Source organism: Flavobacterium sp. H122, assembly GCF_004959765.1.
Classification (GTDB): Bacteria; Bacteroidota; Bacteroidia; order Flavobacteriales; family Flavobacteriaceae; genus Flavobacterium.
Genome location: NZ_SJZD01000001.1, coordinates 519,041 through 736,909 on the forward strand (window position 1 = coordinate 519,041; position 217,869 = coordinate 736,909).

At 34.2% G+C, this 217,869-nt stretch carries 200 protein-coding genes and 4 tRNA genes (1 of these 204 running past the window's edge); 115 read left to right on the forward strand and 89 right to left on the reverse strand.

Going from position 1 to position 217,869, the window contains the following annotated elements; all coding sequences use genetic code 11:
- The 23 genes from EZM65_RS02540 to creD form a co-directional block, all read left to right on the forward strand.
- Positions 1–206 carry the final stretch of a YceI family protein gene (locus tag EZM65_RS02540; RefSeq protein ID WP_136666945.1) on the forward strand. The gene continues 361 nt to the left of window position 1, outside the view, so only the last 206 of its 567 coding nucleotides appear in the window; its start codon lies off the left edge, out of view; its stop codon occupies positions 204–206.
- Positions 207–382: 176 nt separating this feature from the next.
- Positions 383–1,330, forward strand: a complete 948-nt coding sequence (locus EZM65_RS02545) for a hypothetical protein (RefSeq protein ID WP_136666946.1) — start codon at positions 383–385, stop codon at positions 1,328–1,330.
- A gap of 388 nt (positions 1,331–1,718) precedes the next feature.
- Positions 1,719–3,119 carry an anthranilate synthase component I family protein gene (locus EZM65_RS02550; RefSeq protein WP_136666947.1) on the forward strand — a complete coding sequence of 467 codons (1,401 nt, stop codon included), beginning with the start codon at positions 1,719–1,721 and terminating at the stop codon, positions 3,117–3,119.
- Positions 3,120–3,161: 42 nt separating this feature from the next.
- A complete protein-coding gene (locus EZM65_RS02555) occupies positions 3,162–3,737 on the forward strand; it encodes an aminodeoxychorismate/anthranilate synthase component II (RefSeq protein ID WP_136666948.1) in 576 nt (191 codons plus the stop codon).
- Positions 3,738–3,827: 90 nt separating this feature from the next.
- Entirely contained in the window at positions 3,828–4,823 is a 996-nt protein-coding gene (gene trpD, locus EZM65_RS02560; protein ID WP_136666949.1) for an anthranilate phosphoribosyltransferase, read from the forward strand.
- A gap of 80 nt (positions 4,824–4,903) precedes the next feature.
- Positions 4,904–5,689: an indole-3-glycerol phosphate synthase TrpC gene (trpC, locus tag EZM65_RS02565; protein ID WP_136666950.1), complete on the forward strand. Its 786-nt coding sequence runs from the start codon at positions 4,904–4,906 to the stop codon at positions 5,687–5,689.
- A gap of 31 nt (positions 5,690–5,720) precedes the next feature.
- Complete coding sequence (locus tag EZM65_RS02570; RefSeq protein ID WP_169051617.1) at positions 5,721–6,320, forward strand: phosphoribosylanthranilate isomerase; 600 nt, start codon at positions 5,721–5,723, stop codon at positions 6,318–6,320.
- Positions 6,304–7,485, forward strand: coding sequence for a tryptophan synthase subunit beta (gene trpB, locus EZM65_RS02575; protein ID WP_136666952.1), 1,182 nt, complete (start codon positions 6,304–6,306; stop codon positions 7,483–7,485). Before EZM65_RS02570 ends, trpB begins: the two co-directional genes overlap by 17 nt.
- Before the next feature lie 73 nt (positions 7,486–7,558).
- A complete protein-coding gene (gene trpA / locus EZM65_RS02580; protein ID WP_136666953.1) occupies positions 7,559–8,320 on the forward strand; it encodes a tryptophan synthase subunit alpha in 762 nt (253 codons plus the stop codon).
- A gap of 163 nt (positions 8,321–8,483) precedes the next feature.
- The gene (locus EZM65_RS02585) at positions 8,484–9,347 is read left to right on the forward strand and encodes a hypothetical protein (RefSeq protein ID WP_136666954.1); all 864 of its coding nucleotides are present in this window, start codon (positions 8,484–8,486) and stop codon (positions 9,345–9,347) included.
- 283 nt (positions 9,348–9,630) lie between these two features.
- Complete coding sequence (locus EZM65_RS02590; protein WP_136666955.1) at positions 9,631–10,257, forward strand: TetR/AcrR family transcriptional regulator; 627 nt, start codon at positions 9,631–9,633, stop codon at positions 10,255–10,257.
- A complete protein-coding gene (locus tag EZM65_RS02595) occupies positions 10,244–11,575 on the forward strand; it encodes a TolC family protein (protein ID WP_136666956.1) in 1,332 nt (443 codons plus the stop codon). The genes EZM65_RS02590 and EZM65_RS02595 overlap by 14 nt, the downstream gene beginning before the upstream one ends.
- A gap of 10 nt (positions 11,576–11,585) precedes the next feature.
- On the forward strand, positions 11,586–12,671 hold the full coding sequence (locus EZM65_RS02600; RefSeq protein ID WP_136666957.1) for an HlyD family secretion protein: 1,086 nt from the start codon (positions 11,586–11,588) through the stop codon (positions 12,669–12,671).
- An 8-nt stretch (positions 12,672–12,679) separates the two neighbouring features.
- The gene (locus tag EZM65_RS02605; protein ID WP_136666958.1) at positions 12,680–14,260 is read left to right on the forward strand and encodes a DHA2 family efflux MFS transporter permease subunit; all 1,581 of its coding nucleotides are present in this window, start codon (positions 12,680–12,682) and stop codon (positions 14,258–14,260) included.
- A 102-nt stretch (positions 14,261–14,362) separates the two neighbouring features.
- Positions 14,363–15,181, forward strand: coding sequence for a 3-deoxy-8-phosphooctulonate synthase (kdsA, locus tag EZM65_RS02610; protein WP_136666959.1), 819 nt, complete (start codon positions 14,363–14,365; stop codon positions 15,179–15,181).
- 231 nt (positions 15,182–15,412) lie between these two features.
- Positions 15,413–16,753: a hypothetical protein gene (locus tag EZM65_RS02615; RefSeq protein ID WP_136666960.1), complete on the forward strand. Its 1,341-nt coding sequence runs from the start codon at positions 15,413–15,415 to the stop codon at positions 16,751–16,753.
- 153 nt (positions 16,754–16,906) lie between these two features.
- Positions 16,907–18,241 carry a hypothetical protein gene (locus EZM65_RS02620; protein ID WP_136666961.1) on the forward strand — a complete coding sequence of 445 codons (1,335 nt, stop codon included), beginning with the start codon at positions 16,907–16,909 and terminating at the stop codon, positions 18,239–18,241.
- Between the two features lie 90 nt (positions 18,242–18,331).
- Positions 18,332–18,616: a hypothetical protein gene (locus tag EZM65_RS02625; RefSeq protein ID WP_136666962.1), complete on the forward strand. Its 285-nt coding sequence runs from the start codon at positions 18,332–18,334 to the stop codon at positions 18,614–18,616.
- A 38-nt stretch (positions 18,617–18,654) separates the two neighbouring features.
- Entirely contained in the window at positions 18,655–19,278 is a 624-nt protein-coding gene (locus EZM65_RS02630; protein WP_136666963.1) for a hypothetical protein, read from the forward strand.
- Complete coding sequence (locus tag EZM65_RS02635; RefSeq protein WP_136666964.1) at positions 19,275–19,943, forward strand: YiiX family permuted papain-like enzyme; 669 nt, start codon at positions 19,275–19,277, stop codon at positions 19,941–19,943. Before EZM65_RS02630 ends, EZM65_RS02635 begins: the two co-directional genes overlap by 4 nt.
- Complete coding sequence (locus EZM65_RS02640; protein ID WP_136666965.1) at positions 19,940–20,236, forward strand: transcriptional regulator; 297 nt, start codon at positions 19,940–19,942, stop codon at positions 20,234–20,236. Before EZM65_RS02635 ends, EZM65_RS02640 begins: the two co-directional genes overlap by 4 nt.
- Before the next feature lie 48 nt (positions 20,237–20,284).
- Complete coding sequence (locus EZM65_RS02645) at positions 20,285–20,737, forward strand: hypothetical protein (protein ID WP_136666966.1); 453 nt, start codon at positions 20,285–20,287, stop codon at positions 20,735–20,737.
- A 2-nt stretch (positions 20,738–20,739) separates the two neighbouring features.
- Positions 20,740–22,083: a cell envelope integrity protein CreD gene (gene creD, locus EZM65_RS02650; protein WP_136666967.1), complete on the forward strand. Its 1,344-nt coding sequence runs from the start codon at positions 20,740–20,742 to the stop codon at positions 22,081–22,083.
- A gap of 188 nt (positions 22,084–22,271) precedes the next feature.
- On the opposite strand, the gene EZM65_RS02655 is transcribed toward creD, so the two are convergent.
- From EZM65_RS02655 to EZM65_RS02660, 3 genes are all read right to left on the reverse strand, one after another.
- The gene (locus EZM65_RS02655; protein ID WP_136666968.1) at positions 22,272–23,642 is read right to left on the reverse strand and encodes a M28 family peptidase; all 1,371 of its coding nucleotides are present in this window, start codon (positions 23,640–23,642) and stop codon (positions 22,272–22,274) included.
- 281 nt (positions 23,643–23,923) lie between these two features.
- Positions 23,924–24,088 carry a hypothetical protein gene (locus EZM65_RS15430; protein WP_169051618.1) on the reverse strand — a complete coding sequence of 55 codons (165 nt, stop codon included), beginning with the start codon at positions 24,086–24,088 and terminating at the stop codon, positions 23,924–23,926.
- Positions 24,089–24,227: 139 nt separating this feature from the next.
- Positions 24,228–25,688 carry an aminoacyl-histidine dipeptidase gene (locus tag EZM65_RS02660; protein ID WP_136666969.1) on the reverse strand — a complete coding sequence of 487 codons (1,461 nt, stop codon included), beginning with the start codon at positions 25,686–25,688 and terminating at the stop codon, positions 24,228–24,230.
- 95 nt (positions 25,689–25,783) lie between these two features.
- Between EZM65_RS02660 and EZM65_RS02665 the strand changes: the two genes are divergently transcribed.
- Entirely contained in the window at positions 25,784–26,836 is a 1,053-nt protein-coding gene (locus EZM65_RS02665; RefSeq protein WP_136666970.1) for a DUF3810 domain-containing protein, read from the forward strand.
- Positions 26,837–26,897: 61 nt separating this feature from the next.
- Here EZM65_RS02665 and EZM65_RS02670 read toward each other — a convergent pair whose 3' ends face one another.
- Both EZM65_RS02670 and EZM65_RS02675 read right to left on the reverse strand, forming a co-directional pair.
- Positions 26,898–27,263: a hypothetical protein gene (locus tag EZM65_RS02670; protein ID WP_136666971.1), complete on the reverse strand. Its 366-nt coding sequence runs from the start codon at positions 27,261–27,263 to the stop codon at positions 26,898–26,900.
- 222 nt (positions 27,264–27,485) lie between these two features.
- Positions 27,486–28,790 carry an NAD(P)/FAD-dependent oxidoreductase gene (locus EZM65_RS02675; protein ID WP_136666972.1) on the reverse strand — a complete coding sequence of 435 codons (1,305 nt, stop codon included), beginning with the start codon at positions 28,788–28,790 and terminating at the stop codon, positions 27,486–27,488.
- A gap of 169 nt (positions 28,791–28,959) precedes the next feature.
- Here EZM65_RS02675 and EZM65_RS02680 point away from each other — a divergent pair, with 169 nt between their 5' ends.
- Complete coding sequence (locus EZM65_RS02680) at positions 28,960–29,454, forward strand: RNA polymerase sigma factor (protein WP_136666973.1); 495 nt, start codon at positions 28,960–28,962, stop codon at positions 29,452–29,454.
- A gap of 16 nt (positions 29,455–29,470) precedes the next feature.
- Positions 29,471–30,112, forward strand: a complete 642-nt coding sequence (locus EZM65_RS02685; RefSeq protein WP_136666974.1) for a hypothetical protein — start codon at positions 29,471–29,473, stop codon at positions 30,110–30,112.
- Positions 30,113–30,169: 57 nt separating this feature from the next.
- Here EZM65_RS02685 and EZM65_RS02690 read toward each other — a convergent pair whose 3' ends face one another.
- Complete coding sequence (locus tag EZM65_RS02690; RefSeq protein WP_136666975.1) at positions 30,170–30,610, reverse strand: hypothetical protein; 441 nt, start codon at positions 30,608–30,610, stop codon at positions 30,170–30,172.
- A gap of 129 nt (positions 30,611–30,739) precedes the next feature.
- Here EZM65_RS02690 and EZM65_RS15785 point away from each other — a divergent pair, with 129 nt between their 5' ends.
- Positions 30,740–31,519, forward strand: coding sequence for a TlpA disulfide reductase family protein (locus EZM65_RS15785; protein WP_136666976.1), 780 nt, complete (start codon positions 30,740–30,742; stop codon positions 31,517–31,519).
- A gap of 209 nt (positions 31,520–31,728) precedes the next feature.
- The gene (locus EZM65_RS02700) at positions 31,729–32,376 is read left to right on the forward strand and encodes an intradiol ring-cleavage dioxygenase (protein ID WP_136666977.1); all 648 of its coding nucleotides are present in this window, start codon (positions 31,729–31,731) and stop codon (positions 32,374–32,376) included.
- Between the two features lie 3 nt (positions 32,377–32,379).
- On the opposite strand, the gene EZM65_RS02705 is transcribed toward EZM65_RS02700, so the two are convergent.
- Together EZM65_RS02705 and EZM65_RS02710 are read right to left on the reverse strand one after the other, a co-directional pair.
- Complete coding sequence (locus EZM65_RS02705) at positions 32,380–32,979, reverse strand: GNAT family N-acetyltransferase (protein WP_136666978.1); 600 nt, start codon at positions 32,977–32,979, stop codon at positions 32,380–32,382.
- A gap of 7 nt (positions 32,980–32,986) precedes the next feature.
- Entirely contained in the window at positions 32,987–33,343 is a 357-nt protein-coding gene (locus tag EZM65_RS02710) for a hypothetical protein (RefSeq protein WP_136666979.1), read from the reverse strand.
- Positions 33,344–33,625: 282 nt separating this feature from the next.
- Between EZM65_RS02710 and EZM65_RS02715 the strand changes: the two genes are divergently transcribed.
- On the forward strand, positions 33,626–33,913 hold the full coding sequence (locus EZM65_RS02715) for a hypothetical protein (RefSeq protein WP_136666980.1): 288 nt from the start codon (positions 33,626–33,628) through the stop codon (positions 33,911–33,913).
- Positions 33,914–33,918: 5 nt separating this feature from the next.
- On the opposite strand, the gene EZM65_RS02720 is transcribed toward EZM65_RS02715, so the two are convergent.
- From EZM65_RS02720 to EZM65_RS02730, 3 genes are all read right to left on the reverse strand, one after another.
- Positions 33,919–35,097, reverse strand: coding sequence for an AIR synthase related protein (locus EZM65_RS02720; RefSeq protein WP_136666981.1), 1,179 nt, complete (start codon positions 35,095–35,097; stop codon positions 33,919–33,921).
- A 104-nt stretch (positions 35,098–35,201) separates the two neighbouring features.
- Positions 35,202–36,086 (reverse strand): OmpA family protein, encoded by an 885-nt coding sequence (locus EZM65_RS02725; protein WP_136666982.1) that lies wholly within the window; start codon positions 36,084–36,086, stop codon positions 35,202–35,204.
- 63 nt (positions 36,087–36,149) lie between these two features.
- The gene (locus EZM65_RS02730) at positions 36,150–38,339 is read right to left on the reverse strand and encodes a glutamine synthetase III (RefSeq protein ID WP_136666983.1); all 2,190 of its coding nucleotides are present in this window, start codon (positions 38,337–38,339) and stop codon (positions 36,150–36,152) included.
- 187 nt (positions 38,340–38,526) lie between these two features.
- Here EZM65_RS02730 and EZM65_RS02735 point away from each other — a divergent pair, with 187 nt between their 5' ends.
- Positions 38,527–39,480 carry a TerC family protein gene (locus EZM65_RS02735; protein WP_136666984.1) on the forward strand — a complete coding sequence of 318 codons (954 nt, stop codon included), beginning with the start codon at positions 38,527–38,529 and terminating at the stop codon, positions 39,478–39,480.
- Here the strand turns inward: EZM65_RS02735 and EZM65_RS02740 are convergent, their stop codons facing one another.
- Together EZM65_RS02740 and EZM65_RS02745 are read right to left on the reverse strand one after the other, a co-directional pair.
- Positions 39,481–40,674 (reverse strand): hypothetical protein, encoded by a 1,194-nt coding sequence (locus tag EZM65_RS02740; RefSeq protein WP_136666985.1) that lies wholly within the window; start codon positions 40,672–40,674, stop codon positions 39,481–39,483. It lies immediately after the preceding gene.
- A 148-nt stretch (positions 40,675–40,822) separates the two neighbouring features.
- Positions 40,823–41,653: a universal stress protein gene (locus tag EZM65_RS02745; RefSeq protein WP_136666986.1), complete on the reverse strand. Its 831-nt coding sequence runs from the start codon at positions 41,651–41,653 to the stop codon at positions 40,823–40,825.
- Between the two features lie 149 nt (positions 41,654–41,802).
- On the opposite strand from EZM65_RS02745, the gene EZM65_RS02750 reads away from it, so the two are divergent.
- Complete coding sequence (locus EZM65_RS02750; protein ID WP_136666987.1) at positions 41,803–42,246, forward strand: hypothetical protein; 444 nt, start codon at positions 41,803–41,805, stop codon at positions 42,244–42,246.
- Here EZM65_RS02750 and EZM65_RS02755 read toward each other — a convergent pair.
- Entirely contained in the window at positions 42,227–42,823 is a 597-nt protein-coding gene (locus EZM65_RS02755; RefSeq protein WP_136666988.1) for a uracil-DNA glycosylase family protein, read from the reverse strand. The two genes, EZM65_RS02750 and EZM65_RS02755, sit on opposite strands and share 20 nt — an antisense overlap.
- 400 nt (positions 42,824–43,223) lie before the next feature.
- On the opposite strand from EZM65_RS02755, the gene EZM65_RS02760 reads away from it, so the two are divergent.
- From EZM65_RS02760 to EZM65_RS02770, 3 genes are all read left to right on the forward strand, one after another.
- Entirely contained in the window at positions 43,224–45,515 is a 2,292-nt protein-coding gene (locus EZM65_RS02760; protein WP_136666989.1) for a Piwi domain-containing protein, read from the forward strand.
- Positions 45,503–46,378: a hypothetical protein gene (locus EZM65_RS02765; RefSeq protein ID WP_136666990.1), complete on the forward strand. Its 876-nt coding sequence runs from the start codon at positions 45,503–45,505 to the stop codon at positions 46,376–46,378. The genes EZM65_RS02760 and EZM65_RS02765 overlap by 13 nt, the downstream gene beginning before the upstream one ends.
- Positions 46,379–46,629: 251 nt before the next feature.
- A complete protein-coding gene (locus EZM65_RS02770; protein ID WP_136666991.1) occupies positions 46,630–47,025 on the forward strand; it encodes a hypothetical protein in 396 nt (131 codons plus the stop codon).
- A 138-nt stretch (positions 47,026–47,163) separates the two neighbouring features.
- Here the strand turns inward: EZM65_RS02770 and EZM65_RS02775 are convergent, their stop codons facing one another.
- Positions 47,164–50,589 carry a methylmalonyl-CoA mutase family protein gene (locus EZM65_RS02775; RefSeq protein WP_136666992.1) on the reverse strand — a complete coding sequence of 1,142 codons (3,426 nt, stop codon included), beginning with the start codon at positions 50,587–50,589 and terminating at the stop codon, positions 47,164–47,166.
- Positions 50,590–50,771: 182 nt separating this feature from the next.
- Here EZM65_RS02775 and EZM65_RS02780 point away from each other — a divergent pair, with 182 nt between their 5' ends.
- Positions 50,772–52,250, forward strand: coding sequence for a hypothetical protein (locus EZM65_RS02780; RefSeq protein WP_136666993.1), 1,479 nt, complete (start codon positions 50,772–50,774; stop codon positions 52,248–52,250).
- Between the two features lie 84 nt (positions 52,251–52,334).
- Here the strand turns inward: EZM65_RS02780 and katG are convergent, their stop codons facing one another.
- The gene (gene katG, locus EZM65_RS02785) at positions 52,335–54,536 is read right to left on the reverse strand and encodes a catalase/peroxidase HPI (protein ID WP_136666994.1); all 2,202 of its coding nucleotides are present in this window, start codon (positions 54,534–54,536) and stop codon (positions 52,335–52,337) included.
- A gap of 210 nt (positions 54,537–54,746) precedes the next feature.
- Between katG and EZM65_RS02790 the strand changes: the two genes are divergently transcribed.
- On the forward strand, positions 54,747–55,454 hold the full coding sequence (locus tag EZM65_RS02790) for a DUF4197 domain-containing protein (protein ID WP_136666995.1): 708 nt from the start codon (positions 54,747–54,749) through the stop codon (positions 55,452–55,454).
- Between the two features lie 144 nt (positions 55,455–55,598).
- On the opposite strand, the gene EZM65_RS02795 is transcribed toward EZM65_RS02790, so the two are convergent.
- The 4 genes from EZM65_RS02795 to pyrF are packed head-to-tail and all read right to left on the reverse strand — an operon-like array spanning position 55,599 to position 59,832.
- A complete protein-coding gene (locus EZM65_RS02795; protein ID WP_136666996.1) occupies positions 55,599–56,375 on the reverse strand; it encodes an alpha/beta fold hydrolase in 777 nt (258 codons plus the stop codon).
- 22 nt (positions 56,376–56,397) lie between these two features.
- Positions 56,398–57,234 carry an ABC transporter substrate-binding protein gene (locus EZM65_RS02800; protein WP_136666997.1) on the reverse strand — a complete coding sequence of 279 codons (837 nt, stop codon included), beginning with the start codon at positions 57,232–57,234 and terminating at the stop codon, positions 56,398–56,400.
- Positions 57,221–58,948: a hypothetical protein gene (locus tag EZM65_RS02805; protein WP_136666998.1), complete on the reverse strand. Its 1,728-nt coding sequence runs from the start codon at positions 58,946–58,948 to the stop codon at positions 57,221–57,223. Before EZM65_RS02805 ends, EZM65_RS02800 begins: the two co-directional genes overlap by 14 nt.
- 59 nt (positions 58,949–59,007) lie before the next feature.
- Positions 59,008–59,832: an orotidine-5'-phosphate decarboxylase gene (pyrF, locus tag EZM65_RS02810; protein WP_136666999.1), complete on the reverse strand. Its 825-nt coding sequence runs from the start codon at positions 59,830–59,832 to the stop codon at positions 59,008–59,010.
- A gap of 154 nt (positions 59,833–59,986) precedes the next feature.
- Between pyrF and EZM65_RS02815 the strand changes: the two genes are divergently transcribed.
- From EZM65_RS02815 to EZM65_RS02860, 10 genes are all read left to right on the forward strand, one after another.
- Complete coding sequence (locus EZM65_RS02815) at positions 59,987–60,553, forward strand: hypothetical protein (RefSeq protein ID WP_136667000.1); 567 nt, start codon at positions 59,987–59,989, stop codon at positions 60,551–60,553.
- A gap of 199 nt (positions 60,554–60,752) precedes the next feature.
- Positions 60,753–61,313, forward strand: coding sequence for an AraC family transcriptional regulator (locus tag EZM65_RS02820; RefSeq protein WP_136667001.1), 561 nt, complete (start codon positions 60,753–60,755; stop codon positions 61,311–61,313).
- Between the two features lie 25 nt (positions 61,314–61,338).
- Positions 61,339–61,785, forward strand: coding sequence for a response regulator (locus tag EZM65_RS02825; RefSeq protein WP_136667002.1), 447 nt, complete (start codon positions 61,339–61,341; stop codon positions 61,783–61,785).
- 2 nt (positions 61,786–61,787) lie between these two features.
- The gene (locus EZM65_RS02830) at positions 61,788–63,974 is read left to right on the forward strand and encodes a PAS domain-containing protein (protein ID WP_136667003.1); all 2,187 of its coding nucleotides are present in this window, start codon (positions 61,788–61,790) and stop codon (positions 63,972–63,974) included.
- A 194-nt stretch (positions 63,975–64,168) separates the two neighbouring features.
- Complete coding sequence (locus EZM65_RS02835; RefSeq protein WP_136667004.1) at positions 64,169–64,459, forward strand: hypothetical protein; 291 nt, start codon at positions 64,169–64,171, stop codon at positions 64,457–64,459.
- Positions 64,460–64,744: 285 nt separating this feature from the next.
- The gene (locus EZM65_RS02840; protein ID WP_136667005.1) at positions 64,745–65,386 is read left to right on the forward strand and encodes a porin family protein; all 642 of its coding nucleotides are present in this window, start codon (positions 64,745–64,747) and stop codon (positions 65,384–65,386) included.
- Between the two features lie 10 nt (positions 65,387–65,396).
- Positions 65,397–65,549, forward strand: a complete 153-nt coding sequence (locus tag EZM65_RS02845; protein WP_136667006.1) for a lmo0937 family membrane protein — start codon at positions 65,397–65,399, stop codon at positions 65,547–65,549.
- 21 nt (positions 65,550–65,570) lie between these two features.
- Entirely contained in the window at positions 65,571–65,837 is a 267-nt protein-coding gene (locus EZM65_RS02850) for a YtxH domain-containing protein (protein ID WP_136667007.1), read from the forward strand.
- 11 nt (positions 65,838–65,848) lie between these two features.
- The gene (locus EZM65_RS02855) at positions 65,849–66,220 is read left to right on the forward strand and encodes a hypothetical protein (protein WP_136667008.1); all 372 of its coding nucleotides are present in this window, start codon (positions 65,849–65,851) and stop codon (positions 66,218–66,220) included.
- A gap of 10 nt (positions 66,221–66,230) precedes the next feature.
- Positions 66,231–66,545 carry a hypothetical protein gene (locus tag EZM65_RS02860; RefSeq protein WP_136667009.1) on the forward strand — a complete coding sequence of 105 codons (315 nt, stop codon included), beginning with the start codon at positions 66,231–66,233 and terminating at the stop codon, positions 66,543–66,545.
- A 50-nt stretch (positions 66,546–66,595) separates the two neighbouring features.
- Here EZM65_RS02860 and EZM65_RS02865 read toward each other — a convergent pair whose 3' ends face one another.
- Both EZM65_RS02865 and prfA read right to left on the reverse strand, forming a co-directional pair.
- A complete protein-coding gene (locus tag EZM65_RS02865; protein WP_136667010.1) occupies positions 66,596–68,596 on the reverse strand; it encodes a DUF5723 family protein in 2,001 nt (666 codons plus the stop codon).
- A gap of 84 nt (positions 68,597–68,680) precedes the next feature.
- Positions 68,681–69,754 (reverse strand): peptide chain release factor 1, encoded by a 1,074-nt coding sequence (gene prfA, locus EZM65_RS02870; RefSeq protein WP_136667011.1) that lies wholly within the window; start codon positions 69,752–69,754, stop codon positions 68,681–68,683.
- A 109-nt stretch (positions 69,755–69,863) separates the two neighbouring features.
- Here prfA and EZM65_RS02875 point away from each other — a divergent pair, with 109 nt between their 5' ends.
- The 3 genes from EZM65_RS02875 to EZM65_RS02885 all read left to right on the forward strand — a co-directional run bounded on the left by EZM65_RS02875 (position 69,864) and on the right by EZM65_RS02885 (position 73,419).
- Positions 69,864–70,349, forward strand: a complete 486-nt coding sequence (locus tag EZM65_RS02875; protein WP_136667012.1) for a DUF6265 family protein — start codon at positions 69,864–69,866, stop codon at positions 70,347–70,349.
- A gap of 174 nt (positions 70,350–70,523) precedes the next feature.
- Positions 70,524–72,791 (forward strand): TonB-dependent siderophore receptor, encoded by a 2,268-nt coding sequence (locus EZM65_RS02880; RefSeq protein WP_136667013.1) that lies wholly within the window; start codon positions 70,524–70,526, stop codon positions 72,789–72,791.
- 79 nt (positions 72,792–72,870) lie between these two features.
- Complete coding sequence (locus EZM65_RS02885) at positions 72,871–73,419, forward strand: PepSY-associated TM helix domain-containing protein (protein WP_136667014.1); 549 nt, start codon at positions 72,871–72,873, stop codon at positions 73,417–73,419.
- Between the two features lie 143 nt (positions 73,420–73,562).
- Here the strand turns inward: EZM65_RS02885 and EZM65_RS02890 are convergent, their stop codons facing one another.
- The 6 genes from EZM65_RS02890 to EZM65_RS02910 form a co-directional block, all read right to left on the reverse strand.
- Complete coding sequence (locus tag EZM65_RS02890; RefSeq protein ID WP_248574808.1) at positions 73,563–73,871, reverse strand: c-type cytochrome; 309 nt, start codon at positions 73,869–73,871, stop codon at positions 73,563–73,565.
- 55 nt (positions 73,872–73,926) lie between these two features.
- Entirely contained in the window at positions 73,927–74,949 is a 1,023-nt protein-coding gene (locus tag EZM65_RS02895) for an MvdC/MvdD family ATP grasp protein (RefSeq protein ID WP_136667015.1), read from the reverse strand.
- Positions 74,949–75,083 (reverse strand): hypothetical protein, encoded by a 135-nt coding sequence (locus EZM65_RS15790; protein WP_256371329.1) that lies wholly within the window; start codon positions 75,081–75,083, stop codon positions 74,949–74,951. The genes EZM65_RS02895 and EZM65_RS15790 overlap by 1 nt, the downstream gene beginning before the upstream one ends.
- Positions 75,084–75,085: 2 nt before the next feature.
- The gene (locus EZM65_RS02900; RefSeq protein ID WP_136667016.1) at positions 75,086–75,964 is read right to left on the reverse strand and encodes a RimK family alpha-L-glutamate ligase; all 879 of its coding nucleotides are present in this window, start codon (positions 75,962–75,964) and stop codon (positions 75,086–75,088) included.
- Positions 75,965–76,011: 47 nt separating this feature from the next.
- Entirely contained in the window at positions 76,012–76,257 is a 246-nt protein-coding gene (locus EZM65_RS02905) for a microviridin/marinostatin family tricyclic proteinase inhibitor (protein ID WP_136667017.1), read from the reverse strand.
- 173 nt (positions 76,258–76,430) lie between these two features.
- Complete coding sequence (locus EZM65_RS02910; protein ID WP_136667018.1) at positions 76,431–77,363, reverse strand: peptidylprolyl isomerase; 933 nt, start codon at positions 77,361–77,363, stop codon at positions 76,431–76,433.
- A 21-nt stretch (positions 77,364–77,384) separates the two neighbouring features.
- Here EZM65_RS02910 and EZM65_RS02915 point away from each other — a divergent pair, with 21 nt between their 5' ends.
- The 3 genes from EZM65_RS02915 to EZM65_RS02925 are packed head-to-tail and all read left to right on the forward strand — an operon-like array spanning position 77,385 to position 79,117.
- The gene (locus tag EZM65_RS02915; RefSeq protein WP_248574809.1) at positions 77,385–77,870 is read left to right on the forward strand and encodes a GNAT family N-acetyltransferase; all 486 of its coding nucleotides are present in this window, start codon (positions 77,385–77,387) and stop codon (positions 77,868–77,870) included.
- The gene (locus EZM65_RS02920; RefSeq protein ID WP_211196185.1) at positions 77,870–78,667 is read left to right on the forward strand and encodes a bifunctional 2-polyprenyl-6-hydroxyphenol methylase/3-demethylubiquinol 3-O-methyltransferase UbiG; all 798 of its coding nucleotides are present in this window, start codon (positions 77,870–77,872) and stop codon (positions 78,665–78,667) included. The genes EZM65_RS02915 and EZM65_RS02920 overlap by 1 nt, the downstream gene beginning before the upstream one ends.
- Positions 78,668–78,670: 3 nt before the next feature.
- Positions 78,671–79,117 carry a DUF1569 domain-containing protein gene (locus EZM65_RS02925; protein WP_136667020.1) on the forward strand — a complete coding sequence of 149 codons (447 nt, stop codon included), beginning with the start codon at positions 78,671–78,673 and terminating at the stop codon, positions 79,115–79,117.
- A 2-nt stretch (positions 79,118–79,119) separates the two neighbouring features.
- On the opposite strand, the gene EZM65_RS02930 is transcribed toward EZM65_RS02925, so the two are convergent.
- The gene (locus tag EZM65_RS02930) at positions 79,120–80,265 is read right to left on the reverse strand and encodes a sterol desaturase family protein (protein ID WP_136667021.1); all 1,146 of its coding nucleotides are present in this window, start codon (positions 80,263–80,265) and stop codon (positions 79,120–79,122) included.
- A 108-nt stretch (positions 80,266–80,373) separates the two neighbouring features.
- Here EZM65_RS02930 and trmD point away from each other — a divergent pair, with 108 nt between their 5' ends.
- The 5 genes from trmD (at position 80,374) to rplS (ending at position 85,230) form a co-directional block, all read left to right on the forward strand.
- The gene (gene trmD / locus EZM65_RS02935; protein WP_136667022.1) at positions 80,374–81,054 is read left to right on the forward strand and encodes a tRNA (guanosine(37)-N1)-methyltransferase TrmD; all 681 of its coding nucleotides are present in this window, start codon (positions 80,374–80,376) and stop codon (positions 81,052–81,054) included.
- 66 nt (positions 81,055–81,120) lie between these two features.
- Positions 81,121–81,468: a hypothetical protein gene (locus EZM65_RS15435; RefSeq protein ID WP_169051619.1), complete on the forward strand. Its 348-nt coding sequence runs from the start codon at positions 81,121–81,123 to the stop codon at positions 81,466–81,468.
- A gap of 112 nt (positions 81,469–81,580) precedes the next feature.
- On the forward strand, positions 81,581–82,441 hold the full coding sequence (locus EZM65_RS02945) for a DUF3347 domain-containing protein (protein ID WP_136667024.1): 861 nt from the start codon (positions 81,581–81,583) through the stop codon (positions 82,439–82,441).
- Positions 82,442–82,508: 67 nt separating this feature from the next.
- Complete coding sequence (locus EZM65_RS02950) at positions 82,509–84,737, forward strand: multicopper oxidase family protein (protein ID WP_136667025.1); 2,229 nt, start codon at positions 82,509–82,511, stop codon at positions 84,735–84,737.
- A gap of 142 nt (positions 84,738–84,879) precedes the next feature.
- On the forward strand, positions 84,880–85,230 hold the full coding sequence (rplS, locus tag EZM65_RS02955; RefSeq protein ID WP_136667026.1) for a 50S ribosomal protein L19: 351 nt from the start codon (positions 84,880–84,882) through the stop codon (positions 85,228–85,230).
- A gap of 148 nt (positions 85,231–85,378) precedes the next feature.
- Here rplS and EZM65_RS02960 read toward each other — a convergent pair whose 3' ends face one another.
- Positions 85,379–85,717, reverse strand: a complete 339-nt coding sequence (locus tag EZM65_RS02960; RefSeq protein ID WP_136667027.1) for a hypothetical protein — start codon at positions 85,715–85,717, stop codon at positions 85,379–85,381.
- A 322-nt stretch (positions 85,718–86,039) separates the two neighbouring features.
- The gene (sucC, locus tag EZM65_RS02965) at positions 86,040–87,233 is read right to left on the reverse strand and encodes an ADP-forming succinate--CoA ligase subunit beta (protein WP_136667028.1); all 1,194 of its coding nucleotides are present in this window, start codon (positions 87,231–87,233) and stop codon (positions 86,040–86,042) included.
- Positions 87,234–87,440: 207 nt separating this feature from the next.
- Between sucC and lysA the strand changes: the two genes are divergently transcribed.
- The gene (lysA, locus tag EZM65_RS02970) at positions 87,441–88,646 is read left to right on the forward strand and encodes a diaminopimelate decarboxylase (RefSeq protein WP_136667029.1); all 1,206 of its coding nucleotides are present in this window, start codon (positions 87,441–87,443) and stop codon (positions 88,644–88,646) included.
- Between the two features lie 43 nt (positions 88,647–88,689).
- Here the strand turns inward: lysA and EZM65_RS02975 are convergent, their stop codons facing one another.
- From EZM65_RS02975 to EZM65_RS02985, 3 genes are read right to left on the reverse strand one after another with little or no spacing between them, the layout of a single operon-like run.
- A complete protein-coding gene (locus EZM65_RS02975; RefSeq protein ID WP_136667030.1) occupies positions 88,690–90,417 on the reverse strand; it encodes a M14 family metallopeptidase in 1,728 nt (575 codons plus the stop codon).
- Positions 90,414–90,872, reverse strand: a complete 459-nt coding sequence (gene coaD / locus EZM65_RS02980) for a pantetheine-phosphate adenylyltransferase (RefSeq protein ID WP_136667031.1) — start codon at positions 90,870–90,872, stop codon at positions 90,414–90,416. Before coaD ends, EZM65_RS02975 begins: the two co-directional genes overlap by 4 nt.
- A 4-nt stretch (positions 90,873–90,876) precedes the next feature.
- Complete coding sequence (locus EZM65_RS02985; protein WP_136667032.1) at positions 90,877–91,851, reverse strand: D-alanine--D-alanine ligase; 975 nt, start codon at positions 91,849–91,851, stop codon at positions 90,877–90,879.
- 142 nt (positions 91,852–91,993) lie between these two features.
- On the opposite strand from EZM65_RS02985, the gene EZM65_RS02990 reads away from it, so the two are divergent.
- The 4 genes from EZM65_RS02990 (at position 91,994) to EZM65_RS03005 (ending at position 95,740) form a co-directional block, all read left to right on the forward strand.
- Positions 91,994–92,611, forward strand: coding sequence for a PASTA domain-containing protein (locus EZM65_RS02990; protein WP_136667033.1), 618 nt, complete (start codon positions 91,994–91,996; stop codon positions 92,609–92,611).
- Positions 92,612–92,613: 2 nt separating this feature from the next.
- A complete protein-coding gene (locus EZM65_RS02995) occupies positions 92,614–93,657 on the forward strand; it encodes an RluA family pseudouridine synthase (RefSeq protein WP_136667034.1) in 1,044 nt (347 codons plus the stop codon).
- A 12-nt stretch (positions 93,658–93,669) separates the two neighbouring features.
- Positions 93,670–94,635 (forward strand): DUF3667 domain-containing protein, encoded by a 966-nt coding sequence (locus tag EZM65_RS03000; protein WP_136667035.1) that lies wholly within the window; start codon positions 93,670–93,672, stop codon positions 94,633–94,635.
- 61 nt (positions 94,636–94,696) lie between these two features.
- Entirely contained in the window at positions 94,697–95,740 is a 1,044-nt protein-coding gene (locus EZM65_RS03005) for a M28 family metallopeptidase (protein WP_136667036.1), read from the forward strand.
- Between the two features lie 39 nt (positions 95,741–95,779).
- Here the strand turns inward: EZM65_RS03005 and EZM65_RS03010 are convergent.
- From EZM65_RS03010 to EZM65_RS03025, 4 genes are all read right to left on the reverse strand, one after another.
- A tRNA-His gene (locus EZM65_RS03010) sits at positions 95,780–95,855 on the reverse strand.
- A gap of 66 nt (positions 95,856–95,921) precedes the next feature.
- The gene (gene bshB1, locus EZM65_RS03015; RefSeq protein ID WP_136667037.1) at positions 95,922–96,638 is read right to left on the reverse strand and encodes a bacillithiol biosynthesis deacetylase BshB1; all 717 of its coding nucleotides are present in this window, start codon (positions 96,636–96,638) and stop codon (positions 95,922–95,924) included.
- A gap of 58 nt (positions 96,639–96,696) precedes the next feature.
- Positions 96,697–97,752 carry an isochorismate synthase gene (locus EZM65_RS03020; RefSeq protein ID WP_136667038.1) on the reverse strand — a complete coding sequence of 352 codons (1,056 nt, stop codon included), beginning with the start codon at positions 97,750–97,752 and terminating at the stop codon, positions 96,697–96,699.
- A 2-nt stretch (positions 97,753–97,754) separates the two neighbouring features.
- Complete coding sequence (locus EZM65_RS03025; RefSeq protein WP_136667039.1) at positions 97,755–98,177, reverse strand: PaaI family thioesterase; 423 nt, start codon at positions 98,175–98,177, stop codon at positions 97,755–97,757.
- A gap of 107 nt (positions 98,178–98,284) precedes the next feature.
- Between EZM65_RS03025 and EZM65_RS03030 the strand changes: the two genes are divergently transcribed.
- Complete coding sequence (locus tag EZM65_RS03030) at positions 98,285–99,841, forward strand: hypothetical protein (RefSeq protein WP_136667040.1); 1,557 nt, start codon at positions 98,285–98,287, stop codon at positions 99,839–99,841.
- A gap of 103 nt (positions 99,842–99,944) precedes the next feature.
- Here the strand turns inward: EZM65_RS03030 and glyA are convergent, their stop codons facing one another.
- Complete coding sequence (gene glyA / locus EZM65_RS03035) at positions 99,945–101,219, reverse strand: serine hydroxymethyltransferase (RefSeq protein WP_136667041.1); 1,275 nt, start codon at positions 101,217–101,219, stop codon at positions 99,945–99,947.
- A 113-nt stretch (positions 101,220–101,332) separates the two neighbouring features.
- On the opposite strand from glyA, the gene fahA reads away from it, so the two are divergent.
- Positions 101,333–102,616, forward strand: a complete 1,284-nt coding sequence (gene fahA, locus EZM65_RS03040) for a fumarylacetoacetase (protein WP_136667161.1) — start codon at positions 101,333–101,335, stop codon at positions 102,614–102,616.
- 89 nt (positions 102,617–102,705) lie between these two features.
- A complete protein-coding gene (locus tag EZM65_RS03045; RefSeq protein ID WP_136667042.1) occupies positions 102,706–103,893 on the forward strand; it encodes a hypothetical protein in 1,188 nt (395 codons plus the stop codon).
- 45 nt (positions 103,894–103,938) lie between these two features.
- Here the strand turns inward: EZM65_RS03045 and EZM65_RS03050 are convergent, their stop codons facing one another.
- The 3 genes from EZM65_RS03050 to EZM65_RS03060 are packed head-to-tail and all read right to left on the reverse strand — an operon-like array spanning position 103,939 to position 105,595.
- Complete coding sequence (locus EZM65_RS03050) at positions 103,939–104,328, reverse strand: DUF1398 domain-containing protein (RefSeq protein WP_136667043.1); 390 nt, start codon at positions 104,326–104,328, stop codon at positions 103,939–103,941.
- An 18-nt stretch (positions 104,329–104,346) separates the two neighbouring features.
- Positions 104,347–104,733, reverse strand: coding sequence for a bacillithiol system redox-active protein YtxJ (ytxJ, locus tag EZM65_RS03055; RefSeq protein WP_136667044.1), 387 nt, complete (start codon positions 104,731–104,733; stop codon positions 104,347–104,349).
- A gap of 1 nt (position 104,734) precedes the next feature.
- Entirely contained in the window at positions 104,735–105,595 is an 861-nt protein-coding gene (locus EZM65_RS03060) for an archaemetzincin (protein WP_136667045.1), read from the reverse strand.
- A gap of 159 nt (positions 105,596–105,754) precedes the next feature.
- Between EZM65_RS03060 and clpB the strand changes: the two genes are divergently transcribed.
- A complete protein-coding gene (clpB, locus tag EZM65_RS03065) occupies positions 105,755–108,352 on the forward strand; it encodes an ATP-dependent chaperone ClpB (RefSeq protein ID WP_136667046.1) in 2,598 nt (865 codons plus the stop codon).
- A 75-nt stretch (positions 108,353–108,427) separates the two neighbouring features.
- Here the strand turns inward: clpB and EZM65_RS03070 are convergent, their stop codons facing one another.
- Together EZM65_RS03070 and EZM65_RS03075 are read right to left on the reverse strand one after the other, a co-directional pair.
- Positions 108,428–108,943 (reverse strand): hypothetical protein, encoded by a 516-nt coding sequence (locus tag EZM65_RS03070; protein ID WP_248574810.1) that lies wholly within the window; start codon positions 108,941–108,943, stop codon positions 108,428–108,430.
- A 228-nt stretch (positions 108,944–109,171) separates the two neighbouring features.
- A complete protein-coding gene (locus EZM65_RS03075; protein ID WP_136667048.1) occupies positions 109,172–109,453 on the reverse strand; it encodes a hypothetical protein in 282 nt (93 codons plus the stop codon).
- A gap of 75 nt (positions 109,454–109,528) precedes the next feature.
- On the opposite strand from EZM65_RS03075, the gene EZM65_RS03080 reads away from it, so the two are divergent.
- Positions 109,529–110,083, forward strand: a complete 555-nt coding sequence (locus EZM65_RS03080; RefSeq protein ID WP_136667049.1) for a GNAT family N-acetyltransferase — start codon at positions 109,529–109,531, stop codon at positions 110,081–110,083.
- A 201-nt stretch (positions 110,084–110,284) separates the two neighbouring features.
- Positions 110,285–112,501, forward strand: coding sequence for a TonB-dependent siderophore receptor (locus tag EZM65_RS03085; protein WP_136667050.1), 2,217 nt, complete (start codon positions 110,285–110,287; stop codon positions 112,499–112,501).
- Positions 112,502–112,583: 82 nt separating this feature from the next.
- On the opposite strand, the gene abc-f is transcribed toward EZM65_RS03085, so the two are convergent.
- The 10 genes from abc-f to EZM65_RS03135 all read right to left on the reverse strand — a co-directional run bounded on the left by abc-f (position 112,584) and on the right by EZM65_RS03135 (position 123,289).
- Entirely contained in the window at positions 112,584–114,218 is a 1,635-nt protein-coding gene (abc-f, locus tag EZM65_RS03090; protein WP_136667051.1) for a ribosomal protection-like ABC-F family protein, read from the reverse strand.
- Between the two features lie 98 nt (positions 114,219–114,316).
- A complete protein-coding gene (locus EZM65_RS03095; RefSeq protein WP_136667052.1) occupies positions 114,317–115,117 on the reverse strand; it encodes an alpha/beta hydrolase in 801 nt (266 codons plus the stop codon).
- On the reverse strand, positions 115,117–115,329 hold the full coding sequence (locus EZM65_RS03100; protein ID WP_136667053.1) for a putative signal transducing protein: 213 nt from the start codon (positions 115,327–115,329) through the stop codon (positions 115,117–115,119). Before EZM65_RS03100 ends, EZM65_RS03095 begins: the two co-directional genes overlap by 1 nt.
- An 11-nt stretch (positions 115,330–115,340) precedes the next feature.
- Entirely contained in the window at positions 115,341–117,026 is a 1,686-nt protein-coding gene (gene ggt, locus EZM65_RS03105) for a gamma-glutamyltransferase (protein WP_136667054.1), read from the reverse strand.
- Positions 117,027–117,142: 116 nt separating this feature from the next.
- On the reverse strand, positions 117,143–117,781 hold the full coding sequence (locus EZM65_RS03110) for a DEAD/DEAH box helicase (protein WP_136667055.1): 639 nt from the start codon (positions 117,779–117,781) through the stop codon (positions 117,143–117,145).
- Positions 117,782–117,852: 71 nt separating this feature from the next.
- The gene (locus EZM65_RS03115) at positions 117,853–119,016 is read right to left on the reverse strand and encodes a sigma-54 dependent transcriptional regulator (RefSeq protein WP_136667056.1); all 1,164 of its coding nucleotides are present in this window, start codon (positions 119,014–119,016) and stop codon (positions 117,853–117,855) included.
- Between the two features lie 88 nt (positions 119,017–119,104).
- A complete protein-coding gene (locus EZM65_RS03120) occupies positions 119,105–120,412 on the reverse strand; it encodes an ABC transporter permease (RefSeq protein WP_136667057.1) in 1,308 nt (435 codons plus the stop codon).
- A gap of 86 nt (positions 120,413–120,498) precedes the next feature.
- Positions 120,499–121,425, reverse strand: a complete 927-nt coding sequence (locus EZM65_RS03125) for an ABC transporter ATP-binding protein (protein WP_136667058.1) — start codon at positions 121,423–121,425, stop codon at positions 120,499–120,501.
- 161 nt (positions 121,426–121,586) lie between these two features.
- A complete protein-coding gene (gene dnaJ, locus EZM65_RS03130; RefSeq protein ID WP_136667059.1) occupies positions 121,587–122,708 on the reverse strand; it encodes a molecular chaperone DnaJ in 1,122 nt (373 codons plus the stop codon).
- Between the two features lie 41 nt (positions 122,709–122,749).
- Positions 122,750–123,289: a nucleotide exchange factor GrpE gene (locus EZM65_RS03135; protein ID WP_136667060.1), complete on the reverse strand. Its 540-nt coding sequence runs from the start codon at positions 123,287–123,289 to the stop codon at positions 122,750–122,752.
- Positions 123,290–123,434: 145 nt separating this feature from the next.
- Between EZM65_RS03135 and EZM65_RS03140 the strand changes: the two genes are divergently transcribed.
- A complete protein-coding gene (locus EZM65_RS03140; protein ID WP_136667061.1) occupies positions 123,435–124,097 on the forward strand; it encodes a YceI family protein in 663 nt (220 codons plus the stop codon).
- Here EZM65_RS03140 and EZM65_RS03145 read toward each other — a convergent pair.
- Both EZM65_RS03145 and EZM65_RS03150 read right to left on the reverse strand, forming a co-directional pair.
- Positions 124,087–125,007 (reverse strand): TIGR01777 family oxidoreductase, encoded by a 921-nt coding sequence (locus EZM65_RS03145; protein ID WP_136667062.1) that lies wholly within the window; start codon positions 125,005–125,007, stop codon positions 124,087–124,089. The genes EZM65_RS03140 and EZM65_RS03145 overlap by 11 nt on opposite strands.
- Positions 125,008–125,084: 77 nt before the next feature.
- A complete protein-coding gene (locus EZM65_RS03150) occupies positions 125,085–125,540 on the reverse strand; it encodes a DUF4442 domain-containing protein (RefSeq protein WP_136667063.1) in 456 nt (151 codons plus the stop codon).
- A 206-nt stretch (positions 125,541–125,746) separates the two neighbouring features.
- Here EZM65_RS03150 and EZM65_RS03155 point away from each other — a divergent pair, with 206 nt between their 5' ends.
- The 10 genes from EZM65_RS03155 (at position 125,747) to EZM65_RS03200 (ending at position 138,917) form a co-directional block, all read left to right on the forward strand.
- Complete coding sequence (locus EZM65_RS03155; RefSeq protein ID WP_136667064.1) at positions 125,747–126,211, forward strand: DUF4870 domain-containing protein; 465 nt, start codon at positions 125,747–125,749, stop codon at positions 126,209–126,211.
- Between the two features lie 124 nt (positions 126,212–126,335).
- Positions 126,336–126,665: a PadR family transcriptional regulator gene (locus EZM65_RS03160; RefSeq protein WP_136667065.1), complete on the forward strand. Its 330-nt coding sequence runs from the start codon at positions 126,336–126,338 to the stop codon at positions 126,663–126,665.
- Positions 126,666–126,670: 5 nt separating this feature from the next.
- Positions 126,671–128,380 carry a PspC domain-containing protein gene (locus EZM65_RS03165; protein ID WP_136667066.1) on the forward strand — a complete coding sequence of 570 codons (1,710 nt, stop codon included), beginning with the start codon at positions 126,671–126,673 and terminating at the stop codon, positions 128,378–128,380.
- A 5-nt stretch (positions 128,381–128,385) separates the two neighbouring features.
- Positions 128,386–129,462 (forward strand): M23 family metallopeptidase, encoded by a 1,077-nt coding sequence (locus EZM65_RS03170; protein WP_136667067.1) that lies wholly within the window; start codon positions 128,386–128,388, stop codon positions 129,460–129,462.
- Positions 129,463–129,482: 20 nt separating this feature from the next.
- The gene (locus EZM65_RS03175; RefSeq protein WP_136667068.1) at positions 129,483–130,205 is read left to right on the forward strand and encodes a head GIN domain-containing protein; all 723 of its coding nucleotides are present in this window, start codon (positions 129,483–129,485) and stop codon (positions 130,203–130,205) included.
- Positions 130,206–130,294: 89 nt separating this feature from the next.
- Complete coding sequence (locus tag EZM65_RS03180; RefSeq protein ID WP_169051620.1) at positions 130,295–131,020, forward strand: head GIN domain-containing protein; 726 nt, start codon at positions 130,295–130,297, stop codon at positions 131,018–131,020.
- Positions 131,021–131,098: 78 nt separating this feature from the next.
- Positions 131,099–131,932 carry a GIN domain-containing protein gene (locus EZM65_RS03185; protein ID WP_248574811.1) on the forward strand — a complete coding sequence of 278 codons (834 nt, stop codon included), beginning with the start codon at positions 131,099–131,101 and terminating at the stop codon, positions 131,930–131,932.
- 3,433 nt (positions 131,933–135,365) lie between these two features.
- On the forward strand, positions 135,366–135,941 hold the full coding sequence (locus EZM65_RS03190; RefSeq protein WP_136667071.1) for a non-canonical purine NTP diphosphatase: 576 nt from the start codon (positions 135,366–135,368) through the stop codon (positions 135,939–135,941).
- Between the two features lie 176 nt (positions 135,942–136,117).
- On the forward strand, positions 136,118–138,037 hold the full coding sequence (locus EZM65_RS03195) for a DEAD/DEAH box helicase (protein ID WP_136667072.1): 1,920 nt from the start codon (positions 136,118–136,120) through the stop codon (positions 138,035–138,037).
- A gap of 124 nt (positions 138,038–138,161) precedes the next feature.
- Entirely contained in the window at positions 138,162–138,917 is a 756-nt protein-coding gene (locus EZM65_RS03200) for a carboxypeptidase-like regulatory domain-containing protein (RefSeq protein ID WP_136667073.1), read from the forward strand.
- A 65-nt stretch (positions 138,918–138,982) separates the two neighbouring features.
- On the opposite strand, the gene EZM65_RS03205 is transcribed toward EZM65_RS03200, so the two are convergent.
- Positions 138,983–139,654, reverse strand: coding sequence for an RNA methyltransferase (locus EZM65_RS03205; protein WP_136667074.1), 672 nt, complete (start codon positions 139,652–139,654; stop codon positions 138,983–138,985).
- Positions 139,655–139,909: 255 nt separating this feature from the next.
- Here EZM65_RS03205 and EZM65_RS03210 point away from each other — a divergent pair, with 255 nt between their 5' ends.
- The 3 genes from EZM65_RS03210 (at position 139,910) to EZM65_RS03220 (ending at position 143,285) form a co-directional block, all read left to right on the forward strand.
- A complete protein-coding gene (locus tag EZM65_RS03210) occupies positions 139,910–140,590 on the forward strand; it encodes an NAD-dependent deacylase (protein ID WP_136667075.1) in 681 nt (226 codons plus the stop codon).
- 142 nt (positions 140,591–140,732) lie between these two features.
- Positions 140,733–142,076, forward strand: a complete 1,344-nt coding sequence (gene purB, locus EZM65_RS03215; RefSeq protein ID WP_136667076.1) for an adenylosuccinate lyase — start codon at positions 140,733–140,735, stop codon at positions 142,074–142,076.
- A 6-nt stretch (positions 142,077–142,082) separates the two neighbouring features.
- Positions 142,083–143,285: a serine protease gene (locus EZM65_RS03220; protein WP_136667077.1), complete on the forward strand. Its 1,203-nt coding sequence runs from the start codon at positions 142,083–142,085 to the stop codon at positions 143,283–143,285.
- A gap of 56 nt (positions 143,286–143,341) precedes the next feature.
- Here the strand turns inward: EZM65_RS03220 and EZM65_RS03225 are convergent, their stop codons facing one another.
- Complete coding sequence (locus EZM65_RS03225) at positions 143,342–144,610, reverse strand: ammonium transporter (protein WP_248574820.1); 1,269 nt, start codon at positions 144,608–144,610, stop codon at positions 143,342–143,344.
- A 237-nt stretch (positions 144,611–144,847) separates the two neighbouring features.
- Positions 144,848–146,647, reverse strand: coding sequence for a translational GTPase TypA (typA, locus tag EZM65_RS03230; RefSeq protein WP_136667079.1), 1,800 nt, complete (start codon positions 146,645–146,647; stop codon positions 144,848–144,850).
- A 116-nt stretch (positions 146,648–146,763) separates the two neighbouring features.
- On the opposite strand from typA, the gene EZM65_RS03235 reads away from it, so the two are divergent.
- On the forward strand, positions 146,764–147,522 hold the full coding sequence (locus tag EZM65_RS03235) for a DUF5995 family protein (protein ID WP_136667080.1): 759 nt from the start codon (positions 146,764–146,766) through the stop codon (positions 147,520–147,522).
- A gap of 56 nt (positions 147,523–147,578) precedes the next feature.
- Here the strand turns inward: EZM65_RS03235 and rpsT are convergent, their stop codons facing one another.
- The 5 genes from rpsT to proS form a co-directional block, all read right to left on the reverse strand.
- A complete protein-coding gene (rpsT, locus tag EZM65_RS03240) occupies positions 147,579–147,830 on the reverse strand; it encodes a 30S ribosomal protein S20 (protein WP_136667081.1) in 252 nt (83 codons plus the stop codon).
- A gap of 157 nt (positions 147,831–147,987) precedes the next feature.
- A tRNA-Glu gene (locus EZM65_RS03245) sits at positions 147,988–148,059 on the reverse strand.
- A gap of 33 nt (positions 148,060–148,092) precedes the next feature.
- Positions 148,093–148,164, reverse strand: a tRNA-Glu gene (locus EZM65_RS03250).
- A 213-nt stretch (positions 148,165–148,377) separates the two neighbouring features.
- Positions 148,378–148,449: transfer RNA gene (locus EZM65_RS03255), tRNA-Glu, on the reverse strand.
- A gap of 120 nt (positions 148,450–148,569) precedes the next feature.
- Positions 148,570–150,048, reverse strand: coding sequence for a proline--tRNA ligase (proS, locus tag EZM65_RS03260; RefSeq protein WP_136667082.1), 1,479 nt, complete (start codon positions 150,046–150,048; stop codon positions 148,570–148,572).
- A gap of 99 nt (positions 150,049–150,147) precedes the next feature.
- Between proS and EZM65_RS03265 the strand changes: the two genes are divergently transcribed.
- From EZM65_RS03265 to EZM65_RS03280, 4 genes are all read left to right on the forward strand, one after another.
- Positions 150,148–151,143 carry a DUF3300 domain-containing protein gene (locus tag EZM65_RS03265; protein ID WP_136667083.1) on the forward strand — a complete coding sequence of 332 codons (996 nt, stop codon included), beginning with the start codon at positions 150,148–150,150 and terminating at the stop codon, positions 151,141–151,143.
- Positions 151,144–151,168: 25 nt separating this feature from the next.
- Entirely contained in the window at positions 151,169–152,671 is a 1,503-nt protein-coding gene (locus tag EZM65_RS03270; protein ID WP_136667084.1) for an OmpP1/FadL family transporter, read from the forward strand.
- A gap of 139 nt (positions 152,672–152,810) precedes the next feature.
- Complete coding sequence (locus EZM65_RS03275; protein WP_136667085.1) at positions 152,811–155,090, forward strand: T9SS type B sorting domain-containing protein; 2,280 nt, start codon at positions 152,811–152,813, stop codon at positions 155,088–155,090.
- 34 nt (positions 155,091–155,124) lie between these two features.
- The gene (locus EZM65_RS03280; protein WP_136667086.1) at positions 155,125–159,531 is read left to right on the forward strand and encodes a T9SS type B sorting domain-containing protein; all 4,407 of its coding nucleotides are present in this window, start codon (positions 155,125–155,127) and stop codon (positions 159,529–159,531) included.
- Between the two features lie 37 nt (positions 159,532–159,568).
- Here EZM65_RS03280 and EZM65_RS03285 read toward each other — a convergent pair whose 3' ends face one another.
- Positions 159,569–160,189 (reverse strand): peptidylprolyl isomerase, encoded by a 621-nt coding sequence (locus tag EZM65_RS03285; RefSeq protein ID WP_136667087.1) that lies wholly within the window; start codon positions 160,187–160,189, stop codon positions 159,569–159,571.
- 3 nt (positions 160,190–160,192) lie between these two features.
- Positions 160,193–161,200, reverse strand: a complete 1,008-nt coding sequence (locus EZM65_RS03290; RefSeq protein ID WP_136667088.1) for a 3-oxoacyl-ACP synthase III family protein — start codon at positions 161,198–161,200, stop codon at positions 160,193–160,195.
- 134 nt (positions 161,201–161,334) lie between these two features.
- On the opposite strand from EZM65_RS03290, the gene EZM65_RS03295 reads away from it, so the two are divergent.
- The 8 genes from EZM65_RS03295 to uvrB all read left to right on the forward strand — a co-directional run bounded on the left by EZM65_RS03295 (position 161,335) and on the right by uvrB (position 174,583).
- On the forward strand, positions 161,335–162,108 hold the full coding sequence (locus EZM65_RS03295; RefSeq protein WP_136667089.1) for a sulfite exporter TauE/SafE family protein: 774 nt from the start codon (positions 161,335–161,337) through the stop codon (positions 162,106–162,108).
- A 65-nt stretch (positions 162,109–162,173) separates the two neighbouring features.
- A complete protein-coding gene (locus EZM65_RS03300; RefSeq protein WP_136667090.1) occupies positions 162,174–164,588 on the forward strand; it encodes a S9 family peptidase in 2,415 nt (804 codons plus the stop codon).
- Positions 164,589–164,856: 268 nt separating this feature from the next.
- Entirely contained in the window at positions 164,857–167,079 is a 2,223-nt protein-coding gene (locus tag EZM65_RS03305) for an NADP-dependent isocitrate dehydrogenase (RefSeq protein ID WP_136667091.1), read from the forward strand.
- Positions 167,080–167,194: 115 nt separating this feature from the next.
- Positions 167,195–169,564 carry a TonB-dependent receptor gene (locus EZM65_RS03310; RefSeq protein WP_136667092.1) on the forward strand — a complete coding sequence of 790 codons (2,370 nt, stop codon included), beginning with the start codon at positions 167,195–167,197 and terminating at the stop codon, positions 169,562–169,564.
- A 3-nt stretch (positions 169,565–169,567) separates the two neighbouring features.
- Positions 169,568–170,392 (forward strand): DUF4249 family protein, encoded by an 825-nt coding sequence (locus EZM65_RS03315; RefSeq protein WP_136667093.1) that lies wholly within the window; start codon positions 169,568–169,570, stop codon positions 170,390–170,392.
- 92 nt (positions 170,393–170,484) lie between these two features.
- Positions 170,485–171,699: a hypothetical protein gene (locus EZM65_RS03320; RefSeq protein ID WP_136667094.1), complete on the forward strand. Its 1,215-nt coding sequence runs from the start codon at positions 170,485–170,487 to the stop codon at positions 171,697–171,699.
- Positions 171,700–171,896: 197 nt separating this feature from the next.
- Positions 171,897–172,559 (forward strand): thiamine diphosphokinase, encoded by a 663-nt coding sequence (locus tag EZM65_RS03325; RefSeq protein WP_136667095.1) that lies wholly within the window; start codon positions 171,897–171,899, stop codon positions 172,557–172,559.
- A 35-nt stretch (positions 172,560–172,594) separates the two neighbouring features.
- Positions 172,595–174,583 carry an excinuclease ABC subunit UvrB gene (uvrB, locus tag EZM65_RS03330; protein ID WP_136667096.1) on the forward strand — a complete coding sequence of 663 codons (1,989 nt, stop codon included), beginning with the start codon at positions 172,595–172,597 and terminating at the stop codon, positions 174,581–174,583.
- On the opposite strand, the gene EZM65_RS03335 is transcribed toward uvrB, so the two are convergent.
- Entirely contained in the window at positions 174,580–174,981 is a 402-nt protein-coding gene (locus tag EZM65_RS03335; protein ID WP_136667097.1) for a TerB family tellurite resistance protein, read from the reverse strand. The two genes, uvrB and EZM65_RS03335, sit on opposite strands and share 4 nt — an antisense overlap.
- 49 nt (positions 174,982–175,030) lie before the next feature.
- Here EZM65_RS03335 and EZM65_RS03340 point away from each other — a divergent pair, with 49 nt between their 5' ends.
- The 4 genes from EZM65_RS03340 (at position 175,031) to EZM65_RS03355 (ending at position 177,200) form a co-directional block, all read left to right on the forward strand.
- Complete coding sequence (locus EZM65_RS03340; RefSeq protein ID WP_136667098.1) at positions 175,031–175,846, forward strand: alpha/beta hydrolase; 816 nt, start codon at positions 175,031–175,033, stop codon at positions 175,844–175,846.
- Complete coding sequence (locus tag EZM65_RS03345) at positions 175,839–176,261, forward strand: DUF1456 family protein (RefSeq protein WP_136667099.1); 423 nt, start codon at positions 175,839–175,841, stop codon at positions 176,259–176,261. Before EZM65_RS03340 ends, EZM65_RS03345 begins: the two co-directional genes overlap by 8 nt.
- Before the next feature lie 69 nt (positions 176,262–176,330).
- Positions 176,331–176,855: a DinB family protein gene (locus EZM65_RS03350; RefSeq protein ID WP_248574812.1), complete on the forward strand. Its 525-nt coding sequence runs from the start codon at positions 176,331–176,333 to the stop codon at positions 176,853–176,855.
- 141 nt (positions 176,856–176,996) lie between these two features.
- Positions 176,997–177,200: a DUF2892 domain-containing protein gene (locus EZM65_RS03355; protein ID WP_136667101.1), complete on the forward strand. Its 204-nt coding sequence runs from the start codon at positions 176,997–176,999 to the stop codon at positions 177,198–177,200.
- A 220-nt stretch (positions 177,201–177,420) separates the two neighbouring features.
- Here the strand turns inward: EZM65_RS03355 and EZM65_RS03360 are convergent, their stop codons facing one another.
- The 4 genes from EZM65_RS03360 to EZM65_RS03375 form a co-directional block, all read right to left on the reverse strand.
- Entirely contained in the window at positions 177,421–177,759 is a 339-nt protein-coding gene (locus tag EZM65_RS03360) for a hypothetical protein (RefSeq protein WP_136667102.1), read from the reverse strand.
- A 562-nt stretch (positions 177,760–178,321) separates the two neighbouring features.
- Positions 178,322–179,257, reverse strand: coding sequence for an ABC transporter ATP-binding protein (locus EZM65_RS03365; protein WP_136667103.1), 936 nt, complete (start codon positions 179,255–179,257; stop codon positions 178,322–178,324).
- Between the two features lie 87 nt (positions 179,258–179,344).
- Positions 179,345–180,037: an OmpA family protein gene (locus EZM65_RS03370; protein WP_136667104.1), complete on the reverse strand. Its 693-nt coding sequence runs from the start codon at positions 180,035–180,037 to the stop codon at positions 179,345–179,347.
- Between the two features lie 12 nt (positions 180,038–180,049).
- The gene (locus EZM65_RS03375) at positions 180,050–180,526 is read right to left on the reverse strand and encodes a hypothetical protein (protein ID WP_136667105.1); all 477 of its coding nucleotides are present in this window, start codon (positions 180,524–180,526) and stop codon (positions 180,050–180,052) included.
- Positions 180,527–180,686: 160 nt separating this feature from the next.
- Between EZM65_RS03375 and htpG the strand changes: the two genes are divergently transcribed.
- Positions 180,687–182,573, forward strand: coding sequence for a molecular chaperone HtpG (gene htpG / locus EZM65_RS03380; RefSeq protein WP_136667106.1), 1,887 nt, complete (start codon positions 180,687–180,689; stop codon positions 182,571–182,573).
- A 75-nt stretch (positions 182,574–182,648) separates the two neighbouring features.
- Here the strand turns inward: htpG and EZM65_RS03385 are convergent, their stop codons facing one another.
- From EZM65_RS03385 to EZM65_RS03400, 4 genes are all read right to left on the reverse strand, one after another.
- On the reverse strand, positions 182,649–182,840 hold the full coding sequence (locus EZM65_RS03385; protein ID WP_136667107.1) for a cold-shock protein: 192 nt from the start codon (positions 182,838–182,840) through the stop codon (positions 182,649–182,651).
- 11 nt (positions 182,841–182,851) lie between these two features.
- Positions 182,852–183,274: a cold-shock protein gene (locus tag EZM65_RS03390; RefSeq protein ID WP_136667108.1), complete on the reverse strand. Its 423-nt coding sequence runs from the start codon at positions 183,272–183,274 to the stop codon at positions 182,852–182,854.
- Positions 183,275–183,540: 266 nt separating this feature from the next.
- Complete coding sequence (locus tag EZM65_RS03395) at positions 183,541–184,125, reverse strand: murein L,D-transpeptidase catalytic domain-containing protein (protein WP_136667109.1); 585 nt, start codon at positions 184,123–184,125, stop codon at positions 183,541–183,543.
- Positions 184,126–184,356: 231 nt separating this feature from the next.
- Positions 184,357–186,501, reverse strand: coding sequence for an outer membrane beta-barrel family protein (locus EZM65_RS03400; RefSeq protein WP_136667110.1), 2,145 nt, complete (start codon positions 186,499–186,501; stop codon positions 184,357–184,359).
- Between the two features lie 71 nt (positions 186,502–186,572).
- Between EZM65_RS03400 and EZM65_RS03405 the strand changes: the two genes are divergently transcribed.
- From EZM65_RS03405 to EZM65_RS03465, 13 genes are all read left to right on the forward strand, one after another.
- Positions 186,573–186,950 (forward strand): iron chaperone, encoded by a 378-nt coding sequence (locus EZM65_RS03405; RefSeq protein WP_136667111.1) that lies wholly within the window; start codon positions 186,573–186,575, stop codon positions 186,948–186,950.
- Positions 186,951–187,039: 89 nt separating this feature from the next.
- The gene (locus tag EZM65_RS03410) at positions 187,040–187,483 is read left to right on the forward strand and encodes an SRPBCC domain-containing protein (protein WP_136667112.1); all 444 of its coding nucleotides are present in this window, start codon (positions 187,040–187,042) and stop codon (positions 187,481–187,483) included.
- Between the two features lie 29 nt (positions 187,484–187,512).
- Positions 187,513–187,923 carry an SRPBCC family protein gene (locus tag EZM65_RS03415; protein ID WP_136667113.1) on the forward strand — a complete coding sequence of 137 codons (411 nt, stop codon included), beginning with the start codon at positions 187,513–187,515 and terminating at the stop codon, positions 187,921–187,923.
- Between the two features lies 1 nt (position 187,924).
- Positions 187,925–188,329: a DUF2721 domain-containing protein gene (locus tag EZM65_RS03420; RefSeq protein WP_136667114.1), complete on the forward strand. Its 405-nt coding sequence runs from the start codon at positions 187,925–187,927 to the stop codon at positions 188,327–188,329.
- 51 nt (positions 188,330–188,380) lie between these two features.
- Positions 188,381–189,175: a hypothetical protein gene (locus EZM65_RS03425; RefSeq protein ID WP_136667115.1), complete on the forward strand. Its 795-nt coding sequence runs from the start codon at positions 188,381–188,383 to the stop codon at positions 189,173–189,175.
- Between the two features lie 99 nt (positions 189,176–189,274).
- Positions 189,275–190,171: an EamA family transporter gene (locus EZM65_RS03430; protein WP_136667116.1), complete on the forward strand. Its 897-nt coding sequence runs from the start codon at positions 189,275–189,277 to the stop codon at positions 190,169–190,171.
- Complete coding sequence (locus EZM65_RS03435) at positions 190,168–190,521, forward strand: DoxX family membrane protein (protein ID WP_136667117.1); 354 nt, start codon at positions 190,168–190,170, stop codon at positions 190,519–190,521. Before EZM65_RS03430 ends, EZM65_RS03435 begins: the two co-directional genes overlap by 4 nt.
- A gap of 1 nt (position 190,522) precedes the next feature.
- Positions 190,523–191,122, forward strand: a complete 600-nt coding sequence (locus tag EZM65_RS03440; RefSeq protein WP_136667118.1) for an alpha-ketoglutarate-dependent dioxygenase AlkB — start codon at positions 190,523–190,525, stop codon at positions 191,120–191,122.
- Positions 191,123–191,161: 39 nt separating this feature from the next.
- The gene (locus EZM65_RS03445) at positions 191,162–191,986 is read left to right on the forward strand and encodes a sterol desaturase family protein (protein WP_136667162.1); all 825 of its coding nucleotides are present in this window, start codon (positions 191,162–191,164) and stop codon (positions 191,984–191,986) included.
- A gap of 86 nt (positions 191,987–192,072) precedes the next feature.
- Positions 192,073–192,351 (forward strand): TIGR03643 family protein, encoded by a 279-nt coding sequence (locus EZM65_RS03450; RefSeq protein ID WP_136667119.1) that lies wholly within the window; start codon positions 192,073–192,075, stop codon positions 192,349–192,351.
- A 117-nt stretch (positions 192,352–192,468) separates the two neighbouring features.
- Positions 192,469–194,322 carry a peptidase M61 gene (locus EZM65_RS03455; RefSeq protein WP_136667120.1) on the forward strand — a complete coding sequence of 618 codons (1,854 nt, stop codon included), beginning with the start codon at positions 192,469–192,471 and terminating at the stop codon, positions 194,320–194,322.
- 86 nt (positions 194,323–194,408) lie between these two features.
- Positions 194,409–195,113, forward strand: coding sequence for a DUF4369 domain-containing protein (locus EZM65_RS03460; RefSeq protein WP_136667121.1), 705 nt, complete (start codon positions 194,409–194,411; stop codon positions 195,111–195,113).
- Between the two features lie 57 nt (positions 195,114–195,170).
- On the forward strand, positions 195,171–195,806 hold the full coding sequence (locus EZM65_RS03465; RefSeq protein WP_136667122.1) for a LysE family translocator: 636 nt from the start codon (positions 195,171–195,173) through the stop codon (positions 195,804–195,806).
- A gap of 84 nt (positions 195,807–195,890) precedes the next feature.
- On the opposite strand, the gene pafA is transcribed toward EZM65_RS03465, so the two are convergent.
- The 6 genes from pafA to EZM65_RS03495 form a co-directional block, all read right to left on the reverse strand.
- Positions 195,891–197,522, reverse strand: coding sequence for an alkaline phosphatase PafA (gene pafA / locus EZM65_RS03470; RefSeq protein WP_136667123.1), 1,632 nt, complete (start codon positions 197,520–197,522; stop codon positions 195,891–195,893).
- Between the two features lie 68 nt (positions 197,523–197,590).
- Positions 197,591–198,529: a nitronate monooxygenase family protein gene (locus EZM65_RS03475; RefSeq protein WP_136667124.1), complete on the reverse strand. Its 939-nt coding sequence runs from the start codon at positions 198,527–198,529 to the stop codon at positions 197,591–197,593.
- 40 nt (positions 198,530–198,569) lie between these two features.
- Entirely contained in the window at positions 198,570–199,757 is a 1,188-nt protein-coding gene (gene mnmA / locus EZM65_RS03480) for a tRNA 2-thiouridine(34) synthase MnmA (RefSeq protein WP_136667125.1), read from the reverse strand.
- 28 nt (positions 199,758–199,785) lie between these two features.
- Positions 199,786–200,508, reverse strand: coding sequence for a toxin-antitoxin system YwqK family antitoxin (locus EZM65_RS03485; RefSeq protein ID WP_136667126.1), 723 nt, complete (start codon positions 200,506–200,508; stop codon positions 199,786–199,788).
- Between the two features lie 75 nt (positions 200,509–200,583).
- Complete coding sequence (locus EZM65_RS03490; RefSeq protein ID WP_136667127.1) at positions 200,584–201,294, reverse strand: LytTR family DNA-binding domain-containing protein; 711 nt, start codon at positions 201,292–201,294, stop codon at positions 200,584–200,586.
- On the reverse strand, positions 201,284–202,354 hold the full coding sequence (locus EZM65_RS03495) for a sensor histidine kinase (protein WP_248574813.1): 1,071 nt from the start codon (positions 202,352–202,354) through the stop codon (positions 201,284–201,286). The genes EZM65_RS03490 and EZM65_RS03495 overlap by 11 nt, the downstream gene beginning before the upstream one ends.
- Positions 202,355–202,570: 216 nt before the next feature.
- On the opposite strand from EZM65_RS03495, the gene EZM65_RS03500 reads away from it, so the two are divergent.
- Entirely contained in the window at positions 202,571–204,901 is a 2,331-nt protein-coding gene (locus EZM65_RS03500) for a TonB-dependent receptor domain-containing protein (protein ID WP_136667128.1), read from the forward strand.
- A gap of 39 nt (positions 204,902–204,940) precedes the next feature.
- On the opposite strand, the gene proC is transcribed toward EZM65_RS03500, so the two are convergent.
- From proC to guaA, 8 genes are all read right to left on the reverse strand, one after another.
- The gene (gene proC / locus EZM65_RS03505; RefSeq protein WP_136667129.1) at positions 204,941–205,741 is read right to left on the reverse strand and encodes a pyrroline-5-carboxylate reductase; all 801 of its coding nucleotides are present in this window, start codon (positions 205,739–205,741) and stop codon (positions 204,941–204,943) included.
- A 101-nt stretch (positions 205,742–205,842) separates the two neighbouring features.
- Complete coding sequence (gene yidC, locus EZM65_RS03510; protein ID WP_136667130.1) at positions 205,843–207,723, reverse strand: membrane protein insertase YidC; 1,881 nt, start codon at positions 207,721–207,723, stop codon at positions 205,843–205,845.
- Between the two features lie 103 nt (positions 207,724–207,826).
- Positions 207,827–209,437 (reverse strand): CTP synthase, encoded by a 1,611-nt coding sequence (locus EZM65_RS03515; protein ID WP_136667131.1) that lies wholly within the window; start codon positions 209,435–209,437, stop codon positions 207,827–207,829.
- 730 nt (positions 209,438–210,167) lie between these two features.
- Complete coding sequence (locus EZM65_RS03520) at positions 210,168–210,398, reverse strand: DUF3820 family protein (protein WP_136667132.1); 231 nt, start codon at positions 210,396–210,398, stop codon at positions 210,168–210,170.
- A gap of 65 nt (positions 210,399–210,463) precedes the next feature.
- Positions 210,464–210,868 (reverse strand): OsmC family protein, encoded by a 405-nt coding sequence (locus tag EZM65_RS03525; RefSeq protein ID WP_136667133.1) that lies wholly within the window; start codon positions 210,866–210,868, stop codon positions 210,464–210,466.
- On the reverse strand, positions 210,868–212,814 hold the full coding sequence (locus EZM65_RS03530) for a LysM peptidoglycan-binding domain-containing protein (protein WP_136667134.1): 1,947 nt from the start codon (positions 212,812–212,814) through the stop codon (positions 210,868–210,870). Before EZM65_RS03530 ends, EZM65_RS03525 begins: the two co-directional genes overlap by 1 nt.
- Before the next feature lie 39 nt (positions 212,815–212,853).
- A complete protein-coding gene (locus EZM65_RS03535; RefSeq protein WP_136667135.1) occupies positions 212,854–214,731 on the reverse strand; it encodes a LysM peptidoglycan-binding domain-containing protein in 1,878 nt (625 codons plus the stop codon).
- A 103-nt stretch (positions 214,732–214,834) separates the two neighbouring features.
- The gene (gene guaA / locus EZM65_RS03540; protein WP_136667136.1) at positions 214,835–216,364 is read right to left on the reverse strand and encodes a glutamine-hydrolyzing GMP synthase; all 1,530 of its coding nucleotides are present in this window, start codon (positions 216,362–216,364) and stop codon (positions 214,835–214,837) included.
- A gap of 333 nt (positions 216,365–216,697) precedes the next feature.
- Here guaA and xerA point away from each other — a divergent pair, with 333 nt between their 5' ends.
- Positions 216,698–217,741, forward strand: coding sequence for a site-specific tyrosine recombinase/integron integrase (xerA, locus tag EZM65_RS03545; RefSeq protein WP_136667137.1), 1,044 nt, complete (start codon positions 216,698–216,700; stop codon positions 217,739–217,741).
- Positions 217,742–217,869 lie beyond the last annotated feature (128 nt).

The following is a 217,869-nucleotide window of genomic DNA, read 5'->3' on the forward strand; positions in this document are numbered from 1 at the left end:
CTTATGCAGTTGAAGCTGACTTAACTATCAAAGGAATTACAAACCCTATTACTTTTGATATCGTTGCTAACAAAGGTGTTGCTAATGCTACACTTATGGTTGACAGAACTAAATATGATGTAAAATATGGTTCTAAAAATTTTGGTGCTTTAGCAGACAAAGCTATTGATGACGAATTTGAATTAAAAGTTCAATTGAAATACTAATTAATAAGCAATTCTCCATTGTTTGTTAAAAGGACTCTATTAGATAGAGTCCTTTTTATTTTTAATTAGATTGAATATATATTTAAAATTATCAAAAAGTTAATTAATTCATTTTAAGATATTTATAAATAATTTGTAGTATTTTTATTACAATATTAATTTTAACCTATTAAAAAATGAAAACAAAATTTGTAAATGCCTTTAAGGCTTTATTAGTGCTTTCAGCTCTAGTACTAAACAGTTGTCAGGAAGACAGCATCGAAAAGGCACAGGAAAATTCAATGGAACAAAATTCTATTGAAAGTTTAAAACAGGAATTAGTGCCAGCTTCTTCTCAAGAATTACCTCAAACAGTTCAAAATCAAATTAATCTTTCTAAAGCTAATCTTTCTAAACATCTGAACGATGATTTACAGATTGAAAAAATGATTGTTTTGGGTAAGGTTTCAACAGACAAAGGAATTACCATGGCACAAAATGTGGTATCAAATGAAGAAAGCACTGTAGCTTTTGGAAATATCAAAGACTCAAAGTCTGTTGTTGTGGCAAAAATGAAAAATTTATATTCAGGTGAAACATTAAGATCTACTCAAAATAACATCAAAGAAATAGCGTCTAAAGAAATGCAGTTGGAAGACAACTTGCTTGAAATAACGTGGATAAATAAAGGTCAAAAATTCAAAACAATATGCTGTTACAGAAACTCAGGAATTGTTTGGGATAATGTTCTTAGTGGATTAATAATGTTAGATGCTGAGGGAAAAACGGAAACTTCTGATAATATACAAGCAAAAGTTTATTCGAAATGGTACAAGCAATGGTGGACGGCTTCTTGGCTTTGGGGTTCAGATCGAGGAGAAATTGGTTACCAGATAACAATATACTATTCAGGTACTACAGTATCAAATACAGATGTTAGTGATTGGGGATACATGTCTTTAGGTTCTGCTAGAAGCGAAAGTAAAGTAACTAAAGAAACAGGAAGTTATGGTCAATGCAGATACGCTTTAGGGTTATGCACGCCAACAGGTTCGTTAAGTTTTAATTCTACCAATTTTTCAGTATCTTTTTCAGGACTTGGAAGCAATATTGTAAGTAACGGTTACAAATCACTTTATCCTTGATTTTAAACAAAAAAATGTCAACTCCTGTTTTTAAAAAAGAACAGGGGTTTTTATAAAAAGTAGCTTTTATCCCATTATCGAAAGGACTGACTACTTTACATCATTAAAAAAACGCACAACACAAAAAAATATTTTTTCCCCTTTTATTTCAATTGAAAATTTTACTACTAAAAAATTTGTTTAATTAAAAAAACATTCTATACATTTGCATTATACAATTACAAAAAGAAAATGAACAACATTTTAAACAATACTTGGTGGTGGAACAACTTACGTCAAACGTCGTGAGCGGTACCAGCTATGTAGTAGTTTAAACAAAATATATACTCAAAGGGCTTGTCAATCACGACAAGCCCTTTTTTATTGTCCAAAATTGAAATTTGAAAAAATGATAAAATATAAATTACATACTACTCACAAACAAATCCTTGCAGATACCATTACGCCTGTAAGCATTTATTTAAAATTACGCGATAAATTCTCAAACAGCATTCTACTGGAAAGTAACGACTATCATGCCAACGATAATAGCTTCTCCTACATTTGCTGTAATCCAATAGCTTCAATTAAAGTTGAAAATGAACAAATCATTCAACATTTCCCTGACGGAAGTTCAACTAAAAAAACAATTGAAAGTAAAAATGAAGTGATTCAGTCAATATCTGATTTTAAAGATTCGTTTGAAACTACTTCACTAGACTTTAAATTTATCACCAATGGTTTATTTGGCTATACTGCTTATGATGCTGTTCGCTACTTTGAAAAAGTAAGCATATCAAAAAGAACTAATGATTTAGAAATTCCGGATTTGATGTACACCGTTTATCAAAATATTATCGCAATCAATCATTTCAAAAATGAAGCACATATTTTTTGCCATAGCCTTGACAACAGTAATAATCTTGAAGAAATAGAGCAACTTATTCAAAACAAAACTTTTGCATCCTATTCATTTACAAGAGAAGGAAATAACATTTCTAATCTAACCGATGAAGAATTTAAAGCAAATGTCCAATTGGCTAAAAAACATTGTGCCCGTGGAGATGTTTTCCAATTGGTTTTATCGCGTCGATTCTCTCAAAAATTCAAAGGTGACGAATTTAATGTGTACAGAGCTTTAAGAAGTATTAATCCATCACCGTATTTGTTTTACTTTGATTTTGGCAATTTCAAAATAATGGGTTCATCACCAGAAGCACAATTGGTTGTCCAAAACAGAAAAGCTGAAATTCACCCCATTGCAGGTACTTTTAAACGCACAGGTAATGACGAAAAAGACGCTCAATTAGCTAAAGAATTAGCTGAAGACCCAAAAGAAAACAGTGAACACGTAATGTTAGTTGATTTGGCAAGAAACGATTTAAGCCGTAACGGACATAATGTTACCGTAGAGAAATATAAAGAAGTGCAATATTTTTCACATGTTATTCATTTAGTTTCCAAAGTTACCGGTGAACTTTATCCAAAAGCTACTACCATGCAGGTTGTTGCTGATACTTTCCCTGCTGGTACACTATCAGGAGCTCCTAAACACAGAGCTTTACAGTTAATTGAACAAATAGAAAATACGAATCGTACTTTCTACGGAGGTGCCATAGGGGTAATGGATTTTGAAGGAAATTACAACCACGCTATTATGATTCGTACCTTTATAAGTAAAAATCATGAATTGCATTATCAGGCCGGGGCAGGAATCGTAAATGGTTCTATTGAAGAAAATGAAAAAAACGAAGTATTTAACAAGTTGGGAGCCCTAAACAAAGCTTTGGAATTAGCAGAAAAAATATAAATTCAGTATTCAGATAAACCTGAAACCCTAAACAACATTAACATGAAAATATTAGTCATAGATAACTACGATAGCTTCACTTACAATTTGGTTCATTATTTGGAAGATTTGGATTGTGAGGTTACAGTTTTAAGAAACGACGAATTTGAATTAAACGAAGTCGGTTCTTTTGACAAAATCCTGCTTTCACCTGGACCAGGTATTCCTGAAGAAGCTGGTTTATTAAAAGAAGTAATTAAAACTTATGCACCAACTAAAAGTATCTTGGGTGTTTGTCTGGGACAACAAGCAATTGGAGAAGTTTTTGGCGGGCAATTGACAAATCTTGAGAAAGTGTATCATGGAGTAGCTACTGAAGTAACCCTAACATCTGAAGATGAGGCACTATTTAAAAATTTACCAAAAAAATTTGAAGTAGGCCGCTACCATTCTTGGGTGGTTGCAACAGAAAATTTTCCTTCAGATTTAGAAATTACTTCAGTTGATGAAAACGGACAAATAATGTCTTTAAAACATAAAAGTTACGACGTAAGAGGTGTGCAATACCATCCTGAAAGCGTTTTAACCCCTTACGGAAAAGAAATTCTAAAAAACTGGGTAAGTTGGCGTAAGCCTTAAAAGCACATTTAATACAAACACATTGACAATCAACAACTATCACACAAAAAAGAATGTGTGACAGCCTAACTTATATCTAATTTAAAAAATATGAAAACAATATTAAACCGACTATATCAACAAGAAACACTTTCCCAACAGGAAGCAAAGAGTATCTTGGTAAACATTTCAAATGGCACTTACAATCCTAGTCAGATAGCATCATTTCTAACCGTTTTTATGATGCGCCCCATTACAATAGAAGAGTTAGCTGGATTTCGTGAAGCTTTATTGGAATTGTGTATTCCAATAGATTTTTCAGCTTATGACACTATCGATTTATGTGGCACCGGAGGTGATGGAAAAGATACTTTCAATATTTCAACTTTGGCCTCTTTTATAACGGCTGGTGCAGATATAAAAGTAACAAAACATGGTAACTACGGCGTTTCATCCATATCGGGATCAAGTAACGTAATGGAAGCTTTAGGGATTAAATTCAGTAACAGCAAAGGTTTCTTAGAAAAATGTCTGGAAGAAGCAAATATTACAATTCTTCATGCTCCGCTTTTTCACCCAGCAATGAAAAATGTGGCTCCTATAAGAAAAGAGTTAGGAGTTAAGACTTTCTTCAACATGCTGGGACCTATGGTGAATCCTAGTTTTCCCAAACATCAAATGGTAGGGGTTTTTAGTTTGGAATTGGCAAGAATGTATGCCTATCTGTATCAAAACACCTCAACCAATTTTACTATTTTACATGGGTTGGATGGTTATGATGAAGTTTCATTGACCAATGACACCAAGGTTATCTCAAGGCAAAAAGAACAAATCATAAAACCCGAAGATTTTCAGGTCCAAAGACTTTCAGCAGTTGACATTGCCGGAGGCACTACAGTAGAAGCTTCTGCGCAACTATTTTATGAAATTCTTTCAGGTAAAGGAACACAAGCGCAAAACAATGTAGTGTGTGCCAATGCAGCTTTAGCAATTGCAACAGTAAAAAATTGTTCAATCACTGAAGGCTTTGAACTGGCAAAAGAGAGTCTTTCAAGCGGTAAAGCATTGGAAAAACTGAAAAAATTACAATTATTGAGTAAAAAGTAAAGAGTAAAAAGTGATTAGTCTATGACTATAATATAAAGCTAATCACAAAATACTGTTCATTAATCACTAATCACTAAAAAATGACAATACTAGATAAAATAATAATAGATAAAAAAAAGGAAGTCGAACTTAAAAAAAGATTGATTCCGGTAAATCAATTAGAAAGCTATAGTTTATTTGGTTCAAGAACCAATTCTATGAGCAAAAACTTAAGAAATAACATTATAGGAATCATTGCCGAACACAAGCGCCGTTCACCTTCGAAACCAAACATCAATCAAAATCTTTCGGTAGATGATGTTGCAACGGGGTATCAAAATGCTGGTGCTTCAGGCATTTCAATTTTGACAGACTCAAAATATTTTGGTGGCTCACTGGATGATTTGCTTTTAGCCAAGGCTTCAACTAACATTCCTCTTTTACGAAAAGAATTCATTGTTGATGAATATCAGCTTATCGAAGCAAAGGCACATGGGGCAGATGCCATTTTGTTAATTGCTTCGGTATTGACCAGAGACGAAATCAAGCAATTCTCTGAATTAGCACAATCATTGGCTCTGGAAGTTTTGCTGGAAGTACACAATCAGGAAGAACTCGAAAAATCGATTATGCCAAGTCTGGATATGATTGGCGTAAATAACAGAAACCTTAAAACGTTTGAAGTAAGCTTAGAATTCAGCAAAAATCTGGCTTCAAAGATTCCGGATGAATTTGTAAAAGTATCAGAAAGCGGTATCAGTTCAATCGAAGCTATAAAAGAATTGCAACCTTATGGCTATCAAGGCTTTTTAATTGGAGAAAACTTTATGAAGACTGATAATCCCGGACTAGCTCTTAAAAATTTTATAAACCAATATAGTTTGTGAATTAATGGCTGTAAAAATCAAAATATGCGGCATGAAATATCCTGAAAACATTCAGGAAGCGGCACAATTGCAACCAGATTATCTGGGACTCATTTTCTATGAAAAATCACCACGCTATTTTAACGGAATAGTGCCCGAAATATCAAAATCAATACAAAAAGTAGGCGTTTTTGTCAATGCTCCATTAAATGAAATTTTAGAAAAAATAAAACTGTATGACTTACAAGTTATACAATTACACGGGAATGAATCACCGGATTTTTGTGATTTGTTAAAACATATCAATGTAGAAATCATTAAAGCGTTTCAAGTTGATGATACTTTTGATTTTGAAACAATACAACAATATGAAAACGTATGTGATTATTTCTTGTTTGACACAAAAGGAAAACATTTTGGAGGAAACGGAACGACTTTCAATTGGCAATTACTGGAAAATTATCCATCCCAAAAACCTTATTTTTTAAGCGGCGGCATAGGAATTGGAGAAGTTTCCCAATTCAAAGATTTTCAAACAACAGTTATTGGTAAATTATGTATCGCCATAGATGTAAACAGTAAATTTGAAATACAACCAGGATTAAAAAACACACAACAATTAAAAGAATTTAAAAATGAATTATCACGTTAACCAACAAGGATTTTATGGCGAATTTGGAGGTGCTTTCATCCCTGAAATGCTATATCCTAATGTAGAAGAATTACGCCAGCAATATCTTGACATTATAAAAACCGAAAGCTTTCAGGAAGATTATTTAAAATTATTAAAAGATTATGTGGGACGCCCTACTCCACTCTATTTTGCCAAAAATTTATCCAAACAATACAAAACTAAAATCTATTTAAAAAGGGAAGATTTATGCCACACTGGCGCCCATAAAATCAACAATACTATTGGTCAGATTTTGTTGGCAAAACGTTTAGGCAAAAATAGAATCATTGCCGAAACCGGTGCAGGTCAACACGGTGTTGCCACAGCAACTGTATGTGCCTTAATGGGATTGCAATGCATCGTATATATGGGGGAAATTGACATTCAGCGTCAGGCTCCAAATGTAGCCCGAATGAAAATGCTGGGTGCTGAAGTTCGTCCGGCCACATCTGGCTCAAAAACTTTGAAAGACGCTACCAACGAAGCCATTCGTGACTGGATTAACAATCCGATTGACACTTTCTATATCATTGGTTCTGTAGTGGGACCTCATCCTTATCCTGATATGGTTGCACGATTTCAAAGCATTATATCAGAAGAAATAAAAAAACAATTAGTAGAGAAAGAAGGAACTGAAAATCCGGATTATGTTATTGCCTGCGTTGGAGGTGGAAGTAATGCCGCAGGAGCCTTCTATCATTTTTTGGAAGATCCAAATGTTAATTTAATCGCTGTCGAAGCTGCCGGTAAAGGAATTGATTCAGGTGAAAGTGCAGCCACATCCGTATTAGGTAAAACAGGAATCATTCATGGGAGCAAAACATTGTTAATGCAGACAGAAGACGGACAAATTACAGAGCCCTACTCTATTTCGGCAGGATTGGACTATCCAGGTGTAGGTCCTCTGCATGCACATTTATTTCAATCAGGTCGTGCAGTATTCATGTCGGCAACTGATGATGAAGCCATGCTGGCCGGTTTAAATTTATGCAAACAGGAAGGCATCATTCCGGCAATTGAAAGCTCACATGCCTTGGCAGTTTTAAATCAAAAACAATTCAAGTCTGACGATATTGTAGTAATTAATTTATCAGGACGGGGAGATAAAGATTTGAATACGTATATCAATTATTTTAATCTGTAATAGTGACTTCGAGAGCCTCAGTCACCCTGTAGCCTGAGGTTCCCGAAGGCTACAAAAAATAAAAAAACTAATAATGAACAGAATCAACATAAAACTACAAGAAGATAAAAAGCTCTTATCTATATATTTCACGGCAGGTTTTCCCAGTCTGAATGATACAGTGTCCATCATCGAAAACTTAGAAAAAAACGGTGTGGACATGATTGAAATTGGTTTGCCTTTTAGTGATCCATTAGCCGATGGCCCTACTATTCAGGAAAGTTCGACAATAGCTTTAAAAAACGGCATGACCACAACATTGCTTTTCGAACAATTAAAAAACATCCGTCAAACAGTTCAAATTCCGTTATTGATTATGGGGTATTTGAACCCAATACTGCAGTTTGGAATCGAAAATTTTTGCCGGAAATGTGCAGAAGTAGGTATCGACGGACTTATTATTCCTGATTTGCCTTTAGAGATTTACCAACAGGAATATCAGGCAATTTTTGAAAAATACAATTTGAAAAACATCTTTTTAATCACGCCTCAAACCTCTGAAGAGAGAATCCTTCAAATCGATTCAATTTCAGACAGTTTTATTTACATGGTAAGTACAGCAAGTGTTACAGGAAGCCAGAGTGGTTTTGGGGACCAACAAATGGTGTATTTTGAACGTATTGCCTACATGAATCTTAAAAACCCTCAGGTGATTGGTTTTGGCATTTCCAATTCAGAAACCTTCCAGCAAGCCGCCACACACCAACAAGGTGCAATTATAGGCAGTGCTTTTATTAAAAATCTGACTACTAAAGGGGTTACCTCTATTGGTGATTTTGTAAAAACGATACGCTAAAATAAAGCCTGAAAATATGTTTTCAGGCTTTTTTATACCTGACAGGTTTCAAAAACCAGTCAGGTATAACTACAGAAAATACTAAATTTGAAAACTAAAACTTCATGGATAAAATTTTATATTTACTTTGACGTTTAATTAAACAACTCCAAATCGTAACACCATGAAAGTATTTTGCTATTCACTTTTATTATTCACAAGTATAGCTTTTTCACAAATAAAAAAACAGCAACACAAAGATTTTAGAAGTCCGAAAGAAATTGAGCAGGAAAAAGTGATAACAGAAATGAAAAAACATTTCAAAAACGATTATCTCTTTACCCAAAATAACTTTTATAAGGTAGATGCAAATTTAACCGTAAATAATACTCCTTTTTACCTTTTTAATGGTATAAGCAAACTTAAAGAAATAAGCCCTATTGAATGCGAAAGCAAATACCAGATCAATAAAGAAATAATCGAAGCCTACATCAAATCTGAAAATGCTGTTTTCAAAAAAGAAAGAGCACCACGGGAAATGATTCCGTTTTATCTGGTTGCTGTTTTTTCTAAACTGGAAAATATTTATGAAAACTATCATTTCTTTTCTGCCAAAGATTTCAATTACAACTTAACGGATACAAATCCCGGTGACGATTTTTACCAGCTTACTTTTCAGTCCAAAAATCCCAAACTTCCTGTAAGAGGTAAAATTATTCTGGATAAGAAAACGTATTCCCCTAAATCACTGACTTACAACATTACTGAAGATTATATTTTTGAAATGAGTTCTGAAAATTTCAATTACAAAAAAAGTACACGTTATTTAGCCAAAGTAATTAAGGAGTCTGTTAAAATAGAATTTCAAAACTCAGGAAATCAGTTTATGGTTGCAAAATATGAATCGGAATACAACTTTAAAAACAGCCAAAATAATTCACAGGAAATCAGCAACGGCGATGAAGGTCATTCTAAAATAGCTTTTGAACTTTATCCTAATGAACCTAAAATTTGTAATGAAAATTTCAATCTGAATACTTTAGAGTAAAATGCTTTTACAATAAATATAATTCTTAATTCCTTAATGGTGAAAATGATTCCGCTTTACTCTGGAATAGTAAGACAACTATTTTACATAAAGCGAACTAATAAATAAGACCAGACAATTACAACTTTTAAAAGAGCTTTTTGAATAAGCTCTTTTTTTTTGTTCAAAAAATCACTTCAAAAAAATACTACAAAAATAGTTAATAAAATGTTAAAAATAATTTAAACAAACGTTTAATTTAAACAGCTGTTTAAATTTGTACCTTATTTAAGTTAAGACAATTATGAGTCAGTTTAACGACAAACAAATAGCCATCCTTCAAGTAGCAGAAAAACTGTTTGCAGAAAATGGTTTTGACGGCACTTCGATAAGAGATATCTCTAAGGCAGCGCAGATTAATGTAGCAATGGTATCCTATTACTTCGGCTCTAAAGAAAGATTATTGGAAGACTTGATTATTTACAGATCTGCCAATTTAAAACTGCAAATGGAAAGCATTTCCAATCAGGAAACGGATCCTTTAGTTAAAATCGAAAAACTGGTAGAGTTGTATTTGGTTCTGATACATAAAAACAAATGTATTTACCAGATTATGAATGCCGAATCCTCAAACCCTAAAAGGGAAATAGATACAAATCTTTACAACGAAAGCAAAAAAAACAACTTCAGAATGTTGAATAAAATAATAACTGAAGGTCAGGAAAAAAACATCTTTAAAAAGAATATCAATATCAATCTGATCCCTCCTACCATTATAGGGACCTATTTACATTTTTATAACAGCAAATCTTTCTTTAAAGATTTACTGGGATTAACAAATGATGTACAATTTGACAATTACATCCATAATGAACTCACTCAACATATCAAACAAATCATTAAATCATTAATTATCAATGAAAATAAATAATTTATTATTTGGACTATTGCTATTGAGTTTTGGGAGCGCTTTCGCACAGGAACGCACAAACCTTGACTTAAAAGATGCCTTGGACTTATTACTAAAAAACAGTAATGAAGTTATACTTGCCAATACAAAAGCCGAGACAAAAAAATACGAATGGCAGCAAACCAAAGACCATCAATTACCTGATGTGAAATTAAGCGGACAGTATTTCAGACTGACTGATGCTGATGTGGATTTTAAATTAAACAGCGGGCAATCAAGCGGAGGCAGCGGTGCTCCTGCCCCACAGGTAAATCAATTAATGATTGGTCAGGCAAATGCAAGTTTACCCATATTTGCCGGCGGTAAAATACGCAACAGCATTCAGGCTTCTGAAAATTTATACAAAGCCGAATTAGCAAAATCAAGCAACACAAAAGAAGAAACTGCTCTAAAAGTCATCGAGTATTATGCACAGCTTTACAAATCTTTAAAAACTGTTGAACTGATTCAGGACAATTTAAAAAGTGCTGAGCAACGTGTAAAAGACTTTACAAATCTTGAGCAAAACGGAATTATTGCGCGCAACGATTTATTAAAAGCACAGTTGCAGCTGGCCAAAGTGCAGCTTTCTCTTGAAGAGGCAAATAAAAATGTAAACGTGGTAAATTATGCATTGGTAACACTTTTAAAATTACCCGAAGGCTATAAAATTGGAATTGATGAACACCAGTTTGATGGAAATGCACCCTTGACTGCTATTGCAACAAGCGAACAGGCATTGCAGAACCGTAAGGATTTGGAAGCAATCCATTTTTATCAAAAAGCGAATGAAAACAACATCAAGATTGCACGCAGCGGTTATTTCCCGTCGATAGCTTTATCTGCCGGATATGTTGCTTTAAGTCTTCAAAATGTAGTTGATGTAACAAATGCTATCAATTTTGGTGGTGGGATTTCATACAATTTGAGTTCGCTTTTTAAAACCCCAAAAGAAATTAAAGTTGCTAAAAGCAAATCTGAAGAAATGAAACAAACAGAAGCGATGCTAAGCGAAGGAATCAAAATTCAGACACAGCAGGCCTTTGAAAATTTTGCATTGACACAAAAGCAAAACAAAGTTTATCAGCAGGCTATAGAACAAGCAACTGAAAATTACAGAATTGTAAAAGACAAACACGATAACGGATTAGCAACTACAAACGACTTGCTTGATGCCGATGTTGAACAGTTAAACGCTCAAATTAATTTTGCCAATTCAAGAGCAAACGTGCTTTTAAAATACTATGAAATGCTCTCGGCATCAGGATTACTAACCTCTTCTTTCAACTTAACAAAATAATTTCTGCTTTATGGAAAAAGAAAAAAAACAAATGAATAAAAAATTCACCATCATATTAGCTGCATTAGTAATTGGCGGGGGAATTTACGGAGTAAGCAAATATTTGCACGCTCAGGCACACGAAGAAACAGACGATGCTCAGGTTGAAAAGAAAATGAATCCTATCATTCCAAGAGTATCAGGTTATGTGACCAAAGTATTTGTAAAAGACAACGACTTTGTAAAAAAAGGAGATACACTATTTGTAATAGACAATAGAGATTATTTAGTTAAAGTGGAAGAAGCTAAAGCGACTGTTGCTTCTGCAGAAAGTACATATGAAGTATCAAAAGCAGACGCAGGAAGTGCTCAAGCCAGTGTAGCCGTTTCTGATGCTAACGAAGCTTCTGCAATAGGAACAATTGAATCCGCTAAAATTAGATTAGACCGTGCGACTAGTGATTATGAGCGTTATAATAATTTATATAAAAATCACTCCATCACAAAACAACAATATGAACAAGCTCTTGCTGCTAAATTAGAAGCTGAAAATCAAGTTCGCATTTTAACTAACCAAAAAAAAGCAAGTTCGTACCAAAAGAATGTTGTGTCTTCAAAAGCGGTGGTTTCTGGAAAACAAACACAAGTAGCTGCTGCTAATATTAATAGAGCACAAGCTGCATTAGATGCTGCTAAATTGAATTTAGACTATACGGTTGTAACTGCAGCCATTGACGGTCAAGTTTCTAAAATTAACGTACAACCTGGACAATTAGTAAATCAAGGTCAATCGTTATTTTACATTGTAAACAATACCGAAACTTGGGTAATTGCTAACTTCAAAGAAACGCAATTAGGAAAAATGAAAATAGGTCAGGAAGTAACTATCAAAATAGACGCATTTGGTGGCGAAAAATTCAAAGGAAAATTAGCATCATTTTCTCCGGCAACAGGATCACAATTTTCTATTTTACCTCCAGACAATGCTACTGGTAATTTCGTAAAAACAGTACAACGTGTTCCTGTTAAGATTGAATTTACCGCTGCTAACGATAAAGATAAACTGAAGCTTTTACGTTCAGGAATGAATGCAGAAGTAGATGTTCACGTAAAATAATATACTTCATGGAAAACAATCCAGATAACTTAGTAGAATACGGTTTCAGGAGAGCTATTGTAACCATAGTTGCCATTTTATGTTCGCTTCTTGAAATTGTAGATACTACTATCGTAAATGTAGCCCTTAACGACATGAAAGGAAGTCTAGGTGCTACCTTAAGCGATGTTTCTTGGGTAATTACGGCCTATGCTATCGCCAATGTAATCATCATACCAATGACAAGCTGGTTGTCACAGCAATTTGGGCGTAGAAATTATTTTACAGCGTCCATCATCATATTTACGGTAACCTCATTTTTATGCGGTAACTCAACCAATATCTGGGAATTGGTAATCTTTAGATTTATCCAAGGTCTGGGAGGAGGTGCGTTACTGGTAACAGCTCAAACCATTATTACCGAAAGTTACCCTGTTGAAAAAAGAGGTATGGCTCAGGCTATTTATGGTATGGGAGTAATCATGGGACCTACATTAGGACCTCCTTTAGGAGGTTATATCGTAGATCATTTCTCATGGCCGTTTATATTTTACATCAATATTCCTTTAGGTATTATAGCAACCATACTTACATTGATGTATGTAAAAAGCCCTAAATACAGCGAAAAACTTAAAGCTAATCAAGTCGATTGGCTGGGTATAGTATATCTGACAATGTTTGTCGGATCGCTCCAATATGTTTTGGAACACGGTCAGCAGGATGATTGGTTTAATAATAATACAATCATAACCCTAAGCATCATATCATTCTTTGGGCTGTTATTCTTTATAAAAAGGGAATTGAGTTACAAATACCCTATAGTAAATTTAAGAGTGTTAAAAGACACCAATTTAAGGGTGGGTGTATTATTGTCCTTCATATTAGGCTTTGGACTTTATGCTTCCACATTTTTAATACCTATTTACACCCAATCTATTTTAAGATGGCCCGCTACTGCCGCCGGAATGCTGTTAATACCAAGTTCTGTAATGACAGCCTTTATGATGCCGCTGGTAGGTAAAATGCTTCAAAAAGGCGTTTCACAAAAGTATTTGATTGTTATAGGCTTTCTGGTATTCTTTTTCTTTACTTTTTGGATGTACAAAATTATGACTCCGGATACCGGTGAAGAACATTTCTGGTGGCCGTTGATCATGCGTGGTATTGGATTAGGGTTATTATTCGTTCCTATTACAAGTTTGTCATTATCTAATCTAAAAGGAAAAGAGATTGGCGATGGTGCCGCTTTTACAGGTATGCTTCGTCAATTAGGAGGTTCCTTCGGTATTGCAATTGTAACAACCTTTATCTCAAGATTCGGACAGGAACACAGAGCCCAATTAGTGGCCCACCTGGACAAAACCAGTTTTCAGGTACAAAACCAGATCAATATGATGCAAAAAGGTTTCATGGCTAAAGGTTTTTCATTTAATGAAGCATTAAACAAAGCCCATCAGGTTTTAGATTTTCAGGTAATGAAACAAGCCAATGTATTAGCATTTATGGATATATTCTTATATCTGGGAATATTATTCTTGATTTGTATTCCATTGGTTATGGTATTAAAAACAGGGAAATCAACCATTAATCCAGCCGATGCAATGCACTAATTTTAATCAGATACTATTTTTTTAGCTGAAAGATTAAAAATTCTAAATTCTGAAATCTGAAATCTAAAATCTAAAAAGTATCTTTGCATAAATTTATAAAAAATGAACTTACACAACATACCAAATATCAAGCACTTAGACAGTGGAAACTTTTTTGTTCTTGCAGGACCTTGTGCCATTGAAGGAGAAGAAATGGCTATGAAAATTGCAGAACGTCTTGTACAAATCACAAACGATTTAAAGATTCCTTATGTTTTTAAAGGTTCCTTCAAAAAAGCAAATCGCTCAAGAGTGGACAGCTTCACTGGAATAGGTGATGAAAAAGCTTTAAAAATCCTTCAAAAAGTAAGTCAGGAATTCAACATACCAACAGTTACCGACATTCATACAAATGAAGATGCGGCTATGGCAGCTCAATACGTTGATGTCCTGCAAATCCCAGCATTTTTAGTTCGTCAAACGGACTTGGTAGTTGCCGCTGCTCAAACCGGTAAAACTGTGAATCTGAAAAAAGGTCAGTTCATGAGTCCTGAAAGTATGAAGCACGCCGTTCAAAAAGTATTGGATTCCAACAATGAAAATGTAATGGTAACAGACAGAGGTACAATGTTTGGCTACCAGGACATGATTGTTGATTTCCGCGGGATTCCTACCATGCGCGAAATGGCTACTACTGTGCTTGATGTAACCCATTCGTTACAGCAGCCTAATCAGCTGGCAGGTGTTACAGGCGGCCGTCCTGACATGATTGAAACAATAGCTAAAGCCGGTATCGCTGTTGGTGTTGACGGAATTTTTATTGAAACTCATTTTGATCCTGCTAATGCAAAAAGCGACGGAGCGAACATGCTTCATTTAGATTATTTTGAAGGCTTAATGAAAAAATTAGTAGCAATCCGTCAAACCATAAATCAATTTTAATTTCCCATATATAAAAATTCTTTTTTTTAAACTGTTTTTTGGTTTCTGCATAAAATCAGTACAGTTGGAGGATTTTTAAAATTTAACATCCAAAGCCCTGAAATTTCAGGGCTTTTCTATTTTATTTTTCAAACATCGATTAAGCACCAAAATATCCGATAATAAACAAGAACCAGATTCATTATTTGTAAGAAAAAATTTATTTTTGTATTGCACACAAATAATGTAATTATGAGATTGATATTTTTTACAATTTTAAGTTTACTACTGACTTTTTCAGTTTCAGCTCAAAACAGACTGGTTAAAAAAGTTAAATCAGTACCTAAAGAGACTTCCGCTAACGAAGCAGCTGCAGAGCCGGCAAATAGCGAAAATGGAGAGCTAACCGTTGATACAATTCACATTCCTAAAGGGAAACCAACTTTATTACTTGTACAAGTAACAGGAATAAACACTGCTGCTTATAAAGACACACGTGAAATACAAGAGCTCAATACAAATTTTGACAAAAGTAAAACTGATATAATTTACATAAAAAGACATTCTTTTATCATATTTGAAAACAATCAGACTCTAGATGTTTCAAAGCATGAAGACAGTTATGCTTCAAAAGTCTTTTGGAGCGGTAAACAGAAGGAACAATTACAGACCGAAGAAGGTTTAGAAAACTCAACAGAATTTTTTGCTAAACAATTAAAAGTAAAAAAAGAATCTTCTTATATAATTGATGCAAAAAAACACAAAAAAGAATTGGCAGCATTAACCAAAAAAAACATCATCACTGATAAATCAAAAGAAGTGATGAATGCACTTTTGAAACTTTATGCATTATCTATCAAGGCTGAACTTAGAGAATTATCGATGTTCAATGAAGACTTGAAAAAACTTAAAGAAATAAAAGTTTATTATTCAGAGAAAAAAATAAAAAAGCTGCTTACACTGCATATTATTTTCAACGAAGAAGGGCAGCCAGTTAACTTGAAATCGTATAAATCAAGCGGAAAAACTGAAGCTGATGTAAACTTTATTTATGAAAACGGGATGCTTTCCAAAATAAATGACGGAAGACAAATACACTCTGTTTCGTATAATAACGATAAAATGATTGTTTCAAAGAAATTGGATGACGGTGAAGAAATAAAAATTTACACGCTTGAAAACAATATCCTGCTCGAAAAAGGATACAGTTTAACAAATGATGACAATTTGGCTTATCACAATACTGTTATAGAAGAAAAACTTGAAAATGACTGCATCATAAAAACGTACAATGGTCAGATATTAAAAAAAGAATGCATTGCTAAGAAACCAAACCAGCCTTTTTTAATGGATTACATTTCATATCAGGGGGAAGATATTTTAGAAAAATATAAAGTAAAGGTTATTAAAAAGAATGAAACGGTTTACGAAAGATATAAGGCCGATTATGAAGAAACTGAAAATGAATCAAAAGACAACTTTAAATTAACTGCGACGTATCAATTGGACAATAAAAAGCAAATAAGTGTTATTAAATTATTAGAAAACAATTCGGAAAAAACTTTAAAAATAGATTACATCTACAGCAAATAAACGTATTTGGATTTTACTCAAAAAGATGAAGAAAGCCCTGAAATTTCAGGGCTTTTTTTATGATACAGGACATCATTTTGAAAAAGCCCAAATAAATAAATGTAAGAAAAAAACTATATTTGTATTTGTAACACAAATATATCAAATACAATTATGAAACTTTTATGCAGCATTTTTTTCGCCTTACTCATTTCTTTTTCAGGTGAAGCACAAAAAAAACAAAACAAAAAAACAAATTCAACTTATAAGAAAAAAACGGAGGCTGTAGGAGTAGAAGTCGGCCCTTCAGGACATCTCACAGCAGAGATTGACACACTTCATATCGCAGCCGGCAAACCTACGGTATTATTAGTTGATGTAAGTGAATACAATGTACACAGGGAAAAAGATAATACTGAGGAGCAGGAACTCTTGAATAATTTTGACAAAAACAAACTGCAGGTTAAAACCATTACAAAACACACTTTTGTAATTTTTGAAAACAATCAGACTTTAGACATGAGCGATCCAAAAAACTCATACCAGGCAAAATCATATTGGAGCGGTAAGGTCAAAGACGAAATTCAAGTGGAAGAAGGCACTCCTATGGCTACTGAATTTGTTGCAAAGCAGATGAAAGTAAAAAAAGAATCCTCTTACATCGTAAATGCTAGAAAATATAAAAAAGAATTGGCCAGTCTTAAAAAAAGCAATCCTACTGAAAAATCAAAAATCGTAATGAATGCTTTTCTAAAGCGGTATTCCACTCCTTTAATGGAAGAGGAAGATATTGCATTTGGACAGAATATCGATAAAATAAAAACAATCAATGTCTATGTTTCAGAAAAAAAAATAACTAAAGCTCTTGTAAAAACCATAGAATTTAACGAACTGGGCCAGCCTGTTACAGTCATAGATAAAAATGTAAATGGAAAAAAAGAAAGCGAGAGAAAATTTATCTATGAAAATGGATTGCTGACAAAAATAATAGAAGGAGATATTAGTAAAACGTTTACCTACAACGATGATAAAATGATTTCAGTAAATAAAAGTGAAGATGGTGAAATCACTGATTCGTATTGGGTAGAAAATGGAGTATTATTTGGTAAAACTTACATTGTTTATAATGATGACAACTATGCTTATCAAAATTCAGTCTCTGAAACAAAATTTCAGGACAATTGCATCGTAAGAACATCTAATGGAAAAATAATAAAAAAAGAATGTTACACAAAAAAAGATGAATTCCCTTTCATTTATACAAACACTTCTTTTCAAGATAATGATATAATGCAGATTTATAAATCAAAAATCACAAAGAAAACCGAAACCTTATACGAAAGTTATTATTCAAGCTCTGATGATCCAAAGCAATATAAAGATAATTTCAAATTAATGGGAACGTTTCAATTGAATGAAAAAAAACAAGTCGTTGCATTTAATTCTTCAAAAATTTTAAAAGGCAAACCTGAAAGAACAGCCAAAATAGAATACACTTATTATCAATAATTTATTTTCTTAAAAAAATTAAAATTTATTTGGTCACCAGATAAATTTTAATTTACTTTGTTTTTCAAAGTTCTTTTAAAAATAAAAACTATGTTAAACAAAAATCAATTTTTCGTCCTGGCAGGAACCTGCTTCCTGCTTTTAATTCCTTTAATAGGAATGCAGTTTACCAATGAAGTAAACTGGAGTGTCTTTGATTTCATCCTAATGGGAGCATTACTTTTGGGATTAGGCTTTACTTCTGAATTTATTTTCAGAAAAATTACCCACAAAACTTACAAATTAGGCTTAATAGTATTATTAGTAATTGTATTTTTGCTCATTTGGGTAGAATTGGCTGTTGGTTTATTCAACTCACCATTTGCAGGATCTTAAGATCTTAATAAAAAATCAAGAAATATAATCTGTTATAAATGGAACCAAACAATTATTTACAAGACATAAAAGACATTAAGCAAATGATGTCACAATCATCACGATTTATTTCATTGAGTGGTTTATCTGGCGTTTTAGCCGGTATTTACTGTCTTATTGGTGCTTTTCTTGCCTATCGGATAATTTACCCTAACACAATCTATTTTAAAGATTATAAATTGATTATAATTAATTCAAGCACTATTTACAATTTATTTTCAATTGCAGCTCTGGTAATTTTGCTTTCAATAGCAACCGTCATTTATTTAAGCACAAAAAAAGCAAACAAGATAAATGCTTCGGTTTGGAATTCGGCGTCCAAAAGATTAATTATAAACTTTATGATTCCATTGGCAACAGGAGGTTTCTTTATTCTTTTTTTAATTGAAAAAGAGATATTAAGCTTAACAGCGCCGTTAATGCTTATTTTTTATGGTTTGGCCTGTGTAAATGCAAGTAAATATACTCTTGGTGATATTCGGTATTTAGGAATCACAATGATCCTGCTTGGCTTATTGTCTACCTGGTTTATTGGCTATGGATTACTATTTTGGGCTTTAGGATTTGGAGTTTGTCATATTATTTATGGCGGAATCATGCACTTTAAATATGATAGTAAATGAAAAAGTATTTAATCATTATTATTGGTGCCTTCCTTGCTTTTTATCTGTTAGGCTATTTCAATGCAAAAAAAGTAGTAGATGATTTTTATTTTCATGAAAATAAAGTTTCTGAACAGGTAAAAGAAGGCGATATAATACTTCAGACTTCAGAATCGTATCAGTGCGAAGCTGTCAGATTAGCCACCAATTCAAAATTTTCTCATTGCGGTATAATTTTTAAAGACAATGATAAAACTTATGTTCTGGAAGCTGTTCAACCTGTAAAGATAACTCCTTTAGATGAATGGATTTCACATGGTAAGGAAAGCGATTATTTAATTAGAAGATGTAAAAACTCAGAAGAATTGCTTGATTCCAAAAAGATTGAGAGCATGAAGACTTATGGAAAAAACATGCTGAATAAAGATTATGATTTGTATTTTGAATGGTCTGATGAAAAAATATATTGCTCTGAATTAGTCTGGAAAATCTATAAAGAAGGTGCAGGTATTGAAATATGTCCGTTTAAAAAGCTGAAGGAATTCAATTTATCGAACCCTAAAGTAAAAAAGATTATGAAGGAAAGATATGGAAACAATGTGCCGCTTGAAGAAAATGTTATAGCTCCTTCTCAACTAGCAGAATCAAAACTTTTAGAAACAGTTATTGACACTTATAACAATTGAAAAATATCATTCAAAATATCAACAAAGCCTTTGATCACCGAATTCGTTTGGGTATCATGTCTGTATTAATGGTCAACGAAAGTGCCGACTTTAATACGTTCAAGGAATTATTGGGGGTAACTGACGGTAACTTAGCCAGCCATGCCAAAGCACTGGAAAGTGAAAATTATATCGTTGTCGAAAAACAATTCATTGGAAAAAAACCAAACACAAGTTACAAAGCTACAACCGAAGGTAAAAAAGCTTTTCAGGAGCATATTGATGCACTTGAAAAATTGCTATCAAATATGTAAAGCTATTTTTTTATTTATTAACTTTGAAATTCAAAGTTCTTTTAAATCATGAAAGACTATATAATCGAACTCATTTACAAAACGATAAAAAAGCCGTATCAATTACTATTTAAAAACAAAACAGCATGGAATTTAAACATAAGCGATTATATCAATTGTCCTGATGGCAGCATAGGAAAACATTTGGGACTTTTTTTGAAGAAAAACAATTATTCAATTCAACCGCAACTCGAAGAGCATGATGTATTTCACGTTATCACAAACAGTGGCACAACAGTCAAAGAAGAAATAAAAATGCAGTTTTATTTATTAGGAAACGGAAAAAGAAGCCCATTTGTATTTATAGTAATATCGGCTGGATTTTTTTATCCGCTCAATTACACAGAATTTATAGAATCTTATAAAAAAGGAACAAAAGCAAACAAATTTTATCATTTGGATTATTCAAAGTTACTCACGATAGACTTAAAAGATTTTCAAACAACATTTAATATCAAATAACAATGGAAACACAATTCAATCAATTAAAAAACAGTTTCTTCCAGTCTACAACGGTAAAAATGGCGGTTGTAGGGTTTTTAACCTTAATCCTTCTAATACCTTTAGAATTTGTAAAAAGTCTTATTACTGAACGTTCCATACGCAAAAAAGAAGTGGTAGAAGAGGTTTCAAATCTGTGGGGAAAAGACATTTATTTTTACGGTCCAATTTTAAAAATTCCATACAAATCCTACGAAGAATACAATATTGCAAATCCAAGAACCGGAGCCATAACAATTGAAAAGAAAGTCATTACAAAAAACGCATTCTTCTTCCCTGAAAATTTCAACAGTAAAACAAATGCCAGAAAAAACACCTCATTAAAACGTGGCATCTATAACAATGTGGTATTTACTGCCATTATGAATTTCAAAGGAAATTTTGGAAAACCAAATTTTGAAAAATTAGGCATAAAGGCGGAGGATTTATTATGGGATCAAGCCTCAATTGTAGTGAAAACAACCAACTTAAAAAGCATTAAAAGTGATTTGAATATTGCATTGAACAATCAAAAACTGAATTTTGAATCAAAATCTGAAGATGACAATTTCTACGGAACTTTAGAATCCGATAAGTTTAATTATAATAGTTTAAACAAGAACAATACAATTGCCTTCAACTTTACTATGGAATACAACGGAAGTAACAGCATCAGGTTTATTCCAATTGGTAAAAAAAGCACGATAAACATTGATTCTGACTGGGATTCACCAAGTTTTGAAGGAGCTTTTTCGGCTAATGACACTACAAAAATTATCGACAAAAAAGGTTTTCACGCCGACTGGAAAATTCTGGATATCAATAGAGCATTCTCCCAACAGCATTTGAATAAAATCCCTAACTTAAATGAATACTCTTTTGGTGTAAAACTTATTGAAACTGTTGATGAATACCAGCAAAACGAACGTGCTTCAAAATATGGTTTTTTAGTAATTGGCTTAACCTTTTTAGTCTTCTTTCTGATTCAATCTATCAGTAAAATCAATATACATGTATTTCAATATTCAATGATTGGATTGGCTTTGATTATGTTCTATACATTACTGATTTCAATCACTGAACATTCAAGTTTTACATTTGCATACATTGTGGCAGGAATAGCTGTAGTTATCATGATTAGTTTATATTCCAAGTCAATCCTCAATAATAAATTTTCGGGTTTTATAGCGATAGCGCTAACAGCTTTATATACTTTCATCTATGTAATCATCCAACTGGAAAGCTATGCCTTATTGGTTGGCAGTATAGGATTATTTGCCATATTAGGAGCGGTAATGTACTTCTCCCGAAAAATTGAATGGAAGTAGTTTAAGAAGAATATCATTCATAAAAGAAAAGGTGTCCAAAAAGTCGGCAAACCTGCCATTTCAATCAAAGGAAGAAATCACATAATATTGATGATGTGACTCCTCCTAACATCGGAGTGACAAACCAGACGTTGATTTTTTACTTTTAGGACACCCTCTTTTTTTATGGTAAGTCAGTGATTTTTATTCTAAATTCCATATTTATCAATCAGATAAATCAAAGAAGTCATGGTTGCCGCCCCCAATTCCAGTTCTCTTTTATTAACAGCATCAAACTTGTCATTAGCGGCATGATGGTAATCAAAATAACGCTGTGAATCCGGTCTCAAACCAGCCTTTACAATTCGTTTGGAAGTTAAATCCTGTATATCGGAACCGCTGTGGCCTTTTACAAAACTATGGATTAAATAAGGCTCAAAAAGTGATTTCCATTGAATAATTTTAGTGAAACTTGCCTCATCACCTTCCAAAGCAAATCCTCTCGGGGTAAATCCGCCCGAATCACTTTCCATTGCAAAAATGTGATTCTCGTTATTTTTTAAAGACAATTCCTGATATTTGTCGCCACCACGGCCTCCGTTTTCTTCATTCATAAACATAACCACGCGAATGGTATTCTTTGGCTTATAACCTATATTTTTAAAAATATTAGCCACTTCCATACTTTGCACGCAACCGGCACCATCATCGTGAGAACCGTCAGCCAAATCCCATGAATCAAGATGACCGCCAACTACCATAATGTTTTCAGGGGTTTCAGAACCTTTAATCTCGCCTATTACATTATATGACAACACATCTGCTTCCTGACGGCAGGATTGTTTGAAATAAAAAGTCAGATGCGGGTTTTCTTTCAACTGCTTACTTAAAAGTTCTGCTCCGTTTGTACTTATTGCGACCGAAGGAATACGCTGTTCCAAAGAAATATCACCATAATTAGTTCCTCCTGCATGAGGAAAATCATCCAGTCTAAAATTAAGCGAACGGACTATAACTCCCACTGCGCCGTATTTTGAAGCTTCTTTAGCCCCGGATCTGCGTTGGTCACCTGCATCACGGTAAGAATGAAATGCTTCGATATTTGCAGGATTCATCGGGCGGTTAAAAAAAACTATTTTTCCTTTTATTTTTTCTGCCCCCAGTTTTTCCAATTCTTTCAGTGTCTGCACTTCAATAACTTCTGCTGTAACACCGCTTTTTGAAGTTGCAATACTTCCTCCTAAAGCACAAATAGGCACTTTTATTTTCTTTCCCTGTACTTTAATAAAAGCTTCCTCTTTTTCTCCCCTGATCCACTTAGGCACCATTACTTCCTGCAGATACACCTTATCAAAATTTCCTGAGGCCTCCATTTGAGATTTTGTATACTGTACTGCTTTTTCAGCTCCCGAAGAACCTGACAAACGATGTCCGATTGTATTTGACAAATAATCCAATTGAGAGTAACACTTGGAATTGGTTAAAGCCTGATTATAAATTGCTTTTAACTGGTCTTCATCCGAATTTTGTGAAAAACCTAAAGCACTGACAAAAATGAATAATGGAAGAATTGATTTCATAGTTTAATTTAAAACACTAAAAATAAAACAAAATATTATGACAGAAAATATCTTTCATTTTTTTCACAAAATGTATTTTAAATTCATATCTAAAATACATTTTCAGCTCAAGTAGATTTGAATCAACAAACACAAAATAAAATGGAAGAAAGCCCGAAGGCAAAACCGGCTATTTAAACCTTCCTTTTTAACAACAAAAGAGGCTGTCTCAATAGGACAGCCTCTTTGTTTTAGTTATTCAGAAAAAATCCGTTTTTAAAAGAATTCTTTCAGAAATCAAATCATGGGCAGTATTGACCACTGCTTACCCATAAAGTACAAATTAAGTTGCCGTTAGCATCATAATCGTACTCGCAACATCTTCTGAATCCTGCTCCAACAATTGACTGCTGTTCAGATTTACTCAAGTTTTTTGCACCTGCTAAATTTGAAAGATTTTTAATCATAATTTTTTGGTTGTTAGGTTAATAAAAAAATTATGACGTAAATCTAAGAAACCTTAAAATAAAAAAATTACGGTTTTTCCGTAAAAAATCTTAAAATTTAAAATTCAAAAAAGCCTGTTTTTACACAGGCTTCATTTGATTATTTTAATGGAATATTCTGCAAAATTTCCAATACGAATTTCCAATATTTTTGAGCAGATGAAATACTTGCTCTTTCATCAGGACTATGAGCACCTTTGATAGTAGGTCCAAAAGAAATCATATCCATATCAGGATAATTCGTTCCTAAAATACCACATTCCAAACCTGCATGACAAGCTACAACATGAGCTTTAGAGTCATTTTGTTTTTCATAAATAGAAGTCAGAACATCAAGAATAGGAGAATTAACATTAGGCGTCCATCCTGGATAAGAACCTGTAAAATTCACTTCACAGCCAAACAGCTCAAAAGCTGAACGCAATGCATTAGCCAAATCAAATTTTGAGCTTTCTACAGATGAACGGGTTAAATTTTGAATAGAAATCTGTCCTTCTTTAACAATTACTCTCGCAATATTATTAGAAGTTTCCACCAAGTTGTCCATATCCGCACTCATACGGTACACACCATTGTGAGCTGCATAAATGGTACGCAACAAACCTTCCTGAACTCCTAAATCCATAACTTTAGTAGGTAGATCTCCTTTTTCTATTAAAATTTGAAGATTAGGCTCAGTAGTTTTGAATTCGGTTTTAATATCGTTGATTACTTCCTGCATATCAAACACAAAAGCTTCATCATACATTCCTGCGATAATTACTTTTGCCACACTCTCACGAGGAATCGCATTACGCAAACTGCCTCCATTGATTTCAGAAATCTGCAGACCAAAATTTTCAAAACCATCAAACAATAAACGGTTCATAATTTTATTGGCATTTCCTAAACCTTTGTCAATATCCATTCCTGAATGACCTCCCATCAGCCCTTTTATAGTAATAGTATACCCTACTGAACCTTCAGGAGTTTCTTCCTCGTTATATTCTCTTTCAGCAGTTACATCTACACCACCGGCACATCCTATATCAATTTCATCGTCTTCTTCCGTATCTAAGTTTAAAAGAATCTCACCTGAAAGTAATCCTCCTTTTAATCCCATGGCACCCGTCATACCTGTTTCTTCATCAATAGTAAATAAAGCTTCAATAGCAGGATGAGGAATATCTGTACTTTCTAAAACAGCCATGATAGTTGCAACACCAAGTCCGTTATCAGCACCTAAAGTAGTTCCTTTAGCACGAACCCAATCACCATCAACATACATTTCAATACCCTGAGTATCAAAATCAAATACCGTATCGTTGTTTTTTTGGTGTACCATATCCAAATGCGACTGCATTACTATGGTTTTTCTATTTTCCATTCCAGCTGTTGCCGGTTTTTTAATAATTACGTTTCCTACTTCGTCTTTAATAGTTTCCAGACCTAGTTTTTGTCCGAAATCCATCATAAAAGCAATAACACGTTCTTCTTTTTTTGAAGGACGGGGCACCGAATTCAAGTCGGCAAACTTGTTCCAAAGTGCTTTTGGTTCAAGGTTTCTTATTTCCTGGCTCATTGTTGTTAGTATGTTAGTTACAAAGCCTCAAATTTACAAAGTTTAAATTCTTTTTCTAATAATTGGGATTGATTATATTTACCTAAAAAAACGTTTTGAAAAGAAAATACCTTCTTCCACTATTTTTAATCATCCAAATCATCTCCTTACAAGCTTTATTCTATTTTCCGGAATTTGTAGAAAATTATTACAGCAATGGTTTTTACCCGATTCTTGCAAAGCTTTCCCGTACACTATTAGGCTGGATTCCTTTTTCTTTTGGAGACATCGCTTACAGCTTATTAATACTATGGTTTATTTTTTGGTTAATCAAAAACAGGAAAGAAAACTGGAAGATTAAAACATTGGCAATAATCAATGTAGTTTCCATCGCTTATTTTTTATTTCATTTTTTATGGGCATTCAACTATTACCGCCTGCCGTTGTTTTCAAAAATGAACATCAAAACCGAATATACTCAGGAGCAATTGGTTGCCTTTACTCAAAAATTAATTACAAAAACGAACCAAACACATCTCCAGATAACTAAAGATACAGCCTTAAAAGTTGTCTCTAAATATACCTCCGAAGACATCTATAAAATAGCTTCTAAAGGCTATGACGAACTTTCAAAAAAGTACAATTACTTTTCTTACCAACAGCCAAGCATTAAAACATCGTTATTCAGCTATCCGCTTACTTATATGGGTTTTGGCGGTTATTTGAATCCATTTACTAATGAAGCACAGGTAAATAATCTGCCGCCTTCCTATCATTTACCCGCTGTCACCTGTCATGAAATGGCACATCAAATGGGGTTTGCCAGTGAGAGTGAATGCAATTTTATAGGCTTTTTAGCAGCTACACATAACGACGATTTGTTTTTCAAATATGCGGGATACACCTATGCATTGCGTTATTGCTTAGCGAATATAGGGAGCAAAGACGAGAAAAAATTTAAAGAGCTTTTAAAGTCAATTCATCCAGGTATTTTAAAAAATTTCAAAGAAAGTGAGGATTTTTGGATGGCTCACCGCTCATTTATCGACAAGGGTTTTGAAATTTTCTATGATAATTTCCTGAAAATGAACCAACAAAAAGACGGAATGGACAGCTACAGTAAGTTTGTGGATTTGATGGTAAATTATTTTGCAAAAAGAAATCTATAAAAAAACTCCTAAAAGAGACTGTCTTAAAGGAGTAGTTATTTTTGTTCTGATTTGCTTTTTTTTACTTAATTTCTGTAACAATTGCTTTAAAAGGTTTTTTTCCAACATTTGTTGTTCTGTGTGTTACTGCTTCTGACCAACCAACTTGTCCTGCCTTAAACTCTACAACTGTAGGTTCTTTATCTTTCATTTCGACTTTCATTTTTACATCGGTAACTGCATAAACAGAATAATTAGGATGTGAATGCCAATCAGCAACAGCTCCGGGAGCAAAAGTTACCTCAGATACTGTAACTTTATCATTATCAGTTAAAACCTTTTTAGTGACTCCAGGCCAAGGTTCCATTTTTTCTTGTGCATTTGTAAACTGTATTCCAAGTACTGATATGAATACAAATAATAGCACATTTAAAATTGATTTTTTCATTTGTTTAAATTTTTAAATCCTTTGTATTAAACATGATAACTTTCAGAAAACATTCTAAATGAGCAAAAGTTCAAGGAAATTTAAACATAAGATGCAAATCAACACATAACAAATTTACTAAAAAAACAAACGCTAATTATCAATCTCCATTTATATTACAGTATCATTAAACTCTAATAATCAGCAATATATTAAGAAAAACATAATTAATAAGACTTATACTTATATCTCATCCGAAGTAAACGTAATAAAACTTTTCTTTTTGTATGGACGGATAATCAAACGTCCCTCACGGTCAAAACGGATATAATTATAGACCCAGTTCAAGAAAACCACGGCTTTGTTTTTAAATCCGATCAAGGAGAATAAATGCACAAACATCCATACAAACCAGGCAAACACTCCGTTGAAATGATATTTAGGCAAATCCACAACAGCCAGGTTTCTGCCTATCGTAGCCATGGATCCTTTATCTTTATAATCAAAAGGTTTTGCCGGTTGGTTATTGATCAGTTTAATTAAATTTTCTCCCAATAATTCACCTTGCTGTATAGCCGGCTGTGCCATCATAGGATGTCCTTGGGGGAAAGCTTCGCTTTCCATCGAAGCTATATCACCTACAGCGAAGATGTTTTCAAAGCCCTTTACCTGATTGAATTCATTCACCCTGATACGTTCTACACGTTCAACAACCGCCTCAGAAGGCAAACCATGGATAGAAGCGCCTTGTACACCTGCTGTCCAGATAACAGTTGCAGAATCAAGGGATAAATCGGTGTTTGTAGAAATAGTTCTACCGTCGTAATTGGTTACGCGGACATTCTTCCAAATCTTAACTCCCAGACCTTCTAAAAACTTTTCTGACGCAGCAGATGATTTTTCAGTCATGGTGTTTAGTATACGGTCACCACTTTGAATCAAGTGAATCTGCATTTTTTTGATATCCAAATCGGGGTAATCCTTCTGAAAAATTGCCTTTTTCATTTCGGCCAATGCTCCGGCAAGCTCCACTCCTGTAGGCCCTCCGCCAACAAGTACAAAATTCATTAAGGCATTTCTTTCTGCCGGATCTTTAGTTAAAACGGCCTGTTCAAAATTTTCCAGAATCAAACTTCGGATATTCAATGATTGCGGAATGGTTTTCATTGACATTGAGTTACGCTCGATTTCTTTATTACCAAAATAATTGGTTTTTGAACCCGTAGCAATCACCAAATAATCATAATGTAAATCACCTATTTCAGAGAATACCTTTTGATTTTGAACATCAATTTCTTTTACAGATGTCAGCCTGAAATAAAAATCCTTACAACCTTGAATTACTTTCCTTATAGGATAAGCAATGGAACCGGCTTCCAGACCACCAGTAGCAACCTGATATAACAATGGCTGGAAAGTGTGGTAATTGTGTTTGTCTATTAAAACAACCTGAAGGTTTTTATTTTTTAGTTTTTTGGCTAAGGCAATTCCTGCAAAACCACCTCCAATAATAACGACTCTTTTTTTGGAACTTTGAGGGATGTTCATTCTGCTTTTTAGATTGAAAAATTTAAGAATTTAAAGATAATAATATCAAAGGCAATATTCAATTTCAATGACAATAAGTTTCAAGATTTATTTTATTATTGAGATTGAAATTGCTATTGAAATTTCATTTTTTTGTAACAAAATCAACACAATTACTACTAACTCCTATATGAGTACCGAATTAGAGAAGTCGTTTGTTTCACAATTAAAAGAAAACCAGAACATTGTTCACAAGATTTGTCGGCTTTACACTCAAAATGAAGACGAGCATAACGACTTATTTCAGGAGATTACAATCCAGCTTTGGAAAGCGTTTCCAAAGTTCAGAGGAGAAAGCAAATTTTCTACCTGGGCTTACCGTGTAGCTTTAAATACAGCAATTACTTTATACAGAAAGTCGTCGAAATCAGTAAATACAATTGAATTTGAAACCGGTAGGCATTTTGTAATGCAGGATGAGTATAATTATGAAGAAGAGGAACATATCAAACTCTTATATAAAGCGGTACAACAATTAAATGATATTGAAAAAGCTTTGATTTTTTTATATCTGGAAGATAAAGATTACACTGAAATAGCAGAGACGCTGGGTATAACCGAAGTAAATGCACGTGTCAAAATGAATCGTGTCAAAACGAAACTAAAACAAATTATTAATCCATAACGATAACGGAATACAAATGGAAGAATTGGATTTATTGAAAAAAAGTTGGAACAAAACTGAAAATTTCCCAAAAATTTCAGAAGAGAAAATCTATGCTATGCTGCATAAAAACTCATCTTCGGCTGTGAAGTGGATATTTATCATAAGCATAATAGAATTTGCGTTTGGAATATTTGTCAATGTGGGTATGACTTTCACAAAAAGCCATGATTCCACAATTAAATTATTAAAAAGTGCAGGCATTCATACATTTTATCAAATCGGCTCTTCAATTCTTTGGATAGTTGCTTTATATTTTATGTATTTATTCTACAAACACTACAAAGAAATAACTACTACATCGAGTGTCAAAAAACTGATGGAAACCATTATAACGGCAAGAAAAACGGTACGTAATTACATTATATTCAATTTAGCAGCTGGAGCAATTTTCTTGCTTACTGTGTATTCCTTCGTATTAAAAGAGATTCTTAGAAATATTTCGATTGAGCAACACAAAGAGCTTACAACCGGAGTTTATATAGGTGCTTTTGCAGGAGTTATTTTTATTACAGCTGTTATTATAGGTGGATTTTGGTTGGTATACAGACTTATTTATGGATTCTTATTAAGACGTTTGAAAAAGAATTATCACGAATTAGAAAAAATCGATTACTAAAAAAGCGCTACTGATGCAGCGCTTTTTTAGTAATAAGAATCTATCCTTATTTAAAAATTAAGCTTTAAATTTCCAATCGAACTCATCGGCTTTTTCATTGAAAACCGCTCCCAACTCAAATCGGATAACCTGACCGTATTCCACCTGAAAAATCATCCAGTTACTTTCATTAAAGTAATTGTCTACTGAATCAAAAGATTCTACTTCCAAAGGCTTGAAATTTTTAGTTTTCAATAATTCTTCTATTTTATTTATTGGGAGATTGATAATTTTTTGGTCAAACAATCCCAATTCCGGATTAGAAGAAATAATATAACCAAAACGGAACTCTTCATCTTCATAAAATGTCAAGCGCCACTTTTTATCATTGTATAAATAAATGATATTTTGATCTTCATCTTTGAATTGCTTGTCAGGTTTACCATAGATTTTTTCAACATCTTTTTGTTTCATCCCGAAAACTAATTGGTCAATACCAACTTTTGGGTTTATTTTCATTTTATAAAAGTTTTAACATTAAATAAAATTGACCGCATAAGAAAAATCCTATTTTTGACACAAATACAAAAAACAGACTTATAATCTTATACAATAATATCCTTCAAAATTAAAAAGACATCACGAATTATGAAAAAAATTTTATTCTTCCTTTTAATAATTTCTGTTCAATTATTTCAGGCACAAAATAGTGTTAGTAGAAAGCCTGAATTTATAATGGTTGTTAATGACGAAATTGTTTCTAAAGAAAAAGCCAAAGAATATGAAGAAAAAGGACTTGTAGAATCAGTATCAATGGGAGTAACTGACATCGAAAGACAAAGACTATATGAAAAGCTAGGAGATAAAATTGGCGACAAAGAATTTATAGTTGTTATAAAGTTAAGATCGAAAATTGAGGATAGTAAAAAAGAAAATACAACATCAAAAATAGTAGCAAGTGATCACAAAAATGCTACTTCTAAAACTAAATTAAAAACAAACCAAGCTGCACCTGATTTTACGGTTAACATGTTAGATGGAAACAACATAAAGCTTTCTGATTTAAAAGGAAAAGTAGTTCTCTTAAATTTTTGGGCAACATGGTGTGGCCCATGTTTAATGGAACTTCATGAAATACCTTCCAAAATCATTGAGCCTCATAAAAACTCTCCTTTTGTTTTTTTAGCAATTTCTTCTGGAGAAGAAAAAGAAAAAGTAGCCAAAAAAATCAATGCTCTCAAAAATAAAGGGGTGAACTTTGATACTGGAATAGATCCAAGCAAAACTATTTGGGCAAACTATGAAAGCGGTTCGATACCTGCGAATTACCTTATAGATAAAAACGGTGTTATTAGATACATTTCAATAGGAAATAACGAAGAAAGCCTAGATAAACTTAGTGAGGAAATCAAAAAGTTACTTAAATAGTTTATTAAATTCTCCATTAATTATTTAAACGGTTTTCGACTAACTTAATTTTGATTGAAATCTTAATGACAAAAAATAATTGTCTCAGAAGATTTACTGGAATTTTAAGGACATAAAAATCAGAACAAAAAATCTTAACTTTTTTCCTTATAAAAAAGTTAAGATTTTTTGTAAATTCAATACAATTAACTGACTTTTAAACTCTTAAAATGACTGATTATATCAAAAAATATCTTTGCGTGTGTATTTTGATTGTGTCACTATCCTGTCAGCAGACTATTTCAAAAAACGACATAATCCAAACAGCTTCATCAGTAAACCAAAAAGATGATTGCGACAATCCTGATGCCAACATTAATTGTTGTTTTAAAAACATGCCTGAGCGACTCACATCTACTATGGTTATACCAAGTAATGACAGCAATGGTGAAAAAATGGTACTTAACGGCACAATTTATAAAAAAGATAAATCAACTCCTTATCCAAATATCATCCTCTATGCCTATCATACAGACAGTAAAGGAGAATATTCAAAAAAGGGTAATGAAAAAGAGGTCCAAAAATGGCACGGCTCTCATTATGGCTGGTGTAAAACAGATGAAAATGGAAATTACAGAATTGAAACAATTCGGCCGGCATCCTATCCCGGCACAACCAATCCAGCACATATTCATGCTGCAGTAAAAACTCAGGACAAACAAGTTCCTTTTTATATTACCGATTTTGTATTTAAAGACGATCCTCTGCTTACCAAAATACAACCAAATAAGTTTTCATACCAAGGCGGAACCGGTGTAGTTGATGTAAAAAAAGTAAATAATGTTTGGATTGGAAAGTGGGACATTATTTTGAACTGATGATTACAATCTCGCTTTCAAATTGGTTTTAACCTCATTAAACCATTCGTCACGTAAAATGCTCAATATAATACTATCACGCCTTGAACCATCAAGTTTAAGCATATTACTGCGTAAAACACCATCTACTTTACAACCAATACTTTTCATGGCTGCTTTACTGCGTTCATTGTTATTATCTGCACGAAACTCGACACGATCCAAATTCATTTTTTCAAACGCAAATTCAAGTAATAAATATTTACAGTGTTTGTTTAATCCGGTTCCGTGAAACTGTTCTCCGTACCATGTATAACCAATTTGTAATGTTTTATTATTTAACTGAATATCATAAAACCGTGTACTTCCTGCATACTCATTTATTCTTTTATCAAAAACTGCGAAAGCATATTCAATATTTCTTTCACGTTGGTCTAAAGCAATTTGGATATAATTTCTAAAATTAGTTTCCCCGATGGCTGCGATAGAAGAAAATTTCCAAATTTCGGGTTGATTAAGGGAATATGTAAGTAAATCAGGGATATGCGAAGATTGCAAAGGTTCAAGACGAACCATTTCAGTTTCTAAAATATAGTTTTTATTAAAATCGAATTGAAAGTCCATAAAAAAATTATTCTGCCATTTCATCATAGCGTTGCGGCACCTGAGGATCGTACAACGGACATTTGTATTCTTCCATGATCTGACATAGTTTTTCCATATCGCCACCTTTTGTTCCATAACAATTAATTTGCACGCTTTGAGGTGTGGTAATTATATGGAATGCTCCTGCTCCATTGGTATTTTTAAAACTAAACTCGTCAACACGTTCCCATTGCGAGAATACTTTTGCAATACGGTTTAAAATCACCTCGACAGGTAAATCTTCCAACCCTTCAACAGCCTGGTTTTCTATTAAAGCCTCGTAAACTTCCTGATGATTTAAATATACCTCATCAATGTATTTCCAAAAGAATAGTTCGTACATATTTTTTAAAATAATTAATCAAAGATACTGATTCTAAGACTTACAAAAAAATTGATAAATTACTAAAGTAAGGTTAAATATTTTGTAATTTTAGTACCCCATTGAATGTTTTATTTGAGATTATAGTGTTTCATCCTTTAATTCTTGGTATCATGAAAAAAACATTCTCCTTAATAATTGCAGCCTTATTTCTTTCCGCAATGTCCTATGGCCAAACTGCCGGTATCAATTCAGCTGAATTTCATTTAAAACAAAAAAAAAACGAACAATACGGCTGGATGGGTGTTAGTCGGAGTTGGAACTGCTGCACTTGCTGGTGGAATAGCCTTAGATTTCGATAAAAATTTCCATATGTTTGAAGAAAGCACTTCATACGATGCAAGCGGTATTGTCATTGCATGTATTGGCGGTGGTATGGTGATTGCAAGTATCCCTTGCTTTATTAGTGCTCACAAACATAAAAAACTTGCCAAAGCACAAGCTTCAGTCGCTTTAAAAACTATTCAATACCCTAATGGAAATTTTTCTTACAATCACCAGTCTGTTGTGTCAGTTTCAATAAAGTTTTAAAAAAATCAATATTCAAAAACACCAAATTCTGATTGAATAGTAAGCTTTTTAGTTGCCGAAGCTTCTACTCTACCCACAATCTGAGCTTCTACATTGAATGATTTGGAAATTTCAATAATATCCTGTGCAATTGCTGCAGGTACATATACTTCCATACGGTGACCGCAGTTGAAAACCTGATACATCTCTTTCCAATCGGTTTTTGATTGTTCCTGAATTAACTTAAACAAAGGCGGTACCGGGAATAAATTATCTTTAATTACGTGTACATTATCTACAAAATGAAGTACTTTTGTTTGTGCGCCGCCACTGCAATGCACCATTCCGTGAATATCTTTTGGAGTATACTTCTCTAGTATTTTTTTAATGATAGGCGCATACGTTCTTGTTGGTGACAACACTAATTTACCTGCGTCAATTGGAGAACCTTCAACAGTATCAGTCAATTTCACATTTCCAGAATACACCAATTCAAAAGGAACCGATGCGTCATAACTTTCAGGATATTTTGATGCCAATTCGTTAGCAAAAACATCATGGCGGGCAGAAGTTAATCCGTTACTCCCCATTCCTCCGTTATAACCAGTTTCATACGAAGCCTGACCGTAAGAAGCCAAACCAACAATTACATCTCCAGCCTGAATATTGGCATTATCAATTACATCAGCACGCTTCATTCGGGCTGTAACTGTTGAATCGACAATAATCGTACGGACCAAATCACCCACATCAGCAGTTTCACCGCCTGTAGAATTAATTGTCACACCAAATGATTTCAACTCGTTGATTAGTTCTTCTGTACCGTTTATAATTGCAGATATTACTTCTCCCGGAATCAAATTTTTATTTCTTCCGATTGTTGAAGAAAGCACAATATTATCTACAGCTCCCACACACAATAAATCATCAATATTCATGATTAAAGCATCCTGGGCAATACCTTTCCAAACCGACATGTCACCGGTTTCTTTCCAATACATATAAGCCAATGATGATTTTGTTCCCGCACCGTCTGCATGCATGATTAGACAATAATCTTCATCATTGGTTAAATAATCCGGAACAATTTTACAGAAAGCCTTTGGGAATAATCCTTTATCAATGTTTTTGATGGCATTGTGTACATCTTCTTTAGATGCAGAAACACCACGCATAGCGTAACGCTTGGAAGTATCAGAACTCATTTTTGTATTGTGTTGTTGTGGCGCAAAGATAAAAAGAAGTTGTCACTTCGACAAGCTCAGTGTAACAAAGTTAGGCATTAGAACTTATAAGTTTTTTAAATAAGTTAATTAGCCACAATTTCAATTTCCACTCTGCGGTTGGCCGCTCTTTCTTCTTCTGTTTTTTCAGGTAAAGCATGTAAAGGCTGCGTGCTTCCAAAACCTCGATACGACATTCTTGACTTGGGTATACCTTTCATTTCAAGAAATTTATAGATTGCTTTGGCTCTTTGTGTTGATAAATCCTGTCGGTCAGATTTTACACAGCATACATGTCCCTGAATATCTATCTTTAGCAATGGATTTTGCTGCATTACCAAAAGAAGTTCATACAATTTACCCCGGGACTCTTTTGTAATCCCAAAAGTATTCAAAACAAAATTCAGGTTTTCCAGTTTAAGTTTTTCACCTGTTTTGGATTCATTGAGAGTTTTCATAAAAACTACATCAAGCTTGATTTCCGATTCTGAACCATCGGGGTTATTTAAAATTATTGATTCCGGAAATTGAACAGGCTGGCTTTTTTTTACTTCCTTTGGTTTTAAGCCTAATATTTCAGCTTCTTTATGCAAGTCTTTTTCTTTTAAATAGAAAATTATAACCTTTCTATTCTCAGATTTTATTTTTGAATGATTATGCTGTTCTCCAAAACTTATTCTTTTAAAATCCTCCCTTATTTTGACTTTATTCTTAATCAACCCATAAATCGTCTCAACACGCTTTTTTGCCAGAGTATCATTGTATTGATTACCTCCGTCCTCATCGGTATAACCATTCATGGAAAGGATTTTACTGCTTTTGTTTTCCTCAATCCACTTTTGAAATTCTGCCGCCTGTTGTCCTGTCAATAAATGCTTGTCACTTTGAAAATAAACAGAATATTGTTCCTGAGAATAACTTTTTACCCCCAGAAAAACAAATAGTACACTAATTGCAAAAAACCGATTCATAGGACTAAGGTAAATAAAAAAACCGCATCAAGTTGATACGGTTTTAAAGTTATTTCAAAAACATTATTTCGTAAATAATAGTTCTCTGTATTTAGTTAATGTCCACATTTCATCATCCACTAATAATTCCAACTTATCAGAATGTTCACGAATTACATCAAAATACGGTTTTACTTTATCACAGTAAGCTTCTGCCATTTTTTCTGAAGAATCAAGATTGTTTGCTTTTTTACGCTCTTCAATCATTTCGTCAACATTACGGTTAATGCCTTCGATATGTTCAGAAATCTCTTTAATTAATCCAATTTGCTCTTTGGCAATTTTTTCAAAATCTTTACCAAAGATTTCTTTCAGACCTTTAACGTTTTCAATCAATACATTTTGGTAACGGATAGCCGTTGGAATTACGTGGTTACGTGCTATATCACCTAAAACACGTCCTTCAATCTGGATTTTCTTAGTATACTCTTCCAATTCGATTTCGTAACGGGCTTCCACTTCAACATGATTCATTACACCCATTTCTTCAAACAATTCGATTGCTTTTTTAGAAACTTTGGCTTTTAATGCTTCAGGAGTAGTTTTATGATTGCTTAATCCGCGTTTTTCAGCTTCTTTTTCCCAAGCCTCGCTATATCCGTCGCCTTCGAATAAAATATTTTTAGTCTGTTTGATGTATTCTCTTAATACATTGAAGATAGCTTCGTCTTTCTTTAATCCTTTTCCATCCACTAAAGCATCAACTTCATTTTTAAACTCTTTTAACTGCTTAGCCACAATTGTGTTTAAAGTAGCCATAGAAGTTGCACAGTTTGCCGATGAACCCACTGCACGGAACTCAAATTTATTTCCTGTAAAGGCGAATGGTGAAGTTCTGTTTCTATCTGTATTATCCAAGAAAACATCCGGTAATTTACCAACAACGTTTAATTTTAAATCGGTTTTTTCTTCTGGTGATAATTTCCCTTGTGTTACACCTTCCAATTCCTCCAATACTTTTGTCAATTGCTGCCCAATGAACACTGAAATAATAGCTGGTGGCGCCTCATTAGCTCCTAAACGGTGGTCGTTACTTGCCGATGCAATTGAAGCTCTCATTAATTCCTCATAATCATGTACCGCTTTGATAGTATTGATGAAGAAAGTCAGGAACTGCAAGTTGCTCATAGGCGTTTTACTTGGAGACAATAAATTCACTCCTGTATCTGTTGCCAATGACCAGTTGTTGTGTTTACCCGAACCATTTACCCCTTTGAACGGTTTTTCATGGAATAATACTTTAAAATCATGACGTTCAGCCACTTTCTGCATCACATCCATTAATAAAGAGTTATGGTCAACCGCTAAGTTAGTCTCTTCAAAAATCGGAGCCAACTCAAACTGGTTAGGCGCTACCTCATTATGACGAGTTTTAACTGGAATACCCAACAACATACATTCGTTTTCCAAATCACGCATATAGTTTAAAACACGTGTAGGAATCGAACCAAAATAGTGATCTTCCAACTGCTGTCCTTTTGCAGAAGTATGCCCTAACAATGTTCTTCCAGTTGCTAAGATATCCGGTCTTGAAGCCGCTAAAGCTGAATCAACCAAGAAATATTCCTGCTCCCAACCTAAAGTTGGTGTAACCTTCTTTACATTTTTATCAAAATATTTAGCTACATCAGTCGCAGCAGTATCGATAGCCTGTAATGCTCTTAATAAAGGTGTTTTATTATCTAAAGCTTCCCCTGTATACGAAATAAATACAGTAGGAATACATAAAGTAGTACCGTAAATAAATGCCGGTGAAGTTGGATCCCAAGCAGTATAACCACGGGCTTCGAATGTATTTCTGATTCCTCCGTTAGGGAAAGATGACGCATCCGGTTCTTGCTGCACCAATTGACTACCTCCAAATTTTTCAACCGGATCACTACCATCAAATGAAGTTTCAAAGAAAGCATCATGTTTTTCAGCAGTCGTTCCTGTTAAAGGCTGAAACCAGTGTGTATAGTGTGTTACACCTTTTGACAATGCCCATTCTTTCATTCCCATTGCAATATAATCCGCAATTTTACGATCAATTTTGATTCCGTTCTGGATTGCATTCTGTACTGCTTTGTATGCTTCAGAAGTCAGGAACTGACGCATAGCTTTGTCGTTAAATACATTTGAACCAAAAATTGCCGATTTTTTGTCTAATTCCTCCACAAAAACAGTTGGTCTGCTAGTTGCTTTTTGCAAGGACTGAAAGCGAAATGTTGCCATAAAATGATTTTTAGAAGTTTATACCCTATAAATTTTGGTCAAAAATAATAAATTTTACAACACAAACCATACAGACCCCTATTTTTTTACAGGTTTATTTTGTTTTTTGCAATTTTAAAAGTAACACCCCCTATTTTTCTCCCTATTCAATTAAAAAAATTATATTTGTTATACAAATATTATCATTATGCTTGTCTGGATTATTTTCTTAGTTGCTATTTTTATCTTTTTAGCATTGGATTTAGGCGTTTTCAATAAAAACCCACATGTAATTTCCACAAAAGAAGCCAGTATGTGGACAGGAATCTGGGTAACTCTATCCTTTGCTTTTTCCGGAGTTGTCTTTTGGCTCTATCAAAACAATTATGTTGCCAATCCAGATCAGCTAAAACCCATAGGAGCATCATTAAAGTTCCTATCCGGCTATCTTATCGAATTGTCACTGAGTATTGATAATATATTTGTTATTGCAATTATTTTCTCCTCATTTAATATTCCACAAAAATTCCAGCACAGAGTGTTATTCTGGGGGATTTTAGGAGCTATTGTATTCAGAGGACTGATGATTTTCTTTGGTGTGATGGTCATCAATAAATTTAGCTGGACTACCTATTTATTTGGTGCCTTTTTGATTTTTACAGCAATTAAAATGCTTCTCACCAATGATGAGGAGGAATTCAATCCAAGGGAATCCTTTGTTTATAAAACTATTGGAAAATTATTTCCAATTACCGAAGAAATTAAAAGTCAAAACTTTTTTCTCATTATCAACAGAAAAAGATACGCCACACCCTTATTTGTAGCCTTAATGGTAATTGAAGTGATGGATGTTGTGTTTGCAATTGATAGTGTACCGGCAATTTTAGCTATTACATCAGATCCTTTTTTAGTGTTCAGCTCTAATATTTTTGCTATTTTAGGATTACGCTCCATGTATTTTTTCCTTGCCAATATGCTTGAAAAATTCCAATACCTGGAATACAGTTTAATTGCAATCCTTACGTTTGTAGGTATAAAAATGCTGCTGACACACCATTACAAATTTCCGGAATGGGTATCATTAGGCTTCATTGCAGTAGCTTTGATAGTTGGTATTTTAATCTCATTGAGAACAAAAACCGAAGAAGATTTAGAGGAGTAATTAATCCTTTAAAATTTTTAACAAAGACCTACAAAAATCATATTTCTGTTGCTGTCCGTTATTTTTAAAATCCTGAGCAGCAACAGAAATCATAACTTCCAGTGCCGAACTGATTCTATTTGTCATTTGCAGAATCTGAATATCCTGATTTATTTTATTTTCTTTTTCATTTAGTTCTTTGTTCAAATTAATCCAAAACTTTAAATCATTTTTTACTTTTAGATTATTCAAATCCTGATAAAATTTAATTTCACATTCTTTAATAAGATTTTCTTCAAAAATTTCAACTTCATTCATTACTTTCTTCATTTTAGAAAAATCTTTGCTTTTTTTAATTTCATTAATTTTCTCTGTGAAATCATCTTTAGAATTTATACTGCCGAACTCAGCATCCAATCTTTCGTATTCATGCAAAGCCAGCAATAAATTATTTTCTTCAAAAAATGCATCGGCTATAATTTTATTTTTTTGATAAATCCTGTTTACTATTTCATTATTCTTTTCTGTAAACCCTTTTTTCTGAAACTCAATTTCCAACCAATCAAACGCTCTGAGAATTTCACTCTCATCCGGCCAAACGTGACCTTTATCAGAAATAAAAATTTGATTTTTAATACGTTTCTTATCCAGCCAATTTACATTCTTTATCATTTCCTGATAATTCATATCATTCTTTCCTATTAACCCAACATATAAAAAATCATTAATTTGAGGAACAAAAATATCCAGAAGCTGAAAAGAAGCTCCGCATGCAACTACTCCGTTAAAAATACCTGTATTGAGAGCTAAATTCCCAGCCAATCTTGCTCCTCCTGAAAAACCGGCAACAACAAGCCTCTTTTTATCTATATTGTATTTTTTAAAAACAAAATCAAAAAGCCTGAAAGCTATTTCATTGTTCAAATTCAAGGGTCCGTTTTTTGAATTATTGGAACAAACCAATAAAAAATTATAGTTCTCCGCAGCAGATACAAACGGCATTATCCCATCAACACCATTTCCTCCTGGATCAAAAATAAAAACAACTCCTACAGACTTGGATTGAGTGTATTTTTTCGGAAAATAAACCATAAAAGATTCATCTTTAGTCCCTTCAACTTGAACTGAATCAACTAATCCTATATTTGCAGCAGCTTCACTCTTTTGAGCGAGAATGACTTGATAAAAGAATAAAAAAACGATTAAAATTTTCATCCGGTAAAAAATTACCTAAAAATAGACATATCCAATTTTTTTAATCAATAAAAAAACACAAAAAGCAGGATAAAGTATACATACTACAACTCCATACCCTAAAATGCTTTTTATTTTTTAAGAAAACAGTCAAATTAAATGATTTACTTTATTCATGAAACACCAGCACCGGTATATCCACTTTATGAGAGACCTTTTGTGTAAATCGCCGTGTAAACAGATCGACAAAAAAGTTACGCTTGTAAGTTACCATTCCTAATATATCAATTTCATGATGCACAATAAAGTAATCAATTGCCTCAAAAACATCATTTGAAGGATATACTATAAACTCCACATGATTAGATTTGAATTCATTCTGCCAGGCCTCAATCACGCCTTTATCGACATCACTTTCATCAGTTTGAACATACAAACATTTTACTTTTGCTTTAATTTTTTGAGCAAAACCAATTGTATTTCTGAGTGATTCTTTGTCTTTTTCCCTGAAACGGGTTGTAAATCCTACAGTATTTAATTCGGTATCCTCAAAACCTTCCGGAATTATTAAAGTCGGTACTTTTACAGACTGGATAACGGAATCTGTATTGCTTCCGAAAATTTTTGAAAACCAATCATCACCTCCTGTAGTACCTATCACCACAAAATCAGCATTTTCCTCCTCCACACATTCATTAATAGACGATACCAATTCACCCATAGTAAGCTTATGGAATAATTCCACATGCTCCAGATTTCGCTCCTGAGCCAGATTTCTCAACTTCTCATTGTTTATCTTAAAATGCTCAAATTCACTCAATTCCAAAGTATCATAAAGAGCATTCACATTTAAATTTGCAGCCTGACCGTCGATTACCGGCAAATTATAGGTATGAAACAATATAACACGGGCGTTATTCTTTTGGGCAAGCTGTAAAGCAAAAAGTGCTGCATTATTAGCAACTTCAGAAAAATCAGTTGGTACAAGTATTGTTTTCATAATAGATGTATTTGTATTTAAACACTCTAAGTTACTTCAAAACATTTAGAAATCCTATGACATTTATCACCATAACCACTTAAAAATCAATTTAAAAGCCCATAAAATACAAAAATACACTAACTTTAATACAGTAAAATTCAATTACTATGAACAAGTCAGTTATTTTAGAAAATATCATAAAACACCAAACCCAATTATTGAAAACACTGGAAGAATCGGTTGCTCTTTACAAAACAACCTCTGATATTGACGAGGAAAACACGATTGATCCTGAGGATTTATCGCATCAGGGAGAAGCCAAAGAAATGCAGTTACACCTGGAGGAAAGAATTAAAACAGAAAAAACAACTATTCAGGAACTGGAAAAATTCAAAAACAGTATTCAGGAAAACATTCAGGAAGGAGCATTAATCGAAACCGGCACAGCGTTCATCTATCTGGGCGCCGCACTAAACCCTTTTGAATACGAAGCAAAAGAAGTTTACTGCATTTCCAGTGATTCCCCTCTCGCAAAATCACTTTTTCACAAGAAAACAGGTGATAATTTTAAAATAGGCGACACAAATCACACTATACTAAATATTTCCTGAACTGTTCAACTAACTGCGGTACCTGAACAGCACTTGCCGAGGAAGTGGAATTTAAAATCACACATTCAATTTTTCTGGCATCAATAAAAACAGAGAACGAATTATTGGCCTTAATTCTAAAACCTGAAGGAAATTCAGATTTTATTTTTTCAGCTTCAAGATATCTTAAAAAAGAATGGGCAGCACTATTTTTTGCCGAAAACCCCAGCAACAGAATCCTTTCCATCTCAGTGTGATTTTGAACAATGGAAACAATATCCTGATACGTCACAATTTCGATATTGTTATCCAGCGAACTGTTATTCTTTCTGACGATTTGTAAAGCCACATCATGAATACCCACAGACAGCTTTCGCATAATGGCTTTCCGTTCTTCGATTACTTTTTCAGTATCTGAAAAATCAGCCTGCAGCGCTATCCCTGAAATTTGAGACATCACTTTCCAAAATCTATTTTGTTTGTTGGGATAGTAAAACGGAAAAGCGTGCTTACTCTGGTGTGGTGGAAAGCTACCCAAAATCAAAGTTTTCATTGGAGAGAAATCGTAAAACCAATTGGGGTGGGTTTCTAATGCCATTTATTTTATAAAACTTAATCCTGTAAATGTAACGAAACTATTTTTCGTTGCACACTATTACTAATTTGTGATATTTTTTTTGTGATAAATAAAATTATCACAAATTTTTTATCACAGCGTTGTGATAATTATTTTCATTGTAGAAAAAAATATCACAGTTGTTTACTAGAAGCCAGCACAAGAGTACAATACCTTTATTTTAACAATCATTTTCGTTATATTTGGAAGAAGCAATACAAAATACGAAGTACGTATTTTTAAATTGCTTCAATAATAACAATAAATACGACTGAATAGGTTCTGCTATTTATGAGTTGGTGGCAGCCGTAATGCGAGAGTACTCCGATTAAAAAAATGATAAAATTGAGCAAAGTAAATGCAAAATATAATATAAAAAGGTATGCAGTTAAACTATTTCCCAATAAATATTGAATTTGAAAAATTTCAAATTTTTACTGAAGCATACAGCGAAGAACGCCTTGCTGAATTAAGAAATCTACATAATGCAACTCATTCTTTTTTTAGAAGTGGTGATACCATTTTTATTTCAAATAAAGATGCTGACGGGAATCTTACAATAGGAAAAATTGAGGAGCAAAGTACCTATGGAAATGCAAATATCACGGCTTCGTTAATCAAACATTTGTTTTTTCGCACATTTAAAGACCGTTTCCCTAATCACACCCCCGTTGATTTTTATCCTTTCCGTTTTTTCTCTGGTCAGCAAAAAGATGATATTATTTACGATGCTTTGCCAGACAAATTAAAAAATCGTATTGCCTATAAAAAGCTAATTGAACTTCAATTACGACTAACCGAAATAAACGGCAAAAAACAATTCGGATTTTTAATAAACATAAGACGCAATTGGATTTTTGATAAAACGTGTGCCGAATTACACGCAGAAAATTATAACTTAATTGGTGTTGAAGTATTATATGCAGAAACCTTGCCAGGACTTAATAATATACTTGCACCCAACGAAGAATTTGTTGGCGAGATAAAAGATATTGTTAACACTAAAGCCAAAGTAAGCACCAACGAAGGCGAAAAAGAATATGAGTTAAACGAATTGTTTATTCGCAAAACAAAATTCAACATTGGAAATTATCTAACCTTTGCCTCTTCGCAACAAAAAAGCGATGAAGTACTTAGAATTATTGAAAGTAAGCGAGAAGATATTTACAATCCTAAAAAACTTTACAATGAAATTTCAAACACAGCAAAAGCATTGTTTACTGATAAAGGTGAACCAATTTTGTTTCAAAACAAAGACGGTTTTTGTTTTACTGTAAACGCAACAGCATTAACCGTTACTAATAGCATAGAATTAAGAACACCAACTTTTATATTTGACCCTGCTGCTACTAAAACAATTAATACTTATCCTGACAATGGTTTGAATAATTTTGGGCCTTATGACAGTAGCATTTTTGATATTAAGTCACCCAACGTACTTTGCATCTGCAATAAATCAATAAGAGGAAATTTTACTCAATTTCTTTCTAATTTGAAAGATGGTTTACCACAGTCAAAATATTTTCAAAAGGGATTGCAGAAAAAATACGATTTACACAACGTTACGTTTGATGTAAAAGAAATTCAAACGAATGCATTATACGATTACCTTAACGTAATTCGTGAATATGACGACAACAAACCACATTTAGCGATTATCGAGATTCCCGAAAGTTTCAAATTACAGAGCGACCAAATCAATCCATATTATCAAATAAAAGCAAAACTTCTGTCGCTTGAAATCCCAGTTCAGTTTGTCACCACACGAATTGTATATAATCACAGTGAATACATTCTAAATTCTATTGCATTGCAGATTTATGCCAAATTAGGCGGTACGCCTTGGGTGTTGCCAACACAACGTTCAGTTGATAGAGAATTGGTAATTGGTATTGGACATAGTTGGCTTAGAAAAAATCAATACGCAGGTTCAGAAAGTAATCGTGTTGTTGGAATTACGACTTTTCTTTCAAGTGATGGACAATATTTGCTTGGCGATAAAGTAAAAGATGTCGCATTTGAAAATTATTTTGAGGAACTTTTAAAAAGCCTTAAAGATTCTATTCAACGCCTTTCTTCGGAACAAGGTTGGAGTGATGGCGACACGGTGCGTTTGATTTTTCATATTTTCAAACCCATCAAAAATGTAGAGTTTGATGTAATCAGCCAGTTGATTAAAGATATTGCTCTATACAAAATCAAGTTTGCGTTTGTTACTATCGGCAATATTCACCCTACAATGTTATTTGACATAAACCAAAAAGGTATTGCTTCTTATGGAAATAATATACCAAAAGGCGAGTACATTCCCAACAGAGCAAGCAATGTTTTTCTTGATTCAGAAACCTGTATTGTACAAATGTTAGGTGCTAACGAATTAAAAACATCAAAACACGGAATGAGCAAACCTATTCAAATAAAAATTCGTACACCGCAAGGAAACTACAACAACAGTGAGTTGAACGATATGTTGTTTTATGATTTAAGCTACATTACACAGCAAATTTTTTCATTTACTTATTTATCGTGGCGTAGTTTCTTACCAGCAGAAGAACCCGCAACAATGAAATATTCAAACCTCATTTCAAAATTGCTTGGCAAAATGCGAAACGTACAAGGTTGGGACGCAGATAAATTAAATTATGGTTTAAAACGGAAAAAATGGTTTCTATAGAAAATAGAATTTCATACTCAGAAAGAGTCAACGAAAGCCCGAAAATAAAGGTATTTCATCATTTTATATTGGGTAAAGAAGTCAGTTCTTTCTCTAATAGCGTTAGTCATTTAGACGAGCAATTTTTTAAAATTATTTTTTCAATCCAAACAAATAATAAAACTGCGTTTGAAGAAATTTACACTACAAAGAGTAAGAGCAATCCGAGTAAAGATTCGCCAGCTCCTTTTGTAAATGATGATTATTTAATTTTCTGTTTGATTGTCGCAATAACCAAATTCAGCATTGATAAAACTTGGATAAGAAACATTATTTCTATCAGAAATAGAAATCCTACAACCATTACGTTTGAAAATATCTTAAACGAGAACTATTCAAGCACCAGTAATCAAAGTGAAGTTGTTTTAATGTTTTTGCATTTCTGTAAACAAACATTAATAAATAACACGTTACTAAATTTAGCATATAAAAGCATTATAGAAAATACCGCTTTGTTTGAAAGTAGAAACGATTTTCAAATTTTGTGTGCATTTAGAGCTTATGATTTAGTCATTGAACAAAAAGAAGCTAGTGAAGGAAACGAAATTACATCACTAAAAAGCTTCAATCAAAAATTTAAAGCACGTATTAAGGTTTTGTCTTGGGTTTTACAGGCAGGAATGTTTTTTGGATTGATTTACGGTTTGTTTAAACTTCCTATTTATTCCCCAGAAACAATTACATTTATTGATAAATACAATTTTGTTTTTTCGATTCTCGGTATTTTAGGACTTACATTCATTGGGAATCAAATTCCTTTTTTCAAAAACAAATCGAAAGAATTATTAATGAGATTATTTGGTTATCCAAAAGGACTTTTGTAAACGAAAAATAAAAAACAAAGCCACTTCGCAAAGTCACCTGACTTTAGTAATGATAATAATAAATTATACTATGGCCTTTTCTACTAAAAAAACAGAATATCTTTATATTGAACAAACTATTTTGCTTTTGGCTACTCAAAATCAGGAGACTTTGAGTAGCTGATTAAAAATTGCAGTAGTTTCTAAGTATTCATATATCATATCTTTTATTGAAAACAACCAATCTATCATTAAAATTTAAACATCTGTTTATGCATGAACCTTATGAAAAAAGACTTAATCACAAAGCAGATTTCAGAGTAAAATATAAATTCAGAAATCCAGAAGAAGGTGAAAGAAAAACAGGTGAACCTTATCAAGGAATTCGTTGTGATTTTTCATTCATTGATGAATCTGAAAATAAAATGTATATGATATGGCCAGAATTTGAAGATGAAGAAGGAAATGTTATATTACAAAATAATATGCCTGTGCCAAACTCAGGAACGGCAAGAATGTGGATTATAAACAATCAAATGAGACCCTATCATTATGAAAAAATTAAAGTTGGCGTGAAAGGAAATTTCAGAGAAGGCCCTATGTTTTCAGCAGATTGTGAAATTATTGAAGTTTTAGACTTAAAGAGTAACCCAACAAAGAATAGATAATAAAAGCAGTACAATTTAAGAGAATAAAAAATGCCCCAAATGGAGCATTTTTATGTAAATTATTTTTTCAAAGACACTTCGACTCCGCTCAGTGTAAGCGATTCACACGAAATCTTTTAAAAGATTTCGGTTCTCTGCTTACATATTTCGTCTATATTGTCCTCCTACTTCAAACAACGCTGAAGTAATCTGACCTAACGAACATACTTTAGTAGCATCCATTAGTTTTTCAAAAATATTATGGTTCTGGATTGCTGCTTCCTGGATGATGGCCAATTGCTCTTCCACTTTATCCTTGTTAGCCGTATGCAAGTGATCCAACATTACAATTTGATATTGCTTTTCTTCTTCTGTTGCACGGATAACTTCCGCAGGAATAACCGTTGGCGATCCTTTTGAACTCAAGAACGTATTCACACCAATGATTGGGAATTCTCCAGTGTGTTTCAACGTTTCGTAGTACAATGATTCTTCCTGGATTTTCGAACGCTGGTACATGGTTTCCATTGCACCCAACACACCACCTCTTTCGGTGATTCTGTCGAATTCCTGAAGAACAGCTTCTTCCACTAAATCGGTTAATTCTTCGATGATGAATGAACCTTGGATAGGGTTTTCGTTTTTAGCTAATCCTAATTCTTTGTTGATAATCAACTGAATTGCCATGGCACGACGTACCGATTCTTCCGTTGGTGTTGTAATCGCTTCATCGTATGCATTGGTATGCAATGAATTACAGTTATCATAAATAGCATATAATGCCTGAAGCGTTGTTCTGATATCGTTGAAATCGATTTCCTGAGCGTGCAATGAACGACCTGACGTCTGGATATGGTATTTCAACATCTGCGCTCTTTCATTCGCCCCGTATTTATTTTTCAATGCTTTTGCCCAGATCTTACGAGCCACACGTCCGATTACCGCATATTCCGGATCGATACCATTCGAGAAGAAGAACGATAAGTTTGGACCAAAATCATTGATGCTCATTCCACGGCTTAAGTAATATTCCACATACGTGAAACCGTTTGCCAATGTAAACGCCAACTGCGTAATTGGGTTGGCTCCTGCCTCAGCAATATGATAACCCGAAATCGAAACCGAATAGAAGTTACGCACATTTTCTTTAATAAAATACTCCTGAACGTCACCCATTAAACGAAGTGCAAACTCAGTAGAGAAAATACAGGTATTTTGTGCCTGATCTTCTTTTAGGATATCCGCCTGAACCGTTCCACGAACCTGCATCAATGTTTTGATTTTGATATCGTTGTAAACATCGGCCGGTAACACCTCATCACCTGTAACACCTAAAAGCATTAGACCTAATCCGTTATTCCCTTGAGGTAATTCCCCTTGGTAATGCGGACGCTCTACTCCTTTTTTCTTATATATAGCGTTGATTTTAGCTTCAACTTCTTTCTCAAGACCATTCTCCTTGATGTATTTTTCACAATTCTGATCGATGGCAGCATTCATGAAAAATCCAAGCAACATAGGCGCTGGACCGTTAATCGTCATCGATACTGAAGTAGCAGGATGACTTAAGTCGAAACCAGAATATAATTTTTTAGCATCGTCCAAACAACAAATAGAAACTCCGGCATTACCGATTTTTCCGTAAATATCAGGACGTACATGCGGGTCATTTCCGTATAAAGTCACACTATCAAAAGCCGTTGACAAACGTTTAGCAGGCAAACCTGCGCTCACGTAATGGAAACGTTTATTAGTTCTTTCCGGTCCACCTTCCCCTGCGAACATACGAGATGGATCTTCTCCTTCACGCTTGAACGGATACAATCCTGAAGCAAACGGGAATTCACCCGGAACATTTTCCTGCAAATTCCATCTCAGGATATCACCCCAAGCTTGGTATTTTGGTAAAGCTACTTTAGGAATCTGGCTATGAGAAAGCGATTCTGTATGTGTAGCAATTTTAATTTCCTTATCCCTTACTTTGAAAGAGTATACCGGATTTTTGTATTTGTTTACTTTTTCGTCCCATGTTAAAATGATTTCCCAGTTGTAAGGATCCAAATTCATTTTTACACGGTCGAATTCTTTAGTCAATAATGAAAGGAATTCTTTTTTTTCAGCCGAATGGTTTAACGATTCTTCAACTACACCTGATTTATCCAATTTCGGCACTCTTCCCGAAACCGTTTCAATGGTTTTAAAGATACCATATAATTTTTGTGCTACATCAACCTGCGAAAGAGCCGTTTCATCATACTTACGGTTGTTTTCGGCAATTTCAGACAAATAACGTGTTCTGTGTGGCGGAATCACGAAGATTTTCTCACTCATTTCACGCGTAATCTGGAAAGTAGAATGCAAATCGATTCCTGTTTTCTCTACAATTTTATCCATAATGGATTTGTAAAGTGTATTCATTCCCGGATCGTTGAACTGCGAGGCAATTGTTCCGAAAACCGGCATTTTATCAGGATCTACATCCCAAAGATTATGATTGCGCTGGTATTGTTTTTTCACATCACGGATTGCATCCAAAGCACCGCGCTTGTCAAATTTGTTTAAAGCCACCAAGTCAGCGAAATCAAGCATGTCGATTTTTTCCAATTGGGTTGCAGCACCAAATTCAGGTGTCATTACATATAAGGAAACATCTGAATGATCCATGATTTCTGTATCAGACTGACCAATTCCTGAAGTTTCCAATACGATTAAATCATATTTTGCTGCTTTCAGTACTTCAATAGCCTCCTGAACGTATTTTGAAAGTGCCAGATTCGATTGACGTGTTGCCAATGAGCGCATGTAAACACGTGGATTATTGATAGCATTCATACGGATACGGTCACCTAACAAAGCACCTCCGGTTTTACGTTTAGACGGATCCACAGAAATTAATCCGATCGTTTTTTCAGGAAAATCAATTAAAAATCGGCGTACCAATTCATCTACTAAAGACGATTTACCGGCACCACCTGTTCCCGTGATTCCTAAAACTGGCGTTTTACTATCTTGGTTTATTTTTGCAATTTTTTCTAAAGCAGGTTTAGCTACTTCAGGAAAATTTTCAGCAGAAGAAATCACACGTGCAATTGCCGTTGGATTTTTATCTTCCAGGTGATTTGCTTCACCATTTAGCACTTCACCCACAGGATAATCGGAACGTTGTACCAAATCATTAATCATTCCCTGCAGACCAAGTTCGCGGCCATCATCCGGAGAATAAATTCTTTCGATACCGTATTCGTGCAATTCAGAGATTTCAGAAGGCAGGATTACTCCACCTCCACCTCCGAAAATTTTAATGTGACCTGCTCCTTTTTCTTTCAGCAAATCGTACATATATTTAAAATACTCGTTATGACCTCCCTGGTAGGATGTCATCGCAATTGCATTAGCATCTTCCTGAATGGCAGTATTCACTACTTCTTCTACACTTCTATCATGACCAAGGTGAATAACTTCAACTCCTGTGGCCTGAATAATACGACGCATGATATTAATTGCTGCATCATGGCCATCAAAAAGTGAAGCCGCAGTTACAATTCTAACTTTATTTTTTGGTTGATAAGGTTGTACTTGTTCCATTTTTTCTTGAAAAATTTGTGCGTGCAATTTACGTATTTCTCAAAAATTAAAAGCTCAATTTTTAGAATATTCAAAACAAAAAACTGGTAATTTGTAACCTATCTCAAATTTTGTCGTCTGAGTGAATATCTCTTTTGCATTTTCACAAAAAGAGATCATCATCAAATCAAAATAAATCATTTATGAAAAATCAATTTTCCCTTCTTGCAGGAATCCTATTCACTTTAAATTCCTTCGCACAAAACAAATCCATCAATTATGATTTGGATTTCACCCGAAAAGACCAGAATATAGTTCACATAAAAACAAACTTGGACTTAACGGAAGCTAAAAACCGCTTTTTCATGTTTTACCATCCTTCGGAAAAAAACCCAGAAGGAGAAATCAAGTTTGTCAAAAACTTAACTGTCAAGAACGATAAAAAACAAAATCAGACTGCTAAATATATTGGTGACGGAACATGGGAAATCCAATCGGCTACAATTGGCAATTATACTATTGAATACGACATTATAACCGAACATGATAGTGAAAACTGGGATCATTGCGGCGGTTACGATGAAGTTGCATATAAAACTCCGGATGGATTATTTTTTACTGGATATTCTCTTTTTATGGCTCCGGACATTCCTTCATTGGGTGATATTAAAAATGTTTCAGTTCACTTTACCCTGCCTAAAAACTGGAAAGCCTCAACACCTTGGATCAAAACTTCAAAATCAAACGACTTTATCGTGAATGACGATTTACGCTTTCTTTTAAACAATTGCATTTTTGTTGGGAATCATTATGAAAAAGAAATTAAAATAGGTGATTTTGAGCTTTTGTTTGCGCTTGGAAATCCAATAAAAACCTATGAAAATGATTTTATTGGGTTAATGCAACCTATTATTGAATCCACAACAACATTTTTTAAAGGTTCACCAAAGAAAAAATATTTGATTGTTGTTAATGAAAGCAGTGTCATTACTGATGGAAGTGCGTTCAGAAACAGTTTCAGCCAAATCATAAAAGGGGCAATCAACAAAAACAGCCGTACAAACTGGGGACACATTATGGCACATGAAACGATTCATTTATGGAATGGCCATACGCTGATCCCAAAAAATCAGGACGAATGGTTCAAAGAAGGCTTTACCGATTATCTAACCAATATTCTTCTGACAAGAAGCAAAATCATTGATGAACCAACTTTTTACAAACGCTTTGAAAATGTAATTACGAAATACAACATCATCAGAGATTTACAACAAAACAAAACCAGCATCAAAGAATCCGGAACCAACAAAAACCAAAACCGTTATTTAGTTTACGGAGGCGGAGCGTTGATTGGTTTAGGATTAGACATTGAAATCAGGAAGGCAACCAATAACCAAAAAGGGCTTGATGATTTCATGGCAGAAATGTATGCACAATTCGGAAAAACCAACATTCCGTATGAATTGAAAGATATCATTGCCGTTGCTGATAAAGTATCGGGAAAAAATATGCAATGGTTCTTCGATGATTATGTAACCGGTATGAAAAGAATCCCTGTTACCGAATATTTATTTGAAATGGGATTACAACTTGACGGTTATCTGGAAGAAGTATATATTTCTGCGATTGAAAACCCTACTCAAAAGCAATTGGAATACAAAAAAGGAATATTAGGATTATAATTTTAAAAATCCCTAATTCTTTGAATAAAAAAAGCCCTCTTTTTGAGGGCTTTTACAACTATTTGCTTAAAAATAAAAAAGAGATTAATTAACCAAATCGAATCTGTCCAGATTCATCACCTTAACCCATGCTCTCACAAAATCTTTTACAAATTTTTCTTTAGCATCTGCACTGGCATAAACTTCAGCTAGCGCTCTCAATTCAGAGTTTGATCCAAAAATCAGATCGGCACGGGTAGCCGTCCATTTCAATTGGTTTGTACTTCTGTCTTTCCCTTCAAAGATCTCTTTATGCTCATCAACAGACTGCCATACCGTATTCATATCTAAAAGATTTAGAAAGAAATCGTTTGTCAGTTTTTCCGGGTTTTTCGTCAATATTCCATGATTGGAACCGTTATAATTTGCATTTAATGCTCTCAATCCGCCTACAAGAACGGTCATTTCAGGGGGGGTAAGAGTTAAAAGCTGTGCTTTATCTACCAATAATTCTTCTGTAGGAACAACTGCTTTCGATTTCAGGTAATTTCTAAAACCATCTGCAAAAGGCTCTAATACCGCAAACGATTCCACATCTGTCTGTTCCTGAGAAGCATCCATACGACCCGGTACAAACGGAACCAAGACATGATAACCAGCGTCACCTGCCGCTTTTTCTACAGCTGCACTTCCCGCTAAAACAATCAAATCGGCCAACGAAACTTTTTTACCCGAAGCATTAAATTCATTTTGGATTTTTTCAAGAACATCCAGAACTTTAGACAATTGAACCGGGTTATTGACTTCCCAATATTTTTGAGGCGCCAAACGAACACGCCCGCCATTTGCACCACCTCTTTTATCAGAACCTCTGAAAGTTGAGGCAGATGCCCAAGCGGTAGACACCAATTCTGATACGGACAAACCCGAATTTAGAATTTTTGATTTCAAAGCTGTGATATCCTCTGCGTTTATTAATTCATGATTCACTTTAGGAATTGGATCCTGCCAGATAAGGATTTCCTGTGGTACTTCCGGTCCTAAATAACGCGAAAGAGGTCCCATATCACGGTGGGTAAGCTTAAACCATGCTCTTGCAAAAGCATCAGCAAATTGTTCAGGGTTTTCAAAAAATCGTCTTGAAATTTTCTCATATGCTGGATCATAACGCAAAGACAAGTCGGTAGTCAGCATTGTAGGCGCATGTTTTTTTGAAGGGTCGTGAGCATCAGGAAAAGTTCCTTCACCTGCTCCGTTTTTTGCCTTCCATTGCTGCGCACCTGCAGGACTTTTTGTTAATTCCCACTCAAATCCAAATAAATTTTCAAAAAACAAGTTGGTCCATTGTGTTGGTTTTTGTGTCCAAATCACCTCTGGACCTCCAGTAATAGCATCGGCTCCTTTTCCGGAACCATGTTTACTTAACCAGCCCAAACCTTGTAATTCTATTTCAGCAGCTTCCGGTTCTTTTCCTACCAAAGCAGTATCACCCGCCCCGTGGGCTTTACCAAAGGTATGTCCGCCGGCAATCAATGCCACCGTTTCCTCGTCATCCATTGCCATACGTTTGAAAGTCTCACGGATATCCCTAGCTGCAGCAATGGGATCAGGATTACCGTTTGGTCCTTCAGGATTTACATAAATCAATCCCATTTGCACTGCTGCCAAAGGATTTTCTAAATCCCTGTCTCCTGAATATCTTTTATCATCCAACCATTTTTCCTCAGCTCCCCAATACACATCTTCTTCAGGTTCCCAAACATCCTCACGCCCTCCGGCAAAACCAAATGTTTTAAATCCCATGGATTCCAAAGCCACGTTACCGGTTAATATCATTAAATCAGCCCAGGAAATTTTACGTCCGTATTTTTGTTTTATCGGCCAAAGTAATCTTCGTGCCTTATCAAGATTAGCATTGTCAGGCCAGCTATTCAAAGGGGCAAAACGCAACTGTCCTGCTCCTGCTCCTCCACGGCCATCTCCTGTACGATACGTTCCTGCGCTATGCCAGGCCATTCGGATAAAAAACGGCCCATAATGTCCAAAATCAGCAGGCCACCAGTCTTGAGAATCTGTCATCAAATCATTCAAGTCTTTTTTTACCGCCTGTAAGTCGAGGCTTTTAAATTCTTTGGCATAATCAAAATCAGAATCCATCGGATTAGACAAAGCAGCATTTTGACGAAGTATGTTTAAATTAAGACGGTTAGGCCACCAATCAGTATTTCTGGTTCCGTTTACCGTTTTTTGTCCGTGAGAAGCACCAGAAAAAGGACATTTCCCATTTGAACTTGAACTGTTTTCCATAGTAATTTAGTTTATTGATTTATTTTATTTTACGAGTCCCAAAAGCCAATTTTCATAACAAATTGATTTTCAGTATTAAATTTAACTAAAATTAAAACAATAAAGCGTTACTAAACCATAAAGAAAATTGATTCTTCTTATAAAATAATAACGGAATACTATCGTTTAAAATTGGTATCATATTTGCTTAACTTTGAAAAAAAAGATTTTATGAAGAAAATAATCCTTTCCGTTTTTGCTTTATCGTTAGTCGGTTGTGCTGAGCTGCAGCAAGTAGTAAATCAGTTGCCAACACAACAAGGTATTTCACAATTTGAAATTGCTTCTGGGCTTAAAGAAGCTTTAAACAATGGTATAGACAAACAAGTGGTTAAATTAACTGCCCTTGATGGTTTCTATAAAAATGAAATGGTAAAAATTCTTTTGCCTGATGAACTTAAAAAAGTTGACAAAACATTGCGCGATATAGGCATGGGAAAATTAGCCGATGAAGGATTAAAAGTTATAAACAGAGCTGCTGAAGATGCTGTAAAAGAATCAACACCTATATTTGTGGATGCTATTAAAGGAATGTCGTTTACCGATGCTAAAAATATCCTATTAGGTGACGAACGTTCAGCAACCACTTATTTACAAAATTCGACTTCAACTGCTTTGTACGGAAAATTCAATCCGGTTATTAAAAATTCGTTTTCGAAAGTTGGAGCTGACAAAGTATGGACAAACATTATTACTAAATATAACTCAATTCCATTAGTTAAAAAAGTTAACCCGGATTTAACAGATTACACTACTAACAAAGCAATGGAAGGTGTATTTAAAATGATTGCTGTAGAAGAAAAAAACATTAGAACTAACTTAGCTTCAAGAACTTCTGATTTGTTAAAAAGAGTGTTCTCATTACAAGACAAGAAATAGTTAAAATTTTCATAATCAATAAGATAATAACAATATCTTAACAATAGAATTCAAAAAAAATACTGACCTTTGTCTTAAGAATTCATAGAATTTTGTTTGGTTTGGTTAGTTTACAAAAAAGCTGGTGCGTGAGTACCGGCTTTTTTATTTCAACCGGCTTAAGAACTCCAGTGCCTGAGCATTGAAAACGTTAGAATTTTCAATATTTACCACGTGTCCGCATTTTTCAATTACGAAAAGTTTTGCTGTGGCATAATGAGCTTCCACTACCTTTTCTACAGAAGGCAAAAACATATAATCTTCTTCGCCCATAATATAAAGTGTGGGAATATTTAGTTCTACCTGACGGAACCATCTTAACACTGGGTTAATCTCGGCAGTTAATTTAAACCACTTAATAAATTCCTTCTGATAAAGTTTTTTTGCCTCATTGATGAATAACAAACGGGAATGTTTATGATTTGCTTTTGGCATAATAATAAAAGCAAACAAACGGTACAAAATTAAATAAGGTAAAATATATTTAAACAAATTACCTGCCCGCATTAAAATTTGGGAACGGAAATTCATCTTTAAAATTGCGCCACCCATAATCATGCTTTTTACTCTTTCCGGATGCATTTCAGCCAATTGACGGATTACAATTGTTCCTAAAGAAATACCTACAAAATGTGACGATTGAATTTTAAGATAGTCAATAACTTCAAGAACATCGTGTGCTATCGATTTGAAAGTGTATTTTTTAGTAAAAGAAGTTTTTTTTGAATCGCCATGTCCTCTCAAATCCAAAAGCAATACATTAAAGTATTTTTGAAACTCTCTGATTTGCTTAAACCAAATAGAAGAACTACCTCCCGCACCATGCACGAAAGTCACCCATTGATCGCTAGATTCGTTAGTATAAATTGTATAGTTTATCACTTCTTGGGGCTAAAATAACTGATTAATGATCGTGTGAGTGCTGTAAGTGCAACTCTCCTATTCTGACACGAAGCTTTTTAAAATAATCGAATGCTTTTACCAATCTGGAACCATACCATGAAAACATTTCACCATCTACAAAAACGGTTTTAGCATGATGAGAATACCTACCTAACTCAAAAGCGTGTTCATCCTTGAAAGGATAAGGCTCTGAGGAAAGAAAAATCAAATCAGGATCTCCTTGAATTTTCATTTTTTGGACAATCACTTCCGGGTAACGGTCAGGATATTTTTCATTATTAGCATAAATATTTTCTAATTTATTCAACTCTAATAAATGATTTATAAAAGTATTATTTCCTGCAACCATGTAAGGTTTTGCCCAAATAAAATAAGCAACGCTCTGGCTTTCATACTCTTTTATGAAATTTTGAAAATCTTGTTTTGCAAAATTAATTTTGTCTATCCATTTTTGAGATTCGGTACGCACATTGAACAATTTACCAAAATCTTCAATCATTTTATTATTATCCTCAATTGTATAAATATCAGTAACCCAAACCGGGCATATTTGGCTCAGTTCTTCAACAATCTCAAGCGTATTTTCCTCTTTATTACAAATAATGATATCAGGTTGAAGTGCTTTTATTTTATCAACTTTAACTTGTTTGGTACCTCCAACAATTGTCTTGGTCGATTTAAAATGAAACGGATGTACACAAAATTTGGTTATCCCTACAATACGTTCTTCCAAACCTAAATCGTATAACAATTCGGTTTGTGAGGGTACTAATGAAACTATTCTTTTAGGAGAAGTCTCAAAAGTGTGTTGGGTTCCTAGTTGGTCAATCATTATCATTAAGATTTATTTTTGAATTTTTTAATCTAGAAGTTGAAAGTGATATCACCGAAGATTTATCTGCAACAAATTGAAAATCAATCTTTGCTATTTTTGTTTCTTTTTTGGCCTCATCAAAAAAGACAATGTTAAGATACAGCAAATTATTCTTCTTTGAAAAGGAAGCAGAACCTCCTGTTACCGTAGTATTAGCATAATCCTTTTTAATTTCTTTAAGTTCATTTAGCAGTTGATCATTGATTTTTATATTACTTAAAAAAGCTTCAGCTTTACCACTTAAATAATTAGCAATCTCATTTGAAAAACTTTCTATTTCTGTATCAAGATCAATTTTAAAGTATCTATTTTTATTAAAAATATTAGCATCATTTTTATTCCACACATCATTTAATCTGGAAACTTGCAAAATTTTATATTCCGGATCGATAATAATTTTATCTATATTTTCAGTTTTAATTGTTTGTTTATTTTGATTTTTTGAAAATGATAAAGTTTTTTTTGATGTTTGAATTCCAGCATTAAGAATTCCTATTTCGACCTCTAAATTTCTATCCGAATTTGACACAATACAAACTTCATCGTTGTTCCATTCAGATATAAAGAGATCAGGGAATATTTCACCAGTATCAATTATTTTAATTCCTTTTGTTAGAAAAAAATCATTAATCTCATCAAGGCTTGTTTTTCTTTTATCTATTTTATGTTTATAAAGATTCGCTAAATCATATATAAAATTAGAATCATTAAGTTGTCTTATATATAAATACATAGGAATTAATGAATATGACAAGAAATGTTTTGACTTATCATCTAAGTTATTTTTTTGAAGAATTTTTAAAGAATTTTGTCCCTCCAAAAAAAACAATCTGTCATTAATTGAACGATTAAGTCTACTTCCACCATATTGTGAAAGTATATAATGCATTGAAAGAAATTCTGCAATTCCTTCCGTCAAAGGTCTCTCCTTAAATATTAACCCGTCTTGACCAAACCAAATATGAGCAATCTCATGAGAAATACTATTGGATCGATTTTTTCCCTTTATAACATCTGAATCATATACAATCAAATTTTCATTCGTTTCACTTGACGCATTAACAGGTGCGAAAACTATCTTTGGCTTCTTTTTTTCTCCAAAATACTTAGAATAAAACTGAAAAGATTTTTCCATGCCAATATTAGCTCTTTTCATTTCATCTAAATATTGAGTTTCCTTTTCTAAGTAATAAACCTGAAAACCATTTGCTTCAAAAAAATTGAAATCACCAGCCACGATTTTTGGTGATAGTGTATATTTATATTTTAAGTCATCTGCTGTTGGAAATATTATTTTATACTTACTTGATGATATGTCAAGATTGTAGTTTTTCAATTTTAGGTAAGATTCTTTTTCAAATCCCACATACTTAGATGTTGTTATAAAAAAATCATCATTTATAGTTTTTTTATCTGTAACAACATTAAAATTAATATTATCCACATTTTGAAGTTCACATTCTTTAAGTTTTTCATTTTCTTTTAAAGAAATGACTTCTTTTGGGTTTAACAATATGTCTTTTGAGAACAAATAAACGCCCTTTGTTTTTCTTCCAAAAAACTGGTTTACTTGTAAGTTTGAATCTTCATCAATGACAATTTTTGCTTTTATGTCTTCTTGAGAAAAAATTAAGAATGAATTAATTAAAAATAGAACTGATAAAATGATTTTTTTCATGAAAAGAATTTGTATATTTTTTGAAAGTATACAGTTGCAAAACTATTTTATTAAAAGAATTAAATCAAACCGGAAACTAAAATAGTTTTCATTTCTTGTTGCAATTTCAAAGCCTCCTCTCTTGCCTTTTGAGCAAAATCCTGTTCATTGGAAGCATAAATAATTCCTCGGGATGAATTAATAAGCAATCCAACAGTTGCACTCATTCCGTATTTACAAACTTCCTGTAAACTTCCTCCTTGCGCTCCTACACCTGGAACCAATAAAAAGCTGTCTGGTATAATCTTTCTAATTTCTGTAAAGTATTCTGCTTTTGTAGCGCCTACAACATACATTAGATTTTCAGAGTTCTCCCAAGTCTTTGATGTTTCAATTACTTGTTTGTACAATTCTTTTCCGTTAACGTTTAATGTCTGAAAATCAAAAGCACCTTCATTAGAAGTCAAAGCCAGCATAATGGTATGTTTCCCTTCAAATGCTAAAAAAGGTTCGACAGAATCTTTACCCATGTACGGAGCAACAGTAACCGAATCAAACGCTAAATCTTCAAAAAATGCTTTAGCATACATAGCGGATGTATTTCCTATATCACCACGTTTTGCATCAGCAATAGTAAATAGTTCAGGATAATTTTGATTGATGTAGTCAATCGTTTTTTTAAGTGACTGCCAGCCTTTTATTCCGTAAGCTTCAAAAAAAGCAATATTAGGTTTATAAGCCACACATAAATCATGCGTAGCATCTATAATGGCTTTGTTGAATTCAAAAATTGGGTCTTCGGCAGTTAGTAAATGTTGTGGAATTTTATTCAAATCTACGTCTAAGCCAACGCATAAAAAAGATTTTTTGATTTGAATTTGTTCAATAAGTTGTTGTGTTGTCATTGTTTTAGATTGTGTGGCAAAGTTACAATTTGTAAATGAAAAATAGTAATTGTATAAACATCTAAAAAAATCCTGTAAGACAAGTCTTAAAATCCTGTCTCAACTTTGCATCATAATCAATTTAAAGAATTACTAACATTTAAAATTAAAGATTATGAAAACGATTTTAAGAAATGTAGCTTTAACATTGGGTTTATTAACCACAACGTTTGCAAATGCGCAAGATGCTGACATGAAGAATATGCTGAAATTTGGAGGTAACGCAGGAGTTGCAGTTCCTTCATCAAATGCTTCGGCGAATTTAGGATTCGATTTAGCCTATCAACATTTAGTTGTTCCAGGATTTGGACTAGGTGTCGCGACTGGATACAATCATTTTTTTGGTAAAGAAAACGACGGATTGGAAAATAATGATTTTGGTGTAGTGCCTGTTGCGGCATTGCTTAGAATTTATCCTCAGGAAAAAGGTTTTTATATAGGAACTGATATAGGTTATGGTTTTATAACAGGAAATAAAAATGCAGCATCCAATTCTACAGTAGAAAGGCCTGACGGAGGTTTGTACTTAAAACCCGAAATAGGCTGGCACAACAGGCATTGGAATATTGAATTACAATACAACAAAGTTTTTACAGGTGATAAAGGTACTATAGGCTCACAAAAATACAACGTGAGCAGTATAGGTTTAGGTGTGAGCTATAATTTGCCCTTAGGGGAATAAATCTTTTCATAGTTTGTTACGCCACAAATCCCGACGTAAATCGGGATTTGTTATTGTTTGAACTATATAAATTGAAATGAAAATTATATAACATGTTTCATCCGAATTAAAATAAATTTGAAAGAAAACCCACAAAGGAATTAAATTACAAATAATAATCAGATTTAGTTAAATTTGTTATACACACAACTTAAGAACCATGAAAGCTTACTTGAAATTTGACTTTACAAAACTGGCAAACAGCTTTTTAGAAGAAAAGCTCTCTGATTTTGGTTATAAATACAAAATACTAAGCTTTGGTGAAATTGAATTTTTAGATCCAATACCGGAAGATAAACTCAATGAAATTACTCAATCTTTAAATTCATATGGAATTGAAGTAATTGAAAACCAAAAAAGTGTTCTTGTACAAAAAATTAAGGATGCAATTCATGAAATGATTTTTAGTGACGAAGCCCCTAGTGTAAAAGCATCTGTTTATCTGTCCGAAAAACTAAATCATAGTTATGGTTATTTATCCAATTTGTTTAGCGACGTAACCTATACTTCCATTGAAAATTTTATCATCATGCAAAAAATCGAATTGGCTAAACAACTGATTGTAAACGATAAATTAAGTCTGACCGAAATTGCTTTCCGATTAAATTATTCGAGTGTGGCACATTTAAGTGCCCAATTTAAAAACACTACCGGAATCACACCTTCGGCTTTTCAACGAATAATTGCAAAAAGAAGAGAAATTTCCATCAAAAACACTTAAAAACCAACCCTTAAACCAATCCAACATGCAAAAAGAATATATCCACATCATTCTTGCTGATGATGATGAAGATGACAGATTGTTTTTTACCGATGCATTTAACGAATTGAAAATGCAAACCAAAGTGCAGACATTTAATGATGGGGTTGAGTTAATGGATTATCTAAACGGGGACGAAGCCATTTTGCCACAGGTTTTATTCCTTGATTTGAATATGCCTAAAAAAAATGGTATTGAATGTTTACATGAAATAAAAGCGAACGAAAAATTTAAGGACATTGCCATAGCTATTTATTCTACCTCATCATCTGAAGAACATATAGAAGAAACATTTGTTAACGGAGCCAATATTTACATTAAAAAACCTTCTGATTTTAATACACTAAAAAAAGTTTTATCAGACGTGGTAACGATTAACTGGCAATATCACACTTCCGGATTAAACAAAGACAACTTTTTATTACGCATGTAAAAATGAAATCAAACACTTCTCCATTACTGCTTAAAATAATATTCATACTCGCTATAGCGGTCTTATTTTTTATTGGTGCTATTACTTACAAACATCTCGACTTATTAAACAAAAATGCTCAATTAGTAGAAAAAACATATAAAATCAGCTTAGAAGTGCAAAAGCTTTTATCGATACTTAAAGATGCAGAAGTTGGCCAAAGAGGTTTTATCATAACCCACGATGAAAAGTTTTTAGAACCCTATTTAGGATCAAGAGAAAGGCTAAACAATGCGTATTTGAATTTAAAAACCCAATTAAAAAACGACACAATAAAACTTAAAAAAATTCAATCGTTACATGGTTTAATTTACAGAAGACTAAACCGACTGGAATACAACATATATTTAGCCAGTACAGGCGAGAAAAATATTGATCTTGATGTAGGCAAAGAAACTATGGATTCAATTCGAACAAAAATCGATTCGATTGTTTCTAGTGAAGAACAAAATTTACATTTCAGACAAATTCAATATAAAAACATAAACAGCAATTCACCCTTTATTATTTACCTCACACTTCTTTTGACTTTGGGTTTATTGTCTTTTGCATATTATCGTATGTCTATTTCATTTACTGAACTAACAGAAACCTATGAAAAACTCAAAATAAGTAATGAGATTAATTCTTTTGGTGAAGAAGTGGGACGTTTTGGAAACTGGCAATGGACATCTCAAAACAACAAACTCTATTTTTCAAATAATCTCTACAGATTGTTAGGCGTTAATCCACTTAGCATAGAACCCTCATTAGATAATTTTTATTCGTTTGTCCACCCTGATGACTTAGATCGCGTGAAGCAAAATACTACATCAATGACTGAAACGGGTATACTTCCAACAATAAGATACAGGTTAATAAATAGTCAAGGAGAGAATCTTAATGTTAAAGCACAAGGAAAATCAATTCATGATAAAGATGGTAATACTACCATTATTGGAACCATCATTGATATTACTGATGAAGTAAAAATGATTCAAAAACAGGAAAAGCAAAATGAAGAATTAGAAACAAAAAATAACGAACTAATAATTGTTAATGAATCTATCGCTCTTGGTGAAATAATCGGTAAATATGGAAACTGGCACTGGAATACACAAAATGATAGTTGGTATTTTTCTAAAAATTTATTCCACATTTTAGGAGAACCTACAGATTCATTCTTGCCCACATTAGAGAATTTCTACAAATATGTTCACCCGGAAGATTTATATTTTGTGAAGCATAATTTTGAGGAAATGAAGTACAATCAAATTCTTCATTCCATGACCTACAGGATTATTCAGGCAAATTCAGGCAATATCATCAATGTAAAATCAGTTGGACGGCCTATTACAAATACAACAGATGAAAAATTGGTGGCTGGTGTAACTGTTGACATTACAGATGATTTTAACCGCACACTGGAAATTGAAGAACAAAACCGAATTTTAGAAGCAAATAACAAGGAGCTTCAGGCCTTCAATTATGTGGCCAGTCACGACTTGCAAGAGCCATTAAGAAAAATTCAAACTTTTATTTCAAGACTTGAAGACAATGAATTAGATAATTTATCAGATTCAGGAAAGCAATATTTAAGCAGAATACAATCTGCCTCAAAAAGAATGCGGATTCTTATTGACGATTTATTGCAATTTTCAAGAACTACAAGAGCGGAAAAGGTTTTTGAAAAAACAGACTTGAATGATTTACTGGAAAATTCAAAGCTTGAACTGGCGCAATTAATAGAAGACAAAAATGCAGTAATAACAAATGATAAATTTCCTAGTCTAAAAGTTATTCCTTTTCAAATTCAACAACTTTTTACAAATCTCATTAATAATTCCATTAAGTATGCTAAAGCTAATGTAAACCCTGAAATCGTAATTTCTGTTTCTAAAGTTTCTTCAGATAAAGAACCTTTTTTACAAGATATCGCCAAACAAAAATTCTGTAAAATAACCTTTACTGATAACGGAATTGGCTTTGACCAGGAATATGCTCAAAAAATATTTGAATTATTCAGCAGGTTACATAGTAAAGATGACTATTCGGGTACAGGAATTGGATTGGCAATCTGTAAAAAAATTGTTGAAAACCACAAAGGCTTCATCTTTGCAAAAAGCGAAAAAGGCAAAGGAACTACTTTCACTATTTATCTTCCTGAGTAAAATAATATTCAATACTTATGTAAAAATCCTGATTTCTCTTAATCAGGATTTTTTTATGGTAATTCTATAACTATCCTAAAAATTATTGTAACACTTTTTAGTTACTTACTAAAGAACTTTATCACATAGTAATATAATGGTCATATACTATTTGATTTGATTACACTCAAATGGCCATTTAAAAATCATTCGTTATGTATGCTATTTTCATTTGGATTACATTAGGAATAATCTATAGTTTAATTTCAAAATTAACTGATTTAAAAAACAAAAATTATGGTTTAACCTCAACAGTAGCAATAGGAATTGTGGGTGGTGTGATAGGTGGATACATTGGCCGATTTATTTTAAAAACCATTCATCATGATTCTTTATTAGACATTAACAATATCATAATGCCTGTCATAGGAGCTATATTGGTTGTATATTATTTTAATTACTTGGCTAAGGAAGCAAGAACTTCTTACAGCAAAGCAAAACATTAAAATTTTATAAGCATTTGAAAAAATCATATAACATAAGAAATCTTATTTATTAAGAATTTTGAAATATAAAATAAGTACTAAAAATAACTATTAAAAACAAGTAAAAAGAACAAAAGTAATTGAGTGAAATCGAGTAAAGAAAACTAAATCATATGATTTAATTCAAAGCGAGAACTTCGGGGCACAAAGAGCCATAACACAATTTTGACAATCTTTATATCGTTATGGCTTAGTTCTTGTTAAAGGATAAAACAATAAAATTTCATTCAAACAAAATTTAACACTATGAAAACAATCAAATTAGTAATCACAGGGCTTTTTGTATCACTTATCTCATCAACAACTGGTTTTGCTCAAACAAATACCGGCGAAACAAGTGGAGGTTTAAAAGGTGGTCTTAACTTTTCTAATATGTATGTTGACGACGTTGATGACAGCAATGTATTATTAGGTTTAAATATTGGATTATACGGAAACTTCCCATTAGGCAATAGTTTAGCTTTCCAACCAGAATTAAACTTCACCACTAAAGGATCTGAGGTTACTTACGACAACATTCTTGATAGTGGTACCCGTAAATTCAGATTAAGTTATCTGGAAGTACCTTTATTACTAAAAGCTAACCTAACTAAAAATTTCAATTTACAATTTGGTCCTTATTTGGCTTTTTTAATTGATTCGAAAATAAAAAATGTATCATCAGACGGTTCTTACACCATTGATGATTTAGACGAAGATGATTTTAACCGCTTTGACGCAGGTTTATCTGGCGGAGTTGGATTTGATTTTGACACTGTGGGTATTGGTCTTAGATACAATTACGGTTTAAAAACCGTAGGTAAAGACCAACAAATAGGCGGTGCTACATACAACGCATTAGATGCTAAAAACAGTAATGCTAACCTCTATATCGCATTCAAATTTTAATTAAAAAATTATGCAAAATTTACTTTATACAGTCGCAATAGTATGTGTTATACTTTGGGCTTTAGGGTTTTTCATATACAGTACAAGTAATTTAATACATGTTTTACTTGTAATAGCAGTAGTAGCAATTTTGCTACGGGTAATAAAAGGAAAAAGTATTTAATAACATTAAACAATAGTAACGATGAGAACAGACAAATTAATTTTAGGACTTGTAGGAGCGGCAGCAGCCGGTTATGCATTAGGCGTTTTATTTGCCCCTGAAAAAGGAAGTGAAACCAGAAAAAAAATTGCAGATAAAGGAAATGATTTAAAAAAGTCATTAAAAAGTACTGTTGATTCTTTGATAAATACCGCGAAAGAAGATTTTTCAAACCTAACAGAAAATGCCAAAGAAGAACTTAGTCAGGATTTGCAAAATCTCAAAAGCATTAACAAATCTATAATGTAATTTTTTTAAAAATGGAACATCGAAACTTACATAATGAAGAAACTCTTTTTGACAAAGCAGAAAATTATGTGAAAACGAGTATGGATTTATTTAAACTTCAACTAATTGATAAATCCTCTGATTTAATTGCTACCCTAGCTACCAAAATTGTCATTGTGCTAATTGTTTCGATGTTTCTTTTTTTTATGAATATTGGATTTGCCATATGGATAGGTCAATATTTAAATAATCTATCATTAGGTTTTATAATTATTTCCAGTTTCTATCTGATTGTTTCAATATTCATGTATTGTTTTAGACACAGATTTTTAAAATTTCCCATTTCGGACATGATTATTAGGAAATTGACCAAATCTATTGATTTAGATAACTATTCAAATTAAAAATCAACTTATGAAATCAGCGCTTTCTTTAAAATTAAATCAAGCCATTGCAACTGCTGAATTGCAACAAAAAAATGCGCTCAGTGAGTTGAAAGAAGAGTTTTTGCAAATAAAACAAAATTATGAGCCTTCTAATTTAATTGGATTATTATCAAACAACTTTTTATCTGTTCAAAACACAGATTTTAAAAGAATCTTAAAAAAGACAGCATTAACACTTGCCATAGGATTTATTTCCAAAAAACTGACCCAAAAAACACAGAATTCAGCCTTGCAAAAAACAATACACAAAGCATCTGAATTCTTTCTCAATAAATTTTCCTAAAAAAACAAAAGCTGCCCAAACAGGCAGCTTTTGAATTATACTAATCATTGTTATTTTTCCAATTTAACTTCTACCCTTCTGTTCAAAGCTTTACCAGCTTTTGTTTTATTTGAAGCAATTGGTTTCGTTTCACCATAACCGACAGACTTCAGTCTGGAAGTTTCAATTCCATGCTCTACTAAATAAAGCATTACAGCATTAGCTCTTTCCTCTGATAATTTTTGATTAGCAGCGGCAGCTCCGTCACTATCAGTATGTCCTTCAATAGAAAATTTAGAATTTGGATATTCTTTTAATATTGCTACCATAGCTTCAAGAACAGGATATGTTTGTTTTTGGAAACTTGACCTGCTGGTATCAAATAAGATGGTTTTAGCGTAATCATTCAATTTCTTCATAACTGCTTCAGAAATTTCTGGGCAACCATTATTTTTTACAGTTCCTTTTACATCAGGACATTTGTCATCTTTATCCAAAACACTGTCTCCATCAGAATCCGGCCAAGGGCAACCCTCATTTTCTTTGGGACCTCTAACTGTTGGGCATTTATCGTCTTTGTCTAAAATACCATCATCATCACTGTCTCTGTATGGGCAACCGTTATTGTCTTTTGGACCTTTTACGTCCGGACATTGATCATTTTTATCAAGAATACCATCCCCGTCAGTATCTTTATCAACAGGTTTTATAGGAAGCGGCTCCGGTTTTGCCTTCTCTTTCCCATCTCCTTTGTATAATGGAATTCTCAAACCAGCATGTATATCAAATCCTTTTGATTCATCAGAAATCAAATTGGTTATCACTGAACCTGAACCCACAAATAATGGGCCTAAACGAAATCCAGCACCAGCCTGAAAACCTCTGTAATCCATATAATTTAATGGCAAATACGCACCAAACCACTTACTTTCATATCTAGGAGTTAAAGTAACTGTATTTGCAATAGCTGATTTGTTTAATGATGTTTTATCATTTACATTCAAATCACCATTTGCATTCAAATAGAATTTTTTATAAAAATTCCAGTCTAAATTTAAATGAACTGCAGTAGGCAAAACTGCTTTAACATTGGCTTTTGTCTCTGTCACAGCATAATTATTATCAAGAAATTCACCTATTGATCCGGCATTTTCATAATCAGCTTCAGAAACTATACCATTCAAATTATATACTTTCTGATCGGTATTTTTGTAATTTATTGATCCAATATCTGTAATTGATAATCCCACTCTCAATAAATATTTATTTTGAGTGGCATTATTGAAATTAGGTCTATATTCGTAAGTAAACCCAAGATCTCCACCTATTCCAGCTTTGTCACTATCAAATTTAATATCATTAAAATTCTCAATAAAATCCTGATCGCCACCATAAGTTAGCGAACCTGAGGTCGTAATAGGATTCAATGCAGGATTTACTCCGTTGTAATTATAAATCACATTTATATTACTACCTTGAGTATAAGTATTTGAAATTCCTTGTAGATACTTTAAAGTCAAACCTCCTTTTAGAAAATGAGAACCTTTATCAACTAAAACAGTTGCATAAGACAACCCTAATTCAGCCCATGAATTTGAGTTTATGGTAAAATTACCGGTACTAAAATCTAAATCTTGATTAGAATTAAAATTGTCAGCAAATTGATTGAAAGCATCACCATTAATATTATGAATATTACCTGTCATTCTCGCTCTGGTAAACAATGCAATTGAATGTTTAGGTTTAATGTTTATCATAAATGATGGCCCCATAACATCGGCATTTACAATAAAACTATTTGAATCTGAAGGAAATGTTTCAGCATCAGTTTCAATATTATAACTTCCTTTTAGCAAATCGGTTGCATTAATACCATAATAATCATTTGTTCCTGTAACACTTACGGAAAACAAATTAATATCTGCTTTAAATCGAGAATCCACTATTGAAGCAGGATTGAACAAAACACTTTGAACACCTGCATAGTTATCGTGATAGTATCCAATATAAGACTGCGCCTGAGATACTAATGAAAGAATCAATAGACTAGTTAGAAAGATTGCTTTTTTCATATTGAAATTTTAATTTGATTTATCTTACAACGCAGGATTGTTAAAAAAAGTATAAAAAAAAGCCCCTAAACAGGGGCTTCAGTATTAATAAACTTCAGATTCTTTAAGTTTTTCTGTGTTTGCTACCAATTGGAGTTCGTCAATAAATTTTTGAATTTTACCACTCATAACCCCGTCCATATCAAAAATATCCATTCCTATACGGTGGTCGGTTATACGGCCCTGCGGGTAATTATAGGTTCTAATTTTTGCAGAACGGTCACCACTGCTCACCTGAGAATTACGCTTTTTAGCATCTTCTTCCTGCTTTTTAGCCAATTCCATTTCGTATAAACGCGAACGAAGAACGGTTAAAGCTTTGTCTTTATTTTTATGCTGTGACTTTTCATCCTGACACTGTGCTACCAATCCTGTTGGAATGTGTGTCATACGTACTGCTGATTTTGTCGTATTTACTGACTGCCCACCAGGACCAGACGAACAGAAAAAGTCTATACGCACATCATTCATATCAATTTGAACATCAAACTCCTCAGCTTCAGGCAATACCATAACTGTAGCTGCAGATGTATGCACACGTCCTTGTGTCTCGGTTTGAGGTACACGTTGTACACGGTGTACTCCTGCTTCAAATTTCAGCGTACCGTAAACATCTTCACCTGTTACTTCAAAAATAATTTCCTTGAATCCTCCAGAAGTTCCTTCATTCAAATCTACAACAGATGTTCTCCAGCCTTTTATCTCGCAATATTTAGTGTACATTCTGTATAAATCCCCTGCAAAAATTGAAGCTTCATCACCACCAGTACCAGCACGGATTTCCACCATAACGTTCTTAGCATCTTCAGGGTCTTTAGGGATCAACATGAATTTGATTTCTTCTTCTAATTGAGGCAATCGATCCTGAGCTTCATTCAATTGCATTTTAGCCATTTCAACCATTTCTGCATCAGAACCATCAGCGATTATTTCTTTCGCTTCCTCTATATTCCCAACAAGATTTATATATTCATCACGTTTTTCAACTAATGCTTTTAAATCTTTGTATTCTTTATTTAATTGTACATAACGTTTTTGATCAGCAATAACATCCGGTTGGATAATTAAATCTGATACCTCGTCAAAACGCTGTTTTACATATTGAAGTCTGTCTAACATTTTGTTCTTCTTCTATTTTGGAGTGCAAAATTAGTAAAAAAAGAGTTTAGTTTACTATTTACGTTTTTTAAAAAATAATTGTATTTTTATGATACGCTAAATTCATTATATGAAAAAACTAATTACGCTTCTTTCATTATCAATAGTTTATGCCTGTATGCACAAACAAGAAAAAAAAGAATATCCTTTAATTGCTAAGGCGAATTGGTTTTTAGGGGAATGGCATAATATATCTGAATATGGTGATCTTACAGAAAAATGGGAAAAGTTAACAGACTCGACCATCACAGGAGAATGTCACATTATAAAAGGAAAAGACACTGTTTTTCAGGAAAATGTTTTATTGGAACAACGTAATGATTCTTTATTTTATAATGTCATAGTAAAAGATAAAGATAAAAAAGAAGAGGAAAGTACTTCATTTTATTTAACCCAATCGTCAGCAAAGCAATTGGTTTTTGAAAACCCAAAACATGATTTCCCAACAAAAATAGTTTACAATTTAATTACTTCAGATAGCATTTCAGCATCTATTCACGGTAAAGAAAAAGGCATAGAAAAATCAGAAACTTTCCCTATGTCAAAGAAAAAATAACTGTATTTACCCAATTATTACAGTGAGCCTGGAAAATTCCAGGCTCTTTTTGTTTTTATAAAAATCTAAAAATCAGATATTTATTTTTTTTATTTTTAATTAATCTAAATAAACATTGCTGGATTGCATTTTCAATATTATATTTGCATCGTTATTTTAAATTATTCTAAATAAATGTACAAATATATCCTTACTACCGCACTTATTTTTCTGACTCAGTCCGAAATATTTTCACAACAAAACGATTTGGCTTTAGCAGCAAATGATACCATAAAAACTACTGAAAATGACACAGTCAAGAAAAGAAAAATAAAATCACTTCAAGAAATCAGCATTCATGCTAAACAACAAAGAAAGACTGTAACCGCAGTCAGATCCGGATTAAAACCGATGGACAATCCGCAAAGCCTGCAAACAATCAATAATGAAGTTATTGAACAACAGCAATCCATACGTTTAAGTGATGTTGTAAAAAATGCAAATGGTGTTTATGTGTCTTCTGCCAGAGGGGGCGCTCAAGAGTCTTTCTTCTCCAGAGGCTACGACATGTCGGCAAATAACATGTTTAAAAACGGTTTCCGTTCCAACAGCGGTTCAATGCCTGAAGTAGCATCATTGGATAAAGTAGAAATTTTAAAAGGAAGTTCTGCCTTGTTATATGGAAATGTAACTCCAGGTGGAATTTTAAACATGGTCACAAAAACCCCATCATTTAAAAGTGGAGGTGAAATATCAATGCAATCAGGAAGCAACGCATTTTACAAACCAACTTTAGATTTGTATGGTCCGTTGAGCTCATCTGTAGCTTATAGAATAGTGGGTTCTTTTGAAAAAGCCGAAAGTTTTAGAGATGTAGTTACAAGAGAACGTTACTATCTAAATCCTTCTGTTTTATTTAAAGCTACTGAAAAAACTGAAATTATATTACAGGGAGATTATTTACATGACAACTGGACACCTGATTTTGGTACAGGTATCATTGGAAAAAAAATAGTTGATTTACCAAGAAATACTTATTTAGGAGCTAAATGGTCAAACGGACAAACACGTCAGGCATCTTTATCTTCTTTAATCAGACACTGTATTAACGATAACTGGAAATTAAATGGAAACATCTCTTTACAGGATTACACAAGAAAATCTTTTGGAACTGAACGTATTCAGCCTTTGGCTAATGGGGATTTTGCAAGACCGTTGGGAAAAAACAACCAATCAGAATTAGTAATTGGCGAACAAATCAGCTTACAAGGGAATTTCAATACTTGGGGGATTAAACACCAGCTATTTACAGGAGCCGACGGAGAATATTCTTTTGCAAAAACATATACTTACACCTTCACCCCTACTAATTACGATACGGTAAATCCAAACATTTACGATCCTGCAAGTTATAATCAAGAACACGGGATTCCTACAGCACGAAACACAAAACTTGCAAAAACCGACACAAATCGATTTGGAATATACTTACAAGATTTAATTTCTGTTACCGAAAAAATTAAAGTTCTTGCAGGTGTACGTTGGTCATGGCAGGAGGCTCAAGTAACTAACTATGCCGAGAAAAAGGCATCTGACGGTTCACAAGAAATGACACCGGAAGAATACAATGACGCTAAAAAAGATGCTAAAAAAATTGACAAAGCAATTTCACCAAAAATTGGTTTGGTTTATCAACCTACACAAACAATGACATTATTTGGAAGTTATGCTAATTCATTCACACCAAATTCGCCTACAACTTATGATGTAAATAAGAAACCACTTGCTCCTTCTATTATAGATCAATATGAAGCTGGTGTGAAAACAGAATTTTTAAAAGGAAAAATTTCGGCAAATATTACTTTATACGTGATTGAAAACAGTAATTTAGTACAAATGTCCCCGGTACAAGCTGATGGAACTACACAAAACAGTGATCCAAACATGAAAGTTCTATCTGGTGAAACCAAAAGTAAAGGAATTGAAGTAGATTTTACTGCCCGTCCTCTTGAAAGCTTGACTATAAACGCAGGTTACAGCTACAACGATATGCGTTTCACTGACACTAACGGTCTTTTAGGCAGCTTTGTTGAAGGTGACCGAATTGCCAGAACTCCTACCCATACAGCAAATACAAGTTTCTTTTATACTATTCAAAATGGATTCTTAAAAGGGCTTTCTATAGGAAGTATTGCAAATTATATTGGTGACCGTATAGGTGGCTGGAATAGAGATTATGCTAAAGACACCACTACAGGAAACTTATATATCAGGGATCGTGAGATACCAGTAAAAGGCTATGTAACAATCGATGCAAGCTTAGGATATACCTGGAAACGTTTTTCAGTATTATGCAGATTATCAAATATTACAAACGAATTAAACTATACAGTACACGAAAATTACAGTGTAAATCCAATTGCACCAAGACAAGTAATGACTACACTGAAATATAAATTTTAATCTGGGTTAAATCAAAAAAGATGGGAGCTATGTTGGTTTCCCATCTTCTTTATCTTTGCACTTTTAAATTCCAAAAACAATGAACCGACAAACCATTAGAAGTTTACACCGCGATTTAGGGTATTTTTATTTAGGCTTAATCATTTCTTTTTCATTATCAGGTATATTAATGAATCACAGAGAATCATTTCACCCTGAAAAATATGATATAGAGAAAAAAGAGATTCAGGTGCAGCTTCCGGCAGAAGATCAAATTACTGAAGAATTTGCTAAAGACTTCCTGAAAAAACAAAGCATTGACGATACTTTCAGACGCTTTAAAGTTAAAGGCGGAGCAATGCGTATTTCATGTAAAAACACTGATGTGGAAGTGGATCTAGCAACAGGAAAAGGAGAAATTGAAAGCTATAAAAAAACTCCGTTTATCAGCCAGATTATGAAACTTCACAAAAACACTTCCAACTGGTGGATTTATTACGGTGATATTTTTGGCTTATCATTAATTTTTATTGCTGTCACAGGAGTATATATGATTCCCGCAGGAAAATTCTCTTTCAAAAACAGAGGCTGGAAACTGGCTGTAGCAGGGATAGTTTTTCCGCTTATAGTGTTGTTTATACTTTCTTAAAAAGATAAGAGAGTGTCCAAAAAGCCGGCAAACGTGTCATTCCAATCTAAGGAGAAATCACATAACACTGATTATAAGACTCCTCCTCTTGTCGGAGTGACAAACTGAACGTTGATTTTTATTTTTAGGACACTCTATTATTTTTACATACCATAAGTCAGATAATTATAAACAAGTACTTTTTGATCATCTGTTATTTTAGCTTTTGGTGCCATTTTCTCCAAGGTTTTAGACCATCCCTCTTTATCATGCTTGCCGGCAGGAAATAGTTTATGGCATTTTGCGCAGTTATTTTCATATAGTGTCTTCCCTTCAGCAATTTCAACAGGTAATTCTTTTGCTTCTTCTGCCATTTTCACTTCATCAGTTACTTTAGGTGCTGCTGCTTTTTTTGAGCATGAAAATAAAACTGCACTTACAGCAATCCCCATGAAGATTTTTGATTTCAACATAATTTTGTTTTTTTGGTTTGGGTAAAAATAAAAAATCTTTTTAATCAGAAACCAATTATGCTCTTAAAACATTTTCTTCCAAAACCGGAGTATATCTTCTGTTGGCGTTCCCTAAAAGTACACTTGCCAGTTGCGCTGAAATAGCTCCATCGATAATCCTGTCCAGCCAAAAGAATTCTCCGGCCGAATTGATTTCCAGAAAATAATACTCATCTTCAGGTGTAACAATGATATCCACTGCACCATAATTAATTTGGTAAACGTCCATCATTTGAAGCAGTTTTTCTTTAACATCCAATGGCAGTTCATAAGGAACCCAATCAGCGATTAAAGCATTTCCGTCTTTTCTCCAATCTACTTTGGCACTTTCAGATTTTTGAGAATCAACAGCAAATGCAAACGCCTCATCTCCAACAATTGTCACTCTTAATTCCAATTTTTTCTCCAATTTCTCCTGAAACTGCATCGGACAATATTGCAAAGTATCGATATCATCTAAATCTTCCTCAGTAACCAAATTTGTAAACACCACATTTTCAACTCCGTCCTTCATTATGGCAAAAGAACTCTGCATCTTGGAAATTACACCGTTTGGTCTTTGTTGCACAAATTTTTTAGCTTCCTGAGGATTATTTGTAATACATGTCTCAGGTATTTTTAATCCCAAATAAGAAGCAATCTTCATTTGCTCTTCTTTACTGTCCAGTCTACGATACTGACTGAATTTACTGATCTGAAAACAATTAAGACTTTCCAGCATTCCAAACAAAGTGGTACGTATTTCGCCGTATACACTGCTTAAAAATTCTTTATCCAAAGCTTCTGAAAGACCTGCTCCAAGGTTATGACTGCGTCTGTACCAAACAGCTTCCGCATCATGAATGGAAACTCTCACGCCCTGATAATCCAGATAAACCTTCCATTCATTATCCTCATAACAAGAACTTATACTGTATTTCAACGGATATTCATCAACATTAAACCGTATTGGCAACCCATTTTGCTCTTTTATCTTTTTTGAAACAACTTCAATACATTCGTTGTCTTTGGAATGCGTTATAATTAATACTTTTTTCATTATGTTGTAAGACTATGTTTTAGATTCTTTAAATCATTCTTTTTAATCCGGCCTACAATTTTATCGGCTATTGTTTCACCAATAGGCAAGCCAAGATCACGTTGAAGCATCCCCCACTCTCCCTGCGGGTTCACTTCTAAAAATATATAGTGTCCGTTTTTTTTTGCGGATTATATCCAAAGCACCAAAAAAAAAGATTCATTTTCTTCATCATTGTTTTAATTGATTCACATACAACCAGAGGTAAATCATAATTTTCCCACGAAGGGCGGGTGTCAACAGCTGCCCTCCAGTCAGTTGAACCGGCAACTGAATCTGCTGCATTTATTTTTCCGGTAAAAAATTCCCCATCTACATAAATTACCCGCAGCTCATACTGTTTTTCAATTTTTTCCTGAAATATCATCGGACAGTAAATTAAAGAATCCAGATTCTCCAAATCGGCTTCCTGAATTATTGTTGTAGGAAAAAAAGGAGTGTTTCCAGACATACTTCTGGATAAAGCTCCGTGAAGTTTAGCAATCATCTGCTGATTGCATTCGGTATAAAAAAAATCTTTAACCGATTGTGAATTATTCGTAAAGAGGCTCTTCGGAACTGATAATCCGGATTGAGAGGCTAATTTTAACTGTTCAAATTTGTTATCTGATATTTTATGATCAATATCTATTGGATTAATCCAGGGAACATTTTTTAAGGAGTCAAAAAATATACTTCTCATGGTTAAATATTCCTGATTGTATATTTTTTTATAATCATCTTCAAGATTTTCAGGAACTGCAACGTTCCATAATTTTCTGTACCAAACGGCCTGAATTTCATCAGAAGTTATTTCAAAATCAGGAGTAATTAGCTTTAAAACTTGATTTTCCGAATGCTTATGGTATTCAAAATTAATCTTATACGAAAAATCATCAGAGTTAAAACGCAAAACTTTAATTCCCGACTCTTTTAATCTATTAATAACAATATCTACAGTGTAAAAATCATTACTGTGTGTAATGCATAAAACCATACTTATAAAATAGTTGAGCAATGCTTACGCATTGCTCAATATTAATATTAAATTTCAGTATAATCCTCATCACTGTCTGATGGATATTTCATAGTTTGAGCATCATCATAAATTGGCTTAGTAATTAAGCTTTCATATGCTTCATCACTATCCGAAGGGTATTTCATTGTTTGTGCATTGTCTTTCAATACAGTTGTAATACCTCCTTGGACTGCGTTTTGCTCGTCTTTTGAAATTTGATTTTCCAGGAAATTAGCAAAAAATGGTTTTTTTGCATTTTCATTTTTTTTCATGATTCTTTTGTTTAAATTTTTTAAAATGTAATGTCTGTCTATTTGCAAATATTTGACTTCATAAAATTATAAATTTTTATTATTGTAAGATTTTTATTACGTAAAATTTAACACTAATTTCAAATAAAAAAAGCTGCCAAACGGCAGCTTTTAAAAAACTTTATAAGAATAGATTACTTAACATCCATTAACTCAACATCAAAAATTAAAGTTGCGTTAGGTGGAATAACACCTCCAGCACCTCTGTCTCCATATCCTAAAAAAGAAGGTATTACAAAACGGGCTTTATCCCCCACTTGTAACAACGCGATTCCTTCATCCCAGCCTTCAATAACATAACCTTTTCCTAAAGGAAATTCAATTGGTTGTTTTCTCTTGTAAGATGAATCAAAAACCTGACCGTTTTCCAATGAACCTTGATAATGTACAGAAACCGTTTTTCCTTTTTCAGCTTTTTTACCTTCACCTTTTTGGATGATTTTATAACGCAAACCACTTTCAGTTTTTTCAAAACCAGCAGCTAATTTTTCCATAGCTTCCTCAGCCTGACGTTTTGCCTCTTCAACTCTTTTTTCACGGGCTCCTTCAAAAGTACGGAAAGCTTCAATAGCATTCCATTTTTCAGCTTCTGCACCTACTCTGATAATCTCAACACTTTCCAAATCATCACCTTGAGCTACAGCATCAACAATATCCTGTCCTTCAACCACATGTCCAAAAACTGTATGTTTACCGTCCAACCATGGTGTAGCAACATGAGTAATAAAAAACTGTGATCCGTTTGTACCCGGACCAGCATTAGCCATAGACAATACTCCTGGTCCGTCATGACGTAATGTAGGATGGAATTCGTCATCAAATTTATATCCTGCATCACCGGTTCCGGTTCCAAGAGGACACCCTCCTTGAATCATGAAATCAGGAATAACTCTGTGAAACTTTAATCCGTCATAATATTTTTGTCCTTGTGGCTTTACCGAATTTTCTAAATTCCCTTCAGCTAAACCTACGAAGTTTCCTACTGTACCTGGTGTTAAATCGTGAGTTAATTTTACTAAAATCGACCCTTTTGAAGTATTAAATTTTGCGTAAATACCGTCTTGCATCGTAATTATAATTAAATTTGAGTGACAAAATTACGATTTTATATTCAAATGGAGATTAAAATAATTGGATACAATCCGCAATACAAAAATGACTTCATCAGATTAAACAAGGCCTGGCTGGAAGAATATTTTTATGTAGAGCCTCATGATCTGGAAACTTTCAGCAACATTGAAAACGATATTATTAAAAAAGAAGGCGAAATCTTCTTTTGTCTGGTAAACAATGAAATTGCCGGAACAGTTGCCATGATAAAAGTTGATGATAAAACATTTGAGTTGGCTAAAATGGCTGTTGATAAAAAATTTCAGGGAATGAAACTGAGTAATTTATTAATGGAAGCCTGTATTGATTTTGCGAAAAAAAATCAAGCCGAAAAAATATTTCTGTTGTCTAATAAAAAACTTGCCCCTGCAATTAATTTGTACAAAAAATTCAATTTTATTGAAGTTCCTATGGGAACAACTGATTATGCAAGAGCCGATATTCAAATGGAATTAAAACTATAATGAGCAACTTAAATTATTTGGAAATCAACAAAAAAACATGGAACGAAAAAACCGAAGTCCACGTCACTTCAGAGTTCTATGCCAATGAAGATTTCTTAAACGGAAAATCATCTCTAAAAGATATTGAGCTTAGTCTTTTGGGAGATATTTCAGGCAAAAAAATATTGCATCTGCAGTGCCATTTTGGTCAGGACACTCTTTCTTTTGCCCGAATGGGCGCTCATGCAACCGGCGCCGACTTATCAGACAAAGCCATTGCAAAAGCAAGAGAATTCAGCACCTTATTAAATCTTGATGCAGATTTTATCTGTTGTGACATTTACGATTTACCCAATCATCTTAAAGACAGGTTTGACATTGTTTTTACAAGCTATGGAACCATTGGATGGCTGCCTGATTTAAACAAATGGGCAAAAGTTGTTTCGCATTTTTTAAAACCTCAGGGAAAATTTGTTTTTGTGGAGTTTCATCCGGTAGTTTGGATGTTTGACAACGATTTCAAAGAAGTCAATTATAATTATTTCAATGCAGCACCTATTATTGAAGAAGAAACGGGGACTTATGCTGATAAAAAAGCTTCTATTGAAACCAAAACCATAACATGGAATCATCCAACTAGTGAAGTTTTAAATACTTTAATTCAGAACGGGCTGGAAATAAACTCCTTTGACGAATATGACTATTCGCCTTATAACTGCTTTAATAAAACCGAAGAATTTGAAAAAGGCAAATTCAGAATCAAACATTTGGAAAACAAAATTCCAATGGTATTTTCTTTAACCGCTACTAAAAAATAAACTATGCCAAGCATTTTTAACCCAACCGACAATCAAAAAATTATTGACAGAATTAACAAATTAACCCCGGATTCAGAAAGGCAATGGGGAAAGATGACAGTCAGCCAAATGCTTTCACACTGCATTGCCCCTATTGATGTTTTACTCGGCAATTCAAAGATAAAAGCCAATTTTATATTCCAGCTTTTAGGAAGATTGATTAAAAGAAAAATCATTAACGCACCAGAACTCAGTAAAAACAATCCTACCGCTCCTGAATTCATCAGAAAAGAGAACTATGATTTTGATAAAACAAAAATAGAATTAATCGAGAAACTGCAACAATTTCAGGATGGTACTAAAGTAATCAAAACTAACCGCCATCCTTTTTTCGGACCAATGTCTTCTCAGGATTGGGATACACTGCAATGGAAACACCTTGACCATCATTTAAGACAGTTCGGCGTGTAATTTTACCTCTTCGATTTTGAATATTCTTCCATATTCAAATCGTTATCGAACGGACTTTTAGTAAAAGGGTACACAGCTTGTTTTATATACCCTTTCGGAAAATCAGTTTCAAGCAGGCCTGTATCTTCCGGCCAAACATTATCAGGCAGGTAATACGTTCCGAATATCTTGTCTATAAAGGGAAAAATTGTTGCAAAGTTTTTTCCGTAATATTCAGAATCCTTACAATGATGCCAGTGATGGTATTGGGGTGTTGCAAAAATATATTTAAGAATTCCAAAATTTATCCGTGTATTTGCATGGATAAGAACGGCATGAATGGCCATGAAAATAACATAAATATTAAACGTAATTGTTGAAAAACCTAAAACGTAAAGCGGTATAAAAGCCATTGATCTGGTCACAAAAATATCAACGAAATGTGTTCTTGAGCCCGCAAGCCAATCCATATTTTCCGTTGAATGATGGATTGAATGAAATCTCCATAAAAAAGTATGGGTATGAAAAAAACGATGCGTCCAATATTGAAATAAATCGGAAATAAAAAAAGCAAAAAATAACTGGAGTAAAACAGGCTGACTCTGAACAAAACTTTGAATCTCACTTAATCCCATCCATCCAAAAAACAATTTTGCAGGTTGTTGGGTAATTACACCAAAAAACTGAACTAATAAATGACTTACAACAAAATACACCAGGTCAGTACGCCATTCCTCATGAAAAGTCCGTTGATTTTTACGTTTGGGAAAAACGATTTCAATAGGAACAAATAAAACAGCCATTAAAAACAAATCCAAAAGCAGCCAATCCAAACCTAAGTGAATATCAGTAGTATGAACACTTCTTGGACTCACTTCAAATCCTCCAAGAACAATAGCCAATACACAAAACCCAATTCCATACAACGCCCATTTTTTTCTATTGCTTCTAATAAAACTTACAACCGCAAAAAAAAGAGATGCAATAATTACCGCGGTCAGCAATATTTTCATTGATTCACCTGTATAGACATTTCTAAATTCAGGAGTTGTAAGCCATTCAGGATATTTAAAACAAAAAACCCCTAAAAAAGAAAGTATTCCTAAAAAAACAGAAGCATAACCACTTATTATTCCTTCTCCAAACTTTACAGTCTCTTTAATTTCCATATACCGAATTGTATTTTAACAAAAATTTTCTCAAATTTAGTTTTTTATATTACTCTGACAATTTTATACAATTAAACTTTTAAACTATTTTTGTCCAAATTTTAAGTCATGCGTATAGACATTATTACCGTATTACCTGAACTGCTGCGAAGTCCGTTTGAAGGTTCAATTATGAAACGGGCTATAGAAAAAGGCCTTGTAGAAGTTCATTTTCACAATTTAAGAGACTATGCTCATGACAAACGCAGAAGTATTGATGATTATCAGTTTGGAGGCGGAGCCGGAATGGTGATGATGATCCAGCCAATTGACGAATGCATAACCAAACTTAAGTCTGAGCGCAGTTATGACGAAATCATTTATATGACCCCTGACGGAGATACTTTAAATCAACCAATGGCCAACAAAATGTCGATGTATGAAAATATCATTATTTTATGCGGACATTACAAAGGTGTGGATCAACGCGTACGGGACATGCACATTACTAAAGAAATTTCAATAGGTGATTATGTCCTTTCAGGAGGAGAAATTGGAGCTATAGTATTCTGCGATGCGATAATTAGATTGATTCCAGGTGTTTTAAGCGATGAAACATCAGCTTTAACAGATAGTTTTCAGGATAATTTACTTTCACCGCCAATCTATACGCGACCGGCCGAATATAAAGGCATGAAAGTACCGGATGTGTTGTTAAGCGGACACTTTGCCAACATTGAAAAATGGCGTGAAGATAAAGCTTATGAGCACACAAAAAACAGAAGACCGGATTTACTGGAAGGTTTATGATAAATATATCTTAAAAAGAAATATTACAAATTAATCTTTTCTTACTTTTATCATCAAATCTTTATTTTGATAAAAAAATTCATCATATTATTTTTTCTAGGAATGTTTTTATTTCCTTCAAGCGTTCTTGCTTGTGGTTCTGCCATTGAAAAAAATAAAAGTGAAATTTCTTCAAAAAAACAACTGAAAAATTGCTGTAAAAAAACTTCTGAAAAAAATAAAGGATGTTCAAAAAAGTGCAAAAACACAAATTGCCAATGTCCAACAAGCAATTGCACTTCATTTATAAATAGAATTTTAACTTTTGAATTCAACTTGAATACTCCACAAGTAAATCATGATAATTTTAAAAATACTTTATCAGTAATAGAAAACCCTTCTATTTCAATTTGGTCTCCTCCTAAAATAAATTAATTCTTACTTATTAATTCTTTACAAATCAGTTATTTACTAAATTAGTAATACTATTTTACGTCATATTATCTTTTGAAAAGGTAATTGGCAATTAATACTTAAAAATAAATTTATGAAATCATTAAAATATTTATTGATGGCATTTATAATGCTGTCAATTACTGCATGTGAAGCACAAATTCAAAATGCAAAAAAACAAACCGTAAAAATTAGCGGAAACTGTGAAATGTGCAAAAAAACAATTGAAAACGCTGGAAATATAAAAAAAATAGCAAAAGTAAATTGGAATAAAGACACTAAAGAAGCTGAAATTACCTTTAATTCAAAAAAAACAAATATTGATGCTGTTTTAAAAAGAATAGCAATTGCTGGTTATGACAACGAAAAGTATTTGGCTAGTGCCGAAAGCTATGCTAAACTACCTGAATGTTGTCAATACGAGAGAGAAAAGAGAGAAGTTGTTGTTAACACTAAAAATGACAATCATAATGAACATGAAACTCACGCCAATACAGCATCAGCCAAAGAAACAACTATTCAAAAAAACCAACTGCAACCTATTTTTGATGTTTATTTCAAAATAAAAGATGCTCTAGTTGCTACCAATGGAAGCTTAACATCGGAAAGTGCAAAAGCAATGACAAAACTTATTTCTGAAGTAAAAATGGAAGAATTAAGTACAGAAGAGCATAACGTTTGGATGAAAGTAATGAATGAACTTAAAGAAGATGCGCAACATATTAGCGAAACTAAAGATACCGGGCATCAAAGAGATCATTTTACTACACTTTCAAAAAGAATCTATGAGTTGCTAAAAGTTTCAAAAAAATCTTCCTCAACTTATTTAATGTTCTGCCCAATGTTTAATAATGGTAAAGGAGCAAACTGGCTAAGCAAAGAAGAAGAAATAAAAAATCCTTATTACGGAAACAAAATGCTTAGTTGTGGCTCTGTACAAGAAATAATAAAATAAAGGAATTAAACAAGAGGTTTTTTAATTCAAAAGCTTCTTGTTTATAACTCAAATAACTTTATATATTATGTATACTCGACTTAATTTCAGTCTTTTTACAATCTTCTTCTTTTTACCCCAAACATCTAAAGCCCAAAAGATTGTAAAATATGAACTTCATATTAAGGATACTATTGTAAATTTTGCTGATATAGAAAAACATGCTATAGCCGTTAATGGGCAAATTCCAATGCCTACCCTCCATTTTACAGAAGGTGATATTGCTGAAATTGTAGTTTTCAATGAAATGGATGTTGAAACTGCATTACATTGGCACGGTTTGTTTTTACCCAACAAAGAAGATGGTGTACCTTATTTGACACAAATGCCCATAAAACCGCATTCAACATATACCTATTCCTTTCCTATCATTCAACATGGAACACATTGGTACCATAGTCATTCAGGTCTTCAGGAACAAATTGGGATGTATGGTTTAATGATATTGGAAAAGAAAAAAAATGCAACCAATTTCAGAAAAGAAATTGATGACTTACCCACAGTACCATTAATCTTAAGTGAATGGTCAAATAGTAATCCTCATAATATCCATAGGATGTTACACAATGCATCAGATTGGTTCGCTATAAAAAAAGGCACAACCCAAAGTTATGCCGAATCCATAAGACAGGGACATTTCAAGACTAAACTAACAAACGAATGGAAAAGAATGAATGCCATGGATGTTAGCGATGTTTATTATGAAAAATTCCTCATCAATGGACAAAATGAAAACCAGTTATCCCAATTTAAAGCTGGTGATAAAGTCCGTTTAAGAATTGCCAATGGCGGTGCATCATCAAATTTCTGGCTCACCTATGCAGGAGGAAAAATAACTGTTGTTGCTAGTGATGGTAATGATGTAGAACCTGTAAGTGTAGACAGGCTTTTAATTGCAGTTTCTGAAACTTATGATGTAATTATAGAAATTCCGGAAAAAGGAATTTCATATGAATTCTTAGCAACTCCTGAAGATCGAACAAATTCAGCATCAGTTTTTATTGGTGAAGGGAAAAAGCAAATTGCCAACCCTTTACCTAAATTAAAATATTTTGAAGGAATGAAGATGATGAATGACATGATGAAAATGAACGGAGATTTAAATGACATGGACATGAATATGAGTCTGAATAAAATGGACATGAATGTAGTTATGTATCCCGAAATAACAGGAGAAGTCAATAACAATAAAAGGAAAGACCATTCGAATCATTCTGAGGACAAATACAATGCCAACGCTCTTTCAGATATTGTTACACTCAATTATGGTATGCTAAAATCTACTAGTAAAACAAATCTCCCTAAAGAAATTCCAGTCAAAAAAATACGATTTGAACTTTCTGGAAACATGAATAGATATGTTTGGAGTTTAGACAATAAAGTAATTTCAGAAAGCGATAAAATTTTAGTTAAAAAAGGTGAAGTACTTCAAATTACACTTTACAATGGTTCTATGATGCGCCATCCAATGCATTTACATGGTCATGATTTTAGGGTTTTAAATGAAAAAGGAGATTATTCTCCATTAAAAAACGTTATTGATATAATGCCTATGGAAACTGATGTAATCGAATTTGAAGCAAATAAAGAGGGCGACTGGTTTTTTCATTGTCATATTTTATATCACATGATGAGTGGAATGGGAAGAATTATCAGTTATCAAAATCAAGAAAAAAATCCACTTATTCCTAATCCTAAATTTGCTCAAAGAAAGTTATTTGCTGATGATAGGGCTTTTCATTTTATGGCAGAAAATGATTTTGCCACAAACGGCAACGACGGAATGTTTATGTTACAAAATACCCGTTGGAGCATAGGTACCGAATGGCGTTTAGGATACAATGAAATGCACGGTTACGAAACTGAAACCCATATAGGTAGGTATATAGACAAAATGCAATGGTTTATGCCATTCATTGGATTTGATTGGAGGTACAGAAAACATGAAAATTCAGAAAAAAATATTTTCAACCAAGAAAATACAAAAGACAAACGGGCTCAAATCAGTTTAGGATTTGAATATACACTTCCAATGTTGATTAAATTTCAAAGTGAAATATTTCAAGATGGTTATTTTCGTATTCAACTATACAGAGAAGATATTCCTGTATCAAAACGTTTAAGAGGTCATTTCATGATTAATACTGACAAAGAATATATGTTAGGGCTAGGTTATATCATTACACAAAATTTTGGTTTTAAAACTCATTATGACAGTGATATGGGGCTTGGAATAGGTTTAACTCTAAATTATTAATCATTAATAGAAACGATTGAAAAAATATTTAATCATTATCTTTTCAGATTTGTTTTTTTTAACTAATTTTGCCCCACATTTGACCAACCTCTGGCGAAAACCGTGAATGTTGCTCAGATTTAAACCATAATAATTTATTAAAATGGCAAATTTATTAGATTTCGTAAATAACGAAATTTCTCAAAAGAAAGATTTCCCTGCTTTTGGTGCTGGTGACACTATCACTGTGTACTACGAAATTAAAGAGGGTGAAAAAACAAGAACTCAGTTCTTTAAAGGAGTTGTAATCCAAAGAAGAGGTACTGGTGCTACTGAAACTTTTACAATCCGTAAAATGTCAGGAGCTGTAGGTGTAGAACGTATCTTCCCTGTTAACATGCCGGCGTTACAAAAAATTGAAGTTAACCAAAAAGGTAAAGTTCGTAGAGCTCGTATCTTCTACTTCAGAGATCTTACTGGTAAAAAAGCAAAAATCAAAGAAAGACGTAAATAATCTTTTTTTAAATCATAAAACAGCCTCGGAATTTCCGGGGCTTTTTTGTGACCACACACAATCCAAACATACAAAAGCAAAAAAACCCTATAAAACAATTTACGGGGTTTATAATTTATGAGCTTTAAAACTCAATATACATATTCTTTTATTCTGGTTTAAACTTCACAACAAATGAATACAACTTACCTGGAGTCATAACACCCTTTTCCACTTTTTGATAATTTAATTTTTGAATTAAATGAGATTTAAAAGCTTCATTTTTCGTATTCACCTGTAACACTACAAGCTCGTTATCACTGTTAACCATTGCAGAGAATCTGATTGTTTCAGCTTTTTCAAAATCCTCATTAATAGTTAGAGTTCCTAACATCTTAGTTATATTTACTACTGCTTTTGGATAATCATCAACCGGCTTAACATCATTTGCTTTTGCAAACGTTACATTCATTAATAAAACACCTAATAAAAGCATTAATTTTTTCATGGTTTCTTTTTTTTATTTGTTTAAGATTACACTGCAAATGTAGAGCAGTTTTTCTTACAAAAAATTGTTTTTCAACAACTTAACCTAATTTTAATTTTAGAAATGACTTAAAAATAATCATATTATTAATCTGCTTACAAAAGACAAAAAAGCTTAACAACAATTAAAAAACTAAAGAATTTTATTACAAATAATAAAATTTAATCTACTCAGACAGACTACATTAAATTAACATTCGATAAAACAAAAAACAGAAACCAACAAAAAAGCCTTGGTTCTCACCAAGGCTTCCTATTTATTTGATAAAAAATTTATCTACATATTAGCTTAAAGCAGCTTTTACCTGATCAGCAGCTTCCTGAAATTGAACAGCTGATAAGATAGGCATACCTGAATTATCAATTAATTCTTTAGCAATTTCTGCATTTGTACCCTGCAAACGAACAATGATAGGCACTTTAATATCATCACCCATATTTTTGTAAGCATCTACAACACCTTGAGCAACACGGTCACAACGAACGATACCACCAAAGATATTGATTAAGATAGCTTTTACATTAGGATCTTTTAAAATGATACGGAAAGCAGTCTCTACACGTTTAGCATCAGCAGTACCACCTACGTCAAGGAAGTTAGCCGGCTCAAAACCTGCATATTTAATTAAGTCCATAGTAGCCATTGCCAAACCGGCACCGTTTACCATACAACCTACTGTACCATCTAAATCAACATAGTTTAATCCAGCTTCTTTAGCTTCTACTTCAATTGGACGCTCTTCAGTAATATCACGCATTTCTGCTAAATCAGTATGACGGTATAAAGCATTGTCATCCAACGATACTTTAGCATCAACTGCCATAATTTTATTGTCAGAAGTTTTTAATACCGGGTTGATTTCAAACATTGATGAATCAGATCCAATGTAAGCCTTATATAAAGCATCCACAAATTTGATCATTTCTTTGAAAGCATCACCAGATAGACCTAAGTTAAAAGCAATTCTTCTAGCTTGAAAACCTTGTAAACCTACTGCCGGATCAATTTCTTCAGTAAAGATTTTATCCGGAGTGTGCTCAGCCACTTCTTCAATATCCATACCGCCTTCAGTAGAATACATGATCATATTGCGACCTGTACCTCTGTTTAAAAGCACAGACATATAGAATTCTTTAGTCTCACTTTCTCCAGGATAGTATACATCTTCAGCCACTAACACTTTGTGAACTTTTTTACCAGTTGGAGGTGTTTGAGGTGTAATCAAATCCATACCAATGATCTGACCTGCAATTTCTTTAACCTGGTCTAAATTTTTAGCCAACTTAACTCCTCCTCCTTTTCCACGGCCACCAGCGTGAATTTGAGCTTTAATTACGTGCCAGCCCGTACCAGTTTCATCAGTAAGTTGTTTTGCTTTTGCAACCGCTTCTTCAGCATTGTGTGCAACATAACCACGTTGTACACGCACACCGTAGCTTGCTAATATCTGTTTTCCTTGATATTCGTGTAAATTCATAATATTTTTTTTGACTTTTATAAAGTGCCACAAAAATAATAAATATCTTAAGAATATAACACTTAAATCATTATTCTTTTTACGTGATTTTATAACAAAAACACACTTTTTGTTATGTATAAAACTTTTTGTTTTATTTTTATGTTATTTGTTTAATAATTTTAATATATCTTTATATAACATTAGTTTTGCCAAAAAATTGAAAAAATGGAATCACAACAACTTTTACAAATCGCAAATGATTTTGGAGCTCCCGTATATGTTTACGATGCCCAAAAAATTGAATCGCAGTATCATAGATTAACTAATGCTTTTTCTAAGGTAGAAAAGCTTCAGATTAATTATGCGGTAAAAGCATTGTCAAACATTTCAATTTTAAAGTTGTTTAAAAAGCTTGATTCAGGATTGGATACTGTTTCAATTCAGGAAGTCAGACTGGGCTTGCATGCAGGTTTTTCGCCTGAAAAAATAATATATACTCCTAATGGAGTTTCTTTACAGGAAATTGAAGAAGCTGCGGCATTAGGCGTACAAATCAATATCGACAATCTATCAATTTTAGAGCAGTTTGGAGCAAAACATCCGAATACACCAGTTTGTATTAGAATTAATCCACATGTAATGGCCGGAGGAAATTCAAATATCTCTGTAGGACATATCGACAGTAAATTCGGGATTTCAATCCATCAATTGCCTCATATCCTGAGAATTGTCGAAAATACCAATATGCATATTAACGGAATCCACATGCACACAGGTTCCGACATTCTGGACATTGAAGTATTCTTATACGCAGCAGAAATTTTATTTGATACCGCAAGACATTTCAAAACTTTGGATTTTATCGATTTTGGAAGCGGTTTTAAAGTACCTTACAAAAAAGGTGATATTGAAACTGATGTTGAGGAATTAGGTAAAAAATTAACAAAAAGATTTTTAGCTTTTGAAAAAGAATATGGCCGTGAATTAACATTGATGTTTGAACCGGGCAAATTTTTAGTGAGTGAGGCCGGATATTTTTTAGCAAAAGTAAATGTGGTTAAACAAACAACTTCAACTGTTTTTGCAGGAATTGATACTGGTTTTAATCATTTAATCAGACCTATGCTTTACGGTTCAGAACATTATATTGAAAATATTTCACACCCTAAAGGCAAAGAACGTTTTTATTCGGTAGTTGGATACATTTGTGAAACAGATACCTTTGGCACCAACAGAAGAATCACTGAAATTAAAGAAGGCGATATTCTAAGTTTTAGAAATGCCGGTGCTTACTGTTTCAGTATGTCTTCCAATTACAACTCCCGTTTCAAACCGGCAGAGGTGCTTTGGAATGACAGCAAAGCATATTTGATACGCCAACAGGAAACTTTTGATGATTTATTGCGAAATCAGATTGAAATAGAATTATAATTTCCAATTAAATAGAAACGGGCTGAAATTTCAGCCCGTTTTCTTATTCGACAATCCTGAATACAGGATATTGCAAATGTGCCTTTTCATAATATTTTGAATGCTTATGAACCCACTCCAGCTGTGCAGCCGGATTGCCGGCAAATTTTTCATCTGCCTTCTTTTTTTCATCTAACTCTTTTTGAAGATCTGGATTTTCTTTGAGTAATTGACCCGCTAAATCTTCAAACAAATAATCCGAATACCATTCTTTTTGCTGTAATATCGTATCAAAAAAGTTCCAGTTAAAATAGGAATCAACGGCTTCGGGCTCTAACGTCTCCAACAAAAGCTTTATCGCTTCCTGATTTACCGGAAAAATATAATCCCCTTTTCTAAACATTACTTTTTCAGGAGATTTTACAATTTTTACATTTCTATGGGGATAATGCCCTTCATAAGGTGATGTTACTGATTTATAATCCGCTATTTTATAGCTCTCAACAGAAATTAGAGTATCCTTTTTAATTCTGTCAAATTTACAATGATTCGCTTTTAATAAATCTATAACCGTCCACCATGATTGTGGAATTACGTAAGCTTTTGGAATTCTAACTGCTGCTGTAGTCTTATAATCAGAATAAAACTTTATTTCCTTTTGAAAAGGCTTACTTCTGTCATAATACAATCTATTTCCTGTGGTAACTTCACTCTTCTTATGTTCTGCTTCATAACCCAAAAAAGTTATTATTTTTGTTTTAGAGGTATCCAATTCCCATTTGACAGGATATAGATGTCCTATTTTAAATTGCTCAGAAGCTACTCTTTTAATCTTTTTTATTTCCTCTTTATTGACATCTGCAAAACGCATTGCACTCTCCATAAATTCATAAGTAGCTTTTACCCTCTGTGCATAAGGTTTCCACATATGCGTTTCCACAACATACCCCAAACAATTATATAAAGAAGTGTAACCGGTTGTATACCTGGGAGAATCCAAGAATTGAACCAAACCGCTTTCGGGAGTTTCACCATTAAAATCAACATAATGCATAGCATCAATCCCCTTCTTCTTCAAGGCAGCAACCAGATTGGGAGACATTTTTTCAGCTATATAACTACCCAACTCCTTTCCCAGCCTGTCAGGATTTGTTTGAATATAAGTCAGCGTATATTGGTAATCTGCACCATTACTGACATGATTATCAATAAAAACATCAGGCTTTACTGCATGAAAAATATCGATTAAACTTTTGGTGTTTTTAGTGTCTGCCTTAATCATATCACGGTTTAAATCGAAATTTCTTCCGTTTCCTCGGAATCCATATTCTTCAGGACCGTTTTGATTCGTTCTGCTGGTTGAATTTCTATTAAGCATTCCGCCTATATTATAAACCGGAATAGTAACAAGAACCACATTTTCAGGTGCTTTAATTTTTCCTAAAGCCAAGTCTCTAAACAACATCATAGTAGCATCTACCCCGTCAGGTTCTCCGGGATGAATAGCATTATTGATTAAAATGACAGATTTAGATTTACTTAATTTATCAAAGTTAAAATCCTTCTCCTGATTATACACAACCATATGCAGAGGCTGACCGCTATCAGTCAATCCTTTTGTTTCCATTTTTACCGATTGAAAACCGGCATCCAGTTGTTTATAAAAATCGACAACCTGTTCATATGTTGCTGTTTGGTTTCCGTTTCCTTTTTCAAAAACAGTAACATACTTTTTTTGGCCAAAACAAAAAAAGGTGGTACCCAGTACCACCAAACTCATTATATTTTTCATTTTTTCAATCTAACAGATTCTGGAACTAAAACTGTATAATCACCGCCATTCCGTATTACATCTCTAACAATACTGGATGAAATAAAAGATGTATTGGCTGCAGTAAGCAAGAACACCGTATCAATTTTTGACAGAATACGGTTTGTATGTGCAATAGCTTTTTCAAACTCAAAGTCGGCTGGATTACGCAATCCTCTTAAAATAAAATCAGCTTCAAGTCTTTTACATAAATCAATAGTCAGTCCTTCATAAGAAATAACAGTGATTTTATCTTCATATTTAAAAGTTTCTTCGATAAACCTGATTCGCTCTTCTAACGAGAACATATATTTTTTATCTGCATTAACACCAATAGCGATAACAATTTCATCAAACAAGGGTAAACTGCGTTCAATAATATCAATATGTCCTAAGGTAATAGGATCGAAAGATCCAGGAAAAACTGCTTTGCGCATAGTATTATTTATTTAAAGCCAATTCAATAGCATTAGAAAACAAATCCTGTAGTGATATTCCAGCTTCACGTGCCTGCTGCGGGATTAAACTCTCGTTTGTCAATCCTGGAATCGTATTCATTTCCAGCATATGCGGTTCACCATTTACCAAAATATATTCACTACGTGAAAAACCACTCATTTTTAAAACCTCATAAGCTTTTTTAGCCACTTCACGAACACGTTTTTCTATCTCCGGAGTTAAACGTGCAGGGGTTATCTCCTGAGATTTACCTAAATATTTTGCTTCATAATCAAAGAAATCATTTTCAGAAACAATCTCAGTAATAGGCAATACAATAATTTCACCTCTGTAGTTAATCACGCCAACAGAAACTTCTGTCCCGTCAAGAAAACTTTCAATAATAATTTCATTATCTTCTTTATAAGCGTTTTCAACAGCAGTCATAAAATCTTCTTTTTTATGCACTTTTGAAATACCAAAACTTGAACCTGATTTGTTTGGTTTCACAAAACAAGGCAAACCTACACGTTCGATTATAGCATCCGTATTCACCTCATCACCTAGATTCAGATAATAAGAGGTTGCGGTTTTTATTCCGTATGGTTTTAAAACCGATAACAAATCTCTTTTATTGAAAGTCAAAGCAGCCTGGTAATAGTCACATGATGTTTGTTTGATTCCCAGCAGCTCAAAATACGCCTGCATTAATCCATCTTCACCCGGCGTACCGTGAATCGCATTGAAAACACAGTCAAATTTTATTTTGTTGCCATTAACAGTTACTGAAAAATCGTTTTTATCGACTGGGAATTCATTATCATTATCATCCACATAGACCCATTTTTCTGTAAAAACATGAATTCTGTATCCTTTATATTTTGAAGCATCTAAATTTTGATATACTACGTTTCCGCTTTTTAGTGAAATTTGGTACTCACTAGAGTAACCGCCCATGATGATGGCAATATTCTTCATAAATTGTATTTGTAATTAACAAAATTATCATTTTTTTTGGAATCAATTAGCTTTACTATTTTTATATCTTTGCAATAATTGATTTTTTAATCAAAAAGAGAAATCACAAAAACATAATTTCAGAAATCTACTATCTTACAATATGAGTTGGAAACGTTTTATTCTTAGCTTCACTTTTTTTAAACAAGTTGTAATTGCTTTTTTAATTGTATGTGCCTCATTATTTTTATTCATGTATTGGATAAGTTTTACCACTAACCACGGTGAAGAAATCACAGTACCTAATTTAAGCAAACTTACTTTAGAAGAGGCCGAAGATAAACTTGACGAATTGGATTTAGATTATGAACTTCTGGATACAGTTGATTACAATTCTGATTTTCCAAAACTTTCAATTGTAAATCAAGATCCGAAACCCGGAAGTAAAGTAAAGCAAAACCGTGTCATTTATGTAAAAATAAATGCTCAGGAATATGCTAAGGTAAGACTTCCTGATTTGATCCAGAAAACATACCGTCAGGCCGTTCCAACTTTAAACGCTTTAGGATTAACTGTTGGCGATACAAGCTATGTTCCTAATTTAGCTAAAGACATGGTTCTAGAGATGAATATCAACGGTAAACCGGTAAGAGCAGGACAACAGGTACTTAAAATGACAAAAATAAACCTAGTATTAGGTGATGGAAAAATAGGTTTTGAAGAAGATGAGGATATAACTCCAGAAAATACAGAACCAACTGATTCAATTGTAACAGAATAAAAATGGGGATTACTTTTCTGAATAACGATAACGAAGAGTTAGACGACGAATTATTTGAGCATTATAAGTTTATTTCACCTAAAGGACAATCAATTGTCCGTGTGGATAAATTCTTAATGCAGCTTATTGAAAATACCACACGGAATAAAATTCAGCAGGCAGCAGACAGAGGTAATATTTTTGCCAATGGTGTCCCTGTGAAATCCAACTATAAAGTAAAGCCTTTTGACGAAATAAAAGTCATGCTGGCTCATCCGCCTTTTGAAAACCGTGTTGATCCGGAAGATATTCCGCTTGACATTGTGTACGAGGATGATGATTTACTTTTAATTAATAAACCTGTAGGATTGGTTGTTCATCCAGGACACGGAAATTACACAGGAACTTTAGTAAATGCATTGGCTTTTCATTTTGAAAATTTACCAATGAACAGCAGTAACCGTCCCGGTTTAGTACATCGTATTGACAAAGATACTTCGGGGTTATTGGTCATTGCGAAAAATGATAATGCCATGGCTCTTTTAGCTAAGCAATTTGAAGAAAAAACAACCGAAAGGGAATATATTGCTATTGTATGGGGCAATATAAAAGAAGACGAAGGTACTATTGAAGGAAATTTAGCCCGTCATGCTAAAGACAGAATGCAAATGGCTGTTTATGATGATCCTGCTATAGGAAAACCGGCAGTTACCCATTATAAAGTTTTAGAACGTTTAGGTTATGTGACTGTAGTTTCGTGTATTTTAGAAACCGGACGCACACATCAGATAAGGGCACACATGAAACATATAGGCCATCCGTTATTCAATGATGCCCGATATGGCGGTGATTTGATTTTAAAAGGAACAACTTTTTCTAAATATAAACAATTTGTAGAAAATTGCTTTAAGATTTTACCCCGGCAGGCACTTCATGCAAAAACATTAGGTTTTGAGCATCCTGTTAGCAAAGAGTACATGCGCTTTGACACAGAACTCCCTCAGGACATGGCTGAATGCATTGAAAAATGGCGGGTGTACTCAAAATCTCATCTTTTAGAAGACTAAATCAAAAGAGCTATGGGAAAATTCAAATTAAGAACTGACATGACTTGCCTGAATTGCGGACAAGTAGTTGATAAGAGATTTTGCCCCAACTGCGGACAGGAGAACAAGGAACCAAAAGAGTCTTTTCATTATTTGTTTTTTCACACCATTGAAGATTTAGTCCACTATGACAGCGGTTTTTGGAAAACCATACTATTTTTACTTTTTTACCCTGCTAAACTTACCAAAGAGTATTTAGCCGGTAAAAGAAAAATGTATGTTGTTCCTGTAAAGCTGTATATTTTTATAAGTTTCATCACCTTTTTTATTCTTTCAATACTTCCGACTTCAAAAATCAGTGAAAATGAATTGATGAAATTTACAAAAACAGAAAACGGACAAAAGAAAAAAATCAATTCAATTAGTGAAATTAAAGCCATCACCGGTTATTCATCCCTTGCAGAATATGACTCAATTCAAAAAACGCTGCCAGAGTACAAAAAAAGCAGTGGTTTTCAAAAATATATCGAAAAGCATTTAATCAAAACATCATCTGAAAACACTCCAAAAGAGTTTATGCAAAAATTCTTATCCAGTGTTTTCAAAAACATCCCCAAAACACTGTTCATAATAATGCCTCTTTTTGCATTGATACTCTGGTTGTTCCATAACAAAAAAAAGTGGTATTATTTTGATCACGGAATTTTCACTTTGCATTACTTTTCGATGATATTATTGTCATTTACCATCTTTTCTGTATTGGATTGGTTTTTAGGTCTTTTTAAAGAATCTGCCGACTTTAGCAGTCTGCTGAATCTTCTGACGTTTATTTTGATTTGCTGGTGGCTGTTTTACTTTTACCGTTCGCACAGCAGAATGTACGGAGAACGAAAATACATATCCAGAATTAAAGCAACCCTTATCTTACTGATTAACCTTATCCTGATTTCATCGGTATGGATTATAATGCTTTTTTACTTAGCTTTAAATGTTAATTAAATGCAATAATTCTTGTTGATTTTTTTGCATTTGGCTATATTCGTTAACCAAATGCTTAATTATGAACAAAAAGACGCTATTACTGGGTTTGCTTTCTATTGCCTCAATAAGCTGCACCAGTCAAAAAACAGTAGTAAAAAATGATTCTAAAGTTAAATTAGATGATAAAAATTTAGTCACTCTTTATTTAAACACAATTAACCAGGAAGAATTAAAATCACATCTGTACACCATTGCATCTGATGAAATGCAGGGAAGAAATACTGGTGAGGAAGGACAGAAAAAAGCCGGTAAATACATTATCTCCCAATATCAAAAAAACGGGGTTAATTACCCTCTGGGAACTTCATCTTTTTACCAGCCTATTCCTGCTTCTTATTTTCAAAAAGCATTTAGCCCGAAATTAGGTGATTCAGAGAACATCTGGGCTTTTATTGAAGGCAACGAAAAACCAGAAGAAATAGTAGTTATTTCCGCTCATTATGACCACGTAGGCATGAAAAACGGTGAAATCTACAATGGTGCTGACGATGATGGTTCCGGAACTGTGACTTTAATCGAAATAGCTCAGGCTTTTCAAAAAGCTAAAAATGAAGGCAACGGCCCTAAGCGCTCTATACTGTTTCTTCATGTAACCGGGGAAGAGCATGGATTGCACGGCTCGAGATATTATTCGGAAAATCCGTTATTCCCATTAAAGAAAACAGTTGCCAATGTAAATATTGACATGGTAGGACGCCGTGATGATTTCCACAAAAACAGCAATAACTATGTTTATGTCATAGGATCTGATTATTTATCTTCTGATTTATATCATTTAGTGGAAAAGGCAAACAAAGATTTTACTAATCTTCAATTGGATTACAAATACAACGATAAGAACGATCCTAACCGTTTTTACTACCGTTCAGACCATTATAACTTTGCAAAGCATAATATCCCATCGGTTTTCTTATTCAATGGAACTCACGCAGATTACCATCAGCCTACTGATGATCCTGAAAAAATAGAATACGATGCATTGACTAAAAGAGCCCAGTTTGCTTTCGCTATTATTTGGGATCTGGCCAACAGAGATAAACGACCGGCTGTAGATAAGATATAAAATAAAAAAAGCTCCTCAAATGAGGAGCTTTTTATTACCGGGTGAATGATGGGTCTCGAACCCACGACCTTCGGAACCACAATCCGACGCTCTAACCAACTGAGCTACAATCACCATTTATGCGTTTGCGAGTGCAAATATAGAGCAAAAGTTGAGTTTTACAAAAGAAAATTACAAAAATTTATATTAATTTTCCTAAATCACTGACAGCCAAATACCTTTCTACTGTAAAACCTTCTGCAAATTCCACTCCAATCAACCTTCCAAGGTCTTGTGCGCGGTATTTTACGCTGTCCAAAAAGTTTTTTGAAGTTATAGGCGTTTCCGGTTCATCAGAATTCGGATCATAAAACTGAGAGCCGTATGCTAAAATTGACTTCACTTTTATATCCATAAAACCTGTAACATCCACTACAAAATCCGGCTCGATATTTTTCCATTGGATATAATGATACACTTGTTTAGGACGCCATGCTTCCTGAATTTTGTTTTGATAACTGGTTTCTATTTTCTGCAGTCCTGACAAAAAACAGGCATCTGAAACTAATTTACTTCCTTTTTCATGATCTATATGACGGTCATCAATGGCATTGCAAATCACAATATCCGGCTGATATTTTCTTATTAACCGAATAACCTCCAATTGATGCTTTTCATTATTCTTAAAAAACCCATCCCTGAAATTAAGATTTTCACGAACGGAAACATTCAGTATTTCCGCCGCTTTAGCCGCTTCTTCATCACGGATTTCAGCTGTTCCCCTCGTTCCTAATTCCCCTCTGGTCAAATCGACAATACCTACCTTTTTTCCCAAAGAAATTTCTTTTGCAATTGTAGCAGCACAACCTAATTCAACATCATCAGGATGTGCACCAAATGCTAATATATCTAATTTCATAAATTTTTAAAATGATACTAATTTGAATACTCTAAAGATAAAACACTTTAGTTATTACCTAAAGAATTTTTTTCATGGTTTGAGTTTTATTCACAGTTTCTTTCCACTCCGCTTCAGGATTACTGTCACGTGTAATACCGCAACCAACAAACAAATGCGCTGTATTATGTTCAATTTTCATACATCGCAGATTTACATACAAATCGGTTGATTTTTCATTGGTATTATAATCATAATTCATTTCGCCTAGAAAACCTGAATAATATTCCCGGTCATAACCCTCGTTATTTTCAATAAAAGCTTTGGATAAATCTTTGGGCAATCCACAAACAGCCGGTGTAGGATGGAGAATATCGATAATATTCTTCAAGTTGGCATCCTGATTAAGAACACCCTCAATATCGGTACGCAAATGGAGTAAACTTCCTGCCCTTGTGGTATAAGCATCAGAAACTGAAACCTCCGAGCTTTCTTTTTTTAATTTTTCCACAATAAAATCAGTAACAAACTCTTGCTCCTCACGTTCTTTATTTTTCCAAAAAACAACATCCGTCCCGGCATAGGACTGTGTTCCGGCCAATGCCATTGTCTGGAATTTATATTCTTTGGCCGAAAATAATTTTTCAGGAGTTGCTCCAATCCACATCCCTACTTTGGGATGAAACCAGCAATAACAGAAAGCATGGCCATAATGGTGCAAAATCCTTTCAAAAACTGCTTCCAGATTAAAATCTGATAAATGCACAGCTTCTGTACGGGAAAGCACTAACTTATTAAATATCCCATCTTTAATTACTTCAACACCTTTTTGTACAAGTTGTATAAAACTTTCTCTTTCAACAGGATTTTCGTCTGTCAGACAATCATGGTCAACAATTTCGTGATCAAAGTAAACTGTATTAAACTTTACTTCCGATTTTTCCATGGGAAAAATTACCGGAAAACCACTAAAAGGCGCAAAAACAAATGCCTCTTGTTTAAAATCTTCTGTAAAATACAGATGATCGTCATTTTGAAAAATTCCTATTAAAGTCTTCGAATTAGGTTTTCTGTAAACAACAAACGGGAGATGTAATTTTTGTTGAATTTTAACTTTTTCGAATATACTTTTCATAGTTAACGTTTTGGCAAAACCATATTAGTTAATTTACAGAGGGAAATAAGACTGTCTTTTTCATCAACAATTTTAATTTCCCATAAATGCAAGGAACGTCCTTTATGAATCAATCTTGCGGTGGCTGTTACCTCACCGTCTCTTTTACTTTTCAAATGATTAGCCGAAATTTCAATTCCCCTTACCTCCTGCTTTTCATTATTTATAAACATGATGGAAGCCGCACTGCCCACACTTTCAGCAAGCGCTACAGTTGCTCCTCCGTGCAATAAGCCCATAGGCTGATGAACACTGCTGTTAACAGGCATTTTGGCTACTAAGAAATCTTCACCGGCATCAATAAATTCAATTTTTAATGTTTGCATCAACGTATTTTGACACAATTTGTTACAAAGATTTATAACTTCTTCTTTGTTAAAACCCATACCACTACTTTATATATTCAAATTTACGAAAAATAGGATTAAAATTTAAAAGTATTTTTAACGTTATTACTTTTTGACTATTTTTATCGAAAATAATATAAATCCGAATGCGTAATTTTTTATTCATCATACTTTTAGCATTAATTTCATTAACTTCCTGCCGCAAAGATTTTGATACAGTCCCTAGCAATGGAAGATTAACTTTCTCAAAAGATACAGTATATCTTGATACCGTTTTTACCGGTGTAGCTTCAAGTACCTACACTTTAAAAGTATACAACAAAAGCAACGATGATATTACAATTCCTTCTATAGCGCTGGGCAAAGGTGCAAATTCCAAATACCGTTTAATGGTGGACGGAATGACTGGTCAGGATGATAAAGGCCAGCTATTTAACAACGTTGAATTATTAGCCAAAGACAGTTTGTATATTTTCATTGAAGAAACTGCAGCTATTACAGATGCTAATCCTACTGACTTTCTTTATACAGATAAAATTTTATTTGACACAGGGGACAATCAGCAGGATGTTGATTTAGTTACCTTAATACAGGATGCTTATTTTATTTATCCAAAACGCACTAAAAATCCTGACAATTCTTTTACTTATGAAGGTCTGCCTCTTTCAGAGACCGACCCAAAATTAACTTCATTTCCATTAGATGAAAATGATCCTGTAAACGGCAACGAATTACACTTTACCAATTCAAAGCCTTATGTGATTTATGGCTTTCCTACCGTTCCCAACAACAAAGTACTTGAAATAGATGCAGGTGCCAGAGTGCATTTTCACGATCAATCAGGCATAATAGTTGCCAATGCCGCCAGTATTCAGGTAAATGGATCAGATTCTACAACTGAAGCTCTGGAAAACGAAGTGATTTTTGAAGGAGACCGTTTAGAACCCGGTTTTGCAGAAATACCAGGGCAATGGTTTTCGATAATCCTCACTGACGGAAGCACCAATAATTATTTTAAAAACCTTACCATAAAAAACGCCACTGTCGGATTATTCATTCAGCACAATGACGGCACCACAGTTGAAATAGAAAATACACAGATTTACAACTCTTCTGTTGCCGGAATATTAGCAAGAACCGCAAAAATCAACGGAAAAAACATTGTAATCAATAAAGCAGGACAATATGCTTTGGCCTGTACATATGGCGGAAGCTACGACTTCAATCATTGTACTTTTGCTAATTACTGGTCGGGTTCCAGACAAAACCCTGCCGTTTTACTGGACAATACATTTAATGATGGACAAAATATTTTAACAGCTGATTTAGTAAAAGCAAATTTTACGAATTCAATAATCTACGGCCCTAACAGCATAGAGATTGGTTTAAAGAAAAGTGACCAGGCCCAATTTAATTTTGACATCAGTTATTCGTTAATCAAGTTTTCAGATTACAGCAATCAGTTTACCGGAACGATGTATGATTTTGTAAAGAATCCGGGTTCAAAAAATAATTTGGTTACAAATAGTCAGACCAATAATGATCCGAAATTCAAAGAGGCTTATAAAAACAACCTTAGAATTTTAAAAAATTCACCTGTCATTGGGAAAGGTAATGCAACATTTATAATTTCTCAAGATATTGATGGTATCAATCGTACAAGCCCCCCTGATTTAGGAGCCTATAAACATTTAGATGAATAACTACACTTGTATTCATAGACTAATCTCTACTGGTCAATTATAGATATAAAAAAAACCGAGAAATATAATTTCTCGGTTTTTTCATTTTTATATTTTAAAATCTCTAATAAACAAACATTGCTCTTTCACTCATCATTCCATTCACTTCATCAGCAACCTGTTCCAACACTTCTTCATTAGTGTGATTCATCAATACTCTGTCGATCAAATCAACCACAGTTTCCATATCAGCCTCAACCAAACCACGTGTAGTGATTGCTGGAGTTCCCACACGGATACCTGAAGTTACAAATGGTGATTTATCATCAAACGGCACCATGTTTTTATTTACAGTAATTTCAGCTTTTACCAATGCATTTTCAGCTTCTTTACCTGAAATATTTTTATTGCGTAAATCGATAAGCATCATATGGTTATCAGTTCCGCCCGAGATAATATTATAACCTCTTTTTACGAAAGCTTCCGCCATAGCCTGTGCATTTTTCTGCACCTGAACCGCATATCTGAAGAATTCATCAGATAAACATTCACCAAAAGCCACAGCTTTAGCAGCAATAATATGCATTAAAGGCCCTCCCTGATTTCCAGGAAACACAGACATATCCAATACGTGGGACATCATTCTGATTTCACCTTTTGGAGTAGTTAATCCCCAAGGATTTTCAAAATCTTTACCCATCATGATCATACCACCGCGGGGACCGCGTAATGTTTTATGTGTAGTTGTGGTTACAATATGACAATGAGGAATAGGGTCATTCATCAATCCTTTAGCAATTAATCCAGCAGGATGCGAAATATCAGCCATTAAAATAGCCCCAACTGAGTCAGCAATTTCTCTGAAACGTTTAAAATCCATATCACGTGAATACGCAGAAGCTCCCGCAATAATCAACTTAGGCTGCTCTTTAGTTGCAACTTCCTGGATTTTATCATAATTCAACCTTCCAGTTTCCTGATCTACACCATAAAATACAGGGTTGTATAATTTACCTGAGAAATTTACCGGTGAACCATGAGTCAAGTGACCACCGTGAGATAAATCGAAACCTAAAATTTTATCTCCTGGTTTTAAACAAGCTGCAAAAACTGCTGTATTGGCTTGTGATCCAGAATGTGGCTGTACGTTTACGTATTCAGCACCAAACAGTGCTTTTGCCCTGTCAATAGCGATTTGCTCAACAATATCCACCACTTCACATCCTCCGTAATATCTCTTACCCGGATAACCTTCTGCATATTTATTTGTTAAACATGAACCTGCAGCTTCCATCACTTGGTCGCTCACAAAATTCTCAGAAGCAATAAGTTCAATACCATGAATTTGTCTGTCTTGCTCATCAAGAATTAAATCGAAAATTTGTTCGTCGCGTTGCATTTTATATAAAGTTTGTTAAATCGTGCTCAAAAGTACAAAAAGTGTTTGGTATAATCCCAATAGAAACTATATTTGAGGTGTTAAAACAATACAATTTCACAAAATATACTATTATGCCTATAACTGCTAACAATCCTAAAATAAAATCATGGCTGGAAGTTGCTGAAAACAGTGATTTTCCTATTCAAAATATCCCTTTTGGTGTATTTTTAACTAAAGATGATGTCGTAACTGTAGGAACACGAATTGGAGATTTTGCAATTGATTTAGGCGCGTTACACCAACTTGGTTATTTTGAAGGAATCGACTTAACTGACGATGTATTCCTTCAGGACGCTTTAAATGAATTTATTTCAGCCGGAAAAAAAACATGGCGTTTGGTTCGTAACCGCATTGCAGAAATATTTGACTCTGAAAATCCAGCCTTAAGAGAAAATAAAAAACATAAAGATGTTGTTATTTTTAACATTGAAGATGTAGAAATGCAATTACCTGTATATATAGGTGATTATACCGATTTCTTTTCAAGCAGGGAACATGCAACAAATACGGGTAAAATGTTTAGAGACCCTGCCAATGCATTATTACCTAACTGGCTTCATATCCCGGTAGGTTACCATGGAAGAAGCTCTACTATTGTACCATCAGGAATTCCTGTTCACAGACCAATGGGACAAACCATGCCTGCTGACGCTACCGCACCAGTTTTTGGTCCTTCGAGATTAGTTGACTTTGAACTGGAAACTGCTTTCATTACAACTGACGCTAACATTATGGGAGAAAACATCCCGGTAAACGAAGCAGAGGAATACATTTTCGGGATGGTATTATTAAATGACTGGAGTGCACGTGATATTCAAAAATGGGAATATGTACCATTAGGACCATTTTTAGCTAAAAACTTTGCAAGTTCAATTTCTCCATGGATCGTAACCATGGATGCTTTAGAGCCATTCCGTTGTGCTTCACCTAAACAAGACCCTACCCCACTTCCATATTTACAGCAAAAAGGAGATCATGCTTTTGATGTTAATTTACAAGTTGGAATTGCACCGGAAAACGGAGAAGAAACCATTATAAGCAATACTAATCTAAAATATATGTACTGGACTATGAGTCAGCAATTGGCTCATCATACTATCAATGGCTGTAGAATAAATTCAGGTGATATGATGGGTTCAGGAACCATTTCAGGCCCAACAGAAGATTCTTTTGGATCAATGCTTGAATTGACATGGGGTGGTAAAAACCCAATAAAAATGAAAGACGGTTCCGAAAGAAAATTTATCAACGATGGCGACACTGTAATTATGCGTGGCTATTGTCAAAATAACGATATCCGTATTGGTTTTGGGGAAGTTTCAAGTAAATTACTGCCTCCTATTCCTACAAAATAAATAAAGATAAAAAACTCCGGTAAACGGAGTTTTTTTTTTTTTGGTTTAATATTTGCTCTAAACTACTATATTTGTCAAAATTTCACTTTATGAAAAAAACTACCTTTTTAACCCTACTTATCGGATTATTAATCAGTTGCAGCGGTGTAAAACAAACACAGTCAATGCTCAGCGATGGTAATTATGACGGTGCAATCAACAAAGCCGTTGAGAATTTAAAAACAAACAAAACATCTAAAGGAAAACAGGATTACATATATTTATTGGAAGAATCTTTTGCCAAAGCAAAGCAACGCGATTTAAGTTCGATTTCAATGTGGGAAAAAGAAGGAAACCCCAACAATCTTGAAAAAACCTACAATACTTATCTGCAGTTACAAAACCGTCAGCAAAAAATACAGCCATTATTACCTTTGCCGTTACTTAAAGAAGGACGCAATGCAATTTTTCCTTTCGATGATTATTCTTCTCAGATTATAGACACAAAAAATAAATTATCAGCTTACCTGTACGAAAATGCAAGAAAGCTGATGAAAAACAATGATAAAATGAGTTATCGTAAGGCTTTTGAGGATATGGAGTATTTGAATGAAATCAATCCCGGGTACAAGGACATTCAAAAACTGATGGATGAAGCTCATTTCAAAGGTACTGATTTCGTATATGTATATACAAAAAATGAAACCAATATGGTAATCCCTACACGTCTACAAAGTGATTTACTGGATTTCAGTACTTTTGGCCTTAATGACAAATGGACAGTTTATCATAATAACAAACAAAAAGAAATCAAGTATGATTTTGCTATGCTGGTTAGTTTCAGAAATATAGCTATCTCTCCGGAACAAATAAAAGAACGTGAATTTATAAAGGAAAAACAGGTAGTTGACGGAAAAAGACCGGCTTTGGATGCCAACGGTAACCAAATCAAAGACGAAAAAGGAAATGTAGTTATGACAGATAATTTCAAAACCGTTCGTGCTACAATTTATGAGTTCAAACAATTCAAATCGTGCCAGGTAACTGCTAAAGTAGATTATTTGGACAACAGAACAAATCAATTAATTGACACTTTCCCATTATCCAGCGAGTATATTTTTGAATATATATATGCTAATTATAATGGTGACAAGAGAGCTTGTGATGACAACTATTTACAATATTTTGGCCGTCGTTCAGTTGCTTTCCCAAGTAATGAGCAAATGGTTTATGATTCTGGTGAAGATTTAAAAGCAAAACTAAAAAGCATTATCACAAAGAATAAATTCAGAAGATAAAAAACAAAAATCCCGACTTATAAGTCGGGATTTTTTATTTAACTGTTATTGAGGAATACTTTCCTGAAGCAATTCATTTCCCTTTTTATCAAAGTAAGTACAAGTCAATTCTTCCATAGAAACCACCCACTTTTCAACACCTGATTTTGCACAATCATTACAGAAAGTCATATAATCCGTTTTTCCTTGTTGGTGTGCTTTCAAATCTGATTTGAATTGCTCAACATCAACTAAATCTGAAATAATCAGATTACTATATTTTGGTTCAGATGAAACTTTAAAGCCATTGCCACCTTGAAATATAGTATGCCCGTCAAAAACAAAAGTTTCATAGTCAGTCACACCTAACGCTATTAATTCTTTAATATAGTTGGGAAAGTCGGCTCCCGATTTTACTTTAGCATGCGCCTCTTTTATCTGCAACAAGGTAAACATCTTTTCAAGTATTAAATTTTAGACAAATTTACGCAGTGAATCAACTTCAATTCCATCATGCGAAGCATCATACACACAAACACCGTTTTTAATCACTAAAAGCTGCGGTGATTGATGCGTTACATTAAATACCGATGCTATTTCATTGGAAATAGGTCTGAATTCCAGTAAATCCAAAAAATAAGGTTTCACTTTTTCTTCCAAATCAAAGGTTTTTTCAAAATTTTTCAGCACTGTTCTGCTGATAATACAACGCGTACTGTGCTTGAAAATCACAATCGGATTTTCATTGGATTCAGAAATAATATCATTTAACTGCTCCATTTCATTTAATAGAGACCATTCCATTTTCGATTCTTCTTTTTGAGACTCGTTATTACCAAAAATATTTTTTAAAAAGCTCATACTATTCTTTTATTGTTTCAAATTGTTCCAAAATTATTTTCTCATCTTCTGTTAAACCATGTTTGCGATAAAAATTTAAAAGTTTTTGAAAACGGACTTTCATATCAAAACCAAAATTCAAATGCATTTTCTTCAAACAAACCGAACACAAAGTATTGGGCTTTCGATCATCTTCACTCAAACTGTTCACACCATTCATAACACATTTAGCATAAGTACAATGTTTCATTTTAAACATATGCCCTATTTCATGTGCCGAGGTTCTAATCGTTCTTCTCAGACATATTCTATAATCAGGAAGATTGGGTTCATATCTAAAAAAGGAAGTCACTCCTACTCCTTTTGAATACGTTGCCAATCCAAAAACAAAATTCCAGGATGGTTTAGGGTACAAATCCTTTGCAGACAAACCCATAGTAACTAAAGCATTTTTAGGTTTGACTTTTGGCATGATACTGTCAAGAATATAGGATGCATCCAATTGCTCCGCATTCATTTCATTCAATCTTCTTTTCTCTTCAGGTACAATTTTATCCGAAACGGGTTTCAGTTTCTCTGTCTTGACACCATAAAAAAAACTCAGATATTCGACCGTTAAATCCAATATTTTATTTTCCTTTTCATTAAAATCTCCAATGGGCTGTATATAAATGACATCAGAATTTTTAGTAACTTTAAATGGCTTTAACTTTTTATATTGTTCAAAAGTCTGGCCACTCTCTTTGTGTTCCGCTAACCATTCACCGGATTGAGGAGTACCAAGAGGAACGTCCAATGAAGCTAATTTTTCAAAATCATCTTTTGGTTTACAACCTGATACAGACAACAGTACAATTGTCAAAAAAACATAAAATTTCCTCATAATTCAACAAAAACAAGACATTTTGACTGTTTTCACCAACTAAAACACTAAAAACCAGTCATTTTGTCTTAAAAACAATAATGGAATACAAATTGTCGGTACACAAGCAAAGTTAAACAACTTGAAACGATAAACTATAAACAACAAACGTTAAAAAATATGAACTTAAACAATTTAACTATTAAATCGCAGGAAGCTTTGCAACAGGCACAGCAAATTGCACAAGGCAACGGACAGCAACAACTGGAAAACGAACACATTTTTAAAGGGATTCTGGAAGTTGATGAAAACGTAGCTCCTTTTATCCTGAAAAAACTCAACGTAAATGTGGAGCTTTTCAAAAAAGTACTCGACAGTACCATTCAAAGTTTTCCAAAAGTATCCGGAGGGGATTTAATGTTGTCCCGTGATGCAAACACTACATTGATTGAAGCCAATAACATCGCCAAAAAAATGAACGATGAATACGTTTCTATCGAACATTTGATTCTGGCAATTTTCAAATCAAAAAGTAAAGTTGCCCAAATTTTAAAAGATCAAGGAGTTACCGAAAAAGGTTTGGAAGCCGCTATTGCCGAAATTAGAAAAGGAGAAAGAGTAACTTCGGCTTCTGCAGAAGAAACTTATAATTCATTAAACAAATATGCCAAAAACCTTAATGAGTTAGCACGAACTGGAAAACTGGATCCTGTAATAGGCCGTGATGAGGAAATCCGCCGGGTATTGCAGATTCTGACCAGAAGAACTAAAAACAATCCAATGCTTATTGGTGAACCTGGTGTAGGTAAAACCGCCATTGCAGAAGGATTAGCACACCGTATTGTGGATGGTGATGTTCCGGAAAACCTGAAAAACAAAATCGTGTACTCGCTTGACATGGGTGCTTTGATTGCCGGAGCGAAATACAAAGGTGAATTTGAGGAACGATTGAAATCGGTGGTGAAAGAAGTAACTTCAGCTGAAGGTGATATTGTACTTTTCATTGATGAAATTCACACACTGGTAGGTGCTGGTGGCGGTGAAGGAGCCATGGATGCGGCTAATATCTTAAAACCAGCTTTAGCCCGTGGGGAACTGAGAGCTATTGGCGCAACAACACTGGATGAATATCAAAAGTATTTTGAAAAAGACAAAGCACTGGAACGCCGTTTCCAAAAAGTGATGGTAGACGAACCTGATACCGAAAGTGCGATTTCAATCCTTCGTGGGATTAAAGAAAAATATGAAACACACCATAAAGTCAGAATCAAAGACGATGCGATTATCGCTGCCGTGGAATTATCACAGCGTTACATCACGAACCGTTTCCTACCGGATAAAGCTATCGATTTGATGGACGAAGCGGCTTCCAAATTACGCATGGAAATCAATTCGAAACCGGAAGAACTGGATGTTTTGGACAGAAAAATAATGCAGTTGGAAATTGAGATCGAAGCCATTAAACGTGAAAACGATGAAAACAAACTGAAAATTCTTGGATTAGATTTAGCCAATTTAAAAGAAGAACGCAATGTAATTTTCACACGCTGGAAATCAGAAAAAGATCTGGTTGACAATATTCAAGCTATAAAACAAGAGATTGAAGATTTCAAAGGCGAAGCCGAACGTGCGGAACGTGATGGTGATTACGGAAAGGTAGCGGAAATCCGTTATGGAAAAATAAAAGAAGCTCAGGAAAAATTAGATGGTTTACAAACACAACTGGCAGAAAACCAAACGGGGCAATCTTTAATAAAAGAAGAAGTTACTCACGACGACATCGCCGAAGTTGTAGCAAAATGGACTGGAATTCCTGTCACTAAAATGCTGCAAAGCGAACGTGAAAAACTTTTAAAATTAGAAGACGAATTACACAAACGCGTTGTAGGTCAGGAAGAAGCTATTCAAGCTATCAGTGATGCTGTGCGCCGCAGCCGTGCCGGATTACAGGATGTCAAAAAGCCAATTGGTTCCTTCCTATTCTTAGGAACTACCGGTGTGGGTAAAACCGAATTGGCAAAAGCCTTGGCCGAATATCTTTTTGATGATGAAAATGCCATGACCCGTATTGATATGAGTGAATATCAGGAACGTCACAGCGTAAGCCGTTTAGTTGGTGCGCCTCCGGGATATGTAGGTTATGATGAAGGAGGCCAATTAACCGAAGCAGTAAGAAGAAAACCATATTCGGTGGTATTATTAGATGAAATTGAAAAAGCACATCCGGACACTTTCAATATTTTATTACAAGTTTTGGATGAAGGACGATTAACAGACAACAAAGGTCGTTTAGCCGATTTTAAAAACACGATTATCATCATGACATCCAATATGGGAAGCCATATTATTCAGGAGAAATTCGAGAATTTAAAAGGAGGTGTTGAAGCTGCGGCTGAAGCCGCTAAAGTGGAAGTATTAGGCTTATTAAAACAAACTGTCCGCCCTGAATTTATAAACCGTATTGATGAAATTGTGATGTTCACGCCGTTAAGCAATGCAAACATCAGAGAAATTGTGGGATTACAATTGAAAAGCGTAATCAAAATGCTGGCTCACCAGCATATTACCATGGATGCCACTCCCGATGCAATTGACTATCTGGCTCAAAAAGGATTTGATCCTGAATTTGGTGCACGGCCAGTAAAAAGAGTAATACAACGTGAAGTATTAAATCAATTGTCGAAAGAAATACTTTCAGGGGATGTAAAAACTGACAGCATTATATTATTGGACAGCTTTGACGGAAAGTTGGTTTTTAGAAATCAAAGCAGTGAATAATCCTCAGGAGCAATTATATTAAATGAAAAAACGCCAAAATAAATTGGCGTTTTTTTTATTTTTCTCCAGTATTTGTTACAACTTAGCCATTATTTCTCCATTTGGTTTTATGACTACATTTTTAGTTTGATCTCCTTTTTTTAATTTCACATTATATTGTTTTTTTAATACATCACCATCTGCCTGAGTATATAAAAATTTATCCTGTACTATTGTCCAGTCAGGAAATGATTTATAAACTGAAAAAATTACTGATCTTGGCAATTTAACATTCTCGTATTTTTCAACAACTTTGATTAATTTGCCGTTTTCATTATAAGTAGCTACTAAACGGGCATCTTTTGCTTCAAACATAACAAGATATTCATGTTCTCCGTCTACAATTCCTAAATCATACCCTATAAATTTATCCTGCATAGCTCTGACTTTAGCGTCAGGATTTCTATCAGGGAGATAAACAGAAAAATCAGAACCCGCATTTTTTATAACTACCGCCGGTAATTCTTCCGCTTTCAACTCTTCGTCCAGTCTGTTCTGGGCTGTGATGACAAGTGATGCACAAATCATCAATACACTTAAAATCTTTCTCATAATCCTAAAATTTAATTAAACAAATAGTCTCTCAAAATTTTGATAATCTAATTGAGTAAATAAGTTTCTGGATTGATGATGATTAACCAAAATTAGTCATTAAAGCCTGTAAGCACCGTTAAATAAAACCTTATCAAAAGTTAAAAAAAATCAAGGAAATTAATAGGAAAAAGAAAATCGGATGCCTCACTAATTTATTTATAAAGAAGTACTATTTTCCTAGGAAAATTATATGCACTTATAAATTCTGTGGATTGGTATAACCACCCCCTGCTTAAGAATAACTCCATTATCTGTTAACCCCCAGACAGTAGTATCAACCAATTTCCTGCCGGTATTATCCTCAAAATAAATTTTAATCTTGGTATGTTCTAAATTGCCTAGTGTCAAAGAGCGCTCTAAATCGACTTTTCTTTTTATTCTTTCTTCCAATTCATCCAGAACATCCTGTCCGGGAAAAAGCAAAGAAGCTATCTGCTCTTTTTCTATTAATTCAAAAATTTCCTTCATAATCTTTTGATTTTTGTAGATTTGCTTATATATAAAGTTACTAAAAAAGTTTCTATTTTGAAATTCTGCTCAACCATGAATACATTTTCTTTTCTTCCCTTTAAAAATTTAGAATCTGAAAGACTGTTACTAAGACAAATGACATCGGAAGATGTTAATGAAGTTTTTGAAATCAGAAGCAATCCTGAATTGATGAAATATATCCCAAGACCGATTCTTGAAAATAAAGAAGAGGCTTTAGAACTCATAAATACAATAAACAACAGGATTAACAGCAATGAAGGGATTAACTGGGCTATAACTTTAAAACCCGACAATAAACTGCTTGGTTATATAGGGCATTACAGAATCAAATGGGAAGATTTCAGATCGGAAATCGGGTATATGCTCTTACCGGAAGCACAGGGAAAAGGTATCGTAAGTGAAGCTGTTAATCTGATTATAAAATACGGCTTTGAGGATATGAAGATGCATTCACTTGAAGCTGTAATTGATCCTGAAAACAATGCTTCTGCAAGAGTACTGGAAAAAAATGGTTTTGTAAAAGAGGGTCATTTTAGAGAAAATGAATTTTTTAACGGAAAATTTTATGACTCAGTGATTTATTCTTTATTAAAAAGTGATTTATAATTAAAATTCTGAGCAATAAAGTATATTTGTCTTCCAAATATTCAAAAACAAATTAAAAACATTAATAATTTCAATAATCGGAATAGTTTTATTTCAGATTTTAATATGCAGAATTATTAAAATTGATAACAAGAAATTCAAGCCGCTTTTCTGTATCGCTTATTTCTCAATTATTTCCGCATATTTAAACTACTTTAATCAATGAAAAAAATAGTTACACTTATTACTGTGTCAGTATCTTCTTTGGCATTTTCACAGGAAAAAGACACCGTATCAAACAAATTAAACGAGGTAAAAATTGAATCCCAGCGTTATACTAAATCTACCCGCGTTGCCTCACAGCATATAGAATCAATCAATCAAAAGGAAATTGAATTTGGCAGTTTTCAAACCACAACAGAAATGCTGTCCAATTCCGGAAAACTATTTGTACAAAAATCGCAGCAAGGCGGAGGCAGCCCTGTAATCAGAGGGCTTGAATCAAGCAGAATTCTGCTTCTTATAGATGGCGTGCGCATGAACAATTTAATTTATCGCGGCGGACACTTGCAAAATGTCATTACGGTGGATGAAAACATGCTGGAATCTACTGATATTCTTTTTGGTGCATCATCTACAGCATACGGCAGCGATGCCATGGGTGGCGCAATTAACCTTATAACTAAAAGAGCACTTACCTTAGAAGAAAACAAAAACAAATTCTTCAGCGGAAATTTCAATACCCGTTACGGAACAGTTAACAAAGAGAAATCCGGCTATCTGGATTTTAGATTTTCCGGTGAAAAATGGGGTACATTCACGGCATTTTCATATAATGACTTTGGCGATTTGAAAATGGGTAAAAACCGATTGAACAACACCGATTTTTTTGGTTTACGTCCTTACTATGTTGCCACTAATAATGGAGTTGATGAAATCAAGGAAAACCCTGATCCTTACGTTCAAAAGTATTCAGGTTACACACAATACAATGCTGTTCAAAAGTTTGTATTTAAACCTGATTCTAATACTTCACATGATGTGAATCTGCAATTTTCCACTACTAATGACATTCCAAGATACGACAGACTTACTGATTTGAGAAACGGAAATCTTAGATATGCAACATGGAATTACGGCCCTCAGAAAAGAATCCTTACAGGATATAAATTCAGTAAATCGAAAGCCATCCTAAACAGTGATTTAACTATTGGTGCAAACTATCAAAATATTGAAGAAAGCAGAATTCAACGAAACAGAAATAATCCTTCCGAGCAAAATAGAATAGAAAAAGTAAACATTTATTCTGTAAACCTGGATTTAAAAGCTAAATTAGGAAGCGGAGAGCTTTTATATGGTGTTGAAAGTTTTTACGATGATTTGAATTCGACAGCATTTGTCAGAAATATAACTACCGGAGAAAAATCTGATTTAGATACAAGATATCCCGATGGAAAAAATTACAATTTAAAAGCCGATGCTTTTGTGACTTACTTTGCAAAAATTAACGAATCCACTACTTATAATTTAGGAGCAAGAGGAGGATACAATAAATTATACAGTGAATTCAAAGACAAAAGCTTTTTTCCATTCCCTTATTCAACTATCGAGCAAAAAAACATCACTTATAGTTTTGCTGCCGGACTGACAAAACAATCAACCGATAACATAAAGATTGCTTTTAATATAGCATCTGGATTTAGAACACCTAATGTAGATGATCTGGCAAAAGTATTTGAATCTACATCAGGAAATTCTTCCTCTGCTGGAATCGTAATAGTTCCTAATCCAAATATAAAACCTGAAAAAAATGTCACAGGTGATTTCAACTTCAATTTAAACGACAGAAAATATATAGATTTCGACAATACGGTTTATTACACCCGTTTATTTGATGTGATTGCACTTGATGATTTTACTTTTAACGGACAATCAACTATAGACTATGATGGGTATCCAGCTACTGTAAAAGCAAATCAAAATCTGAACAGAGGTTATATATTTGGTTATTCAACTTCATTAAAAGTAACTATTTTAAGTGATCTGAAATTCTACGGAAGCTATAATTTTACTTATGGAAGAGCTCAGGCAAAAAATTCAACAGCCCAACGCCCGTTAGACCACATCCCTCCTCATTATGGAAAAGTAGGTTTCATTTATGAAAACAAATGGATGAATCTTGATTTCAACATGTTATACAACGGAAAGAAACATCTTGAAGATTATTCTTCAAGCGGAGAAGATAACTTACAATATGCTCCGGCAACCGGAATGCCGGCATGGCAGACGTTAAATTTCAAATCGGCTTTCAAACCAATTAAAGAGCTTACATTCTTTGCCGGTGTTGAAAACATTCTGGATGTACAATACAGAGTTTTTGCTTCGGGTATTAACGCTCCGGGAAGAAATATATATGGAGGATTAAAATATACTTTTTAATCTTTTATAATGCTCATAACAAAAAGCTCGGGTAAATCCCGAGCTTTTTTTATATCCAAAATTCTTTTATAGTAATAAGAATCTATTTTTCAATTTCTTTTAACGATTCCATTTTCTTATGAGCAAGGAATCCTTTAATATCTTCAAAGTGTTCTTTCACACGTTTATGTCCAAATTCGAATACTTTTTCAGCCAAACCATCCAGAAAATCACGGTCGTGAGACACTAAGATTAAAGTTCCGTCAAAATCTTTCAAAGCATCCTTGATAATGTCTTTGGTTTTCATATCCAAATGATTCGTAGGCTCATCCAGAATAAGCACATTTACCGGCTCCAACAATAATTTGATCATTGCCAGACGTGTTTTCTCTCCACCCGAAAGTACTTTTACTTTCTTTTGAATATCATCACCTTTGAACATGAAGGCTCCTAGCAAATCTTTTATTTTCGTACGTACATCTCCAACAGCAATTTGATCTATAGTATCAAAAATAGACAATTCTCCATCTAATAATGCCGCTTGATTTTGAGCAAAGTAACCAATTTGTGAATTGTGACCAATTTCTAATCTACCACCATCTATATCTATTTCTTTCATAATGGCTTTAATCATGGTTGATTTACCTTCACCATTTTTACCAACAAAAGCAACTTTCTGACCTCTTTCAATAACTAAGTTGGCATCTTTAAAAACCACATGATCTCCGTATGATTTCGATAAATCTTCTGCAACCACAGGATATTGACCTGAACGAGGTGATGGCGGAAACTTCAATTTAAGCGCAGAAGTATCTAATTCATCTACCTCAACAAGCACCAATTTTTCCAACATTTTTACGCGGGACTGCACTGCGTCAGTTTTTGAAAAAGTTCCGCGGAAACGCTCAATGAAAGCCTGATTTTCAGCTATAAATTTCTGCTGTTCATCATACGCTTTTTGTTGATGAATCCTTCTATCTTTACGTAATTCCAAATAATGCGAATACACCGCTTTATAATCGTAAATACGTCCCATTGTCACCTCTATAGTACGATTGGTGATATTGTCTACAAAAGCTCTATCGTGCGAAATTACCATTACAGCTTTAGCCTGATTGATCAAGAACTCTTCCAGCCATTGAATACTTTCCATATCCAAGTGATTTGTAGGCTCATCCAGCAAAATTAAGTCAGGTTTCTTTAAAAGTATTTTTGCCAACTCAATACGCATTCTCCATCCTCCTGAAAATTCCGACGTTTTACGTGTGAAATCTTCTCTTTCAAAACCCAGTCCCTTTAAGACTTTTTCAACTTCAGCTTCGTAATTAACCTCTTCAATAGAGTAGTATTTTTCAGAAAGTTCCGAAACACGTTCAATCAATTTCATGTACGCATCACTTTCATAATCGGTACGGATTGTTAATTGCTCGTTGATTTCATCAATTTCTTTTTTCATATTCAAAACATCAGCAAAAGCTTTTGATGTTTCTTCCATTACAGTACAGTCGTCTTTTGTTAATAAATGCTGTGGCAAATAAGCAATCACCGCATCACTTGGCGCAGAAATTCCTCCACGGGTAGGTTTGTTTTCCCCTGCAACAATTTTTAAAAGTGTTGATTTTCCTGCCCCGTTTTTACCCATAAGGGCAATTTTATCGTTTTCATTAATGGCAAAAGTCACATCGCTAAAAAGTGTTGTTCCGCCAAACTCAACGGCAATATCATTTACTGTAATCATTTTTTGATTGTTAGATTAATAGATTGTCAGATTGTTAGACATTCTAAATTTTGAAGGTGCAAAGATAGTATTAATGTGATAACTAGGAAATATGAAAATTACTTAAGCAGATTTTTCAATTTTACTCTAAATTCATAATTCTCATTAATTCCAATGTGGTCTTGATTATTCAAAACATATAAAGTGTCTGAAACTTTCAAAAATTTTTCCAATCGATAAGAATTATCAATTGAAATTAACTTATCGTCTTTACCGTGAAATAAATAAATCAGACACTTTATATGTTTTATTTTTTTATCTGTTTCAAATTTAAACTTCTTAAACATATCGGGAAAAAACGGTACTCTGGTGCCTGAAAACTTTAAAAAGTTATCATAAGGTGCCTGTAATATTAACATTTTTGCATTTCTTTCTACAGCAAGTTGTGAGGCTATTCCAGTTCCTATTGAATAACCAATTATTATCTTATTTGAATAATTTTGGGTTATTTTATCAAAAACTATTTGAACATCTTTTGAAATTTGCTTTTCATCATCGATTTGTCCTTCACTTTTACCAAAACTTCTGTAATCCAAAATAAAAATATCATAGTCCAATGAATTGTAAAATGCCGAAATATTTCCCCAATTGGATACATTTCCTGCATTTCCGTGCAAATAAAAAATTATTCCCTTAGGTTCTTTAGCAGAAAATAATAATCCATGCTGTTTTTTGCCATCAAAAGATTTAATAGTTTTTTCCTGAAAAGGTGTTTGAAATTCAAACTTATAATCCTTATCTAAACTTGAATGAATAAAAACCATATCTGCCTGATTGAAATAGATGAAGGCGAAATAAAGGGTATACAAACTTGCCAGTAAACCAATCGAAGAAATTAAAATGAACTTTAATTTATCCATTAAGAGACTATTTTATCTATAATCAACTTCGCCTGCATTACATCTTTTTTATCTACAAATATATCCACTGCCTGACCAGCTGTTCCAAAACCAGCCATAACGGCCGACTGTATATTGTTTTTTACTACCGAAGAAATTTCCTCGACTTTCAATGCTTCCTGAATGGCTTGCACCATAATCTCACTGCCTGAAAATATTTTTATAAAATTCATAAGAAATAAAATTAATAACCCACAGCTTTATTGTCACCTCTGCTGTCAGCTCCACCTTCCAGTCTGCCGTTTGGCTGAACCAAAATTGCGCTTACTTTACCTATAATCCTGTTTTGTTTTTCATTGATTAGATAGCCTTTGCTTTTTAAATTGGAAATCAGTTCGGATGAAAATTTTTCAGGCTCAAAAACCACTTCATCCGGCAGCCATTGATGATGGAATCTTGGGGCATCCACAGCTTCCTGCATAGTCATTCCAAATACCGCTACATTTAAAAAAGTCTGCAAGACTGTTGTAATTATCGTTGATCCTCCGGGCGTGCCTAATACCATAAATAATTTTCCGTTTTTTTCAACTATGGTTGGCGTCATAGAACTCAGCATTCTTTTTTTAGGTTGAATTTCATTTGCCTTACCTCCTACCAAACCATAAATATTAGGTGTTCCGGGCTTGGAGCTGAAATCATCCATTTGATTATTAAAAAAGAAGCCCAATTCATCTGAATATTGCTTGCTTCCAAAATTATCATTCAAGGTTGTCGTTACCGAAACCGCATTGCCATAAGCGTCCACAATAGAATAATGGGTCGTATTGTCACTTTCTTTGAAAACGATATCTCCCTGTTTTACATCTGAAGATTTTGTTGCTTTATCAAATGAAAAACTGCTCATCCTGTCTTTCAAATAATTTTCATCCAATAGTTTTGATTCCGGTATGGACACAAAATCAGGGTCTCCTAAGAAATAGTTCCGGTCGGCATACGCTCTTCTTTCCGCTTCAACAATTACCTGAACCGTCTTTTCAGCATTATGTCCGAAAGTATTTATTGGAAAAGGTTCAATCATTTTAAGTATTTGAGCCAAAGTAATTCCGCCGCTGCTTGGCGGTGCCATACTAATAATGGAATAATCCTGAAACTTAGTTTGTACAGGTTTTCTCCATACTGCTTTGTACTGCTGTAAATCTTTTAAATCAACAATACCTCCTCTGCTTTTTACAAATTCAACTATTTTTTGGGCAGTAGCACCTTTATAGAATTCGTCTTTTCCGTTTTTAAGAATTCTTCTTAATGTTTCTGCAAGCTGAGGCTGTTTAAGTGTATCATTTATCTTTCTTGATATTGAATACAGACTGTTTTCTCCATTATACTTTACAAAATCCTCCTGATATTCTTTTAAAATCAATTCATCCTTCCTTGTCAGCACAAATCCTTTTTCAGCTAATTCAATAACCGGCGCAAAAATTTCTTTTATGGGCAAGGAACCAAATTTTTTATGAGCTTCAAAAATGCCTGCAATGGTTCCCGGTACTCCAACAGCCAGACCGTTATCTGTACTTAACCCTGAAATAACATTTTTGTCTTTATCCAAATACATATCTCGGTATGCCTTGTGAGGTGCTTTTTCCCTATAATCAAGACTCCCAACTGTACCGTCTGCTTTTCTGTACACCATAAAGCCGCCACCGCCAATATTGCCCGCCTGAGGATAACATACTGCAAGAGCCAGTTCAGTTGCCATCATGGCATCAAAAGCGTTGCCTCCTTTTTTCAATATCAGTGTTCCTATTTTTGAAGCTTCTTCCCTTGCAGAAACAACCATAGCTTTTTCAGTAAGAACTCCGGTTTTTTGCTGCGCGTAAAAAAATTCGGGAGCAATCAGAAGAATTAATAATAATGCAAGACTTCTATTTTTCATTTTAAACAGCTTTTATAAGTAAAGAGTATCAGCACTCTAATTTAGTATTATTTTATTCAAAAAAAGGCTTAACAGTCATTAACCGTTAAGCCTTTTTCATTTACGAAAAGATATTATTAAAATTCATCTTCTTCATCTTCATAATCATCGACTCCGAATAAAAATGGGTCAATCATAATTTTGTCAGCAAGGATCTCTATTCTCTCCGTTAATTGTGACGCAAAAAATAACCGCTGTGTTTTTTCAACACTCATGGATAATCTTTGTACAATAGGTTCCTGACGCAGTTTGAAAATTGCATCGGCATCATCAACTACAAATATCTTAATAGTATTCATATTGAATCCTGCACCTGAAAACATCGCATTGATTTTATTTGACGTACCAATTAAAACGTCCATTCCTGCAGAAATAATATTTTTTTCTTCGTCAATATCAGTCTTATCGTTCACACCAATCACTCTTAAATTAGTGTACTTCCCAAACTTTTCAAACATCTCCACCATTTCCAAAACCGCTTCTTTTTCATTCACGATAATCAGGGCTCTGGTAGATTCACCAACTGCTTTTTCAATTTTTTGGATGACAGTATAAACAATAGTAGAAGATTTTCCTTCTCCCTCAGGCATTATCACAACAGCATCGGCACCGCTTTTAAGAGTACTCCAGCAATCCGCCTGAATTTCTGTGGCATCTGTAATGGCATTTTCTATTAATGCCTGTTGAAGGTCAGGGTTTATTTTTTTTAAATTCATTTTATTAAAGGCATTAGGCAAAAGACAATAGTCATTAGATGAAACTATTGCCTTTGGCTTTTGGCTAATTACTATTTTGAAGCAAACAGCTTCACATCATTTTCTGAAATTTCACTACCGCCTAATATAATCAAGCGTTCCACAACGTTACGTAATTCACGGATGTTACCAGTCCAGTCATAGTCCTGCAATAATTTTAAGGCACTTTTTGAGAAAGATTTCACCGCACTGCCTTGTTCATCAGCAATTTTAGCTGCAAAATGTTCAACCAATGCAGGAATATCGTCTCTTCTGTCATTTAATGCAGGAACTTTAATTAAAATTACCGCCAAACGATGGTACAAATCCTCACGGAAACGTCCTTCCGCTATTTCTTTTTGTAAATCTTTATTGGTTGCCGCAACCACACGGACATTCACTTTAATATCTTTATCGGCACCAACTCTCTGGATCAAGTTTTCCTGTAAAGCACGCAATACTTTTGCCTGTGCGGAAAGACTCATATCGCCTATCTCGTCAAGAAAAATAGTACCACCGTCAGCAGCTTCAAACTTACCCGCACGGTCTTTTACTGCAGAGGTAAACGCTCCTTTTATATGACCAAAAAGCTCACTTTCAATCAATTCAGAAGGAATAGCTGCACAATTCACCTCAATCATAGGGCCTGTACTGCGTTCGCTTCGTTCGTGAATCTGGTGTGCAACAAGCTCTTTTCCGGTTCCGTTTGGTCCCGTGATGAGTACCCGGGCTTCGGTAGGAGCGACTTTTTCAATCATTTCCTTGATATGATTGATTGGATCACTGCTTCCTATCATCTCGTAGTTTTTAGAAACTTTCTTTTTAAGGATTTTGTTCTCAACAACCAGTTTCTTTTTATCTAAAGCATTACGGACCGTATTTAACAAACGGTTTAAATCAGGTGGTTTTGAAATATAATCAAAGGCTCCCAAACGCATAGTGTTTACAGCAGTTTCTAAATCGCCGTGACCTGAAATCATTACCATAGGTATTTCGGGCTTCACTTTTTTTACTGCGTCCAAAACCTCAACACCGTCCATTTTAGGCATTTTGATATCACAAAGAATCAAATCATAATCTTCGTTTTTTACTTTTTCAAGACCTTGAACACCGTCTTCAGCTTCTTCAACTTTATACGAATCATTTTCTTCCGAAAGAATTTTCACTAAAACTCTGCGGATAGCAGCTTCGTCTTCAATAATTAATATCTTACTCATTTGATGATTTGTGGATATGTTTATCTGGTTATCGCTTATTCGAAATTACAAAATCAAATAAACAAATAACCGAATCAACCAATAAACTTTAATATTTAAGCCATTTATACAATTCTTTCCATGTTGGCTTTTTACCGTACATTAAAATACCAACGCGGTAAATTTTGCTTGCGAACCAAACCACTCCCAAAAACGTGCCAAACAATAAAACTATTGAAGTAATCAACTGCCAAACCGGCACTCCAAAAGGGATCCGCATTAACATAACGATAGGAGATGTAAACGGAATCATTGAAAATACTGTCGCCACTGTTCCATGCGGATCGTTAACCACTGTAAAGAAACCAACATAAATACCTAACATTAAAGGCATAATGATAGGAAGTAAAAACTGCTGTGAATCTGTTTCAGAATCTACTGCCGCACCTATAGCCGCATATAATGAACTGTATAAAAAATACCCTCCGATAAAATAAACCAAGAAGAAAATTATTGTAGTCAATACCGGTATTTCGTTATAATATAAATTCACTTTTTCGATTAATGACGCAATTGTACCAGCCCCCTGAGGCAACTTACTCATGGCTTCAGCCGTCGCTCCTGCATCTGCAGAAGAACCTAAAAACAAAGAAGAACCAAACAATACTAATAACCCTAAAGCTACCCAAATAGTAAACTGTAAAATTCCGGCCAATGAATTCCCTATAATTTTTCCCATCATTAACTGATAAGGTTTTACAGAGGAAATAATCACTTCGATAATTCTGGAAGTCTTCTCTTCAATTACACTTCGCATTACAAAGTTTCCGTAGATGATAATAAACATCATTATTAAATAACCAAAAGCACCACCAAAGAATACTTTGATTTCATTCAGGTATTTCAAACCTTCTTCTCCCGAAAATTTTGTGATGTGAAGCTCCGAATTTACTTTAGCCTGCGCTATCTTGGTCGAATCAAAGCCTAACGCTCTTAAATTATCATTTGTTAACTGACTGTCTACAATTTTTTCTATATCTGAGACAAATTCCAAACTTGGACTGTCATCCGAAATATACTCAACTTTGGTTATCAATTCTTTGGAATCTGCCACTTTAGGCACAAAAATCAGTCCTTCATAATTTTTTGAAGCTGTATCTTTTGCCAATTGTAACGGCATTCCTGATAAATCGACATATTTTGTTTCTTTAGAATCTTTAAAATCTTTCTTTAGAATTCCTGTTTCATCATGGATTGCTACCTTTTTAACTTCTCCTTTATTCATATTGGCTAAAAAACCAATTAAAAATGACATCCCAAGAAACAAAAGCGGACTCAAAAATGTCATTACAATAAATGATTTATTGCGGACCTTTGCAATAAACTCTCTTTTTATGATTAAACTTAATATGTTCATATTTTTAAATAAATTCCAAATCCCAAAAAAACAAATTCCTGTAAAACTTATACGCTGCTATTTTACAATTTAGGATTTGCGGTTTGTTATTTTTGGTTAGTTACAGTTTGAATGAATATATCGTTTACTGATGGGATATTTTCAGTAAAATGAGTTACCTGTCCATTTTTTATCAATACTTCAAGCAATTCATTTTGAGAACGGTTTCCTAGTTCGATTTCTAATTTCAAGTCATCGTCTAAGGATTTGAAAGAGGTTTGTCCCACTGTAAATTTTTGAGTCAAATCATACATCAGGCCTTCAATATTATCAGAAACAATTCCTACCTGGAATTTATTGGTACGGTACTCACGTTTTACTTCACTCAATTTACCTTCAATCAACTTGTTTGACTTATGAATCAACGCAATATAATCACACATTTCCTCTACACTTTCCATACGGTGTGTTGAAAAGATAATCGATGTGCCTTTTTTATTTAATTCAATAATCTCGTCTTTGATCAAATTGGCATTAACCGGGTCAAATCCTGAGAAAGGCTCATCCAGAATTAACAATTTAGGCTGGTGCAAAATGGTTACAATAAACTGTATTTTTTGGGCCATTCCTTTAGAAAGTTCCTGGATTTTTTTATTCCACCATCCTTCAATTTCAAATTTTTCAAACCAATACTTTAATTGTTTTTTAGCTTCGGCATGGGGCATACCTTTTAACTGTGCCAAATACAAAGCCTGTTCACCCACTTTCATTGTTTTATACAAACCTCTTTCTTCCGGCATATACCCGATTACAGAAACATGCTCAGGAGCCAATTTTTCGCCGTCAAGAAAAACGTCGCCGCTGTCTGGCAATGTGATTTGGTTTATAATTCGGATAAGTGAAGTCTTTCCGGCACCATTAGGTCCAAGAAGTCCATAAATACTACCTTTTGGAACCTGGAGTGAAACGCTGTTTAATGCAGTATAACTACCATATTGCTTAACTACATTATTAACCTCAAGAATATTGCTCATTATTTTTGTTTGATTTTATAAAGTAACTAAATTTCTTTTTAGTTAGATTAGATTAGAAGAAAAATGTTACAAAAAACCCCAACTTTTTCACTTAAACTATCTGCCAGTGATAAGTTGGGATTATTTTTTGACTTCAGCTGTGCTTAGTCAATAAGCATTATTTACGAAAACATATCTTTTACCTTTTCAAAAAAAGACTTGTCTGATTTTTCAGGTTTAGGTGCAAAATTATTATCTTCCAGATTGTCTTCGAAGAATTTCTTTTGCTCTTTAGAAAGACTTTTAGGTGTCCATACATTAATATGTACCAACATATCCCCACTTCCGTAGCTATTTAAACTTGGAATACCTTTGCCTTTTAAACGAAGTATTTTACCCGACTGGATTCCTTCCTCAATTTTGATGCGTACTTTACCGGAAACTGTGTCAATTTCTTTAGAAGCACCTAAAACAGCTTCAGGATAACTTATATATAAATCAAAATGTAAATTTTCGCCTTCACGTTTTAATGTTGGATGCTCAATTTCTTCGATTGCAACGATTAAATCCCCGGCAATTCCATTACCTGGCGCATCATTACCTTTTCCGGATACTTTAAGCTGCATTCCATCAACAACTCCTGCAGGTATTTTGATTGATACAGTATCTTCTTCCGTAATCATACCATGTGCATCAGCATTAGCAGGTTTTTTATCAATAGCCTGACCCAATCCGCCGCATGAAGGACACGGCGAAGCAGTTTGCATGCGTCCTAAAATAGTATTGGTTACTTTCACTACCTGACCGCTTCCGTTACATGTAGGACATGTTTTATATGTAACACCCTGTGCCTGAACTTTGCGTTTAACTTTTATTTTTTTCTCAACACCGTGAGCAATTTCCTCAAGAGTTAATTTTACTTTAATACGAAGGTTGCTTCCTTTAGCACGACGCGGCGCACCGCCGCCACCGCCGAAACCACCAAAGCCTCCGCCAAAAGCGCTTCCGAAAATATCACCGAACTGACTGAAAATATCATCCATATTCATGTGATGACCACCTCCAAAACCGCCGGCACCATCAAATGCTGCGTGACCAAACTGATCGTATTTTGCACGCTTATCAGCATCACTTAATATTTCATAAGCTTCTGCAGCTTCTTTGAATTTTTCCTCAGCAGCTTTGTCACCAGGATTTTTGTCAGGGTGAAATTCAATAGCTTTTTTGCGGTACGCTTTTTTAATTTCTCCTTCTGATGCTCCTTTACTGACACCTAATATTTCGTAATAATCTTTTTTGCTCATAATTTTTTCCCTTCGGCTTCGCTCAGGGCGACATTTTAATATTAATTCCCTATTACAACTTTAGGAAAACGAATAATTTTATCTCCTAATTTATAACCTTTCTCCACTACATCAACCACCTTTCCTTTCAGTTCATCACCGGCAGGAATCTGGGTAATTGCTTCAGCAAAATCAGCGTCAAAAGCATCGCCTTGCTTAATTTCAACTTCTTCCAGGCCTTTTGAAATTAACGTAGACTTAAGTTTTTCATGAATCAATTCAACTCCTTTAACCAAAGCCTCATCTTCTGATTTTGAGATTTGAGACCAGGCTCTGTCAAAATCGTCCAAAACCGGCAGCATGGCTTGCAAAACTTCTTGCCCGGCCGTTTTAAACAATTCAATTCTTTCTTTTGAAGTACGTTTTTTATAATTTTCGAATTCGGCAAAAAGACGTAAAAACTTGTCTTTTTCAGCAGCCAGATCCTCCTGTAATTTTTCTTCAACAGTTTGTTCCGGAGCCGGTACTGCTTCAGGCTGTTTTTCTTGTGTTGCTTCTGTATTGTTTAATTCCAGTTCTTTTTCTGTATTTTCGGCATTCATAGTCACATCAATTTTTGAATTTGATTGCAAAATTACTGCCAAAGCTTCAAAAATGCCAAATTGTCACTATTTTTTTATCATAACTTTTTGTTTGTAAATCAAATCTTTACTAAATTAGTAGATAACAATCACTTATTCAACTACTATGAAAACCAAAATTGTACAATTTACTCTCGTTTTAATGCTTTTTCTAACTTCCTGTAAAAAAGAAAAAACATCACAGGAAAATGATGAAATGTCATCAACGAATACAGAAATGGATGGAACCAAATACACTGTGGATTCTAAAAATTCAATCGTTAACTGGACAGGATTCAAACCCATGGGAAAGCATAACGGCACTATTAAAATCAGCGAGGGTTTTGTTAATATTAAAAATGACTCTATTGTTGCAGGCCGTTTTTTCATAGACATGAATACTATAACTGTAACCGATTTAAAATCCGGGGACGGGAAAGAAGATCTGGAAAATCACCTAAAAGGACTGGGTGACAAAGAAAAAAAGGATCATTTTTTTAATGTAAGCAAGTACCCTACTTCTGATTTCAAGATTACTAAAGTTGATTTTAAAGAGGGAAAAACAGTTATTTTTGGCAATCTGACAATTAAAGGAGTTATTAAAGCGGTAAATTTTCCGGCACAAGTCAGCATCAATGAAAACCAGGTAACTATCAACAGCGAAACACTGCGATTAAACAGAACATACTGGAATGTAAATTATGCTTCAAAAAGTTTATTTTCAGACTTGAAGGATAAATTCATCAATGATGAAATTGAAGTACAGGTGAATGTAACGGCTAAACGTTAATTTTTTTCTTCAGTAAATCCGTCAAAGCTTCTTCTGCAGATAAAAATTGAAAATGAAAACCGTTTTCCTGAATTTTTGCAGAAGAAACTTTTTGTGATTCAAAAAGCAAAGTATGCATTTCCCCCAATAACAGCTTCATAATTACTCTGGGAGTATTTGGAAAAAATAGAGGTTTTTTCAAAATTCTTGCTATCGAAAACATCATTTCCCTGTGTGTGACAGGATTGGGAGCAACTGCATTAAAGATTCCATCGCTATTATTTTCAAGAGAAAAAACAAACATTCGTGCTAAATCCTTGACATGGATCCATGATTGCCACTGTTTTCCTGATCCAAAAACAGAACCTAAACCAAACCGGACCGGTTTTACCAATTGAGGCAATGCACCTCCTTTTTTTGAGAGAACCAATCCAATCCTAAGCTTACAAACATTTAAACCCAAACGGCTGAATTGCTGTACGCTTCCCTCCCATTTTAAAACAACATTTGCCAAAAATGTATCTTCAAACTTATTAAACTCTTCATTATAATTAGAAGTAAACGAAGAAGGATAAACACCAATAGCTGAAGCCGAAACTATTTGCTTTACCTGATGCGGATGTGTTTTTAACAACTGAAATAATAAATTGGCAGACAAAACACGGCTTTCAACTATTTCCTGTTTATATTTTTTTGTCCAGCGTTTTGCAATACTGGCTCCGGCAAGATGAATAACCGCATCTACGCCGGCTAGACAATTTTCATCAATTTCACCGGTTTTGGGATTCCAATAATAACCCTTTGTATTAGGTTTGGACTTTATTTTTTCAGGAGCAGTAGTTAAAAAATGTATAGTAATACCTTTAGCATGAAGAATTTTAACAATCTCCTTGCCTATTAAACCAGTTGCCCCCGTAACTAAAACTTTCACAGTTATTTTTTTATACAAATTTAATTACAGAAAAATAGTACTTAAATGTATTTGTGAATAGTTTAACTATTATTTGATTATTTTTTTACACGGATAGTCCATTCAAATTCCATTACAGAAACCTGATCCCCTTTTTCATCAGTTCCAATGGATTTCATCCAAAAAGTTTGCCCCTCACCTGTCGCTAAGGTTTTTTCGATTGCATCTGTAATTAAATGACCGTCATTACATGTAAACGTAATTCTTCCGGTAGCTTTTTTAGTAAAGGATCCTTTATTATTGGCAACCAACATAGAAATAGCACGGCCACTCTTTTTAATATGCATCATAACCAATGCTCCGGTAGATAATTCTGCCGCCATTGCCTGAACTGCAAAATACATTGAATTAAAAGGGTTTTGATTAATCCATCGGTGCTTAACTGAAACCACACATTGGTTTTCATCAATTGCTTTAGTACGCACACCGCATAAAAAAGCTGATGGTAATTTAAAAAATAAAAAAGAATTCAATTTTGCTGGTGTAAACTTCATAATGCTTGATTTTCCGCTAATCTACAAAAAAATACTATGCGCGCCTACTATTATTATTTGTTAATATTTTGTTAAATTATATTACTTTGTTTTGCATAGTACCTGTTTTTTACCTTATCTTTGTATAAGAAATTAATAAGTTAAGAAAAGTATTAGCTTAATTACATAACTAGTTTAAACATCATTAATCAAATAAACAATCAATTATGGAAACTTTAGCAATCACAAAAAATGAAAAAAATTATGCATCAATTGTACATTTAAGTGCATTTTCAAAATTTTTAATACCGTTGGGAAATTATATCGTTCCTATTGTATTATGGTCAACTAAAAAAAGAGAATCTTCATTTGTAGATTACCACGGAAAACAAATCATAAATTTTCAGTTAAGTGTGTTATTATACACAATACTTTTAGGTATAATTGCTGTCCCTGCAATTGTAGGAACGGTTTTAAGCAACTTTACCTGGAATGAAATTGAAAGCGGTAATTTAGTCCTTGAAAACATGCAGATAAACAACCTGATAGGTTTAGGTGTGTTTGGCTTTATTTGCTGCGCTCTAATTGCCATCCTAAAAATAGTTGAGTTCTTCTACATAATATACGGAAGTATAAAAGCTAGCGAAGGAGAATATTTCAAATATCCGTTTACAATAAACTTCTTAAAATAAAGGAGTTTCAATCATCAATCAAATCAATCAATCCAATCTCAATCATCATCAAATTTACCCTGAGCTTGTCGAAGGGCAGTCAATCAATCAAAAATGAACAGTTTAACAACAAAAAGAGAATCTTATGAACATTGAGAACACAAAAGCTCAGATGCGCAAAGGAGTTTTAGAGTTCTGCATCTTATCAGTATTAAAAGAAAAAGATGCATACACTTCTGAAATCCTTGACACTCTGAAAAACGCAAAGTTATTAGTAGTGGAAGGAACCGTTTACCCGCTATTAACCCGACTTAAAAACGATGGTTTGCTGACTTATCGCTGGGAAGAGTCAACATCAGGGCCACCAAGAAAATATTACGGTTTAACCGATGACGGACAAGATTTTTTAAAAGAATTAAACATAACCTGGAATGAACTCGCAGGTGCAGTAAACACAATAACATCACAAAACTAAGAGCTATGAACAAGACAGTAAATATGAATTTAGGTGGTTTCTTCTTCCATATTGACGAAGATGCTTATCAAAAATTGAATCGTTATTTTGATGCAATACGCAATTCCCTTTCAGCGGAAGGCCGTGATGAAATCATGAACGACATAGAAAGTAGAGTTTCAGAATTATTTTCTGAAAAACTAGCAAATAGCAAACAAGTTCTTAGCCTAAATGATGTAGACGATGTTATTGCTATTATGGGACAACCGGAAGATTATAAAATCGAAGACGACGGTACTTCTAATGCAAATTATGCTTATGGCGCAGGCGGAAAAACAAAAAAACTATACCGTGATAAAGAAACAGGGGTAATTGCTGGTGTATGTTCTGGTTTAGGACATTATTTCGGGGTGGATCCGGTTTGGATAAGAATTGCTTTGGTTCTATTGGTTTTTGCAGGTTTTGGTACAGGTTTATTAGCTTATTTCATTTTATGGATTGTTACTCCTGAGGCTGTTACCACTTCAGAAAAATTAGAAATGAAAGGTGAACCTATTACAATCTCAAATATCGAGAAAAAAGTAAAGGAAGAATTTGAGTCGGTTTCTGACAAATTTAAAAGTGCCGACTATACCCAAATGGGCGAAAACGTAAAAACCGGTGCACAACGTGTAGGAAGCACTCTTGGAGACATAATTGTAAGTATCATGAAAGTGTTTGCAAAATTCATTGGAGCTATGATGGTTCTGGTGTCCGGAGTAACTTTAATAGGACTTTTAATCAGTCTTTTTTCAATGGGTACATCAATAAATATGGATACACCTTGGAATAAATTCTTCAATGCGTTTGATTATACTAACACTTCAATGTGGTTAATTGGCTTGCTTTTCTTATTAGCTATAGGAATTCCGTTTTTCTTCTTATTATTATTAGGATTAAAAATTTTAGTAAACAACTTAAAATCAATTGGAAACGTTACTAAATACACTTTATTAGCTTTATGGGTAATTGCAGTTGGAATTTTAATCAGTCTTGGGATTCGTCAGGCATCTGAAATTGCTTTTGAAAACAAAGTAGTCTCTAAAAAAACGATCGATTTAAAATCAACAGATACGCTGGAAATAAAATTTAAAAACAACAACTACTTTTCTAAAAACGACTACAGTCATGATGAATTCGAATTTGTTCAGGATTCGTTAGGCAGAGATGTAATTTATTCAAACAATATTAGTCTTGAAGTATTACCAACAGATGAAAAATTACCTTTCATCCAAATTGAAAAAGAATCCAATGGCAAATCATTTGCTGATGCAAGACAAAGAGCCGAAAAAATTGAATACAAATTTAAAGTTGAAGGTAATAAAATTATTTTTGACAACTACTTTTTAACTGACATCAAAAACAAATTCCGTGGCCAGGAAGTAATGATTTACTTATACTTACCAAAAGGAACTTATTTCAAACCAGATGAAAGCTTAGAACATTTTGACTGCTCTGATAACGACTTCTTCAATTTACATTACAGTTCTGACGATTATGTTTACAAAGTAGAAAACAAGCAGGTAAAATGTCTCAACTGTCCTCCTGATGAAAATGATGAAGATGAAAACTATCAGTCAAACATCATTATTAATGAAGATGGAGTAAAAATAGAAAACGATACGGTTATCTCTGATTCAAAAGAAATTAAAGAACTTAAAATAAATGAAGATGGTATTATTATAAAAACCAAATAATTAAAATGAAAATCATCAATCAAATCATCAAACCTCTATCATTAATTTTAACTGCCTTTTTAAGTTCAGGAACATACGGACAAAACCAAATAAACATTGAAGTTTATCCCAAAAAACCTCTACTTGAAAAACTAAATGAAAATTATGTATCAAACTTCGATTTTAAAATCGAAAATAAAAGTGCCGACACATTAAAACTGACTAAAATTCTAGTACGCCATTTTGACCAAAATAATGTACTGATACAACAAAAATTTTTAGACAATAATGGAACTGCACCTAGTATAAACACCATTCCATCCACTAGTTGGGATGGTGTTTCTAAAAAACTGGTATTTAATCCATTTCCTGAAATAAACTCTGCAACAACTAAACTTGAGTACATTTTCACTTTTAATGATCAGATAGAAATCAAGCAAACTGTAATTCCTGAAAAATACGAGCAGGATGTGGATTTCATATTACCTTTAAAAGAAAAAATGCTGGTTTATGACGGACATGATCTAAACTCACATCACCGCAGATTTGATTATGAGTTCGCACCTATAAAACAATTAGGTTTTACCGGAAACTTTATGCGGTATGCTTACGATTTTGCAGTTTTGGATAAAGACAATAAGCAATTCACAAACCAAGGAACCAATAATGAAGAATGGATTGGCTTTGGCAAAGAAGTACTTGCCGTAGCCGATGGAGAAATTGCAGCTATAGAAACCTATCAGCTTGACAACAAACAATTCGATGTTCCTTCCTTAAAAAACAATCCGCTGGCATTATACGGAAACTATGTTGTCATAAAACACAAAAACAATGTTTTAAGTATGTATGCGCATTTAAAGAACAAAAGTTCATTAAATTTGAAAAAAGGCGATTTAGTAACAAAAGGACAAGTAATAGGATTAATAGGAACATCCGGCAGTTCTTTCTTCCCTCATTTACATTTTGAAGTAAGAACAAATATCAACCACGATGCTGAAGGAATTCCTTCCTATTTCTCAAACTTTGAACTTTATTCAGGAAAAACAAAAAAATCTCTAAAAAAGAGAACAGTTAATACAGGGGACATTATCCAATCAAAATAATCAAACTAAAAATAAAGGTTATGTTAAAAATCAAAAATATTGCCGGAAGTTTTTTTACCTTACTCTCGATAAGTGCGTCAACAGTTTCATGTAATAAATCCAAAACAAACTCAATCGCAGCTGAAACCAAAAACACTTTGGAAAACGTCAGCAAAATAGAAGTATCAGGTCTTGTAAGATGTGAATTAAAACAAAATAATACAGCTAAAATAGATATTGAAGCTCCGGAAAATTTAAAAAAAATTATAAAAACTGAAATTGAAGGAAACATACTAAAAATTTGGATTAGCTCAGAACAAAAATTTGACCCAAAAAAAATTAAAGTAATTGTATCTCTTCCGGTTATTGAAGAAATTGAAGCTAAAGATTTAGCAGAAATTTACAGCAGCCAGGAAATCAAAAGCAATAACTTTTCTATAACTGCAGATTCGTTTTCAAAAACTGATCTGAATATTGCATCAGAAAATATAAATCTTACCTCAAATGACAACAGTGAAATAAAATTATCAGGTAAAGCTGTCAATGTAAACATTTCCAGTGACGGCTCAAGCGAAGTAAAAGCGTCAGACTTATTTGCCAATAATATAAATGCAGCTGCAGAAGGAACAAGCATTATAGAAATAAAACCAATATTGTCTTTAACAGCGGCTGCCGGTAACGAAAGTAAAATCATCTACCATAAAAAGGCTAAAGTCAATAATTTTAAATCAACTGATAAAAACAATATAATTTACAAAAGCTAATAAACATTTCATCAGCCAAACAAAATCAACTTTACAATTAAAGATTCAAATAAACTAAAATTTAAACTTAAAAAACTATGGTTAAAGTCATGATTCATTTAGTAAAAGTAGTTATAGCTGCAGTCGTAGCGTTACTATTCAGTTCCTGCAATATGAATTTCAATGGAGAATCTATTACAGGAAGCGGCAATGTAGTCACAAAAAACAGAGATTTATCCGGATTCACAAGAATTGAAGTTTCCAAAGGATTGGAATGTGAAGTTACTCAAAGTCCTGACTTTAAGGTAACTGTTGAAGCAGATGACAATTTACAAAAAGGAATTATCACTAAAGTAGAAAACGGAACTTTAAAAATTACTTCTGAATATGGAAGTTACTTCAATGTAAAATCAAAAAAAATATACGTTTCATTACCGGTAATTGATGAATTGCAAACAACAAGCGGTTCAAATCTTTACACAAAAGGCGTTATAAAAAGCAATGGAATTCTTTTAAAATCAAGCAGCGGAAGTGACTTAAACGCAACTGTTGAATCAGAGAGAGTGGCACTGGAATCTTCCAGCGGCAGTTCATTAAAAGTAAAAGGTAAAGCAATAGATGTGAGTACTGCCTCTTCAAGCGGCAGTGATATTGATGCCCGTGAATTATTGGCCAATAACGTCAATTCTCAAAGTTCCAGCGGAAGCGACACCGACATTCATCCTATTGTCTCTTTACAGGCAAAAGCATCAAGCGGCAGTAGTATCGATTACTTTTCCAGTCCAAAAAGAAAATCGATCGAAGAATCATCCGGCGGTAGTGTGGATGCCAACTAAAATTTACTGCTCTTATAAAAAAATCATTCCCATAGGTGAATGATTTTTTTATATTTGTGTTTACCAAATACCACAGACATGAGAAAATTTACATTGCTGGCAATTGCAATTTTAACTACAACAATTTCTTTTGGACAAAAAAAAGAAAAAATCAAGGGCACAAAAATCCTGAAAACTGAAAAACACGATGTCGAAGCTTTTCAGGAAATTGAAATTGAAGACAACCTGGAAGTATATTTAATAAAAGGAGATAAGAATGCTGTTGAAATTGAAGCTGATGACAATTTACATTCGGCTATTGATTATAAGACTTACGGAAAAACATTGCGTATCAACACCAACAAAGATATTTCCACCTATAAAAAAATTGATGTACGTATTTTTTATACAGACAGCTTGAAACTGGTATCTGTAAAACACGATGCTAAATTAAATGCCATAAGCGAATTGAACTTAAAAAATGTTACTATTAAAACTTTCGATTATTCCAAGTCAGCATTAAATGTAAATGCTTCCAATTTCACATTAATTTCAAACGATAAATCAAAAATTGATTTGAACTTAAAAAGTGAGGATGCAGCTATAGAAATGAGCAAAAACTCAGAGTTGAAAGCATTAATTAACTCAGCAAAATTAAAATTTGACATGTATCAAAAGGCATCTGCAGCAATTGAAGGTGATGCAAGCGAATTAAAATTGCGTTTGGATAACAATACAAAATATGTAGGTAAGAATTTAACTTCAAAAAACACCTCTATTATAATTGAAGGTTACACAGATTGTGACATTTTTACTAACGGCAATTTATCTGTTTCCGCATCAGGAAAAAGCAGATTATCAATCTATGGAGATCCCAAAATAGAAATCAAAAAATTTGCTGACGAAGCAGTTTTACTGAAGAAAATGAAATAATAATAAAAAAAACGTCTCAAGCTCTGAGACGTTTTTTTATACACTTTATCCTAAAAAATATTTTACATTTAATATGTGAATTATAAAAAGTTCAACCATTACAACCGGCACTTTAAATCACTTCTTTTATTTATTTATCACATAAATAATATCATTTCAAAAATCTCCTTTCAGAGGTTGAATTAATTTATTGAATCGCCAAAATCCAACCAAATAAAAAGTTATATAAAAAAGAAAGCCATACTGAGAAGTATGGCTTCTTTCTTTTAAGTTGTAAGTGAAATTGTAATATATCTCCCAAAAACAAAAACTCAGTGACTAAGCTGTGGCATTTACCATATTATGTTGAAGAATTTACCCAATTTAAGAAACTAAATAGATATGATAAAGCTTGTCACACTAAGAATTTTCACTCAAACTTAAAGGTTTGTTTACTTGATTAAGAACGTAAGACAAAGGTATCTCGGCCAGTTCATTTTTCCTTACGGGTTTCCCGTACATTTTGTTAAAATTCAAATAGCCCCGCTATTTTAAAAGCAAAAAAAAAGTCATACTAAAAAGCATGACTTTCTTTATCTTTTAAGTTAAAAGTGAATTTTATATCTCTCCCAAAAACAAAAACTCTGTGATAAAGTGTGGTATTTTATCATATTTATGTTGAAGAATTTACCCAAAATAAGAAAACTGAATGCATATGATAAAGCTCTGTCACAATAGAATTTTTCACTCAAACTTAAAGGTTTGTTTACTTGATTAAGAACGTAAGTCAAAGATACCGTAGCTGTTTCAATTTCCATTACGTGTTTTCCGTACATTTTGTTAAAATTCAAATGGTTACGCTGTTTTAAAAACAAAAAAAAAGTCATACTAAAAAGCATGACTTTCTTTATCTTTTAAGTTAAAAGTGATATTTTTATATCTCCCAAAAACAAAAACTCTGTGATAAAGTGTGGTATTTTATCATATTTATGTTGAAGAATTTACCCATAATAAGAAAACTGAATGCATATGATAAAGCTCTGTCACAATAGAATTTTTCACTCAAACTTAAAGGTTTGTTTACTTGATTAAGAACGTAAGTCAAAGATACCGTAGCTGTTTCAATTTCCATTACGTGTTTTCCGTACATTTTGTTAAAATTCAAATGGTTACGCTGTTTTAAAAACAAAAAAAAAGTCATACTAAAAAGCATGACTTTCTTTATCTTTTAAGTTAAAAGTGATATTTTTATATCTCCCAAAAACAAAAACTCTGTGATAAAGTGTGGTATTTTATCATATTTATGTTGAAGAATTTACCCATAATAAGAAAACTAAATGGATATGATAAAGCTCTGTCACAATAGAATTTTTCACTCAAACTTAAAGGTTTGTTTACTTGATTAAGAACGTAAATCAAAGATACCGGAGCTGTTTCAATTTTTTTTACGGGTTTTCCGTACATTTTGTTAAAATTCAATTGATTCCGATGTTTTAAAAACAAAAAAAGTCATACTAAAAAGCATGACTTTCTTTATCTTTTAAGTTAAAAGTGAATTTTATATCTCTCCCAAAAACAAAAACTCTGTGATAAAGCGTGGTATTTTATCATATTTATGTTGAAGAATTTACCCAAAATAAGAAAACTGAATGCATATGATAAAGCTCTGTCACAATAGAATTTTTCACTCAAACTTAAAGGTTTGTTTACTTGATTAAGAACGTAAGTCAAAGATACCGTAGCTGTTTCAATTTCCATTACGTGTTTTCCGTACATTTTGTTAAAATTCAAATGGTTACGCTGTTTTAAAAACAAAAAAAAAGTCATACTAAAAAGCATGACTTTCTTTATCTTTTAAGTTAAAAGTGATATTTTTATATCTCCCAAAAACAAAAACTCTGTGATAAAGTGTGGTATTTTATCATATTTATGTTGAAGAATTTACCCATAATAAGAAAACTAAATGGATATGATAAAGCTCTGTCACAATAGAATTTTTCACTCAAACTTAAAGGTTTGTTTACTTGATTAAGAACGTAAATCAAAGATACCGGAGCTGTTTCAATTTTTTTTACGGGTTTTCCGTACATTTTGTTAAAATTCAATTGATTCCGATGTTTTAAAAACAAAAAAAGTCATACTAAAAAGCATGACTTTCTTTATCTTTTAAGTTAAAAGTGAATTTTATATCTCTCCCAAAAACAAAAACTCTGTGATAAAGCGTGGTATTTTATCATTTTTATGTTGAAGAATTTACCCAAAATAAGAAAACTGAATGGATATGATAAAGCTTTGTCACAATAGAATTTTTCACTCAAACTTAAAGGTTTGTTTACTTGATTAAGAACGTAATTCAAAGATATCACAGCTGATTCATTTTTTCTTACGGATTTCCCGTACATTTTGTTAAAATTCAAACAGATCAGCAGCTTTAAAAGCAAAAAAAAAGTCACCCTAAAAGCGCGACTTTCTTTATCTTTTAAGTCAAAAAGTGAAATTGTTAATATCTCCCAAAAACAAAAAACTCTGTGATAAAGTTGTGGTATTTTACCGTATTATGTTGAAGAATTTACCAAAATAAGAAAACTGAATGGATATGATAAAGCTCTATCACAACAGAAATTTTCACTTAAACTTAAAGGTTTATTTACTTGATTAAGAACGTAAGTTAAAGATAATGAGCCTTTTTCATATTTTATTACGGATTTTCCGTACATTTTGCTAATTTTTTCTTACAAATAATTGAGTTTTTTATCTTATCACCTTAGTGAAATTTGATTTTTCACAAATAACTGCAACTTAACTACAAATTAAACAGGGCTGTTGCATACTGTACGATAGAATATCCCAATCAAAAAACTTAGTCCGTTAAACGGATAAAAAAGCAATTTCATCGTCTAAAAACTCATTTTAAATATTTTTTAAGTAAGTTAAAATATTTATAAGCCCACATGAATGTAGTCAGAAAATAAATTTATCATCACCTTACTGTTTTTTTGTTATCAATATTAAAAAACTGAATAAAATGAAAATCAATTTATTACCAACAGTATATGACTTATAGTTTGCTTACTTACACAGACGTTTTTTGGACAGCAAAACATTTCATACAAATTTAAGAGAATCCTATCCACAAAAAAGGAGGCCTTAAATTAAGACCTCCGATTATGTAACTCTGATTCACCATGTGATTTTCACTTTTCAGTGTAACTACTCTCAAAATGAATACTCAATCTTGATAAATCACTTTTCAAAATAAATACTCATCCTAAAAAATCACTCCAAATGATTAATCGGAATTACACTATAAATGTACAGCTTTTTTCGTAAATCGAACCAATAAAAAAAGAACTTAACAGATGTTTAACACAATTACATTTAATGAAAAACCTGCTTCAAAAACGAAGATTTTGTATCTAAAAAAGTATCTTTGTCTAATCAATATTTCATCAAAATGCAACTCGTTTTCGCTTCAAACAACAAAAACAAAATCAAAGAAATCCAACAATTAGTTCCTTCTGAAATACAAATAGTAAGTCTGGAAGACATAGGCTGTAATGTTGACATACCTGAAACTGCCGATACCATTGAAGGCAACGCAATTTTAAAAGCTGCTTATGTCACACAAAATTATGGTTATCCTTGTTTTGCTGACGACAGCGGATTGGAAGTTGACTGCCTGAATGGAGCTCCAGGAGTATACTCGGCACGTTATGCAGGAGAACCTAAAGACGATACTAAAAACATTGAAAAACTTTTAGCAGTACTCAAAGAAGAATCTAATCGTAAGGCAAACTTTAAAACTATTATCTGTCTGAATATAAACGGAGAACAACATCTATTTACCGGCATTATAAACGGTGAAATAATTTCTGAAAAAAGAGGCACAAATGGATTTGGTTATGACCCGATATTTGTTGCTGAAGGGTATAATAAAACTTTTGCCGAACTTTCAATAGAAGAAAAATCCCACATTAGCCATCGTGCCAGAGCAGTAAAACAGCTGATTGAATTTTTAAAACTGAAATAACATTTTTACAAAATCCTCAACAAAACACCCTAAAAACCTCAAATTATTCAAACATCCGCAAAATGATTTTTTGTAAATTACTGATAATCAAATGATAATAAATTAACAATTAAAGAAATTCCGCTAGTTTATCTCATTAATTAGCACTACTTTTGCACCCAATTTAAAAATACATAATGAATAAATTTGAACAATTAGGATTGAATGAATCGCTACTGCTGGCGGTTAAAGATCTAGGATTTGAAAATCCGTCAGAAGTACAGGAAAAGGCGATTCCAATACTATTGGAGCAAAACACAGACATTGTAGCATTAGCACAAACGGGAACAGGTAAAACGGCAGCTTTCGGGTTTCCGCTTATCCAGAAGATAGATGCTGATGACAAAAGCACTCAAGGCTTGATTTTATCGCCAACACGCGAACTTTGTTTACAGATCACAAACGAGATCAAACAATATTCAAAATACATTAAGGGCTTACACACCGTTGCGGTTTATGGTGGAGCAAGCATTACCGAGCAGGCGCGTGAAGTAAAAAGAGGTGCACAAATTATTGTGGCTACTCCAGGACGTATGCAAGACATGATTAATCGTGGTCTTGTGAACATTAAGAACATTAACTTTTGTGTGCTTGATGAAGCAGACGAAATGTTAAACATGGGATTCTATGATGATATCTGCTCGATATTATCTGATACTCCAGATGAAAAAAACACTTGGTTATTCTCGGCTACAATGCCGCAGGAAGTAGCAAGAATTGCAAAACAATTCATGCACGAACCACAAGAAATTACAGTAGGAGCTAAAAATTCAGGTTCTTCTACGGTTTCACACGAATTTTACATGGTAAATGCACGTGACCGTTATGAAGCATTAAAAAGATTAGCAGATGCTAATCCAGATATTTTCTCGGTAGTTTTCTGTCGTACAAAACGTGACACACAGTCTGTCGCTGAAAAATTAATCGAAGACGGATACAACGCTGCTGCTTTACATGGTGATTTATCACAGGCACAACGTGACGGAGTAATGAAAGCATTCCGTGGCCGCCAAATTCAAATGCTTGTAGCTACTGACGTTGCAGCACGTGGAATTGACGTTGATAACGTAACGCACGTAGTTAACTACCAATTACCAGATGAAATCGAAACTTATAACCACCGTTCAGGACGTACAGGACGTGCGGGTAAATTAGGTACTTCGATTGTGATTGTAACTAAAAGTGAAATCCGTAAAATCCATACGATTGAAAAAATCATCAAACAGAAGTTTGAAGAAAAATCAATCCCAAGCGGAATCGAAATCTGTGAAATCCAGTTATTACACTTAGCGAATAAAATCCATGATACTGAAATCGATCATGAAATCGACAACTATTTACCGGCTATCTACGAAGTTTTTCAAGACTTAACAAAAGAGGAATTGGTAAAAAGAATGGTTTCTGTTGAATTCAACCGTTTCTTAGCTTACTACAAATCAAAACGTGACATAACAAGTCAAGGCGGAGAAAGAGGAGAAAGAAGCTCTGAACCAAGAGAAATTAGAGCAGGTGATCCAGTCCGTTATTTCATCAACATTGGAGCAAGAGATGATTTCGACTGGATGCAGTTGAAAGACTTCTTAAAAGAAACTCTGGATTTAGGCCGTGACGATGTATTCAAAGTTGACGTTAAAGAAGGATTTTCTTTCTTTAATACTGATGGAGAGCATACAGCTAAAGTAATGGATACCTTAAACGGATTTGAACTTCACGGACGTAGAATCAACGTTGAAATTTCTAAAAACGACGGAGGAGGAAACTCAAGTCGTCGTGACCACAACGGAAGAAGTTCTGGTGGTGGAAGAAGAGACGGTGGTTTTAGAGGAGAAAGAAGTTCTTCAAGAAGAGAAGGCGGTTTTGGCGGAAAAAGCGAATCCCGTTCCAGCGATAGAGCTCCCCGTGGCGAAAAACGTGAAGGAGGATTCTCAAGAGGTTCTGCTTCAAGAGGAGAATCTTCTGACAGGGCTCCTAGAAACGAAAGACGTTCAGGTTCTGCTCCAAGACGATCAGATTCGTCTTCAAATACTCCAAGAGAAAGAAGACCAAGAAGAAGCTAATATCTTTTCAACACTTGAATACTAATACTTTCAAGTTTTTAAAGTTGTTAATTTTCTTATAATTCTATAAAAACTGTAAAATATCTCAAATCGAATAGCTACATTAGCTTCGACAAATTTAGCTATGAGATATTTTACAGTTTTACTTTTATACATTTTTTCATTTTCATCATTTGCACAAGAAACCTCGGTTAAAGGTACAATTGTTAACAGCAACACCTTGCTTCCTATCTGGAACGTAAATATTGTCAATACGAATAAAGTACGTGGTGCAGTATCGGATGCTAAAGGACAGTTTGAAATTCAGGCTGACGTCAACGATATTCTATTAATTTCCTGTCTGGGTTTCCAGTCTATTGAAGTCAAAGTGACCAACGACTGGTTAAAAACTCAAAACACAAGAATAAAAATTACCGAAAAGGCTTATGCTTTAGAGGAAATCGTCATCCCTCCTTACACACTTACAGGATACCTGGAAGTTGATTCCAAACTTATTCCCGAAAGAGAGAATTACTGGTATTCAATCGCCGGTCTGACCAAAAGATACGAAGGAGGCGAAAACTCCCCTAATGCTTTTAACCGCGTAATAGGATCATTATTCAATCCTGCTGATGCTTTGTATAATTTCTTCGGAAAAAAACCAAAAGAACTTAAAAAACTTAAAGAAGTCCGTAAAGACGACAATCTCCGCAATATTCTTCAAAACCGTTACGACCGACAAACAATTTATTTAATGTTTGGTATCAACGAAAAAGAACTGGGCGAAATTCTGGAACGCTGCAACTATTCTGAATCATTCATGAAAACTGCAAATGACCTTCAAATTCTTGATGCTATCAACGGTTGTTACGAGGAATATAAAATATTGAAGAAGAGCTAATTTTAGGCATTAGGCAAAAGTAAAAAAGATTACTAATATCTATTTATCTATCATCTATTTGTCAGTTATTCTTTCCCTTCAAGATATCGCTGCGTCACAAAATCAATATCTTTTATTGATTTACGGGCCCAATCGATACGTTTTTCCAACAATTCAGCTTCGGATAATTGCCAGTTAATTTCGGAACGATGCAGTCGAGCTGATACACTTTGCAAAATTATAGCCGCAGAAACAGATATATTTAAACTTTCAGTAAAACCCACCATCGGAATTTTTAAAAATCCATCTGCCTGTTCTAATACATCTTCCGATAATCCATCACGTTCAGTACCAAAGAAAAAAGCCGAGGGTTTGGAAATATCAAAATCCTCCAGCAAGGAATCGTTTTCATGCGGCGTGGTTGCAATAATTTGGTAACCTTTACTTTTAACAGCACTAATACATTCTTGAATACTGTCAAATCTATTAATATCCACCCATTTTTGGGCTCCCATAGCTATTTCGGTATCGATATGTTTTCCAAAACGCTGTTCCACCACATTCAATTCCTGAATTCCAAACACTTCACAACTACGCATCACCGCACTGGTGTTATGCAACTGAAACACATCTTCGCAAGCTACTGTAAAATGTTTAGTTCTATTTGCCAGAACTCTTTTAAAACCCTCTTTTCTACTTTCAGTAATAAAAGTTTCTAAATAATTTAAATAGTTTTCGTCTTGGAATAACGACTGCATAATTTGAAATTTTTAGCAAAAGTAGTTTATTTGTTTCAAGTTTCTTTTTTAAAACAAGACAATGGCTTACTCTTTCACTTTTAGCCGCTGTTCCATATTTAAAAAATAACCGCTAGGGACGTAAAGATTTTACGCAAAGACCACTAAGCTTTGCGTTCTTTGCTTTATCAATTGCGCACTTTGCGGTTAAAAAAACGAAATTAATTATTTTAGTTGCCATTGTTATTTTTTTGTGTTTTGGAATTTTAAATCTTTATGAAAAAGAAAATAGTAGCCCTTACAGGAGCAGGAATGAGTGCCGAAAGCGGTATCAGTACTTTTAGAGATTCGAATGGCTTATGGGAAAATCATGATATTATGGAAGTTGCTTCTCCGGAAGGTTGGCGTAAAAACCCTGCTTTGGTTTTGGATTTTTACAATAAACGCCGCGCCCAGCTTAAAGAAGTAAAACCCAACAGAGGCCATGAAATTTTAGCCGAATTAGAGAAAAATTTCGAGGTTCAAATCATAACCCAGAATGTAGATAATTTACACGAAAAAGCAGGAAGTTCTAACATTTTGCACCTGCATGGTGAATTAACCAAAGTAAGAAGTGTCTCAAACGAAAATTACATTTTGAACTGGACAGAAGATTTGAATTTAGGCGATAACGATAAAAACGGCAACCAGCTCCGTCCGCATATAGTTTGGTTTGGCGAAGCTGTACCTGCAATAGACGAAGCTATCCCAATGATGGAAGAAGCTGATATTGTCATTATCATTGGCACCTCGTTACAAGTTTACCCGGCAGCAGGATTGATGCACTATGCAAAATCTACTGTTCCTGTGTATTACATTGACCCTAAACCTGCTGTAATATATGATTTGGCTAATCCATTGGAAGTTTTAGCAATGAGTGCAAGTGAGGGACTTGAAACAGTACGAAGTCAATTATAAAATAAGCTTAACAACGCGGGTTTGAAAAATTTTAATAATTTATTAAAATTCTTCAATCTGTGTTTAAAAAAATCCAAACTAATCACTAATTACTAATCACTAATCACTAAATTTGGCCTTTCTTAAAAAACAACACAACAACATGCAACTGACTGAATTGAATGCTATTTCACCTATTGATGGTCGTTATAGAAATAAAACGGTTTCTTTATCTCCTTATTTTTCGGAAGAAGCTTTAATCAAATACCGTGTCTTAATCGAAGTTGAATACTTTATCGCTCTTTGTGAAGCGGGCATTCCGCAATTGGCAGGAATAGATAAAAACCTGTATCCTGAATTGCGCAAAATGTATGAGAACTTCTCGGCTGAAGACGCTCAATGGATTAAAGACACTGAGAAAACTACAAATCACGATGTTAAAGCAGTTGAATACTTCATCAAAGCAAAATTTGACACTTTAGGGTTACAGCAATACAAAGAGTTTATCCATTTTGGCTTGACTTCTCAGGATATAAACAATACAGCAATTCCACTTTCAACAAAAGAAGCGTATGACAATGTATATTTACCTTTGTTAATTAAGGTAATTCAAAAATTAAAAGAATTAGCCGTAGAATGGAAAGATATACCTATGCTGGCACGTACGCACGGCCAACCAGCCTCTCCTACCCGTTTAGGAAAGGAAATTCTGGTTTTTGTACAACGTCTTGAAGAACAGATGCGTTTGTTATATAACATTCCGTTTGCCGCTAAATTTGGCGGTGCTACCGGAAATTACAACGCACACAAAATTGCCTATCCTAACAACGACTGGAAAGCTTTTGGAACTAACTTCGTAGAAGAAATTTTAGGTTTACACCATTCGTTCCCAACAACCCAAATCGAGCATTACGATCATTTCGCGGCATTTTTCGATGCTTTAAAACGAATCAATACCATTTTAATCGATTTGGATCGTGACATTTGGACGTATGTTTCAATGGATTATTTCAAACAGAAAATCAAAGCGGGTGAAATTGGTTCATCTGCAATGCCGCACAAAGTTAACCCTATCGATTTTGAAAACTCAGAAGGAAACTTAGGTATTGCCAATGCTGTTTTTGAGCATTTGTCAGCAAAACTTCCTATTTCAAGATTACAGCGTGACCTTACCGACAGTACTGTTTTAAGAAACATTGGTGTGCCAATGGGACATACTTTAATTGCTTTTGAAGCTACTCTAAAAGGATTAAACAAATTATTACTGAACGAAGAAAAATTCGCAGAGGATTTAGATAAAAACTGGGCGGTTGTTGCCGAAGCTATACAAACCATCTTACGCCGTGAAGGTTATCCAAATCCTTACGAAGCATTGAAAGACTTAACCAGAACCAATACTGTTATCAACAAAGAATCAATTCATGCGTTTATTGAAACCTTGAATGTTTCTGATGATATTAAAGCCGAATTGAAAGTGATTACGCCAAGCAATTATTTAGGAATATAAATATATATGGAAGATCAAATTAACAAACCACTAAACGAAACTAACAACCAGGAACCAAACACAGCAACCAACGAAGAAAGTAAATCAAATAAGAAAAAAATTATCATAATTGCCTGTTCTTTATTGATTTTAATTGGGGTATCTTCATTTGCTTATTATAAATATTTTAATCCGAAAGAACAAAAAGCGGATTTTGTTTGTCTTCACGGACAAACTGAAATTTATGAGAAGTATAAAAATGCTGTCGGGCTTGTTAAACACGAGTATGCCTATCAAATTTCAATAAAAGGAGGCAAACCTTTTGATCTTTCAGCTGAAGCCGCAAGTGCTTTGGGCTTAAACGGAAGCGCTGTTACCGGGACAGGTTTTTTTGTTGATGAAGAAGGAAAAATCATCACGAACAAACATGTTGCTGAACCTTGGCTGTATGTAAACGGTAAGTACGAGGAGATTTCCCAGTATCCTGCAGAGGTTATTGCGAGTTTTGTACCTTCTGATTTAGAAGCATCAGAATATAAAAATTACATAGAGGAAAATTACGGGAAGTATTTTGAAGAAACAGAAGAAGCAAGATATGCCGAAGAAGAAGAATATTCAGAAGTTGCTGAAGTAGCAGACTCTTCTGCAACAATTTCTAATGAGAATGACTCAATTGCTTTAGCAGCCGGAATTGAAAATGCTTTAAAAATAGCAGCTGAATCCGATATCGAGCATTTAAAGCCAGAAGATATTGAAATTTTACCTAAAACGGTATCAATAAGCATTGCTTTACATGATTCAAAAGACAAATGGATTGACTGCAAAGTATTGGAAGTATCTAAAGATACCGAAATTGACGTTGCCGTGTTACAAACAGCAAATGAGGAATTACCAAATTCAGTTGCTAATTACATAGATTTAAACACTGCCACAGTTGATGACGAACATATAAAGCCAGGTACAAAAGCTGTATTGATAGGTTATCCTATGGGCATGACACTGGCCAATACACGAAAAGGAATAAAAGTCCAGGTTTACGAAGGCCAGATTAATAAAGAATCTGATGGTGTCAGCTTACAATACAATGTAACTTCAACTCATGGCGCCAGTGGTTCTCCGGTTTTTGATGAATGCGGAAGATTTATTGCTGTAAATTATGCAGGTTACGATCAAGCTCAGGGTTATAATTTTGGTATTGTCGCAAAGCATGCTATTGATCTTATAAAATAAAAAACTTTTACAGAATATAAAAAAATCCATTAGCCTCAACTAATGGATTTTTCATTTTAAAGATATTCTCCGTGCTGCGACAAATCCAGTCCTAACATTTCCCTTTCTTCACTGACACGCAAAGGCGAAATCAGATTCACTACATAAAACAGCACATACGACATCACAAAAGAAAAAACAGAAACCACCACCAGCACAAAAACATGACTCAAAAACAAACGGTATTCACCAAAAATAAGCCCTTGGTGCTCTATCGCCGGATTTATTTCTTTAGAAGCAAACACACCTGTCAGTAACATTCCAACCATTCCTCCTACTCCGTGACAACTAAACACATCCAGTGCATCATCAATTTTTCCTTTAGGGAACTTCGCCACCAGAATATTACTAATAATACTGCTTACCATACCTATAAAAATAGCATGTGGAATACTCACAAAACCAGCTGCGGGTGTAATAGCTACCAATCCTACCACTGCCCCAATACACAATCCCAAAGCGGAAAATTTCCGACTGTTGATTTTATCAAAAAATCCCCAGGTCATTGCCGCAGCTGCAGCTCCAACCGTTGTTGTAGATAAAGCTTGTACAGCCAATCCGTTAGCTCCAAAAGCAGATCCTGCATTAAATCCGAACCACCCAAACCACAACAAGCCTGTCCCTAGAAGTACATAGGTTACCCGTGCCGGATTGTGGCTGACATCTTTTCGTTTTCCTAAAAACAGAGCTCCCGCCAAGGCAGCCCAACCTGCACTCATATGTACCGCAATCCCTCCGGCGAAATCCAAGATTCCTAATTTAAAGAACAGTCCATTTGGATGCCATGCCATATGGGTCAACGGAGCATAAACAAGCAATACAAACAAAACGATAAATAACAAATACGACCAGAAACGAATACGTTCGGCAAATGCACCAGTCACTAAAGCAGGTGTAATAATGGCAAATTTGGCTTGAAACAAAGCAAACAACAACAAAGGAATTGTCGGTGCCAATTCCCAAAAAGAACTTGTCCCGACTTGGTTAAAAAACAAATTCTTAAGCGGATTACCAATTATTCCCCCAATAGAATCTCCAAAAGAAAGTCCGTATCCAATTACTACCCACAAAATGGTTACCACGACCATAGCCACATAACTCTGTAACATGGTACTAATTACATTCTTCTTTCCTACCATTCCGCCGTAAAAGAACCCAAGTCCAGGGGTCATCAGCAAAACTAAAGCAGAAGCCACAATCATCCAAGCGGTATCGCCGGTATCAAATTTTGGGGTTACTCCTGAAACCGATTTTCCAAATGAAAAATCTACAATCAAACAACTCATGGCTAAAAATGCCAAAACGAAGGCTAAAAAATACTTTCTTTTCATGGCTCTAGTATTTAAAATTCATTTTAAATATAACCAACCCTTAATTTCAATCCTAATTACAGCTTTATTTTTACAAATAATAAAAAAATACCCCTAAAAAATTAGGGGTATCTGTTTTAAAAAATAAAATTTTATTAAAAAAGCAAAATTCTGCAAATAAAAAAACCAGCCTTTCGACTGGTTTTCAATACATTAAGCTATTTTATTACGCTTTCTATCATTTTCATTCAAGTAAATTTTACGTAAACGAATTGATTTTGGAGTCACTTCAACATATTCATCTTTTTGAATATATTCTAACGCTTCTTCCAGAGTAAATTTAATTGCTGGTACAATTCTCGTTTTGTCATCAGCTCCAGACGAACGGAAGTTAGTCAACTGTTTTGTTTTAGTAATATTGATTACCATATCATCACCACGAGAGTTTTCACCTACTACCTGACCTTCGTAAACATCTTCGTTTGGATCAACAAAGAATTTACCCCTATCCTGTAATTTATTAATTGAGTAAGGAATTGCTTTACCGTTTTCCATACAAATTAACGAACCATTAATACGACCGGCAATATCACCTTTGAATGGTTGATACTCTAAGAAACGGTGTGCCATAATAGCCTCACCCGCTGTAGCCGTTAATAATTGGTTACGTAAACCAATGATACCGCGAGAAGGAATGATAAATTTAATAATCATACGCTCACCTCTTGGCTCCATACTTAACATTTCACCTTTACGTAAAGTCACAAACTCCACCGCTTTACCTGAAACGTTTTCTGGTAAGTCAATTGTTAATTCTTCAACTGGCTCACATTTCACACCATCAATTTCTTTGATAATTACCTGTGGCTGACCAATTTGTAATTCATACCCTTCACGACGCATTGTTTCAATCAACACCGACAAGTGCAATACACCACGACCAAATACCATGAATTTATCAGCAGAATCAGTTTCATTAACACGTAATGCTAAGTTTTTCTCTAATTCTTTAGTCAAACGATCTTTAATATGACGAGAAGTCACAAATTTACCTTCTTTACCAAAGAAAGGCGAATCGTTAATTGTAAATAACATACTCATTGTAGGCTCATCAATAGCAATAGTTGCTAAAGCTTCCGGATTTTCAAAATCAGCAACAGTATCACCAATATCAAATCCTTCTAAACCTACTAATGCACAAATATCTCCTGCTTGAACTTCCTGTACTTTTTTACGGCCAAGACCTTCAAACGTATGTAATTCTTTAATTTTTGATTTTGAAATTGATCCATCACGTTTCACTAATGAAATATTCATTCCCTCAGTTAACGTACCTCTTTGTAAACGACCAATAGCAATACGACCCGTAAATGAAGAGAAATCTAATGAAGTAATCAACATCTGAGGTGTACCTTCAGAAACTTTTGGAGCCGGTACATTATTCAATACCATATCCAATAAAGGCTCGATATTCTCAGTTTGCACTTTCCAGTCCTCACTCATCCAGTTATTTTTAGCTGAACCGTAAACTGTTGGGAAATCCAACTGCTCTTCAGTAGCACCCAATTCAAACATCAAGTCAAATACTTTTTCGTGAACTTCTTCAGGAGTACAGTTTTCTTTATCAACTTTATTGATAACCACACATGGTTTTAATCCTAAATCGATCGCTTTTTGTAATACGAAACGCGTTTGAGGCATTGGCCCTTCAAAAGCATCCACCAACAAACAAACCCCGTCAGCCATGTTTAATACACGCTCTACCTCACCACCAAAATCGGCGTGACCCGGAGTATCAATAATATTGATTTTAGTTCCTTTATAAGTAACCGAAACGTTTTTAGAAGTAATTGTAATACCGCGCTCACGCTCTAAATCGTTATTATCAAGAATTAAATCACCTGTGTTTTCGTTTTCTCTGAAAAGCTGACAGTGATACATAATTTTATCAACCAAGGTAGTTTTACCGTGGTCAACGTGGGCAATAATTGCAATATTTCTAATAGATTCCATGTAAATGAATTTTGAAGGTGCAAAAGTACGATTATTTTTTTCTAATTCAAGGATTACGTGTTGATTAGTTAAAAAGAAATTGTTTTCTTTATGTTAAAAAACTAAACTCTAAATTTATGCAAGCCAAAACAATAGACGAAGTCATTGCAATTTTAAACCAGATAGTAGACGAATGCAAAACACAAAATAACCCTTTAGGGTATTTTGCCATACTCTATCGACAGGTCACTATTAATGTCCGTGACGGTATTTTAAACAACCGCTTTGAAAACAATCTGCGGATGGAAAAATTGGATGTGTATTTTGCCAACAGGTATTTTGAAGCTTATTTCAACTACAAAGAACAAAAGAATATCACTAAAAGCTGGCATGTTGCTTTTGTTTCAGCTCAAGAACCTCATATCGTATTACAATATTTATTACAAGGAATTAATGCACATATTAATTTAGACTTAGGAATCGCCACCATAAAGACTATTGAAAGTGAAGATTTAGAAGGAATCAAAAAAGATTTTTACGCAATAAACTCACTGCTTTCAGATATGGTTGATGAAGTAAAGCAAAAAATAGGAGGCATTTCACCCATTTTTAAACTACTAATGCCGTTGGCAAAAAAGTGGGATGATAAAATCGTTCAGTTCAGCATCGAAACAGCCCGTGACGGTGCTTGGGAATTTGCACAGCAACTTCACGGTGATAAATTAAATTTCGAAAAAAACATCAAAGTAAGAGATCTATCGATTTACAATTTAGGTCTTAAACTTGTTTCTCCTGTAAGAACACTGCAATGGATCCTAAACACAATTCGATTTTTTGAAACAGGAACAGTAAAAAAGAAAATGGAAGCTTTGGAAGTTAAAATACAATCCAAATAAAACAAAAAAATCCCGATAAAATCGGGATTTAAAGATTTTTGAACACTTAATTATAATTATAAAGCTGCAACGTGTCTAGTTAATTTAGACTTTAAGTTAGAAGCTTTATTATCGTGTATAATGTTTTTCTTAGCTAATTTGTCAATCATAGAAATAACAACCGGTAATTTAGCTACAGCTTCAGCTTTATCACTTGCTAAACGTATTGCTTTGATAGCGTTACGAGTAGTTTTGTGCTGATATCTGTTTAACACTCTTTTCTTTTCGTTACTTCTGATTCTTTTTAAAGCTGACTTATGATTTGCCATTTTCTTTTAATTTTAATTGTAATAATAATTTATAAACTATCAGTTAAAAAAGAAAAACCTCCCACAACTGTTTTCACAATCACTTTGGTTTTAACTAATAAAATAAAGATTGAGACACTAACCTTTATTTTATAAAACTAATTTACAACTAATTTTGTAGCCCGTAAGGGAATCGAACCCTTCTTACCAGGATGAAAACCTGGCGTCCTAACCGATAGACGAACGGGCCATCTATACTTTACTTTCAGTATTTCAAAAATTGTAGCCCGTAAGGGAATCGAACCCTTCTTACCAGGATGAAAACCTGGCGTCCTAACCGATAGACGAACGGGCCATTTACATACTCTGAATCTCTTTAAGAGCGCTCATTTCTGTAATGCGAGTGCAAAGATATACACATTTTTTATTTCTGCAATAGCTCCCGCAACTTTTTTTGCATTTTTTTTCTTATTTTTTAGTAAGCCTTTGCAAATAAGACTCTTCCGTTTGAAGGTTTTCCTGTCAAAACACAAACTNCTATACTTTACTTTCAGTATTTCAAAAATTGTAGCCCGTAAGGGAATCGAACCCTTCTTACCAGGATGAAAACCTGGCGTCCTAACCGATAGACGAACGGGCCATTTACATACTCTGAATCTCTTTAAGAGCGCTCATTTCTGTAATGCGAGTGCAAAGATATACACATTTTTTATTTCTGCAATAGCTCCCGCAACTTTTTTTGCATTTTTTTTCTTATTTTTTAGTAAGCCTTTGCAAATAAGACTCTTCCGTTTGAAGGTTTTCCTGTCAAAACACAAACTCCGGTCTCTTCTTTTCTATCCAAAGGAATACAACGGATAGTTGCTTTAGTCAATTCTTTGATTTTTTCTTCCGTTTCCGAAGTTCCATCCCAGTGCGCCGCAACAAAACCGCCTTTACCATCCAAGACTTCTTTAAACTCATCAAATGAATTTACTTCGGTAATATGGGTATTTCTATAATTTAATGCTTTAGTAAACATTTCTGTCTGGATTTCTTCCAATAGATTCTGAATAAACTCCGCCACTGCATCTTTTGCCACTACCTGTTTCGATAAAGTATCACGGCGTGCGATTTCAAGCGTTCCGTTTTCCAAATCTTTAGGACCTACAGCCACACGTACTGGAACCCCTTTTAATTCCCATTCCGCAAATTTGAATCCTGGTTTTTGGGTTGTTCTGTTATCAAACTTAACTGAAACACCTATTTTACGTAGAGATTTAGTCAATTCATCAGCAACTGCAGCAATTTTTTCCAATTCCTCATCCGATTTGAAAATTGGTACAATCACCACTTGAATCGGCGCTAAATTAGGAGGCAGCACCAATCCGTTATCATCAGAATGCGTCATAATCAAAGCACCCATCAAACGTGTGGAAACACCCCATGAAGTTCCCCACACATATTCTTGTTTTCCTTCCGCACTTGTAAATTTAACATCAAATGCATTGGCAAAATTCTGACCTAAAAAGTGAGAGGTTCCTGCCTGCAATGCTTTTCCGTCCTGCATTAAAGCTTCAATACAATAGGTTTCCTCTGCTCCGGCAAAACGCTCGTTTGCCGTTTTAATACCCTTAACAACCGGAATAGCCATAAAGTTTTCTACAAACTCGGCATATACATTCATCATCTGTACCGTTTCTTCCAGAGCCTCCTGTTTTGTAGCATGAGCCGTATGCCCTTCCTGCCATAAAAACTCAGCAGTACGTAAAAACAAACGCGTACGCATTTCCCAACGTACCACATTTGCCCATTGATTGATCAGCAACGGTAAATCACGGTAGGATTGAATCCAGTTTTTATAGGTACTCCATATAATAGCTTCAGAAGTAGGACGGACAATAAGTTCCTCCTCCAGCTTAGCATTAGGATCCACCATTAGTTTCCCCGGACGTTCTTCATCATTTTTTAAACGGTAATGAGTTACAACCGCACATTCTTTTGCAAAGCCTTCAGCATTCTTTTCTTCTGCTTCAAACATGCTCTTAGGCACAAACAATGGAAAATAGGCATTGCTGTGTCCCGTTTCTTTAAACATTTTATCAAGCTGTGCTTGCATTTTTTCCCAAATTGCATAACCATATGGCTTGATAACCATACATCCTCTAACTGCTGAATTCTCGGCTAAATCCGCCTTCATTACCAGTTCATTATACCATTTAGAATAATCTTCAGTGCGTTTTGTTAAATTCTTACTCATTTTCAATATTTTGGCACAAAAATTGTGATTTGTTAAAGTTGAAATAGTTTGTGCAAAACTAACTATTTTTGTTATGTCCAACAATAAAAAACCGCTGAAATGAAAACATATTACTTTTCCTTAAAGACAATCACCCTTAAATCCATTGTTGGATTATTGGGATTAACCGCTGTATCATGCGGTTCGTATCAAAATGCGTCGTATTATGACAGTGACGGAATTTACAGCTCAGAAAAAAGAGAAGCTGTAGTTTATGAGGAAAATAAAAATGTTCCTCAGGACAATTCAAACGCAAACAAATACAAAGAATACTTTGGCTCACAGGCAAACAAATACTCGTATGACAGCCAGGACGTATTTACTGATGTTGACTCTTACTCCAGTGTCAATGACACTACCGTTACCGTAACAGAAAACAAACAGCAAAACTATGCCGGATGGGGTAACAATGACCATGACGTTACGGTAAATATTTACAACAACGGCTGGTACGGAGGATACTGGGGGAACTATTGGGGATACCGTCCTTATTACTGGGGATACTCCTACTGGAACAATCCTTACTGGGGCTGGTCAGGCTACTATGGTTCTTCATGGGGTTGGGGCTGGAATAATTACTGGGGCTGGGACTATCCTTATTACGGAGGGTACTACGGGTGGAATAACTACTACGGAAGAAACTATGCTTATTCAGGAGGCAGAAGAGGCTCATACTATACTAATCGTACCGACGGGTACTATGGAAACCGTTATTCCGGCAGTGGTAGAAATTATGACAGCAACAGAAATTTTGGTACCGGCGGCAGAAGATCAAGCAACCTGAATTCTCCTAATAGAAATTATACTCCAAGGGAATCAAATACAACCGAACCTAGAACTTACACTCCAAGAAGACGTTCAACAGAAAGTAATTCCACTCCAAGAAATTACGAACCAAGAACCAGCGAACCGAGAAGAAGTGAATCAAGAAGAAGCGAGAACAGATCTTACGATACTCCACGCTCATCTTCATATGACTCTCCAAGATCGTCAGGCAGTTCACGCGGAGGCAGCTCTGGCGGAGGCGGTGGCAGAACCGGCGGCAGAAGAGGATAAAACCATCATTCAAAAAAATTAAACTATGAAAAAATATTTCTCACTGGCTTTCTTATTGGCAGGGATAGCAACCTATAATGCACAAGACGTTTCTGATGCTTTACAGTATTCATTAACTAATGTTAACGGCACTGCCAGATTTAGAGGCATGTCCGGAGCTTTTGGAGCTGTTGGAGGCGATTTATCAGCAATAAGTATTAATCCGGCAAGCTCATCAGTATTCAACAATAATCAAATTTCAGGTTCTTTGAATTATTTCGGACTAACCAATAAATCAAATTATTTTGGAAGTTCCAGAACCGAAACAGCTAATGATTTTAATATAAATCAGTTAGGTGGTGTATTTGTATTTAAAAACAATAACAGTGATGAATGGACCAAATTTGCTTTCGCAATAAATTATAATAATCTTAATAACTTTGAAAACAGATCTTTTTCAGCAGGTATCAATCCAAACTCTTCGGTTGTGGATTACTTTGTTGAGTCTGCCAATGGAATAAGACTTGAATATCTAGACGATTTATCATTAAGCATTTATGATTTCGATTATTTTGGCCAGCATGCACTCATGGCCTACAGTACTTATTTAATAAATCCAGTTACAACCGATGCCGGCAATATAGATTACACAAGCAATGCTATTGGTACCGGAAATTTTTATCAGGAAAAAGATATTATTTCAACAGGCTATAACGGCAAACTTACTTTTAATGCTTCAGCATTGTATCAGGACAAATTATACATTGGTTTAAATTTGAATTCTCATTTTTCCAATTATTTAAAATCTTACAGTATCTATGAAGATTATGCCGATGCAACTAATTCAGACAATACAGCAGGTGTTCAGGCATTGCGGTTTGACAATGATTTGGAAACGAACGGAACAGGCTTTTCATTTCAACTGGGTGCCATATTCAAGATAACCGAAGAATTTAGAATTGGAGGTACCTACGAATCCCCAACATGGATAAGACTAACCGATATTAAATCTCATTATTTAACAACCGATTGCGCCGATTGTCCAGATCCAGGCTATGAATTTGGAACAGATACAAGTATTGAGTATCTGCCATACACACTAAGAACTCCAGAAAAACTGACTGGAAGCGCGGCATTTGTTTTTGGAAAAGAAGGACTCATTAGCATAGATTACAGCTATAAAAATTACAAAAACACTACCTATATTTCTGATGAAAGTTATTTTGACGGTCTAAATAATGACCTAAAAGATCAATTAAAAAAAGTAAACGAACTTCGTATAGGTGCCGAAAAAAAATACAAACAATGGAGTTTCAGAGCTGGCTACCACACCGAAACATCGCCCTACAAAGATGAGAACAAAATGGGTGACTTAACCGGATACTCCGGAGGTATTGGTTATAATTTTGGAGGCACAAAACTGGATTTTGCCTATACAAGCTATAAAAGAAAATACGGAGAACAATTTTTACCTTACGGTATGACAAGTGCTTCTCAAATTAATTCAAAAAACAATAATATAACAGCCACTCTTACTTTTGAATTATAACAATTAATAATAAAAACCACAACAATACAATGCCCTGAAAAGAATTTCTTATCAGGGCATTGTTTATTTCTCTAATTTTTTAACTGTTAAAGTGTTAAGTTTTATGAAGTTCTAATGTTTTGTTTTATTTTTGCAGGCTATGAAAAAAATAATCTCCCAAATTATTCTACTTATAGGATTGCTGGCCTCAACAACAATCCATTCACAAAATATAATTGTTGATGATACTTATACCGCACAACAATTAATTAAAGATATCCTTATAAATAGTGATTGCGCCCAAATTACAAATTTTTCAGCATCAGGGGGTAATTTTGCCAACGGCGAGAAAAGTTACGGTTATTTTACAAATTCAAATCCGGCATTCCCCTTTACAAGAGGTGTGGTATTAAGCACCGGAAAAGCAAAATCAGCTGAAGGACCTAACAGTTACATATCTGATGACGGAAGCGGAATGGGATGGACAGGAGATCCTGATCTAAACACAGCTTTAGGAGTGTCAAATACCACAAACAGCACTATACTGGAGTTTGATTTTGTACCAAAATCAAACAAACTGAGTTTTGAATATATTTTTGCCTCAGAAGAATATCATGATGCGGCGCAATGTAAATATTCTGATGGATTTGCTTTTTTATTAAAAAAGGCTGGAGATCCATCTTATTCAAACTTAGCTTTAATTCCCGGAACAACAATTCCTGTAAAAGTTACTACAGTCCATCCTGATGTACCAGGAGCTGGAGGATGTCCTGCACAAAACCAACAATATTTCGGCAGGTACAATGACATAAATTATCCTGTAAACTTCAACGGACAAACGGCAGTTATTAAAGTTGAAAGCAGTGTTCAGCCTGGTGAAACCTACCATATCAAATTAGTAATTGCTGACGAAGGAAATTACAGATATGACTCTGCAATATTCTTAAATGCAGATAGCTTTAACACCGATTTGAATCTAGGCCCAGACAGATTATTTGCAACAAACAATCCATATTGCTCAGGAGATGTTATTACATTGAACGGAACAGAAACAGGAGCAACGAATTACAAATGGTTTAAAGACGGTGATGACTTAGAAATCAATTCGCCTACATATACAATAACAGACAACACAAACAGCAATATAGTAACATATTCTGTTGAAGCTGACAATGGAAATTGCGGTAAAATAAGAGTTCAGTTTGCACCTTTACCGGCACTTTATTCACAGACAATTACACAATGTGACGATAATTTAGATGGAGTATCAACTTTTAACCTGACACAGTTAGATAATGCCGTTAAAAATAATGATCCTTCAGTGGGTAATATAACCTATTATGAAACTTTAGGTGGAATTGCAATTCAAAACCCGCAAAACTACATCAGTAATTCAAAAACTATTTATGCCGAAGCCGCAAACCAATATGGCTGTAAAAACAGTACTCCAATAGATTTGATTGTAACTTCAAATCCTATAATTGCTTTTCCGTATCCAAAATGTGATGATGATTCTACAATTGACGGTTTTACCGCATTTGATCTAACTGCTGAAATTGCCAGTCAGATTATCACATCACCAGGTTCAACAGCGATGAGCTTTCACAAAACATTGCAGGACGCTGTCGAACAAAAGAATAATTTGCCCAACAACTATATAAACAGCACAAAAGATACCGAAATTATTTATGGCCGGGTTTCAAACGGTGTTGATTGTGCGGGAATTTACAAAATTACACTTCAGATAAATTACATCCCCAGAAATACATTTAATGATGAAAACGCAATACTTTGCCAGGGGGAACAAATTACACTTTCCATCAACGCTGTTTACAATTCGTATACCTGGAGCAACGGAGATGCTTCTCCTTCCACTACCATCACGTCAGCAGGTAATTACACTGTTGATGTTTCAGACAATAACGGATGTACAGCTCAAAAAAAATATATTGTAACCCAGTCTGCACCAGCTTCTGATATAGATGCAGTCATTAAAGAATTTTCAGAAAACAATTCCATTGAGATAACTTACACCAATAATGGAGGCAGCTATGAATTTTCAATTGACGGATTTTCTTTTCAGGACAGCCCTGTTTTCAATAACGTTGAAGCCGGAATTTACACCATTGCCGTAAGAGACAAAAACGGTTGTTTACCTGTTATAACAAAGACAGTGTATGTGCTGGATTTTCCAAAATTTTTCACACCAAATAACGATGGCTTTAATGACAGCTGGAAAATTGAAAACATAGAAGTTAAAAACACAATCGCATCAATAGCTATTTTTAACCGCTATGGCAAACTAATAAAATTTTTATCACCGCAACAATCCTGGGACGGTACTTTCCTGGGGCAGCCTTTACCTGCGGATGATTACTGGTTTACAATAAATTTCATTGACGGAGGGAGTACCAAAAGCCATTTTACACTTAAAAGATAATTAGTTAACTTTGGAGTCAATCAAACTGACTTCAATGAAAATAAAACTACTCATATTTTTAAGCTTAATTTCTTTAAATCTATCTGCTCAGTTCAGCAAAACACATTATCTGCCTCCTGTATCAAATACTGAGGCGTATAATACTTTAGAGCAGGTACTGCTGATATCCTGTCCCAGTACTTCCAATGTAAATTATAAAATAATACAGTTGGGGGGAAGCGTCATAACCGGAACTGTTTCAAGGGATAACCCAAGTGAAATTATTATAGGAAGCGGCTCTAACACACAATTACTAGCCAGCGGAAATGATGTTGGTATTATTTTAAAGAATAAAGGGTTTGTAGTTGAAGCAGATGACCTGATTTATGTAACCGTAAGAGTTGCTGTGACAAATCATGCAGGAGGATTAGTTTCTAAAGGGCTAGCTGCACTAGGAGATGAATTCAGAATTGGTGGATTTTTAAACACTAACGTAATCAATGACGCCAGACACTACACATTTGCTTCGGTTTTAGCCACAGAAAATAATACTGTAGTAAATTTCAGCGGCATAAAATCAGGCACAAACTTATACAACAATTCTAACGGCAGCACACCTTTTAGTGTAACATTAAACAGTGGTGAAAGTTATATAATAGCCACCAGTGGTGATTCAAATTCTGTACCGGATGGACTTATTGGCGCTTTAATCACCTCAAATAAACCGATAGCTGTCAACTGCGGTTCTTATGGAGGGTCAAATGGTCCGTCAGTCAATAGTTCAGATATTGGTTTCGACCAAATCGTATCTGCAGGTGATAATTACAATAAAATAGGCAATGAATACATCTTTATCAAGGGTGCTGGAATTGACTCTGTCGAAAGACCATTAATAATTGCACATGAAAACAATACCGATGTATATATCAATGGTAATCCAACCCCTATAATAACTTTAAATGCGGGTGAGTATATCGCTTTCGACGGCTCAAACTTTTCGGCAGAAGGGAATTTGTATGTACGTAGTACAAAAAATGTATTTGCATATCAAGGTATTGCAGGTTCACCCAATGAAGCAAACCAAAACATGCATTTTTTACCGCCACTGAGCTGTCAAACTCCTAAAAGTATAAACAACATTCCAAAAATCAATTCTATAGGAAGCAATTCCGGTTATAACGGAACCGTTTGCATTGTTACTAAAACAGGAGCCAATTTAAATTTCATCCTAAATGGCGCAAGTTACACTTTAGCCACACTGCCTTCTGCGGGCGTGATAGCAAATGGTCCATACAATGTAACTGGAAATCCGGATTATCAAACATATACCTTTGTGGGGCTAAGCGGTAATGTTTCCGTTTTTTCATCAGAGTCTGTTTATCTTTCATATTACGGAAGCTCAGGATTTGCAACTTACGGGGGATTCTATTCAGGATTCACATTTAAACCCGAAATAAGTTTTAATAAAGTAAACATAACAACTGACAATTGTATTCCAAATGTAATTCTAAACGTAAATACAATTTCATCTTTTGATTCATTTGAATGGTCTTTCAACAACAATGTGATCTCAAATGCAAGCACTAATTCTTATGCACCGACTGCACCGGGATATTACAAAGTAAAAGCATGGATTTCGACCTGCCCTACAATTGATCCTCTTATATCAGATGAAATCCCCGTAAGTTCATGTGCTGCAAATTTTGATGGAGATTCAACCAATGACAACATCGACATTGACAATGATAATGATGGGATTTTAAACTGTACTGAATCATTTGGAAACCAAAACATAAATACAGCTGTCAGCAACGGAACAATTCCATTGAGTACTACCACCTATATTGGCAGTATAATTACATCGCCAATGACTGCTGCTATTCCTTTCACTGGAAATACTGACGGAACATTTGTTACAGAAATCCCGGCTGGCAAACAAAATTTTGTTGCTTATCAATTAGATTTCGGCCAACCTTCAAATATCGGCTTAGAGTATCCAAGTGTTACTGCAGTGAGTGATTTAATCAATGCGAATGCTGAATATGTCGTGAATTGCGATATTAACAAAACTATTACTGTTTTAAATCCATCAAATCAGTTGCTGATTGACACTAATTACGATGGAATTTTTGAAAGCGGTGTAACTCAATTCTCATCATTTGAAATCCGCTTCAGACTTAACGGCAGCACTCCTCTGGCTTCAGGAACAGGTACGTTTCAGTTCTTTGCAAATGGAATAACGACTTTTAAGCTGACTCATAAAAATTTATTGGATGTTGCTCCAAACAAATCCTCGTTTAGAATTTTCGCAGCCTGCGTACCTAAAGATTCTGACAATGACGGAACTGCTGATCAATTAGACACAGACAGTGACAATGACGGAATTTCAGATTTAATTGAAGCGCAAAACAATTCACCTGCATCTGCCACAAATACCGACAGTAATTTAAACGGTCTTGACAATGCTTTTGAGCCTGGCTTTACTCCTTTTGACAATGATAATGATGGTATTGCCGATTATCTGGACTTAGATTCAGACAATGACGGAATTTCAGATTCAGAAGAAAAAACTATAGATTCTGATACAGATGGAATTAAGAATTTCAGAGATTTAGATTCAGATGCCGACAGTTGCTCCGATGTTAAAGAAGCTGGTTTCAGTGATGCAAATCTTGATGGAATTTTAGGAAGTACCTCCCCGCCTGCAGTAAACAGCAATGGTATGGTTACCGGCTTTGGAGGATATACAGTGCCTGATCCAAATTATATAACCGCGGCACCTATCAACATAACTGTTCAACCTATTGATATAGCTCAATGTTTATTTGAAAACACAGGCTTTTCAATTACAACAGATGCCGGTACAATTCAATGGCAGATTTCAACAGATAATGGTACAACATGGACAAATATAACTGACAATACAACTTACAATGGAAGTAATTCAGCCGCTTTAAACATTTCAAATATCCAGTTAAATATGAGCGGGCATTTGTATCGGACTTTATTAAATAAAACAGGCAACAGCTGTGATTTTTATTCCAACATTGTTAAACTGACTGTATATCCTAAACCTGTTTTAAATCAGGGTATAAGAATTGTACAATGTGATGATAATATTGATGGAATTTCAGCATTCAATTTAACAGTAAATAATTCAAAATTATCAGCCAACTTTGCTTCTGAAACATTTACTTATTTTACAGATCAAAACGGAGCTATAAATAATGACAGTGCTTTCTTAATCACCAACCCTTTAGCTTTTACCAATACAAATCCTAATATGCAAACCATTTGGGTAAGAGCAGCCAACAGCAATAATTGTTTTGAAGTTATAAGTATCCAATTAATATCATCAACTTCAAATGCAATTTTACAAAATACTCCTATCCCGGAATTACATCAATGTGATGATTATATAGACAATATCAACAATGATTATGATGGTATTTCCAGTTTTGATCTGACTCCAGTTAAATCCATTATAGACGGATTACTCCCATCTACAAATTACACTTATAATTTCTATAAAAACTATAATGATTTCCTTCAGGAAACAGATGTTAACGGTAATTCACTGGCTATTACAAATATTACAGATTATAGAAATACAGGTTATCCTGATTTACAGATTATTTGGGTTCGTTTAGAAGATTCCAACACAAACGACTGTGTAGGAAGTACAAGTTTTAAATTAGTTGTTGAAGCAAGGCCAAATATTGACACGAATACGAGCGGGGACTCAAATACACATATTTGTTCTGATGATCCTTCTGTATACCAAACGCTGACATCCGGACTGCCTGCAAATGAAAATCCAAATGATTATACTTATGAATGGTCTAAAAACGGAACACCACTTTCATACACTACAGAATCTATAAGTGTAAATCAGGAAGGTGACTACAAAGTCGTCGTTTCCTATATTACCGGTTTAAAATGCTCAAGAGAACGTAATATTAAAGTTGAGATTTCAAATGCCGCACAATTGGCTGGTACACCGGTCGTAAAAGATTTAGTTGAAAACAATTCCATTACACTTACAGTTACCGGCGATGGAAACTATGTTTTTGCATTGGACGATCAATTTGCTTCAACTCATCCAACAGGCTATTTTGAAAATCTGACTCCGGGATTACATACGGTTTATGTTTTGGATTTATATGGATGCAGTGTACTAAAAGTACCTTTTTCGATTGTTGGTTTTCCTAAATATTTTACGCCTAACGGGGATGGATACCATGATAATTGGAACATAATTGGTGCAGATACAGCTTTTAATGCTGATACCAAAATTTTAATTTTCGACCGGTTTGGCAAATTAATAAAAGAAATAAACCCGTTAAGTCCAGGCTGGGATGGTACTTTTTCAGGAAAACAGCTCCCATCTGACGATTACTGGTTTACTGCACAATTTAAAGACGGACGAAATGTTAAAGGACATTTTTCATTAAAAAGATAAAAACAAAGCCCCGGATTTAAAATCCGGGGCTTTGTTTTTATTTAAGAATTATAACTTTTTTAATTGAATCCAGTTTAGGAAATTTTTTAAGAAATGCTCTCCTGTTTACAGCCAAAGAATCATATACTTTCATCGTCTCATTACTGTAACCGGAATATAATTTTTCAACTACATCCATTCCTTTTGTTACTTTTCCCAACGGCGGAAAACCTTTTACCTTATTATAAAAAACAGTATCCAATCGTTTGTTGTCTTTTAAATTGATAAACAAATGATTCTTTCTGGAATTCAAGCCTGCCCTTGCATAACTTATAGTTCCTTTTGTGTTACTGCCTTTTACGGGCTCGTCTTCCACTTTATACCTGTCCCAATTGTTTGCGGTAGCAGTGGAATCCATATGCCCAAACTGTGCCACAAAATTGGGGACCACCCTGTAAAAAACAACATTATCGTAAAACCTGTGTTTGATTTGCTGATAAACCCTGTCAACTGCTTTAGGTGATAAATCCCTGCTAAACTCAATTTCAAAATCTCCTTGCGATGTTTCAAATCTTGCCTGAAAGGTCGCCGGCGACTTTTCCTCCATCCATTTTGGATTAAAAGTTGTTTTGCTGCATCCTATCAAAAAAACAGAAGCAATGATAATTGATTTTTTCATCAATTACCATTTAATGATTGCGCTTCCCCAGGTAAATCCGGAGCCAAATGCAGCCAACACAACTGTATCTCCTTCTTTAATTTTCCCTTGTTCCCAGGCTTCTGTTAAAGCAATAGGAATAGAAGCCGCTGTGGTATTACCATACTCCATGATGTTATTGTACACCTGATCATCGGTTAGTTTAAATTTCTGCTGGATAAACTGTGAAATTCTCAAATTAGCCTGATGCGGGATCAACATATCAATATCAGAAACTTCCAAATTATTAACCTGCAATCCTTCCATGATTACTTCACTGAAACGGACAACTGCATTTTTAAATACAAACTGACCGTTCATATGAGGATAATAACTTTCATCATCAGGATCATTGTCTTTCAAAATATCCAAAACCCATCGTTTTCCCATACCTGGTGCAATTAATGCTAATTCTTCAGCATATTGTCCTTCAGAATGTAAATGGGTTGATAAAATTCCTTTTGTTGTATCTTCTTCTCTCGAAATGATTGCCGCTCCGGCACCATCACCAAAAATTACAGAAACCCCACGGCCTCGTGTGGTAAAATCCAGTCCTCTTGAGTGTACCTCTGAACCAATAATCAAAATGTTTTTATACATTCCTGTTTTAATATACTGGTCTGCAATAGAAAGTGCATATACGAAACCTGAACATTGATTACGAACATCCAATGCTCCTACTGTTTTTAATCCTAAATCTCTTTGAACTAAAACGCCGGGCCCAGGAAAATAATAATCAGGACTTAATGTTGCAAAAATGATGAAGTCTATATCATTTTTATCAATTCCTGCCCGCTCTATAGCTACTTTTGCCGCTTTAACCCCCATTGAGGTGGTTGTGTCTTCAGAAGTATTTACGTGTCTTCTTTGTTTAATTCCGGTACGTTCCTGAATCCATTCATCATTGGTATCCATTATTTTGGACAAATCGTCATTTGTCACCACATTATCAGGCACATAATATCCTAAACCTGTAATTTTAGAATGATACATATTTTAAATTTTAGTTAAAAATCGGTTTGCAAATTTACGTTTACTGTAAAAATTAACAATACAAATTAGGTAAATTTTCTGAATTGGCAATTTTAATTTGATTAAGTTTCCTTTATTTTGCAAAAACTTCAAAAATGGACTATATCATAATATGCCTGGCTTCTTTATTGGGAGCAGGACTTACTTTATTCTCAGGATTTGGATTAGGCACTATCCTGTTACCTGTTTTTGGTATATTCTTTCCTATAGAAATAGCTGTGGTTCTGACCGCTTTGGTACATTTTTCAAACAACTTGTTCAAACTTTTTCTTTTTGGCAGAAATGCGGATAAAAATGTCGTACTTAAATTTGGTCTGCCTGCCATTGCATTTGCTTTTATAGGCGCGTATGCCTTAAATTTAATAAGTGATTCAAATCCACTGTATGAATACACCTTTAATGATAAAAAATATGAAATCACCCTTTTAAAACTCATCATAGGCATACTTTTAATAGTTTTTTCACTTTTTGAATTTATACCAAAGCTTAAAAACCTGGAATTTGACAAGAAATATTTATCCGCAGGAGGTGTTTTAAGCGGTTTCTTTGGCGGTATTTCAGGTCATCAAGGAGCTTTACGCAGTGTTTTTTTGGTGAGAGCCGGGTTAACTAAAGAAGGTTTTATCGCCACAGGGGTTGTTATCGCATGTCTGGTAGATATATCAAGGCTTACTGTTTATATACCAAAAATAGTTAATAACGAAGTGGATTTAGATTTCAAATTAGTTTCACTTGCAACGCTTGCAGCCTTTTCCGGCGTCTATTTTGGCAATAAATTACTTAAGAAAACTACGTTCAAAACCATACAAAACATAGTTGCCATCCTGCTTTTAGCTTATGGCTTATTGTTAATTTGCGGAATTATCTAAAAAAATGTTAAGAAAATTTTTCGTTAAAAAGGGAAGTGTATTTTTACGCAAATAAACCTTAACAAATGAACAAAGTCTTTTTATCAGTCTGTTTTTTACTATCAGGCTACATTGGTATTTCCCAGGAAAACCTAACATATCAAAAACCTTCCAAAGAAATTTTAGAACTGGCCGATTATCAGGCAACCCCATCGGTTTTAATGGACACCAAAAAAACATGGATGGTTTTAACTTATAAAAACACTTACAAATCATTAGATGATCTGAATCAGGATGAAATGCGTTTGGGAGGCTTAAGAATAAATCCTAAAACCAATATCTCAAGCACATTGACATATGTCAACAATCTTAAGGTTAGAAAAATTAAAGATAAAAACGAGGTGCAAGTCAGCGGCCTGCCCGAAAACCCTAAAATCGCCTATCTGAACTGGTCGCCGGACGAAACTAAAATAGCTTTTACCAACACTACATCAAACGGTGTGGAATTGTGGGTACTGGATATTGCATCGGCAACAGCAAAAAAACTGACAGAGGCCAATCTTAATGCCAATATCGGAACTCCTTACAACTGGTACAGAGACAGTAAAAGTATTTTGGTAAAATCATTGCTGAAAAACAAACCCGATTTAATTGACAATAAAAAAGATTTACCTTCAGGACCAACTGTTTCAAATTCAGACGGGAAAGCATCACAAAACAGGACTTTTCAGGATTTGCTTAAAAACAAGGCTGACGAAATCAATTTTGAAAACTTAATCAAATCGGAATATTACAAAGTAACACTGGACGGAACCTCATCACTGTTTAAAAAGGCAGATTTATATATGAGTGAATCATTTTCTCCGGATGGCAATTATCTTTTGGTTAATACAATTCAAAAACCGTTTTCATACATAGTTCCTTTTAACCGTTTCCCGATAAAAACCATCGTTTATGACAAAACTGGCAATGAAGTGAAAGTAATTAACGAGTCTCCCTTAAACGAAATTATGCCTAAAGGTTTTATGGCGGTTAAAAAAGGGAAACGCAATATTTCCTGGAGAAATGACGAACCGTCAACAGTTACATTTGTGGAAGCTTTAGATGGCGGAGATCCTGCGAATAAAGTTGATTTCAGAGACGAGCTTTTTGTTTGGAAAGTACCTTTTGCAGAAAATGCAAAATCTGTTTTAAAGATTCCTCAAAGAGTATCAGGAATTATCTGGGGCAACAATTCAACAGCTGTTGCCTATGACAATTGGTATGATACCCGTAACACAAAAACATATTTATTCAACCCTTCCAATCCTTCAGAAGCCCCAAAAGTTATTTCTGACAGAAACTCACAGGATGTATATTCTGATCCGGGTGATTTTGAAACCAGAAAAAATGAATACGGCCGTTATGTATTGGCTATAGAAAGCAACAGCCTGTATTTAATCGGCAAAGGCTTTACAAAAGAAGGGCAATTTCCTTTTATTGACGAATTCAGTTTAAGCACTTTAAAATCGAAACGTTTATACCAATCTGCTTATAAAGACAAAAAAGAAGACATTCAGTCTATTGAAGATTTCAAAAAAGGAGATGTGTTGGTTAGAATTGAATCTAAAACAGAATTCCCTAATTACTATTTCAGAAATATAAAATCCAAAGACAAACTGACACCGGTAACCTCTTTTAAAAACCCTTTTGAAAGCATTAAAAATGTTCATAAGGAAGTAATCAAATACAAGCGTAAAGATGGTGTGGAACTTTCAGGAACTTTGTATTTACCTGCCAATTATGACCGAAATGCAAAGAAAGAAAAACTGCCTTTATTAGTATGGGCTTATCCTACAGAGTATAAAGACAAAAACTCGGCCGGACAGACTACACAAAATCCAAACGAGTTTACATTCCCTTATTACGGCTCTTTTGTGTATTGGGTTACCAAAGGGTATGCGGTACTTGATGATGCTTCTTTCCCTATTATAGGAGAAGGTACAACTGAACCGAACGATACTTTTATCAGCCAGCTTGTTGCCAATGGAGAAGCTGCTATAGATGCTGTAAATAAATTAGGATATATTAACCCTAAGAAAGTTGCCGTTGGCGGACATTCATACGGTGCTTTTATGACCGCTAATTTATTGACTCATTCGAATTTATTTGCCTGCGGAATTGCACGAAGCGGTGCTTACAACCGTACATTGACTCCGTTTGGATTCCAAAGCGAGCAGCGTAATTACTGGGAAGCTCAAAAAGTTTACAATGAGATGTCTCCGTTTATGAATGCCGAAAAAATGAAAACGCCAATGCTGTTGGTTCACGGAGAGGCAGACAACAATCCGGGCACATTTACATTACAGACTGAACGCTATTTTCAGGCTCTAAAAGGTCTGGGCGCTCCTGTGAGAATGGTTCTTTTACCAAAAGAATCACATGGTTATGCCGCAAAAGAAAACATTTTTCATTTATTGTGGGAACAAGATCAGTTTTTAGAAAAACATCTTAAAAATTAAATAAAACATAAAATTGAATTTTAAACTCACAAAAGCAAAATTCTGTTATACAATAAATCAGCCCCGGAAATTCCAGGGCTTTTCATTTTTATAAAACATTCAAAAATGCCGATTATAAAAAAATCATTCGTTGTTTTTTCCAATTCTGCAATGCAGCTTTACTGAAATTATCATTTTCTTAAATCTATTCTTTACAGTGATTTACCCATCATATTTAGACTGATTTTCTTATATTTGTTCCTCGAAAAAATAAAACATACAATACAAAATGTCAAACAAATCAACGATTCATTACACTTTAACGGATGAAGCGCCAATGCTGGCTACACATTCGTTTTTACCAATAGTACAAGCGTTCACTGCCCCTGCCAATATTGACATTCAAATTAGAGATATTTCGTTAGCAGGACGCATTTTATCTAATTTTCCGGAATTTTTAAAAGAAGAACAGCGTATTCCTGATGCACTGACAGAATTAGGTCAGCTAGCAACCACTCCGGAGGCAAACATTATTAAATTACCAAATATTTCAGCTTCAATCGTACAGTTAAAAGAAGCAATAAATGAATTACAATCTCATGGTTTTGCTATTCCAAACTACCCGGAAGAACCGCAAAACGAAGAGGAGAAAAATATTAAGGTAAAATATGCCAAAGTTTTAGGATCGGCAGTAAATCCAGTTTTACGTGAAGGTAACTCAGACCGCCGTGCTCCAAAAGCAGTTAAAAACTACGCAAAAGAGAATCCGCATAAAATGGGCGTTTGGGCAGCTGACAGCAAAACATCTGTAGCTCATATGAACACCGGGGATTTCTACGGCACTGAAAATGCAGCAACAGTTGAAAAAGACGGCAAATTCAGAATCGTTTTTGCAGGTAATGACGGGTCAACAAAAGTTTTAAAAGACTTTTCTAATTTAAAAGCCGGAGAAGTTATAGATTCATCAGTAATGAATCTTAACGCATTAAAAGCATTTACAAAAGAAGCAATCGCAGAAGCAAAAGAGAAAAACGTATTGCTTTCAGCTCACTTGAAAGCTACAATGATGAAAGTTTCTGACCCAATTATATTTGGTGCCGTTGTAGAAACGTATTTTGTTGATGTATTCACTAAATATGCCGATTTATTCAAATCACTGGACATTAATCCAAACAATGGATTACAGGATTTATATGCTAAAATAGCAGGAAATGCACAGGAAGCTGAAGTTAAAGCTGCAATCGAAACTGCTTTGGCAGACGGTCCTCGTGTGGCAATGGTAAATTCAGATAAAGGGATTACAAATTTCCACGTTTCTTCTGATGTAATTGTAGATGCTTCTATGGCGGCTTTAGCACGTAACGGAGGTAAAATGTGGAATGCAGAAGGAAAAGAAGAAGATACAGTTTGTATTATTCCGGACCGTACGTATGCAGGTTTCTATCAGGCTGTTGTTGACGATATGATTGCAAACGGTGCATTAGACCCTAAAACAATGGGAACAGTTCCCAACGTTGGTTTAATGGCTCAAAAAGCTGAAGAATACGGTTCCCATGATAAAACTTTCCAAACAGACGCTGCCGGTATTGTAAAAGTGGAAGATGAAAACGGAAACGTTTTATTATCTCAAAATGTAGAAGCAGGTGATATTTTCAGAATGTGCCAGACAAAAGATGCTCCTATTCAGGACTGGGTAAAACTGGCTGTTACAAGAGCCCGTTTATCTGACACTCCTGCAATTTTCTGGTTAGACAAAGGTCGTGCACACGATAGAGAAATGATTAAAAAAGTTGAAAAATACTTACAAAATCACGACACAAACGGTCTTGATATCCGCATTATGGATGTTAAAGACGCAATGACAGAAACGTTAAAAAGAATCCGTGAAGGAAAAGACACGATTTCTGTTTCAGGAAACGTTTTACGTGATTATTTAACTGACCTTTTCCCTATTTTAGAATTAGGAACATCAGCAAAAATGTTATCTATCGTTCCATTAATGAATGGCGGCGGATTGTTTGAAACAGGCGCAGGAGGTTCCGCTCCTAAACACGTAGAACAATTTGTAGAAGAAGGATATTTGCGTTGGGATTCATTAGGTGAGTTCCTGGCTTTACAAGCTTCTTTGGAACATTTGGCACAAACACAAAACAATACAAAAGCTCAGATTTTAGCAGACACTTTAGACGAAGCTAACGCTAAATTTTTAGCTAACGATAAATCTCCGGCCCGTAAAGTAGGTCAGATAGATAACAGAGGTTCGCACTTCTATTTGGCTTTGTACTGGGCAGAAGCTTTGGCTAACCAAACAAAAGATACTGAATTACAGGCAAAATTTGCTCCGATAGCGCAGGAAATGAGTGCTAACGAAGCTAAGATTGATGCCGAGTTAATTAGTGCACAAGGTACAGCGCAAAACATTGGCGGTTACTACCAACCATCTTTTGAATTGACTGACAAAGCAATGCGTCCAAGTGAAACTTTGAATAGTGTTTTGGCTAAATTAGCTTAATACTATCGATCAATATTTTAAAAGGCTATCCGTTTGGGTAGCCTTTTTTATTAACTTCTCTTTAACACTTGTTACTTACAAATTACCGAATTTTACAGCAACAAATTTACTTATAATGCTCAACTATAAACTATTACTTTTTCTTTTATGCTTTAACTTCTCCGCATTTTCTCAAGAAAAGCATACTGTAAGCGGTGTCATATCTGATGCAAGATCAAATGAAACCTTAATTGGCGTAACCCTTCAAATTAAAGGAACTTCAATATATGCAACCACAAATGAATATGGATTTTATTCCATCACTTTGCCTAAAGGAAATCATATATTGATAATTAGTTATGTTGGATTCCAAAGAGAAGAAAAAAACTTTGAATTAAATCAAAATATAAAACTAAACATCAGGCTTCAGGAAGAAAGCAAACAGCTTCAGGAAATAGTCGTATCCGACAATAAGATAAAAGCCAACATCAGAAAACCTGAAATGAGTGTCAACAAGCTTTCTATTGCAACCATAAAACAAATGCCCGTTGTACTTGGCGAGGTTGATATCATCAAATCATTACTTTTTTTACCCGGAGTCACCAATGCCGGTGAAGGACAATCCGGTTTTAATGTCCGTGGCGGCGGTGCGGATCAAAACTTGGTTTTACTTGATGAAGCCACAGTTTATAATTCCTCACATGTTTTTGGGTTCTTTTCAGTCTTTAACCCGGATGCTATAAAAGATTTAAAATTATATAAAGGAGGTATCCCCGCTAAATTTGGAGGAAGAGCCTCTTCTGTTTTGGACATCTATCAAAAAGACGGAAACAGCAACAAGTTTGCAATGAATGGAGGCATTGGATTGATTACAAGCCGTTTGCTTGCAGAAGGTCCGATTGTAAAAGAAAAAGGCTCTTTTCTTGTAGGTGGCCGCGGTTCTTATGCACATCTGTTTTTAAAATTTACCGACAATAAAAACGTTGCCTACTTCTATGATTTAAATGCAAAACTGAATTATAAACTGGACAAAAATAATAGCTTGTATTTATCCGGTTATTTTGGTCGGGACATATTTTCACTTAATGAAAGTTTTACCAATACTTATGGCAACACGACCTTAAATCTTCGTTGGAATCATTTGTATTCAGACAAATTATTTTCAAACCTTTCATTAATATACAGTGATTATTATTATGGATTAAAACTTGATTTTATTGGGTTTGACTGGCAGTCAGGTATTAAAAACTACAATATCAAATACGACTTGAAGTATTATTTATCTGATAAATTAAAATTGAATTATGGAATTAATACAGTATTCAATAATTTTAATCCAGGAGTTATTGAACCCATCAATGAAAAATCAAATATCAATTACAAAAAACTAGATGAAAAATATGCATTTGAACCTGCTGTTTACATGGATGCAGAACAACAAATAGATGATAAGGTGGCTATTTCATACGGATTGCGTTATAGTTTGTTCTATCGCTTAGGGGCATCAACTATAAATTATTACGAAAACAATCAGCCGGTAGTATATGATGAAGAATTGAAAATTTATGAAAAAGCAGTTCCGACTTCTACAAAATATTTTGGTAGTAATAAAAAAATAGCTTCTTATGATTTTTTAGAACCGAGATTTGCTATGGCTTATGAAATAAATGAAAACCAATCTCTGAAATTAAGCTATAACAGGATGGTGCAATACCTGCAGCTTATTTCAAATACAGCCTCACCTACTCCATTGGATGTCTGGACTCCAAGTGATAATTATATCAAACCCCAAATTGCTGATCAAATTGCTGTAGGTTACTTTAATAATTTTAAAGAAGATAAATATACAGTAGAAATAGAGTCTTATTATAAAGGCATTCAAAACAGAATGGATTATATTGATGGTGCCGATTTAATTGCCAATGAAGCCATAGAACAGGTAATTTTAAACGGAAGAATGCGTTCCTACGGTTTGGAAATGCTCTTAAGAAAAAACACCGGTAATTTAACCGGATGGATTGCTTATACTTTATCTAAATCGGAACAGCAAACACCAGGAAGAACACCTACAGAAATTGGCATAAACAATGGCAACTGGTATCGCTCAGGCTATGATAAAACCCACAATCTGGCTGTAACAGGAGCTTATAAACTTAATGAGAAATGGACTTTCGGGGCAAATTTCACTTTACAGTCAGGACAACCTGTTACTTTTCCTAACGGAAAATATGTGTATGGTGATGTAGTTGTTCCTAGCTACAACTCAAGAAATGAAAACAGACTACCGGCTTACCATCATCTGGATATTTCAGCCACACTGATTCCAAGAAAAAATAAATCAAGAAAATGGCAGGCCGAATGGGTTTTCAGTATCTACAATGTGTACAGCCGGCAAAATGCCACCTCTTTTAACTTCAGACAAAATGATGAAACAGGTGTAAACGAGGCAGTAAAGCTTTCAATTTTTGGCATTGTTCCTTCTGCATCCTATAATTTTAAATTTTAAATCATGAAAGTAATCTCTAAATACCTCTCAATAATCGCAACTTTTTTATTATTATCCGGTTGTGAAGAAGTGATCGATGTTCCTCTTGAAAATGCTAAACCTAAGTTAGTTATTGAGGCTAATATAAAATGGCAATTAGGAACCGATGGAAATTTACAAACTGTCAAGCTAAGCCTGACAAATGATTTTTATACAAGCGATATATTACCTGCCAATGGAGCAATAGTTACCATTACTGATGCTGCAAATACTATATTTAATTTTATACAGACACCCAATACACCTAATTATATTTGTGGCAATTTTTCACCTCTTGTAAACGAAACATACACATTAAAAGTAATCTACAACGGTGAAACATATTCATCAACTGCCAAGTTATTACCTACTCCTCCAATTGTAGATATTCAACAAGAAACTGTTAAAGGCATTGGTGGCAAAGATGAAATTCATATTAAATATTTCTTTCAGGATGATGAAAATGAAGTCAATTATTACCTTTTGAGAGTTGACAATCCTAAAATTAAATATGCAGAATATGGATCAGTAAGCGATGAGTTTTTTCAAGGAAATTTAATGTTTGGATTTTATCCTAATGAGGTGATAAAAGGCAACACTCTTAAACTTGGTGTTCAATGTGTTACACTTTCTCATTACAATTTTATGAATAAGCTGATAAACATTTCAAGCCAAAACTCAGGGAATCCGTTTGCTACACCACCGGCAACTTTAAGAGGAAATATCGTCAATCAAACCAATCCTGATAATTTTCCCTATGGGTCCTTCAATTTAAGCGAAAGCGACACTAAGGAATATACAGTTCAATAAAACTAATGAAAGCTGTTTTATTTAAAAAAGACTTTTTTAAATTTACTTTTTATTTCATTAAAAGAAAACAATCTATTAAACCTAAAAAAATCATGAATTTCAAATTTCTTTATTTAAAACATTATTTAATTTTATTAGCAGCATTATTTTTTTATACAAACTCGATATCACAAAACACAAAATTAAAAGTACTTGTAATAGTTAACGGAGAGAACAATCTTAAAGTAGATCTTAATAATACTCCTTTTACCGGCGGTGGACTTTTAGGTGTATTGATTTCACAATCAGTCCAAAACAATCTAAATGATGAAAAATCCAAGAAACTGATCAGTTTAATGGATGGTTTTCAGGAATATAAATTCAAACATGCCGATTTCATTAAAAGCAACTATGAAAAATTAAATCAATCCATAGATGCCACTGTTAAAAACAAAAATGAGGTAACAAAATATTTTAATGACAAATCAAAACTTAATTTTGACACATTAAAACAGGACAACTGGCAAAGTGTTATTGTAATTGATGAAACTCTGGGTTTTTTCAGGGAAAATCTTAAAGAAGATAAATTTGTAATTTACTTAACCTCAGTCATAAATGCCTTTGATGTAGAGAAAAAAAAATCTTTGGAAAAAATAGTCTTGTTAAATAAAAGTCCAAGAAAACTATATCATATTGATGAAATTTTCTCAGACAAAAACATACTAAAAGAGAACTATGCATCTTTATACCCAAATGTTGACAACACTACTTATTACAGACTATTAGGCCGTGATGTATTCCATAATTTTTCAAAATCACAAAAACTGGAAGACTCATTTCATTCAGTTAAGAAAAAACTAAAAGAATATTCCAATAAATTTGAACTTAAACTTCCTGAAGTTGACAAATGGTCTTCATTTAATACCAATAATAGCTTTTCATTTGTCAATGCTCCCAGAAAAGACAAAGCAAATGTTGCCTTGATAACAAGCATAGAGTTAGCAATAGAAGAATTAGGTCAGAAAGATATGACTCTGGAAGAGTTTTCAGCCAACAATATTTCAAAATTAAGCAATGCAGGTTTTGAAATAGATCTAAATTCAGAAAAACCCAAGATGAATATTAATTCAGAAAATATAGTTTATATCATCAATTTGCCTAAAGGCGGAAAAAGTATTTTTGTAGATCAAAAATTTGATGAATATATTATTTCCCGTGAAATAGTACTTGTACAAAAAGATTATATGACATTTTTTGACAAGTATAAATTGGATATTGAAAAATATCTTAATGAAACTTACCTGATAACAAAATCGGTAACCAATTAATTTAATTTTCAATCCACTGAAATTTACATCTTACAATCTATAGTAATAAAACATCCCGGCAGTAAAGCACAAAACTTTATACCGGGATTTTTGATTTGTATTCAGCATCATTTTTTTCAATATTTCCTTAAACTGATTTTTTTGAAAAATAAAAAAAAGTAATAAATATAAAGTCTTTAGTATCTTTACCCAAAAAAATGTCCTCACACCATATTGTCCGAGACGATCAGGAACCTGCTTTAATCATAGCCAATGGCGCCGAATGTTCACAAGAATTATTAGGACAATTGCTTGAATGGTCTCCTTATGTAATTGTACTGGATTCTGCTATAGAAAGAGTTATTGATTTAGGTATAAAAGTTGATGTATTATTAGGTGATTTTGACCGTGGTTTTTCTCCTGAATATTACAAAGAAAAGCAATATCCGTTAGAAATAGTGTATTCGCCTGATCAAGATAAAACCGATTTGGAAAAAGCTTTCGAATATTTAATAGAAAAAGGTCATAAAGCTGTAAATGTGGTTTGGGCAACAGGAAAAAGAGCTGATCATACGATCACCAATATTACCAATATTATACGATATAAAGATCAATTAAAGATTGTTATTATAGACGATCATTCTAAAATATTTTTACTGCCGAATAAATTTGAAAAATGGTACACTAAAGACAGTATCATATCACTGATTCCCATTGGAGAAGTTGGTGGAATCCATTCAAAAAATTTGTTTTATCCGCTCGAAAATGATAATTTAACGCTGGGCTTCAGAACCGGAAGCAGTAACCATGCTGCTGAAGATGGAATGGTTATTGTGAGCTACGAGACAGGTAATTTATTATTAATTGAATCCTTTGATTAATTACTTTGTAAATTTGAATTTTTGAAGTTGTTTTTATGAAATTCCAAGTCATATCCGATTATAAACCTATGGGGGATCAGCCTCAGGCAATTGAAAAACTTGCCAAGGGTATTCTTAACGATGAAAAATACCAAACCCTTTTAGGTGTAACCGGTTCCGGAAAAACATTTACAGTAGCTAATGTTATTCAGGAAGTACAGCGGCCAACATTAGTATTGGCACACAACAAAACATTAGCTGCTCAGCTATATTCGGAATTTAAGCAATTTTTCCCGAATAATTCGGTGCAGTATTTCGTTTCCTATTACGATTATTACCAACCTGAAGCTTTTATTCCGGTAACAGGAACTTATATTGAAAAAGACTTGTCAATCAACGACGAATTAGAAAAACTCCGTTTAAGCACCACTTCTGCCCTGCTTTCAGGGCGCAGGGATGTTTTGGTGGTAGCTTCGGTTTCGTGCTTGTATGGTATCGGAAATCCTGTGGAGTTTCAAAAGAACGTTATTTCAATAGAAAAAGATCAAAATATTTCCAGAACCAAATTTTTGCATCGTTTGGTTCAAAGTTTATACGCCCGTACTGAAGCTGATTTTAATCCTGGAACTTTCCGCATTAAAGGAGATACTGTAGAGGTTTTTCCAAGTTATGCTGATGAGCCTTTCCGCATTCATTTTTTTGGTGATGACATAGAAGAAATAGAAGCTTTTGACATCAAAACCTCAAAAGTAATCGAGCGTTACGAAAAACTCAATATTTATCCCGCCAATATGTTTGTGACATCTCCTGATGTATTGCAAAATGCAATCTGGCAAATTCAACAGGATTTAGTCAAACAGGTTGATTATTTCAAAGAAATAGGCAAACATCTGGAAGCAAAACGTCTGGAAGAACGAACCAACTTCGATTTGGAAATGATTCGGGAATTAGGTTATTGTTCAGGAATTGAAAACTATTCAAGGTATCTGGATGGCCGTGATGCCGGTACCCGACCATTCTGTTTGCTTGATTATTTCCCTGATGATTATTTAATGGTGGTTGATGAAAGTCACGTAACAATTTCGCAGGTCCATGCCATGTATGGTGGTGATCGAAGCCGTAAAGAAAATCTAGTGGAATATGGCTTTAGATTACCCGCAGCGATGGATAACCGTCCGTTAAAATTTGAAGAATTTGAAGCCCTTCAAAATCAGGTTTTATATGTTTCCGCTACACCAGCCGATTATGAATTGCAAAAATCGGAAGGAATTTATGTAGAACAAGTTATTCGTCCAACAGGTTTATTAGACCCTATTATTGAAGTACGTCCAAGTGCCAATCAAATTGATGATTTAATAGAAGAAATTCAGCAACGCTGTGAACTTGACGAACGTACATTAGTGACAACCTTGACCAAAAGAATGGCAGAAGAATTAGCCAAATATCTGACTAAAGTTTCCATTCGTTGCCGTTATATCCATTCAGATGTGGATACTTTGGAACGTGTGGAAATCATGCAGGACTTACGTAAAGGTATTTTTGATGTACTGATTGGAGTTAACTTACTTCGTGAAGGTCTGGATTTACCGGAAGTTTCCTTAGTAGCCATTTTAGATGCCGACAAGGAAGGTTTTTTACGCAGTCATCGTTCCTTAACCCAGACTGTTGGCCGTGCGGCACGTAATGTAAACGGTAAAGCCATTATGTATGCCGATAAGATTACAGCTTCAATGCAAAAAACCATTGATGAAACCAATTACCGCCGTGAAAAGCAAATCAACTTCAATACAGCTAATAATTTGGTTCCAAAAGCTTTGAACAAAAGTTTAGGGAATGCGCTTAGTTCTAATTCCGTTTCAACCAAATATTACGAAAATCAGGTTCTGAAAGCTGCTGAGCCAGAAAGCGAATACCTGTCTAAACCTGAAATAGAAAAGAAAATCCGCGAAAAACGAAAAGCCATGGAAAAAGCTGCAAAAGATTTAGATTTTATGCAGGCTGCAAAACTTCGGGATGAGATAAAAATACTGCAAGAAAAAAATTAATTCAACTGCTCGTGAAAAGCTCCTAAAAGCACTTCGGCATCTACCATTTGGTCTGGTGATTGCTCCATTAAATGCAGTACTCTTTTCATCGCATTAGGGTTCAAGCCCATATTAATACCTATTTCATTAATAGCAATGCGCTCGTGTTCATGCAAAACACCGTCGCAATGCATTAATAACGCTAATCGGTAAAAATGAAGAATTCGGTGGAATTCATCTTTAATTACTTCAAACTCGTTTCTTTTTTTAAACAAGGCCAAAAAAGTTTCTTTGTCAATATGCAGTTCTTCTGAAACCATTTTCAGAAAATCGTACTCCCGGTCATGCAATTCTCCGTCAATCACTGCAAAAGCGATCATTTCTGACAGTAAACTTATTTTCTCTTCGTATGAATCCATAAAATGCCTATTTTTAGCAAAACTATACTTTTTAATGTAAATCTGAAATATGTTCAAAAAAATATTCTTTCTAATTACATTTCTTTTGGGTTTTCAAAATATTGAGGCTCAGGAAAGCACAGCAAGCAAACAGGTCTCCAGTTTTATTATTGAAGCACCTCAACTTATGACTTCAAAGAAAATCTGGATATATCTGCCTCAAAATTATACAGAAACCAAAAAGAAATATCCGGTAATTTACATGCACGATGCCCAGAACTTGTTTGATAAATCAACGTCGTTTTCCGGGGAATGGAATATTGACGAGACTTTGGACAGTTTACATGCCGAAACTATTGTAGTAGGTATTGAACATGGAAATGATAAAAGAATTGAAGAACTGACACCCTACAAAAATGAAAAACACGGAGGCGGCAATGCAGACAATTATTTGGATTTCACAGTCAGCACCCTAAAGCCATACATAGACAAAAAATACAGAACAATAAAAAAACCTGAATCAACAACTATTGCCGGAAGTTCATTAGGCGGTCTTGTTTCATATTATGCTGTTTTGAAACATCCTGATTTTTTTGGCAATGCAATCGTTTTTTCTCCCTCTTTTTGGTTTAGCAATGATATTTATTCATTAACAGAGAAAAGCCCGAAAACAAATGCCAAAATGTATTTTTTATGCGGTGATTCTGAAGATGACTCCATGGTTTATGATTTAAGCAAAATGACAGATTTGCTTAAACTAAAAGTGAATTCTCCCAGCCAGATAGAAATTCAGGTAATTGAAGGAGGTCAACATAATGAAAAATTATGGCGTGAAGCGTTTCCAAAAGCGTACCTTTGGCTTTTAAAACAATATAAGCATGAATAATAACGAAATCTTCAAAAAACTTAGAGTAGCACTTCAGTTGCGTGATGATCAAATTGTTGAAATCCTTGAATTAGTAGATTTCAGAATGTCTAAAGGCGAAGTCGGAAACTTTTTCCGTCAGGAGGAACATCCAAAATATATGGAATGCGGTGATCAGGTACTACGTAATTTTTTGAATGGTTTAGTTATTCATTTAAGAGGAACCAAGGAAAATCCAAAGAATCCTGAAGAGGTTTTAAAGAAAAATCAATCGGAAGCCAAAACATTCCAAAAAACTGCTCCGAAAAACGACAAACCAAAAACGGAATTCAAGAAAAAAACTGCTTTCAAGCCTAAAACAACTCAAAAGAAAACGGCACCAAAAATTCAGATAGTTGAAAAAGTAAATTATAAAAACGGGAAAAAAAAGGACTGATTTTTTAACAATTTTTTAATTCCAATTAACTGATTATCAATTAATTTTAAATAAATTTTTAAAATTGACATGATGATTACAAAACAGCTTCTTGGTGAATTTTTACACGAAGTAGAAAACACCCGTAAATTATTAAAAGCAATTCCGGATGATGCTTTAGAATACAAACCGTCGGAGAATTCCTGGACAACCGCTCAATTGGCTTCTCATATCGCAGAAGTTTACAACTGGTACTACAATACCATTGAAGACAATGTATTTGATATGGGGGCTTATAAATATGACAAAGGGGATATTACCAAAGCATCCAACATTCTATCTAAATTTGAGGAAAATATCAAAAAAGCACAGCATAGTTTAGAGAATTTAAAAGAAGAGCGTTTGTATGACAATTGGTCAATGGTGCTTGGAGATAAAGAATTAATGGCTCCTATGCCCAGAATTCAGGTAATCAGAGGCTTTTTAATGAATCACCTGTATCATCACCGCGGTGAAATGATTGTTTATTTAAGAGCTACCGGAAACAAAGTACCGGGATTGTATGGTCCTACTTACGAAGAAAGTTTGGCTTTTTCTGAAACACAATCTGTCTGATATGAATACGTTTATTATAAAATCCAACAAATTACAAACACACAAATCACAAACTCCAAACAACTAATAACCAGTATTTTACTTGTTAAAATCATTATAAATCATTAAGTTTGAGAATCATTAACCTTAAACTTAAGAATTATGATTAAAAACATTGGTCAAACCGATAAGATTGTTAGAATTATTCTTGCAATTGTATTAGCTGGATTGGATTTCTTTGAAGTTGTTAAAGGAGGATTCAGCTGGATTTTGTCTCTTATAGCGGTAATTTTATTAGTTACAGCATTTACAGGATATTGCCCCATCTGGAAATTAATGGGGAAAAACACATCTGAAGTAAAGTAAAAATAACTCAAAAGGGTGCATTCTGCTAACACCCATTTTTATTTGTCCGAATAAATTTTATACTGCTGCGCATCGTAAAACACATACTGTTCAATTGAATACCAATCCGGCAATATTGCCCGCAGCATATTTCTGACAAAAACAATATATAAATCTATCCAAAAATAAAAGCACAAAAAAGACTCCGGCAGGAGTCTTTTGAGATATATACGGTATAAAACTATTCAGGCTTAAACTTCACAACAAAAGAATATAATTTACCTGGAATCATTACTCCGTTTTCTATTTTTTTATAATTCAATTTTTGAATTAAATGAGATTTAAAAACTTCATTATTTGTATTCACCTGTAATACTACAAGCTCATTGTTACTGTTAACCATTGCAGAGAATCTAATCGTTTCAGTTTTTTCGAAATCCTCATTAATCGTTAGAGTACCTAACATTTTAGTTATGTTTACTACTGCTTTTGGATAATCATCGAATGGTTTACTTTCATTTGTTTTAGCAAACGTAACATTCATTAATAAAACACCTAATAAAAGCATTAATTTTTTCATGGTTTCTTTTTTTATTTTGTTTAAGATTACAGTGCAAATATAGTGCGGTTTTTCTTACAAAAAATTGTTTTTCAGCAACTTAACTTAATTTTAATTTTAGAAAAGACGCTGACTATTGCTTATTGGCAATCTATTTACAAAAAGCAGAAATATTTAATAACTATTCAAAATTGAAAGTATTTTATTACAAAATATAAATTTTTAATCTGTAATTGACTTTACATTAAATTAACATTGGATAACATAGAAGCATATATAGACAACATAATACTCCCCTTTCAGTACAACCTTCTTTTTTTGGAACTGTTTTCAGCATTAAATTAAGCTTATAATCTTTAAATCATTCAAATTATCTCCCACTACCGACAACTTAACTTATTTACTTTAAAACTGTTAATCGTTTTCCACAACCATATATAAACATCATTAATGGGTGAACGGCGTAAAAACCTTCAAAGCATTTACTATGGATTCCAGCACAACTGTTTTTAATTTTTATTCCAAAAAAAAGCCCCTGAACAGTATATAACTTTCAGAGGCATTGCATTCTTGGGAGTTTTTATTATTTCACGACCTCCAGCGTTACATCCAGCTGTAATTCCAAAGAAGTGTTGTGTTCAAAAAAAAGCGGCTTACCGTTAAAAGCGGCTTTGATTAAATAATGTCCGCCTTTATAATAATTTTGTTTTACAGTTGCTTTCAAAGTGCCTTTTTCTGCCACTTTAAACTGATGCGGATACACTAAAATAGTTTCAGACAGACCGTTTTTACTGATTACCAATTCATTTACCTCACCAAACAAAGAAGCTACATATTTGTTTACAGGATTCTGGTAAATATGCATTGAAGGCGCTTTACTGACAATTTCACCGTCTTTTAATACTATTGTCTCATCAGCAAATGACAAAGCATCGGTACTATCGTGGGTTGCCACTATAACTGTAATTCCTTTGGCTTTTAAATAAGCAAACAAATTACGGCGCAATGCATTTTTTCTAAAATTATCAATATGGCTGAACGGTTCATCAAGCAACAGTACTTCGGGCTCTAAAGCTAAAACCCTTGCCAAAGCTACTCTTTGCTGCTGTCCGCCACTCAATTCATTCACCTTGCTTCTTGAATATTCCCCCATTTCCACAATGTCGAGCAGTTCCTGAATTCTCAATCGTTTAATTGCCAACAATTGATTAGAAAGAAATTTCCCTACACTTTCCGAAACGGTCTCATAAGGCATCAGCCCAAAATCCTGAGCCATGTATTTCATAAAAGACATTCCGGCAACCAGATTGTATTTAGGGCCTAAAACTTCAGTAGTATTCCAGTAAATATTGCCCTCACCCAAATCGTGAAGTCCATAAATCAGTTTTAAAAGCGTACTTTTTCCACAGCCGCTTTCACCTATAACGGCAATATTCTGTCCTTTTTCAATTTGAAAATCAACGGACTTGATAATTGTTTTGTCTGTATAACCAAATGATATATTGTTTACCTGAAGCATTCTTTTAAATTAGGGTCACAAAAATAGCAAGAATTACCAATAAAAAAGCCGTCCCGGAGGACAGCTTTTGTTAAATTTTATAAAATATTACTGACCTGCTTCTTTCTTAGCATCATCAATCATTTTTTGATTCGCTGTGATGGCAAATTCCACACGTCGGTTCAACGCACGGCCATCATCAGTGTCATTTGTCGAAATTGGTTCTGTTTCACCCATACCTACAATTTTGAAACGGGAAGAACTTAATCCTTTTCCTGATAAATAATTTTTTACCGACTCTGCTCTTTGTTTAGACAAATTCATGTTGTAATCATCGGCTCCTTTGCTGTCAGTATGTCCAAAAATTTCAATATCAGTATCCGGATATTCCTTAAAAACCGGCACCAGTTTATCTAAATTCCCTTTTGCTTTACCGGTCAATGTAGCTTTATTAAAATCAAAATTAACCGAGTTTTCCCCTAAAGTCAGTTTGATTCCCTCTCCTACTCTTTCCACCTGTGCACCAGGAAGCGACTCACTTATTTTACGCGCCTGTCTGTCCATTTTATTTCCTATCACACCGCCTACAACGCCGCCTACAACACCTCCAAGAACAGCTCCTAAAGCGCCGTTGCCTCCTTTTCCTACGTTATTACCAATTACGCCGCCCAAAACAGCACCCCCAACAGCTCCTATTACAGCTCCTTTTTGCGTATTATTTGCATTCTTAATAGATTCACAGCTTACTGTTGTACCTAACAAAAGAACACCTGACAATGTATATACAGCTAATTTTTTCATACTCTTCTATTTTTATTTTCTTTTAAAATGATACACAACTTTACCTGAACTGCCTCCAACCTGCATTTTGTCTGTCAGATCGAATGAATTCTCAGTAACATTTGACACAATAAGAATATAACCCGAAGTAACTTTTCTGGGTTTGTCCCCCTCTTTAAGAAGCTTTAAAACAAACTGTTTTTCTTCTGTCACATACCATTTAATATCAGAAGAATAATCAGGACAGCCGGCTTTTTTCAACGCCATAGTCCCTGAATCGTTATTAGAAACCAAATGCCACTCACTTCCTTCAAAACATTTGGCATCAGCTATTTCAAACGATGTAACTTTAAAATATTCAGAACCCGAATACTCTACTGAATTAATAACCCAATCCCCTTTAAGTGCTACCTGTGTTTTTCTTTCAACACCCGTTGTAACCAATGACTGTTTAGGCTTACAGGAAACCATTATTCCTGCAAAAACTAATAAAACCAAAAATCTTTTCATATTAATGTATGTTAATGCTGCAAAATTAAATCAAATATTTCTTACTAATTTACACAATTTCAAAATAGGTTTATAAAATTTTAATCCGTCATTTTGTCATATTTTACGTTTTGGTATTTTATTTGAAAATGATTGAATACAAATTTTAAAACATTCAACTATGACAACTGGAAAAATTAATGTTTCGGTAGAAAACATCTTTCCCTTAATCAAAAAGTTCTTATATAGCGACCACGAAATTTTTCTTCGTGAGTTAATTTCAAATGCTACTGATGCGACTTTAAAATTAAAGCATCTGACAAGTATAGGTGAAGCCAAAGTAGAATACGGCAATCCGTTAATTGAAGTTAAAATAGACAAAGAAGGAAAAAAACTTCACATTATCGACCAGGGATTAGGTATGACTGCTGAAGAAGTAGAAAAATACATCAACCAAATTGCGTTCTCAGGTGCTGAAGAATTCCTTGAAAAATATAAAGATTCTGCCAAAGATTCAGGTGTAATAGGTCACTTTGGTCTTGGATTCTATTCGGCTTTTATGGTGGCCGGCAAGGTAGAAATTATTACAAAATCGTTTAAAGAAGAGCCTGCGGCGCACTGGACCTGTGACGGCAGTCCTGAATTTACTTTAGAACCGCATGACAAAACGGAAAGAGGTACTGAAATTATTCTGCATATCGCTGATGATTCATTGGAATTCCTTGAAGAATTCAAGATCCGTGAATTGTTGACGAAGTACAATAAGTTTATGCCGATTCCGATTAAGTTTGGCACTAAACAAGAAGCGTTGCCTAAACCGGAAGATGCGGGTGATGATTACAAAACGGAATTTACAGAAGTTGACAATATCATCAACAATCCTAATCCAGCCTGGACCAAACAGCCTTCTGATTTAACTGAAGAGGATTACAAAGGATTTTACCGTGAGTTGTACCCAATGAATTTTGAGGATCCTTTATTCAATATTCATTTGAATGTGGATTATCCTTTCAACCTGACGGGTATTTTGTATTTCCCTAAATTATCTTCGGATTTACAAATCCAAAAAGATAAAATTCAATTATACCAAAATCAGGTTTTCGTAACCGATAATGTGGAAGGAATTGTACCTGAATTCTTAATGATGCTTAAAGGTGTGGTGGATTCTCCGGATATTCCGTTGAACGTATCGCGTTCGTATCTTCAGGCCGATGGAAATGTAAAAAAGATTTCAAACTATATCACCCGAAAAGTTTCGGATAAATTAAAATCGTTATTCAACGAAAATCGTGAAGATTTCGAAAAAAAATGGAACGATATTAAGATTGTTTTAGAATATGGTATGTTATCTGAACCTAAATTCTATGAAAAAGCAGGTGATTTTGTATTATATCCTACTACAGAAGGTAAATTCTACACGTTGGCAGAATTGAAAGAAGCTCTTGCTGCCACTCAAACTGACAAAAACGGTAAATTGGTGGTATTGTATGCTTCCAATAAAGACGCACAGCACAGCTACATTGACATTGCTAAGGAAAAAGGCTACCAGGTATTGTTGTTGGATTCGCCAATCGTTTCACACTTAATTCAAAAACTGGAAGCTGACAATGAAAATGTGACATTTAGCCGTGTAGATGCCGATCATATAGATAAATTGATTCAAAAAGAAGAAGATCAGATTTCTAAGCTTTCTGACGAGGAAAAAGAAAAACTAAAAGTAACTATTGAAAATGTGGTTCCTAAAGAAAACTATACGGTTCAAATGGAATCGCTTGACAGTACTTCTGCTCCGTTTATCATTACACAACCTGAATTCATGCGAAGAATGAAAGAAATGAGTCAGACTGGTGGTGGCGGTATGTTTGGCATGGGGAATTTCCCTGAAATGTACAATCTAGTGGTAAATACCAACTCTGATTTGGCTACTTCTATCCTTCATACAGAAAGTGAAGAAGTGAAAGCTGACCTAGTAAAACAAGCGTTGGATTTAGCCAAACTTTCTCAAGGTTTATTGAAAGGAGAAGAATTGACTTCGTTTGTGAAGCGTAGTTTTGAAGCGCTGAAGTAAGACTTAAAAACATTTTATAAAAACAACAGCCCTGTCTTATTGTAAGACAGGGCTTTCTTTTATGGTATAAAAAAATTACTTTCTTTTTACATTTACTGCCGCTAAACCTTTTGGTGTGCGCTCTACTTCAAAAACAACTGTGTCGTTTTCTCTTACATTATCAAACAATCCTGAACTGTGAACAAAAATATCCTGACCACCTTCTGCTGATGTTATAAATCCGAATCCCTTCGTTTCATTGAAAAATTTTACTGTACCTTCTTGCATTTTTACTATATTTAATTAATTATTATCATATCACTAGCTCTAAATCCTTTAGCGCTGGTTTCTTTTTTAAAACTTACTTTACAATTTTTCTTAAACTCTGTATTGTTTATATCAAAATTGAAAAAAACATTATCTCTTGTGATGTCTTCTGTAATGAAACCGAATCCTTTTTCCTGCATAAATGTTATGGTACCGGTAGACACTCCATTTGTATTTTCGGTATCTCTTCTTGAGGCTTTTACGGGAGTTTCGGTTTGTTGCAAATGAGGAGGAACTGATGTTAAATTTCCATTTGCATCTACATAGACTAACATGTCTTCAAGGGATTTGCCCTTATTATTATTCACCTTACGGTCGTTCCTTCTAAGGAGTTTATCTTGAAGCTTTTTTACTTTTTTCTTATTATTCTCTTTTTTTGAATAAGAATCTGCCATATATATATTTAAAATTGTATTATCGAAAATTTTCTATTAGTGTATATCGAGAACTATAGAAATGAATACAACCTAAACGTGTAATGACTTAATAGTAGAGATAAAAAAAATAGGTTTTTAAAAAATGGTGGCTGAAAAAGCGATAACTGAAAGTAGTATTTTTTTGAAACGAAACAGTAATGCAGAGGCAGTAACCTATAATATTAAAGTACAAATATACAACAAAAAAGAACACGATGGGTTAAAAAGCTATAAATCAATATATTTTATTCAATCACCCATAATAAAACCGGCTTTTCAGCTGCCTGTAACCGTGTGTCCAGTTTTCTCATAAAAGCGTTGGAAACAGCTGGACATCCCCAGCTTAAAGGACTGTAACGCGGAAAAATTTCTTTGTCAGCCACTCGAGTCCATGAATGCAGTACCACGACTCTGTCAACGGCACTTTTATTTTGCTCCTCAAGACCATGCAGCCAGTATTTTACATTTATACCCCATGTGCTGTAATCCCTTTTACCTATTTTAAATTTCCCTTTCATAGAACAGTGGCTGTCCTGTCTTGAAGAAAATCTGGCTTTTTGGTATTTTGTCACATTGGTTTCAAAATGATCACAGGCGCCGTGTGTCACAATATTTTGTTCTATTACTTTCTTCTGTTTAAAATCATAAATAAAAAACCGGTTTTTACCGGAATGAATGCTCAAATCCAATAAGAAATAATAACCGCCGTTCATTGCATTTTCTTTGCAGTATGCCAAAGCTTTTTTATGATAACCGGAGTAATCTTTTGAATTAGTTGAGGATTGACAGCTTAAAGTCATCAATAGTAAAAGTGAGCAGATAAATTTCATCCCTGGAAAATAATGCGTTAGAAGTAATCAAATATAAGCCCGAATTCCTACAAAAAATCTTAACAGGAAGTTAATTTACAACGTAAATAAAAATAAAAGAAGGTGTCCGAAAAGCCTACAAACCTGTCATTTCAATCAAAGGATGAAATCACATAACATTGATCATAAGACTCCTCCTAACATCGGAGTGACGAACCGGACGTTGATTTTTCTTTTAGGACGCCGTCTTAATTAATTACCTATTACATTTCCGTTTTCTTCTTTTTTCTCTTTATTCAAAATATTAGGCTCTTCTTTAGCCAATTTATTTTTTGTTGGAATTTTATAGCTTACTGAAAAACCAAAACGTCTGGTATCTGATTTATTAGTCAGATACAAATTAGTTCCAACAGCGCTGAAAACAGAACGGTTACTGTTTAAGATATCATCAACATTTACTGAAACCGTCAACTGATTTGACAAAAACTTTTTGGAAAAAGTCATATCCAGACTATTATTGAAAGGCTTTTGAGCTACAAAATAAAAATAATTCCCTTTAGAAGTTATATAGCTGAAATTAGTAACCCATTTAATATCTGCAGGCAAAATAATCTGAGACATCAAATTATATATCCAAAATGGTTTAACATCAACATCAGGGATTTCATGTTTTTGTCTTCCTGCATAGAGGTATAAGAAATTAATTTTATCAGGATTTGCTCCCTGAGACATTGTTTTAACAGTTTCCTTTACACCTTTTGAAAAAAGCATATAAGGAATAGGAAAACCAAAATTAAAATTATGAATCCTTAATTCAGGTACATTCACATTTGTATTGATTACTTTATTATTTTCGTAAGTCACCCGTTGTACCACTTGATTTTTACCAATACTCGTATTATAACCAATAAACATATAATCGAAAGCACTTAATTTAATCTCATAATTATCAAAGATTGTGGGCTGTAATTGTGCATTCCCCTGATAACCCACATTAGGGTTTTGATAATTTGTATTATTGGGATTCAAGGCAGAAGTACTTGGCAAGGTAATTTTCTTATTGTAATTCATCCCGAAATAAACTTGACTTGCAAGATTGTACTGCATACTTGCGCTTGGAAAAAATTTGAATTGTCTAAAAGGAGTCAGATTATCAGTAGCCGTTTTACCGCTTATATCGTAATCTTCTCCTCTTCCACCCACAGTAAAATCAAATTTTTTAAATTTTGTCTGAAACTCTAAATACGTTGACGCTGTCCTCCTTTTATAATCTAAATTTGTGACTTCCTGACTTTGCGTTTCAAAATCCAAAACTTCATACAGCGTTCCAAATGAAACTTTTCCATCACCGAAAATCTTTAAAGGTTGTGAATAATCCGCTTTAAAATTATAGAAATTCTGAGTCGAAGAATTATCTAAAACATTTTCATTCAAAGTATAAGAATCTAAAGTAAAATCAGAACCTGACCTATTGTAATTGAATTTAAAATCGAGTTTTTTTGTTTTGTCACTAAATCTTTTCTGGAATGTTATTACAGCATCCTGACGCAGGTTTTTTGTATTTCCTTTATCGAAAGTTTCAAAAGTTGTACTGTTAGGCAAAGTACCAAAAGCATCGGTATAACTATTGTTTTTATTATAGAACAAATCATAATTCAACAATAATCTGTCTTCTCCAAAGTCAAATGTTAATCCTGATTTTGCGAATGTCGTTCGTAATATTCTTACACCCGTGTTTTTAGATAAAATCGTTGGAGTGCTTCCTTCATTGTTAATTACGTTTGACCAGAAAGCTCTTTCAGCATAATTATAGCCGCCATTAAACTGCCAGCCAAAATATTTATTCTTTGCACTTAGCAATAAACTGTTGTTTGTCCGTGAACGCAACTTATCATAAGCCGTGAAGTTTGTCGTATTTGTATAGGTAGCCGATAAATAGTTTTTTGCTTTTCTATTTGTGATGATATTCAAAATAGCACCGCCCGAAGTTGCAGGAAATTCAGCTCCCGGATTTGTAATTATTTCAATTTTTTCAACGGAATTGGCAGGCATTCCCTCAAGAAAAGAGTTCAACTCATTTGAAGTGATATTAAGCGGACGGCCATCCATAAAAACATCCAATTGCTTCCCTTGGTACATCATTCCTGCAATTTCTGAAGCAACCAAACCAGGGAGTTTTTTTATTCCTTCTAAAACGGAACCTGAATTTAAATGTGACTGACTGGCAAACTCAAAAATTGTTCTGTCGGCTTTCTGTTCGACAGCTTTTTTTTCTTTAACAATAGCTATTTCTCCTAGTTCTTTTGTTTTTTCTTTTGATGATTGCTGACTTGATTCTTGCGCATTTAATAATGTTGCTAAAAACAGAAATAAAATACAGGCTTGTAATTTGTACATGATTTGCTTGAAAATTTTAGTATAAGACTAAAATAACAGTCAAACGTTACACGAAATTTCATTAAATTTGAATGAATTCAACTCTTATGGAGACTAAACGTTTTACTACCGTTGATGAATATATAAATCATTTTCCGGAAAACTGCAAGGTCAAACTGCAGGAAATAAGGAAAATAATAGGCTCCATTTTGCCTGAAGCAACTGAAATAATCAGTTATCAGATTCCTGCTTATAAAATAAATGGCTTCGTAATTTATTTTGCAGGTTTTGCCAAACATATCAGTTTATATCCGGCTCCCAGAGAAATTCAAGGATTTGAAGAACTTAATCAGTTTAAGGGAGGAAAAGGCACTGTACAGTTCCCTCTAGATAAAGATTTACCCCTCGAATTGATAACAAAAATTGTAAATTTTAGAAAACAAGAAGATTCAAAAAAGATAAAATCGTGAAATCGCCACTAACAAAACTTTTGTTGTAAACAAAACCAATGAATAAATAGCGATAACATATATGACCAATAACAATTAAAATTACATATATGAAACAGATACAATTTCAAGTTGAAATTAATGCTCCGGCAAAAAATGCCTGGGATGCATTATGGGAAGATGATAATTACCGCAAATGGACTTCCGCTTTTTGTGAAGGCTCTTATGCTGTGAGCGATTGGCAAAAAGGCGGTAAAATTCATTTTTTAACTCCAACCGGCGAAGGAATGTACAGCACAATAACCGAATTAATACCTTATGAGAAAATGTTTTTTACCCATCATGGTGAAATAAAAAACAATGAAGAACAGCCCATTACAAAAGAAACAAAATCCTGGTCAGGTGCCAGAGAAAACTATTCTTTGAGTGAAAACAACGGAACTACAACTATTAAAGTCGAAATGGACATTGTAGAAAGCCATGCCGCTTATTTTGAAGACGCTTTTCCTAAAGGTTTAGCAATTGTAAAACAAATTGCCGAAAACTTATCCTAAAAATTAATTTCATAAACTAAAACTAAAAAATGAAAAAAATCACTGTAAAAACAAGTGTGAATGCACCAGTTGAGAAAGTATGGGGTTTTTTTACCCAACCTGAGCACATTACAAAATGGAATCAGGCATCAGAAGACTGGCACTGTCCAAAATCGGAAAGCGATTTAAAAATCGGCGGAAAGTTTAATCACACCATGGCTGCAAAAGACGGAAGTTTTTCTTTTGACTTTGAAGGCATCTACACTGATGTAATTCCCAACGAAAAACTTGCTTATAAAATGCCTGACAACAGAAAAGTAGAAGTTAATTTTTCGGCAGCCGAGAATGAAACACAAATTGTAGAAACTTTTGATGCGGAAGAAGAGAATTCACTTGAAATGCAGGAACAGGGCTGGAAAGCTATTTTAGAAAATTTCAAACAATACACCGAAAAAAATTAATATGACCTTATCCATAGAAACTCCGGCATTACTGTTTTCGGCCACTTCGTTAATCTTATTAGCTTATACCAATCGGTTTTTAACTATCGCACAAATTATCCGCAGCCTTAAAAAGAATTATGAAGAACACCATACCAAATCAATCCTTCTTGAAATTAAAAATCTAAACAAACGTCTGACTCTTATCCGCTTCATGCAGCTTATGGGTGTACTTTGTTTGTTTTTGTCGGTTTTCGCCATGTTTTTATTGTTTTTTGATTTACAAAACATTGCCATTTATTTCTTTGGATTGAGCATGCTGAGTCTATTGGTATCACTGGGAATTTCATTTTGGGAAATCAGCATTTCGGTTAACGCTTTAAGAGTACATCTGGGCGATTTAGAAGAATTTTCAAAAACAGATTAAACCTTTTCAGTTTTAAATAGTCCTACTTACTAAACCAAAAAAATACAGACTATGAAAAAATATCTTGCTTCGTTATTTGTCATTTTGGGGATGACAGGTTCTTATGCCCAGGAAAATGATACTCCGGAATATTCAGGAGAAAGCTTCAGCCTTGAAGGTGCGCTTGCCATGCTGAAAAAAGCCAGCACTATTGAGGAATTTGAAGAGCTCATAAACAACGAAAAAAACGAAATCAACAATCTGGATTTAAACAACGACGGAAACACTGATTATGTGACTGTTGAAGATGTTACAGATAACAATCAGCATGTTTTGGTTTTATCTGCTTTAGTGGGCGAAAACGACAAACAGGATGTAGCGACTATCGTAATTGAAAAGACCGGAAAAGAAGAAGCGCGGTTACAAATTTTTGGTGATGAAGATTTATATGAAGAAAATACAATTGCCGAACCCTTTGATCTAACAGAAAAACTCACAGGAAAAGAAAAAGGTCCTTCAATTCCAGAATTAACAGCGGTTCGGGTAATTGTTAATGTATGGTTTTGGCCAAGTGTTCGTTTTATTTATGCTCCGGGTTACAGAGTTTGGGTTTCCCCGGTACGCTGGAAAGTATATCCAAGATGGTGGAGACCATGGCGTCCTATTCGTCATAATATCTTCGTAACGCGCTGTCATATTCACAAAACATATATCCATAGAACACCTACCCGCAGTGTAGTTGTACATAAATCATATGCACCAAGAAGACACCGCTCCGCAACCATTGTCAAGAGCAGGAAAGGAACAACAGTAATCCATAAAGGAAGGGCAGGAAAAGTGAGAGCTGTCCATACCAGAAGAAGATAATTTTAAGCGCCTTTTGGCGCTTTTTTTGAAAAAACATTCAATTTTTATTAAATACTACCAACTATCCATTATATTTGCCGGCTTTTTAATTTTGAAAAAATGTCGAAGAATAGTGTTTTAAAAGGAGTTTTTTTAGTTGGATTAGGTGCAACGAGTTATGGAATGCTGGCCACTTTTGTAAAATTGGCATACAAAGAAAACTTCACTACTGCAGAGGTAACCTCATCACAATTCATTTTAGGAATCTTAGGAATTTTGATTATTAATGCTTTTCAAAAATTCAAGAAAAAAGAAGAGGTCGTAAAAGCCACACCAAAAAATATTATGCATTTAATGCTGGCTGGAACATCTTTAGGGATGACCAGTGTTTTTTACTATCTGGCTGTAAAATATATTCCGGTATCTATTGGAATAGTATTATTAATGCAAACAGTTTGGATGGGTGTATTGCTGGAATGGTTTTTAGATAAAAAAGCCCCTTCACTGCAAAAAGTAATTTCTGTTGGTGTGGTATTGCTTGGTACTGCATTAGCGACCAACTTATTCAGTAAATCCATAGCATTAGACTGGAGAGGAATCATGTGGGGTGTGTTAGCTGCCGCATCATTCACAACTACTATGTTTACTGCAAACCGTATTGCGCTTGGCATATCTTCTGCGCAACGTAGTTTATACATGCTTTTAGGTGGTGCTGTAATCGTTTTTGGTTTTTCAATTGCAACACAGGTAACACCTTTCAACTTAGGTATTTTTGTCAAATGGGGAATTGTTCTGGCTCTTTTTGGCACAATCATTCCTCCTATGCTGATGAATGCAGGATTTCCTTATACAGGAATTGGTTTAGGAAGTATCGTTTCTTCATTGGAATTACCTGTTTCGGTAATGATGGCTTTTATGATTTTAAATGAAACCGTTGTTTTTTCACAATGGGTTGGTATAATTTTAATTATATTAGCCATAGTGATTATGAACATTCAATGGCCTAGAAAAATATGAGTCAACACTGGCATTTATATGTAATGGCATTTTTATACATTTTGGCTGGTTTCAATCATTTTAGAAACCCCAAAATGTATATTCGTATTATACCTTCTTATTTACCGAATCCAAATCTTGTTAACAAGTTAAGTGGGCTCGCCGAAATTATTTTGGGAATAGGACTATTAATCCCATCAGTTACAAAATTTTCAGCATGGGGAATTATACTATTGTTAATCGCAATTTTTCCAGCCAATTTGAATATGTATTTAAACGAGAAAGCTGGTTTTGGTCTTCCTAAATGGGTTTTACTGCTTCGTTTACCCATACAATTAGTATTAATTTACTGGGCTTATTTATATACATAAGATGAGTCTGTTTCCAGAAGAAAAAATAATTTTTGACCTGCCCGATGCTTCAATCGAGTATTTCCCTGATTTCTTTTCATCGGAACAAGCCCATACTCTTTTTGAAAGGTTAAAAACAGAAATTCCCTGGCAGCAGGATACTATAACTGTTTACGGAAAAAATCATTTGCAACCCCGGTTAACTGCTCTTTACGGAAATGAAGGCAAACCTTATGGCTACTCCAATATTGTCATGCATCCGCATCAATGGAATCCTTTGCTGATGTTTATTAAAGAAGAAGTTGAAAAAGAATGTCAGGAAAACTTCACTACTGTTTTATTGAATTATTACCGCAGCGGACAGGACAGTAACGGGTGGCATGCCGACAATGAAAAAGAATTGGGAAGAAATCCAATCATAGCCTCGGTGAGTTTTGGTGCGGAAAGAGTTTTCCAGCTCAAGCATAATTCCATTAAAACAGCAAAACAAAACATCACATTGCAAAACGGAAGCCTTTTAATTATGAAAGGCACCACACAGCATTTCTGGAAACATCAAATACCTAAAACCCAAAAAGAAGTCGGAGGCAGAATTAATCTGACTTTCAGAATTATAAAATAGTTTCACTATATTTGGGTAAATCAGAAATCCCAATCTATGATAACAGAAATCATCCATTATTTTGAAACCATCCCTCCATCACACCGAAGTATTATACTTTTTGGCGGAATAGCATTTTTTTGGATTATTGAGAGCGGTATTCCGTTATTCAAATTCCAGTACAACAAAATACATCATGCATTAATCAATTTGTTTTTTACATTCACGACAATATTGATTAATTTTTCCCTGGCTTTCATATTATTTAAAAGCGCTGCATGGGTTACTCAGGAAAACATTGGAATAATACATTGGCTCCACATTGACAACCTTTGGATAAAAGCCATTATAGGATTAATGCTTATGGATCTAATAGGTGCTTATTCGGCTCATTATGTACAGCATAAAACAAAGTCTTTGTGGCGTTTTCACTTAATACACCATACCGATACCTGGATTGACACTACATCGGCAAATCGTCATCATCCCGGTGAAAGTGTAATCCGTTTTATTTTCACTACAGCGGCTATAATTATTGTGGGGGCACCTGTTTGGATGTTTTTTATGTACCAATCGTTTTCGGTATTACTATCACAGTTTAACCATGCCAATATGAAGATGCCCAAATCGTTAGACAAAATAATCAGCTATTTTATAGTTTCTCCTGATATGCATAAAATACATCATCATTACATGTTACCTTACACCGACAGTAATTATGGGAATATTTTTTCCATCTGGGATAGATTATTCGGCACTTTTATGGTAATGCCCCGTGAAGAACTTATATATGGAGTAGACACTCACATGAAGGAAGAAGAAAACAACAAACTCCTTAATTTGCTGGCAATACCTTTTCAAAAATATAGAGATCATCAAACTTAAAAAAATTTTTAAAAGTCAAACCTTTTTATTAATATTGGTATAAGCATTGCAGGAAAGTTTAATACAATTTTGTTTTTATTAATTTAATGAGAAAAAGTAGAATAGCTGAATTAGACAGAGAGAGTTTGGAAAGACTAATCAGCATGGCACAGGAAGAACGTAAACCCTTTGAAGCTATAAAGGAAGAATTTGGCATCAGTGAAAACGATGTTACCGAATTAATGCGTAAACGATTATCAAAAGATAATTTTGAACTTTGGAAAAAAAAGGTCACTGCATCCAAACCTAAACCTAAGCAGGTTAATAAAGATGACTTTGACGATGATTTAGACGGCAAGTACTATTTAAAAAATAAATTTGACTAATTCACAACTCCTGTAAGTCAGGAGTTTTTTATTGTTAATTATTTTCAAAAAAAAACAGCCAATAATGTAACAATGCCTTATTTTTACATACTTATATCAAAACCATATAAAAAATAAATGAAAAAGTTAATCTATTCTATTGCCTTTGCATCACTATTATTGAGTTGTAAATCAGCACAGACAACCAGCTCAAAATCATCTGAAGTCAGTGTTTCAATAGACTTGAATACCATTAATGATGACAAAGTAATGGTAACTGTAATGCCTACAGCAACATATGAAGATGTCATTACATTCAACATTCCTAAAACTGTTCCCGGCACATATTCTGCCGATAATTATGGTCGTTTTATTGAAAAAGTAAAAGCGTATAATGCAAAAGGTGAATCAATCCCGGTTGCAAAACTAGATGAAAACACCTATAGAATAGCCGGTGCAAAAAAACTGGCAAAAATCACTTATTGGGTTAATGACACTTATGATACTGAAAAAACCGGAGGATTAGGCGGAGAGGATGTGTTTTCTCCCGCAGGAACAAACATTGACCCTAACTGTTTCATGATGAACACACATGGGTTTGTAGGTTATTTTTCAGATAAAAAAGAAGCACCATATACCCTAACAGTCAAACATCCTGAAAACTTATACGGAGCTACCGCTTTAATAGATACAGATGCCAGCAATACGATAGATATTTTTAAAGCCAGCCGCTATGCAACGTTAGTTGATCAGCCTATTATGTACACTAAACCGGATGTGGCAAGTTTTAAAGTTGAAGACATGGATATTCTGATCAGTGTATATTCACCTAACGGAAAATTCAAAGCAGCAGATATTGCTCCCAATATGGAGAAAATGATGAAAGCCCAGAAGAAATTTTTAGGTCCTATCAACAATACCAAAAAATATGCTGTTTTAGTATATTTATCAGATATGGCTAAAAATGATGCCAAGGGATTTGGAGCATTGGAACACACTACTTCCACAACGGTAGTAATGCCAGAAATGATGCCTGCCGAGCAAATGGATGAGCAATTAAAAGACATCGTTTCTCACGAATTTTTCCATATTGTAACACCTCTTGGAATTCATGCTGAGGAAATTCACTATTTTGATTTCAACGAACCTAAAATGTCCAAGCATTTATGGATGTATGAAGGAGTAACTGAATATTTTGCCAATTTATTCCAAATAAACCAAGGGTTAATTACCGAAGAGCAGTTCTATGAAAGAATGGCTGATAAAATACGTCAGGCTTCAGCTATGGATGATACAATGCCTTTCACAAAAATGAGTGCCAATGTATTAAGCAAACCCTACAAAGACCAATATCTTAATGTATATCAAAAAGGAGCTTTAATAGGCATGTGCATGGATATCATTATCCGTGAAAAAAGCAATGGTCAAAGAGGTATTCTGGATTTAATGCAAAAATTAAATAATGAATACGGAATCAACAAACCGTTTAAAGACGAAGAGTTATTTGACAAAATTATTTCTTTGACTTATCCTGAAGTTGGAGAATTCTTCAAAACGTATGTTGAAGGACCAACCCCAATTCCGTATCAGCTATTCTTCGCAAAAATGGGTGTGAGTGAAACCCCTATTAAAATCCCTGGGAATGTATTCATAAAAGACCAATCTCCTTATATAACAGTTAATCCGTCAACAAAGGAAATAATGACCCTGCCCGGCATTGTGTTACCTGAATTTTATTCTAACCTGGGAATTAAAAATGGTGATATCATTTTAGCCATCAATGGAAAAAATTACAACCTGGACAATATTTACGACATGATAATAGCAAGTCAAAGTTGGAAAGAAAATGAAGCTATCACGGTAAAAATCAAACGTGACGGAAAAGAAACTGACTTAAAAGGCTCTGTAAAACTTCCTTACGAGGAAATTGTTGGATACAAAGCAACCGATGATTCTAAAAAGACTGTCAAAGAGGCTTGGTTAAAAGGCTAAAAATAAAACAATTCTGATTATAAATCCTCAATTTGAAATTCATCTTGAGGATTTTTTTTATTACATTGCGCCAAATTTTTAAAACTATGTACAGAATTTTAACAGCAATGCTTTCACTAGCATTTTTGATTTCATGCGGCGATGACAAATTAGCCAAGAATGAAGTTTTAATTACAGGAAACGTAAAAGGCCTTAAAAAAGGAAAGTTATATATACAACGAGTGCAGGACACTACACTTGTTGCATTAGACACTATTGTATTAAACGGAAATTCAAATTTTGAGAGTAAAATTACTTTAGACTCTCCTGAAATGCTTTATTTGTTTGTTGACAGAGGGCAATCCAATTCAATAGACAATAATTTGCTGTTTTTTGCCGAGCCGGGAAAAATAAATATAGATACTGATCTGGAGTTCTTTTTTGCAAATGCAAAAATAACCGGTTCAAAAAACCATGATTTATACAAAGAATACAAAGAAATCGACAGTAAATTCAACAACCAGCAATTAGAGTTGGCTCAGGAAAAAATTTTAGGTCTTAAAGGAAATAAAAATTATTCTGAAGAAGAAAACGCTAAGAAGAATGAAAACATTTTGAAAAAGCGTTATTTATACGCTGCCAATTTCGCACTTACACATGCTGATCATGAAGTAGCTCCTTACATTGTTTTGAGCGATATTTACGACATGCAGCCTAAGTTTTTAGATTCCATTCACAGCAAAATGACTCCTGAAGTAGCTAAATCCAAATACGGAAAGAAATTTACAGAGTTTTTAAAGAAACAAAAATAAAGCAACCAAAAAGCCTCAAACCCAAAAATTGAGGCTTTTTTATTAAACTAGATCGAAATGATTCCATTGCATGAATTAATTCTTTTTATTGTATCGGCCTTTATATTGGTAATAAGTCCGGGGCCGAATATGATTTATTTAATCTCAAGAAGTATTACACAAGGAAGGAAAGCAGGCTTAATCTCATTGCTTGGTGTCATTTGCGGATTCCTATTCCACATCTTTATGGTTTCCTTTGGCTTGACAGCTATCTTATTTGCTGTCCCGTTTGCATATACGATACTCAAAACTTTTGGTGTATTCTATCTCTTATTTTTAGCCTATCAGGCTATTAAACCGAATAGTAAAAACATATTCGAGCCTGACACATCTTTAGAACATGACAAACCTCAAAAATTATTCACTGTTGGTTTTTTAACTAATGTGCTTAACCCAAAAGTTGCAGTATTTTATATGTCATTTTTTCCTCAGTTTATCAAACCGGAATATGGCTCTGTTTTTACCCAAAGTCTACAGCTTGGTTTTACCCAGATTGCTGTCAGTTTTTGCATAAACTTTTTAATTGTGGTGAGTGCTTCAAAGGTTGCATTGTTTTTTGCTCAAAAACCATTTTGGTTAAGATTCCAAAAGTGGTTTATGGCGTGGATATTAAGTGGATTAGCCGTAAAAATGGCTCTGACAAAAGCTAAATAAAAAGTCTTCGGCTATTTATCATTTTATAAAAATACCCCCAAATAATCTAAAACTATTTGGGGGTATTGTATTCATTAACTTTATCTATTTCGTCAAGACTTCTGTCATTACTTTTGCATCGGTTCCGTTAGGGAATGTTATTTTCAGCTTTTGGGCTAATGTTGGAGCTATCTGGGTAATTTCTTTTTTATCATAGCTTTCCCCTTTTTTGATACCCCACCCGTAAAACAAACAAGGCACATGGGTATCATAAGAATAAGGTGAACCATGCGATGTTCCGGTTCCCTGATATTGCATGTACGCCGGTTTGTCAACTATAATTAATTCTCCGTTTTGAATTGGATCATAACCTTTAGACACAAAATTCAAATAAGGATCTGCTACTGACCCGGCTATAATTTCACTTTCATCATAAACACGCTTCACTTGCTTTTGAGTATATAAAAACTCTTTAACAGCTTGTTTTACCTTAGCCAGCTCCAAACCTTTTTCTTTAATTTTTGCTTTATCCAAAAACACATTAAACGCTGAATAATTTAACAACAAATTATCTCCGAATTGTGCTTTTGTAAATTCAGAAATTGCATTTTCAATGTTTTTTTCATTCACATTGTCAACATCATACTTATTGTCTTTCAAGTGTGTTACATTTTCGGCTCCGGCATGATCAGCAGTCAGGAAAAGTAAGTAATTTCCTTTACCAACATTCAAATCCAGATATTGTATAAATGCCGCCAGTGTCTGATCCAAACGAAGGTAAGTATCCTGCAATTCAATAGAACGTGGTCCGAAAGTATGTCCGATATAATCAGTTGATGAAAAACTAACAGTCAGGAAGTCGGTTTCATCATCTTTCCCCAATTGCTCATTTTCAATGGTTTTCATAGCAAAATCAGCCAGTAGATTATTTCCGTAAGGGCTTGAACGCAAAATCGAAGCATCACCTGCCGCACTCATTTCAGCTAAATTATAAGGAAAAAAAGCTTGTTTTTTATTCAATTTACCCTCATACGGATTGTCATCCGGAAGACTTTCGTTATAAACCGATTTATCTTTTAATAATCCCCAACCCTGCGCGATATATTTTTCATAGTTCTTTTCACTATTAAATTTTGTCACCCATGCAGGTAAAGCTCCACCATAAAAAGTACTTGAAACGAAACTCCCTGTTTTGCTATACCAAAAAGCCCCGTTGGCAAAGTGTCCGGCAGGTAAAATAGCACCACGATCCTTAACACTCAACCCAAAAACCTTTCCTTTAAAATTAGTAGCTAAACGCAGCTCATCAGTAATCGTTGATGCCTGAAGTAATTTAGGAGACATTTTCCCTTCAGCTTCTGTTCCATCTCCTATAGTAGATACCGATGCATCATCTGTACAATAAACATCCTTACCCAAGGCTTTATTAAACCATTCGTTCCCTACAATACCATGAACCGCCGGTGTTGTTCCTGTATAAATTGAAGCATGACCGGGACCGGTAAAAGTAGGCATATAATTGTAATGCATATTGTGAAAAGTATAGCCTTCACGCATTAACCGTTTGAAACCGGTTTCTGAAAAATCATTGACAAAACGGTATAAATATTCCGTTTTCATTTGATCTACTACAATACCAACCACTAATTTTGGTTTTTTTAGTGTTTCATCATCACTTTTTTGAGCTTGAAAACTTAAAGTTGTTGAAAGCAGGCTCAATAAAAATATTTTCTTCATTATCTAAAAATTAAATCCAGTTATAAATTGGGGGTACAAATTTAAACAAAAAGTCCAAAGGTTTTTTATTAATAAGCCACAACTTCTTTTTTAGCCGTTTCAAATTCATTGATTACCTCATCAACAATTTGTTTGACTGGTTTGATATCATGAATTAAACCCGCAATTTGGCCAATTTCAAGTTCACCTTCCGCTAAATCCCCTTCAAACATACCTCTTTTGGCACGTGCACGCCCTAAAAGAGCTTTTAATTCCTCAGTCGAAGGACATTTTGTGTACAATTCCTGCACATCATTATAAAACTTATTTTTAATCAAACGAACAGGTGCTAATTCTTTCAAAGTCAGATGCGTTCCTCCTTCTTCGGTTTCAAGAATGGTCTGCTTAAAGTTTTCATGGGATGAGCTCTCTACCGATGCAGCAAACCGCGATCCCATTTGAACACCGTCAGCTCCAAGAACCATTGCCGCCAGCATTCCTCTGCCTGTCGCAATACCGCCTGCAGCTATTAATGGAATTTTGATTTTTTCCTTTACCATAGGAATTAATGTCAGTGTGGTAGTTTCTTCACGGCCGTTATGACCTCCAGCTTCAAAGCCTTCTGCAACTACAGCATCTACCCCAGCTTCCTGTGCCTTAAGCGCAAATTTGGAACTGCTTACCACATGCACAACTGTTATTCCTTTATCTTTTAAAAACTGCGTCCAGGTTTTAGGATTACCCGCCGAAGTAAATACGATTTTAACGCCTTCCTCAACTATAATCTGCATGATTTCTTCAATGTTGGGATACAGCATCGGCACATTTACCCCAAAAGGTTTATCCGTTGCTTTTTTACATTTTTGGATGTGTTCACGCAAAACTTCCGGATACATCGAACCCGCACCCAAAAGTCCAAGACCTCCGGCATTACTGACTGCACTGGCTAATTTATAACCTGAATTCCAAATCATTCCGCCTTGAACGATTGGGTATTTTATATTGAAAAGAGAAGTGATTTTATTCATTAATGTGTATTTTCCGTAAAAATACACAAATTAGACAATTTTAAGCAATAACTCCTGAACCTATTAGTTCCTCACCTATATGCCAGGATACAAACTGCCCTTGAGTGATTGCGGATTGCGGTTCATTGAATTCCACATACATGCCGGTATCAAATTGATGCAGCGTTGCTTCCTGTAACTCCTGACGGTATCGGATACGTGCTTTAACCTGCATTTTTTCACCCGCTTTCAATGCCAGATCCGTTCTAATCCAGTGAATTTCCTCATTGGCTACAAACAATGCTTTTTTAAACAGTCCCGGATGATTACTTCCCTGTCCTGTGTATATTTCATTGGTTTCCACATTAGTCGCAATAATAAACAAAGGTTCTTTCGTTCCTCCAATGTTTAATCCTTTGCGTTGTCCTATAGTATAATAATGTGCTCCCTGATGTTTTCCTTTCAATTTGCCCATTTCAGGTGTGTAATGAATACTCGCTGCTGCTGCTTTCAGTCTTTCTACTTCAGAAGCATATACAATTTCTTTTTGATTGTAGACTTCATGAGCTGCATCAATTTCGTATACAAAACCTTCTTTAGGCTGTAACTGCTGCTGTAAAAACTCAGGAAGTCTTACTTTACCTATGAAACACAAACCCTGCGAATCTTTTTTCTCGGCAGTAATTAAATCAATTTTTGAAGCAATTTCCCTTACCTGTGGCTTAGTCAGCTCACCGATTGGAAATAATGCTTTAGCTAATTGCTCTTGCGATAATTGACATAAAAAATAAGACTGATCTTTATTACCATCAACACCGGCTAAAAGCTGATACATTGGTTTGCCATCAATTTCGGTTTCAGCTTTACGGCAGTAATGTCCCGTTGCCACATAATCAGCACCTAAAGAAAGTGCTATTTTCATGAAAACATCAAATTTGATTTCACGGTTGCATAATACGTCGGGATTAGGAGTTCTTCCCTTTTCGTATTCTGCAAACATATAATCGACAATTTTTTCTTTGTATTGTTCGCTTAAATCTACCGTTTGAAAAGGGATTCCCAGTTTTTGCGCTACCAATAAAGCATCGTTACTATCTTCAAGCCAAGGACATTCGTTGGAAATAGTAACCGAATCGTCGTGCCAGTTTTTCATAAACAAGCCAATAACCTCATAGCCCTGCTCCTTTAATAAATAAGCAGCAACACTTGAATCGACTCCCCCTGATAAACCTACAACAACTCTTTTCATCTTTAAAAATTTAAGAGTGCAAAGGTAATTATTTCTTTTTAACCAAAGAAGGCTTCTTGTAACCGTTTATAGTATCGGTATTCACCTGTTTTACAAGGTTTTTATTAGAATCGTAGTAGCTCCATAAACCTTTTTTCTTGTCATCTTTATACTGACCTTCAATCAGCACAGATCCGCTGTCATCATAGACTTTATAAGCTCCCTGCATCTGCCCTTTTACATAAATAGCTTCTTCTTTAAGCGTTCCTGCTTTTGAATAAATTTTGGACACACCGTCTTTCAAACCATTCTTATAAGGTATTTCTTCAGCTAAAACTCCATCAGTAAAAAAGACTTTTCGCGAACCTTCAATCTTATCATCTACATAATTTTCGGTACACATTACAGATTTTAAACCTTTGTGATAATAAGTCCAAACGCCCTGACGCAATTTATTCACTACTTTCCCTTCACTTACTTTCAATCCGTTTTCATCATAAAAAATAGTATAAGCCCCGCCTTTCCCATCAAAATCACGGGTAGCTTTCAATATTTTTTTATCACTGTTAGCGTAATATTTAAACTGACCAGTTTCTTTTCCGTTTGCAAAAACTCCTTCATAACGAAGGACTTTGGAATCTTCGTAATAACCTTTCCATGAACCGTTTCTTTCTCCTTTAGCATTCAACTGGTTTTCAACTTTCTTATTAATCTGAGAGAAAGCACACATCGAAATTAAAACTAGAACAGGTATGAATTTATTAATTCTCATTGGGTAATTATTTTAAATATAAAACTCAAAATTATTGGTTTTATTTTCTAAAACAAAAATCAAGCCATTATATTCTTACTTCAACGAATCAATTAATTTTTGTGCCTGATCCTTAAAACTCACTCCTATAGGCAGTTCAATATTGTTTACTTCAATTTCAGTAGTTGAAAAAGCATTTATTTTGCTGTTATTAATTATAAACGAACGGTGAATCCGGGTAAATGTATCAGAAGGCAATTCCTGCTCCACATCACTGATTTTATATTTTGACACAACAGAATTTCCATCGGTTTTATGCACTTTTATATAATCTTTGATGCTTTCTATATAAACAATCTCACTTAGAACTATTTTATAATTTTTTCCGGAAGATTTTAATAAAATATAATCCTGTGTATTATCATTTTCCACAAAAGAAACTTTTTCAGAGTTATTTTCTCTCAAAAACCTGTCAACCGATTTAAAAAAACGTTCGAACGTAACAGGCTTCAATAAATAATCCACGACTTCCAACTCGTAACTTTCAATTGCAAAATCACGATATGCAGTTGTAAAAATTGTCTTAGGCGGATGTTTCAGGCTTTTCAAAAAATCGATTCCTGTGATATTCGGCATTTTAATATCCAGGAAAAGTAAATCAATTTGATGTGTATTAAGAATTTCAAATGCTTTCATTGCGTTATTGGCTGTGGCAACAACTTCCAGCACATCAATTTTTGAAATATGGTTTTCAATTAACCTTATAGCCAAAGGTTCATCATCAACTATAAGACATTTAATTTTCATGAGTAATTTCGTTTTTCAGGATTAAAGTTACACTAAATAGGCCATCATTTTTTTCTATGGACATACTGTAGCGTTTATCATATAACAACTCCAACTGTTTTTTTATATTGGTTAATCCAATAGATTCTTTTGTTTCGTCAACAACAGCCTCCAAATAGGTATTTACAACCGAAAACATTGTCTGATCTATCGTACTTTTTAACGTTATCAAGATTTTCGGTGAACCGCTGTCCTCCCCCGCACCATGCTTGAAAGCATTTTCAACCAATGAAAGAAAAACAAGCGGCGGTACCTGATTTTCAATTTCAACAGAAGAATCGACAGTTATTTCAAGCCTTTCATCATAACGCAATTTTTCCAGCTCGATGTAATCACCGATGAGTTTCATTTCGCTTGAAACAGAAACAAAATCACCGTTGCAGCGATACAATACATAATCCAGAATATCTGACAATTTTCCTATTGCCGAAGAAGTCTTTGGTGAATTATCAATAGACAGCGAGTAAATGTTATTGAGTGTGTTGAACAAAAAATGCGGATTAAGTTGTGAACGAAGTGACTTCAATTCGATTTCTGTTTTTTCTTTACTCAATAGCAGTCTTTTTTCTCTTTCCTTTGAATAATCAGAGAAAAATTTAGCCAGATAAAAAATGAAAGTAGCCGTTAAAACACTTGGTCCGTATTTAAAAGCGATATAGCGCAAATCTGTAAAAATTTCAAGTGGAGACTCTTGTGTAAAAGGCGCTTTACGTACTAACGGCTCTGCCAGATGAACCGTAGACAATCTGCTTAATGCAGCCAGTAAATAAACAGAAAACAAAAAAGTAATCCCGAATACCAAATAGCCTTTTTTGAGAAATTGTTCGGTTAAAAAATAATAGGCCGTTAAGTAAGCCATTACAGCACCAAAAAAAGCATCGCTGATATGGTAAACCACTATCTCTGTAAAACAATCTTCGTTTAAATTTGAAAAATCGCTGAATACTCCAACGGCAATAAAAACCAACCAAAACAAGGTGTGTTTTACAATTCTGGGCTGTTTAAAAATCTGTAAATCCATAATTTAAAATCTACCCAAATGTAACCAACTAACAGTTTTGACTGTCAAAGTATCGACCAATGGGTTATAATTGAACACGAATATAGCAAACCTGACGCCGAATTTGAAAAAAAAGCTTAAAACTGCTAAACATCTTCATTTTTGAGGTTTTCGTCTATAGTGGTTATGCTGTTTGTGAATTATAAACAATTTTGATCCAAATTAAAAAACGAACAGATGAAACAATTAATTTATGCCTTCGCCTTATTACTGCCGGCACTTATTTTTGGACAGGATGTAACAGTAAAAGGTGCTGTATTGGAAAAAACCAACCAAAACCCAATCGAATTAGCAAGTATCGCTTTTCTTGACAGTGAAACCAATGCTGTAATTCAAGAAACCACTTCGGACACCAAAGGACATTTTGAAGTAAAAATAAAACCCGGAAAGTACCACTTGCATATAAATTTCTTTGATTTCGAACCTGCAATACTTAATCAAGTTCAAATTTCAGAAGATAAAAACATAGGGAAAGTATTTCTAACAGCAAAAGAAACCAAAGTCCTTGATGAAGTTAAAGTAGTATCTGAAAAATCATCGATAGAAACCCGTCTGGATAAAAAAATATTCAATGTTGGAAAAGATTTGATATCCAAAGGAGGATCAGCAAATGATATCCTGAACAACGTACCTTCAGTAAGTGTAAATGCTACCGGCACCGTAAGTTTAAGAGGAAATTCAAGTGTACGCATACTCATAAACGGAAAACCTTCGGTTATGACACAAAACAACGGACTGGAGCAAATTCCGGCAGAGTCCATAGAGCGTGTTGAAGTAATCACAAATCCATCTGCACAATATGATGCTCAAGGAGCTTCGGGAATCATCAATATCATTTTGAAGAAAAACAAAGCGAATGGTTTTGGGAGTTCTGTTACCGGAACTGCCGGAGTTCCCAACAACAATTCGCTAGGTGTAAACATGAATTACAAAAAAGAAAAATTCAATCTTTTTAGCGACATCCGTTACGGAAGACTGACACTTTTTGGAGATGATAAATTATTCCGCACTAATTATGAAAACACTGCAGTGAGTGGTTATATTGACCAAAAAACAGACCGCATCCGTAACTTAAACCGTTTTAATCTTTATTTTGGGAGTGATTATTACATCAACCAAAACAACACTTTGACAGCAAGTTATTATTACCGCCATAATACAGCTAAAAGCAATGTGGACTATCTTTTCAGCTATTTGGATGCCAACAAAAATCAAACGCAGCGTATCACTGCAAAAGAATCTTATAGAGAACCTCAGATATCCAATCAGATTGAACTGAATTACGTTAAGAACTTTGCAAAAAAAGGCAAAAAACTAACCGCAAATATTCAGTATGACTTCTGGAATGATGATGAAAACGAATTCATTACCGAAAGAACCGAAACACCATCACCTACGGTAAAAACAATAAAAAGCCGTGATGTTGAGAGCAGTAAAGATGTGGTTTTTCAAACGGATATGTCGTTCCCTTTAACAGAGAAATCAAAATTCGATATTGGTTTAAAAGGTGAAATCAGAAGAATTAACAGTGATTACATCGTTTGGGACAATGCAGTTCAAATAGATTCTTTAACGAACCTACTACATTATGACGAGCGTATATTTGGTATATATTCACAATACTCAAACGGATATAAAAAATTTCAATACCAATTAGGATTACGTGCAGAACATTTCAATACAGGAAGCAGTGATTTAAAAGATGAATTCAAAACTGATAAGAATTACACTAAATTGTTCCCTACCGTTCATCTTACTTATGAAATAAAAAACAATTTTAATGTCCAGTTAAGCTACAGCCGAAGAATAGACAGACCCTCTTTTTACCAGCTAAATCCTTTTGGAGGAATTGCTGACAGAAGAAATATCAGAATTGGTAATCCTGACCTGAATCCAATGTATATCGACTCATACGAAATGGGAACTCTTTACAAATGGGAGAAATTCAGTCTAAATCCTTCGGTTTATCATCAACATACAATAAATCTTTTTGACATTACCGTTACCCGTAACAGCAATGATTATTTAGTTGAAAAATCAATCAACTCAGGAACCGAAAACCGTTATGGTTTTGAAATGAATGCAACTTATACTCCATACAAATGGTGGTTTTTATCGAGTGATTTCAATTTTTACAAATTTGACCAGAAAGGATTATTTACCGTGTCAGACAAAACCTGGTCGTCGAGATTAAACTCAAGAATAAAACTGAAATCATGGACAGTGCAAAACAATTTCAATATCATTGGGGCTAAAAAAACCGGGCAGATTGAATCACAGGAACAACTTTGGGCAGATATGGCTGTTGGTAAAGAATTCTGGAAAGAAAAAGCCAGTTTGACTTTCAAAATTGATAATATTTTCGACAGCCGAATCAGCAGAGATTACATCTCAGGCAAGAATTACACAATTGACGGAGAAAGAAGATTTACCGGCACAAGAGCATCGCTAACGTTCACTTACAAATTCAACCGCAAAAAAGGTGATAGAGATCGACTTCCGGAATAGAAAATACAAAAGCCGTTCATGACTGAACGGCTTTATTTATTATGCTCCTAACTCAATAGCTCTGCTGTTAGCGCTTTGCATTGCCTGAGCAATTATTTTATCAAGCGTATGAGAATCAAAAATTTTCAATGCACTTTCTGTAGTGCCGCCTTTAGAAGCAACCTTCACAATAAGCTCCTCATTAGATAAATTGCTTGCACTTTGAAGATTTATAGCTCCGAGAAAAGTCTGATGTACCAGAAGTTCAGCTTCGGATGAAGAAAACCCAAACTCTTCAGCAGCTTTAATCATTGCATTCATAAAATAAAACACATAAGCCGGCCCGCTTCCCGAAACAGCTGTGGCAGGATTTATTAATGATTCATCTTCGGCATAAATTGATTTTCCTGTCGTATTAATTAAATTCTGCACAATAAACAAATCTTTTCTATCTGTTTCTGCAGAAGCCGAAAAAACGGTCATGCCCATACCTATCTGCGTTCCCAAATTAGGCATCGAACGAATTACTTTCTTTACTCCTAATTTTTCTTTAATCTTTTCGATTGAAACACCAGCCATGACGGACAAGACAATCTGTTCGTCAGAAATAACCGGTTTTAACGTTTTGACTACTTCCTCAAAATCCTGTGGTTTTGTAGCAAGAATTACAATGTCTGAATCCGTAATTTTTAAGCTGGAAATATTGTAAAAATTAACCATCGGGATTCCTAAGGACATTTCGGGCATTGGCAATGTTCTTGTAATAACATGAATGTCTTCGCTTTTGATAAATCTTGATTTGATAAAACTACTGGCAAATGTTTTGCCTAAATTCCCGAAACCGATAATAGCAATTTTCATGATGTGTTGGATTAGTTTAGCATTTGTTTTATAAAAAATCCCTGTTTTAATCTTTTACAAGAATCAAAACAGGGACTGTATTTTAAAAAATATATTTTGTATTATTTATTTCCACGCGCTTTTTTCTGCGCTTCAGCTTGTTCCATGGCTTCCTGTAATTTTTGCTGGAACTTGCCGGGCTTTTTAGGCTCTTTTAATTTATTTTCCTGAATCTGCGCATGAATTTTTGCATCATCCACTAAGAATCTCTTGATATAGAACATCAATCCAAGAGTCATTAAGTTTGAAAACAAGTTGTACAAACTCAAACCGGAACCATAATTATTGAAGAAAATCAACATCATAACCGGAGAAATCCAAATCATCATTTTCATGATTTTACTCATGTCCGGCATACCTTCCTGAGGCGGTGCTGACATAGCCTGATCTCCTGTTGTATATTTCATATAGAAGAAAATCGCAATAGCTGCCAGAATTGGGAATAAACTCACATGGTCACCATACAATGGAATATTGAAAGGCAATTCAAAAATAGAGTCATACGAAGATAAATCTTTAGCCCATAAGAAACCTTGCTGTCTCAATTCAAGTGCAGACGGGAAGAACTGGAAAGACGCATACATAAACGGCAGCTGAATTAATGCCGGTACACAACCCGCCATTGGATTTACTCCAGCTTTGTTATACAATTTCATAGTTTCCTGCTGACGCTTAACCGGATCCTTGAATTTATCATTGATTTCGTTAAGTTCCGGACGCAAAACTTTCATTTTTGCCTGAGAAAGGAATGATTTATATGTGAACGGAGACATTGCCAATTTGATCAATACCGTAAACAAAATAATTGCAATACCGAAAGGTAAAAACGAACTGATCAAACCAAATAAAGGAACAAATATAAATTTGTTAATCCATCCGAAAATACCCCATCCCAAAGGAATAAGCTCATCTAAATTTCTATCGTAAGCATTTAATATTTTATAGTCAGCCGGTCCGTAGTACCAGTTCATCTTATAATCCAATTCACCATTAGAAAATGCTAAAGGAAGACTGGCTTTGAATTGTTTGGTAAAAGTTGTATCAACCGCATCATCTTTTACTAAGTTTTCAGAAGTCAGCTTCGCTGCTTTGACAGGCTTTTCAGTTAACAAAACAGAAGTAAAGAAATGTTGCTTAAATGCCACATATGTCAAATCCGCAACATCTTCCTCATCTTTTTCAGCCTTGTTTAGACTGGAATCTTTCCCATCTTCATATTCATAGATTGCTTCTGTGTAAGTATTTTCATATTTTACACTTTTTTCATTTCTGTAAGCTTTAAAATCCCAATTTAAATTAACCGGATTTGAAGTATTTAAAACAGATGCCAAACCTTGTGAACGAACATTAAAATCCAACATATAATCGTTAGGTTTTAATACATATTTATACTCTAAATATGAATTTTCGCCAGCTTTCAGTTTCATAGAAAGCACTTGGTTTCCGTCAACTTTAGTTAATACAGGCTCAAAAAATAAATCTTTGGTATTTAAAGCTTTACCTTCTTTAGTCTGTAAAGCAAGATTTAATTGCGCATTATTGTTTTTTACTAACTGAACCAAAGGTCCTTTATCATCAATTGATTTGAAATTCTTTAAAGTCGCTTCAGCAATATAACCACCTTTGTTGGCTATTTTTAAAGTAACCAATTCGTTTTCCAATGTAGTAAACTCATTTTTAGCCGATGGTAAACTTGCAGAATAAGCAAAACTCCCTAAAGTAGACTGCAATGCTTTTAATTGCGTAGAATCAGCAGCAGCTACAGCAGTCAGCTCAGTAGTTTCCTGAGTCTTAACTTTAGTTTTTTCTACCTGTTCTTTTTTAGCTTTTTCAGCCTTGATTTCAGCCTCAGTGGGTTTGTTTTGATACATAATCCACATCATGATTCCGAAAATCAAAACAAATCCGATAATCGAATTAAGGTCAAACTTTTTTTCTTCCATTTTTAATTTGGCTCAAAACATTAGGTTTGAGCTGTAAGCTTTATTTGTCTTTAGTTTTAAAAAATGTTACATCAAAGACCTTCCGTAAAGCTAAGAATGCAACTTAGTTTTTGTTTTTTACCGCGGCTTCCACAAATTTCACAAAAATAGGATGCGGATTTGCCACTGTACTCTTATATTCAGGATGATACTGAACACCTATAAAGAACGGGTGATTTTCTAATTCAATCACTTCAACTAAACCAGTGTCAGGATTAACTCCTGTTGCTTTTAAGCCTGCATTTTGCAAAGCTTCCAAATAATCACTGTTAAATTCATAACGGTGACGGTGGCGCTCTAAAATTTCTGCTTTACCATAAATTGAATGTGCCAGCGTATTTTCTTTTAACTGACATTTCCAGGCTCCTAAACGCATCGTTCCACCTTTGTCAGTAATATTTTTTTGCTCTTCCATTAAATTAATAACCGGATGAGCCGTATTTTGATTCATTTCTGTTGAATTGGCATCAGCATAACCTAAAACGTTACGCGAATACTCAATCACCGCCATCTGCATTCCCAAACAGATTCCGAAGAAAGGAATATTGTTTTCACGTGCATAACGTACTGTTTCGATTTTACCTTCAATTCCACGCTCGCCAAATCCCGGAGCAACAAGTATGCCGTCCAATCCTTTTAATTGATTTTCTGCCGTTTTGGCATCTAAATACTCAGAATGGATAGAAACTACATTTACTTTTGTCTCATTAGCCGCTCCCGCGTGAATAAATGCTTCTAAAATTGATTTGTAAGAATCCTGCAGTTCTACATATTTCCCTACCAAACCTATATTAACCTCATGCTTAGGGTTTTTCAACTGGTGCAAAAACTGATTCCATTGTGTTAAATCCGGAACGTTTTTTTCAGGTAAATCAAGCTTTTTCAAAGCTACTTTATCCAAACCTTCTTCCAACATTAAATTAGGAACGTCATATATAGTTGAAGCATCTATAGATTGAATTACTGCTTCTTTCTTCACATTGCAGAACAATGCTAATTTTTGACGTAGGTCCTGTGACAATTCGTGTTCCGTACGACAAACCAAAATATCCGCTTTGATACCACTTTCCATCAACGTTTTTACCGAGTGCTGTGTAGGTTTAGTTTTTAACTCACCTGCAGCCGATAAATAAGGAACTAATGTTAAGTGAATTACGATTCCGTTATCATCACCTAATTCCCATAACAATTGACGAACCGACTCTATATATGGCAATGATTCAATATCTCCTACTGTACCACCTATTTCAGTAATCACAATGTCGTAGTCACCACTTTTACCAAGCAACTGCATACGTTCCTTTATTTCATTAGTGATATGAGGTACAACCTGAACTGTTTTTCCAAGAAATTCTCCACGACGCTCTTTTTCAATTACAGATAAATACACTCTACCTGTAGTCACGTTGTTTGCCTGTGAAGTAGGCACGTTCAAAAACCTTTCGTAATGACCTAAATCCAAGTCCGTTTCAGCTCCATCATCAGTTACATAACATTCGCCGTGTTCATACGGATTTAAAGTTCCCGGATCGACATTGATATACGGGTCAAATTTTTGAATTGTTGTTCGGTAACCTCTTGCCTGCAATAATTTTGCTAACGAAGCTGCAATAATTCCTTTACCTAACGAAGAAGTTACACCTCCTGTAACAAAAATATACTTTGTTTGATTCATTGTGTTGTTGTGTTGTTGTTTAAAACCGCGCAAAAATACAACTATTTCTACCGAAATTCCAATTCCAAAATCTCAATTAACAAATAATTTTCAATGGTAATGGCAATAGTAAATTTCAATGGCAATTTTCAACAGCAATGGTCTAATTTTAATTTCAAGACACAATATGATTTAAACGCAAGGCTCGCTAGGATTTTAGGCGATGTACGCAAAGTATTAAAAGTCAATTAAGACAAAACATAATTACAGGTAATACGATTTTTTTGTGGACCTTGTGGTTAAAACTTACTATTTCTCAACCGCAAAGGGCGCAAGGATTTTACGCGATGTACGCAAAGAAATAAAGCAAAATAAAACAGTTGTTGTTGTTTTTTAAGCATTGCGAACTTTGCATTTTCTTTGTGGATCTTGCGGTTTAAACTTACTATTAACATTTCTTAACCGCAAAGGGCGCAAGGAGTTTACGTGATGTACGCAAAGAAATAAAGCAAAATAAAACAGTTGCTGTTGTTTTTTAAGCATTTCGAACTTTGCATTTTCTTTGTGGACCTTGCGGTTAAAACTTACTATTTCTTAACCGCAAAGGGCGCAAGGATTTTACGCGATGGACGAGAAGAAAGTTCAAAACAGCGTCCATAGCGAGCTTTGCCTCTACCTTNACGAGAAGAAAGTTCAAAACAGCGTCCATAGCGAGCTTTGCCTCTACCTTGTGGACCTTGCGGTTAAAAACTTATTTTTTAGGAAAATTTCTTCGGATGTTGCGAACCAGTTCTTCCAGTCCGTTGAGTTGCAGTTCGTACACAAGTTCCAGTTGCTGACCAAGCTGCCCTTTAGGAAAGCCTTTTTGTTTGTACCACACTATGTAATGTTCAGGTAGATCTATGAGATAACGCCCTTCGTATTTCCCGAAAGGCATTTTTGTGTGGGCGAGTTTTATGAGGAGGTCTTGGTTGGGTATCAAATCGAATTATAAATATGAGATTGTTTCGTTCTTCGCAATAACTTTATAAAGATAGCATATCAGAACTACTTCCAATTAAAAACAATTTCCTTTTTAATATCAGGATGTAAACTATAAAATACTGGACATGTCATTGCGGTTCTTTCTAAAATAGTTTTCGTTTTCTCATCAGGGTTAATGCTCATTGTAAAAGTCACATGTATTTCAGATATTCTTCTTGGATCAGCGGCCATAATTTTAGTCACTTCTGCAGTAGAACCTGAAAAATCAACATCCATATCACGGGCTTTGATGCCCATAACGGTAAACATGCATGAAGCCAATGCATTTGCCACTGTATCTGTAGGAGAAAAAGCCTCTCCTCTACCATTATTGTCCAGCGGCGCATCTGAAATAATTTCTGAACCTGAATTTATATGTATAGACGAAGTTCTTAACCCGCCTAAATAAGTCACTTTTGAAGTTGCCATTAATTAGCTTGTTTAATTGTTAAATCTGTATCGTAATATAAAATGTAAACTCCCTTGTTTACATAGCCACCTTCATGATTTGCAACATAATTGAATCGGTTTTCAATTTGCTCTGAAGCTGTTTCATCACAAGTTTCTGCAAACGGTTTTTCCTGCTGCAAACGCAACATGGTATCTAAAGTTACATCAAAACCACGTGTTGCGAACTGATTAGGCAGTACCTTATTTTTTCTTTTGTAGGCATTTTCAAAACGATCTGCTCCTGCCGAATTATTCACACGATATTGCGAAGGATAATGCATTTTAAGCTTTGTCAGTCTGCTCATTTGAATTTCCTCGAAATCCAGAGCCTCATTTTCTCCCAGAATCACTAACTTGATATCAAACTGTTTTTGCAGCGCCAATAAGTTGGTTGTAATAGAAAGAATCAAATTTGTTTTTTCGGTTTCCATTACCACATAATTTGTCTTTCCTGCCACTAACAGCGATTTTAAGTTAGCTGCATCAAGTGTACCTGCATCAGTAAAACTAACTAACTGAACATCTTTATGATTGTCAACAATAAATTGCTTAACCGATTGTTTTTTTGGATCTACTATTGCCAGCATGTTGCCTCCCTTGCTCCGCATAAAGTCGAACATGGCATTTTTCACATCATCATTTGATGGTGTTGCCTGAAATAAATTAGGATATTTTTTATCATAATCTTTAGACAAAGGAGAAATAACAGGTACCGTTTCCAGCAGTCCCGCTGTTTTTTCGACATTATTCTGATAAAAAGGACCAATTACGGCATCGAATGACTTCAAACTGTTTTCTTTAATCAGTCTGGCAACTGCCGATGTTGATCTGGTTTCATCAGAATCCAGAATCGTCACGTCAATATTCCCTCCCATTTTGTTGATAGAGTCAATTGCCATCAATGCCCCCGAATAAAACTCCAGAGTCATATTCAGGAATTTATCTTTTTTAAGTCGGGACTTGGTTGAATTAATTGTATCCTGGTCTAATTTATCTATATTAAAAGGCAGCAACAATGCTATTTTTTTAGTTTCCTGCTTTTTGAATGTTTTTGCTAAATCAGCATATTCTTTTTTAGCAAATACCGCTTTTTTAGCAGGAATTTTTATAACCATTCCATCTTTAACCCCATCTTTCAATTCAGGATTTAAAGCAATTAATTCCTCTTGAGTACATCCAAACTGAGTCGCCAAACCATAAATTGTTTCCTGAGACTTTACAGTGTAAACCTCCTGGACTTTACCATTCCCTTCAGGTGCAGTGATGACAATTACAGGTTTATTTTCTTCCTGTTTAGGCTGAATAACCGGCACTGTCACTTTTGGTCTTTCCCCTTTAATTATCAAAGTATATCCTAAAGGCAACTCTTTTCCAACAATTTCAGGATTTTTCTTTTCCAGTTCTTCAATTGTGATTCCGTATTGTCTTGCAATGCCGTATCTGGTTTCTTTCGGTTTCACAACATGAATTACCGGCAGTTTTTGCTGCGCTGGTTTTGAAGCATCAGTTTTTGAGACATTAGGCTTTGATGTTTCACCCTTTGAAGGAATAGTAATTACTTCGCCTATACTTAATCCGTTTTTTACTTCAGGATTAAGCGTTTCAATATCAGCAACCGCTACATTATATTCTTTGGCAATACTATATAAGGTTTCCTTTGCCGCTACGGTATGCTTAATTGTTTTCGCTTCCTTCTTTTTTACTGAAGTGACAGCAGATTTACCGGGAATTATAAGCAACGTATTTTCCGAAACACCCGCTTGTGCATCTGGATTTAGTTTATAGATATCCGAAGCCGTTACTCCGTATTTTTGAGCAATTTTAGTAATAGTTTCACCTTTTGCCACTTTATGTTTAATCACATTGCCTTGTGCGAAATTAACATTCAGACTTAACAATAATAAACACAAAAAAAACTTCTTCATACTTTTAAATTTTAACCGAAAAACTATTACCGCTCAAAGTTAGAGTTCTTTTTTGATTTGAACAATGAATAGGTTTTTAAATAATTCGGATTTGGGTTTTACTTTATATTCAAACAAGGCTTCATCAAGCGTTTTAAACACATCGGTGTATACATAATATCCAAAGTTGTTGATGTTATAAAAAAACTTTGTTTTACGTTCGCCGGAATAACTCAATCGCACTGCAAAATCATCTCTTTCCTTTGCTTCTGTAAAGGTGCTTGCCACCAGATAAAAGCCGTTTTCTATATCATTTAAATTATTGATTACTTCAATTTTTGTGGATTCACCCACCACATTCTGATTCAGCGACTTGCGGATTTCAGCGGGAGCAACGGGTTCCTCCTTAGCCGTTTCACCCATATTATTCTGCAGTCTTTCAAGTTTTACCATTGCCAGTTTATCATCATATTCACGCGCTTCCGCACTGTAAAAACTAGCTCTGGCAATTTTGCGTTTTAAAACCGTTTTCTGCTCTGAATCTATGGCATCAATTTTATCTAATAAAGCCTCTTTCTTTTGGTCTTCATTTACCAATTCATCATTTATTTTATCCATTTCTGCCAATGAAGCCAGATCCCGGTTGGATAAATTCTCACGGACTTTTATTTTATATTCATGATTTTCCTGTACTGTCAATCGCTGCACTTTTTGCAATATTCCCGTAAAAATCTTACGGTTTTCCGCCAAATCCTGTTTTAACTGCACAATCAGTTTGTTTGTTTCACCAATTTTAAGATGTGAATCGTGTTCCAGTTTTTTAGACTCTTCATAGGTTTCAATATCTTTTTCTTTTAGCTGTACCAAATCATATTCCATTGAAATAGCCAATGAGTCCAACTTTGCAATTAACACTTCCTGAATCTTTTTATTGGCATCTAAAATCAATCGTAGCTTCTCCATAGATCCTGTTTTAGATTCATCTATTGCATTCAGATTGATATTTAACTTATTCAGCGTAATCATTTTCTTGTTCAGTTCTTTTTGAACTTTTAAACGGTCTTCCAAATCTTCGATTCTAACTGTCTGTGCTTTTGACTTTTCAATTACCGCCTGTTTTTCTGCCAAGGCAATCATTAACTCTTCGCTTTCATTTTTGGCTTTAATCATCGATTTATTGATAGCCAGCTTATTCCCAATCACCAATCCGTTGATAATCTCAGGATTCTGCATTTCAAGCTGTTCAATAGTTATGCCATATTTTTTAGAAATCGAATATTTGGTTTCCTTAGGCTGTACTTCATGAAAAATAGTTTCTTTATTAATGATACGTGTGCGGCCGTCGACCGTTTTTTTCTTATTGGGAATTTCTATTTTTTGACCAATCTGCAATCCGTTTTTCAACACTTCAGCATTCAATTCGTCCAAATCCTTAACCGACACATTATACAATCTTGCAATACTGAATAAGGTTTCCTGTGACTGTACTTCATGAAACTTTCCGTCAAAAATCACTTTTCTGTCATACGCCAGAGGCTTTTCAGGAATATTTAATTCCTGCCCTTCCTTTAAACCATTCTTTACCAAATCAGGATTCGCATTCTGCAGATCTTCAACTGAAATATTATGCTGTTTTGAAATACTGTACAAAGTTTCTTTTGCCGTCACCTGATGCTTACTGTATTTCACTGAAGACACATCATTTTTTTTGAACAAATACGAAATTGAGTTTGCATTGGGAATCACCAGTACTGTGTTTTGCTGTATTCCTTTTTCGGCACCGGGATTCAACTTTACGATATCATTTACAGTTACATTGTATTTTTTTGCAATAGCCGGAAGTGTTTCATCTTTTTGAATTAAATGCTTAAAAGTCTTTTCCTGCTGGGCAAAAAAAGTTTGTGAAAGGCATAATAATGCCACAATAGCATATTTCATAGTCTTTGGTTTGTTTTGGTTTTTAGCTTGCAACCGCTCTTTAAAAAAAAAGCCGTTTCAAATATATACTGAAACGGCTTTTTTAACAATTTATTTTATTTTTTTATTCCCACTCGATTGTTGCAGGTGGTTTAGAGCTAATATCATACACTACTCTGTTAACACCTTTAACTTTGTTAATTATTTCGTTGGAAATTTTCATTAAAAACTCATACGGCAGATGTACCCAGTCAGCGGTCATACCATCAGTTGATTCAACCGCACGAAGCGCTACAACCTTTTCATACGTACGCTCATCACCCATTACCCCTACGCTGTTCACTGGAAGTAAAATTGCTCCGGCCTGCCATACTTTATCATAAAGACCATGATCTTTCAGCCCTTGAATAAAAATGTAATCAACCTCTTGTAATATTCTTACTTTTTCAGGTGTAATGTCACCCAGAATACGAATAGACAATCCAGGTCCCGGGAAAGGGTGGCGTCCTAATAATTCATCATCAATACCTAATGTTTTACCTACTCTACGTACTTCATCTTTGAACAGCATACGAAGAGGTTCTACGATTTGAAGTTTCATAAAATCCGGCAATCCACCAACATTATGATGTGATTTTATTGTAGCTGAAGGCCCTTTTACAGAAACCGATTCAATCACGTCAGGATAAATAGTTCCCTGTGCCAAGAATTTTACATCTTCAATTTTATGTGCTTCATCATCAAACACTTCAATGAAAACACGGCCAATAGTTTTACGTTTTGTTTCAGGATCATCAATACCTGCCAGTTCGGAAAGGAAACGTTCAGAAGAATCCACTCCTTTTACGTTTAATCCCATTCCTTCGTATTGTTTTAAAACGTTATGGAATTCGTTTTTACGGAGTAAACCGTTATTTACGAAAATACAGTATAAGTTTTTGCCAATAGCTTTATTTAATAAAACAGCCGCTACAGTAGAATCCACACCTCCTGAAAGCCCTAAAACAACTTTGTCGTTTCCGATTTTTGCTTTCATTTCGGCTACGATCTCTTCTACAAATGAATTAGGCGTAAAATTTTGAGGAACATGCGCAATCTTTACCAGGAAGTTTTCCAGCATTTGTTTACCATCTTCACTGTGGTATACTTCCGGGTGAAACTGAATAGCATAGGTAGTTTCTCCCTCGATACGGTAAGCGGCATTTTCAACATCTTTAGTTGAAGCCAAGCGAACACCGTTTGTCGGTATTTTTTTAATAGTATCGCTATGGCTCATCCATACCTGACTATTCATATTAACCTCATCAAAAAACAATTCATCTTCTTTGATGAAAGACAAATTTGCACGGCCATACTCACGGATATTGGAAGGCGCTACCTCTCCGCCGCTGAAATGCGCCAGGTATTGTGCCCCGTAACAAACTGCCAGCAATGGCATTTTACCGCGGATGTTTGACAAATCAGGATGCGGCGCATCTTCAGCTCTTACAGAAAAAGGGCTGCCTGATAAAATTACGGCTTTGTAACTTGAAAGATCACTTGGAACGTGATTGTAAGGGAAAATTTCGCAAAAAATATTTAACTCGCGAACGCGGCGCGCAATAAGCTGAGTGTATTGCGAACCAAAATCTAAAATTAGTACGTTGTGTTGCATGTGCAAAAATAGACATTTCTGTTAATCCTGAAAATAGTGTTGCCGAAAGTTTTATTTTTTTATACACAGTCATTTATTTTGCTTGTTTTTGGTTCGACAAGCTTAGCAACCTGTTTCGAATTTGCTCAGTAATCATGACTTCTCTCTATCAGCTATTAAAATTAGATTCATTTGGGTTTACTCGAAGTACAATCGGAGTATAAACAAAGTATTATCAAGATAATACATTCTCTTTTAAAATTAACTCATCAAACCAATCTATTAAAATTCGGCACTATTTTTAATATCATCTTTAAAAAAATGTTATTTTTGAAATAGTATAAGCCTTTAAAAATGAATTGGAAAGCCAAAGCTGTTTTGTATAAAAACATCCCTAGAATAGCTGTGTGTTTTGAAAAAAACACAGCACTTATAGCCAGAATAAAAACTTTTGAAGATGCCCGATGGAGTGCTAGTAAAAGATTTTGGCATTTACCGGATACAGAAGCCAACCGACTGCATTTTAAAGTTCCTTTAGCACACACCTTACTCCCTAATCAGGAAGGTATTGCGAGTATTACGGTTTTTAAAAACCATTTGTCCTCAAAGCGGTATAGTCCAAACACAATTGCAGCATATTGTGATGCTTTAAAATCCTTTTTGACATTTTTCAATACTAAATCAGTAAATGACGTTACAAATGAAGATGTTATTTTATTCAATAATGAATTTCTTCTAAAGAATAAATTATCAGCATCTTATCAAAATCAAATTGTGAATGCCATAAAATTATATTTCAATATTATTAACAATACTACAATTGACATAGATAAAGTACACCGCCCAAAAAGAGAAAAAAAGTTACCCAATGTTTTAAGCAAAAATGAAATAAAAGCTATACTTACAGCGCACAGCAACTTAAAACACAAAACGATGCTATCACTGATTTACAGTTGCGGTTTACGCAGAAGCGAGCTTTTAAGCTTGAAACCTTCAGATATTGATTCTAAAAGAGGAGTCGTAATTATTCGTCAAAGCAAGGGCAAAAAAGACAGAATCGTTCCTTTGTCATTAAAAATACTCGAAATGCTCCGAGAATATTATATGAGTTACAAACCCAAAACCTGGTTATTTGAAGGACAAACAAAAAACACAAAATACGATGAACGCAGTTTGTCGAATGTATTGAAACAAGCCCTAACAAAGTCAAATATAAATAAGCCGGTAAGCTTACATTGGCTACGACACAGCTACGCTACTCATTTATTGGAAAGCGGAACAGATTTACGTTACATACAAGAATTATTAGGACACAACAGCAGTAAAACAACCGAAATATACACTCATGTAAGCACCAAGAATATCCAACAAATAAAAAGTCCGTTTGACGATTTATAATCTTTTCTATATATTAGCAAAAAAAAGGTCATTTTATGGCACAAAGCCAACCTAAATCGGGTGGACAAGAGCCATTTTATGGCACATATATACAAGTTACCAGTAAGTGCCGAACCGACGCTCCGAAA

Excerpts from the sequence above, each read along its gene's own strand:
- EZM65_RS02545 (WP_136666946.1), top strand. The coding sequence starts at position 383 with ATGAAAACAAAATTTGTAAATGCCTTTAAGGCTTTATTAGTGCTTTCA.
- EZM65_RS02550 (WP_136666947.1), top strand. The coding sequence starts at position 1,719 with ATGATAAAATATAAATTACATACTACTCACAAACAAATCCTTGCAGAT.
- EZM65_RS02555 (WP_136666948.1), top strand. The coding sequence starts at position 3,162 with ATGAAAATATTAGTCATAGATAACTACGATAGCTTCACTTACAATTTG.
- trpD (WP_136666949.1), top strand. The coding sequence starts at position 3,828 with ATGAAAACAATATTAAACCGACTATATCAACAAGAAACACTTTCCCAA.
- trpC (WP_136666950.1), top strand. The coding sequence starts at position 4,904 with ATGACAATACTAGATAAAATAATAATAGATAAAAAAAAGGAAGTCGAA.
- EZM65_RS02570 (WP_169051617.1), top strand. The coding sequence starts at position 5,721 with ATGAAATATCCTGAAAACATTCAGGAAGCGGCACAATTGCAACCAGAT.
- trpB (WP_136666952.1), top strand. The coding sequence starts at position 6,304 with ATGAATTATCACGTTAACCAACAAGGATTTTATGGCGAATTTGGAGGT.
- trpA (WP_136666953.1), top strand. The coding sequence starts at position 7,559 with ATGAACAGAATCAACATAAAACTACAAGAAGATAAAAAGCTCTTATCT.
- EZM65_RS02585 (WP_136666954.1), top strand. The coding sequence starts at position 8,484 with ATGAAAGTATTTTGCTATTCACTTTTATTATTCACAAGTATAGCTTTT.
- EZM65_RS02590 (WP_136666955.1), top strand. The coding sequence starts at position 9,631 with ATGAGTCAGTTTAACGACAAACAAATAGCCATCCTTCAAGTAGCAGAA.
- EZM65_RS02595 (WP_136666956.1), top strand. The coding sequence starts at position 10,244 with ATGAAAATAAATAATTTATTATTTGGACTATTGCTATTGAGTTTTGGG.
- EZM65_RS02600 (WP_136666957.1), top strand. The coding sequence starts at position 11,586 with ATGGAAAAAGAAAAAAAACAAATGAATAAAAAATTCACCATCATATTA.
- EZM65_RS02605 (WP_136666958.1), top strand. The coding sequence starts at position 12,680 with ATGGAAAACAATCCAGATAACTTAGTAGAATACGGTTTCAGGAGAGCT.
- kdsA (WP_136666959.1), top strand. The coding sequence starts at position 14,363 with ATGAACTTACACAACATACCAAATATCAAGCACTTAGACAGTGGAAAC.
- EZM65_RS02615 (WP_136666960.1), top strand. The coding sequence starts at position 15,413 with ATGAGATTGATATTTTTTACAATTTTAAGTTTACTACTGACTTTTTCA.
- EZM65_RS02620 (WP_136666961.1), top strand. The coding sequence starts at position 16,907 with ATGAAACTTTTATGCAGCATTTTTTTCGCCTTACTCATTTCTTTTTCA.
- EZM65_RS02625 (WP_136666962.1), top strand. The coding sequence starts at position 18,332 with ATGTTAAACAAAAATCAATTTTTCGTCCTGGCAGGAACCTGCTTCCTG.
- EZM65_RS02630 (WP_136666963.1), top strand. The coding sequence starts at position 18,655 with ATGGAACCAAACAATTATTTACAAGACATAAAAGACATTAAGCAAATG.
- EZM65_RS02635 (WP_136666964.1), top strand. The coding sequence starts at position 19,275 with ATGAAAAAGTATTTAATCATTATTATTGGTGCCTTCCTTGCTTTTTAT.
- EZM65_RS02645 (WP_136666966.1), top strand. The coding sequence starts at position 20,285 with ATGAAAGACTATATAATCGAACTCATTTACAAAACGATAAAAAAGCCG.
- creD (WP_136666967.1), top strand. The coding sequence starts at position 20,740 with ATGGAAACACAATTCAATCAATTAAAAAACAGTTTCTTCCAGTCTACA.
- EZM65_RS02655 (WP_136666968.1), bottom strand. The coding sequence starts at position 23,642 with ATGAAATCAATTCTTCCATTATTCATTTTTGTCAGTGCTTTAGGTTTT.
- EZM65_RS15430 (WP_169051618.1), bottom strand. The coding sequence starts at position 24,088 with ATGATTAAAAATCTTTCAAATTTAGCAGGTGCAAAAAACTTGAGTAAA.
- EZM65_RS02660 (WP_136666969.1), bottom strand. The coding sequence starts at position 25,688 with ATGAGCCAGGAAATAAGAAACCTTGAACCAAAAGCACTTTGGAACAAG.
- EZM65_RS02670 (WP_136666971.1), bottom strand. The coding sequence starts at position 27,263 with ATGAAAAAATCAATTTTAAATGTGCTATTATTTGTATTCATATCAGTA.
- EZM65_RS02675 (WP_136666972.1), bottom strand. The coding sequence starts at position 28,790 with ATGAACATCCCTCAAAGTTCCAAAAAAAGAGTCGTTATTATTGGAGGT.
- EZM65_RS02680 (WP_136666973.1), top strand. The coding sequence starts at position 28,960 with ATGAGTACCGAATTAGAGAAGTCGTTTGTTTCACAATTAAAAGAAAAC.
- EZM65_RS02685 (WP_136666974.1), top strand. The coding sequence starts at position 29,471 with ATGGAAGAATTGGATTTATTGAAAAAAAGTTGGAACAAAACTGAAAAT.
- EZM65_RS02690 (WP_136666975.1), bottom strand. The coding sequence starts at position 30,610 with ATGAAAATAAACCCAAAAGTTGGTATTGACCAATTAGTTTTCGGGATG.
- EZM65_RS15785 (WP_136666976.1), top strand. The coding sequence starts at position 30,740 with ATGAAAAAAATTTTATTCTTCCTTTTAATAATTTCTGTTCAATTATTT.
- EZM65_RS02700 (WP_136666977.1), top strand. The coding sequence starts at position 31,729 with ATGACTGATTATATCAAAAAATATCTTTGCGTGTGTATTTTGATTGTG.
- EZM65_RS02705 (WP_136666978.1), bottom strand. The coding sequence starts at position 32,979 with ATGGACTTTCAATTCGATTTTAATAAAAACTATATTTTAGAAACTGAA.
- EZM65_RS02710 (WP_136666979.1), bottom strand. The coding sequence starts at position 33,343 with ATGTACGAACTATTCTTTTGGAAATACATTGATGAGGTATATTTAAAT.
- EZM65_RS02720 (WP_136666981.1), bottom strand. The coding sequence starts at position 35,097 with ATGAGTTCTGATACTTCCAAGCGTTACGCTATGCGTGGTGTTTCTGCA.
- EZM65_RS02725 (WP_136666982.1), bottom strand. The coding sequence starts at position 36,086 with ATGAATCGGTTTTTTGCAATTAGTGTACTATTTGTTTTTCTGGGGGTA.
- EZM65_RS02730 (WP_136666983.1), bottom strand. The coding sequence starts at position 38,339 with ATGGCAACATTTCGCTTTCAGTCCTTGCAAAAAGCAACTAGCAGACCA.
- EZM65_RS02735 (WP_136666984.1), top strand. The coding sequence starts at position 38,527 with ATGCTTGTCTGGATTATTTTCTTAGTTGCTATTTTTATCTTTTTAGCA.
- EZM65_RS02740 (WP_136666985.1), bottom strand. The coding sequence starts at position 40,674 with ATGAAAATTTTAATCGTTTTTTTATTCTTTTATCAAGTCATTCTCGCT.
- EZM65_RS02745 (WP_136666986.1), bottom strand. The coding sequence starts at position 41,653 with ATGAAAACAATACTTGTACCAACTGATTTTTCTGAAGTTGCTAATAAT.
- EZM65_RS02750 (WP_136666987.1), top strand. The coding sequence starts at position 41,803 with ATGAACAAGTCAGTTATTTTAGAAAATATCATAAAACACCAAACCCAA.
- EZM65_RS02755 (WP_136666988.1), bottom strand. The coding sequence starts at position 42,823 with ATGGCATTAGAAACCCACCCCAATTGGTTTTACGATTTCTCTCCAATG.
- EZM65_RS02760 (WP_136666989.1), top strand. The coding sequence starts at position 43,224 with ATGCAGTTAAACTATTTCCCAATAAATATTGAATTTGAAAAATTTCAA.
- EZM65_RS02765 (WP_136666990.1), top strand. The coding sequence starts at position 45,503 with ATGGTTTCTATAGAAAATAGAATTTCATACTCAGAAAGAGTCAACGAA.
- EZM65_RS02770 (WP_136666991.1), top strand. The coding sequence starts at position 46,630 with ATGCATGAACCTTATGAAAAAAGACTTAATCACAAAGCAGATTTCAGA.
- EZM65_RS02775 (WP_136666992.1), bottom strand. The coding sequence starts at position 50,589 with ATGGAACAAGTACAACCTTATCAACCAAAAAATAAAGTTAGAATTGTA.
- EZM65_RS02780 (WP_136666993.1), top strand. The coding sequence starts at position 50,772 with ATGAAAAATCAATTTTCCCTTCTTGCAGGAATCCTATTCACTTTAAAT.
- katG (WP_136666994.1), bottom strand. The coding sequence starts at position 54,536 with ATGGAAAACAGTTCAAGTTCAAATGGGAAATGTCCTTTTTCTGGTGCT.
- EZM65_RS02790 (WP_136666995.1), top strand. The coding sequence starts at position 54,747 with ATGAAGAAAATAATCCTTTCCGTTTTTGCTTTATCGTTAGTCGGTTGT.
- EZM65_RS02800 (WP_136666997.1), bottom strand. The coding sequence starts at position 57,234 with ATGATAATGATTGACCAACTAGGAACCCAACACACTTTTGAGACTTCT.
- EZM65_RS02805 (WP_136666998.1), bottom strand. The coding sequence starts at position 58,948 with ATGAAAAAAATCATTTTATCAGTTCTATTTTTAATTAATTCATTCTTA.
- pyrF (WP_136666999.1), bottom strand. The coding sequence starts at position 59,832 with ATGACAACACAACAACTTATTGAACAAATTCAAATCAAAAAATCTTTT.
- EZM65_RS02815 (WP_136667000.1), top strand. The coding sequence starts at position 59,987 with ATGAAAACGATTTTAAGAAATGTAGCTTTAACATTGGGTTTATTAACC.
- EZM65_RS02820 (WP_136667001.1), top strand. The coding sequence starts at position 60,753 with ATGAAAGCTTACTTGAAATTTGACTTTACAAAACTGGCAAACAGCTTT.
- EZM65_RS02825 (WP_136667002.1), top strand. The coding sequence starts at position 61,339 with ATGCAAAAAGAATATATCCACATCATTCTTGCTGATGATGATGAAGAT.
- EZM65_RS02830 (WP_136667003.1), top strand. The coding sequence starts at position 61,788 with ATGAAATCAAACACTTCTCCATTACTGCTTAAAATAATATTCATACTC.
- EZM65_RS02835 (WP_136667004.1), top strand. The coding sequence starts at position 64,169 with ATGTATGCTATTTTCATTTGGATTACATTAGGAATAATCTATAGTTTA.
- EZM65_RS02840 (WP_136667005.1), top strand. The coding sequence starts at position 64,745 with ATGAAAACAATCAAATTAGTAATCACAGGGCTTTTTGTATCACTTATC.
- EZM65_RS02845 (WP_136667006.1), top strand. The coding sequence starts at position 65,397 with ATGCAAAATTTACTTTATACAGTCGCAATAGTATGTGTTATACTTTGG.
- EZM65_RS02850 (WP_136667007.1), top strand. The coding sequence starts at position 65,571 with ATGAGAACAGACAAATTAATTTTAGGACTTGTAGGAGCGGCAGCAGCC.
- EZM65_RS02855 (WP_136667008.1), top strand. The coding sequence starts at position 65,849 with ATGGAACATCGAAACTTACATAATGAAGAAACTCTTTTTGACAAAGCA.
- EZM65_RS02860 (WP_136667009.1), top strand. The coding sequence starts at position 66,231 with ATGAAATCAGCGCTTTCTTTAAAATTAAATCAAGCCATTGCAACTGCT.
- EZM65_RS02865 (WP_136667010.1), bottom strand. The coding sequence starts at position 68,596 with ATGAAAAAAGCAATCTTTCTAACTAGTCTATTGATTCTTTCATTAGTA.
- prfA (WP_136667011.1), bottom strand. The coding sequence starts at position 69,754 with ATGTTAGACAGACTTCAATATGTAAAACAGCGTTTTGACGAGGTATCA.
- EZM65_RS02875 (WP_136667012.1), top strand. The coding sequence starts at position 69,864 with ATGAAAAAACTAATTACGCTTCTTTCATTATCAATAGTTTATGCCTGT.
- EZM65_RS02880 (WP_136667013.1), top strand. The coding sequence starts at position 70,524 with ATGTACAAATATATCCTTACTACCGCACTTATTTTTCTGACTCAGTCC.
- EZM65_RS02885 (WP_136667014.1), top strand. The coding sequence starts at position 72,871 with ATGAACCGACAAACCATTAGAAGTTTACACCGCGATTTAGGGTATTTT.
- EZM65_RS02890 (WP_248574808.1), bottom strand. The coding sequence starts at position 73,871 with ATGTTGAAATCAAAAATCTTCATGGGGATTGCTGTAAGTGCAGTTTTA.
- EZM65_RS02895 (WP_136667015.1), bottom strand. The coding sequence starts at position 74,949 with ATGAAAAAAGTATTAATTATAACGCATTCCAAAGACAACGAATGTATT.
- EZM65_RS02900 (WP_136667016.1), bottom strand. The coding sequence starts at position 75,964 with ATGGTTTTATGCATTACACACAGTAATGATTTTTACACTGTAGATATT.
- EZM65_RS02905 (WP_136667017.1), bottom strand. The coding sequence starts at position 76,257 with ATGAAAAAAAATGAAAATGCAAAAAAACCATTTTTTGCTAATTTCCTG.
- EZM65_RS02910 (WP_136667018.1), bottom strand. The coding sequence starts at position 77,363 with ATGCAAGACGGTATTTACGCAAAATTTAATACTTCAAAAGGGTCGATT.
- EZM65_RS02920 (WP_211196185.1), top strand. The coding sequence starts at position 77,870 with ATGAGCAACTTAAATTATTTGGAAATCAACAAAAAAACATGGAACGAA.
- EZM65_RS02925 (WP_136667020.1), top strand. The coding sequence starts at position 78,671 with ATGCCAAGCATTTTTAACCCAACCGACAATCAAAAAATTATTGACAGA.
- EZM65_RS02930 (WP_136667021.1), bottom strand. The coding sequence starts at position 80,265 with ATGGAAATTAAAGAGACTGTAAAGTTTGGAGAAGGAATAATAAGTGGT.
- trmD (WP_136667022.1), top strand. The coding sequence starts at position 80,374 with ATGCGTATAGACATTATTACCGTATTACCTGAACTGCTGCGAAGTCCG.
- EZM65_RS02945 (WP_136667024.1), top strand. The coding sequence starts at position 81,581 with ATGAAATCATTAAAATATTTATTGATGGCATTTATAATGCTGTCAATT.
- EZM65_RS02950 (WP_136667025.1), top strand. The coding sequence starts at position 82,509 with ATGTATACTCGACTTAATTTCAGTCTTTTTACAATCTTCTTCTTTTTA.
- rplS (WP_136667026.1), top strand. The coding sequence starts at position 84,880 with ATGGCAAATTTATTAGATTTCGTAAATAACGAAATTTCTCAAAAGAAA.
- EZM65_RS02960 (WP_136667027.1), bottom strand. The coding sequence starts at position 85,717 with ATGAAAAAATTAATGCTTTTATTAGGTGTTTTATTAATGAATGTAACG.
- sucC (WP_136667028.1), bottom strand. The coding sequence starts at position 87,233 with ATGAATTTACACGAATATCAAGGAAAACAGATATTAGCAAGCTACGGT.
- lysA (WP_136667029.1), top strand. The coding sequence starts at position 87,441 with ATGGAATCACAACAACTTTTACAAATCGCAAATGATTTTGGAGCTCCC.
- EZM65_RS02975 (WP_136667030.1), bottom strand. The coding sequence starts at position 90,417 with ATGAAAAATATAATGAGTTTGGTGGTACTGGGTACCACCTTTTTTTGT.
- coaD (WP_136667031.1), bottom strand. The coding sequence starts at position 90,872 with ATGCGCAAAGCAGTTTTTCCTGGATCTTTCGATCCTATTACCTTAGGA.
- EZM65_RS02985 (WP_136667032.1), bottom strand. The coding sequence starts at position 91,851 with ATGAAGAATATTGCCATCATCATGGGCGGTTACTCTAGTGAGTACCAA.
- EZM65_RS02990 (WP_136667033.1), top strand. The coding sequence starts at position 91,994 with ATGAGTTGGAAACGTTTTATTCTTAGCTTCACTTTTTTTAAACAAGTT.
- EZM65_RS02995 (WP_136667034.1), top strand. The coding sequence starts at position 92,614 with ATGGGGATTACTTTTCTGAATAACGATAACGAAGAGTTAGACGACGAA.
- EZM65_RS03000 (WP_136667035.1), top strand. The coding sequence starts at position 93,670 with ATGGGAAAATTCAAATTAAGAACTGACATGACTTGCCTGAATTGCGGA.
- EZM65_RS03005 (WP_136667036.1), top strand. The coding sequence starts at position 94,697 with ATGAACAAAAAGACGCTATTACTGGGTTTGCTTTCTATTGCCTCAATA.
- bshB1 (WP_136667037.1), bottom strand. The coding sequence starts at position 96,638 with ATGAAATTAGATATATTAGCATTTGGTGCACATCCTGATGATGTTGAA.
- EZM65_RS03020 (WP_136667038.1), bottom strand. The coding sequence starts at position 97,752 with ATGAAAAGTATATTCGAAAAAGTTAAAATTCAACAAAAATTACATCTC.
- EZM65_RS03025 (WP_136667039.1), bottom strand. The coding sequence starts at position 98,177 with ATGGGTTTTAACAAAGAAGAAGTTATAAATCTTTGTAACAAATTGTGT.
- EZM65_RS03030 (WP_136667040.1), top strand. The coding sequence starts at position 98,285 with ATGCGTAATTTTTTATTCATCATACTTTTAGCATTAATTTCATTAACT.
- glyA (WP_136667041.1), bottom strand. The coding sequence starts at position 101,219 with ATGCAACGCGACGAACAAATTTTCGATTTAATTCTTGATGAGCAAGAC.
- fahA (WP_136667161.1), top strand. The coding sequence starts at position 101,333 with ATGCCTATAACTGCTAACAATCCTAAAATAAAATCATGGCTGGAAGTT.
- EZM65_RS03045 (WP_136667042.1), top strand. The coding sequence starts at position 102,706 with ATGAAAAAAACTACCTTTTTAACCCTACTTATCGGATTATTAATCAGT.
- EZM65_RS03050 (WP_136667043.1), bottom strand. The coding sequence starts at position 104,328 with ATGTTTACCTTGTTGCAGATAAAAGAGGCGCATGCTAAAGTAAAATCG.
- ytxJ (WP_136667044.1), bottom strand. The coding sequence starts at position 104,733 with ATGAGCTTTTTAAAAAATATTTTTGGTAATAACGAGTCTCAAAAAGAA.
- EZM65_RS03060 (WP_136667045.1), bottom strand. The coding sequence starts at position 105,595 with ATGAGGAAATTTTATGTTTTTTTGACAATTGTACTGTTGTCTGTATCA.
- clpB (WP_136667046.1), top strand. The coding sequence starts at position 105,755 with ATGAACTTAAACAATTTAACTATTAAATCGCAGGAAGCTTTGCAACAG.
- EZM65_RS03070 (WP_248574810.1), bottom strand. The coding sequence starts at position 108,943 with ATGAGAAAGATTTTAAGTGTATTGATGATTTGTGCATCACTTGTCATC.
- EZM65_RS03075 (WP_136667048.1), bottom strand. The coding sequence starts at position 109,453 with ATGAAGGAAATTTTTGAATTAATAGAAAAAGAGCAGATAGCTTCTTTG.
- EZM65_RS03080 (WP_136667049.1), top strand. The coding sequence starts at position 109,529 with ATGAATACATTTTCTTTTCTTCCCTTTAAAAATTTAGAATCTGAAAGA.
- EZM65_RS03085 (WP_136667050.1), top strand. The coding sequence starts at position 110,285 with ATGAAAAAAATAGTTACACTTATTACTGTGTCAGTATCTTCTTTGGCA.
- abc-f (WP_136667051.1), bottom strand. The coding sequence starts at position 114,218 with ATGATTACAGTAAATGATATTGCCGTTGAGTTTGGCGGAACAACACTT.
- EZM65_RS03095 (WP_136667052.1), bottom strand. The coding sequence starts at position 115,117 with ATGGATAAATTAAAGTTCATTTTAATTTCTTCGATTGGTTTACTGGCA.
- EZM65_RS03100 (WP_136667053.1), bottom strand. The coding sequence starts at position 115,329 with ATGAATTTTATAAAAATATTTTCAGGCAGTGAGATTATGGTGCAAGCC.
- ggt (WP_136667054.1), bottom strand. The coding sequence starts at position 117,026 with ATGAAAAATAGAAGTCTTGCATTATTATTAATTCTTCTGATTGCTCCC.
- EZM65_RS03110 (WP_136667055.1), bottom strand. The coding sequence starts at position 117,781 with ATGAATTTAAAAAAAATAAACCCTGACCTTCAACAGGCATTAATAGAA.
- EZM65_RS03115 (WP_136667056.1), bottom strand. The coding sequence starts at position 119,016 with ATGAGTAAGATATTAATTATTGAAGACGAAGCTGCTATCCGCAGAGTT.
- EZM65_RS03120 (WP_136667057.1), bottom strand. The coding sequence starts at position 120,412 with ATGAACATATTAAGTTTAATCATAAAAAGAGAGTTTATTGCAAAGGTC.
- EZM65_RS03125 (WP_136667058.1), bottom strand. The coding sequence starts at position 121,425 with ATGAGCAATATTCTTGAGGTTAATAATGTAGTTAAGCAATATGGTAGT.
- dnaJ (WP_136667059.1), bottom strand. The coding sequence starts at position 122,708 with ATGAGCAAAAAAGATTATTACGAAATATTAGGTGTCAGTAAAGGAGCA.
- EZM65_RS03135 (WP_136667060.1), bottom strand. The coding sequence starts at position 123,289 with ATGAATGCCGAAAATACAGAAAAAGAACTGGAATTAAACAATACAGAA.
- EZM65_RS03140 (WP_136667061.1), top strand. The coding sequence starts at position 123,435 with ATGAAAACCAAAATTGTACAATTTACTCTCGTTTTAATGCTTTTTCTA.
- EZM65_RS03150 (WP_136667063.1), bottom strand. The coding sequence starts at position 125,540 with ATGAAGTTTACACCAGCAAAATTGAATTCTTTTTTATTTTTTAAATTA.
- EZM65_RS03155 (WP_136667064.1), top strand. The coding sequence starts at position 125,747 with ATGGAAACTTTAGCAATCACAAAAAATGAAAAAAATTATGCATCAATT.
- EZM65_RS03160 (WP_136667065.1), top strand. The coding sequence starts at position 126,336 with ATGAACATTGAGAACACAAAAGCTCAGATGCGCAAAGGAGTTTTAGAG.
- EZM65_RS03165 (WP_136667066.1), top strand. The coding sequence starts at position 126,671 with ATGAACAAGACAGTAAATATGAATTTAGGTGGTTTCTTCTTCCATATT.
- EZM65_RS03170 (WP_136667067.1), top strand. The coding sequence starts at position 128,386 with ATGAAAATCATCAATCAAATCATCAAACCTCTATCATTAATTTTAACT.
- EZM65_RS03175 (WP_136667068.1), top strand. The coding sequence starts at position 129,483 with ATGTTAAAAATCAAAAATATTGCCGGAAGTTTTTTTACCTTACTCTCG.
- EZM65_RS03180 (WP_169051620.1), top strand. The coding sequence starts at position 130,295 with ATGATTCATTTAGTAAAAGTAGTTATAGCTGCAGTCGTAGCGTTACTA.
- EZM65_RS03185 (WP_248574811.1), top strand. The coding sequence starts at position 131,099 with ATGAGAAAATTTACATTGCTGGCAATTGCAATTTTAACTACAACAATT.
- EZM65_RS03190 (WP_136667071.1), top strand. The coding sequence starts at position 135,366 with ATGCAACTCGTTTTCGCTTCAAACAACAAAAACAAAATCAAAGAAATC.
- EZM65_RS03195 (WP_136667072.1), top strand. The coding sequence starts at position 136,118 with ATGAATAAATTTGAACAATTAGGATTGAATGAATCGCTACTGCTGGCG.
- EZM65_RS03200 (WP_136667073.1), top strand. The coding sequence starts at position 138,162 with ATGAGATATTTTACAGTTTTACTTTTATACATTTTTTCATTTTCATCA.
- EZM65_RS03205 (WP_136667074.1), bottom strand. The coding sequence starts at position 139,654 with ATGCAGTCGTTATTCCAAGACGAAAACTATTTAAATTATTTAGAAACT.
- EZM65_RS03210 (WP_136667075.1), top strand. The coding sequence starts at position 139,910 with ATGAAAAAGAAAATAGTAGCCCTTACAGGAGCAGGAATGAGTGCCGAA.
- purB (WP_136667076.1), top strand. The coding sequence starts at position 140,733 with ATGCAACTGACTGAATTGAATGCTATTTCACCTATTGATGGTCGTTAT.
- EZM65_RS03220 (WP_136667077.1), top strand. The coding sequence starts at position 142,083 with ATGGAAGATCAAATTAACAAACCACTAAACGAAACTAACAACCAGGAA.
- EZM65_RS03225 (WP_248574820.1), bottom strand. The coding sequence starts at position 144,610 with ATGAGTTGTTTGATTGTAGATTTTTCATTTGGAAAATCGGTTTCAGGA.
- typA (WP_136667079.1), bottom strand. The coding sequence starts at position 146,647 with ATGGAATCTATTAGAAATATTGCAATTATTGCCCACGTTGACCACGGT.
- EZM65_RS03235 (WP_136667080.1), top strand. The coding sequence starts at position 146,764 with ATGCAAGCCAAAACAATAGACGAAGTCATTGCAATTTTAAACCAGATA.
- rpsT (WP_136667081.1), bottom strand. The coding sequence starts at position 147,830 with ATGGCAAATCATAAGTCAGCTTTAAAAAGAATCAGAAGTAACGAAAAG.
- proS (WP_136667082.1), bottom strand. The coding sequence starts at position 150,048 with ATGAGTAAGAATTTAACAAAACGCACTGAAGATTATTCTAAATGGTAT.
- EZM65_RS03265 (WP_136667083.1), top strand. The coding sequence starts at position 150,148 with ATGAAAACATATTACTTTTCCTTAAAGACAATCACCCTTAAATCCATT.
- EZM65_RS03270 (WP_136667084.1), top strand. The coding sequence starts at position 151,169 with ATGAAAAAATATTTCTCACTGGCTTTCTTATTGGCAGGGATAGCAACC.
- EZM65_RS03275 (WP_136667085.1), top strand. The coding sequence starts at position 152,811 with ATGAAAAAAATAATCTCCCAAATTATTCTACTTATAGGATTGCTGGCC.
- EZM65_RS03280 (WP_136667086.1), top strand. The coding sequence starts at position 155,125 with ATGAAAATAAAACTACTCATATTTTTAAGCTTAATTTCTTTAAATCTA.
- EZM65_RS03285 (WP_136667087.1), bottom strand. The coding sequence starts at position 160,189 with ATGAAAAAATCAATTATCATTGCTTCTGTTTTTTTGATAGGATGCAGC.
- EZM65_RS03290 (WP_136667088.1), bottom strand. The coding sequence starts at position 161,200 with ATGTATCATTCTAAAATTACAGGTTTAGGATATTATGTGCCTGATAAT.
- EZM65_RS03295 (WP_136667089.1), top strand. The coding sequence starts at position 161,335 with ATGGACTATATCATAATATGCCTGGCTTCTTTATTGGGAGCAGGACTT.
- EZM65_RS03300 (WP_136667090.1), top strand. The coding sequence starts at position 162,174 with ATGAACAAAGTCTTTTTATCAGTCTGTTTTTTACTATCAGGCTACATT.
- EZM65_RS03305 (WP_136667091.1), top strand. The coding sequence starts at position 164,857 with ATGTCAAACAAATCAACGATTCATTACACTTTAACGGATGAAGCGCCA.
- EZM65_RS03310 (WP_136667092.1), top strand. The coding sequence starts at position 167,195 with ATGCTCAACTATAAACTATTACTTTTTCTTTTATGCTTTAACTTCTCC.
- EZM65_RS03315 (WP_136667093.1), top strand. The coding sequence starts at position 169,568 with ATGAAAGTAATCTCTAAATACCTCTCAATAATCGCAACTTTTTTATTA.
- EZM65_RS03320 (WP_136667094.1), top strand. The coding sequence starts at position 170,485 with ATGAATTTCAAATTTCTTTATTTAAAACATTATTTAATTTTATTAGCA.
- EZM65_RS03325 (WP_136667095.1), top strand. The coding sequence starts at position 171,897 with ATGTCCTCACACCATATTGTCCGAGACGATCAGGAACCTGCTTTAATC.
- uvrB (WP_136667096.1), top strand. The coding sequence starts at position 172,595 with ATGAAATTCCAAGTCATATCCGATTATAAACCTATGGGGGATCAGCCT.
- EZM65_RS03335 (WP_136667097.1), bottom strand. The coding sequence starts at position 174,981 with ATGGATTCATACGAAGAGAAAATAAGTTTACTGTCAGAAATGATCGCT.
- EZM65_RS03340 (WP_136667098.1), top strand. The coding sequence starts at position 175,031 with ATGTTCAAAAAAATATTCTTTCTAATTACATTTCTTTTGGGTTTTCAA.
- EZM65_RS03345 (WP_136667099.1), top strand. The coding sequence starts at position 175,839 with ATGAATAATAACGAAATCTTCAAAAAACTTAGAGTAGCACTTCAGTTG.
- EZM65_RS03350 (WP_248574812.1), top strand. The coding sequence starts at position 176,331 with ATGATGATTACAAAACAGCTTCTTGGTGAATTTTTACACGAAGTAGAA.
- EZM65_RS03355 (WP_136667101.1), top strand. The coding sequence starts at position 176,997 with ATGATTAAAAACATTGGTCAAACCGATAAGATTGTTAGAATTATTCTT.
- EZM65_RS03360 (WP_136667102.1), bottom strand. The coding sequence starts at position 177,759 with ATGAAAAAATTAATGCTTTTATTAGGTGTTTTATTAATGAATGTTACG.
- EZM65_RS03365 (WP_136667103.1), bottom strand. The coding sequence starts at position 179,257 with ATGCTTCAGGTAAACAATATATCATTTGGTTATACAGACAAAACAATT.
- EZM65_RS03370 (WP_136667104.1), bottom strand. The coding sequence starts at position 180,037 with ATGAAAAAATTAGCTGTATATACATTGTCAGGTGTTCTTTTGTTAGGT.
- EZM65_RS03375 (WP_136667105.1), bottom strand. The coding sequence starts at position 180,526 with ATGAAAAGATTTTTGGTTTTATTAGTTTTTGCAGGAATAATGGTTTCC.
- htpG (WP_136667106.1), top strand. The coding sequence starts at position 180,687 with ATGACAACTGGAAAAATTAATGTTTCGGTAGAAAACATCTTTCCCTTA.
- EZM65_RS03385 (WP_136667107.1), bottom strand. The coding sequence starts at position 182,840 with ATGCAAGAAGGTACAGTAAAATTTTTCAATGAAACGAAGGGATTCGGA.
- EZM65_RS03390 (WP_136667108.1), bottom strand. The coding sequence starts at position 183,274 with ATGGCAGATTCTTATTCAAAAAAAGAGAATAATAAGAAAAAAGTAAAA.
- EZM65_RS03395 (WP_136667109.1), bottom strand. The coding sequence starts at position 184,125 with ATGAAATTTATCTGCTCACTTTTACTATTGATGACTTTAAGCTGTCAA.
- EZM65_RS03400 (WP_136667110.1), bottom strand. The coding sequence starts at position 186,501 with ATGTACAAATTACAAGCCTGTATTTTATTTCTGTTTTTAGCAACATTA.
- EZM65_RS03405 (WP_136667111.1), top strand. The coding sequence starts at position 186,573 with ATGAATTCAACTCTTATGGAGACTAAACGTTTTACTACCGTTGATGAA.
- EZM65_RS03410 (WP_136667112.1), top strand. The coding sequence starts at position 187,040 with ATGAAACAGATACAATTTCAAGTTGAAATTAATGCTCCGGCAAAAAAT.
- EZM65_RS03415 (WP_136667113.1), top strand. The coding sequence starts at position 187,513 with ATGAAAAAAATCACTGTAAAAACAAGTGTGAATGCACCAGTTGAGAAA.
- EZM65_RS03420 (WP_136667114.1), top strand. The coding sequence starts at position 187,925 with ATGACCTTATCCATAGAAACTCCGGCATTACTGTTTTCGGCCACTTCG.
- EZM65_RS03425 (WP_136667115.1), top strand. The coding sequence starts at position 188,381 with ATGAAAAAATATCTTGCTTCGTTATTTGTCATTTTGGGGATGACAGGT.
- EZM65_RS03430 (WP_136667116.1), top strand. The coding sequence starts at position 189,275 with ATGTCGAAGAATAGTGTTTTAAAAGGAGTTTTTTTAGTTGGATTAGGT.
- EZM65_RS03435 (WP_136667117.1), top strand. The coding sequence starts at position 190,168 with ATGAGTCAACACTGGCATTTATATGTAATGGCATTTTTATACATTTTG.
- EZM65_RS03440 (WP_136667118.1), top strand. The coding sequence starts at position 190,523 with ATGAGTCTGTTTCCAGAAGAAAAAATAATTTTTGACCTGCCCGATGCT.
- EZM65_RS03450 (WP_136667119.1), top strand. The coding sequence starts at position 192,073 with ATGAGAAAAAGTAGAATAGCTGAATTAGACAGAGAGAGTTTGGAAAGA.
- EZM65_RS03455 (WP_136667120.1), top strand. The coding sequence starts at position 192,469 with ATGAAAAAGTTAATCTATTCTATTGCCTTTGCATCACTATTATTGAGT.
- EZM65_RS03460 (WP_136667121.1), top strand. The coding sequence starts at position 194,409 with ATGTACAGAATTTTAACAGCAATGCTTTCACTAGCATTTTTGATTTCA.
- EZM65_RS03465 (WP_136667122.1), top strand. The coding sequence starts at position 195,171 with ATGATTCCATTGCATGAATTAATTCTTTTTATTGTATCGGCCTTTATA.
- pafA (WP_136667123.1), bottom strand. The coding sequence starts at position 197,522 with ATGAAGAAAATATTTTTATTGAGCCTGCTTTCAACAACTTTAAGTTTT.
- EZM65_RS03475 (WP_136667124.1), bottom strand. The coding sequence starts at position 198,529 with ATGAATAAAATCACTTCTCTTTTCAATATAAAATACCCAATCGTTCAA.
- mnmA (WP_136667125.1), bottom strand. The coding sequence starts at position 199,757 with ATGAAAAGAGTTGTTGTAGGTTTATCAGGGGGAGTCGATTCAAGTGTT.
- EZM65_RS03485 (WP_136667126.1), bottom strand. The coding sequence starts at position 200,508 with ATGAGAATTAATAAATTCATACCTGTTCTAGTTTTAATTTCGATGTGT.
- EZM65_RS03490 (WP_136667127.1), bottom strand. The coding sequence starts at position 201,294 with ATGAAAATTAAATGTCTTATAGTTGATGATGAACCTTTGGCTATAAGG.
- EZM65_RS03495 (WP_248574813.1), bottom strand. The coding sequence starts at position 202,354 with ATGGATTTACAGATTTTTAAACAGCCCAGAATTGTAAAACACACCTTG.
- EZM65_RS03500 (WP_136667128.1), top strand. The coding sequence starts at position 202,571 with ATGAAACAATTAATTTATGCCTTCGCCTTATTACTGCCGGCACTTATT.
- proC (WP_136667129.1), bottom strand. The coding sequence starts at position 205,741 with ATGAAAATTGCTATTATCGGTTTCGGGAATTTAGGCAAAACATTTGCC.
- yidC (WP_136667130.1), bottom strand. The coding sequence starts at position 207,723 with ATGGAAGAAAAAAAGTTTGACCTTAATTCGATTATCGGATTTGTTTTG.
- EZM65_RS03515 (WP_136667131.1), bottom strand. The coding sequence starts at position 209,437 with ATGAATCAAACAAAGTATATTTTTGTTACAGGAGGTGTAACTTCTTCG.
- EZM65_RS03525 (WP_136667133.1), bottom strand. The coding sequence starts at position 210,868 with ATGGCAACTTCAAAAGTGACTTATTTAGGCGGGTTAAGAACTTCGTCT.
- EZM65_RS03530 (WP_136667134.1), bottom strand. The coding sequence starts at position 212,814 with ATGAAGAAGTTTTTTTTGTGTTTATTATTGTTAAGTCTGAATGTTAAT.
- EZM65_RS03535 (WP_136667135.1), bottom strand. The coding sequence starts at position 214,731 with ATGAAATATGCTATTGTGGCATTATTATGCCTTTCACAAACTTTTTTT.
- guaA (WP_136667136.1), bottom strand. The coding sequence starts at position 216,364 with ATGCAACACAACGTACTAATTTTAGATTTTGGTTCGCAATACACTCAG.
- xerA (WP_136667137.1), top strand. The coding sequence starts at position 216,698 with ATGAATTGGAAAGCCAAAGCTGTTTTGTATAAAAACATCCCTAGAATA.